This window comes from Priestia sp. YIM B13552 (assembly GCF_042787775.1).
Taxonomy (GTDB): Bacteria; Bacillota; Bacilli; order Bacillales; family Bacillaceae_H; genus Priestia; species Priestia megaterium_E.
In genome coordinates this window covers 115,344-346,029 of sequence record NZ_JBHZOU010000001.1, presented here as the reverse complement: position 1 = coordinate 346,029, position 230,686 = coordinate 115,344, and the positions used below count along the sequence as shown (strand labels likewise).

Annotated in this window: 220 protein-coding genes, 1 other RNA gene, 4 pseudogenes and 1 riboswitch (1 of these 226 running past the window's edge); of the genes and pseudogenes, 177 read left to right on the top strand and 48 right to left on the bottom strand. The window is 37.2% G+C overall.

Annotated features, from left to right (window positions below; translation table 11 throughout):
- From ACFX40_RS01730 to ACFX40_RS01675, 12 genes are all read left to right on the top strand, one after another.
- On the top strand, nucleotides 1-740 hold the 3' portion of the coding sequence (locus ACFX40_RS01730) for a ribonuclease H-like domain-containing protein (RefSeq protein ID WP_028407987.1). It extends 511 nt beyond the left edge of the window; only the last 740 of its 1,251 coding nucleotides appear in the window; its start codon lies beyond the left edge, outside the window; the stop codon is at nucleotides 738-740.
- Nucleotides 741-1,087: 347 nt separating this feature from the next.
- A complete protein-coding gene (locus tag ACFX40_RS01725) occupies nucleotides 1,088-1,591 on the top strand; it encodes a spore coat protein (RefSeq protein ID WP_098248337.1) in 504 nt (167 codons plus the stop codon).
- 63 nt (nucleotides 1,592-1,654) lie between these two features.
- Nucleotides 1,655-2,206 (top strand): SLOG family protein, encoded by a 552-nt coding sequence (locus tag ACFX40_RS01720; protein WP_028407989.1) that lies wholly within the window; start codon nucleotides 1,655-1,657, stop codon nucleotides 2,204-2,206.
- A gap of 104 nt (nucleotides 2,207-2,310) precedes the next feature.
- Nucleotides 2,311-2,643, top strand: a complete 333-nt coding sequence (gene gpsB / locus ACFX40_RS01715) for a cell division regulator GpsB (protein WP_013056140.1) — start codon at nucleotides 2,311-2,313, stop codon at nucleotides 2,641-2,643.
- 63 nt (nucleotides 2,644-2,706) lie between these two features.
- Nucleotides 2,707-3,095: RNase P RNA component class B (rnpB, locus tag ACFX40_RS01710), an RNA gene on the top strand.
- Between the two features lie 247 nt (nucleotides 3,096-3,342).
- On the top strand, nucleotides 3,343-3,687 hold the full coding sequence (locus tag ACFX40_RS01705; protein ID WP_014460940.1) for a lmo0954 family membrane protein: 345 nt from the start codon (nucleotides 3,343-3,345) through the stop codon (nucleotides 3,685-3,687).
- Between the two features lie 36 nt (nucleotides 3,688-3,723).
- A complete protein-coding gene (locus ACFX40_RS01700) occupies nucleotides 3,724-4,350 on the top strand; it encodes a PspA/IM30 family protein (RefSeq protein ID WP_377253956.1) in 627 nt (208 codons plus the stop codon).
- Between the two features lie 135 nt (nucleotides 4,351-4,485).
- A complete protein-coding gene (liaF, locus tag ACFX40_RS01695) occupies nucleotides 4,486-5,214 on the top strand; it encodes a cell wall-active antibiotics response protein LiaF (RefSeq protein ID WP_028407991.1) in 729 nt (242 codons plus the stop codon).
- Nucleotides 5,211-6,257: a sensor histidine kinase gene (locus ACFX40_RS01690; protein WP_377253954.1), complete on the top strand. Its 1,047-nt coding sequence runs from the start codon at nucleotides 5,211-5,213 to the stop codon at nucleotides 6,255-6,257. The genes liaF and ACFX40_RS01690 overlap by 4 nt, the downstream gene beginning before the upstream one ends.
- Entirely contained in the window at nucleotides 6,250-6,876 is a 627-nt protein-coding gene (locus ACFX40_RS01685) for a response regulator (protein ID WP_377253952.1), read from the top strand. Before ACFX40_RS01690 ends, ACFX40_RS01685 begins: the two co-directional genes overlap by 8 nt.
- A gap of 132 nt (nucleotides 6,877-7,008) precedes the next feature.
- Nucleotides 7,009-8,676 carry a glycoside hydrolase family 13 protein gene (locus ACFX40_RS01680; protein ID WP_377253950.1) on the top strand — a complete coding sequence of 556 codons (1,668 nt, stop codon included), beginning with the start codon at nucleotides 7,009-7,011 and terminating at the stop codon, nucleotides 8,674-8,676.
- Nucleotides 8,677-8,885: 209 nt separating this feature from the next.
- The gene (locus ACFX40_RS01675; RefSeq protein ID WP_013082362.1) at nucleotides 8,886-10,031 is read left to right on the top strand and encodes a THUMP domain-containing class I SAM-dependent RNA methyltransferase; all 1,146 of its coding nucleotides are present in this window, start codon (nucleotides 8,886-8,888) and stop codon (nucleotides 10,029-10,031) included.
- Nucleotides 10,032-10,075: 44 nt separating this feature from the next.
- On the opposite strand, the gene ACFX40_RS01670 is transcribed toward ACFX40_RS01675, so the two are convergent.
- Nucleotides 10,076-10,204, bottom strand: a complete 129-nt coding sequence (locus tag ACFX40_RS01670) for a hypothetical protein (protein ID WP_255257670.1) — start codon at nucleotides 10,202-10,204, stop codon at nucleotides 10,076-10,078.
- 159 nt (nucleotides 10,205-10,363) lie between these two features.
- Between ACFX40_RS01670 and ACFX40_RS01665 the strand changes: the two genes are divergently transcribed.
- Complete coding sequence (locus ACFX40_RS01665; protein WP_377237728.1) at nucleotides 10,364-10,858, top strand: hypothetical protein; 495 nt, start codon at nucleotides 10,364-10,366, stop codon at nucleotides 10,856-10,858.
- Nucleotides 10,859-10,892: 34 nt separating this feature from the next.
- Here the strand turns inward: ACFX40_RS01665 and ACFX40_RS01660 are convergent, their stop codons facing one another.
- The 4 genes from ACFX40_RS01660 to ACFX40_RS01645 are packed head-to-tail and all read right to left on the bottom strand — an operon-like array spanning nucleotide 10,893 to nucleotide 15,032.
- Nucleotides 10,893-11,705, bottom strand: a complete 813-nt coding sequence (locus ACFX40_RS01660) for a carbohydrate ABC transporter permease (protein ID WP_028407995.1) — start codon at nucleotides 11,703-11,705, stop codon at nucleotides 10,893-10,895.
- A 14-nt stretch (nucleotides 11,706-11,719) separates the two neighbouring features.
- Nucleotides 11,720-12,673, bottom strand: a complete 954-nt coding sequence (locus tag ACFX40_RS01655) for a carbohydrate ABC transporter permease (RefSeq protein WP_098333582.1) — start codon at nucleotides 12,671-12,673, stop codon at nucleotides 11,720-11,722.
- The gene (locus ACFX40_RS01650) at nucleotides 12,657-13,904 is read right to left on the bottom strand and encodes an ABC transporter substrate-binding protein (RefSeq protein ID WP_377253948.1); all 1,248 of its coding nucleotides are present in this window, start codon (nucleotides 13,902-13,904) and stop codon (nucleotides 12,657-12,659) included. The genes ACFX40_RS01655 and ACFX40_RS01650 overlap by 17 nt, the downstream gene beginning before the upstream one ends.
- A gap of 36 nt (nucleotides 13,905-13,940) precedes the next feature.
- Entirely contained in the window at nucleotides 13,941-15,032 is a 1,092-nt protein-coding gene (locus ACFX40_RS01645; RefSeq protein WP_252124311.1) for an ABC transporter ATP-binding protein, read from the bottom strand.
- Between the two features lie 332 nt (nucleotides 15,033-15,364).
- Here ACFX40_RS01645 and ACFX40_RS01640 point away from each other — a divergent pair, with 332 nt between their 5' ends.
- The 5 genes from ACFX40_RS01640 to ACFX40_RS01620 all read left to right on the top strand — a co-directional run bounded on the left by ACFX40_RS01640 (nucleotide 15,365) and on the right by ACFX40_RS01620 (nucleotide 21,556).
- A complete protein-coding gene (locus tag ACFX40_RS01640) occupies nucleotides 15,365-15,544 on the top strand; it encodes a hypothetical protein (protein ID WP_028407999.1) in 180 nt (59 codons plus the stop codon).
- A gap of 224 nt (nucleotides 15,545-15,768) precedes the next feature.
- Entirely contained in the window at nucleotides 15,769-17,706 is a 1,938-nt protein-coding gene (locus ACFX40_RS01635) for an ATP-dependent DNA helicase (RefSeq protein WP_028408000.1), read from the top strand.
- 124 nt (nucleotides 17,707-17,830) lie between these two features.
- Nucleotides 17,831-19,348: a carboxypeptidase M32 gene (locus ACFX40_RS01630; RefSeq protein ID WP_377253946.1), complete on the top strand. Its 1,518-nt coding sequence runs from the start codon at nucleotides 17,831-17,833 to the stop codon at nucleotides 19,346-19,348.
- 97 nt (nucleotides 19,349-19,445) lie between these two features.
- Nucleotides 19,446-19,547, top strand: a riboswitch (purine riboswitch).
- Between the two features lie 103 nt (nucleotides 19,548-19,650).
- Entirely contained in the window at nucleotides 19,651-20,244 is a 594-nt protein-coding gene (locus ACFX40_RS01625; RefSeq protein ID WP_028408002.1) for a xanthine phosphoribosyltransferase, read from the top strand.
- 1 nt (nucleotide 20,245) lies between these two features.
- The gene (locus ACFX40_RS01620) at nucleotides 20,246-21,556 is read left to right on the top strand and encodes a nucleobase:cation symporter-2 family protein (protein ID WP_028408003.1); all 1,311 of its coding nucleotides are present in this window, start codon (nucleotides 20,246-20,248) and stop codon (nucleotides 21,554-21,556) included.
- 107 nt (nucleotides 21,557-21,663) lie between these two features.
- On the opposite strand, the gene ACFX40_RS01615 is transcribed toward ACFX40_RS01620, so the two are convergent.
- Nucleotides 21,664-22,524: a LysR family transcriptional regulator gene (locus ACFX40_RS01615; protein ID WP_060746045.1), complete on the bottom strand. Its 861-nt coding sequence runs from the start codon at nucleotides 22,522-22,524 to the stop codon at nucleotides 21,664-21,666.
- A gap of 130 nt (nucleotides 22,525-22,654) precedes the next feature.
- On the opposite strand from ACFX40_RS01615, the gene ACFX40_RS01610 reads away from it, so the two are divergent.
- The 10 genes from ACFX40_RS01610 (at nucleotide 22,655) to ACFX40_RS01565 (ending at nucleotide 33,271) form a co-directional block, all read left to right on the top strand.
- Nucleotides 22,655-24,079, top strand: coding sequence for an NAD-dependent succinate-semialdehyde dehydrogenase (locus tag ACFX40_RS01610; protein ID WP_377253944.1), 1,425 nt, complete (start codon nucleotides 22,655-22,657; stop codon nucleotides 24,077-24,079).
- A 392-nt stretch (nucleotides 24,080-24,471) separates the two neighbouring features.
- On the top strand, nucleotides 24,472-25,014 hold the full coding sequence (locus tag ACFX40_RS01605; RefSeq protein ID WP_060746043.1) for a GNAT family N-acetyltransferase: 543 nt from the start codon (nucleotides 24,472-24,474) through the stop codon (nucleotides 25,012-25,014).
- A gap of 224 nt (nucleotides 25,015-25,238) precedes the next feature.
- Nucleotides 25,239-26,324, top strand: a complete 1,086-nt coding sequence (locus ACFX40_RS01600; protein ID WP_028408006.1) for a type III polyketide synthase — start codon at nucleotides 25,239-25,241, stop codon at nucleotides 26,322-26,324.
- A gap of 5 nt (nucleotides 26,325-26,329) precedes the next feature.
- Entirely contained in the window at nucleotides 26,330-26,887 is a 558-nt protein-coding gene (locus ACFX40_RS01595; protein WP_098333575.1) for an isoprenylcysteine carboxyl methyltransferase family protein, read from the top strand.
- 384 nt (nucleotides 26,888-27,271) lie between these two features.
- On the top strand, nucleotides 27,272-30,889 hold the full coding sequence (locus tag ACFX40_RS01590; protein WP_098526289.1) for a dynamin family protein: 3,618 nt from the start codon (nucleotides 27,272-27,274) through the stop codon (nucleotides 30,887-30,889).
- 5 nt (nucleotides 30,890-30,894) lie between these two features.
- On the top strand, nucleotides 30,895-31,668 hold the full coding sequence (locus ACFX40_RS01585) for a nucleotidyltransferase domain-containing protein (RefSeq protein ID WP_028408008.1): 774 nt from the start codon (nucleotides 30,895-30,897) through the stop codon (nucleotides 31,666-31,668).
- Nucleotides 31,665-31,922 carry a DUF2533 family protein gene (locus ACFX40_RS01580; protein ID WP_013082381.1) on the top strand — a complete coding sequence of 86 codons (258 nt, stop codon included), beginning with the start codon at nucleotides 31,665-31,667 and terminating at the stop codon, nucleotides 31,920-31,922. The genes ACFX40_RS01585 and ACFX40_RS01580 overlap by 4 nt, the downstream gene beginning before the upstream one ends.
- Nucleotides 31,923-32,027: 105 nt before the next feature.
- Nucleotides 32,028-32,342 carry a hypothetical protein gene (locus ACFX40_RS01575; protein WP_013056168.1) on the top strand — a complete coding sequence of 105 codons (315 nt, stop codon included), beginning with the start codon at nucleotides 32,028-32,030 and terminating at the stop codon, nucleotides 32,340-32,342.
- 130 nt (nucleotides 32,343-32,472) lie between these two features.
- The gene (locus ACFX40_RS01570; protein WP_013056169.1) at nucleotides 32,473-32,934 is read left to right on the top strand and encodes a divergent PAP2 family protein; all 462 of its coding nucleotides are present in this window, start codon (nucleotides 32,473-32,475) and stop codon (nucleotides 32,932-32,934) included.
- 61 nt (nucleotides 32,935-32,995) lie between these two features.
- Nucleotides 32,996-33,271 (top strand): DUF6123 family protein, encoded by a 276-nt coding sequence (locus tag ACFX40_RS01565; RefSeq protein ID WP_028408009.1) that lies wholly within the window; start codon nucleotides 32,996-32,998, stop codon nucleotides 33,269-33,271.
- A gap of 6 nt (nucleotides 33,272-33,277) precedes the next feature.
- On the opposite strand, the gene ACFX40_RS01560 is transcribed toward ACFX40_RS01565, so the two are convergent.
- Nucleotides 33,278-33,676 carry a reverse transcriptase-like protein gene (locus ACFX40_RS01560; RefSeq protein ID WP_016763502.1) on the bottom strand — a complete coding sequence of 133 codons (399 nt, stop codon included), beginning with the start codon at nucleotides 33,674-33,676 and terminating at the stop codon, nucleotides 33,278-33,280.
- 219 nt (nucleotides 33,677-33,895) lie between these two features.
- On the opposite strand from ACFX40_RS01560, the gene ACFX40_RS01555 reads away from it, so the two are divergent.
- The 3 genes from ACFX40_RS01555 to ACFX40_RS01545 are packed head-to-tail and all read left to right on the top strand — an operon-like array spanning nucleotide 33,896 to nucleotide 35,090.
- Entirely contained in the window at nucleotides 33,896-34,549 is a 654-nt protein-coding gene (locus tag ACFX40_RS01555; protein ID WP_060746039.1) for a ribonuclease H family protein, read from the top strand.
- A 29-nt stretch (nucleotides 34,550-34,578) separates the two neighbouring features.
- Nucleotides 34,579-34,761, top strand: coding sequence for a zinc-finger domain-containing protein (locus tag ACFX40_RS01550; protein ID WP_013056173.1), 183 nt, complete (start codon nucleotides 34,579-34,581; stop codon nucleotides 34,759-34,761).
- 56 nt (nucleotides 34,762-34,817) lie between these two features.
- Complete coding sequence (locus ACFX40_RS01545; RefSeq protein WP_013056174.1) at nucleotides 34,818-35,090, top strand: DUF2564 family protein; 273 nt, start codon at nucleotides 34,818-34,820, stop codon at nucleotides 35,088-35,090.
- A gap of 59 nt (nucleotides 35,091-35,149) precedes the next feature.
- Here ACFX40_RS01545 and cspD read toward each other — a convergent pair whose 3' ends face one another.
- The gene (gene cspD, locus ACFX40_RS01540; protein ID WP_013056175.1) at nucleotides 35,150-35,353 is read right to left on the bottom strand and encodes a cold-shock protein CspD; all 204 of its coding nucleotides are present in this window, start codon (nucleotides 35,351-35,353) and stop codon (nucleotides 35,150-35,152) included.
- A 277-nt stretch (nucleotides 35,354-35,630) separates the two neighbouring features.
- On the opposite strand from cspD, the gene ACFX40_RS01535 reads away from it, so the two are divergent.
- The 3 genes from ACFX40_RS01535 (at nucleotide 35,631) to ACFX40_RS01525 (ending at nucleotide 41,835) form a co-directional block, all read left to right on the top strand.
- A complete protein-coding gene (locus ACFX40_RS01535) occupies nucleotides 35,631-35,918 on the top strand; it encodes a hypothetical protein (protein WP_013056176.1) in 288 nt (95 codons plus the stop codon).
- 302 nt (nucleotides 35,919-36,220) lie between these two features.
- The gene (bcbE, locus tag ACFX40_RS01530) at nucleotides 36,221-37,462 is read left to right on the top strand and encodes a bacillibactin exporter BcbE (RefSeq protein ID WP_028408011.1); all 1,242 of its coding nucleotides are present in this window, start codon (nucleotides 36,221-36,223) and stop codon (nucleotides 37,460-37,462) included.
- Between the two features lie 167 nt (nucleotides 37,463-37,629).
- On the top strand, nucleotides 37,630-41,835 hold the full coding sequence (locus ACFX40_RS01525; RefSeq protein WP_377253942.1) for a tetratricopeptide repeat protein: 4,206 nt from the start codon (nucleotides 37,630-37,632) through the stop codon (nucleotides 41,833-41,835).
- Nucleotides 41,836-41,865: 30 nt separating this feature from the next.
- On the opposite strand, the gene ACFX40_RS01520 is transcribed toward ACFX40_RS01525, so the two are convergent.
- Entirely contained in the window at nucleotides 41,866-43,161 is a 1,296-nt protein-coding gene (locus ACFX40_RS01520) for a purine/pyrimidine permease (RefSeq protein ID WP_034275595.1), read from the bottom strand.
- A 252-nt stretch (nucleotides 43,162-43,413) separates the two neighbouring features.
- Here ACFX40_RS01520 and ACFX40_RS01515 point away from each other — a divergent pair, with 252 nt between their 5' ends.
- The 12 genes from ACFX40_RS01515 (at nucleotide 43,414) to ACFX40_RS01460 (ending at nucleotide 56,936) form a co-directional block, all read left to right on the top strand.
- Nucleotides 43,414-44,238 carry a M55 family metallopeptidase gene (locus ACFX40_RS01515; protein WP_377253940.1) on the top strand — a complete coding sequence of 275 codons (825 nt, stop codon included), beginning with the start codon at nucleotides 43,414-43,416 and terminating at the stop codon, nucleotides 44,236-44,238.
- A gap of 14 nt (nucleotides 44,239-44,252) precedes the next feature.
- A complete protein-coding gene (locus ACFX40_RS01510; protein ID WP_028408015.1) occupies nucleotides 44,253-45,182 on the top strand; it encodes an ABC transporter permease in 930 nt (309 codons plus the stop codon).
- A 1-nt stretch (nucleotide 45,183) separates the two neighbouring features.
- Entirely contained in the window at nucleotides 45,184-46,122 is a 939-nt protein-coding gene (locus ACFX40_RS01505) for an ABC transporter permease (protein WP_028408016.1), read from the top strand.
- 4 nt (nucleotides 46,123-46,126) lie between these two features.
- Complete coding sequence (locus tag ACFX40_RS01500; RefSeq protein WP_377253938.1) at nucleotides 46,127-47,125, top strand: ABC transporter ATP-binding protein; 999 nt, start codon at nucleotides 46,127-46,129, stop codon at nucleotides 47,123-47,125.
- A 23-nt stretch (nucleotides 47,126-47,148) separates the two neighbouring features.
- Nucleotides 47,149-48,792 carry a peptide ABC transporter substrate-binding protein gene (locus tag ACFX40_RS01495; protein ID WP_098248325.1) on the top strand — a complete coding sequence of 548 codons (1,644 nt, stop codon included), beginning with the start codon at nucleotides 47,149-47,151 and terminating at the stop codon, nucleotides 48,790-48,792.
- Nucleotides 48,793-48,880: 88 nt separating this feature from the next.
- On the top strand, nucleotides 48,881-49,825 hold the full coding sequence (locus tag ACFX40_RS01490; RefSeq protein WP_377253936.1) for a S66 peptidase family protein: 945 nt from the start codon (nucleotides 48,881-48,883) through the stop codon (nucleotides 49,823-49,825).
- Nucleotides 49,826-49,846: 21 nt separating this feature from the next.
- Nucleotides 49,847-50,755, top strand: a complete 909-nt coding sequence (locus ACFX40_RS01485) for a C40 family peptidase (RefSeq protein ID WP_377253934.1) — start codon at nucleotides 49,847-49,849, stop codon at nucleotides 50,753-50,755.
- Between the two features lie 12 nt (nucleotides 50,756-50,767).
- On the top strand, nucleotides 50,768-51,775 hold the full coding sequence (locus ACFX40_RS01480; RefSeq protein WP_098333568.1) for an ABC transporter ATP-binding protein: 1,008 nt from the start codon (nucleotides 50,768-50,770) through the stop codon (nucleotides 51,773-51,775).
- A gap of 14 nt (nucleotides 51,776-51,789) precedes the next feature.
- Nucleotides 51,790-52,551, top strand: coding sequence for a serine hydrolase (locus ACFX40_RS01475; protein WP_377253932.1), 762 nt, complete (start codon nucleotides 51,790-51,792; stop codon nucleotides 52,549-52,551).
- 341 nt (nucleotides 52,552-52,892) lie between these two features.
- Complete coding sequence (locus ACFX40_RS01470) at nucleotides 52,893-53,444, top strand: hypothetical protein (protein WP_013056190.1); 552 nt, start codon at nucleotides 52,893-52,895, stop codon at nucleotides 53,442-53,444.
- Between the two features lie 109 nt (nucleotides 53,445-53,553).
- Nucleotides 53,554-54,081 (top strand): GNAT family N-acetyltransferase, encoded by a 528-nt coding sequence (locus ACFX40_RS01465; protein ID WP_028408023.1) that lies wholly within the window; start codon nucleotides 53,554-53,556, stop codon nucleotides 54,079-54,081.
- An 86-nt stretch (nucleotides 54,082-54,167) separates the two neighbouring features.
- Nucleotides 54,168-56,936 carry a bifunctional diguanylate cyclase/phosphodiesterase gene (locus ACFX40_RS01460; protein ID WP_377253930.1) on the top strand — a complete coding sequence of 923 codons (2,769 nt, stop codon included), beginning with the start codon at nucleotides 54,168-54,170 and terminating at the stop codon, nucleotides 56,934-56,936.
- Nucleotides 56,937-56,954: 18 nt separating this feature from the next.
- On the opposite strand, the gene ACFX40_RS01455 is transcribed toward ACFX40_RS01460, so the two are convergent.
- Entirely contained in the window at nucleotides 56,955-57,257 is a 303-nt protein-coding gene (locus ACFX40_RS01455; protein WP_060746032.1) for a hypothetical protein, read from the bottom strand.
- Between the two features lie 88 nt (nucleotides 57,258-57,345).
- The gene (locus tag ACFX40_RS01450) at nucleotides 57,346-57,897 is read right to left on the bottom strand and encodes a TVP38/TMEM64 family protein (protein WP_028408032.1); all 552 of its coding nucleotides are present in this window, start codon (nucleotides 57,895-57,897) and stop codon (nucleotides 57,346-57,348) included.
- Nucleotides 57,898-58,391: 494 nt separating this feature from the next.
- Here ACFX40_RS01450 and ACFX40_RS01445 point away from each other — a divergent pair, with 494 nt between their 5' ends.
- Both ACFX40_RS01445 and ACFX40_RS01440 read left to right on the top strand, forming a co-directional pair.
- Complete coding sequence (locus ACFX40_RS01445; RefSeq protein ID WP_013056195.1) at nucleotides 58,392-58,709, top strand: hypothetical protein; 318 nt, start codon at nucleotides 58,392-58,394, stop codon at nucleotides 58,707-58,709.
- Between the two features lie 338 nt (nucleotides 58,710-59,047).
- A complete protein-coding gene (locus ACFX40_RS01440) occupies nucleotides 59,048-59,572 on the top strand; it encodes a cupin domain-containing protein (protein WP_013056196.1) in 525 nt (174 codons plus the stop codon).
- 33 nt (nucleotides 59,573-59,605) lie between these two features.
- On the opposite strand, the gene ACFX40_RS01435 is transcribed toward ACFX40_RS01440, so the two are convergent.
- The 3 genes from ACFX40_RS01435 to desA form a co-directional block, all read right to left on the bottom strand.
- A complete protein-coding gene (locus ACFX40_RS01435; protein ID WP_013056197.1) occupies nucleotides 59,606-60,208 on the bottom strand; it encodes a response regulator transcription factor in 603 nt (200 codons plus the stop codon).
- Complete coding sequence (locus tag ACFX40_RS01430; RefSeq protein WP_028408034.1) at nucleotides 60,205-61,347, bottom strand: sensor histidine kinase; 1,143 nt, start codon at nucleotides 61,345-61,347, stop codon at nucleotides 60,205-60,207. Before ACFX40_RS01430 ends, ACFX40_RS01435 begins: the two co-directional genes overlap by 4 nt.
- 117 nt (nucleotides 61,348-61,464) lie before the next feature.
- A complete protein-coding gene (desA, locus tag ACFX40_RS01425) occupies nucleotides 61,465-62,508 on the bottom strand; it encodes a Delta(5) desaturase DesA (protein ID WP_013082402.1) in 1,044 nt (347 codons plus the stop codon).
- Between the two features lie 223 nt (nucleotides 62,509-62,731).
- On the opposite strand from desA, the gene ACFX40_RS01420 reads away from it, so the two are divergent.
- From ACFX40_RS01420 to ACFX40_RS01380, 9 genes are all read left to right on the top strand, one after another.
- Complete coding sequence (locus ACFX40_RS01420; protein WP_263034379.1) at nucleotides 62,732-63,127, top strand: ribosomal maturation YjgA family protein; 396 nt, start codon at nucleotides 62,732-62,734, stop codon at nucleotides 63,125-63,127.
- Between the two features lie 158 nt (nucleotides 63,128-63,285).
- Nucleotides 63,286-63,840, top strand: coding sequence for a hypothetical protein (locus tag ACFX40_RS01415; RefSeq protein WP_377253928.1), 555 nt, complete (start codon nucleotides 63,286-63,288; stop codon nucleotides 63,838-63,840).
- A 262-nt stretch (nucleotides 63,841-64,102) separates the two neighbouring features.
- Nucleotides 64,103-65,605 carry a cardiolipin synthase gene (gene cls / locus ACFX40_RS01410; protein ID WP_060746028.1) on the top strand — a complete coding sequence of 501 codons (1,503 nt, stop codon included), beginning with the start codon at nucleotides 64,103-64,105 and terminating at the stop codon, nucleotides 65,603-65,605.
- A gap of 35 nt (nucleotides 65,606-65,640) precedes the next feature.
- Nucleotides 65,641-66,495: a DUF1206 domain-containing protein gene (locus tag ACFX40_RS01405; protein WP_253352505.1), complete on the top strand. Its 855-nt coding sequence runs from the start codon at nucleotides 65,641-65,643 to the stop codon at nucleotides 66,493-66,495.
- 84 nt (nucleotides 66,496-66,579) lie between these two features.
- A complete protein-coding gene (locus ACFX40_RS01400) occupies nucleotides 66,580-66,801 on the top strand; it encodes a spore germination protein (protein ID WP_028408039.1) in 222 nt (73 codons plus the stop codon).
- Nucleotides 66,802-66,958: 157 nt separating this feature from the next.
- A complete protein-coding gene (locus tag ACFX40_RS01395; RefSeq protein ID WP_377253926.1) occupies nucleotides 66,959-68,488 on the top strand; it encodes a glycosyl hydrolase family 18 protein in 1,530 nt (509 codons plus the stop codon).
- 264 nt (nucleotides 68,489-68,752) lie between these two features.
- Nucleotides 68,753-69,955 carry a macrolide family glycosyltransferase gene (locus ACFX40_RS01390; protein ID WP_098248315.1) on the top strand — a complete coding sequence of 401 codons (1,203 nt, stop codon included), beginning with the start codon at nucleotides 68,753-68,755 and terminating at the stop codon, nucleotides 69,953-69,955.
- A gap of 45 nt (nucleotides 69,956-70,000) precedes the next feature.
- Nucleotides 70,001-70,909, top strand: coding sequence for a UTP--glucose-1-phosphate uridylyltransferase GalU (galU, locus tag ACFX40_RS01385; RefSeq protein ID WP_028408042.1), 909 nt, complete (start codon nucleotides 70,001-70,003; stop codon nucleotides 70,907-70,909).
- 103 nt (nucleotides 70,910-71,012) lie between these two features.
- Nucleotides 71,013-72,224, top strand: coding sequence for a sugar efflux transporter (locus ACFX40_RS01380; RefSeq protein ID WP_377253924.1), 1,212 nt, complete (start codon nucleotides 71,013-71,015; stop codon nucleotides 72,222-72,224).
- Between the two features lie 110 nt (nucleotides 72,225-72,334).
- On the opposite strand, the gene ACFX40_RS01375 is transcribed toward ACFX40_RS01380, so the two are convergent.
- A complete protein-coding gene (locus ACFX40_RS01375; RefSeq protein ID WP_252124337.1) occupies nucleotides 72,335-73,558 on the bottom strand; it encodes an MFS transporter in 1,224 nt (407 codons plus the stop codon).
- 419 nt (nucleotides 73,559-73,977) lie between these two features.
- On the opposite strand from ACFX40_RS01375, the gene ACFX40_RS01370 reads away from it, so the two are divergent.
- Complete coding sequence (locus ACFX40_RS01370) at nucleotides 73,978-74,349, top strand: thiol-disulfide oxidoreductase DCC family protein (protein ID WP_098791570.1); 372 nt, start codon at nucleotides 73,978-73,980, stop codon at nucleotides 74,347-74,349.
- 150 nt (nucleotides 74,350-74,499) lie between these two features.
- Nucleotides 74,500-75,420 carry an oxidoreductase gene (locus ACFX40_RS01365; protein WP_377253922.1) on the top strand — a complete coding sequence of 307 codons (921 nt, stop codon included), beginning with the start codon at nucleotides 74,500-74,502 and terminating at the stop codon, nucleotides 75,418-75,420.
- Here the strand turns inward: ACFX40_RS01365 and ACFX40_RS01360 are convergent.
- A complete protein-coding gene (locus ACFX40_RS01360; RefSeq protein WP_377253920.1) occupies nucleotides 75,367-75,633 on the bottom strand; it encodes a hypothetical protein in 267 nt (88 codons plus the stop codon). The two genes, ACFX40_RS01365 and ACFX40_RS01360, sit on opposite strands and share 54 nt — an antisense overlap.
- Nucleotides 75,634-75,907: 274 nt before the next feature.
- Here ACFX40_RS01360 and ACFX40_RS01355 point away from each other — a divergent pair, with 274 nt between their 5' ends.
- The 5 genes from ACFX40_RS01355 to ACFX40_RS01335 all read left to right on the top strand — a co-directional run bounded on the left by ACFX40_RS01355 (nucleotide 75,908) and on the right by ACFX40_RS01335 (nucleotide 81,129).
- Nucleotides 75,908-76,888 carry a DUF3231 family protein gene (locus tag ACFX40_RS01355; protein WP_060746746.1) on the top strand — a complete coding sequence of 327 codons (981 nt, stop codon included), beginning with the start codon at nucleotides 75,908-75,910 and terminating at the stop codon, nucleotides 76,886-76,888.
- A gap of 140 nt (nucleotides 76,889-77,028) precedes the next feature.
- On the top strand, nucleotides 77,029-78,285 hold the full coding sequence (locus ACFX40_RS01350) for an alkaline phosphatase (protein ID WP_028408048.1): 1,257 nt from the start codon (nucleotides 77,029-77,031) through the stop codon (nucleotides 78,283-78,285).
- Between the two features lie 142 nt (nucleotides 78,286-78,427).
- Nucleotides 78,428-79,168 carry a DsbA family oxidoreductase gene (locus ACFX40_RS01345; protein ID WP_377238891.1) on the top strand — a complete coding sequence of 247 codons (741 nt, stop codon included), beginning with the start codon at nucleotides 78,428-78,430 and terminating at the stop codon, nucleotides 79,166-79,168.
- Nucleotides 79,169-79,369: 201 nt separating this feature from the next.
- Nucleotides 79,370-80,329, top strand: coding sequence for a S8 family peptidase (locus ACFX40_RS01340; protein ID WP_028408050.1), 960 nt, complete (start codon nucleotides 79,370-79,372; stop codon nucleotides 80,327-80,329).
- Nucleotides 80,326-81,129: an endonuclease I family protein gene (locus ACFX40_RS01335; RefSeq protein WP_060746750.1), complete on the top strand. Its 804-nt coding sequence runs from the start codon at nucleotides 80,326-80,328 to the stop codon at nucleotides 81,127-81,129. The genes ACFX40_RS01340 and ACFX40_RS01335 overlap by 4 nt, the downstream gene beginning before the upstream one ends.
- Before the next feature lie 49 nt (nucleotides 81,130-81,178).
- Here the strand turns inward: ACFX40_RS01335 and ACFX40_RS01330 are convergent, their stop codons facing one another.
- Nucleotides 81,179-81,640 carry a MarR family winged helix-turn-helix transcriptional regulator gene (locus ACFX40_RS01330; RefSeq protein ID WP_050690712.1) on the bottom strand — a complete coding sequence of 154 codons (462 nt, stop codon included), beginning with the start codon at nucleotides 81,638-81,640 and terminating at the stop codon, nucleotides 81,179-81,181.
- A 279-nt stretch (nucleotides 81,641-81,919) separates the two neighbouring features.
- Between ACFX40_RS01330 and ACFX40_RS01325 the strand changes: the two genes are divergently transcribed.
- From ACFX40_RS01325 to ACFX40_RS01310, 4 genes are all read left to right on the top strand, one after another.
- The gene (locus tag ACFX40_RS01325; RefSeq protein WP_013082429.1) at nucleotides 81,920-82,558 is read left to right on the top strand and encodes a biotin/lipoyl-containing protein; all 639 of its coding nucleotides are present in this window, start codon (nucleotides 81,920-81,922) and stop codon (nucleotides 82,556-82,558) included.
- 33 nt (nucleotides 82,559-82,591) lie between these two features.
- Nucleotides 82,592-84,217, top strand: a complete 1,626-nt coding sequence (locus ACFX40_RS01320; RefSeq protein ID WP_034275603.1) for a DHA2 family efflux MFS transporter permease subunit — start codon at nucleotides 82,592-82,594, stop codon at nucleotides 84,215-84,217.
- A 61-nt stretch (nucleotides 84,218-84,278) separates the two neighbouring features.
- A complete protein-coding gene (locus ACFX40_RS01315; protein ID WP_043979311.1) occupies nucleotides 84,279-84,707 on the top strand; it encodes a MarR family winged helix-turn-helix transcriptional regulator in 429 nt (142 codons plus the stop codon).
- Nucleotides 84,708-84,752: 45 nt separating this feature from the next.
- Entirely contained in the window at nucleotides 84,753-84,950 is a 198-nt protein-coding gene (locus ACFX40_RS01310; RefSeq protein WP_016763549.1) for a helix-turn-helix domain-containing protein, read from the top strand.
- A 29-nt stretch (nucleotides 84,951-84,979) separates the two neighbouring features.
- Here the strand turns inward: ACFX40_RS01310 and ytzI are convergent, their stop codons facing one another.
- On the bottom strand, nucleotides 84,980-85,114 hold the full coding sequence (gene ytzI / locus ACFX40_RS01305) for a YtzI protein (protein ID WP_016763550.1): 135 nt from the start codon (nucleotides 85,112-85,114) through the stop codon (nucleotides 84,980-84,982).
- A gap of 128 nt (nucleotides 85,115-85,242) precedes the next feature.
- Here ytzI and ACFX40_RS01300 point away from each other — a divergent pair, with 128 nt between their 5' ends.
- Nucleotides 85,243-85,410: a YfhD family protein gene (locus tag ACFX40_RS01300; protein WP_013082434.1), complete on the top strand. Its 168-nt coding sequence runs from the start codon at nucleotides 85,243-85,245 to the stop codon at nucleotides 85,408-85,410.
- A 90-nt stretch (nucleotides 85,411-85,500) separates the two neighbouring features.
- On the opposite strand, the gene ACFX40_RS01295 is transcribed toward ACFX40_RS01300, so the two are convergent.
- The 4 genes from ACFX40_RS01295 to ACFX40_RS01280 form a co-directional block, all read right to left on the bottom strand.
- Entirely contained in the window at nucleotides 85,501-86,508 is a 1,008-nt protein-coding gene (locus ACFX40_RS01295; protein WP_377253918.1) for a FecCD family ABC transporter permease, read from the bottom strand.
- Complete coding sequence (locus tag ACFX40_RS01290; RefSeq protein WP_377253916.1) at nucleotides 86,505-87,515, bottom strand: FecCD family ABC transporter permease; 1,011 nt, start codon at nucleotides 87,513-87,515, stop codon at nucleotides 86,505-86,507. Before ACFX40_RS01290 ends, ACFX40_RS01295 begins: the two co-directional genes overlap by 4 nt.
- Nucleotides 87,516-87,596: 81 nt before the next feature.
- On the bottom strand, nucleotides 87,597-88,520 hold the full coding sequence (locus ACFX40_RS01285; RefSeq protein ID WP_377253914.1) for an iron-hydroxamate ABC transporter substrate-binding protein: 924 nt from the start codon (nucleotides 88,518-88,520) through the stop codon (nucleotides 87,597-87,599).
- A complete protein-coding gene (locus tag ACFX40_RS01280; protein WP_016763554.1) occupies nucleotides 88,521-89,315 on the bottom strand; it encodes an ABC transporter ATP-binding protein in 795 nt (264 codons plus the stop codon).
- A 189-nt stretch (nucleotides 89,316-89,504) separates the two neighbouring features.
- On the opposite strand from ACFX40_RS01280, the gene ACFX40_RS01275 reads away from it, so the two are divergent.
- The 4 genes and pseudogenes from ACFX40_RS01275 to ACFX40_RS01260 form a co-directional block, all read left to right on the top strand.
- A complete protein-coding gene (locus ACFX40_RS01275) occupies nucleotides 89,505-90,554 on the top strand; it encodes an NAD(P)/FAD-dependent oxidoreductase (protein WP_377253912.1) in 1,050 nt (349 codons plus the stop codon).
- A gap of 153 nt (nucleotides 90,555-90,707) precedes the next feature.
- The gene (megL, locus tag ACFX40_RS01270; RefSeq protein WP_102813269.1) at nucleotides 90,708-91,895 is read left to right on the top strand and encodes a methionine gamma-lyase; all 1,188 of its coding nucleotides are present in this window, start codon (nucleotides 90,708-90,710) and stop codon (nucleotides 91,893-91,895) included.
- A 213-nt stretch (nucleotides 91,896-92,108) separates the two neighbouring features.
- Nucleotides 92,109-93,353 (top strand): Bcr/CflA family efflux MFS transporter, encoded by a 1,245-nt coding sequence (locus ACFX40_RS01265; protein WP_060746755.1) that lies wholly within the window; start codon nucleotides 92,109-92,111, stop codon nucleotides 93,351-93,353.
- Between the two features lie 117 nt (nucleotides 93,354-93,470).
- Nucleotides 93,471-93,590: pseudogene (locus ACFX40_RS01260) on the top strand (aldo/keto reductase); the annotation flags it as partial.
- A gap of 4 nt (nucleotides 93,591-93,594) precedes the next feature.
- On the opposite strand, the pseudogene ACFX40_RS01255 reads toward ACFX40_RS01260, so the two are convergent.
- Nucleotides 93,595-94,164, bottom strand: a pseudogene (locus ACFX40_RS01255) (Y-family DNA polymerase); the annotation flags it as partial.
- A 144-nt stretch (nucleotides 94,165-94,308) separates the two neighbouring features.
- On the opposite strand from ACFX40_RS01255, the gene ACFX40_RS01250 reads away from it, so the two are divergent.
- From ACFX40_RS01250 to ACFX40_RS01235, 4 genes are all read left to right on the top strand, one after another.
- The gene (locus tag ACFX40_RS01250; protein WP_235568729.1) at nucleotides 94,309-94,872 is read left to right on the top strand and encodes a hypothetical protein; all 564 of its coding nucleotides are present in this window, start codon (nucleotides 94,309-94,311) and stop codon (nucleotides 94,870-94,872) included.
- A gap of 35 nt (nucleotides 94,873-94,907) precedes the next feature.
- Nucleotides 94,908-95,477, top strand: coding sequence for a hypothetical protein (locus ACFX40_RS01245; RefSeq protein ID WP_060746756.1), 570 nt, complete (start codon nucleotides 94,908-94,910; stop codon nucleotides 95,475-95,477).
- A 391-nt stretch (nucleotides 95,478-95,868) separates the two neighbouring features.
- The gene (locus ACFX40_RS01240) at nucleotides 95,869-96,225 is read left to right on the top strand and encodes a DUF4181 domain-containing protein (protein WP_060746757.1); all 357 of its coding nucleotides are present in this window, start codon (nucleotides 95,869-95,871) and stop codon (nucleotides 96,223-96,225) included.
- A gap of 167 nt (nucleotides 96,226-96,392) precedes the next feature.
- Entirely contained in the window at nucleotides 96,393-96,587 is a 195-nt protein-coding gene (locus tag ACFX40_RS01235; RefSeq protein WP_377254440.1) for a DUF4181 domain-containing protein, read from the top strand.
- A gap of 544 nt (nucleotides 96,588-97,131) precedes the next feature.
- On the opposite strand, the gene ACFX40_RS01230 is transcribed toward ACFX40_RS01235, so the two are convergent.
- The 4 genes from ACFX40_RS01230 to ACFX40_RS01215 all read right to left on the bottom strand — a co-directional run bounded on the left by ACFX40_RS01230 (nucleotide 97,132) and on the right by ACFX40_RS01215 (nucleotide 99,872).
- A complete protein-coding gene (locus ACFX40_RS01230) occupies nucleotides 97,132-98,055 on the bottom strand; it encodes a DUF4240 domain-containing protein (RefSeq protein ID WP_377253910.1) in 924 nt (307 codons plus the stop codon).
- Nucleotides 98,056-98,146: 91 nt separating this feature from the next.
- On the bottom strand, nucleotides 98,147-98,680 hold the full coding sequence (locus ACFX40_RS01225; protein ID WP_377253908.1) for a hypothetical protein: 534 nt from the start codon (nucleotides 98,678-98,680) through the stop codon (nucleotides 98,147-98,149).
- 59 nt (nucleotides 98,681-98,739) lie between these two features.
- Complete coding sequence (locus ACFX40_RS01220; RefSeq protein ID WP_377253906.1) at nucleotides 98,740-99,321, bottom strand: hypothetical protein; 582 nt, start codon at nucleotides 99,319-99,321, stop codon at nucleotides 98,740-98,742.
- A gap of 74 nt (nucleotides 99,322-99,395) precedes the next feature.
- Nucleotides 99,396-99,872, bottom strand: a complete 477-nt coding sequence (locus ACFX40_RS01215) for a hypothetical protein (protein WP_377253904.1) — start codon at nucleotides 99,870-99,872, stop codon at nucleotides 99,396-99,398.
- Nucleotides 99,873-100,172: 300 nt separating this feature from the next.
- Between ACFX40_RS01215 and ACFX40_RS01210 the strand changes: the two genes are divergently transcribed.
- Both ACFX40_RS01210 and ACFX40_RS01205 read left to right on the top strand, forming a co-directional pair.
- Complete coding sequence (locus ACFX40_RS01210) at nucleotides 100,173-100,718, top strand: SMI1/KNR4 family protein (protein WP_377253902.1); 546 nt, start codon at nucleotides 100,173-100,175, stop codon at nucleotides 100,716-100,718.
- A gap of 86 nt (nucleotides 100,719-100,804) precedes the next feature.
- Complete coding sequence (locus ACFX40_RS01205) at nucleotides 100,805-101,443, top strand: hypothetical protein (RefSeq protein ID WP_377253900.1); 639 nt, start codon at nucleotides 100,805-100,807, stop codon at nucleotides 101,441-101,443.
- 343 nt (nucleotides 101,444-101,786) lie between these two features.
- Here the strand turns inward: ACFX40_RS01205 and ACFX40_RS01200 are convergent, their stop codons facing one another.
- Complete coding sequence (locus ACFX40_RS01200) at nucleotides 101,787-102,560, bottom strand: Cof-type HAD-IIB family hydrolase (protein WP_377253898.1); 774 nt, start codon at nucleotides 102,558-102,560, stop codon at nucleotides 101,787-101,789.
- A 387-nt stretch (nucleotides 102,561-102,947) separates the two neighbouring features.
- Here ACFX40_RS01200 and ACFX40_RS01195 point away from each other — a divergent pair, with 387 nt between their 5' ends.
- The 5 genes from ACFX40_RS01195 (at nucleotide 102,948) to ACFX40_RS01175 (ending at nucleotide 105,723) form a co-directional block, all read left to right on the top strand.
- A complete protein-coding gene (locus tag ACFX40_RS01195; protein WP_377253896.1) occupies nucleotides 102,948-103,424 on the top strand; it encodes a YrvL family regulatory protein in 477 nt (158 codons plus the stop codon).
- Between the two features lie 135 nt (nucleotides 103,425-103,559).
- The gene (locus ACFX40_RS01190) at nucleotides 103,560-103,736 is read left to right on the top strand and encodes a hypothetical protein (RefSeq protein ID WP_263036249.1); all 177 of its coding nucleotides are present in this window, start codon (nucleotides 103,560-103,562) and stop codon (nucleotides 103,734-103,736) included.
- Between the two features lie 228 nt (nucleotides 103,737-103,964).
- Complete coding sequence (locus ACFX40_RS01185) at nucleotides 103,965-104,270, top strand: hypothetical protein (RefSeq protein ID WP_377253894.1); 306 nt, start codon at nucleotides 103,965-103,967, stop codon at nucleotides 104,268-104,270.
- 456 nt (nucleotides 104,271-104,726) lie between these two features.
- Entirely contained in the window at nucleotides 104,727-105,020 is a 294-nt protein-coding gene (locus ACFX40_RS01180) for a hypothetical protein (protein WP_377253892.1), read from the top strand.
- Between the two features lie 148 nt (nucleotides 105,021-105,168).
- Nucleotides 105,169-105,723 carry a helix-turn-helix domain-containing protein gene (locus tag ACFX40_RS01175; RefSeq protein WP_377253890.1) on the top strand — a complete coding sequence of 185 codons (555 nt, stop codon included), beginning with the start codon at nucleotides 105,169-105,171 and terminating at the stop codon, nucleotides 105,721-105,723.
- Between the two features lie 122 nt (nucleotides 105,724-105,845).
- On the opposite strand, the gene ACFX40_RS01170 is transcribed toward ACFX40_RS01175, so the two are convergent.
- Nucleotides 105,846-106,238 carry a UPF0715 family protein gene (locus tag ACFX40_RS01170; RefSeq protein ID WP_263036246.1) on the bottom strand — a complete coding sequence of 131 codons (393 nt, stop codon included), beginning with the start codon at nucleotides 106,236-106,238 and terminating at the stop codon, nucleotides 105,846-105,848.
- A 483-nt stretch (nucleotides 106,239-106,721) separates the two neighbouring features.
- On the opposite strand from ACFX40_RS01170, the gene ACFX40_RS01165 reads away from it, so the two are divergent.
- The 3 genes from ACFX40_RS01165 to ACFX40_RS01155 all read left to right on the top strand — a co-directional run bounded on the left by ACFX40_RS01165 (nucleotide 106,722) and on the right by ACFX40_RS01155 (nucleotide 109,545).
- On the top strand, nucleotides 106,722-107,021 hold the full coding sequence (locus ACFX40_RS01165) for a hypothetical protein (RefSeq protein ID WP_377253888.1): 300 nt from the start codon (nucleotides 106,722-106,724) through the stop codon (nucleotides 107,019-107,021).
- A gap of 684 nt (nucleotides 107,022-107,705) precedes the next feature.
- Nucleotides 107,706-108,893 (top strand): MFS transporter, encoded by a 1,188-nt coding sequence (locus tag ACFX40_RS01160; RefSeq protein ID WP_051421051.1) that lies wholly within the window; start codon nucleotides 107,706-107,708, stop codon nucleotides 108,891-108,893.
- 232 nt (nucleotides 108,894-109,125) lie between these two features.
- Nucleotides 109,126-109,545: a MarR family winged helix-turn-helix transcriptional regulator gene (locus ACFX40_RS01155; RefSeq protein WP_377253886.1), complete on the top strand. Its 420-nt coding sequence runs from the start codon at nucleotides 109,126-109,128 to the stop codon at nucleotides 109,543-109,545.
- Nucleotides 109,546-109,723: 178 nt separating this feature from the next.
- On the opposite strand, the gene ACFX40_RS01150 is transcribed toward ACFX40_RS01155, so the two are convergent.
- Complete coding sequence (locus tag ACFX40_RS01150) at nucleotides 109,724-110,602, bottom strand: LysR family transcriptional regulator (protein ID WP_165918672.1); 879 nt, start codon at nucleotides 110,600-110,602, stop codon at nucleotides 109,724-109,726.
- Nucleotides 110,603-110,909: 307 nt separating this feature from the next.
- Here ACFX40_RS01150 and ACFX40_RS01145 point away from each other — a divergent pair, with 307 nt between their 5' ends.
- The gene (locus ACFX40_RS01145) at nucleotides 110,910-111,188 is read left to right on the top strand and encodes an ArsR/SmtB family transcription factor (RefSeq protein WP_377253884.1); all 279 of its coding nucleotides are present in this window, start codon (nucleotides 110,910-110,912) and stop codon (nucleotides 111,186-111,188) included.
- Between the two features lie 355 nt (nucleotides 111,189-111,543).
- Nucleotides 111,544-112,116 (top strand): flavin reductase family protein, encoded by a 573-nt coding sequence (locus tag ACFX40_RS01140; RefSeq protein WP_025753556.1) that lies wholly within the window; start codon nucleotides 111,544-111,546, stop codon nucleotides 112,114-112,116.
- A 439-nt stretch (nucleotides 112,117-112,555) separates the two neighbouring features.
- On the opposite strand, the gene ACFX40_RS01135 is transcribed toward ACFX40_RS01140, so the two are convergent.
- A complete protein-coding gene (locus ACFX40_RS01135; protein ID WP_051421052.1) occupies nucleotides 112,556-113,059 on the bottom strand; it encodes a L,D-transpeptidase in 504 nt (167 codons plus the stop codon).
- 292 nt (nucleotides 113,060-113,351) lie between these two features.
- Between ACFX40_RS01135 and ACFX40_RS01130 the strand changes: the two genes are divergently transcribed.
- Both ACFX40_RS01130 and ACFX40_RS01125 read left to right on the top strand, forming a co-directional pair.
- Nucleotides 113,352-113,837, top strand: coding sequence for a PaaI family thioesterase (locus ACFX40_RS01130; protein WP_028408088.1), 486 nt, complete (start codon nucleotides 113,352-113,354; stop codon nucleotides 113,835-113,837).
- A gap of 37 nt (nucleotides 113,838-113,874) precedes the next feature.
- Complete coding sequence (locus ACFX40_RS01125; RefSeq protein ID WP_252124345.1) at nucleotides 113,875-114,123, top strand: group-specific protein; 249 nt, start codon at nucleotides 113,875-113,877, stop codon at nucleotides 114,121-114,123.
- Between the two features lie 422 nt (nucleotides 114,124-114,545).
- Here ACFX40_RS01125 and zwf read toward each other — a convergent pair whose 3' ends face one another.
- Entirely contained in the window at nucleotides 114,546-116,060 is a 1,515-nt protein-coding gene (gene zwf / locus ACFX40_RS01120; RefSeq protein WP_377253881.1) for a glucose-6-phosphate dehydrogenase, read from the bottom strand.
- Between the two features lie 164 nt (nucleotides 116,061-116,224).
- Between zwf and hxlR the strand changes: the two genes are divergently transcribed.
- The 10 genes from hxlR (at nucleotide 116,225) to ACFX40_RS01070 (ending at nucleotide 129,983) form a co-directional block, all read left to right on the top strand.
- Complete coding sequence (gene hxlR, locus ACFX40_RS01115) at nucleotides 116,225-116,590, top strand: transcriptional activator HxlR (RefSeq protein WP_028408091.1); 366 nt, start codon at nucleotides 116,225-116,227, stop codon at nucleotides 116,588-116,590.
- 198 nt (nucleotides 116,591-116,788) lie between these two features.
- Nucleotides 116,789-117,430, top strand: coding sequence for a 3-hexulose-6-phosphate synthase (gene hxlA, locus ACFX40_RS01110; protein WP_013056245.1), 642 nt, complete (start codon nucleotides 116,789-116,791; stop codon nucleotides 117,428-117,430).
- Nucleotides 117,431-117,792: 362 nt separating this feature from the next.
- Entirely contained in the window at nucleotides 117,793-120,216 is a 2,424-nt protein-coding gene (locus tag ACFX40_RS01105; RefSeq protein ID WP_377254437.1) for a GcvT family protein, read from the top strand.
- A 30-nt stretch (nucleotides 120,217-120,246) separates the two neighbouring features.
- Complete coding sequence (gene solA / locus ACFX40_RS01100) at nucleotides 120,247-121,407, top strand: N-methyl-L-tryptophan oxidase (RefSeq protein ID WP_377253879.1); 1,161 nt, start codon at nucleotides 120,247-120,249, stop codon at nucleotides 121,405-121,407.
- A gap of 66 nt (nucleotides 121,408-121,473) precedes the next feature.
- Complete coding sequence (locus ACFX40_RS01095) at nucleotides 121,474-122,622, top strand: aromatic ring-hydroxylating oxygenase subunit alpha (RefSeq protein ID WP_028408094.1); 1,149 nt, start codon at nucleotides 121,474-121,476, stop codon at nucleotides 122,620-122,622.
- Nucleotides 122,623-122,702: 80 nt separating this feature from the next.
- Nucleotides 122,703-123,956, top strand: coding sequence for a quaternary amine ABC transporter ATP-binding protein (locus ACFX40_RS01090; RefSeq protein ID WP_252124347.1), 1,254 nt, complete (start codon nucleotides 122,703-122,705; stop codon nucleotides 123,954-123,956).
- A gap of 2 nt (nucleotides 123,957-123,958) precedes the next feature.
- Complete coding sequence (locus ACFX40_RS01085) at nucleotides 123,959-124,822, top strand: ABC transporter permease (RefSeq protein ID WP_028408096.1); 864 nt, start codon at nucleotides 123,959-123,961, stop codon at nucleotides 124,820-124,822.
- Nucleotides 124,823-124,843: 21 nt separating this feature from the next.
- Nucleotides 124,844-125,725, top strand: coding sequence for a glycine betaine ABC transporter substrate-binding protein (locus ACFX40_RS01080; RefSeq protein ID WP_377253877.1), 882 nt, complete (start codon nucleotides 124,844-124,846; stop codon nucleotides 125,723-125,725).
- A gap of 619 nt (nucleotides 125,726-126,344) precedes the next feature.
- The gene (locus ACFX40_RS01075) at nucleotides 126,345-129,110 is read left to right on the top strand and encodes a CHASE3 domain-containing protein (protein WP_028408098.1); all 2,766 of its coding nucleotides are present in this window, start codon (nucleotides 126,345-126,347) and stop codon (nucleotides 129,108-129,110) included.
- A gap of 18 nt (nucleotides 129,111-129,128) precedes the next feature.
- The gene (locus tag ACFX40_RS01070; protein ID WP_013056253.1) at nucleotides 129,129-129,983 is read left to right on the top strand and encodes a CheR family methyltransferase; all 855 of its coding nucleotides are present in this window, start codon (nucleotides 129,129-129,131) and stop codon (nucleotides 129,981-129,983) included.
- Between the two features lie 28 nt (nucleotides 129,984-130,011).
- Here ACFX40_RS01070 and ACFX40_RS01065 read toward each other — a convergent pair whose 3' ends face one another.
- Together ACFX40_RS01065 and ACFX40_RS01060 are read right to left on the bottom strand one after the other, a co-directional pair.
- On the bottom strand, nucleotides 130,012-131,154 hold the full coding sequence (locus ACFX40_RS01065; RefSeq protein ID WP_028408099.1) for a SpoIIE family protein phosphatase: 1,143 nt from the start codon (nucleotides 131,152-131,154) through the stop codon (nucleotides 130,012-130,014).
- A 186-nt stretch (nucleotides 131,155-131,340) separates the two neighbouring features.
- Nucleotides 131,341-131,955 (bottom strand): LysE family translocator, encoded by a 615-nt coding sequence (locus tag ACFX40_RS01060; protein ID WP_377253875.1) that lies wholly within the window; start codon nucleotides 131,953-131,955, stop codon nucleotides 131,341-131,343.
- Between the two features lie 289 nt (nucleotides 131,956-132,244).
- Between ACFX40_RS01060 and ACFX40_RS01055 the strand changes: the two genes are divergently transcribed.
- The 16 genes from ACFX40_RS01055 (at nucleotide 132,245) to ACFX40_RS00980 (ending at nucleotide 152,257) form a co-directional block, all read left to right on the top strand.
- Nucleotides 132,245-133,618 (top strand): amino acid permease, encoded by a 1,374-nt coding sequence (locus ACFX40_RS01055; RefSeq protein WP_098248931.1) that lies wholly within the window; start codon nucleotides 132,245-132,247, stop codon nucleotides 133,616-133,618.
- A 170-nt stretch (nucleotides 133,619-133,788) separates the two neighbouring features.
- Nucleotides 133,789-134,481 carry a Crp/Fnr family transcriptional regulator gene (locus tag ACFX40_RS01050; protein WP_028408102.1) on the top strand — a complete coding sequence of 231 codons (693 nt, stop codon included), beginning with the start codon at nucleotides 133,789-133,791 and terminating at the stop codon, nucleotides 134,479-134,481.
- 37 nt (nucleotides 134,482-134,518) lie between these two features.
- A complete protein-coding gene (locus ACFX40_RS01045) occupies nucleotides 134,519-135,235 on the top strand; it encodes a YjjG family noncanonical pyrimidine nucleotidase (protein WP_028408103.1) in 717 nt (238 codons plus the stop codon).
- A gap of 226 nt (nucleotides 135,236-135,461) precedes the next feature.
- Nucleotides 135,462-137,150 carry a gamma-glutamyltransferase gene (gene ggt / locus ACFX40_RS01040; RefSeq protein WP_028408104.1) on the top strand — a complete coding sequence of 563 codons (1,689 nt, stop codon included), beginning with the start codon at nucleotides 135,462-135,464 and terminating at the stop codon, nucleotides 137,148-137,150.
- 586 nt (nucleotides 137,151-137,736) lie between these two features.
- Nucleotides 137,737-139,191, top strand: a complete 1,455-nt coding sequence (locus ACFX40_RS01035; RefSeq protein WP_377253873.1) for a glycoside hydrolase family 68 protein — start codon at nucleotides 137,737-137,739, stop codon at nucleotides 139,189-139,191.
- A 96-nt stretch (nucleotides 139,192-139,287) separates the two neighbouring features.
- Nucleotides 139,288-140,853, top strand: a complete 1,566-nt coding sequence (locus ACFX40_RS01030; RefSeq protein ID WP_377253871.1) for a glycoside hydrolase family 32 protein — start codon at nucleotides 139,288-139,290, stop codon at nucleotides 140,851-140,853.
- Nucleotides 140,854-140,960: 107 nt separating this feature from the next.
- Nucleotides 140,961-141,395 carry a ferritin-like domain-containing protein gene (locus tag ACFX40_RS01025; RefSeq protein ID WP_013056263.1) on the top strand — a complete coding sequence of 145 codons (435 nt, stop codon included), beginning with the start codon at nucleotides 140,961-140,963 and terminating at the stop codon, nucleotides 141,393-141,395.
- A gap of 302 nt (nucleotides 141,396-141,697) precedes the next feature.
- Nucleotides 141,698-143,158 carry an MDR family MFS transporter gene (locus ACFX40_RS01020; RefSeq protein WP_060747529.1) on the top strand — a complete coding sequence of 487 codons (1,461 nt, stop codon included), beginning with the start codon at nucleotides 141,698-141,700 and terminating at the stop codon, nucleotides 143,156-143,158.
- A 486-nt stretch (nucleotides 143,159-143,644) separates the two neighbouring features.
- Complete coding sequence (locus tag ACFX40_RS01015) at nucleotides 143,645-144,835, top strand: glycine C-acetyltransferase (RefSeq protein ID WP_028408108.1); 1,191 nt, start codon at nucleotides 143,645-143,647, stop codon at nucleotides 144,833-144,835.
- A 37-nt stretch (nucleotides 144,836-144,872) separates the two neighbouring features.
- Nucleotides 144,873-145,832: an L-threonine 3-dehydrogenase gene (locus tag ACFX40_RS01010; protein WP_028408109.1), complete on the top strand. Its 960-nt coding sequence runs from the start codon at nucleotides 144,873-144,875 to the stop codon at nucleotides 145,830-145,832.
- A gap of 210 nt (nucleotides 145,833-146,042) precedes the next feature.
- A complete protein-coding gene (gene hutP / locus ACFX40_RS01005; RefSeq protein ID WP_013056267.1) occupies nucleotides 146,043-146,507 on the top strand; it encodes a histidine utilization transcription antiterminator HutP in 465 nt (154 codons plus the stop codon).
- Between the two features lie 354 nt (nucleotides 146,508-146,861).
- Entirely contained in the window at nucleotides 146,862-148,082 is a 1,221-nt protein-coding gene (locus tag ACFX40_RS01000; RefSeq protein WP_028408110.1) for an MFS transporter, read from the top strand.
- A gap of 258 nt (nucleotides 148,083-148,340) precedes the next feature.
- Entirely contained in the window at nucleotides 148,341-149,006 is a 666-nt protein-coding gene (locus tag ACFX40_RS00995) for a type 1 glutamine amidotransferase domain-containing protein (RefSeq protein WP_063246921.1), read from the top strand.
- A gap of 203 nt (nucleotides 149,007-149,209) precedes the next feature.
- Nucleotides 149,210-149,500 carry a putative quinol monooxygenase gene (locus ACFX40_RS00990; protein ID WP_028408112.1) on the top strand — a complete coding sequence of 97 codons (291 nt, stop codon included), beginning with the start codon at nucleotides 149,210-149,212 and terminating at the stop codon, nucleotides 149,498-149,500.
- 316 nt (nucleotides 149,501-149,816) lie between these two features.
- Nucleotides 149,817-151,256 (top strand): aldehyde dehydrogenase family protein, encoded by a 1,440-nt coding sequence (locus ACFX40_RS00985; RefSeq protein WP_034653242.1) that lies wholly within the window; start codon nucleotides 149,817-149,819, stop codon nucleotides 151,254-151,256.
- A gap of 152 nt (nucleotides 151,257-151,408) precedes the next feature.
- Nucleotides 151,409-152,257: an MBL fold metallo-hydrolase gene (locus tag ACFX40_RS00980; RefSeq protein ID WP_028408114.1), complete on the top strand. Its 849-nt coding sequence runs from the start codon at nucleotides 151,409-151,411 to the stop codon at nucleotides 152,255-152,257.
- Nucleotides 152,258-152,394: 137 nt separating this feature from the next.
- Here the strand turns inward: ACFX40_RS00980 and ACFX40_RS00975 are convergent, their stop codons facing one another.
- Complete coding sequence (locus tag ACFX40_RS00975) at nucleotides 152,395-152,631, bottom strand: hypothetical protein (RefSeq protein ID WP_252124359.1); 237 nt, start codon at nucleotides 152,629-152,631, stop codon at nucleotides 152,395-152,397.
- A 173-nt stretch (nucleotides 152,632-152,804) separates the two neighbouring features.
- Here ACFX40_RS00975 and ACFX40_RS00970 point away from each other — a divergent pair, with 173 nt between their 5' ends.
- The 3 genes from ACFX40_RS00970 to ACFX40_RS00960 all read left to right on the top strand — a co-directional run bounded on the left by ACFX40_RS00970 (nucleotide 152,805) and on the right by ACFX40_RS00960 (nucleotide 155,102).
- Nucleotides 152,805-153,428, top strand: coding sequence for a LysE family transporter (locus ACFX40_RS00970; protein ID WP_050689119.1), 624 nt, complete (start codon nucleotides 152,805-152,807; stop codon nucleotides 153,426-153,428).
- 119 nt (nucleotides 153,429-153,547) lie between these two features.
- Nucleotides 153,548-154,891, top strand: coding sequence for an amino acid permease (locus ACFX40_RS00965; RefSeq protein ID WP_098332351.1), 1,344 nt, complete (start codon nucleotides 153,548-153,550; stop codon nucleotides 154,889-154,891).
- Nucleotides 154,892-154,961: 70 nt separating this feature from the next.
- Nucleotides 154,962-155,102: a hypothetical protein gene (locus ACFX40_RS00960; RefSeq protein ID WP_013082476.1), complete on the top strand. Its 141-nt coding sequence runs from the start codon at nucleotides 154,962-154,964 to the stop codon at nucleotides 155,100-155,102.
- 43 nt (nucleotides 155,103-155,145) lie between these two features.
- Here the strand turns inward: ACFX40_RS00960 and ACFX40_RS00955 are convergent, their stop codons facing one another.
- Both ACFX40_RS00955 and ACFX40_RS00950 read right to left on the bottom strand, forming a co-directional pair.
- Nucleotides 155,146-155,298 (bottom strand): YpzG family protein, encoded by a 153-nt coding sequence (locus ACFX40_RS00955; RefSeq protein WP_014460817.1) that lies wholly within the window; start codon nucleotides 155,296-155,298, stop codon nucleotides 155,146-155,148.
- Between the two features lie 226 nt (nucleotides 155,299-155,524).
- Nucleotides 155,525-157,198, bottom strand: coding sequence for a ribonuclease J (locus ACFX40_RS00950; protein ID WP_098333517.1), 1,674 nt, complete (start codon nucleotides 157,196-157,198; stop codon nucleotides 155,525-155,527).
- 218 nt (nucleotides 157,199-157,416) lie between these two features.
- Between ACFX40_RS00950 and ACFX40_RS00945 the strand changes: the two genes are divergently transcribed.
- The 3 genes from ACFX40_RS00945 (at nucleotide 157,417) to ACFX40_RS00935 (ending at nucleotide 159,910) form a co-directional block, all read left to right on the top strand.
- Nucleotides 157,417-157,557, top strand: a complete 141-nt coding sequence (locus ACFX40_RS00945; RefSeq protein ID WP_169305218.1) for a hypothetical protein — start codon at nucleotides 157,417-157,419, stop codon at nucleotides 157,555-157,557.
- Nucleotides 157,558-157,950: 393 nt separating this feature from the next.
- Complete coding sequence (locus tag ACFX40_RS00940; protein WP_377253869.1) at nucleotides 157,951-159,537, top strand: DNA-binding protein; 1,587 nt, start codon at nucleotides 157,951-157,953, stop codon at nucleotides 159,535-159,537.
- A gap of 148 nt (nucleotides 159,538-159,685) precedes the next feature.
- A complete protein-coding gene (locus tag ACFX40_RS00935) occupies nucleotides 159,686-159,910 on the top strand; it encodes a transcriptional regulator (RefSeq protein WP_377253867.1) in 225 nt (74 codons plus the stop codon).
- A gap of 96 nt (nucleotides 159,911-160,006) precedes the next feature.
- Here ACFX40_RS00935 and ACFX40_RS00930 read toward each other — a convergent pair whose 3' ends face one another.
- Complete coding sequence (locus ACFX40_RS00930) at nucleotides 160,007-160,738, bottom strand: ZIP family metal transporter (protein ID WP_028408121.1); 732 nt, start codon at nucleotides 160,736-160,738, stop codon at nucleotides 160,007-160,009.
- 460 nt (nucleotides 160,739-161,198) lie between these two features.
- Here ACFX40_RS00930 and ACFX40_RS00925 point away from each other — a divergent pair, with 460 nt between their 5' ends.
- The 3 genes from ACFX40_RS00925 to ACFX40_RS00915 all read left to right on the top strand — a co-directional run bounded on the left by ACFX40_RS00925 (nucleotide 161,199) and on the right by ACFX40_RS00915 (nucleotide 163,318).
- Nucleotides 161,199-162,584: an amino acid permease gene (locus tag ACFX40_RS00925; protein WP_028408122.1), complete on the top strand. Its 1,386-nt coding sequence runs from the start codon at nucleotides 161,199-161,201 to the stop codon at nucleotides 162,582-162,584.
- Between the two features lie 156 nt (nucleotides 162,585-162,740).
- Nucleotides 162,741-162,962, top strand: a complete 222-nt coding sequence (locus ACFX40_RS00920) for a hypothetical protein (protein ID WP_013056286.1) — start codon at nucleotides 162,741-162,743, stop codon at nucleotides 162,960-162,962.
- 155 nt (nucleotides 162,963-163,117) lie between these two features.
- A complete protein-coding gene (locus ACFX40_RS00915) occupies nucleotides 163,118-163,318 on the top strand; it encodes a hypothetical protein (protein WP_028408123.1) in 201 nt (66 codons plus the stop codon).
- Between the two features lie 89 nt (nucleotides 163,319-163,407).
- Here ACFX40_RS00915 and ACFX40_RS00910 read toward each other — a convergent pair whose 3' ends face one another.
- Both ACFX40_RS00910 and ACFX40_RS00905 read right to left on the bottom strand, forming a co-directional pair.
- Nucleotides 163,408-163,617, bottom strand: coding sequence for an alpha/beta-type small acid-soluble spore protein (locus ACFX40_RS00910; protein ID WP_013058452.1), 210 nt, complete (start codon nucleotides 163,615-163,617; stop codon nucleotides 163,408-163,410).
- 90 nt (nucleotides 163,618-163,707) lie between these two features.
- Entirely contained in the window at nucleotides 163,708-164,691 is a 984-nt protein-coding gene (locus ACFX40_RS00905) for a LacI family DNA-binding transcriptional regulator (protein WP_028408124.1), read from the bottom strand.
- Nucleotides 164,692-165,001: 310 nt separating this feature from the next.
- Here ACFX40_RS00905 and ACFX40_RS00900 point away from each other — a divergent pair, with 310 nt between their 5' ends.
- From ACFX40_RS00900 to ACFX40_RS00845, 12 genes and pseudogenes are all read left to right on the top strand, one after another.
- On the top strand, nucleotides 165,002-166,243 hold the full coding sequence (locus ACFX40_RS00900) for an MFS transporter (RefSeq protein ID WP_323599960.1): 1,242 nt from the start codon (nucleotides 165,002-165,004) through the stop codon (nucleotides 166,241-166,243).
- A gap of 21 nt (nucleotides 166,244-166,264) precedes the next feature.
- Nucleotides 166,265-167,722 (top strand): glycoside hydrolase family 32 protein, encoded by a 1,458-nt coding sequence (locus ACFX40_RS00895; RefSeq protein WP_028408126.1) that lies wholly within the window; start codon nucleotides 166,265-166,267, stop codon nucleotides 167,720-167,722.
- A 272-nt stretch (nucleotides 167,723-167,994) separates the two neighbouring features.
- Nucleotides 167,995-169,455 carry a protein adenylyltransferase SelO gene (locus ACFX40_RS00890; RefSeq protein ID WP_098332354.1) on the top strand — a complete coding sequence of 487 codons (1,461 nt, stop codon included), beginning with the start codon at nucleotides 167,995-167,997 and terminating at the stop codon, nucleotides 169,453-169,455.
- A gap of 590 nt (nucleotides 169,456-170,045) precedes the next feature.
- On the top strand, nucleotides 170,046-171,497 hold the full coding sequence (locus ACFX40_RS00885; RefSeq protein ID WP_098248946.1) for a glycoside hydrolase family 68 protein: 1,452 nt from the start codon (nucleotides 170,046-170,048) through the stop codon (nucleotides 171,495-171,497).
- A gap of 352 nt (nucleotides 171,498-171,849) precedes the next feature.
- Nucleotides 171,850-174,636 (top strand): sigma-54-dependent transcriptional regulator, encoded by a 2,787-nt coding sequence (locus ACFX40_RS00880; protein WP_377253865.1) that lies wholly within the window; start codon nucleotides 171,850-171,852, stop codon nucleotides 174,634-174,636.
- Between the two features lie 254 nt (nucleotides 174,637-174,890).
- Nucleotides 174,891-175,331 (top strand): mannose/fructose/sorbose PTS transporter subunit IIA, encoded by a 441-nt coding sequence (locus tag ACFX40_RS00875; protein ID WP_014460796.1) that lies wholly within the window; start codon nucleotides 174,891-174,893, stop codon nucleotides 175,329-175,331.
- Nucleotides 175,328-175,822 (top strand): PTS sugar transporter subunit IIB, encoded by a 495-nt coding sequence (locus ACFX40_RS00870; protein ID WP_013056296.1) that lies wholly within the window; start codon nucleotides 175,328-175,330, stop codon nucleotides 175,820-175,822. The genes ACFX40_RS00875 and ACFX40_RS00870 overlap by 4 nt, the downstream gene beginning before the upstream one ends.
- Nucleotides 175,823-175,834: 12 nt before the next feature.
- Nucleotides 175,835-176,644: a PTS mannose/fructose/sorbose transporter subunit IIC gene (locus tag ACFX40_RS00865; protein WP_028408130.1), complete on the top strand. Its 810-nt coding sequence runs from the start codon at nucleotides 175,835-175,837 to the stop codon at nucleotides 176,642-176,644.
- Nucleotides 176,645-176,670: 26 nt separating this feature from the next.
- Nucleotides 176,671-177,498: a mannose/fructose/sorbose PTS transporter subunit IID gene (locus ACFX40_RS00860; protein ID WP_013056298.1), complete on the top strand. Its 828-nt coding sequence runs from the start codon at nucleotides 176,671-176,673 to the stop codon at nucleotides 177,496-177,498.
- 86 nt (nucleotides 177,499-177,584) lie between these two features.
- Nucleotides 177,585-181,163, top strand: coding sequence for a glycoside hydrolase family 32 protein (locus ACFX40_RS00855; RefSeq protein ID WP_377253863.1), 3,579 nt, complete (start codon nucleotides 177,585-177,587; stop codon nucleotides 181,161-181,163).
- A 194-nt stretch (nucleotides 181,164-181,357) separates the two neighbouring features.
- Nucleotides 181,358-182,153: pseudogene (map, locus tag ACFX40_RS00850) on the top strand (type I methionyl aminopeptidase).
- Between the two features lie 230 nt (nucleotides 182,154-182,383).
- Nucleotides 182,384-182,692, top strand: a complete 309-nt coding sequence (locus tag ACFX40_RS00845) for a DUF5634 family protein (protein WP_060747548.1) — start codon at nucleotides 182,384-182,386, stop codon at nucleotides 182,690-182,692.
- An 881-nt stretch (nucleotides 182,693-183,573) separates the two neighbouring features.
- Here ACFX40_RS00845 and ACFX40_RS00840 read toward each other — a convergent pair.
- Entirely contained in the window at nucleotides 183,574-184,047 is a 474-nt protein-coding gene (locus ACFX40_RS00840; protein ID WP_028408141.1) for a YbaK/EbsC family protein, read from the bottom strand.
- Between the two features lie 307 nt (nucleotides 184,048-184,354).
- On the opposite strand from ACFX40_RS00840, the gene ACFX40_RS00835 reads away from it, so the two are divergent.
- From ACFX40_RS00835 to ACFX40_RS00800, 8 genes are all read left to right on the top strand, one after another.
- Nucleotides 184,355-184,546 carry a hypothetical protein gene (locus ACFX40_RS00835; protein ID WP_034275619.1) on the top strand — a complete coding sequence of 64 codons (192 nt, stop codon included), beginning with the start codon at nucleotides 184,355-184,357 and terminating at the stop codon, nucleotides 184,544-184,546.
- A gap of 37 nt (nucleotides 184,547-184,583) precedes the next feature.
- Nucleotides 184,584-185,408: an aldo/keto reductase gene (locus ACFX40_RS00830; protein WP_060747550.1), complete on the top strand. Its 825-nt coding sequence runs from the start codon at nucleotides 184,584-184,586 to the stop codon at nucleotides 185,406-185,408.
- 356 nt (nucleotides 185,409-185,764) lie between these two features.
- Nucleotides 185,765-187,276, top strand: coding sequence for a histidine ammonia-lyase (gene hutH / locus ACFX40_RS00825; RefSeq protein ID WP_098248917.1), 1,512 nt, complete (start codon nucleotides 185,765-185,767; stop codon nucleotides 187,274-187,276).
- 50 nt (nucleotides 187,277-187,326) lie between these two features.
- Nucleotides 187,327-188,988, top strand: coding sequence for a urocanate hydratase (hutU, locus tag ACFX40_RS00820; RefSeq protein WP_098248916.1), 1,662 nt, complete (start codon nucleotides 187,327-187,329; stop codon nucleotides 188,986-188,988).
- Nucleotides 188,989-189,004: 16 nt separating this feature from the next.
- Nucleotides 189,005-190,294 carry an imidazolonepropionase gene (hutI, locus tag ACFX40_RS00815; RefSeq protein WP_098525824.1) on the top strand — a complete coding sequence of 430 codons (1,290 nt, stop codon included), beginning with the start codon at nucleotides 189,005-189,007 and terminating at the stop codon, nucleotides 190,292-190,294.
- Nucleotides 190,269-191,252, top strand: a complete 984-nt coding sequence (locus tag ACFX40_RS00810; protein WP_098333511.1) for an agmatinase family protein — start codon at nucleotides 190,269-190,271, stop codon at nucleotides 191,250-191,252. The genes hutI and ACFX40_RS00810 overlap by 26 nt, the downstream gene beginning before the upstream one ends.
- 189 nt (nucleotides 191,253-191,441) lie before the next feature.
- Nucleotides 191,442-191,873, top strand: coding sequence for a MarR family winged helix-turn-helix transcriptional regulator (locus ACFX40_RS00805; protein ID WP_028408147.1), 432 nt, complete (start codon nucleotides 191,442-191,444; stop codon nucleotides 191,871-191,873).
- A gap of 3 nt (nucleotides 191,874-191,876) precedes the next feature.
- Complete coding sequence (locus tag ACFX40_RS00800; protein ID WP_164797590.1) at nucleotides 191,877-192,041, top strand: hypothetical protein; 165 nt, start codon at nucleotides 191,877-191,879, stop codon at nucleotides 192,039-192,041.
- An 85-nt stretch (nucleotides 192,042-192,126) separates the two neighbouring features.
- On the opposite strand, the gene ACFX40_RS00795 is transcribed toward ACFX40_RS00800, so the two are convergent.
- Entirely contained in the window at nucleotides 192,127-193,065 is a 939-nt protein-coding gene (locus ACFX40_RS00795) for a nucleoside hydrolase (protein WP_102813230.1), read from the bottom strand.
- 39 nt (nucleotides 193,066-193,104) lie between these two features.
- Entirely contained in the window at nucleotides 193,105-194,175 is a 1,071-nt protein-coding gene (locus tag ACFX40_RS00790) for an isocitrate/isopropylmalate dehydrogenase family protein (RefSeq protein ID WP_330533416.1), read from the bottom strand.
- A 434-nt stretch (nucleotides 194,176-194,609) separates the two neighbouring features.
- Here ACFX40_RS00790 and ACFX40_RS00785 point away from each other — a divergent pair, with 434 nt between their 5' ends.
- The 4 genes from ACFX40_RS00785 (at nucleotide 194,610) to ACFX40_RS00770 (ending at nucleotide 202,177) form a co-directional block, all read left to right on the top strand.
- The gene (locus tag ACFX40_RS00785; protein WP_263034339.1) at nucleotides 194,610-196,031 is read left to right on the top strand and encodes a YfcC family protein; all 1,422 of its coding nucleotides are present in this window, start codon (nucleotides 194,610-194,612) and stop codon (nucleotides 196,029-196,031) included.
- A 63-nt stretch (nucleotides 196,032-196,094) separates the two neighbouring features.
- The gene (iadA, locus tag ACFX40_RS00780) at nucleotides 196,095-197,267 is read left to right on the top strand and encodes a beta-aspartyl-peptidase (RefSeq protein WP_377253860.1); all 1,173 of its coding nucleotides are present in this window, start codon (nucleotides 196,095-196,097) and stop codon (nucleotides 197,265-197,267) included.
- Nucleotides 197,268-197,359: 92 nt separating this feature from the next.
- Nucleotides 197,360-199,912 carry a cyanophycinase gene (locus tag ACFX40_RS00775; RefSeq protein ID WP_263034338.1) on the top strand — a complete coding sequence of 851 codons (2,553 nt, stop codon included), beginning with the start codon at nucleotides 197,360-197,362 and terminating at the stop codon, nucleotides 199,910-199,912.
- Nucleotides 199,913-200,131: 219 nt separating this feature from the next.
- Nucleotides 200,132-202,177, top strand: coding sequence for a sigma 54-interacting transcriptional regulator (locus tag ACFX40_RS00770; RefSeq protein WP_263034337.1), 2,046 nt, complete (start codon nucleotides 200,132-200,134; stop codon nucleotides 202,175-202,177).
- Between the two features lie 74 nt (nucleotides 202,178-202,251).
- On the opposite strand, the gene ACFX40_RS00765 is transcribed toward ACFX40_RS00770, so the two are convergent.
- Nucleotides 202,252-203,328: a cyanophycinase gene (locus tag ACFX40_RS00765; RefSeq protein WP_098332364.1), complete on the bottom strand. Its 1,077-nt coding sequence runs from the start codon at nucleotides 203,326-203,328 to the stop codon at nucleotides 202,252-202,254.
- 423 nt (nucleotides 203,329-203,751) lie between these two features.
- On the opposite strand from ACFX40_RS00765, the gene ACFX40_RS00760 reads away from it, so the two are divergent.
- The 6 genes from ACFX40_RS00760 (at nucleotide 203,752) to ACFX40_RS00735 (ending at nucleotide 209,098) form a co-directional block, all read left to right on the top strand.
- The gene (locus tag ACFX40_RS00760; protein WP_377253858.1) at nucleotides 203,752-205,020 is read left to right on the top strand and encodes an MFS transporter; all 1,269 of its coding nucleotides are present in this window, start codon (nucleotides 203,752-203,754) and stop codon (nucleotides 205,018-205,020) included.
- A 420-nt stretch (nucleotides 205,021-205,440) separates the two neighbouring features.
- Complete coding sequence (locus ACFX40_RS00755; protein ID WP_377253856.1) at nucleotides 205,441-206,187, top strand: SDR family oxidoreductase; 747 nt, start codon at nucleotides 205,441-205,443, stop codon at nucleotides 206,185-206,187.
- A gap of 108 nt (nucleotides 206,188-206,295) precedes the next feature.
- On the top strand, nucleotides 206,296-206,682 hold the full coding sequence (locus ACFX40_RS00750) for a MerR family transcriptional regulator (protein ID WP_098332581.1): 387 nt from the start codon (nucleotides 206,296-206,298) through the stop codon (nucleotides 206,680-206,682).
- A gap of 437 nt (nucleotides 206,683-207,119) precedes the next feature.
- On the top strand, nucleotides 207,120-207,692 hold the full coding sequence (locus ACFX40_RS00745; protein WP_342839405.1) for a GNAT family N-acetyltransferase: 573 nt from the start codon (nucleotides 207,120-207,122) through the stop codon (nucleotides 207,690-207,692).
- Nucleotides 207,693-207,739: 47 nt separating this feature from the next.
- Entirely contained in the window at nucleotides 207,740-208,189 is a 450-nt protein-coding gene (locus ACFX40_RS00740; RefSeq protein WP_028409942.1) for a GNAT family N-acetyltransferase, read from the top strand.
- Between the two features lie 144 nt (nucleotides 208,190-208,333).
- Nucleotides 208,334-209,098, top strand: coding sequence for a methyltransferase domain-containing protein (locus ACFX40_RS00735; RefSeq protein WP_028409943.1), 765 nt, complete (start codon nucleotides 208,334-208,336; stop codon nucleotides 209,096-209,098).
- Between the two features lie 55 nt (nucleotides 209,099-209,153).
- Here ACFX40_RS00735 and ACFX40_RS00730 read toward each other — a convergent pair whose 3' ends face one another.
- A complete protein-coding gene (locus tag ACFX40_RS00730) occupies nucleotides 209,154-209,654 on the bottom strand; it encodes a GNAT family N-acetyltransferase (protein WP_097823833.1) in 501 nt (166 codons plus the stop codon).
- 109 nt (nucleotides 209,655-209,763) lie between these two features.
- Complete coding sequence (locus ACFX40_RS00725) at nucleotides 209,764-210,408, bottom strand: YczE/YyaS/YitT family protein (RefSeq protein ID WP_098248903.1); 645 nt, start codon at nucleotides 210,406-210,408, stop codon at nucleotides 209,764-209,766.
- Between the two features lie 116 nt (nucleotides 210,409-210,524).
- On the opposite strand from ACFX40_RS00725, the gene ACFX40_RS00720 reads away from it, so the two are divergent.
- Both ACFX40_RS00720 and paiA read left to right on the top strand, forming a co-directional pair.
- Complete coding sequence (locus ACFX40_RS00720; RefSeq protein ID WP_098248902.1) at nucleotides 210,525-210,977, top strand: MarR family winged helix-turn-helix transcriptional regulator; 453 nt, start codon at nucleotides 210,525-210,527, stop codon at nucleotides 210,975-210,977.
- Nucleotides 210,978-210,996: 19 nt separating this feature from the next.
- Complete coding sequence (paiA, locus tag ACFX40_RS00715; protein WP_098578970.1) at nucleotides 210,997-211,521, top strand: spermidine/spermine N(1)-acetyltransferase; 525 nt, start codon at nucleotides 210,997-210,999, stop codon at nucleotides 211,519-211,521.
- A 278-nt stretch (nucleotides 211,522-211,799) separates the two neighbouring features.
- Here paiA and ACFX40_RS00710 read toward each other — a convergent pair whose 3' ends face one another.
- Nucleotides 211,800-212,381: a DUF2087 domain-containing protein gene (locus tag ACFX40_RS00710; RefSeq protein WP_028409948.1), complete on the bottom strand. Its 582-nt coding sequence runs from the start codon at nucleotides 212,379-212,381 to the stop codon at nucleotides 211,800-211,802.
- Nucleotides 212,382-212,712: 331 nt separating this feature from the next.
- On the opposite strand from ACFX40_RS00710, the gene ACFX40_RS00705 reads away from it, so the two are divergent.
- Nucleotides 212,713-213,381: a type 1 glutamine amidotransferase domain-containing protein gene (locus ACFX40_RS00705; RefSeq protein ID WP_377253853.1), complete on the top strand. Its 669-nt coding sequence runs from the start codon at nucleotides 212,713-212,715 to the stop codon at nucleotides 213,379-213,381.
- A gap of 81 nt (nucleotides 213,382-213,462) precedes the next feature.
- On the opposite strand, the gene ACFX40_RS00700 is transcribed toward ACFX40_RS00705, so the two are convergent.
- The gene (locus tag ACFX40_RS00700) at nucleotides 213,463-213,657 is read right to left on the bottom strand and encodes a hypothetical protein (protein ID WP_025749210.1); all 195 of its coding nucleotides are present in this window, start codon (nucleotides 213,655-213,657) and stop codon (nucleotides 213,463-213,465) included.
- 233 nt (nucleotides 213,658-213,890) lie between these two features.
- On the opposite strand from ACFX40_RS00700, the gene ACFX40_RS00695 reads away from it, so the two are divergent.
- From ACFX40_RS00695 to ACFX40_RS00610, 18 genes and pseudogenes are all read left to right on the top strand, one after another.
- Complete coding sequence (locus tag ACFX40_RS00695; RefSeq protein WP_028409950.1) at nucleotides 213,891-214,355, top strand: hypothetical protein; 465 nt, start codon at nucleotides 213,891-213,893, stop codon at nucleotides 214,353-214,355.
- Between the two features lie 49 nt (nucleotides 214,356-214,404).
- Nucleotides 214,405-214,764: a hypothetical protein gene (locus tag ACFX40_RS00690; protein WP_377253851.1), complete on the top strand. Its 360-nt coding sequence runs from the start codon at nucleotides 214,405-214,407 to the stop codon at nucleotides 214,762-214,764.
- 29 nt (nucleotides 214,765-214,793) lie between these two features.
- Nucleotides 214,794-214,988, top strand: a complete 195-nt coding sequence (locus tag ACFX40_RS00685; RefSeq protein WP_016763636.1) for a DUF6980 family protein — start codon at nucleotides 214,794-214,796, stop codon at nucleotides 214,986-214,988.
- 55 nt (nucleotides 214,989-215,043) lie between these two features.
- Nucleotides 215,044-215,232 carry a hypothetical protein gene (locus ACFX40_RS00680; protein ID WP_025749207.1) on the top strand — a complete coding sequence of 63 codons (189 nt, stop codon included), beginning with the start codon at nucleotides 215,044-215,046 and terminating at the stop codon, nucleotides 215,230-215,232.
- A gap of 385 nt (nucleotides 215,233-215,617) precedes the next feature.
- Nucleotides 215,618-216,142, top strand: a complete 525-nt coding sequence (locus ACFX40_RS00675) for a hypothetical protein (protein WP_028409953.1) — start codon at nucleotides 215,618-215,620, stop codon at nucleotides 216,140-216,142.
- A gap of 693 nt (nucleotides 216,143-216,835) precedes the next feature.
- A pseudogene (locus ACFX40_RS00670) lies at nucleotides 216,836-217,053 on the top strand (DUF6366 family protein).
- A gap of 38 nt (nucleotides 217,054-217,091) precedes the next feature.
- Nucleotides 217,092-217,328 (top strand): hypothetical protein, encoded by a 237-nt coding sequence (locus ACFX40_RS00665; RefSeq protein WP_098333495.1) that lies wholly within the window; start codon nucleotides 217,092-217,094, stop codon nucleotides 217,326-217,328.
- A 117-nt stretch (nucleotides 217,329-217,445) separates the two neighbouring features.
- Nucleotides 217,446-218,117: an HAD family hydrolase gene (locus ACFX40_RS00660; protein WP_098333494.1), complete on the top strand. Its 672-nt coding sequence runs from the start codon at nucleotides 217,446-217,448 to the stop codon at nucleotides 218,115-218,117.
- Between the two features lie 794 nt (nucleotides 218,118-218,911).
- Nucleotides 218,912-221,425 (top strand): PEP/pyruvate-binding domain-containing protein, encoded by a 2,514-nt coding sequence (locus ACFX40_RS00655; RefSeq protein ID WP_377253849.1) that lies wholly within the window; start codon nucleotides 218,912-218,914, stop codon nucleotides 221,423-221,425.
- Between the two features lie 101 nt (nucleotides 221,426-221,526).
- Nucleotides 221,527-222,102, top strand: coding sequence for a TetR/AcrR family transcriptional regulator (locus ACFX40_RS00650; protein WP_377253847.1), 576 nt, complete (start codon nucleotides 221,527-221,529; stop codon nucleotides 222,100-222,102).
- 16 nt (nucleotides 222,103-222,118) lie between these two features.
- Nucleotides 222,119-223,465, top strand: a complete 1,347-nt coding sequence (locus ACFX40_RS00645; RefSeq protein ID WP_098248890.1) for an MFS transporter — start codon at nucleotides 222,119-222,121, stop codon at nucleotides 223,463-223,465.
- Between the two features lie 298 nt (nucleotides 223,466-223,763).
- Nucleotides 223,764-224,615, top strand: a complete 852-nt coding sequence (locus ACFX40_RS00640; RefSeq protein WP_303750122.1) for a transketolase — start codon at nucleotides 223,764-223,766, stop codon at nucleotides 224,613-224,615.
- Nucleotides 224,615-225,562: a transketolase family protein gene (locus ACFX40_RS00635; RefSeq protein WP_263034331.1), complete on the top strand. Its 948-nt coding sequence runs from the start codon at nucleotides 224,615-224,617 to the stop codon at nucleotides 225,560-225,562. Before ACFX40_RS00640 ends, ACFX40_RS00635 begins: the two co-directional genes overlap by 1 nt.
- Nucleotides 225,563-225,611: 49 nt before the next feature.
- The gene (locus ACFX40_RS00630) at nucleotides 225,612-226,370 is read left to right on the top strand and encodes an SDR family NAD(P)-dependent oxidoreductase (RefSeq protein ID WP_098790777.1); all 759 of its coding nucleotides are present in this window, start codon (nucleotides 225,612-225,614) and stop codon (nucleotides 226,368-226,370) included.
- Nucleotides 226,371-226,578: 208 nt separating this feature from the next.
- Entirely contained in the window at nucleotides 226,579-227,289 is a 711-nt protein-coding gene (locus ACFX40_RS00625) for a FadR/GntR family transcriptional regulator (RefSeq protein WP_043980704.1), read from the top strand.
- A 704-nt stretch (nucleotides 227,290-227,993) separates the two neighbouring features.
- The gene (locus ACFX40_RS00620; RefSeq protein WP_098248889.1) at nucleotides 227,994-229,325 is read left to right on the top strand and encodes an MFS transporter; all 1,332 of its coding nucleotides are present in this window, start codon (nucleotides 227,994-227,996) and stop codon (nucleotides 229,323-229,325) included.
- A gap of 100 nt (nucleotides 229,326-229,425) precedes the next feature.
- Nucleotides 229,426-230,382 carry a 6-phosphofructokinase gene (gene pfkA / locus ACFX40_RS00615; protein ID WP_060747582.1) on the top strand — a complete coding sequence of 319 codons (957 nt, stop codon included), beginning with the start codon at nucleotides 229,426-229,428 and terminating at the stop codon, nucleotides 230,380-230,382.
- Between the two features lie 114 nt (nucleotides 230,383-230,496).
- Complete coding sequence (locus tag ACFX40_RS00610) at nucleotides 230,497-230,631, top strand: GapA-binding peptide SR1P (protein WP_107917869.1); 135 nt, start codon at nucleotides 230,497-230,499, stop codon at nucleotides 230,629-230,631.
- Nucleotides 230,632-230,686: the final 55 nt, after the last annotated feature.

Sequence of the window (230,686 nt, the reverse complement as noted above, 5' to 3'; positions counted from 1 at the left end):
TCGATTGGCCTCACGTGAAGACTCGCCATACGCTATTGAGAGATCATTTGCCCAAGCTGCCTAAGTTCGGTCACTTTGATTTGCTGCATGCGTCAAGAAGGCTGTGGAAACACAAAATGAGTTCGGTGAAGCTTGCGAATGTCGAAAAAGAAATACTTGGAATTGAACGAGTTGATGATATTCCAGGTTTTTTAGCTCCCATGATCTATTTTGATTTTATTGAAACGAAAAATCCAAGAGGCTTATTCGATATTATGAAACATAATGAACATGATATTTTATCGCTTATTACCTTATACATTCATTTATCAAAGCATCTCCTTACTAGTGAGGAGTTTACAGAGAAAGAAACATACGAAGTAGCAAGGTGGTATGAGCAGTTAGGGGAGAACAAGCACGCCTTCTCTCTTTATCAGGGCGTAGCAGAAAAAGAAAAAGAAGAGCATGAAAAAGCTCAGCTAGCGATGGCTTATCATTATAAAAAAGAGAAGAGTTGGAAAGAGGCAGTGGACATGTTTGAACCCTTGGTTCAAACATGTGAAGGTGACGTCGCTATAGAAGCATTGGTTGAGCTAGCTAAAATTTATGAGCATCGTCTCAAAGATGTTCATCAAGCACTTCTATATACTGAGCTAGCCTCGGAGAAGTGGAATCAACTCAGAGGAATGACTAAAAAAACGTCGAAGGAAGCACTTGAAAAAAGACTTCTTAGACTAAAAAATAAATCAGCTAAAGCATAGACTTCAGCTGATTTATTTTAAAAAAATTCAGAATTATTATTCTTTTGTTTTTGTGGATATTTTATATTGTTCTATTTTTCAGTCATTGATAAAATTAGTCAATGTAAGACTTATTCTTACAGCTTAAAAACAGAACTTTGGTGAGATGGAGAGAGGCCCCATGAAAAATGTGATTTTAGTATCATTTTTCGCATTAATTTGTTTAACAGTAATTGTCTTAAGCAGTTTGAAAAATTCGTATAACTCCTTTATGTAGGTCAAAAATAGGTGTTTGTCTTAGTACATGTACATTGCCCTTCACATATTGTAATAGTGTAATAACTAAACAGTGAAAGGGGAAAAAGGATATGTATCCAAGACCAACAAAATGTATGCCACCAATTGTGCATCCAACAAAATGCTGCACGCAGTTTACTTCTCAGGAGGTAGTAGTACCTCACATTCATCCAAGTCATAATACATTGGTGAATCATACAAATGTGAAGCACGTACATTACTTCCCGCAAACGCAATCTGTTGTAAATGAAACTTCAAATCAACAGTTTTTTGGCGGCGCGCAGCAATATCCAACTCAAGTAGGAGGAGCAGGCTATCCAGGTCAAGTGGCAGGAGCAGGCTACCCAGGTCAAGTAGCAGGTGCTGGTTATCCAGGTCAAATGGGAGGCTATCCAGGTCAAGTAGCAGGTGCTGGTTATCCAGGTCAAATGGGAGGCTATCCAGGTCAAGTGGCAGGAGCAGGCTACCCAGGTCAAGTAGCAGGTGCTAGTTATCCGGGACACAAAGGTTGCGGCCAAGGAAGCTGTCATACAAAAGGCGCGCATCAAGGACCAAATTCAGGGTATTTTAGATAATGTACGCTAATAGGAGCTGATTTCATCAGTTCCTATTCTATTTTGTTATAAAGGAGTTATATAATGAAGGTGCTAACAGTTACCGGTTATAAGCCATTCGAACTTGGCATTTTTAATGAAAAACATCAAGGTATTACATATATAAAAAAAGCACTCTATAAAAAATTACAGGAATTAGCAGAAGATGGATTAGAATGGGTATTGATTAGTGGCCAGCTAGGAGTAGAAATTTGGGCAGCAGAAGTGGTATTTGATCTTCAGCTCGATTATCCCGAGCTTCAGTTAGCTGTTTTAACACCGTTTTTGGAGCAAGAAGAAAAATGGAATGACGTGAATAAAGAATTGTATGAATTCGTCTTAAGTCAAGCAGATTATGTAGATAGCATTACAAAAAAGAAATATGAAAGTCCAGCACAGTTTCGGTTGAAAAATCAATTTTTAGTAGAAAAAAGTGAAGGTATTTGTTTAGTTTACGATGAAGAGCACGAAGGAAGTCCCAAATATATGTTAGAAACGGCTAAAAAACGTGCTGAACGAGAAGAATACCCTATTATAATGGTGACGTCTCATGACTTACAGGATATCGTGGATGAAGAAAAATTTTCGTCTTTTTAACGCCACTTGGCGAAACATTTTAAAAGATAAATTGACATTTGAAGCTATTTTTGAAAAAATGAATTATAATAAAGATAAGGTTTATCGTATTCGAGGTGATAGAGATGTTAGCTGATAAAATCCGTTTAACGGCCAAAGAAATTTTAGAAAAAGAATTTAAAACAGGCATGAGAGGCTATAATCAAGAAGAAGTAGATAAGTATCTAGATTCTGTTATTAAAGATTATGAAGCATTTCATGAAGAAATTGAAGCATTACAAACTGAAAATTTACGCTTAAAAAAGCAAGTAGAAGAATTATCTAAAAAGCCGCAACAACCTTCGTTTACCCCGCCGCCGGCTCAACAGCAGCAGCAAGCGGGTACGACAAACTTTGATATTTTAAAACGTTTGTCGAACTTAGAAAAACATGTGTTTGGAAGTAAATTATACGAATAACCTAAAAATAGGAGTTGCATTCAACTCCTATTTTTATTATACTAAGGAAAGTCGTTATCAATAACGTTCGGGTAATTGCTGCATCACATATGAGGATGTAGAGGAAAGTCCATGCTCGCACAGACTGCGATGTCTGTAGTGTTCGTGCCTAGCGAAGTCATAAGCTAGGGTAGCTGTTAAAAGCTAACGGCGGGGAAAAAGCCTAAGTCTTTTTAAGATATGGCTTGACTACTCTGAAAGTGCCACAGTGACGAAGTCTTATCAGAAATGATAAGAGTGGAACGAGGTAAACCCCTCGAGCGAGAAACCCAAATAATGGTAGGGGAACTTTCTGGAAGGAACTGAACGGAAGGAAGGACAAAATGGTTACATTTTGTAGATAGATAATTGCCACCGGAGTACGAGGTAGCTAGCCGCTTGCAGTACAATGGTACAAAACATGGCTTACAGAACGTTATTGAAAAGCAATCGACACTTGTTGTTACACACTATATTTTAATCCAACCCAGCTCTTCGTATAACGGAAGAGCTTTTTTTATGTCAAAATGACAGCTTATCATAAGCTGTCATTTTTTTGTACAACCAGACTGAGCTTGTTGTCAGCCTCAGGTCTTAGGAGAAAATAAAGCTTTAGCTCGTTTTGAAAAAACCTCATAATCCTTAAACTAAGTATATAGATAAGCGAAAGGAGGAGACAAAATGAAAAAAGTTGGTTTGTTTTTGATTGGAGCGGTAGCTGCTATCGTTCTTCTTGCAAATGCTGGTCCGATGGTAGGACTTGCACTTGGCTTAGTTATTTTGTACGTAGCATTTAAAGGGTTTGTTAAAGCAGAGACCCCCTTTAAAAAATGGCTCTGGGGGTTTATAGGTGTTGTCGTACTCTTAACAACTGTTTCAAATCTCCCGGCCCTTGCTGGTATCATCGCAGCAGTCGTACTTTACATTGTATATAAAAAATGGAACAGCAGCAGCCCTATAAAAACGGAAAAAGAAGATCCGTTTAAGCATTTTGAACGTCAGTGGGCTGATTTAAATCAAAAATAATGAAAGTTTACTTTATTATCTAAGGAGATGAACAAAATGAGAAACTTATTTACTCGAATGAAAGAAACGATTTCTGCAGACCTTCATCAATTACTTGATCACAAAGAACAAAAAAATCCAATTGCTGCACTAAACCACTATTTGCGTCAATGCGAGCAGGAGACCGAAAAGGTAAGGCAGCTTGTTGAGCGACAGCACACGTTAAAAGAACAGTTTAATCGCGAATACCATCTGGCCCTTGACATGATGAAAAAACGTCATGAGCAAGCACAAGTAGCACAAGCAGCTGAAGAAACGGAATTACATGAATTTATTTTAAAAGAACATGCTCACTACGAAGAGAGAGCAAAGCGTGTAAAAGAATCTTATGAAAATACATCCAAGCAGTTAGAAGAGCTTGAACAAAAGTATGAAGAAATGAAGCATAAGGTAAAAGATATGCATATTCGCCGCATGGAACTAATGGGACGCGAAAATATTGCTCGTGCGCATCATCGTATGAATTCAGTAATGAAAACAGAAGCATCTTATACGTCCTACAGCCAGTTTGACGAAATGGAAACCTATATTGACCAGCTTGAAAATCAAATTAATACAAATTACTATAGACAAACGGTAGACAGCAAGATTGCTGAATTAGAAAAAAGAGTAAAATCATCGTAAAAAATCAGTGTTTCTGCATAAAACATGGTATTCTAAAAAAGGCGTAGGTTTCTGCGTCTTTTTAAGGTGAGAGAATAGATACCTGCAGCATCCAAAGAACGCTATGTCATCTACGAGGAGAAGGGAGAGAGAGCTGTGCAAAGCGTAAACAAAACAGAATCTCTTATGTTCATTTTTATTTGCAGTTTATTTGTCCTGTTTATTGAAATTATGTTTTTTCACAGCGGCTTGATCTTTTCTGTATTAATTGCCGGTGCGTTCATGTATATTGGGCGAAAAAAAATGAGAAGAAAACTAGGGCGCATTTTATTTTGGATTGGCGTTATTGGACTTGTGTTGAATATATTTAATACGGTTGCCTTTAAGTTTTTAGTTATTGCTCTTTTTCTGTATTTTTTACTTAGATTTATTCAATCAAGAAAGCATCCGGTTGAATTCAGACCAACTGACCAATTTACCCAGCAGCCAAACCAAAGTTTGGTGCAGGTCCGCCCGGTTTTGACGAATAAACTTCTTGGTAGTCAAAGAACTGAAGACTCCGTATACGAATGGGATGATATTAATATTCAAAGCGTATGGGGAGACATTGTGGTTGATTTAAGCAATACCGTTCTGCCAAAAGGCGATGCGGTTATTTTTATTCGTCAGGTGTTTGGAAATATTAAAGTGCTCATTCCTTACGAAACGGAAGTATCTGTGAATCATTCTAAACTAGCAGGAAACGTAACGGTTTTTGGACATCAGCGCGGCTTTTCGTTCAATGAAAATTTGTCTATCAAAACAGAGGAATTTGATCAATCTGCTCATAGGGTGAAGATTGTTACAACTGTTGTGATTGGAGATTTAGAGGTGCAAAGGATATGAGTATTCTTCAACGGCAGTTATTATGGGGGATTTTCTTAAGTTTTTTTGTATTTGTATCCGTGCTCCTTACCGTGTTTTTTGCATATCCTGTTTTTCAACTTAGCGACTTATGGAAAACAAGCGTATTTGGCATGCCTTTTGCGCTGTTTTCCTTCAGTTTAAGCCTTACGATTGGAAGCGTGATTGGAGGAATCATGGGGTTTATGTGGAGAGAGCAGTGGACATATGTTGAAAACCGATTATATGAAATAGAAAATGGCCATCGGCATATGTCGGCAAATGAACCGTTTATTCAAGAAACGTCTCGAATTATAAGCCGTTTAAATAAAGTAGATCATAAAATGATTCTTCAAGCACAGCAATCTCAAAAGATGGCAACGGAAAAAGTGGAAAATCAGCAAAAGCAAGTGCAAGAAATTGTTTCTCAGGAACGAAATCGGCTTGCTAGAGAATTGCATGACTCCGTTAGTCAGCAGCTATTTGCCGCTTCGATGCTTATGTCTGCTATTACGGAATCCAATCTTACGCTGCAAGATTCTGAAGCTAAGCAATTAAAGATGGTTGAAAAAATGATTAATCAATCACAGCTTGAAATGAGGGCTTTGCTTCTTCATCTTCGTCCTGCAGCATTAAAAGGAAAATCGCTACAGGCCGGAATGAAAGAACTGATGAATGAGCTTGCTCAAAAAGTACCGCTTGAATTAAATTGGAAAATAGAAGGGTTTGAACTTGATAAAGGCATTGAAGACCACTTGTTTAGAATTTTGCAAGAATCCGTATCAAATACGCTGCGTCATGCAAATGCAACAGCTTTAGACGTGCTGCTGATCAAACGTGACTTTTCCATTATTTTACGTATTGTGGATAACGGAGTTGGTTTTGATGTAGAAAAGGAGAAAGTCGGATCGTACGGTCTGCAAAATATGTATGAACGTGCAGTTGAAATTGGAGGCCTATTAAAAATTATTAGTTTGCCCGACAAAGGAACAAAGCTAGAAGTAAAAGTACCGTTAGTAGAAAGAGAGGAGAAGCAAAATGATTAATGTACTGTTAGTAGATGACCATGAAATGGTTCGTATTGGCGTAGGAGCGTATTTGTCGGCTCAAGCAGACATTCATGTAATAGCTGAAGCAGCCAATGGCCAACAGGCCGTTGAATTAGGGCTTCAGCTGCGCCCGGATATTATTTTAATGGATTTAGTCATGGAAGAAATGGACGGGATTGAAGCAACAAAACAGCTCATTAAGCAGTGGCCGGAAGCAAAAGTAATTATTGTCACTAGCTTTCTAGATGACGAAAAAGTATATCCCGCTCTAGAGGCAGGGGCAACAAGCTACTTATTAAAAACGTCTAAAGCAGGAGAAATTGCAGCTGCTATTCGCCGTACATATGAGGGGGAATCTGTATTAGAGCCTGAAGTAACCGGTAAAATGATGTCTAAAATGAGAGAGCCGTCTTTACCTCATGAAGAACTCACAGCTCGTGAAATGGAAATTTTACTTTTAATGACACAGGGTAAAACAAATCAAGAGATTGCAGACGAATTATTTATTGCGCTAAAGACGGTAAAAACACATGTGAGCAATTTATTAAGTAAGCTGGATGTGCAGGACCGAACTCAAGCCGTCATTTATGCCTTTAAACACAAATTAGCGCAGTGAGAATCGTTATTCAAAAGAGAATAACGATTTTTTTTTTGAAAAACCTATTTTTTTGCATGTATTCATTATAAAATAGCGATATGCGTAAAGGCGAACGCTTACGTAAAAGCACTATTTTGAGGGGTTGAGCACATGGAAAAGAAATGGTGGAAAGAAGCTGTTGCGTATCAAATCTATCCGCGAAGCTTCATGGATTCAAACGGCGACGGAATTGGTGACATTCAAGGGGTTATTTCAAAATTAGACTATTTATCTGATCTTGGAATTGATGTCATTTGGATTTGCCCGATTTATCAGTCTCCTAACGACGATAATGGCTACGATATCAGTGATTATAAAGATATTATGGAAAATTTCGGAACGATGGAAGACTTTGATGAGCTGTTAGATGAAGTTCACCATCGCGGAATGAAGCTGATTATGGATTTAGTTATTAACCATACTTCAGATGAACATCCTTGGTTTTTAGAATCTAGGTCTGCTAAAGAGAATCCATATCGTGATTATTATATCTGGCACGAAGGTAAAGATGGAAAAGAGCCAAACAACTGGGAATCTATTTTTAGCGGATCAGCTTGGGAGTTCGACGAAAAGACAAAAGAATATTACATGCACGTATTTTCTAAAAAACAGCCCGATTTAAACTGGGAAAACGAAAAAGTACGTCATGAGCTTTATGAAATGGTTAACTGGTGGTTAGATAAAGGAATTGACGGCTTTCGTGTAGATGCTATTTCGCATATTAAGAAAGTGGCCGGCTTCCCAGATCTGCCGAACCCTGAAAAGCTAGATTATGTGCCATCGTTTGAAGGGCATATGAATCGACCGGGAATTCAAGAACATTTAAAAGAGCTAAAAGAAAAAACGTTTGCCAAATACGATATTATGACGGTTGGAGAGGCAAATGGTGTAACATCGGACAGCGCAGATGAGTGGGTAGCTGAAGATGGCGGAAACTTCAATATGATTTTTCAGTTCGAGCATATGGGACTGTGGGATAAAGGAGAAGAAAAACCGCTTGATTTAATCGAGTTAAAAACAATTTTAACAAATTGGCAAAATGGTTTAGAAAAAATTAACGGCTGGAACGCTTTATATTTAGAAAATCATGACCAAATTCGTTCTGTAAATAAATTCGGCAGCACAGCTTACCGAGTGGAAAGTGCAAAGTGCTTAGCTGCACTATACTTTTTAATGAAAGGAACACCGTTTATTTATCAAGGACAAGAACTTGGAATGACCAATGTTAAATTTGATTCTATTGATGATTATGATGATGTTGGGATGATTAACTACTACCGTATTCAGCGTGAAAAAGGCGATTCACATGACGAGATTATGAAAGTTATTTGGGAAACAGGCCGCGATAACTCAAGGACGCCAATGCAGTGGAATACAGAAAAAAATGCAGGATTTTCTACCGGAAACCCTTGGATGAAAGTGAACCCAAATTACGTAGACATTAACGTAGAAGAGCAGAAAAGTGATAAGAATTCGGTACTGAATTTTTACAAACAGCTCATTAAAATTAGAAAACAGCATGATGTGCTGGTGTATGGAACTTATAAGCTGTTGGCAGAAGAAGATTCCGCTATTTACGCGTATACGCGAACATTAGAAGGTAAAACCGCTGTTGTTATTTGTAATATGTCACCGAATAATCAAACGTTCGAGTTTCCTTCAGAGAGCGCATTTACAAACAGAGAAGTGCTGATTCATAATTATCCGTTGGATATAAACGAAACGCTTGAAAAATGTATGCTGCACCCATATGAAACACGTGTATACTTACTTTCATAAACAAGTTGAGCAACCGATTGCGCAACTTTAAAGTGAAAAGCTTTTAAAAACGCATTTATCTGCGACACAGGTGAAGAAACTGCTGGCTCTGTCAAGAGCCAGCAGTTTTTGTATTTTAATAAAAAGACGGAGAAAGCTTTGACTACGGCGCATGTATATGGTACTTTTACACTTAGTGTAGATAATTAGAAACAAAATGAGGTTGAAAAATGGCGAAATATAAAATTATTGCAACAGCAGCAATGGGAATTGAAGCACTGGTCGCTAAAGAAGTGCGTGCTTTAGGATATGAATGTGAAGTAGATAATGGCAAGGTTATCTTTGAAGGAGACGAGCTCGCAATTGCTCGCTGCAATTTATGGCTTCGTACAGCAGATCGAATTAAAGTGCAGGTTGGACAGTTCAAAGCTCGTACGTTTGATGAGCTTTTTGAACAAACAAAAGCATTAAATTGGGGAGATTACTTGCCCGTAGATGCACAGTTTCCTGTATCGGGAAAATCCGTGAAATCTAAATTGTTCAGCGTATCAGATTGTCAAAGCATTGTGAAAAAAGCAATTGTTGACAGCATGAAAAAACATTATAACAAAACAACAGGCTGGCTCGAAGAAACAGGGTCAACGTTTAAAATTGAAGTAGCGCTATTAAAAGATGTTGCTACATTAACAATTGACGCAAGCGGTGCAGGACTTCATAAGCGCGGTTACCGCGTAGGACAAGGGGAAGCTCCTTTAAAAGAAACGCTGGCAGCGGCTTTGATTATGCTAACACCGTGGAATGCGGATCGCCCGTTTGTCGATGTTTTTTGCGGTTCTGGTACAATTGCTATCGAAGCAGCGCTTATCGGTCAAAATATCGCACCAGGGTTTAACCGTGACTTTTTATCAGAAGAGTGGCCGTGGATGTCAGCAAGTATTTGGGACAAAGCGCGCGAAGAAGCAGAAGACTTAGCGAACTACGACCAAGTGCTAGATATTGCTGGTCATGATATTGACCATCGTATGGTAAAAGTAGCGGAGCAAAATGCATTTGAAGCTGGACTTGGAGATTTAATTCAATTTAAACAAATGCAAGTGCGCGATTTTACGACGCCGAAAGAATATGGAATCATTATTGGTAACCCTCCGTACGGCGAACGTTTAAGCGATCGTCCTTCTGTTGAAAAAATGTACGCTGAAATGGGCGAAGCATTTTCTAAGCTTGATACGTGGTCGATTTATATGCTGACATCTCATGAACAATTTGAACAATACTACGGTAAAAAAGCAACGAAAAAACGCAAATTGTTTAACGGGTTTATTAAAACAGACTACTATCAATACTGGGGACCTCGTCCTCCACGCAACGATCAATAAATACAAAAGCCAAGCGGTGTAAAAACCAGCTTGGCTTTTTTACGTTATTTCTTTTTTAAACCCCGATAAGCTAGCATTCCAAACATGCCTATACCGAGCACGATAATTAATAAAATAAACCAAAACGTGGCATTAAGCAGGTATTTATATAGTCCGTCATAATAATCATGCATGTACTCACCCCATTGTGTTTTTTTATAGTATGGGCGAGTAGCAGGGCAATATATGTATTCATTTCTTTTTACTAGCAGGCTTAAAACGAGAAATGATCAGCTTATTTCTAACATATTTACGAAAGGGAAATCTCATACTAAAACCTAAGAGGTGATAAAATGAGAAAAAATCGATCAGCACGGATTTTTGGCGGGATGATGCTTCTTTCATGGTTAACCATCCCTTTTATAGGACGACAGCATATTAAGCGTTATTTATCATCTACTATGTTTATTTCCTTTTTGATTATGGTTGAAAGCTATATTGCTGAAAAAAAGAAGTGGTGGATATTCCCTCATCCTCCTCATCCATATCTAACAGGTGAAGCTGCTTTACTTTTAGGTCCATTTTTAGCAGGTTCTTTATGGATTAAAAAGTTCACATATGGCCATTTTGGAAGGTATATGTTATTAAATGCAATCGTAGATACATTTTTTGTTTATCCTTTTCAACGAGCTATGAGCCGTGCAAAGCTTTTTAGGGTAGGCACATTTAAAGAGTACCATTTGCTAGGTATCTTTCTGTTGAAAGCTGCTTTAATGTACGTTTACCAACATCTAGTAGTAGAGAAACCAAAACCTCAGCGTGCTTTAAAAAATAATCCTATAGAATAAAGGAGCAGGCAGGGAAGCGTGATTTTCTTGCCCGCTATTTTAATGCTCCAGATGTCATTCCTGAAATGAAATGCTTTTGCAAAAACACGTACGCAATCAATAATGGAATAGAAGAAAGAACGACTGCTGAAAACAGCATAGGGTAATTAGTCAGAAATTCCCCTTGAAAGTCCAATAGTGCAATAGGCAGCGTTTTTACTTCTTTAGATTTTAACAAGAGCAAAGGGAATAACAGATCATTCCACACAATCACAAACGAAAAAATTCCTACTGTAGCCATTGATGGTATTGAGAGTCGAAGAGCGATTTTTGAATATATTTTCCACTCTGACGCTCCGTCCATGCGAGCAGCTTCAAATAGTTCCTTTGGCAAAGTTTTCATAAACCCCGTGATAATAAACACACCGATGGGAAGCAAAAAACTTATGGAGACGATAATGACGCCTGTTAGCGTATTGACGAGCCCAAGCTTATTCATCAGCAAAAAGACAGGAATCATATTGACTTGGGTAGGGACAATCATTCCGCAAACAAAAAAGCCGTATACAATCCATCCAAGCTTTTGAGGTAGCTGAATAATAGCGTAAGCAATCATGCTTGAAAACCATAGAATAAAAAACGTGCTAAAGACGGTAACAATCACGCTGTTTTTAATATAGCCAAAGATAGGTTCATTGACGAGCAGCTGTTTATAATTTTCAATATTCCAGCCTGCTGGTAATCCGATTGGGTTGCTGTAAAGCTCGGGCGTTGTTTTAAAGGTTGTTAATAAAACCAAGCTTAAGGGCAACAGAATGATTAAACCGTATATTCCTAAAATCAGTTGTCTGAATGGGTTTTGTTTCATAAAAGAATCTCCTTTTACATTTTGGTCAAGCGAAGTACGCGAAATTGAAGAAACGTTAAAAGAGCAATTACAATCATAAATACAACTGAAATGGCAGAGGCATAGCCGAAACGAAAATTAATAAAAGCTTCGTGATAAAGAAGTGTCGAAAGAATTTCAGTTGAGTTGGAGGGACCTCCATTTGTCATTGCAATGATTAAATCAAATGCTTTAAAACTTTGTATGGTCGTATAAGCCACAACCATTGTCGTAGCTGGAGCTAAAAGAGGCCACGTAATGCGCTTGAATTTTTGCCATCGTGTTGCTCCATCAATACTAGCAGCTTCATATAACTCACTGGGAATAGCTTGAATTCCAGCTACAAAAATAATAAGCATTTGACCAGTATGTGCCCAAAATTGTACAAAAGCCAAGCTGTAAATTGCGATATGTCCATTTCCAATCCAAGACTGGGTCCAATGCTCAAGGCCTACTTTACTTAAAAATAGGTTCACTCCTCCAATGTTGGGGTCATACATAAAGTTCCACGTGAAGGCAATCGACACGGACGAAATAATCGTCGGTACAAAAAAGAGTGAGCGATAAAATGTATTCCATGCAGAATTTTTATAAAGTAAAAGTGCAAAGCCCAAGCTCAATAACGTTTGAAAGATCAGCACGCCAATTGTGAACTTTAAGTTGTTTGTAAGAGACTGTGTAAAAATAGCATCGTTTGTTAAAATTTCTTTGAAGTTTTGAAACCCTACAAATGAGAACTGAGAAGACAATCCATTCCAATCAGTTGTGCTTAAAAATAAAGCAGAAAGCGTTGGCAATGCAAAGAAAACAGTATATATGATAAAACCGGGAAGTAAAAACAACCATAGATGTCTGCTTTTAGAGATACTTTTAAATGAAAAGAGAGGAAAAGAGAACGAAGGGGTTCTCTTTTCTTCTTCTTGAATAGACGTATTAGTTTTTAGCGACACGTTCTACCTCTCCTTGTGCTTTTTCAGCAGCTTTTTTCGCTGACATACCGGATAGTACGTCCTGTACAGATGTTTCAACAGCTTTTGATACGCGCTCATTTAAAATTGTAAATCGAGGTTGGAAGACCGTTTTTTTGTCTTTCCATTTTGCGCTTTCTTTGAGTTCAGGTGAATCATATTTCACGTCTTTGACCGTTAATAACTGGCCAGTAGCATTCGCATACTCAGAAGAAATCTTTGGATCTGCAAGGAAAGTTAAAAATTTCTTAGCAGCTTCTTTGTGTTTTGATTTTTCAGCAACACCTAATAAGAATGTCGTGGTATGAACACCTTCGTATTTTGCTTTATCTTGATCCACTGTAATCGGGGCAAGCAAACCTTGATCAATCTTCGGATTTTGCTGTTTGACTGTAGCCATCATATAAGAACCTTGAGCAAGCATTGCGCCTTTTTCCTGAGCAAAAAGTGCTGCAGCACTTTCTTTTTTCGTACCAAGAGCATCTTTTTGGAAGTAACCTTTGTCATTTAATTCTTTAATTTGAGATAGGGTTTTGATAAACCATTCATCAGTTAGCTTGCGCTTGCCCGTTTCTACTTCGTGAAGGGCGTTGTTTGTAGGTTCGTTATTCATAATCATTGGATTAATAAATTGAGAAGGACTTACGTCTCCTGAAAATAAAATCGGAGTATATCCATTTTTCTTTAATGTTTCAGATGTTTTTAAAAAGCTATTCCAATCTTTAGGAACATCTAAATTTAGTTTTTCAAAAATGCCTTTGTTATAGACAGGGATGTTATAGACTAGCTGATAAGGAAGAGCATATTGCGTATTATCCGCTTTGCCCGCTTGGATTAGCTTTTCGTCAAATTTGCTGAGTAAGTTTTGGTCGTCCAGCTTGGCAAAACCGTTTGCTTTGCGAATCGTTTCAAATTGACTTCCTGGAAAACTAGCAAATACATCGATACCTTCTCCAGATAATAGAGATCCTTGAATTTGTGATTGATAGGAATCAGAAGGAAAGACGATCATTTCTACATGAATATTTGGATTTTTCTTTTCAAATTGCTCAATGATAGAATCAAAAGCTTTCGAATCTTCTCCTCGCCAATGCGTAAAGTTAATGGTTACTTTTTTAGAAGAGTCACTGCTGTCGCCGCTTGTTGAACTGTTTTTGCCGCAGCCCGCGATGATCACGGTGAGCATTGCTAACAGAATTAATAATTTTTTCATTTTAGTTCCCCCACTTATAGAATTCTTTTTAGATAGTTATTGGTCAATTTTGATACGGTTGGTAGATGCTTGGTCAAAGAAATGAGCATGATTCATTTGAAAATGAAATGGAAAGTGCTGATGAACTTGAATATGTTCATCCCCAGGGATTTTAGCTACAAAGAGCTGGTCTCCTAAACTACTGTATAGTATGTACTCTGCTCCTAATAACTCAGACACCTCTACCGGTAATGAAATATGAGATGCATCAGAAGAGGCGCGCGTAATATGCTCTGGTCGAATTCCTACAGTAATGAACTGATTGTTGTAGCCTTTTTCATGTAACGAATGCATTTGATTTTCTGTCAGCTGAAACTCATGTTCACTGATGTACAGTTTGTTGTTCACTACTTTTCCTGTGAAAAAGTTCATTCCCGGCGATCCTATAAAACTGGCTACAAACGTATTCTCTGGAGCATTATACACTTGCATAGGTGAACCTATTTGCTGAATTTTTCCGTCTTTCATAACTACAATTCTGCTTGCCATCGTCATCGCTTCTGTTTGATCGTGGGTTACATAAATAATGGTCGTCTGCAGCCTCTGATGAAGCTTACTGATTTCAGCACGCATTTGTACGCGAAGCTTCGCATCAAGATTAGATAAAGGTTCATCCATTAAAAAAATTGGGGCATTCCGTACAATGGCTCTTCCTAAAGCCACTCGCTGACGTTGCCCTCCTGATAACGCTTTTGGCTTGCGTTTTAAATAGGGTTCTAAGTCCAAAATACGAGCCGCTTCACGAACGCGATCATCAATTTCTTGTTTTGGGACTTTGCGGAGCTGCAAGCCAAATGCCATGTTGTCGTAAACTGTTAAATGAGGGTAAAGCGCGTAGTTTTGAAACACCATTGCAATATCCCGGTCCTTAGAAGGTAAATCGTTTGCACGATCTCCATTAATAAGCAATTCTCCTTCTGTTATCGATTCAAGGCCGGCGATCATTCGAAGGGTAGTGGATTTGCCGCACCCTGAAGGTCCTACAAACACAATAAATTCTTTGTCTTGAATATGAAGATTGAAATTATCAACTGCAAGACTATCTTTTCCGTATTTTTTATACACATGCTGTAACTGCAGTTCTGCCATTTTTTCTCCTTTCAGCAGGCTTTTAAAAAAATAAAAGCCTCTAATTGCACAGACGGATTGTACGTGTATCTGGCAATTAGAGGCTATCGGTTGACCGGCAAGCCTGTATTATGTAGTTTTGAGTGATTGAATCTGTAAGTAATTTTAAAATATATTATTCCTATATGTCAAGTGAGAATTAAAGTATTTTAATAAGTTCGATTATTTTCTTAAATGAAAGAAGCCATTTATTAAGCCAGAGATGCTGGTTTTGGGAATAAAATAAACAGCTGGTGTATAGAATGATAGTATTCACTTTTATAGTAAGCACTACAGAGAGAGGATGTTTATAAATGGATAGAAACACGCAGTTCACTATGATTCGTCAAGCGTTGGAAAACAGCTATCATTTAATGCAGCAGGGAATAGAAGTGAGCGGAGAGACGCTTACTCAGCTGGAACAAGCAAAAGCCGAGTATGAAGCGGCCTTTTTATTGTCTCATTCCACGGACTCAAAATTCCGCTGTAATTAATTTTTTAATAGCACTTATTCCGTTTGCGTTCTATACACTCAGCTTTTATACAAAAAGGTTCTGTCCTTACAGGCAGAACTTTTTTATGTTCAGCTCTTTTTATTGACATTTTAGATAAAGTAGTCAATAATTAAGTTTTGCTTACATGAGAAATTTACTAGATAAAAAGAAGTGAAGCTAATTTTTATTGATAGATATTTACATAAATAAAGGAGTCAGTATCGATGATGAGAGAGCGGTTGCCTTTTACAATTGAGCGGGATGAAAACTTTTTTGACAAATTAAATGAATGGATAGGTGATGTTTTTTATGATCATCTTCCAGACGCAGGGTTAGAACTTCGAGACGAACAAATTTTTATGGCTTTTCAAATCGAACGAGCTTTTAAAGAAAAAAATGTAATCTTTGCAGAAGCAGGTGTAGGAACAGGAAAAACTATTGTGTATTTACTGTATGCTATTTGTTATGCAAGGTATATTGGCAAGCCAGCAATTATTGCCTGTGCGGATGAAACATTAATTGAACAGTTAGTAAAAGCCGAAGGAGACATTGCCAAGCTCTCTGGTATTTTAGATATTAACATGGATGTTCGCCTAGCAAAATCTCAAGATCAGTATCTGTGTTTAAAGAAATTAGATGCTGTGACAGCACGAACAGATAATGAAAACATTGAAGAAATTTACGATACGCTTCCTGATTTTGTTCATGATCATAGCGGTATGCAGTCGTTCTATCACTACGGAGACCGTAAAGAATATCCTCATTTAACGGATGAGGAATGGAATCAAATTAACTGGGATACGTTTCAAGACTGCTCTTCCTGTGAGCAGCGTCATAGATGCGGCTTAACGCTTTCACGTGAGCACTATAGAAAAGCACATGACTTAATTATTTGCTCTCACGATTTTTACATGGAGCACATTTGGACATATGAAGCCCGCAAGCGTGAAGGACAGCTTCCCCTTCTTCCTGAAAGCAGCTGTGTTGTATTTGATGAAGGTCACCTGCTGGAATTTGCTGCACAAAAGGCTTTAACATATCGAATTCAAGAAGATACGTTAGAAAACTTGTTAACGCGTCTATTAGAAAATGACGTGCGAGAAGAATTTGCTGTGAAGATCGAGCACGCTATCGATGTGTACGCAATGTTCTTTGACCGTTTAAGTGAAGCAAGCACAGAAATCGTTGGTTCTAGCCGTAAAGAAGTAGCCCGTACAAACGGATTACAAAGTGTAGGAAAAGAACTTTTATCGCTGCTTGAGCATATCGGAAACGAGCTTGTGTTTGAGAGTGAGACCTATACAGTAGACGAATATACGCTGCGAATTGTAGATGAGTACCTAGATCAAATTGATTATTCGCTGCGCTTATTTATGGACAACGAAAATGCCATCTACTGGGTGGAAGAAAACAACTGGCAGCTGACGTTGGTTATTATGCCGCAAGCAGTAAAAGACGTCTTAAAAGAACGAGTATTTGCAAAGAAAATACCATACATTTTCACGTCTGCCACTCTGTCAGATAACCAATCGTTCGATTATTTAGCATATAGCTTAGGAATTGCAAAGCCGCTTTCTTTTTCCGTTGAATCGCCATTTGATTATGATGAGCAAATGAAAATTGCGGTAAAAAATGTTTCAGATGATCAAGAAGAAGCGTTTGCTGAAAAATTCGCCTTCGCTGTTGCGCAGCTCGAAAAAACGAACGGACGAGCACTTTTACTGTTTAACAGCAAAGAAGAACTAGAGATGTTCAAAGAAGTTTCCAAAGAGTTAAATCAGTACACATTCTTATTTGAAGGCGATCAAGAAATCAGTAAATTAGTATCTCAGTTCCAAAGGGAAGAAAAAACGATTTTATGCGCTGTTCATTTGTGGGAAGGATTGGATATTCCTGGACCTTCGCTATCTAATGTAATTATTTGGTCTCTGCCGTATCCACCAAATGATCCGGTCTTTGAAGCAAAACGCAATCAAGTAGTCGATCCATTTTGGGATGCAGATATGCCGTATATGCTTCTTCGCTTAAAGCAAGGAGTTGGAAGGCTGATTCGCTCTCATAACGATAAGGGTCTAATCACGATCTTTATGCCAAAAAGCACAGATTCAAAAGTGCGTTCAATCATTGAACAAAATGTCCCAACAAAAATAGAAAACGTATAAAAAAGCGCGGTTGTAGCCGCGTTTTTTTATACGTATAATAGATTGAATATTCAGTTATATACACGCCGTTACTATTATGATAAAATAATTTATGGTGAAATAAGGAAAGTAAGGAGGAAAAACAATGAGAGAAGACATACAGAAAATTGAGAAACAGTTTTATGAATACATGAATAAAATCAAAAGTTATCACGAGGCAATCGGAGTGATGTACTGGGATTTGAGGACGGGTGCTCCAAAAAAAGGGGCGGATCAGCGTTCTGAAGTTATTGGCATGATGTCATCAGAAGCGTTCAATCTTTCGGTTTCTGATGAAATGGCAGGTTTTATTGAGAAATTAACGAACCCTGAGTCACAGCCTTACATAAACGATATTACGAAAAAAGCAGTGGAAGAATGTAAAAAAGAATATGACTTAAATAAAAAGATTCCTCCGCATGAATATAAAGAATACGTTACATTAACTTCAAAAGCTGAGTCGGTTTGGGAAGACGCAAAAGAAAAAGCAGATTTTGCTTTATTTCAACCGTATCTCGAAAAAATTGTAGCGTTCAATCAGAAGTTTGTGGAGTATTGGGGGTATGAAGGAAACAAATATAATCGTTTATTAGACCTTTTTGAACCGGGGATGACGGTTGAAATCTTAGACGAGGTATTTGGAAAGCTACGGAAGCATATTGTGCCTCTTGTTCAGCGAATCGCCGTGTCGAATACAAAGCCAAATACGGAATTTTTATTCCGTACTTTCCCAAAAGAAGCGCAAAAGCAATTTAGTCTAGACGTGTTAAAAACGCTTGGCTATGATTTTGAAGCGGGGCGACTTGATGAAACAGTCCATCCTTTTGCTACTGGTTTAAACCCGGGAGATGTGCGCATCACGACTAAATATGCCGAAAACGATTTTCGAACGGCTATTTTTGGAACAATTCACGAATGCGGCCATGCTTTATATGAGCAGAATATTTCAAAGGATCTTGTCGGTACAGTTCTATGTGAAGGTACTTCAATGGGAATTCATGAATCACAGTCACTGTTTTTTGAGCAGTTTGTCGGTAAAAATAAGGCATTCTGGCAGCATCATTACGACGTACTAAAAAAGCATGCGCCGGGACAATTTGACGATGTAGATTTAGAAGATTTTTACCGAGGAGTAAATGAGGCGAAACCGTCTCTTATTCGTATTGAAGCAGATGAGTTAACGTATCCTCTTCATATTATGATTCGCTATGAGATTGAAAAAGGATTAATAAACGGAGAATATAAAGTTGCAGATTTACCGGAAATTTGGAATGAGAAATACGAAGAATATTTAGGAGTTCGTCCAAGTCACGATGGAGAAGGCGTGCTTCAGGATGTACACTGGGCCGGAGGAAGCTTTGGGTACTTCCCTTCCTATGCTCTTGGCTATATGTACGCAGCGCAGTTTAAGCATACCATGTTAAAAGACTTGCCTAATTATGATGAACTTCTTGAAAAAGGAGAAATTTCGCCGATTACAAATTGGCTAACAGAACATATTCATCAGTACGGAAAAATGAAAAAGCCTCTTGAAATTTTAAACGATGTAACGGGAGAAGGCTTAAATGTAGATTATTTAATTCAATATCTAGAAAAGAAATATGGAGAAATTTATCACGTATAAAAAGCACTATAACCGAATATTATGTTTTGTATCGCAAGTAAATGTTCGAAAATATCGCTTTTAGATATTTTCAAATAAAAGATTTGCTGATATAATACAATTAACTCAATAACGCACTCATATAATGACGAGAATAAGGCTCGTAAGTATCTACCAAACTACCGTAAATAGTTTGACTATGGGTGAGCGATGAAGTTTGTTTTTCACTTTTGTGCGTAACAGCTCAAGGACATTGCTCTACTCATATACGAGTGCAGCTATGTTTTTGAGCTTTTTTAATACAAACGTTGGAGGAACGAACTATGAAAGCTTTGCAAAACAAAATTTTAACAGATGGTATCGTATTATCGGACACGGTTTTAAAAGTAGACACATTTTTAAACCACCAAATGGATCCTGTATTAATGAAAGAAATTGGAGAAGAATTCGCTTCACGTTTTGAAGATGCAGGAATTACGAAGATTTTAACGATTGAATCATCAGGAATTGCTCCAGCGATTATGACCGCATTGAAGCTAAACGTTGAGATGGTGTTTGCCAGAAAAAGAAAATCTTTAACACTTCAAGACGGACTCATTACATCAAAAGTATATTCATTTACAAAAAAAGAAGAAAATGAAATTTCAGTTGCTGATAAATTTATTCGAGAAGATGACGTGATTTTAATTATTGATGACTTTTTAGCAAACGGCCAAGCTGCATTCGGCTTGATGGATATCGTACAAAAAGCAGGTGCTAAAGTAGGCGGCATTGGGATTGTTATTGAAAAAGCGTTCCAAGATGGAGGAAAACAAATTCGTAAATCAGGCGTTAAAGTAGAATCATTAGCACGCATTCAGTCTTTATCAAATGGTAAAGTTACATTTGCTGAAGATAAACCAACAGTGGAGGTTTAATATGAATAAAGGAAAAGTCTTTTCACTTGGTTTACAGCATGTTTTAGCTATGTACGGAGGTGCGATTGTTGTTCCGCTTATTGTTGGAGGAGCCATTGGCTTGACTCAGCAGCAGCTTACGTATTTAGTGGCGATTGACTTATTTATGTGTGGTGTGGCAACTCTGCTGCAAGTATGGAAAAATCGTTTTTTTGGAATTGGTCTTCCAGTTGTATTAGGGTGTACGTTTACTGCAGTAGGACCTATGATTTCAATTGGAGGTTCTTACGGCGTTTCTTCCATATATGGTTCTATTATCGTCGCTGGTTTACTCATTGTCCTTCTTTCTGCTTTTTTAGGTAAATTGGTTAAGTTTTTCCCTCCTTTAGTTACGGGCTCGGTTGTAACGATTATTGGAATTACGTTAATTCCTGTAGCGATTAAAGATTTAGCCGGAGGAGAAGGAAGTAAAGATTTTGGCAGCTTGAGCAATTTAGGTTTAGGTTTTGGCGTTTTGTTATTAATTATTGTTCTGTATCGATTTACAAAAGGATTTATGCGCTCCGTCTCTGTGTTATTAGGATTAGTTGTTGGAACAATCGCAGCTTCTTTTATGGGAAAAGTAGATTTTTCCGGCGTAAAAGAAGAAGCGTGGGTTCATATGCCACATGTTTTGTACTTTGGGATGCCAACTTTTAATATTATGGCCATTCTGACAATGTTCCTTGTTTTACTTGTTGGTATTGTCGAGTCAACAGGCGTTTATTTTGCTGTTAGTGATATTTGTAAAAAAGAAGTGGATGAAAAAGATTTATCTAAAGGCTATCGTGCAGAAGGACTGGCGATTTTATTAGGCGGATTTTTTAACGCATTTCCTTATACAGCATATTCTCAAAATGTAGGACTTTTACAATTGTCAGGTGTTCGCACAAGAAATGTTATATTTGCAGCGAGTGGAATTTTAATCGTTTTGGGTTTTCTACCTAAAATCGCAGCCGTGACGACGGTTATCCCGAGCTCTGTCCTTGGTGGAGCAATGGTAGCTATGTTTGGAATGGTAATCTCTTCAGGTATTAAAATCCTTAGTCAAGTTGATTTAGCAAAACAAGAAAACCTTCTTGTGATTGCATGTTCGGTTGGCATGGGTCTAGGGGTGACGGTTGTACCTGAACTCTTCAAAAACTTACCAGATAGTCTTCAAGTTCTTACTGGAAGCGGTATTGTAATGGGGAGTTTTACAGCAATCTTTTTAAATATTGTCTTTAATATGATGAAATCACCACGTACGCAAGTTGCAGAAACAAAGTTAACAAATGAAGTAGTATCGAAATAAAAAGAGGCTAGGACAAAAATATTTTAGTTGAGAAGATCCGAACGATTAATCGTTCGGATCTTTTCATTGTTATGGGGAACATAGGCCTAATTTGTTCGTTTTTCCTATTAAGACCGTGTTTTGAAAAACAGTGTATAAAGCATTTTTCCCACATCAGGGTTTTTTGCCACTAATGAAATTTCTCTTTTGAATTTGAAGTCTGTAATGGGTAACGCTTTAATGGTTGAGCTTTGTAAATGGCGCATAAAAATTTCAGGCAGAATTGAAATACCTAAATTAGCTGAAATAAATCCCATAATACTTTGCGCAAATTCAATTTCATTGGCAATGGAAATTTTTAAGTTATGACGATTGTACGCTTTTTCTACTAGTGTCCGAACATCGCACCCTGGCGGGAGAACTACAATGGGTTCTTCTTTAAAATCTTTAAATGATACGCTTTCTTTTTCGGCTAACGGGTGCTGATCATTCACAAATAAATAAAAATCTTCTTTGAATAATAGTTTTGACCAGTAAGTATGTTGAACCTCTCGATCATCAAATAAAGCCCCATCAATTTGATTGCTTTCTAACTGCTCTAACAAATCATAATAGTGATGCGAGGTTTTTATATCAATATGGCGATTGTGATCTTTAGCAGAAGCCAGTTGATAAGGTAAGTAAAAAGCAGCCATACTCTGCCACGTTCCGATAGTTAAATCACAAGCTTCTTGCGTAGACACTAATTTTTTTTGAAGAGCATGAACGCTTGATAGTATGGATTCACCTTCTTGTAAAAGAATTTCACCTGCTGAGGTTAATTCTACTCCTGTAGCGGAGCGAATAAATAATGTTACCCCTAAATCTTCTTCTAGTTTTCTCATTTGCTTACTGAGCGCGGGCTGCGTCATATGCAGCTGTTCGCTTGCTTTGCTTAAGCTTTTTGTTTTGGCTGTTTCAATAAAAGACTCAAGCCATTCTGTTTTCATATTTATCACCTATAACCTTTTGTTATACCCATAGTATAGAAGGGAAGTTCTCATAAATCAATGAAGATGCTAGTGTATATAGTGTAGTTAACACAGCACAAAGAAATTCACACAACTAGGAGGATGAATGATGTATCCAAACAAACTATATATTAACGGTGAATGGACAACAACAGAAGAGAAAATTGATGTAGTCAATCCAGCAACAAAAGAAGTAATAGGACAAATTCCAAAGGCAGGCGCAAAGGAAGCAGCACTTGCCGCTGATGCAGCGGCTGCAGCTTTTAAAACATGGTCGAAAAGAACCGCTCAAGAGCGCAGTGCTATTTTAATGAGATGGCATCAACTAATTGAAAATCATAAAGATGAACTAGCAGAAATTATGACAACGGAACAAGGCAAACCATTTGCAGAAGCAAAAGGTGAAGTGCAGTATGGCAATGATTATATTGCTTGGTTTGCTGAAGAAGGAAAGCGTGTATACGGTGAAACGATTCCAGCTCATCATACGCATAAACGTATTACGGTTAAAAAACAGCCTGTCGGCGTTGTAGCAGCTATTACACCATGGAACTTCCCTGCAGCAATGATTACGCGTAAAGTGGCCCCAGCTCTTGCAGCAGGATGTACAATTGTTCTAAAACCATCTGAAGAAACACCATTTACAGCATATCGTTTAGTAGAGCTCGCAGAAGAAGCTGGAGTTCCAAAAGGTGTGATCAATGTTGTTACTGGAGATGCAGCAGCTATTGGTGACACATGGCAAAAAGACGGACGTATCCGAAAATTAACATTTACTGGTTCAACAGCGGTTGGCAAACATTTAATGCGCGGTGCTGCTGATACTGTGAAAAAATTATCGCTGGAATTAGGCGGTCACGCACCGTTTATCGTAACAGAAAATGCAGATTTAGACGCTGCTGTAAACGGCGTAATTGCTTCTAAGTTCGTAAACGCAGGTCAAACGTGCATCTGCACAAACCGCGTATATGTACAAGAATCCATTGCAGATGCTTTTGTTGAAAAATTTGCAGCAAAAGCGGCGGAATTAACAGTAGGAAATGGATTAGAAGAAGGTACACAAATTGGACCGTTAATTAACGATAAAGCGGTTGAGAAAGTAAAAGCACAAATTGCGGATGCAAAAAGTAAAGGAGCTAAAGTTGTGGTTGGCGGACAAGCTATAACAACTAAAAACGGTTTCTTTATGGAGCCGACAATTATTACAAATGTAACTGATGACATGAATTGCATGTTTGAAGAAACGTTTGGACCATTGGCACCTGTAGCAACATTCAAAACAGTAGAAGAAGCCGTAGAACGAGCAAACAATAGCCCTTATGGTTTAGCCGCTTACGTATTTACAGAAAACATTAAGGAAGCAACGTTTGTATCTGAAGAGTTAGAATACGGCATTGTAGGAGTAAATGATGGCTCTCCATCTGCAGCTCAAGCTCCATTCGGCGGCTTTAAAGAAAGTGGTCTTGGACGCGAAGGAAGTCATTACGGCATTGAAGATTATTTAGAAGTAAAATATATCTCAATGGGACTTTAATCAAAAGCAGAGGGACAAAAATATTTTAGTCGAAGTGAAATACGAACTAGCAACTAATAATCAAAATGGTTGGTTGTTAGTTCGTATTTTTTTGTTGTTAAGGTGGACGTAACTTTCAGGTGTTTCGTTGTGTCCTAGCTTTTTTTATGCACTTTTGTAAAGAAAATTTGGAATAATAGTTCTTTAGCGCAATTAATTGCATTTCTAGGGTGTCTGTGCAAGAATAAATATTTCAAAAATGGTTTAGCTTTGTCTAAAGCGTGGGTAATACAACAAATGCATATGATTGCTTGTTAGATGAAATGAAAAGCAGAACTTTACCACTGATAAATTACGCAAGCTAGAACCAAAATAGTAGTACTGAATGGTGAAAAATATAGGAGTTGATATAGATGATTACAGCAGAGAAAAACATAGTGAAATTTAAAGCAAAAGACGGACGTGAAGTCACTATTCGCCCTGCGCAGGCAAGCGATGCAGAGCATATTACAACAGCGGTAAGAGAAATTATTGAAGCCGGTGAATTTATTCAAAAAGATGAGCCGCGCACAGTCCAAGAAGAGCAAGATTTTATTGCATCAGTAGAAAAGAACAATCACATGTACGTTGTAGCTGAAGTCGAAGATGAAGTTCTTGGAATTGCACGTGTTCTTAGAGGCGAAATTAAAATGAAGCGCCACACGGGGCTCTTCCGTACATGGCTTATTTCAAAAGCACAGGGAATGGGAATAGGAAAACAATTTATGAATTATACGCTAAACTGGTGCAAAGAAAATAATCTTCATAAACTTTCTTTAACTGTGTTTGCTTCGAATAAAGTGGCATACGAATTGTATAAAAAGGTAGGATTTGAACAAGAAGGCGTTATGAAAGAACAAGCTTATTTCAACAATGAATATGTAGATGAAATCTATATGTCCATTTTCTTTTCATAAAAAATAAGCACTTATTTTCGTCAATCCATAAATTGTATCTGTACATTCAGATTATTTGCGCTATAATAAAAGTGCACAACAAACATACACTTCTTCAAAACGTAGACTTTCCTGAGTTACAGGAAAGTTTTTTTATGTTTCGCCTCCATTCCACTAAAAAAGAATTGAATAAATCCCCAGCTATTACAAATGTTAAATGTAACGCAATCAAAGAGGTGAAGTGTATGCCAAAGATTATCTCAGTTGGATTTGGAGTTCCCCCCTATGAATTAACTCAGCAAGACACGCTGCTATTTGCAAAAGAACTTTTTTCCGAATCGTTTAAAGATATTAATCGTCTGCTAACCGTTTTTCAAAATGGTCAAATTGAGAAACGTAATTTTGCCAAAGACTTATCTTGGTTTCAAGAAGACCATACATTTGAAGAAAAAAATGATGCTTTTATAGAATCTGCTGTTGAATTAGGTACAAAAGCAATTGAAGACTGCTTAACAAATAAGAACTATGTAAGTACCCCTTTGCCATGTGGAGAAATTGAGGCTATTTTTTATGTTTCAACAAGCGGTTTAGCTACGCCTAGCATTGAAGCACGAATTATGAATAAGCTTGCGTTCTCAGACCACACAAAACGAATTCCTATTTGGGGATTAGGGTGTGCTGGAGGAGCGGCTGGGCTTTCAAGAGCTTATGAGTATTGCAAAGCCTTTCCGCGTGCTAAAGTCCTTGTTTTATCCATTGAGCTTTGCAGTTTAACTTTTCAGCGAAATGATCGTTCAAAAAGCAACTTAATCGGTACGTCTTTATTTGCAGATGGAGTAGCGGCTGCTTTAGTCGCAGGTGACGAAGCTGATACCACTTTTGCCCTTGCAAAAAGCTATCCTTACATTTTACATACACAATCGACACTCATGCCCAATTCAGAAGATGTAATGGGGTGGGAGATCAAAAATGATGGACTATTTGTTGTCTTTTCAAAAGATATTCCCACGATTATCGATTCGTGGTTAGGCGGAGAAGTTGAGTCATTTTTACAAACACAGCATTTGACCAGTCGGGATTTAAAGCATTTTGTTGCTCATCCTGGAGGGAAAAAAGTGCTTGAAGCATATGTATCAACACTGTCGCTAAACGAAAATATGATTGCTGATTCCCTAGATGTACTTAAAAACCATGGAAACATGTCTTCCGCAACCGTTTTGTATGTATTAGACCGCTTTATGAAGAAAGAAATTTCGAGTGAAGAATACGGTTTATTAACAGCTCTTGGCCCTGGATTTAGTTCTGAAATGCTTCTATTAGAGTGGAGGTAAAGCGATTGTTTTTTTATAGCTTTTTTGTATTTATTATCTTACAGCGTCTATGTGAATTGGTTATTGCCAAAAGAAATGAAGCTTGGATGAAGAAGCAGGGAGCATACGAAGCTGGTCAAAGTCACTACAAATGGATGGTAAGCATGCATGCCGCTTTTTTTGCTGCTCTTTTTACGGAAGTGTATGTATTAAACGATGGAATGTATCACTTTTCTTTTTTGTTGTTTAGCTTTTTTGTGCTTGTGCAACTTGCAAGAATATGGGCTATTTCTTCGTTAGGAAAGTATTGGAATACAAAGATTATCGTTTTGCCTAATGCGAAGGTTGTGCTAAGAGGTCCTTATCGTTTTATGAAGCACCCTAACTATATGGTAGTAGCGGCAGAATTGGTGTTAGTTCCGCTTATGTTTCAGGCATACTGGACGTTAGCTATTTTTTCTGTTTTCAATTTGTGTATATTAGCTGTTAGAATTCCCTTAGAAGAGCAAGCGTTAACGAATGAAACAAATTACGGCGAAGTGATGCAAAACAGGGGACGTTTCTTTCCTGTAAAAAAATCTTAAAACTAATTGAAAATGATTATCTTTCATGATAAGATGAAACAAATGATAAAGATTATCAATTTCATCAAGTAGAAACGGTGGTGGACGTAATGGTTAGTCTTTTTGTGATCGGAGCTCTTGCTACATATGTTGGCGTCACAACGTATGTAATGAAAAATATTGAAAAAGCCCAAAAGGCGTAACATACATGCGATGAATAAAAAATACGATACAAAGCTGTCAAATTATTGACAGCTTTTTTTATTGTTTTTGTAACTAAAAATTCAGTTTTTTATGGGAAAACGCATGCGAATCAAGTAAAATAGAGAAAGAATAAGCAGAAATGAAGCTGGATAGAGAACATTTAAATACAGTCTTGAATGAGGCAAAAGGGGTAGAGTAATAATGGGTAAAGTGAGTGTGAAACATCAAGAAAATCTCCGATTGGAAGCATCTCTTTTTCATTTACATAAGCAATTTCAAGCAGCTGGAGATGAACAGCAGGCAGCAAAAGCAATACAGCTGTTAAAAAAGTGGGTGAACGGTGAATTTGTTGTAGCATTTTGCGGACATTTTTCGGCTGGAAAATCGAGCATGATTAACGAATTAATGGGGCAAGCAATTTTGCCTGCAAGTCCTATTCCAACAAGCGCAAACTTAGTATCAGTAAAAGCTGGGGATGAGCATGCAACCGTTTATTACCGCAAACAGCCGCCGGTGCGTTATGAAGCGCCTTATGAGTATGAGCAAATTAAGCAGTTTGCTGTCGATGGAGATGAAGTAGAGTCCATTCATTTATCGATAGATACAGATGCTATTCCTAAAAATGTTGTGGTGATGGACACACCGGGAATTGATTCAACAGATGATGCGCATCGTGTATCGACCGAGTCAGCTCTTCACTTAGCGGACGTTATTTTCTACGTGATGGATTATAATCATGTGCAGGCAGAATTAAATCTTCAATTTGCAAAACAGCTGCAAGAAGCTAATAAAACGCTTTATTTAATTGTAAATCAAATCGATAAACACCAAGAAGATCAGCTAACATTTCAAGCATTTAAAGAATCTGTAGAAACGTCATTTTTAAAGTGGAATGTGAGACCAGAAGGAATCTTCTATACGTCGTTAAAAGAGCCAACCAACCGTCATAACGACCTTTCGTACGTAAAATCTCTATTACTTGCTATGATGACGGAAAAAGAAAACCGACATCAGCATATTCAACATGCGATGCAAATGGTAATTGACGATCACCTTGCCTTTATTGAAGACCAAGAAGAAGAAAAGTTAACGATTCATGACGATCTGCGCCATAAGCTGACGCTTGAGAACCATGAAATCAATAAGCAGCAAAAAGAGCAGCTTCTCGAAAAAGAAGCGGAAATGAGGTGGGCTGAAAAGCAGCTAGCAGAAACGTACCAACAAGAAACAGGTAAGATACTAAGCAACGCCAATTTAACACCATATGAAATGAGAGAAAAAGCTAGGCTGTTTTTAGAAACGACAAAGCCTGATTTTAAAGTGGGTCTTTTATTTGCTAAGAAAAAGACCGAGGAAGTAAAAAAAGAGCGGCTGACGTTATTTTTTGATGATATGAAAGAACGTGCAGCTTCTCAGCTGCAGTGGCACTTGCAGCAATATGTGCAAGAGCTGGTGAAAAATCAAAATCTTACCGACCCGGATCTTATACGCCAGGTTCAGCAGTTTGAAATTCCGTTAGAGCCGCATGATTTAATTGAAACGGTAAAGGCAGGAGCTACAATTAATGGTGATTATGTTTTAACGTACGCAAAAGATGTAGCCGATCATATTAAGAAAAAAGCGACGCGATTATTATATGAGCTTTATGCGCAAATTGAACAAAGCAAAATCGAGCAAGATGAAGTAAAGCGTGAAAAAATTTATCAGCACTTGCAGGAATGTGAAGCATTTGAAGAAGCGTATACATCTCTTCAGGAAATGAAAGCAAAATTGGCACGTACAAAAGCTTTGCTTCAATCTTTACAGCAAACTGATGACGACCTAACGGCAGAAGATGCGAACGAGTTGTCATATATGTTACAAGAAGAATATGAAACGGGCATCATGAAAGCTGAAGAAAAGCATGAAGCCGTGAGTGAGCAGCAGTTAGTTTCAGAGCCTGAGGAAGCTGCGCATGAAACAGGAACAGAAAAGGTTCTTCAAGATGTATCAGCTGTTCTCGAACAGCTCCGTTCATTTGGAAAGTTAGACCGCTTTATTAACAGGCTTCAAGAAAAGCGTAAAAAGCTATCAAATCAAACGTTTACCGTAGCTTTATTCGGGGCGTTCAGTGCCGGTAAGTCATCTTTTGCTAATGCGTTGATTGGAGAAAGATTACTTCCTGTATCTCCGAACCCAACAACAGCAACCATCAATAAAATTATGCCTCCAACAGAAAAACGGCCGCATAAAACAGCTGTTGTGCAAATGAAAACAAACGAGCAGATGATCCAAGATTTAAATGGTGCACTTAAGCTGTTTCATCATGAAGTAGAATCAATTGACGAAGCGCTAACAATTATTCCAACCCTGCAGGCAACAGAAGAGCTGCAGCTGCATTTGTCGTTTTTACAGGCAGTAGAAAAAGGCTACGGCGAAGTCAAGCAGCATATCGGTTCAGAAGTAGTAGTGGATACGGAAGGATTTCATGATTATGTAGCCAAAGAAGAAAAAGCGTGCTTTGTTCAATTTATTAACCTGTATTATGACTGTGAATTTACTCGCTTAGGCATTACGCTCGTTGATACACCCGGAGCGGATTCAATCAATGCGAGGCACACGGGAGTAGCGTTTGAGTATATCAAAAATGCAGATGCCATTTTATTTGTAACGTATTATAATCATGCGTTTTCAAAAGCTGACCGCGAATTTCTTATTCAGCTTGGCCGTGTAAAAGATGTATTTGCGCTTGATAAAATGTTTTTCTTAGTAAATGCAGCGGACCTAGCCAGCTCGGATACAGAGCTGCAGTTAGTTCAGACGTACGTAAAAGAGCAGCTTGAACAGTATGGTATACGCTTTCCGCGCTTATACCCGGTATCAAGCTTACAGGCTTTGCAAAACCACGAGGATAAAATGTTTCTGCCATTCAAAAATGCGTTTTACCGCTTCATAAATTATGAATTACCAGAGCTTGCTATCCAAAGTGTTTATGCAGATTTCGAACAAATTTTAGCAGTTGCCAATGAAATGAAACAGGTGCAAACAAAATCAGAAGTGGATAAAAAGCGATACATTCAATCTCTTCACATAAAGAATGAGCAGGTAGCAGCAAAACTGCATGAAATTCATTTTGAATATGAACAACAGCAGTTTGACCGAGAATTAGAAGAACTTTTATTTTATGTGAAAAAACGTCTGTTTGTGAGGTACGATGACTTCTTTAAAGAAGCCTTCAGTCCGGCAAACTTAAGGGATGATCGAGGTGAAAAGCAAAAGCAGCTGCGCCTGTGTTTGCAGGAGTTATTAACGTCTATTTCCTTTGACGCAACGCAAGAAGTGCGTGCGACCACTTTGCGAATCGAAAAATACATCGTAAAATTAATCGAAGACTGGCATCGAATGATCATTACAAAGCTCCAGCGCTATGAACCGACGTTTACTCCAACGTTGAACTCGTTAGAGCCTCCAAATGGCAGTGAAGTTGTGACAAGTCATCAATTTGATGAGAATGAATCGTATCAAAAAGAGCTTTCACTGTATAAAAACAATAAAAGCTTTTTTGAAAAAAATGAGAAAGCAAAGCTTCACGCTGCTTTACTAGAACGTATTAAGCCAGAGGTTAATCACTACATTGCGAAAGAAGAAGCCGCTCTTCATTCACACTATACCCATTTAGTGAATCAGTACGTTTTAGCGCATAAACAGTCTGTGTCTGAAGAATGGTATGATTATTACAAACAGCTGCAAGCAGCCGTGTCTGAAGAATTTCCAATTCAAGAATTGGTAAGTACAATGACGGTGTTAGAACATGTATTGGAGGAAAGAAAGGGTCATTAATTTTTATGTCTACACACATAAATCAACGTTTACAGGAAATTGAAAAAGAATATAATGTGGAAATTTTGTTTGCATGTGAATCAGGCAGCCGTGCTTACGGACTCGACACGTCAACGAGTGATTTTGACGTTCGCTTTATATACAAATATAAAGCGTCACGCTATCTTCATCTCAATAGACCTCAGGAGGTCATTAATGTAGCAGAAGGCAATTATGATATGCAAGGGTGGGATTTGTACAAAACCATTTATTTGTTTGCAAAATCAAACCCTTCGCTTTATGAGTGGCTATGGTCGCCTCTTGTTTATTATCAGAAGCCATCGTTTGCTGAGCCACTGCGGCAAATGATGGCTCAATCATATTCCTTAAAAGCATTGGGATATCATTATTTTAAAATTTTAACGATAAATAGTAAAAGAAATCTGACATCTTCTGTTACAATAGAGGATATAAAAGTGATGCTTCAACTGATTCGTGCATTTTTATCACTGAAAGTAGTAGTAAAGCAGCGCAGTTTCCCTGTTATTTTATTTGCCGATTTATGTAAGCAGGCAAATCTCGACGATAGGCAGCAATCCATCATTGAGCAATTTGTACAGTGCAAGATAAGCCGGAAAGTTGCTTTTAATGAAAAGATGAAAAACTTTTTAGACAGCATTAAGAAAGAAGCTGCAGCGATAGAAAAAAGCTTAAAAGAATTACCGGAAAAGCAAATCAGTTATGAGGACATTAACTTATTTTTACTAACTCAGCATAATATAATGGAGGAACGAACATGAGTGTACATAAAGAAATTTCAGCCCATTCTAAAAAACAACACGAATTAGTACGTGCTTTTGCCAGCTTAGAAGCTCGACGCGAGCAAGCTATTGAAGCAGCTGTGCTTTTGTGTAAAGAAGGGAAACCCTTTTCTGTAGATGGTATTAATGCTGTAACAGCAGAAATTAATGAACTGTCTCAAAAATATACCATCATTCCAGGCCGTAAAGTAGTGACAGAAGAAATGGTTAAAGAGTACGTAGCAAGAATATAAACGTGCTAAGCTCTGGTGTTTTTACCTTAATTTGAACAGGATATGACGTACCGCTTGATCCATACTAATAGTGTACCAACGAGGTACAAATAGGAGGAGATAGCGATGGGTCGTCAAAAATTAGGTAATAAAAATGCGCAAGCGAATAACAATGCAAAGCATAATTATAACCAAGAGTTCTCTTCTGAGTTTAAAGCAAATCAGGCTCAAAAAGCAAAGCGTGCAAAAAGTGCAAATGACACTTATGCTGGGGAGTTTGCTTCTGAGTTCAACGTGCAACAAAACCAAAACAATTCTGTTAACAAGAAGTTAGAAGCTAATAAAAGTGCAAATAATCAATATGGCCAAGAATTCGGCTCTTATGCTGAAGTTGAATCTGCCAAAATGAATAATGCTGCACAAAAAAAGCGTAAAAAATAACAGAACTGTTTCCAAAAGCGCCGGGATTAGTCTGCTCTGTCAGCAGATTAGCCCGGCGTTTTTTGTTGGGCAATATTTGCTTGGGTACGAGATGTCAATCCATCGCAAACTATAGATGAGGTGAAGCAATATGAATAAAGGAATTGTCATTGCTCTTTCATCAATCGGTTTAGCCCAAGCCTTAAAAATCCCCATTAAAAAGTATCAAACAGGAAAATGGGATATGCGGATGATTGCTGCGTCGGGTGGAATGCCAAGCTCTCATTCAGCCGGCGTATCTTCTTTAGCGACCTATGTAGCGTTAAAAAGAGGTGTTTCTACGATTGATTTTGCGTTAGCATCTGTTTTTGGAATTATTGTGATGTACGATGCACAAGGAATTCGAAGGCAGACTGGCGAAATTACTATTAAAGTGAATACGTTAGATGAAGAAATTGAAAAGCTTGCGGGTCTTCCAGACGGAGGCTTTCACGATTTGACGGAACAGCGCTTGAAAGAAATGCTTGGGCATCAGCCCGAAGAAGTGATTGGCGGAGCCATTTTAGGAGTAGCACTTGGAGCGATTGGCTATTTTTTAGAAGGGAAATCATAGTCAAACAGCCAAAAGTAAGCTAAGATAAAGAAGAACCTTTGCAAAAGGATGGGACGAAAAAGTGACAAAAACAGCTCAAACCGTTGAAGAGTATCTTCTTTATCTTGAAGAAAAAGGCTTTCATTTAGCAGAAGATGCACGTGGATTTATTTCATTTGGTCAGCAGTATACGCGTGCAGCTGACGAGATGGTCATATTTACAATTGAATGGACACTAAAAGTACAAAAAGAATTTGACGGCAGTTTTTTTGTATCGCTCCTCGAGAATTTGACATCACATCGTATTAGCAATCAAAAACAAGCCATTCAATATTTAAAGTCATCAGGTATGATTTAAGCAGGATTACATTCCTGCTTCTTTTTGATTAATGGCTTGTCTTGCCAGCTGATCAGCACCTGCGTTTTGAGAGCTAGGGATCCACTTTATAAAAAATAACTCAAATTGACTGGACAATTTGAGGGCTTCTTCCAGTAAAGGAGCAAACGCTTTATTTTTAACGTATTCTTGGTTCATTGCGCGGTCTACTAGCTGAGAGTCCGTTCGAAAAGATACGCTCGTATACTTTTTTTCTAAACAAATTTTTAATGCATGAAGAAGTGCATGGTACTCTGCTTCATGATTCGTCATTGTCCCAAGAGCAATAGCGTAACGATGATGTTCACCATTTCCTTTAATTAAAATACCAGCTCCAGAAGGACCAGGGTTACCAGCAGTGGCTCCGTCTATATAAACTTCAATCATCATACAGCCTCCTTGTTAAAACAATATAAGCTTAAACCATGTTTTTTCATCAATAGTATTGTATCATAAGTACTTCAGCTATTTTATATTAGCACGTATAAACGCTAAAATCCGCTTATTAGGTAAGAAAACTGTCATGAAAAGACATAATAGAAGATAAAATACAAAAAAGCAGAAAAAGTGTTGAATTCAAAATTGCTGATGAAAGGAATGCTCGTTATGAATTTCCAAATTGAATGGCATTATAAATCCTCGAAACATAAACAGTTAATTTTCACATCCGATTTCACAGATGCGAATGAGGCGCTAATGATTGTGGGTGATTTAGAAAAAACAGGTCGAACGAAGGAAATTTTTCTACTTGATGAGCAACAGCAAAAATGGACTGTAAAAGAAGCGAAAAAGCTCTTACAGGAAGTACAGACAGAGCCTCACGATATTGTGGCATATTTTGACGGAGGCTATGAGCATGATACGCTCTTAGCGGGGCTTGGGGTTGTGATTTATTTTAAACAGAACAACAGCTCTTACCGAATACGACGCAACTCAAGGTTGCAAGAGATTGAATCAAATAATGAGGCAGAGTATGCTGCTTTTTATTATTTGATACAAGAGCTTGAGGAACTTGGTGTTCATCATATACCGGTAACGTTTAGAGGTGACTCTCAGGTTGTATTAAATCAGCTGGCTGGGGAGTGGCCCTGTTTCGAAGAAGAGTTTAATCGGTACTTAGATCGAATAGAAGATAAAATGCAGGAACTTGGTATCCGACCCGTATATGAGCCTATTTCAAGGAAAGAAAATGAAGAGGCCGACCAGCTTGCTACTCAAGCTCTTCAAGGGATACCAATTGCTAGCAGGAAGCAAGTGTAACACACAGAACGAAATGGAGATGAACGAGAGTGGAACGTAAACAATTATTAGAAGAAGTAACGGAGTTATTGGATTACTACTGTAGTGATTGTTTTGTAAAAAAAACGTTTAATAAAGAAAAGGGCAAAACATACGCTCAGACGTTTTGTATTAAAGAGTGTACCGTAGGAGAAAAAATTAAGCAGTATGGAGATTTGCTGACTAAAAAGTAAGCGTGTATAATTTGCCGGCAGCAGCTTCATTCTATCCATATGGAGGTGTTCTTTCAATGGATAAGTTTTCAAATGAAGAAGTAACAACGGGATATAATGATTTAAAGCAAGTAGAAGTGTCTATTCAATCTGCTCAAAAGATGATTGGGACAGCTACGATGAGTATGAGTCCTCAGCAGCTTGAAGAGGCAACGAATGCGCTTAATGATGCAAAAGCACAGCTTCAATCTGCCAAAGCTCATGGCACAGGAGTAGACGAGCAATTTCTTCAGCAGTGCATGCAGTCTATTCAAACATGTGAACAGCAGCTTACTGAGGCCAAACGCTAGGTATAACAAAAAAGAGACTCGGAAAAGAGTCTCTTTTACTATAAAATAAAAAGATCTATTTATGATAGCTTAGTGACATTAGCGGCTTGCGGGCCTCTATTGCCTTCTACAATTTCAAAAGATACCTCTTGTCCTTCTTCCAAGGATTTATAACCTTCGCTTTGGATGGCAGAAAAATGTACAAATACGTCGCTGCCGCCTTCAACTTCAATAAAGCCATAGCCTTTTTCATTGTTGAACCATTTTACTTTACCATTTTGCATAACTTGAATCCCCCTAGTACTGTGCAGCCTCATGCTGCTGAAACTCGAATTATCATTTCCAATAGAGGTAAATGATTGTTTATATTATATAATAAGAAGAAATAAAATTTCAATATTAAAATTTAACTTTTCTGAAAATTAAATTTTTATGTAACCTGGACGTAGTACAATTATAACTAAAAAAATTTCTTATGAGATGAAAAATAACTGAAAATTTAGTTTATAATAAAAGTATAGTCAGCATAATTTTAACGCGGTGATAAGGAGTGGGTCGTGTATGTATCGTACACAAGTAAATGGAAAAGAAATCATTTTGTTATTTTCAACGCTCGAAGCAGCAAAGAGCCGCAGCAACCTAGAGAAAGAGCAAATTTATAAGCGCGTATTGCATTTAAATGAGCAGCTGCTAATGTTTCAAAATGGAACAAGCTTCACCATTGGCGATCCGTTAGGATTAATTGTAGCTCAAGTGAAAAAAAGTGATTTGACAACCATATATATCGAACATATCATTGATAAACAGTTTATGTATGATGGAGATGGTCATCGAGGTGAAGTAGTGTAACAAGATGACACCTATATATGAAGAAGCGTACGGAGATACTCGTACGCTTCTTCATATATAGGATTAAAAATATGTGATTTTACAAGTATTAACAGGGATAAATAACAAAGTTCAATAAATTGAAGAAGAACAGTGAAACCATGAATAGCAATCACCTTTTTAGCTAAAAAATATAGATATACATCATCTTATGTAATGAGATAGTTAAGCTTTAAAATCAATGAACACGAGAGGTTTTATAAAGCTTAAATTGAAAAACGTGTGATTGTGACGTTAATTAGAAGTAAGGTTTGGAGGACGCTATGGAAAGTAGAAAAAAATTGGATTTACTTGCTCTTGCTTCTGTGCCACTTATCATGACCCTCGGAAATTCAATGTTAATTCCGGTGTTGCCGGTGATTGAAAAACGTCTACAGATAAGCTCGCTGCAGGTATCCATGATTATCACGGTCTACTCAATTTTCGCTATTTTTTTAATCCCGATTGCTGGTTATTTATCAGATCGATTTGGCCGCAAGAAAATTATTATTCCTAGTTTGCTGCTTGCTGCAGTAGGAGGGGCTTTAACAGGCTGGGCTTCATGGCAAATGGCCAATCCATTCTGGGTTATTTTAATTGGCCGCGCGATTCAAGGAATAGGTTCAGCAGGAGCTATGCCTGTTGTGATGCCTTGTGTAGGAGATATGTTCAAAGACGAGCAAGAAATTACAAAAGGACTAGGTTTAATTGAAACAGCTAATACGTTTGGGAAAGTACTAAGCCCAATACTGGGAGCTTTTTTAGCGGCTATGATTTGGTTTCTTCCTTTTTGGTTCATTCCTATTCTTTGCCTTATTTCGATTCTTTTAGTTATCTTTTTAGTAAAAGTTCCGAAAAATGACAGTTCTTCTGAATCGGAACAAAAAAAGAAAAGTATTACGCAGTTTTTAAAGGATTTGAAGAAGACGCTCAAAGAAAATATGGGATGGCTTATGGCTATTTTTATTTTAGGCGCCATTATTATGCTTGTATTATTCGGGGTTTTATTTTACCTATCGACGATACTAGAGGAGCGTTATCATATTGTGAATACGAAAAAAGGTTTAGTAATGGCTATTCCCTTGCTCGCTTTATCTATTTCTTCTTTTGTGGCGGGGAAAAAAGTTGGCAACAATAAAATCGTTATGAAGTGGTCTGCTTTTTTTGGCTTTTTATTGTTAACATGTTCTTTCATCATTTTATTTTTTAATACGTCTCTTTTTAGTATTTTACTCACTTTAGTGCTTGGTGGAATTGGAATTGGAGCAGCTCTTCCCAGTCTTGATGCGCTTATTACAGAAGGAATTGAAAAGGAAGAGAGAGGAACCATTACGTCTCTTTACAGTTCGATGCGCTTTGTCGGAGTAGCAGCTGGACCTCCTCTTTATACATTGCTTATGAAGTGGTCGGACATGGCTGTGTTCCAAACGTCTCTAGGGGTTAGTGCAGTAGGTGCCATTTTAGTTTTAAAAGCGATCAAACCAAAACCTGAAGGCGGCGTAAAACTGAAGAAAGCTGAAGTGTGATTTTATAGAGCTGTCTTATGATAAAAGACAGCTCTTTGCTATTTAAAGACCCGTCAATATGCTTAAATTTATATTGTGTCTAGAAAAAATCCTTGAAATTTCTTATACTTCAATTTATAGACAGCAGATGCAATAGTTCTTATTTTATTGAATAAGGTGGTTTTGAATTGAGTATAAATTATCAGAAATTAAAAAGCATGGTGGATCATTATCAAATATTTGATCTTGTAGCGTATATAACAGAAGAAGTACAAAGCCTTCAACCAAAGAGCCTTACGGGTATTGTGAAAGAATGGTTAGCAAACTTACAAACGGAAGAAGAGCTGTACGAGCTTATCCGCTTTTGTGATGAAGCTTTATTAAATCGTTTAAGTCGAATGTTAACGACATATGGATATCGTCGATTTAGCTCGATTCGAATGGTAACTCTTTATTGTGATGATCTCCTGCGAGAAGGCAAGATACTCGACGCTGATGATAGACTTTCTTTATTAATTTCTCAGCTGGATACGGAATCAGTTAAAGAGGAACAGCTTGAGAAAATCTATTTTTTAAAGGTAAGAATTCTTTTAGAAATGAAACAAGTGGATGAAGCTTCTGAGTGGATGAAACAAGTAACGTCCCATAATCAAAAGGGTATGGCTGACAGATGGGGCTATTTTTATTTGCAGCTCAACGACAGAATGAAAGCTGAAGCCTGCTTAAAAGAAGGAACGACATATAAGGAGAATGGAGATTTTTGCTATGCAATGCTCGCAGATCTATATGCCTATGAAGGGAAGCATAAACAATCGCTTGAAAAAATTAACGAGGCTATTGTCCGCTACCCACAGCTTCCGTCTTTATATATGGATAAAGTGATGCGATTAAAAGATTTAAAAGAGTATTCTCTTTTGCTTGAAACGATTGAATTTATCGATTCAAAGTTACCCTATCACGATTATCAAGATTTTTTTACGCTGCTGCGCGCCGACATTTATTTTGAACAGAAGCAGCAATCTCAGCTTACGCATCTGCTGTCGACTAAGCGATGTTTAAAAGATTCACCTTATCAAAAATTAATTGGAAAGAATACAGACGATAAATGCAGTACAATCAAGCTTCCTATTGTACCGATTGTTCAAAAAGATAATTATTGCGTGCCAGCTAGTATGAGTATGATGTTAAGGCTTTTACATACCGAAAAAACACAGGATGAGATTGGGACGCGTATTTACGGAGGGTTAGGCTCCAAATTATCAACTGCGGTGAGCTACTTTGAATCTCTTGGCTTTGCAGCGATGTTTTTTACAGGCACAGTTGAACAGTTTAAAGAACTATTAGACAAAGGGCTGCCTATTTTGGTCAGTCTGGAATTTGAACAAGCTTCCCATGTTCAAGTTGTATTTGGCTATGATGATGAACTTGAACTTTTTCATGTACAAGATGCTAATTTTCTAAGTCCAACGTATGTAGAATATAAAAATTTTGATCAGCATTACGCTAATTCGGGTTTTTTATCAATTGTTGCTTCTAAAGCGGCAGCGGATCTCGCTTCACTTTCTAAAGAGCAAGATGTGTTTATTCGTCAGCTGTATGACTTAATCGAACTAGTTGAAGCGGATGAAGAGGCACACATTAATGATCTCGTTTCTTTACTAAAAGCAAATGAGCATGTTCCATTTGCCGCTATTTACAGTATGAAGCATTTGTATAGAAAAGAGCATGAAGCTTATATTCGTACGTGTATTAACCATGTGTTAGAGAAGTATAGCAATCATGATTATCTTAAGCTTCACGCTGCATATGCCTTTTTTAAACTTGACGACAGTAAGGGAGCATCTTCCTTGTTACACCACATAGATAACAAAAAGCATAGCTCTTTTTATCACTATCTTAAAGGAAGAATTGCGCTCGATGAAGAGAGATATGATGAGGCTGTTGAAGCACTGCGGAGCTCCCTGCAATTAGACGTAGAGCAGCATTTGAACTGGAGCTATTTAGCACTTGCATATATGTACAAAGGAAACCTCGAAAAAGCTTTTGAATGCTCGACCATTTCCTTAAATATGTATGGCGATGAATCTTATACACAAATCAATCACGGACTTATTTTAATGGAGAAAGAAAGATATGCAGAAGCCAGAAATCTTTTCGACGCGTTATTAAAAGAAAACCCAAAAGATGCGCACAGCTGGTTTGAAAGAGCCCGTTGTGATGAACATTTAAAAAAGTTTCGTAAAGCTTACCGGGGATTTCAAGTAGCTAAAAAGCTTTTGCCGACTGTTCCTTATCCATATCTTTCGATAGCTGATTTGCTACAATATCAACTAGAAAAAACAGACGAAGCTGAAAGCTATCTCAAAGAAGGCATGAAGCATCTCCCAAGCGACATGACAATTCGAGGAAGACTAGGCGATTTATACGTCGCGAATCAAAGGTACGAAGAAGCTATTGCTCTGTATAAAGAAGGCTTAAAAATAGAAGAAGATGCCCTTATGTATTTGGGCTTATCTTATGCGTATCTAGAAACAGGTGAACATTTAACGGCCGTTGATACGCTCACGCTTATTGCGCAGAAGTTTTCATCGAACAGCGACGTCCTGTTGGATGCAGGCAGCATGCTTTTGGATGCAGCAAAAGAGAAGAATCTAGACGACCAAACGATAGAGTTTGGATTTGCTCTTTATGAAGAAGGAATTCATTTTGCTCAAACAGCGCTAGCTGAAGTGTTAGAAGCATATACGAGTTATTTAGAAGACACGGCTTTACTGACTCGTGGAATTAAGTTTTTAACTGCAGAACATCAAGAGCACCCTGATGAGATTTTGTACATGTGCTACTTAGGCATATTATACGAACAAGCCAAGCAGCTAACAAAAAGTGAGAAACTTTATCAACAAGCGCTTCGTATCAAGCAAGATGGTTTGCCATATTATCGGTTAGGTGAAATATATCAATCAATGAATCGCATCACTGAAGCAAAAGAGGCCTTCCAAAAATGCTTAACTCTTGATAAAACATTTGAAGCCGTTTGTATGAAGCTTGCCGAAATAGCTTGTGAAGAACAAAATCGAACGGCTGAAAGGAATTGGCTGCTTCAATGGATACAGCTGAATCCTATGGAAGTAAACGTTGAGCACGCAGCTTCACTTTGTGAAACAGAGAAAGAGTATGAAGAGCTGTTAGAGGTATTAAAAAGCGTAGAGGAAATTGTACTTCCCCAATGGCTCGCTGACAGCCAGGCTCATGTGTATCGCCTAAAAGGAGACATTTCACAGGCTGAAACGTATTTAGAGAAGGCGCTTGAACTAGATCCACAGAATCCTGCTATTCGCCATCATCAGGCAAAATGGCTCATCATGGAGCAGAGATATGAAGAAGCTAGAAAAATTCTTACAGAGTTACTAAGTGAGGATCCGGAAGATTACGCTCTATTTCAAACGTTCATGTCTAGCTTTCCAAATGGAAAAAAACTGTCCGGGCTTACGGCAGATTTAAAAAAGATAAAAATGGAAAAACAAAGCAAAAGCTTGTTATTTAAAAACGCAGCCGAGGCTTTAAATGAGTATGCCGATTCGATCGTAGAAGAGCAGAAAGGATCTATTTTCAAACGAAGCTTAGCAAAGTTCAAAGCAAAAGCAAAAACGGTTACGCTGCTTGGCTTAACGATTGAACTGTATGAACTTGCTATAAAAACGGATCGGAATAATAAAGAGGCTGTGCATGCATTTGCGGCTTTTTACGAAGAGAAAGGATTAATTGAAGATAGCATCACCGTGCTGAAAAAATCGCTGCATCAAAGCTGGGATTTTGATGTTGCCTATCATTTAGCCAATATACTCGTTAACATCCATGAAAATGAACAGGCTGCACATGAAGCGCTAAACTTAGTTCAAAAACTTCTTGAACAGCAGCCATATCATATAGATTTGCAGATATACCGAGCATTTATTTTGAGTAGCCTTGAAGAGGTAGAAAAATCGGAGGCAGCTTTTCAAGAATTACTTCAGCAGGAGATTTATCAGCCTGACATATATGCAGGACTAGCAAAACTGTATAATAAAACGGAACGTTATCATGAAACTGTTCAGCTTCTTCAAAAAGCAATTGAACAGCGTCAAGAGTATGAAGGGATGTATACCGATTTAGGTATCGCATATCATTTAGAAGGTGAAACGGAAGCAGCAGCTTCGCTTATGATAACCAGAGTAGAAAGTGGAGACGAAGATCTTTTTATTCGCTATAACTTGGCATGCTATCTAGCTGTTCTTGGAAAAACTGCTTCTGCTCAGGAAGAGTTGGATTATGTTTTAGCGCACGATGAAACGGGAGAATTTTATGAAATGGCTATGGAAGACGATGAACTAAAAGGATTAACGGTAAGAAGGTAAAAAAAAGAAGCTGGGTTTCAGCTTCTTTTTTTATCCCTCTTTTGCACCTTGTCTGTTCAAAGAAATGGATTCGGAAATTTCCAGTGCAAGAATGATAATGGTACCAAGAACTAATCCGTTGCTTAAAAACGTAGTAACTAAAGGAGGCAGTGTTGAAAAAGCTTGAGAAGGCAAAAACATAACCCCTATCCCCGACAGCAACGCAATACCAGCTTTTTTCATTGCTTTTTCGGGCTGTTTGGCATGCTTGAATTCTCCAATTCCAAGAGCCATCATACCTGTAAAAACAGGAAAGATTGCCGCGTATCCGACGGCAGGAGGAAGAGCGGACATAATGGACGTTAAAGGAGTAAAGATACTCAGAAAAAGCAAAAGACACGATGCTACAATGAAAGGAACTCGGCTATAAAGATTTGTAGCTGAAATAAATCCACCGGAACCTGAAATAGGAACGGCACCGACACCTGAAAACAATCCTCCAAGCAGCTGACTTATACCCGAAACCATCCCGGAACGCTTAATATTGTCTTTTTCAATTTTTTCTCCTTTTTGTTTATAAACAGACTCAACAACACGAATAGAAGCGAGCATGTTTGTAATTAAAATGAGCGTCACAAAAAAAGCAGTAACAACCATATTCCATTCAACGCGAGGAGCTCCAAATACGAATACTTTAGGTATGTAAAATAACTGCGCCTGAAACTCGATAGGTTTAGCTAATCCTAGCATTGCAAATACTCCCCAGCCTACACCAATACTAATAATAATGCTGAGCTTATTTAACGTCCGGTGCGATAATAAATAAAAAGTCAGCAGCAAAATCGCAGCTGAAGCCAGCGCAATTGGAAGTTTAATAGCTGAATTCGTTTCTGTAATGCCAAACATTCCTTTTAAAAAGGAACCGCTGAGCTGCGTCACTAATAAAATTAAATATGTACCGGTAACTGTCGGGGTAAAGTATTTTGCTAGTTTATCAATGAGACCAAGCAGGCTCATCAAAATAGCAACTATCCCGCTTATAAGGAGGGTAAACTGCAGCACGCGGAGCGTTTCAGAGTGAGAACCAAACAGAACGGTTCCAAGACTCGCATACAGAGAAAAGACGCCCCACCAAACGCCAGCTGGCCCTTCCATGATTGGGTATTTATGCCCTATAAATACCTGCAAGAGCCCGGATAAAGCTAAAATAAATAACGTTCGCTGTAAAAATTGAATAGAATCCGCTGCGTTTAAATGAAACTGAGAAGCAATTACAATAGGAACAATCATACTATTAGAAATCATAAATAAAAACCATTGTAGTGAAGCAATGGAAACTCGAAACATTCTTAACACCTCAATTAATGCCGACGAGCGGCTGAATGAACCAACAGGCTGCTCTATTATTTTACCATGGGATTTCCAATTTGTAAGCGATATCTTGTTAAAAGGAAGATGAGTAAAGTGTCAAAAAATTCAATATATTGTTGTAAAAAGGAGAAAGATAATTTATAATTTTCTTACAATTATAAATTATAAACATAAGAATAATTTATAATGAACTGACTAACAGTCAAGGAAGGAGGAGGGAAAAGACAAATGAAACTATATCTGTCGGTTGATATGGAAGGAATTACGGGACTCGTCGATCACACAAATGTTCTGCGACAGAAAGAAGATTATGAAAGAAGCCGCAAAATAATGACGGATGAAGCAAATGCAGTAATTTATGCGGGATTTAAAGAACAGTGCTCAGAAGTTGTGGTAAATGACAGCCATTCGAGTATGAATAATCTCCTTGTTGAACGGCTTCATCCAGAAACTCAGCTTATTTCAGGAAGTGTAAAACCATATTCAATGGTACAGGGATTAGATCAGACTTTTGATGGTGCTATGTTTCTAGGGTATCATGCTAAAGCATCCATGCCTGGTGTCATGTCTCATTCGATGATATTTGGTGCCCGCAATATGTACATAGACGATACGAATATTGGAGAGTTAGGCTTCAACGCATACGTCGCAGGCTATTACGGCGTGCCAGTTTTAATGGTAGCCGGCGATGACCAAACGGCGCTGGAAGCACAGCAGCTTATTCCAAATGTAACGACTGCTATCGTCAAACAGGCCATTTCACGTTCTGCAGCCAAAACATTAACCCCTAAGAAAGCAGAACAATTACTTCAAGAAAAAACAACCGCAGCTATTCAACACAAACACCTTGTTAAACCTTTAATTCCACCTAAACATCCAACCTTACGAATAGAATTTGCAAATTACGGTCAAGCAGAGTGGGCGCATTTAATGCCGGGAACAGAAATTGAGCCTGGAACGACGACCGTTCGGTTTCAAGCAAAAGATATTTTAGAAGCTTATCAGGCCATGCTTGTGATGACTGAATTAGCTACACGCACAACATTCTGTTAGAAGGTGGGATAAAGGTGAAAAGTTATATTTTGAAACGATTTTTATCCATGCTTGTCACGCTGTGGGTAATTGTGACCTTAACCTTCTTTTTAATGCATTCGATTCCTGGATCTCCATTTAATGAAGAACGAGCGACAAGCGATGCAGTTCAAAAAAACCTGGAATCATTCTATCACTTAGATGAGCCGCTAGCTGTGCAATATATTCTTTATTTAAAATCCATTGTTACCTTTGACTTTGGTCCTTCCATTAAACAGCCCTCTCAAACGGTTAACGACCTTTTAGGAAGAGGATTTCCTGTGTCATTTGAACTTGGAATAGTGACGTTAATTCTTGCGGTGATTTCCGGTATTACACTAGGCATTATTGCTGCTCTTAGAAGGAATGGAATAATTGATTACATGGCGATGAGCATAGCAGTTATCGGATTGTCGGTTCCAAATTTTGTTATGGCCACGTTGTTAATTCAACAGCTCTCTGTTAATTTGAAAATTTTACCTGCCGCTACGTGGACGAGCCCTTTACATATGATTCTTCCGACTCTAGCTCTTGCCACAGGTCCTATGGCTATTATTGCACGTTTGACTCGTTCCAGCATGATAGAAGTACTAACTCAAGATTATATTCGAACAGCGCGTGCAAAAGGGCTTTCGCCAGTAAAAATTGTATTTAAGCATGCGCTTAGAAATGCTTTAATGCCCGTTATAACAGTTCTTGGAACGATTGCAGCCAGCGTATTAACCGGCACATTTGTTATTGAACAAATCTTTGCTATTCCTGGCATGGGAAAATATTTTGTGGACAGTATTAATACGAGAGACTACCCGGTAATTATGGGCACGACGGTCTTTTACAGTTCGATTCTCATCATTATGCTTTTTTTGGTAGACATTGCTTACGGAATACTTGATCCACGAATCAAACTGTACAAGAAGGAGGGATAATGTGCTGGAAAAACAGGAGTATAAGCAAATTCCTGATGAGTGGTTTGTGCCAAAGAAAAAAAAGAAATCTGAAGCTGAAGCAGTTGTAAGGCCGAGTCTTTCTTATTGGCATGATGCTTGGCGCAGGCTTGTAAAAAACAAGTTAGCCATGCTGGGCCTCTTTTTTTTAGTCATTCTCGTTGTGATGGCTATATTCGGCCCTATGTTTTCACCCTACAGTGTAACGAAAGCTTCTTTTACAGAGCAAAACCTTCCTCCTTCAGCTAGTCATTGGTTTGGAACGGATGACTTAGGAAGAGATATGTACACTCGGACATGGTACGGGGCTAGAATTTCTTTATTTGTAGGGCTGATGGCAGCGCTTATTGATTTTATCATCGGTGTCATTTACGGGGGATTCTCCGGCTACAAAGGCGGAAAAACAGATAATGCCATGATGCGCGTAATTGAAATTTTATACGGTCTTCCTTATTTATTAGTGGTGATTTTACTAATGGTAGTGATGGGCCCTGGGCTTTCTACGATTATTGTGGCACTTTCCGTTACAGGTTGGATCGGGATGGCGAGAATTGTACGGGGGCAAGTATTGCAAATAAAAAACTATGAATACGTGCTTGCATCCAAAACCTTTGGAACAAAAACTAGTCGTATCATTAAGCGAAACCTGCTTCCAAATACGATGGGACCGATTATCGTTCAAATGACACTAACCGTGCCAACTGCCATTTTTGCGGAAGCTTTTTTAAGCTTTTTAGGGCTGGGTGTACAGGCTCCTTATGCCAGCTGGGGAGTAATGGCAAACGATGGTTTATCAACGATTCTATCAGGCTATTGGTGGCGTTTATTTTTCCCTGCGTTTTTTATTTCTCTAACCATGTTTGCTTTTAATGTCCTTGGAGACGGACTGCAAGATGCACTTGATCCGAAATTAAGGAGGTAAGCAAATGGAAAAAATGATCCAAATCAAAAACTTACACGTACAGTTTTCAACTTACGGAGGGCGAGTTCAAGCTGTAAGAGGCGTTAGTTTTGATTTACATAAAGGAGAAACACTAGCGATTGTCGGAGAGTCAGGGTGTGGAAAAAGCGTAACATCTCAAAGTATTATGAGGTTAATTCCGACACCTCCGGGCAGGATCACAAGCGGATCTATTTTATTTAAAGGCCAGGATTTAACGAAACTACCAGAAAAGAAAATGCGAGACATTCGAGGCGCTGATATTTCGATGATTTTTCAGGATCCTATGACTGCGCTTAATCCAACTCTTCGCGTAGGTGAGCAAATTTCAGAAAATATTATGCAACATGAAAACATCTCGAAAGAAAAAGCCAAAGAAAAAGCATTTGAAATGCTGGAGCTAGTCGGAATCCCAAATCCTAAAGAACGCTTAAAGCAATATCCTCATGAATTTAGCGGGGGAATGAGACAGCGTATTGTCATTGCAATGGCTCTTGTGTGCAATCCCGAAGTGCTAATTGCTGATGAACCTACCACAGCTCTTGACGTCACGATACAAGCGCAGATTTTAGAATTGTTTAAGGATATTCAGCAGAAAACGGATGTCTCCATTGTTTTAATTACCCATGATTTAGGGGTAGTGGCTCAGGTAGCTGACCGAGTGGCCGTAATGTATGCAGGAAAAATTGTAGAAATTGGAACAAGAAGAGATATCTTTTATACGCCGCAGCATCCGTATACAAAAGGATTGCTGCGTTCAGTTCCTCGGTTAGATTTATACGAAAGTGAGCTTGTGCCTATTGCAGGATCGCCTCCCGATTTATTTGCACCTCCACCCGGATGTTCGTTCGCACCTCGCTGTCCTTACGTAATGGAAGTGTGTGATCGCATGTATCCTGTATCGACAAAGCTGAAAGAAAGTCACCAAGTGCACTGCTGGCTTCAAGATGAGAGAGCCCAAAAATTTGTAACAACTATAAGCTAGATTTATAGATGAATAGAGAACTTATGAAAGAGGGGGAAATGATGAAAAAAATAGGGTCTTTACTAATGATGTGTGTACTTATATTTGCACTTGCTGCCTGTACGGCCACAAAAGATTCCGGCGCGGAGCCAGAAAAGAAGAGCAGTACAGCAAAAGATGAGGGTAAGGTCCTTTATATGAATAATGGCGCAGAACCTACGTCTTTTGATCCACCTATTGGATTTGATTCATATTCATGGAATATGCTTAATAACTTAATGGAAGGGCTGACTCGTTTAGGAAAAAGCGATGAGCCTGAAGGAGCAATGGCCGAGAAATGGGATATCTCTGATGACAAAAAGGTCTATACGTTTCATTTACGAAAAAATGCTAAATGGTCAAATGGAGATGACGTGAAAGCAAGTGATTTCGTATTTGCTTGGAAGAGGCTGTTAGATCCTAAGACGGGTTCACCAGCGGCATTTTTAGGTTATTTCATCCAAGGTGGAGAAGAATTTAATACGGGTAAAGGCAGTGCTGATCAAGTAGGGGTAAAAGCGCTAGATGACAAAACCTTTGAAGTTACGCTTAAAAGCCCTCAAGCCTATTTCTTAAGCGTAGTTTCCAATCCAGCGTTCTTCCCAATTAATGAAAAAGTAGCGACAAAAAATCCGAAATGGTTTGCAGAAGCAGATTCGTTTGTTGCTAATGGTCCCTTCAAATTAACTCAATGGAAGCATAACAGTAATCTAGTCATGGAAAGAAACGATCAGTACTGGGATGCTGAAAATGTAAAGCTCGACAAGGTAAAATGGGCAATTGTTGAAAATACAAACACAGAATATCAAATGTATCAAAATGGAGAACTAGATGTTTCTGAAATTCCATCGGATTTAAGTGAAAAGCTGCTGAAAGATGGAGATGTTCATATCGAAGACCAAGCGGGAACTTACTTCTATCGCTTTAACTTAAATAAAGAGCCCTTTCAAAACAAAAATATCCGTAAAGCATTTGCAATGGCTGTAGATCAAGATCAAATTGTTAATTTTGTTACAAAGAATAAAGAAAAGCCAGCTCGCGGGTTCGTGTCTTACGGATTTAAAGATGCAGATGAAAAGGATTTCCGGAAAACGGGCGGCGACTTATTAAAAACAGATGGCAAAGAAGCAAAAGCACTTCTGAAAAAAGGAATGAAAGAAGAAGGATATAAAAAGCTGCCAGCTATTACGTTAACATACAGTACAGACGATACGCATAAAAAAATAGCAGAAGCACTGCAGCAAATGTTCAAAGAAAATCTAGGCGTAGATGTGAAGCTTGCCAATATGGAGTGGAATGTTTTCCAAGAAGAACAAAAAGCGTTAAAGTTTCAGCTGTCACGAAGTTCATTTTTAGCTGATTATGCAGATCCAATTAACTTTTTAGAAAGCTTCCAGACGGGTCATTCAATGAACCGTACAGCTTGGAGCAATAAAGAATATGATGAGTTAATTAAACAAGCTATGAACGAAACGGATAATAAAAAACGTTTTGAGCTTATGTATAAAGCAGAAGGTATTTTATTTGATGAGATGCCGATCATTCCTATCCATTTCTACAACTATGTGTTTTTAATCAAAGATAACGTATCTGGAATTGTTCGTCATCCTGTTGGCTATTTAGATTTGAAGTGGGCAGATAAACAGTAAAGTGGAACTTTTTGTCAGAGGGGATTTCAATTCCCTTCTGACCCAAGTTTCACTTTCTTCATTTCTTTACCCAAAAGGAGTGTAACAAATGATAAAACCACAACGATTACAAAAAGGTGATACAGTAGCTGTTATTGCACCTGCTAGTCCGCCTAATCAGCACAATCTAAAAAAAGGAATAGAATATTTAAAGGAAATAGGGTTAAACGTAGTAACAGGCGCGCATTTATATAAAAAAAACGGGTACTTGGCAGGGACTGATGAACAGCGGGCAGCGGATATACATGCGATGTTTGCTAATAAGCAAGTAAAGGCAATTATTTGTGCATGCGGAGGGTACGGGACTGCTAGGCTTGCCTCGCAATTAAACTACGATTTAATTAAACGAAACCCAAAGATTTTTTGGGGGTATAGTGATATTACGTTTTTACATACGGCTATTCATCAGCGCACAGGTTTGGTTACCTTTCACGGGCCAATGCTTTCGTCGGATCTCGGAAAAGAAGATGTTCATATAGAGACGAAGCAAGCTTTTTATCAATTATTTTCTCACCGTTCTTTGTGCTATACGGATCAAATTAGTACGCTCGACACTATTTGTGAAGGAGAAGCAACTGGTCAGCTGATAGGAGGAAATCTTACTTTGCTGGTAAGCACGCTGGGCACGCCATTTGAACTAGATACAAAAAATCGAATTTTGTTTATTGAAGATATTGATGAAGAACCGTATGAAATTGACCGCATGATGACACAGCTGTATATGGCCAATAAACTGCAGAATGCAGCAGGAATTATTATCGGAGATTTTCATAACTGCTATCCTAAAAAACGTACGGAGTCGCTTTCATTAGAAATGGCATTAACAAGTTACCTGACTTCTTTAAAAAAGCCTGTTATGAAAGGGTTTCGCATCGGACACTGTTCTCCTCAAACAGCTGTGGCGATTGGAAGTTATGCCACGATGTCTACTCATCAACGAACCGTGGAGTTTGAATCAGGTATCGCATTACCAAAAGATAAAATCGAACGTTAAGCGTGCGGGGAGGATCAATAAATGGCGGATAAAAAAACGTATTACGTTTGCGTAGCTGTGGCGACTGTTTGGACTTCCTATGACTCTAGCAGAGAAATAGATGACAATGCAACAAGTGTCCCAGTAAAACTGGATAAATGGTTAGAACAATTAACGTATACACGCCGGTTGGACCTTTGTGAGAAAAATTTAGTTCAAACGCAGCTGTTACTAGGAGAAGAAGTATATGTAACAGAAATCAAAGGTAAATGGGCAAAAATCGTTATTCCTTCTCAGTTTTCTTCTAAAGATGAAAGAGGATATCCCGGGTGGGTTCCTTTCCACCAACTGATTTCTCAAGCTGAATATTTTCCATTGAATAAACCAACGGCAGTGGTATCAGCAACAATTGCGACCCTGCACCTAGCGGAAGAAGCCTTGCAAATTAGTTATCAAACGCAGCTGCCTCTTTTAAAAGAAGATAAAGAATGGCTAGAAGTTCAAACGCCGGTTGGCAGGGGGAGAATAAAACGTCAAGATGCTGTTGTAATGGAGGATAGAAACCGTAAAGTAAAAGGAACTGGCGATATGATTATTGCAGCAGGAGAACAGTTTTTGAATCTTCCATATTTATGGGGCGGCATGAGTGCCTGGGGATATGATTGTTCAGGGTTTGCCTATGCTACTCATAAAGCAAACGGATATCTTATTCCCAGAGATGCAACCGATCAAGCAAGGCAAGGAAAAGAAGTAGGGTTAGTCTCTATTCAACCTGGAGATTTGCTGTTTTTTGCTCATGAAAAAGGTGAAGGGTCTATCCACCATGTTGGTATTTATTATGGTAAAGGAAAAATGCTTCATTCACCTAAAACAGGTAAAACCGTTGAACTGATTGAATTAAAAGGAACGCTTTATGAAGAAGAGCTGTGCGCAGCCCGGCGCTATTATTAGGAGGTGGCAGTTATGGCAACGAAGCATTTGTTAGAAGTAAAGCAGCTGAGCAAATATTTTTCGATTACGAATAAGCAGGTTTTGAAAGCAGTAGACGGCGTGTCTTTTCATATTTCAAAAGGAGAAACCTTTGGACTTGTTGGCGAATCCGGCTGCGGAAAATCAACTGCCGGACGAACAATCATTGGGTTGTATAACCGTACATCAGGAGAGGTGCTTTATAAAGGGAAAAACGTGCATGAGCTATCAGAGAAAGAAAAATTTGCTTTTCATCGTAATATGCAAATGATTTTTCAAGATCCATATGCTTCACTAAACCCTCGTTCTACCGTGAAGGAGATTATCTCAGAACCAATGGAGGTTCACGGACTTTATTCGAATAAAAAAGAGATGCTGAACCGCGTGTATGAGCTGCTAGAAGATGTCGGGCTAAACCGTGATCATGCCAATCGCTATCCTCATGAATTCAGCGGCGGGCAGCGTCAGCGTATAGGGATTGCGAGAGCTTTAGCACTAAATCCAGAATGCATTATTGCAGACGAACCTATTTCTGCTTTAGATGTGTCTGTACAGGCTCAAGTAGTTAATTTATTAAAAAAACTCCAAAAAGAAAAAGGGTTAACTTATTTATTTATTGCACATGACTTGTCGATGGTAAAGCATATAAGCAATCGTATTGGAGTTATGTATTTAGGACATTTAGTAGAATTAACAACAAGTTCGGAGCTGTATCAAAAACCGCTTCACCCTTACACTCAAGCTCTACTGTCAGCTATTCCTATCCCTGATCCTGACGTTGAGGATAATCGGAAGCGGATTGTTCTTAAAGGAGAATTACCGAGTCCAATTAACCCGCCCTCTGGCTGCGTGTTTAATACGCGCTGTCCTCTTGCAGTAGCAGCCTGTAAGACTCAAAAGCCGGAGTGGCAGGAAGTTGAAGACAATCACTTTGTAGCCTGTCACTTATACAATCAAAAGATAATGAGTAACAACTATATGGAAACAGCTGCGACAAAATGATGGAAAGAGCGAGAATGAAAATCGAAGATGCAGTTACTACATGGAAGCGGAGTAATAATGGACTTATACGTATTCATATTGAAGGAAAAGAATCCATACAGATTAATTCTTTTATCCAACAACGAGCAGCAAGTACAATCAAGCTGCTGCTTGCAATAGAAGCGTTTCGTCAAATTGATGCGGGCATCTTGGCTTTGACATCTGTCATTCAAAGAACGGAAAAAAACACGGTTGGCGGAGCAGGCGTACTTAGAGCTCTTCCGCGGTTAACATATATTAAAGTGGAAGAGCTGCTTACCCTTATGATAGTTGTTTCTGACAACACAGCTACAAATGAGCTCATTTCTTTAGTAGGATTTGAAAAAATTAACGAATGTGCTAAAAATCTAGGATTAAAGAAAACCGTTTTAAACCGCTATATGATGGACGAAATCGCTGTTGAAAAAGGGATTGATAATTATACGTGTGCCTCTGACGTAGTAAAGTGTCTAAGGGAAATATATGAAGGAAACCTTTTGCAAAAATCCAGTCGCGAAAAAATAATGAGAATGTTAAAAATACAGCAGTTTCAGCATAAGCTTCCAGCACGTATAGGGTCAGCGTTTCAAGCTGCGAATAAGACTCGAGAACTACAGGGAGCAGAACATGATAGTGCTATTCTCATGCGAGGTAACGAAACGTATTATGCCGTTGTTTTGATAGATGGACTAAGTGACAATGAACAGGGAAGGAGATTAATTGCTGATATTGGATACCTTCTGTCATCTAACATCTAAAAATCTTTTGACCATATACTTCAATAAGCGGGATTGGTTTGGTCTCTTTTATTTAATGTCTTCTATCAAAGAAAAACTCACATTTACTAATAATAAATGCTTGTCTTCTCAGATTTTGGCGAGACCGTTATTTGCTGTGCTGGATTTATGCTAGTAATAGATAAACATGTTCTTTTTCATAAAATTTTATGAAAAAATAATGATAAATCATTCATCCTATACCAACTTATTCATATTTTTTATATAATAGAATAATAGTATATATTTTAAACGAATAGTGAATGTCTATGCAAAGCAGCAAGAAGCATGAAATTATTCGATTCATAAATGGTGGTGTATGTATGGCAAACGAACATGTAATGATAGATATTATAAAAGCATTTAAACGCAATTCAACTGAATCCATTGCCATGGATTTAATTAAGGAAGTGCGAGGGACATTTAGTCCATTACCTAAATATATAGCGGATTTAATTGATGAGCTGAGAAAATTAAATTTAAAAGACGAAGTGATCAGTGTAATCTTGTATCAATCTGTATATGTGGCAGATCATCAATTTAATATTAAAGATACCATTACCAATCGTCAGTTTGTAAAAGATACAATTGAAATGGGCAGAAGATGGGTGCATCAGTACGGCCGAATTGAAACAGTAGAAGAAGCAATTCATATTGCAGAGCAAGTTTCTACAAAAGAGGACTTGCCTCATCATTTGCAAACAGCAACAATTGACGAAAAAATTACGCTTGAGGTGCAGCTTGATCATCAAACGTATGAAATGTTAAAAAACATAGCGGTTTATTATGATCATCATTCCTATGAACAGTCAATGACTGTAGCAATTAATCGTTTATATACGCAGCTGCGCGATGCACAATCAAAAAATAGTTAAATGTCAAATCTCACATGTTCCGTGCACCATGTGAGATTTTTTAAGATGTGAAAGAGGCGCAGATGAAAATGTCTTGCTCCATCATTCACCAAAGGGAGGGAGAACATAGATGAGGGTATATTTATCTCCTCTTCAAAAAAAAGATGCTTCTAAAGTTTTTGCATATTGGTCGGATGAAGAGGTTACTAGATATATGAATATTGAGCCCTTTACGACGCTTTATCAAGCGGAAAGCATGATTGCACTTCTCCAGAGTTTGACGAAAGAAGGCAAAGCAACACGCTATGCTATTCGATTAAAGACTTCCGATGAAATCATTGGAACCTGCGGTCTAAACCGTATTGATTATGTTAAAAAGCAAGCAGAGATTGGGTATGATTTAGGCAGACCTTTTTGGAAAAAAGGCCTCATGACAGAAGCGCTCTGCCTTTTGCTAGAAAAAGCTTTTGAAGAGTTTCATATACAAGAAATTGAAGCAAAAGTTGATCCCAATAATAAAGATTCAATTACTCTTTTAAAAAAATTTTCGTTTCAACTAGAAGAGGCGTATGAGTCAGATGATTGTACTTGTTTATACACCGTCAACAAGGAAAAAGTGAGCGCGATATTGTCAGGGCGTTCAAAAGGTAAGAAGTAAATCAAGCATAAGTTCTTTTGAAATAGTAAATATTTTTAGGCCTTAACCGATAACAAAGAAAAGAACGAATTGAAGGAAGGTCATGAATGAATCATCATACACATTTACTAGAAGGGACGTACAATGAGTTACTCGTTACACTCTCTTTCCTTATCGCTATTACTGCGGCGTACGCTTCTTTTGGGTTAGCTAATCGTGTGAAAATTTCCCGGGCAAAATTTATTCAGTTTTGGTTAATCAGCGGGGCATTTACATTGGGAATAGGCATTTGGTCAATGCATTTTATCGCCATGCTTGCTTTTCACTTGCCCGTAGATGTTTCATATAATTTAGGGTTTGTTCTTCTCTCAATCTTGGGAGCGATAACGGGATGTTATATAGGCCTCTACCTCATTCACAAACAAAAGAAAAGTATAAAAGCACTTATCATTGCAGGGAGCTTTATGGGAGCTGGAATTGTTTTTATGCACTATTTGGGCATGATGGCTATGGAGCCAATTATGATTTCATATGATCCGTTTATCGTTTTCCTCTCTATTCTTATTGCTGTTGCTGCTTCTAATACAGCTTTGTGGCTTGGTTTTTATTCAAAGCTAAATGAAGGCAAGCTTACCGTTTTTGCTAAGGTTATTTGTTCTACTATTATGGGCATTGCTATTGCAGGTATGCACTATACGGGCATGCAGGCAGCTTCTTTTTCAGGAATGTCAATGTCTGAACACTCAAACGGTTTTGCCTTAAATCCAATATATTTATCCGTCGTTATTGCTTTTTTTATTGTCTGCCTATTCACGGCTGTGTTTTTAACCATTTTTATGGATCGACGCGTACAAAAACAAGAAGTTTTAAAATGGGCTTTTTTTGAATCCGCCCTGGATGCTATTTTGGTGATCGATGAAAAAAGACATGTTTTATCGCTCAATTATGCAGCGGAAACGCTTTTCTCTCTTAAAGCATCAGATGTAATCGGGAGTAATATTGTTAAGCTGCTGCCATTCTATGAATTTTCTTCTCTACAAGATGGACGAACTGAGCACTCACTTGTGATAAGTAATAGAGAAGTTACGGTTGAGATAACGGTGATGGCGGTAGCGATTGAAGAGACGGTTGAGTATATGCTGTATATCCGCAATATGACGCAAGAGCGCGAAGCGGAAAAAACGTTGATTGAAGCAAAAAATCGCTATGAAAACTTGTTTTACTCCTCTCCATTGGCCATTATGGTCCATCGAGAAGAAGAGGTCGTGTCTGTGAATGATGCTATGATTCAGCTTTTAGGAGTAACGGAAGACCAGCTCGTTGGTAAATCGTTATATGATTTCTTTTCATCTGAACAAGTTCCTGATATTAAAAAAGGATTGAAGGCAGTAAAGGATAGAAAAGATGAGCCAAGATCTCCATTAGCTCAGTTGAAAATGTTTAATGCGTTAGGTAAGGAACTCTTCTTAGAAGTAAAATCTACGCTCATTCAAATTAATGGAGAGACGCTTTTTCAGACAGTAACTAGAGATGTAACGGAACAGAAAAAAGCTCAAGAATCGCTTCAATATATGGCTTTTCACGATATGCTAACAGATTTACCAAATCGAAGTATGTTTTCAAGCATTGTAGAGAAATCCATTGATTCAGCAGCTGATTCAGGAAAAAAGCTTCATTTCTTATTTTTAGATCTCGATCGTTTCAAACAGGTAAATGACACGCTTGGTCATCATGCTGGAGATCAGCTTATGCTTCAGGTTGTTGATCGAATGAAGAGCTGCCTAAGAAACCAAGATGTGCTTTCGCGTTTTGGAGGAGATGAGTTTTTAATTTTACTGCATGATAGGACGGATGAAGAAGTGGAAAAAATCTGTCAATCATTAAATGACTGCTTATCCACTCCTTTTGTAGTGCTATCGAGAGATGTTTATTTAGGGGTAAGTATCGGAGTTAGTTTATTTCCTAAAGATGGAAATTCACTTGAAGTGCTCGTTCGCCATGCTGATTTAGCGATGTATGAAGTCAAAAAACAAGGGCGTAATCATTATCTGTTTTATCAAAAAGAAATGCAGGTTCATACTACGCGACGAATGAGAATTGAAGATGGGTTACGCAAGGCTTTTGAGCTGGGCGAAATGGAGCTTCACTATCAGCCGAAAGTCAATATTCAAAGTGGCCATATTGTTGGAGTGGAGGCTTTAATCCGGTGGACTCATGCCGAGATGGGCGTTATTTCTCCCGCAGAATTTATTCCGATTGCTGAAGAAACAGGGGTTATTGTTACACTGACGAAATGGGTATTAAAAAAAGCGTGCCATCAAAATAAGTATTGGCAGCTTCAAGGACTTCCTCCCTTAAAAATGAGTGTGAACATATCAAGCGTGGATTTTGGTACAACTGATTTTGTTGATTATGTGCTAGGTGTCTTGCGTGAAGTAGAGTTAGAACCACGATATTTAGAACTTGAAATTACAGAAAGTGTAACGATGAAGCATGTTGAGCAAACAATCGAAAAGCTACAAATCTTAAAAGATGCAGGAGTATTTATTTCGATTGATGATTTTGGCTCAGGATACTCCTCGTTCAGCTATATTCAGAAGCTACCTATTCATACGCTGAAAATTGACCGGTCTTTTATTAAAGATTTAGATCCTAATACAACGGAAGTATCGATTGTCAGAGCCATTATTACACTAGCCAAAAGTTTGCAGCTATCCGTCGTAGCAGAAGGTGTAGAAGAAGTTGAACAAGTAGAACTTCTTCATAAAGAAAAATGTGATGAAGTGCAGGGATACTATTTTTCCAAACCGATTTCAGCGGAGGAATTTTATGAGAAATTTCATAAAATCGAAGAAAAAATGGAATTTGTTCATTAATAAAGAATAAAGCCGTTCTTATTTAAAAGAACGGCTTTTTACATTTAAAGTAAGAGCTAACAGTTTATACAATACATAGATTCCAAGGTATGCACCGGTTAATAAAAAAGCTGAATTTAAAAAGATTGCATGGATGCTCGTCATAAAAACAGTATGGTTTTTTAAGATACGATAGATAGAAGCAGCAGCTATATTTCCAAATACTAGCGCTGAAAGAAGGGCTAGCGTATTAAAAACTAGCTCTGCTCCTTTCCATTTGAGTGAGAAAAAGAGCATGATAATAGGAACAATAATACTTCCAGAAACCAGCAGGAAAATCAATGGACCATCTCCAATACGTTAGCTTATTACAGTTACATAAGATAATGTTTTTGCTTATTTTTAGATAGTCTTCCCTTTTTATAATCCGTTAAGCTTTTTTCTTCCATTTTTTACTTATATAAAAAAGTGAAATAATAGATAAAGCCACTAAAATGATTTTGCCTTGCATAGATCCTTGCGTAATATGATAAACGGAATAAACTTCAATAAAAAGCGCTGGAATTTTTCCAAGTGCGCTAGCAGAAATGAATACCGCAAAGGAGCCTTTTCCTACAGCGCTAAAGAATGTAACGAGGCCTGATGGAACAAAGGGCAGTAATCGCAAAGAAAGAATCAATATAAAACTTTCTTTCCCTTGTACGCGCAGCAGCTTTAGCCACTTGGAGTGAGAAGGTGTTTTGGTATGAACAAGTGTACGGAATCCTTTTCGATACAGCCAAAAAGAGAGAGCTGCACCTAAAACTTCTCCAATAAAAGAAAGTAAAAATCCGTTCCAAAAACCAAATAACTTTACGTTTACGAACGTAAGGGGTGCGCTTGGAAATACGCCCGTAATGCTAATAAGAATGTTCAAAAGAATGCTGATAAACCCAGCTGCTTCTAAATGTTCAAGCAGAAATGTTTGAAGATAGTCAGTCATGGTTATACTCCTATTTATGTTTTACCTGTAGGGCTATTTTAGATGATTTTCTACTATTATATAATTTTTGGCATGAAATAAGTAGGTAGGCAGTTTATAAAAAACGAAACAGGGTAACTACTTACTAATGAAAGATGACTCACTGATTTGAAGGGATGGACAACTCATGTTGAAATTTTTGCTTGTTATTGTAGTTATATTATTAATTATTATGATTTTTAAACGCTTTATCCGAAAATAAAAATGCTAACTAAGCAGCTCGTGAGATCTTTCTCACGAGCTCTTTTGCGGAGCTATTCAGTAGCTCAACAATACATTTTTTACCTGTGATGAATATCACTGCAGCTAGAAAAATGAAGGGGTAAGATAGAAATGGGAGGGAGGTATATGGAATTATTATTCTATCTCAGCACTTATTTATCAGGGGGAGCTATCGCATTATGGCTAATTAATGCAGCATTTAATGGATTATTAAAATAATAGAGGGAGAGAAAATGAACGATTCTAAAGGTATATTTAACGATAAAGAAAGAAAGCTTGCTCGCTATTTGGAGACGTACACAACTGAGCAGATTTTAACTGAAGCAGGCATGTCTTCGTCTGCTGCGCTATATGAGTTGAAAAAAATAAGATTACCGCGGGCAGTTGCTAATACGATTGTTTATTACGTACTGGCAACAAATAATCAAAAGCTGGTTATGTACAAACTGCTCATGTTAGCTGGCGTTTGTAAAAAGCTTGGCATTCAAGATGCACAGGCAGCCCTCACTTTTATCAAAAAATATTACGTTTGTCATCAGCATTTACACTAAAAAGTACATCTGTCTGAGGGGGAAAAGAGATGAATATTGTCCCGTTTAAGCAGCGTTCATCTGCAAAAAATGTTCAAGGCAAAGAACAGCCGTTTCAATGTTTCATTGAGGGAGATCGATTTCAGTTAGATTTGTATATGACATATTTATTTCATCGCTGCCATTCTAGCAGGTATAGATATAGCCCTGCTAACAGAAAGGGTAGGATGTAATGATAAGATACCGGTGGTAAGCGGCTTCATTTTTCCTGATGGAATAATGAAGCCGTTTGTTGTGTTAGAAAGAATGATTTACTATGATGTAGTTAATGATAAAAGAAAAAGAAGGGAAGGAACGTAATGGATTTACATAAGTGGGAATATTGGATTTCAAAGCTCGAGCTTCAGCCTCATCCAGAAGGAGGGTTTTATAAACAAACCTATCGCTCCAATGATGAAATTTCTGATAAAGAAGTGTCATCGCAGTTTGATGATAAACGATTTCTATACACGAGTATTTACTTTTTATTAAGATCTCAAGATGTATCGCATTTCCACCGGCTGCAATCAGATGAACTATGGTACTATCATGGGGGAAGCCCTTTAACCATTCATATTATTTACCGCGACGGAACCTATCAAGAAGTAAAACTAGGTACAAACTTAGAAAATGGAGAAGTTCCTCAATTTTTAGTTCCAAGAGATACGATTTTTGGTTCCTCTGTGGCAAATGAGAATACATTTTCTCTCGTTGGATGCATGGTCGCACCAGGTTTTGATTTCCGTGACTTTGAATTATTCACAAAACAGCAGCTGCTTGATGAATTCCCTGAGCATGTTGTGATCATCGACAAATTAGGGTACGATAAATTGCCAAATGATTAAAAAGCATGCATCTCGGTTTGATGCATGCTTTTTTCATTTGAACCAGCCTTTTTCCTTAAAGCGAGTAATGGCTTCAATGCGGTTCTTTACTTCGAGTTTGTCCAGAATGGTAGAAATATAATTGCGCACCGTTCCAGTCTTAATAGATAGTTCGTCAGCAATTTCTTTTGTGTTTTTTCCATCAGCTACTAGAGCTAATACTTCTTTCTCTCTAGCTGTAAGAGGACTAGTAGATTCACTATATAAGTCATCCACTAATTCTGGAGCGTAGAGGCGTCTGCCTGCCATCACGCTTCGAATGGAATTTGCGAGTTCTTCACTCGGACTATCTTTTAGCAAGTATCCGCTTACGCCGGCTTTCAAAGCTCTTTGAAAATAGCCGGAGCGAGCGAACGTTGTCAAAATGATGACTTTGCAGTTTAAATCTTTCAGTTCCTCTGCAGCTTCAAGCCCAGTTTTAAGAGGCATCTCGATATCCATTACGCATATATCTGGCTGGTGCTGCTTAGCAAGTGATACCGCTTGTTCCCCATTTGAAGCTTTTCCGACAACTTCCATGTCATCTTCTAAATTTAACAAAGAGCCTAAAGCCCCTAACATCATTTGCTGATCTTCGGCAATAACAATTCGAATCATAATTGTTCCTCCTTAATATGTTTAACGATGTTTGGAACTGTAATATGAATAATCGTCCCACCTTGACTGGAGATATCAAGATGGCCGTTTACAAACTCCAGCCGTTCTTTCATTCCTAACAGACCGTTTCCTTTCCAGCAGGTTTTCTTCGTATTAATACCAACTCCATTGTCTTCTACCCTTATGCCTACTTCTTTTGCAGACTGATGTAAAGTAATCGTGCAAACGGTGGCTTGACTATGTTTGACCACATTGGTTACGGCTTCTTTTAAGCACATGCTAAGAATATTTTCAATTAGCAACGACACATTCTCTAATGAAATGGCCTCTTCTCCTACAAACTTAATTTCGGCAGCTTCTAAAAGCTCTTGAACGCGTTTTAGTTCTTCACTAAGGCGTATTCCACGCATTTGAGAAACCATGTTTCTCACTTCATTAAGAGCCGTGCGCGCTGTTTGCTGGACATCTTTTAATTCTGATTTTGCTTTTTCAGGATCTTTTGTAATAAGTTTTCTTGCTAAATCACTTTTTAGACCGATAAGAGACAGCTTTTGTCCTAACGTATCGTGCAGATCGCGAGCTATCCGCTGGCGTTCTTCCTGTTTTACAAGCTCAGAAATACGTTTGTTTGCATCTTCAAGCTGTTCTTCCAGCCGGTCTCGCTTCTTTCGATTATAAATGCTGAATGGCAGTACAATCACACTGATGGAAATTACAAAAATGAAAGGCAGCTGTTTTAAAAAGATCTCTTCTTGCATCACAACGTTAAAGTTTACCGAAATAACGGTGCTAATTAAATGAACAGCATACAAAGTGAAGAAAGCGAGTCGTTTTTGGATATTTCCAATAAAATAAGCGATAAAAAAAGCAAAGTAAAAGGCAAAGTAAATATAATTAAAAATAGTTGTCAGGGCTAAGGAAATAACGATTAACAAAGCTGTCCATACGTAAACGGACTTGCCTGTTGAAACAAACGCAAAACGATAGAAAATAAAAAATAAGATGGTGAGTAACGAACCAACAATAATGTGATTCATGGATGAAGACTGTAAAATAAAATAAAATGGTAGAATGACAAATACCGTCCATATGTACGGAGATAGCCCAGTGATTTTTTGGAAAAACGTATATTTTTTCATAAAGAACCTCGTTTACTTGTTAAAATACACTATTAGTTTACCACAAAGTAGAACGAAATAAGTTTAGAGAGATAGATAAAACAGTCAAGCTTCTGAAAGCTTGACTGTTTTGTTTTATTAAAGTTCTGCTTTTGTTTGAGATGAAATTCTGCTTGCTTTTGGTGCAGCTGAGCGTGTTTTTATTTCTTTAAAGCTCACAAACATTTTGTTTTCTTCATCCCATAGACGGAACCGAAGAGAGCGAAGACTTGTTGCGAGTGTAATGGTTGGTACATTTTGAAGAGGCTGTGTGTGTTGATGAACAGCTTCAAGCTTATAGTTGGGCACTCTTGGGCTTAAATGATGTACATGGTGAAACCCAATATTGCCTGTTAGCCATTGCAATAGTTTTGGAAGCTTGTAAAATGAACTTCCTTCAACGGCTGCTTTTACATAATCCCAGTGCTCATCTTCTTCAAAATAGGAGTCTTCAAACTGATGCTGTACATAAAACAGCCAAATTCCAATGGAACCTGAAATGAAGAAAATCGGTCCTTGAATTAATAAGAACGCCTGCCAACCTACCAACCAGCAGGTCGCTGCTGCTAATGCAACGATCAATACATTTGTAAGATACGTATTCATTCTTTCTTGTTTCTTCGCATTTTTTTGATTGAATCGGTTTGTAATCAAAAATACATATATAGGTCCCACGCCGAACATAATGAACGGGTTACGATAGATACGGTAAGCGATTTTTTTCCAAATAGAAGCTTCTTTATATTCTGTTACGGTTAAGACCCAAATGTCACCCGTACCTCTTTTATCTAAGTTGCTGCTTGTTGCATGGTGAATTGCATGGCTATGTCCCCATTGACTGTAAGGGAACATCGTTAAGACACCGGTAATGGTTCCGAGAATTTTATTGTGTTGTCTACTTTTAAAGAAAGAGTAGTGACAACAGTCATGAAAAATAATGAATATTCTTACTAAAAATCCTGCTGCGATAACAGTTAGCGGAAATGCTAAAAAATAAGAAATTGAAAGGCTCTCATAAGCGAGAAACCACAGTGTGAAAAAAGGTAAAAAAGTATTAATCAATTGTCTTATGCTGTCTTTCATTACTGCTTTTTCAAAAGGTGCAACTTGTTTTCGTAAATTCTTTTGTTTTTGTATAGTCATATGAAATTCCTTTCATCACCGTATATTACCCTCAGTATAAAGAGATTTTTCTGACTATTTAAGACATACGTGTCATATAGAAACTATGACAGTTGTCATATATACGTAGGGGGAAGCTGTAAAAAATGAAAAAAAGCGGTATTTAACAGTCTGCGGTTCTGATAAAATTATACAGTGAAGGCTTATTGCTACGGAGTATTTAAGAAGAAAAAAGGAGTTTGAAATGAATAAAAGAAATAGATGCGTATATCTTCTTCTAGCTTTTGTGATCATGGGAGCAGGCCTTTTATCAAGAAAACTTACCGCGTATCTTCCTCACATCGTAAATATATATGCGGGAGATTCGTTATGGGCCTTAATGATTTTTGTCAGCGCGGGTTTTTTGTTTCCTGCATGGAAGACAAAAATGATTGGTATGTTTGCTATAGTGTTTTGTTACTTTATTGAATTTACACAGCTGTATCACGCTCCGTGGATTGATGACATAAGAAAGACTGCGCTAGGAGCGCTCATTCTGGGGTATGGCTTCTTATGGAGCGATATACTGGCTTATTCGATTGGAGTCGGAGTAGGAATGAGCTGGGAATATTATAGATATCGATTTAAAAGATCTGTCTAGCAAATACGGTTCAACGAATCTTAGAACTCAGCTGAGGATGGAATAAGCCGTAAGGTTATGAAGCAGGATGTATATACATAAAAATAAACTTATGCATAAAAATTTTTTACTTAAAACCAATTGTTTATTCGTTGAACGAGAGGAAGAGAGGGGATTATTTGAACTTAATAGCCTGGATGATTATTGCATGTGAAATCGCTTTTTGGATAGTCATCGTTTTAGGATTAGCAACAAGGTATATGTTTAAAAAACAAAAGCTCAGTTTTTTTATTTTAGCTCTAACACCTGTTGTTGATTTTTTTCTTCTGATTGTGACGAGCGTAGACCTTTACGGAGGTGCTACAGCGACGTATGCTCACGCTATTGCAGCCGTGTATATTGGAATTTCGATCGCTTTTGGAAAAAGTATGATTCAATGGGCAGACGAACGCTTTCAATATTATGTGATGAAAAACGGAGAAAAACCTCGTAGACGCTATGGAAAAGAATATGCAAAGCATTATTTTAAGTCATGGATACAGCATCTTGTTGCTTACGCCATTGGAGCAACTCTTTTAGCGGGGATGATGTATATAGTACCAAATGGAAAAACCAACGTGCTGCAAAATGTAGTGGAATTTTGGACAGTTATTGTAGGAATTGATTTCTTATTATCTCTTTCTAATTTCGTTTGGCCTAAAAAAGAAAAAGAGTCCGGTTATATCAACTCATAAAAAGGCATCGTCATGTGTGAAAAATCAGCGAAAAAACCTCCCCGCAAGGAGGTTTTTTGTTTTACCATCCAGGGTATAGGTATATGAATGATGCTTGTCTGAGGTAGTTCAGTTTAGTTGCTTAAGCGGCTAAACTGCTTTTTGTGCAAATATATGTACATTTTATGTAGCATGCATGATAAGAATTCTGTGTATTCCATATACTACCTCATATGAAAGATAGACAAGTGATACAATACAGTTTGTTTTTAGGAGAGCTTTTATGAAAAAACGCCGGTTGGACTTTATTTTTTTATTTATTATTTTACTTTCAATTTATGCTTTCTTTTTTACCTCTATTGATGTTCATTGGAAGTATGCCTTAGTTGGATTATATGGTGTCATCATTTTCATTTGTATGTATTCACTTATGCTTGAAAATCGAACGCCTGAAAGTACATTGGTTTGGATGTATGTCCTCTTTTTCTTTCCTGTTGCAGGCTTTTTCTTTTATTTGTATTCAGGACAGCTCTATTTAAAGGGGCATATGTTCAAAAAAAAGCGTATGCATAACCGAGAGATGCTTAGAAAGATGGCAGACAAAGAAACGACGCCTGATCTATCGCCGCTTCAATCTCATCAGCGTTACTTTGCTCAGTATCTTCAATGTGTATCTTTGACGAAGATGAATGTTCATACAAAAACCTACGTCCTTAAGAACGGGCAAGAAACGTTTAATGAAATCAAAAAGCATTTGCAATCAGCAAAACAGTTTATTCATATGGAATACTATATGTTTCACTCGGATTCTCTAGGAAAAGAAATCATTGATATTCTAATAAAAAAAGCAAGCGAAGGTATAGAAGTGCGCTTTACATTCGACACAATGGGAAGTTTTACACTATCGGGTTCAGATATTAAACGAATGAAAAAAGCGAATATTAAAGTGCATCCTTTCTTACCTATTAAGTATGGATTTTTCAACCAAAAATTTAACTTTCGAAACCACCGTAAAATAGTCGTAATTGACGGGGAAGTAGGTTTTGTAGGGGGATTGAATGTTGGGGATGAGTATCTAGGAAAAAACAAAAAAATTGGTTTTTGGAGAGATACTCATCTGATGCTAAAAGGAGAATCTGTTCAAACCTTGCATTCGATCTTTATGTTCGATTGGGAATACGTTTCTGGAGAATGCTTAATTAACAATGAAGCATATACAAAGCCTCATCCTGTCGAAGGAGAAGGCTTTGTGCAAGTGGTGGCGACGGGGCCGGATACGCAGGAAAATATGAGTGATTATTACTATACTATGATTACAAGCGCGACGAAATCAATCTGGATTTCAACCCCTTATTTTGTTCCAAATGAAGCCATAAGAACCGCCCTTCGTATTGCAGCTAGAAAAGGCGTAGAGGTACGAATTATGGTACCAGAAATTAATGATGGCTTTCTGACTCAATATGGAACGAGGTCATATTTTGCTGAACTTCTTCGATGTGGAATTGAAGTATATTCGTATAAAAAAGGGTTTTTGCATCAAAAAATTGTGATTATAGACGGAGATATGGCTTCGGTCGGTACTGCAAATATGGATATGAGAAGTTTTCATCTGAACTTTGAAGTTAATGCATTTTTAATTGAAGGAGAGACGATTCAAACGCTCATCAAAAATTACGAAGAAGATATTGAAGACAGTCATTTGATCAAACCAGTAGCATTTTACAAGCGAAGCTTAGTAGAACGTTCGAAAGAGTCATTTGCACGCTTATTTTCAGGTGTTTTATAAAATAAAGTTTGTTTTCAAAAAGCAGGAGGAAACGTATGGGTGAATCTCCATTTGTTAAAAAAGATACGTTTGGTCGAAAGTTACATCGCTTAAAAGAACGTACTAAGCCATTTGTCGTGCATTTTTCACGGTTTGGTCATGTGGCTCAAGGTGTGGTCTATTTTGTCATTGGTATATTAGCGATTCAGACGGCTTTCGGATTAAAAGGCGATTTAGTTACTTCTCAAGGAGCCCTACACACAATTGCAAAGCAGCCGTTTGGCTTTTTAATTTTAATTGTTTTAGCAGTAGGTTTAAGTGGATATGCGTTTTGGCAAATCATTTCTGCTATTTTTGATCCTCACCACGTCGGGCATGGGGTAAAAGGCGTTTTTACTCGTTTAGGCTATTTAGTTGTAGCCACGTTTTATATTAGCCTTTGTGTGAGTTCGGTAAAAATTTTGCTTCATGCTCACGTTCATACGTCAGGTAAGCATTATCAAACGGTATCAGCCAAGCTGTTATCTTATCCCTTTGGGCAAACCATCATTGCGCTTACAGGTATCGGCGTTATTATCTTTGGGATTGGACAAGTATATTGGGCTCTTTCAGGACGATTCCTAAAAAAACTAAAGAAAAACGAAATGTCAAAAGAAGAGTGGCGATGGAGCGGGCATATTGGAAAAGCAGGTATTATTGCTCGAAGTATCGTCTTTGGCATTATTGGTTTCTTTCTTATTCGCACGGCTCTTCAAGCGGATCCAGACGAAACGAAAGGGTTAGATGGAGCCCTTGCTGAAGTAGCACAGCGTCCTTTTGGGTCTGTACTGCTTGCTATCGTATCAATCGGACTTATGGCATACGGAGTATATATGTTTGCAGAATCAAGGTATAAACGAATTGATCCTTAATAAAATTAAAAAGATGAAAAAGCTACTTTTTAGCTTTCTGCTCATATCCTATAGCAGATAGATAATGAACAGGAGGAGAGGCAGATGCCATCGGTAGTAGGAGCCGTAAATATCTCGAATGTATTGGTTTCATCTTCAGTGGAGTTTGGTGATTGTCTGGCTATTAAGCCAAAAAGTACAGCTTTTACAACAGTCGGTTCTGGCAGCGGGAACACGGGGAATTTTATGAATATTACAAGCAGTTCCAGTACCGCTAATACAATTGATATGGATATTAAGGATCAAAATCTAGTGGGAAATGCATAAGAAACGAAAGCTTATCGTCATCGGACGGTAAGCTTTTTTATTTGAATTTTACGTATACCCAGACGTTTCTTTACCACAATGTACCTCTAGGATTCTATCTTATAGGAGTAGTAAACTAGACAGGTGATGTCAAAAAATGGGGAGGCGAAATTATAAAATGAAGAAAATATGTATGAGCCTGATCGTTCTCTGTCTTTTCAGCGGAGGATTGGCCCCGATGAGTAAAGGAGCCGCTGCTTCTTCAGTGGGCACTGTCAAAGGTGACAACGTAAACGTATATCGTTCTCCTTCCTTGCATTCTTCTGTTATGCAGACAGTGAAAAAAGGAGAAGAATTTCCTGTCATTTCATATGAAGCTGGAGATGCAGCTCAGGTTACTACTCATACGGTAGTGCCGGGAAATACACTATGGCTACTAGCTAAGCAATACGGTGTAACAGTCAGTGATCTAATAAAACAAAATCAGCTAAAAAAGACGGAGCTGATTCCAGGGCAAACGCTGAAAATACCGCCAAAAGGCTTGTTACATAAAGTAGTATCAGGAGATACGCTTTGGAAAGTCTCCGTAAAGTACGGTGTAAAAGCGAATGAATTAACAAAGTTAAATCAGCTATCCTCAACAAATATTAAGCCCGGACAAATGCTTATTATTCCTGATTACTATGTACAAGTACAGCTTTTGGAAGGGAAAAAGGGCTGGATCAAAAAATCTGATTTAGCGCAAAAGAAGCATCAGCCTGTAGTTATGGGTTGGAGCTTTAATGAAAAAACAGCAGGCTACACAGAATCGATGAAACAAAAGAATTTAGACGTTGTTTCACCTCGTTGGTTTACGCTAACGTCGAATGACAAAGTTGTTTCATCTTCTATAAATGAATCATATGTTCAAACGGCTCATAAAAACGGCAAAAAAGTCTGGCCGCTTATTGGTAACAATTTTGATGATGTACTTACAAGTGATGTGCTGAGCAACAAAGCAAAGCGGCAAAAGCTTGTATCGTCAGTAGAAAGTTCGCTAGTAAAAACAAACAGCGATGGGATCAATGTTGACTTTGAAAATATTAATATTAAAAACAAACAAGATTTTGTTTTATTTATTAAAGAATTAAAAGCAGCGTTAAAACCTCATGGTATGACTATTTCAGTAGACGTAACAAGAGAAAATAATGATCCTTTTTGGTCGGGAAGCTTTGATAGGAAACAGATTGGTCAAGTGGCAGACTATGTGATTATGATGGGATATGAAGAACACTGGGGAGGAAGTCAAGTTCCAGGATCTGTTGCTTCACTGCCTTGGGTGAAAGAAGGTACACAACTTCTTATGAAAGATGTACCTGCACACAAAATCCTGCTGGGAGTTCCTTTTTATACGCGAGAATGGAAAACGGACCTATCGACCAAAAAAGTTGTCACAAAAGACTTAACGATGAAAGAAGCAGAAGCTGTTATCTCTTCTAAAAAGTTAACTAAAAAATGGGATAGCCAATCCTCACAGTACTATGTAGAATACACGGAAAATGGTACGAAGCATCAAATATGGCTCGAAGACAAAGCATCTATGCAGCGCCGGGTTAATTTGATTAAGGACTATCATTTAGGCGGAGCGGCAGCTTGGTATATTGGTTCAGAAACATCAGATATATGGGAGTTATACAACTTTCAAATAAAAAACACACCTCTTGCTTGATTTAGCGAGGTGTGTTTTTTTATTTGAATCATAATGAAACGCATACATCTATTTACAAACGAGATAAATTTTACAATATTTGTTTTTCTTGAGTTAATTTATAACTATATTCCAAAATGAGCCTATTTAACCTTTTTTTAGTTGAAAACGCTTAATGACTTTACGATAAAGATAATTTATAGTAAATTCAGTTTCTATACAATAAATTTACTAAATGAATAATTAAGTGATTTAATTATTAACTAAGTGAAAGGAATGAATGTTATGGGAAATGTATTAGTAATAGGATTTCCAGGTGAAGGGCATGTGAATCCTTCTTTAGGAATTGTAAAAGAATTGATGGCTCAAGGGGAAAAGGTCGTCTATTACGGTATTGAAGACTATGCTGAAAAAATTCGAAAATCAGGCGCGGAATTTCGTGAATATGAAGATTTTCGTCCAAGTCTTGATATGAGCAATCGAATGACCAAAGAAGAGTCTTATGATCGCTATGAAGTAATGAATTTGTTTTTAAATGAATCTGAGAATATTATTACTAAAATCATGAGTGAAACAAAGCACGAAACATATGATTATGTACTTTACGATTATCACCTTTTAGCAGGTTCCGCTGTGGCCGACCTTCTTCAGCTTCCGAAGGTTTCTCTTTGTACGACATTTGCGTTAGATAAGGAATTAGCAACTTGTATGATGCCAAGTGGTCAAACAGAACCTGACCAATCTTCCTTTTATCCTCAATTCGAAAAATCATTAAATAAGTTCAACAACCAATATAATACTGAGTTAAAAGATTCCATTGACATTATGTCGAATCCAGGGGATATTACGCTAGTATTTACGTCAGAATTCTTTCAGCCAAACGTAGCTGAATTTACGAGTGAGTACAAGTTTATTGGTCCTTCAATTGTTAAACGACTAGATATTGAAGATCCTTCTTACTTACAAAATGAAAATGAAAAAATTATTTTTGTTTCTATGGGAACTATTTTTAATCAGCAGCTAGAAATCTATAACTTATGTGTAGAAGCATTAAAAGATTTTAAGGGTAAAGTTATTTTATCTATTGGTAAAAATACAGAACCTGAAGAATTAGCACACATTCCAGAAAACTTCGTTGTGAAACAATATGTGCCTCAGCTGGAAATTTTAAAACGCGCGGATTTATTTATTACTCACGGCGGAATGAACAGCAGCAGTGAAGGTTTATACTACGATACGCCGCTTGTCGTTATTCCAATGGCAGTGGATCAATTTATGGTTGGCGATCGCGTGCAGAAGTTAGGAGCAGGTGTAAAATTAGACAAAAATAATGTATCTGCTGAGCTAATCAAAAATACAGTTAACGACGTTTTAACTACTCACACATATAAACAGCACGCACAACAAATTGGAGAATCACTTCGCTCAGCGGGAGGATACAAGCAAGGCGTGAAAGAAATTTTCAATGTGGTGCCTGTTAAAGCGTAATAGATGTAAGGCAGCTAGATAACTAACAGAAAGGAGTAAATAATTATGAAGACTATAAAAAAAGCAGTTATACCAGCAGCAGGGTTGGGCACTCGTTTTTTACCCGTTACAAAATCTATCCCAAAAGAAATGCTTCCAATTGTAAATAAACCCGTAATTCAATTTATTGTAGAAGAAGCCTTAAAATCAGGAATCGAAGATATTTTAATTGTGACAGGAAACGGGAAACAAGCAATTGAAAATCATTTTGATCACAATATTCAACTAGAACACTTGCTTCATCAAAAAGGAAAAACTGAACTATTAGAAGAAATGGAGCAAATCTCTGAACTAGCGAACATTCATTACGTGCGTCAAAAAGAAATGAAGGGGCTTGGCCACGCGATTAACTGCGCTCGACAGTTTATTGGAAACGAACCGTTTGCAGTTTTACTTGGAGATGACTTAACAGATCCAGACCAGCCTTGTTTAAAACAGCTGATTGACCAGTATAACCAAACGGGATCGTCGGTTATCGGCGTACAGCGCGTCGAGGAAGAATCCGTTCACCGCTACGGGATTATAGATCCAAAAGCAAATAAAAACCGATTATACGAAGTGAATGGTTTTGTAGAAAAACCATCAGTCGAAGAAGCTCCGTCTAATTTAGGAATTATTGGACGCTATGTATTTACACCTGACATTTTTGATTATCTTGAAACACAGGAAGCTGGAAAAGGCGGGGAAATTCAGCTAACGGATGCTATTCAGCGTATGAATATAGACCGTTCTATTTATGCTTACGAATTCGAGGGTGAACGTTATGATGCAGGGGAAAAATTAGATTTTATTTTTACGACTCTTGCTTTTGCATTAAAAGATGAAGAATTAAAAGTACCTCTTTTGACCAAATTCAAAGAACTTATCAGCAAAGAAGAACAAAAAGAAAAAATTGCTGTACAAATTGGAAAATAACCTTCATTTACACACCTTTCTTCTACTTTTTCTTGAAGAAAGGTGCATTTTTTTGCGGAAATTGAACGTTTGACAGCTGGATAGAAAGGGTTGAAATGAGTTTATGTCGAAAACAGAAAATTCGTTTGTATCAGGCATAAAGGTTGTATTTACAGACCGGGATTTTCGAACGATTTTTATTTCATTATTTATTATTGGATTATCTGTCGGCGGCTTTATGCCTTATTTAACGGTTTGGGCAACAAATACATTGCATGCCACTTCTTTTCAAGCAGGATTTTTATTTGTGCCAATGAGCATTATTGGTTTAATCGTATCGTTTTATTTAGCTTCGTTATCAGACAAATGGGGGAAACGAAAGCCATTTATTATTTGGGCGTTACTGATTGGAACCATTTCAAGAGTGCCGTTAGCGTTTACGCATTCTTATACAATAGCACTCATTTTACTTGCTATAGGAGGGTTTAATGCGTTTTCTTTTTTCTTTGCCCTGCTGAATGATTTTATTGTTAAAAAGCAAGAAAGCAAATCGCAGGCAGGTACGATTACTGGTACCGTGCGAATGGCTTTTTCACAAGGCTATATTTTTGGACCTATGCTTGGCGCTTTAATTATTGACCACGGAGGGTATACTCTTTTATTTTTATTATCAGGGTTGTTATCGCTAGCAACTTTAGGGTGGGTTCTTTTTGCACTTAAAGAAGACAGTATGCCTCAAACTTCAGCTCATGCATCTTCAAAAGCGCCAGCCGGTATACCTTCTGTGTTAATAGCTGTATTTGTAGCAGCTCTTTTCATTTTTGCGGGTGATTCCGGGCGTTCTATGTATTTGCCGCTCTACATAACGGATACGTTAAAACAATCCGTTTCGATTGTAGGGATTCTCTTTACCGTTACATCTGTTTTTGAGCTAGTATTTATGCCGTTAGGGGGCTATTTTTCTGATAAGATCGGAGTTAAACGATTCTTTGTTATTGGAATTGCTTGCCAAGTGCTTTATTTTGTTTTAACGAGCCTTCATTTACCACTTAGTGGATTAATTGCGCTTCAGGTATTTTATGCCTTTATTCTATCCGCTACGATGGGAGTGGGAATGGTGTATGCACAGTCACTGGCTCCGCGCCAAATTGGACTAGCCACGACGGCGTATATGACCGCTATACAAACTTCAGCAGTTGTCAGCAGCTTAGCTATGGGGTCACTAGTTAGCGTCATTCCTTTGCCTTCTACTTTTTACATTTTAGCTGTTTTTGCAGTTGTTTCAGGTGTGATGTTTCTATTTATGAAGCAAAAACCAGCTGAGGAAATGAGTTGAGAAGTTAAGAAGAGAGTGAGACATACGTTCACCACAACAAAAAAACGAACCATTGATCAATGGTTCGTTTTTTTACTTTTTCTAAAATACTTTTGCCCCAGCTTCTTTTTTTATGATGCTGTTTCTTGAATTTGTTCGCTGCGATTTTTATTTAAAATTTTGCGGTAGCGGTAATTAACAAAAGCGGCAGCCGCCATACCTACTACTGAAAGCATCGCATCAAAAATAAAGATGATTGAAATATGTCCCGTTTTAGACATGAGCCCTGTGGCTAAAGGCAATAAAATTGCAGCTAATCCAGCAGCGGTCGCTACAATTCCCGTAACCGTTCCTTTTTTGTTCCAGAAAAGCTCGGTCATAACGGTAATCGCTAATTGAAAGACCCCAGCCGTAGAAAATCCCATGAAAAAAGCAGCTGCAATTGCAATAGCAGGTACTTTAACAAACAGAAGCGTAAGTACGGCTATAAGGGTAATCATCGGGTAAACGAGAATAACCGTTACAGGACGAAGCACTTTGCTTAACAATACAGCTAATACTAAAACAGAGATTAACGCTCCGATGCTGTAGTAGCTTAAAAGGCGGACCGAGGTGCTTTCGGCCATACCTAATACTTGTTGACCATAAGTAGGGAGCCAAATTTGAGCCACCGTAAAAAGCGCTGTAGAAGTAAATCCAATCACAATAAGAGCAATTCCTTCTTGTTTCATTTTAGGAGCAGAGATAAATTTATTCTCTGCTGTATTTTGCTGTTGTACTGTACTCTGTTCGCGTTTATGATTGGGAAAAGGCAGTTTGAACATAAAGATCATATTTAGTAAATAAATAAGAGCAGGAAGAAAAAAAGCATACCCATAAAATAAATCACGATCTGCAAAAAAAGCAATCATAAACGGAAGAAGCGCTGCTCCTGCTGAAATAAATGCTTTTACAAGAACACTGGCTGAACCTGAAGATTTAGGAAAGACCTCAATCAAAGCAGGGTACGTTCCAGCATCCATAGCAGAGTTTGCAATACCAGCAATAATGGCAAAGATAAAGGCTGTTTGATAATTTGGCGATAATGGAATGCCGATTAAAAAAATAGCCATCGTCAGAGATGAAACAATAATCAAAGGCTTTCGTCCGAATTTATCAGACAAGACGCCTGATAGAGAATACGAAAGCAATTTTCCAATTCCAATAGCAGAAATAATATAGCTGATTCCAGCACCGTCGGTATTTAATTGTTTTGTCAAAAATGACATATTTGATGCAAGCATGATATTTACCATGCCAAGTAGAAAGTAGTTAATATACATACCTGAAGCTGACAGCATGTACTTATTTTTCATCGTTTACACATCCTTACGTAAAAAAAGCTTATATGAAAGGGATAAAAGTAACACCCGTTCCTCCTTTTTTCTTCGTTATTTATAAACCTACTTCCATGATAAGTTTACGAAGACATTACCTTTACCTTTTATCATTATATTTATTTAGTCCTTTTTAGTATGTGACTAAATGCGTGCACCTAGTGCTTCAAATCAATATGAAATCTATTCTAACATGTTTTTAGCGCTTTAAACCAAAAAAGTGATATTTTATAAAAAAATCCTGTCTTCTTTCGCGGCTTCACAAAAGAAACCCCACAAAAAATGTTTGTTTTAAAGCCAGGATGCACAAGAAGTGCCTCCCAATAGTGGTTATTAAAAAGGAGAAAAGGGTATTTATAAATTAAGGAAAAAGAAACAAAAGAAGAAAGGTGGAAACAATGAAACACAAAGTATTTTTTGATGCGCAATGTCCTTTATGTTACAACGTAAAAAAAATAATTAAAGCGCTGGACTGGACGAACCAAATTCAGTGGATTCCAGTTCAATACATTGAACGAACGGAGTATAGTTACTTAAAAGAAGAGGGAAGAGACTTATATGATCAAATTCATATGGTGACCAAAAAAGGAGAAGTTCTAGCAGGATTTGAAACGGTCAGACGCCTTTTAGCTGTTTTGCCTCTTACATTTCCAATAGGTGTGCTTTTGCATTTACCATTAATGAACAAAACGTTTAGTCCGCTATACAAATGGGTCTCCACAAACCGATACGACTGGTTTGGACGCTACGATTCTCCGCGAACCACATAAACAAAAGGGACAAGCTTTGAAAAAGCTTGTCCCTTTTGTTTTGAAGACCTTATACTTTATACATACTTTAATTTTAAAAAAACGTTAATTTAGTGTGATTTAGACGCGTGAATTTTAGAAAAACAGCTATAGCTGAAAGGGAGAACTTATATGATAACAAAATGGACAGCTGAACGAATGCCTGATGTAATAGGAAAAACAGCCCTTATAACGGGAGGAAACAGCGGCATTGGATTTGAAGCAGCAAGGGCTCTAGCAGCTCGAGGAGCAGAAATCATTCTTGCTGTGCGTAATGAGGAAAAAGGGAAAGAAGCTGAGAAAAGAATTAAAGCGGATAACGGAAATGTTAAAGTGACTATTATGTCATTAGATCTCAGTGACTTGAGCTCTATTCGGCATTTTGCCAATCAATTTCTTCAACAATACCCGTCTTTGGATCTTCTTATTAATAATGCAGGCGTGATGATTCCGCCTCGCAGCAAAACGAAAGACGGATTTGAACTGCAGTTTGGCTGTAATCATTTAGGGCATTTTGCGCTTACGGGTTTGCTGCTTCCTTTACTAATGGCAACTCCACATTCAAGAGTCGTAACGGTAAGCAGTATAGCTGCTAATTCTGGAGAGATCTATTTTGATAATCTAGACGGGGAAAAAGGCTACAGTCCAATGAAGTTCTATAGACAAAGTAAACTTGCCAACCTATTGTTTGCTAAAGAACTGCAAAACCGCTTAGAAGCAGCTGGATCGACGACAATTAGTGCTGCGGTACATCCGGGTATTTCAAATACTAACCTATTATCACGAGGTTCAGGTAAAGAGCCAAACGGCTTGCTGAAATTTTTAGTCAAGCTATTTAGTCAATCTGCAGAAATGGGCGCGCTGCCTACTCTTTATGCAGCCACTGAATCAATAGAAGGCGGTACATATATCGGGCCGGATGGAAAAGATGCTAAAAAAGGATATCCTGTAAAAGATAGGATGGGAGATGTTTTATTTAAACCGAACGTAGCGGAAAAACTATGGAGCGTATCCGAGAAATTGACAGGTGTTATGTATTCGTTCCGTGCGTAAGGTAAAAAAGACGTTGAGACATAACGAGATAAATCCAATTGAAAGGCGAACAAATGGGATACATAGCTGAACCGCTCGTGAAACCGCCGTTGATTTCCGTGCGAGACTTCGCTTTCCGCGGGCGGCCGCTGAGCCTCCTCGTCGCATACGCTCCTGCGGGGTCTCACCTGTTCCGCTTTTCCCGCAGGAGTCTTCGTCTTTCCCTCGAATCAACTGCTAGAAAGACTTACACACATTAAACCTACGTTTACCATAACCAACAAAACGAACCACGAATCAAACATCTTGATTAATGGTTCGTTTTTTATTTCGTCTAAAATACTTTTGTCCTAGCCTCTTTTTTGTTGCCCAAAAGCTATAGGTAAGCGGGTTAAATAAAAAAAAGAATGTTGGATAGCATAATGATAAGTAAATGTACAATGAGGATGCTCTCTTTTCAAAGAAGTAGACGTACTCAACAAAGCTGAAGAAGCGGAGGGAAGTAACAGTGCCTGACAAACCTAGTATTACCTCAAGCGAAATTGGGACGCTGTGGATGACATATCAGCAGAAAACGTTAATTATTTGCTTGTTAGATTATATGATTGAACATGCGGATGATGAAGATGCTAAAACAATTATGACGGACTTGCGTGAGCAGCTTATTATATACATACGAAAAATAAAAACAATATTTGAAAAAGAGGGAGCGGTAGTGCCAACAGGGCTTTCATCTCAAGACGTAAACGTACAGGCTCCAAAACTATTTACTAATGGATTTGATATTATGTTTCTTCGTGTCATCAAAGAAATTAGTATGGGGATGTATACATTAAGTTTAGGCAAGGCCTACAGAGAAGATGTGGTGAAATTTTATCAAGATTTAACAAAAATTACGCAAGAGTGCTACGATTCCTGTACGCAGTACTTATTGAAAAAAGGAATTTTATCACGTCCACCCTATATTCCGATGCCAACCACCGTTGAGTTTGTTTCGGATAGAAAATATCTGAGCGGCTTAAATGTATTTGCGGACAAAAGAGTATTAAATACGATGGAGCTAGCGCAAATTTATCATGGAGTCGAAACAAACATTGTCGGGATGAAGTTAATGAAGGCTTTTTCTCAAACGGCGAAAGATGCCGAAGTGAAAAAGCATTTTTTGAAAGGAAAAGAGCTCAGTAAAAAAATTATTACGCGACTTGAAGAAATAATTATACAAGACGATATTTCACCTTCTGTTGCCTCAACAGGAAGCATAACGACTTCTGAAACGCCTGCTTTTTCGGATCGTTTGATGCTGACATGCGATATTTTACTAAGTAACTTCAGTATCGGAAGTCAGGCGTTTGGAGCAGCATTTAGTTTTCGAAGAGATATTGTCGCTAAAATGATGCTGATAGGAGAAGATGCTTTTCAATATGCAAGCGAAGCAACGGAAATTATGATCAAAAAAGGCTGGCTTGAAGTTCCGCCAAGTATTGATTAGCTAAAAGGAAAGCCTCTTTCATGCATTGTAAATGGAAGTTTATATATCTTTACACACCTTTAACCTTTTATTCAAGTTGATTTAACAGACTGCGTGTACAGTTAAGTTATGTCAATAATAAACAGTAAAGGGTGTAAACAATGAAAAAACGTGCAATTGGAGCGGCAGTATTATCAGCGGTAACTGTAGCAGCGCTGGCATTTGGAACAAATTCACCAACAGATGCTAAAGCAGCTAAAGGCGTAAATAACCAAAAAGCTAAAAATGTTATCCTTTTTGTTGGAGACGGTATGGGTACCGATCATCGTGATGCGATCCGACTGGCCGCCGTAGGTGCAAATGGAAAGTTAGCAATGGATGATATGCCGGCAGTAGGAAGAGTCCATACATCTTCAGGAAATTCATTTGTTACGGATTCCGCTGCAGCTGCTACAGCCATGGCTTCAGGAGTTAAAAGCTATAATGGCGCTATTGGCGTAAATATGAAAGGAAAGCCAGTTCAAACGGTTTTAGAAAAAGCAAAATTAGCTGGAAAAACGACGGGGCTTGTGACAACAAGTCAAGTAACAGACGCAACTCCAGCTGCTTTTGGCGCACATGTTAAGGATCGAAGTGCTCAAAGTGACATCGCGAAGCAGTATCTTGAAAATAGTAAAGTAGATGTGATTCTAGGTGGCGGAGAAGATTATTGGTACCCAAAAGGAAATGAAGGTGCACACTCAGATGCCCCGCCAGAAGATAAAACTGAAGGAAGCAAAGGAACGCAAGGGAACTTAGTAAACAAAGCACAAAAACTTGGGTATACGTACGTTAATAACGAAAATGAATTAAAATATGCTAAAGGAACAAAATTGCTTGGTCTGTTTGCTAATGAAGAAATGTTTCAACAAGCTCCTGAAGGCCAAGGTGATGTGTACAACCCTCAAGTATCTCTAAAAGACATGACAAAAAAAGCAATCAATACGCTATCACAAAATAAAAAAGGGTTCTTTCTTGTAGTAGAAGAGGAAGCCATTGATGAAATGGCTCATAATAATAATGCTGAACTCATGATTAAAGCAGGTAAGCAGTTTGATGATACGGTGAAGATGGCTAAAGCTTATGCTAAAACACACCCAGACACTCTCGTATTAGTAACAGCTGACCATGCAACCGGAGGTTTAGCACTTGAAAAAGTAGACAATAAAGATAACGGTGAAAATGAAGCATCAAAAGAAGACGGGCCATTTGCAATCGCTCATTCAAAAGAGCAGTTCGTTGCGGATTGGACAACTGAAGAGCATACGTCATCAGACGTTCCTTTAAATGCAATGGGTGCCGGCTCAGAAAGATTTACCGGAGTATATGAAAATACGTATTTACATGATGCTCTTCTAAAAGCAATGAATTTAAAATAAGTGAGATAAAAACACGGTGTTGATTTAATACACTTAGTATGTAAATCAACACCGTGTTTTTGCTTTGTTTGAGCAAGTTATGATGGAATTTCTTCAAAGGTATGCTACGATAAGAATTATCTTGAATTGAAGAGGTGTCACGATGAAAATAGAAGTTTGGTCAGATTTTGTCTGTCCTTTTTGTTATATTGGAAAGCGCCGATTAGAGCAAGCGCTTCAGCAATTTGCACACAAAGATGATGTGCAGGTTGAATTTAAAAGCTTCGAGCTAGATCCAAACGCCCCAGTTAATACTGGCAAAACGATTAATGAAGCTCTTGCTGCTAAATATGGAATGACGATTGAACAAGCGAAGCAAGCAAATGAAGGAATCGGACAGCAGGCAGCTAGTGTGGGCTTATCCTTTAATTTTGACGATATGAAGCCAACTAATACATTTGATGCTCACCGCTTAGCTAAATTTGCAAAAGTTCAAGGAAAAGAAGCAGCCATTACAGAAAAACTCTTATATGCATACTTTACTGAATCAAAACATCTAGGTGAAGAAGAGACGCTGGTTGCTGTTGCAGAAGATGCAGGTCTTGACCGAGAAGAAGCACGTCAAATTCTCGCAGATAAAAACGCATACGCAAATGAAGTCCGCAGTGATGAAGCAACGGCTCAGCAATATGGTATTAGCGGTGTTCCATATTTTGTTGTTAATCAAAAATATGCGATTTCAGGTGCACAGCCAGTCGAAACATTTGTAGGGGCTCTCCAACAAGTATGGGAAGAAGAAAATCCGACTCCCGCTTTGAAGAGTCTTTCTCCAGAAGGCGCAGATGATGCCTTTTGTGCAGATGGGCAATGTGCCGTTCCTGATTCCTCTAAAAACCAACAATAAACAAAAAGCAGAGGCGGAAATTTCGCTTCTGCTTTTTGTTTATTTGTAAAAAAAAATTTAAAAAATGCAAACATGTGTTCTGTTTTTGTGTTATAATAAGTTTAGAAGCAACAAACCTCGATGAGTAAGCTCCAAAAATAAGCGATTAAAAGTGATCCCACCATGAACTAGCTTCCATTTAATCCTGCAGGGGGAATCTGAATGAAGAGCAAAGTGCGCATTATCCCATTTCAAGTAGTTGAACAATGGAATCAATTTAATGAAGTCCCAGAAGGAGTCGCTCTAATTGGAGCAGAGCAAGTATGGAAGCAAACAAAGGGACGGGGAATAACCATAGCAGTTTTGGATACTGGCTGTGATGTTACACATCCAGATTTGCAGGAACGAATTATTGGAGGAAGAAATTTCACACACGATGATCAACAAAATCCAGATATTTTTCAAGATTATAATGGTCACGGTACTCACGTAGCAGGCACAATTGCAGCAGCTCATAATGGTACAGGTGTTGTAGGAGTGGCTCCCGAAGTGAATTTACTTATTCTGAAAGTACTTGATGAAAATGGTTCAGGTCAATATGAGTGGATTATTGAAGGTATTACCTACGCTATTAAGCAAAAAGTAGATATCATTTCGATGTCGCTTGGAGGTCCGGCCGATGTGCCTGAGCTACATGAAGCGATTCAAGATGCTGTTGATCAGAATATTTTAGTTGTCTGCGCAGCGGGAAATGAAGGAGATGGAGAAGGCTCCACAGATGAGTTTGCGTACCCAGGGTCATATAATGAAGTGATTAGCGTAGGAGCTGTTGATTTAGAGAAACGATCTTCGGCATTTTCCAACTCAAACAACGAAGTAGATGTAGTGGCTCCGGGAGAGAAGATTGTATCAACTTACTTGAACGGAAAGTATGCCGCACTGAGCGGAACCTCTATGGCAACACCTCACATAGCGGGGGCCTTAGCATTGATAAAAGTTCTTTCAAATGAAACGTTTGGAAGGACACTTACGGAACCAGAGCTTTATGCACAGTTAATTAGAAGAACGCTTCCATTAAATGAATCACCAAGAGAAGTAGGAAACGGATTTGTGCACTTGACCGTTGTTGAAAAGCTGTTGCGTGAAATTCAACGTCAAATGACTTCAGAGGTGATCGGATGAGAAGCAGTTTAGATATGTTAATGATGGAAAAGCAGCAGGCAAAAGCTCTTTATCACGAATACGTAAACAATCGAAGTTATTATGATGAAAAGATGGATGAAGAAAATAAAAATCTTTATTATCAAGATACGCTCTTTGAAAGAGAAGCCATGCAAACTTTGTTAACGGAAACGCATCAGCATTTGCTAAGTTATTCGCCCCACAAATATGTATATCCATGGGTGGATCTACAGGAGAATGGGGAGCTGAAAAGTCTATACTCAGGGAAAGGGATGGATCCGTTAGAAACTATACAGCAAGATATTGATCAACTTCAGGCGCTTAGTAACTCATCTTTTTCAAGCAATGATATACTGCTGAACTGTGAGCACGTTGTCCCGCAATCTTGGTTTGGGAAACAAGAGCCTATGAGAGGTGATTTGCATCATTTATTTGCGTGTGAACCTTCTTGTAACAGTCGAAGAGGTAATTCTTCTTATATTGACTTCCCGGATTATACGCCGGAAGTAAAGCAATCAGATGTGAAAGAAGGATGTGGCAAAGCAGAAAAAGGTAAGTTTGAACCTGAATATGGCAAAGGAATTGTGGCTCGGGCTACGCTTTATTTTTTTATTCGCTATCATAATAAAATTGACTCTTCGCGAGTAGATCTTCCTCTTTTACTAAAATGGCATGAAGAATTTACTGTTTCACTTTATGAAAAACATCGCAATGCAGCAATCTTTGAGTTGCAAGGCAACCGAAATCCTTTTATCGATTTTCCTGACAAAGCAGGTGCGTTAATGAGTTCTGCTTTCTAAAATAGCGAAGAGCTCCGCTTCGAATTGAAGCGGAGCTCTTTTGGATAATCTAATATGAAAATCCATATTTATCACTTAAAAGGGCATCCATTTTATTTAATAAGCGAAAATATTCTTCTTGTTCTTCTACAGTTAGAGCTGCTAGCATATCTTTTAAAAATCCATTTCGCTTCTCTGTAATCATTAAAACAAGTTTCTTTGATTCATCGGTCAGTGAAACCCACACGACTCTCCGGTCTTTTTCGTCTCGCACGCGTTGAATGAGAGATTCTTCTTCCAATTGATTTAATAAGCTAGTTGTAGCGCCCGAGGTTAAGTGAAGTTTATTTGAAATATCTGCTACCATATACTTTGTGCCGCTGGCGATGTAGTTTAAGATATAAAATTTAGTGGGTGTTAAGTGATAAGGCTGTGTTTTTAATGTTTCTTCGACTAAATGCCGCATATATTGAAAAAAAGATGTGTTAATTTGATAAAGGTGTTCAATTTTTGAATCTAAATTGTTATCCATGCTAGCTTCCATCTCCTTGTACACTACGGACGTATATAAACTAACTCTAAAATAAAATGAAACAATTGTAAAGGATGGCAATGATTATCTTTAACCACCATTATTATTTTTAAATTAATATCTTTACGAAAAAATATCTTTATGATAAAGTTATTTAGGTGGTTAACCAAATAGATGATTGTAAAGAAACATATCTCATAATAGATGGAGATAATATCTTTATGAAAAAGCTATATAAAAAAGCAATTTTATTAGTGAAGTATTAAGGAGGAGTAATGAATGTCTAGAAGTCGCTTAATGGTAACAAATTTTATTGGAATTATCGTTATTTTAGCTTTATTAATTGGAGGAGGATATTATTACGTTCAAAAATCGAACTATATTACAACGGATAACGCTAAAGTATCCGGAGATGTATACAATGTAGTTGCACCTGCAGCAGGTAAAGTAGCAAGCTGGACAGTAGAAGAAGGAAATGATGTATCAAAAGATGCTGAAATTGCTAAAATTCAAGCTGAAAAAGGGTCTGTAGCTGCTAAAGTACCAGCCGATGGAAAAATTATTCAAACAAACGTAAAAGAAAATCAAATGGTTCAAGCTGGACAGCAAATTGCAACGGAAGTAGATATGAAAGACCTATTTATCGTAGCAAATATTAAAGAAGATCAGCTTAAAGATATTAAAGAAGGCGACGATGTAGATGTAACGGTAGACGGAGACAGCAGTGCAAAAATCGACGGCAAAGTCGAAGAAATTGGATATGCAACCAATTCACTTTCATCTTTAACATCGAACTCAAGCTCAGATGGAAACTACACAAAAGTGTCTCAAACGGTTCCTGTGAAAATTTCTATTTCTAATTATTCAGAGCATGTACTGCCAGGTATGAACGCCGAGGTAAAAATTTCGAAAGACTAATTCTTACTACAACAGTTCAAGAAGGGAGGAAATATGATGACAGCCAGTATAGAAAACACAAGTGATGGATCCATCAAAAAGCATATTCCGCTATTGATTGTTTTAATGCTTGGTTTGTTTCTTGCGATATTAAACCAAACGTTACTGAACGTAGCCATCCCGCATTTGATTACTGAGTTTGGCGTAACGGCAAATACAGCTCAGTGGTTGTTAACAGGATATATGCTTGTGAACGGGGCGTTAATTCCGCTTTCAGCTTTTTTAATTGAACGATTTGGTGTGCGTCGCTTGTTCTTATTTGCAATGTTTTGTTTTACAGTAGGGTCATTGATTTGCGGAATTGCACCTACGTTTTCGATTATGCTTACCGGCCGTTTAATTCAAGCTATTGGCGGAGGTGTCTTATCGCCTCTTGTTATGACCATTATTGTGTTTATTTTCCCTCCTCACATGCGAGGAAAAGGGATGGGGATTTTTGGTTTAGCCATGATGTTCGCACCGGCTATTGGACCAACGTTATCTGGATGGGTTATTCAAAACTATGATTGGCACATCCTTTTTAACGGCATGGTGCCATTAGGTGCCATTGTATTAATTATTGCTTTCTTTCAATTAAAAGACATTCAGCCTCCAAAGGATGTAAAAGTTCACATGCCTTCTGTTGTGACATCACTTGCAGGTATGGGATTATTGCTTTATGGATTCAGTGAAGCTGGAAATGACGGCTGGACGGATTCAGTTGTTCTTTCTACAATCATTGGTGGAGCAGTTCTTTTAATTATATTTGTTCTTCAACAAATTAAATCTGAAAAGCCGCTATTGGATATGCGTGTGTTTAAATATAATATTTTTTCACTATCAAATATTATTAGTATTGCGATTACAATCAGTATGTACGCAGGTATGTTCTTGCTTCCAATTTACTTGCAAAATATCCGCGGATATTCTGCTTTTGATTCAGGACTGCTCTTGCTTCCTGGCGCACTTGTTATGCTGGTTATGTCGCCGATTTCAGGTACATTGTTTGATAAAGTGGGACCTCGTCCGCTAGCAATCGTTGGTATGCTCATTACATCTATTTCAACGTTTGAATTTACGAAGCTGACGATGGATACACCGTTTAATCATATTTTAGCGATTTATATTATCCGCTCGTTCGGTATGTCACTGTTAATGATGCCGATTATGACAGCGGGTTTGAATCAGCTTCCGCAGCGACTAAGCAGTCACGGAACATCAATGTCTAATACGCTTCGTCAAGTAAGTGGTTCAATTGGTATTAGTTTAATGACGACCATTTTTACGAACCGTACAACGTATCATGTAAATGAAATCAGCAGTTCCATGAATACGTCTGATCCATTCTTTATGAACAGCTTTCATTTATTTGTACAAAAAGTAGCTGCTACTTTGCATTTATCACAAGATCAGGCTCAGCAGCAAGCGCTGAAGGTTTTATCTGGAAAAATGACGCAGCAAGGTACGATCCAAGGTATTAACGATGCCTTTTACTGGGCAACAGCAATTTCTGTTATTGGTTTAATTTTAAGTTTCTTCCTTCGTGACGTACGTAAAGATAAAGTAGTCGAAGAAAAGAAATCAAAAGCTCAAGAGGAAGATATTCGTATGCTTCCAGCTCCAAAAAGTATAAATTCATAAGGAGCTATAGAAATCTAAAGTTCATCATAAAAATGTTGGAGAGAAAGGGGCAGTGAGGCGGATGGATCCATTGATATTTGGTGAAGAAATTCAAAGAATTTCAATATCTTTAAACAAAAAAGTAATGACAAATGTAAAAAGCCTTTTACAGCATTACGGAATTACCCCTTTTCAATATCATATTTTACTGATTGTTGAACGTGCAGATACAATGCCTGTCACCAAAGTGGCAGACGAGATAAAGGCGAGCCCAAGCGTTATTACAGCATCGATTACACGTTTGTATGAACTGAATCTTGTGGAGCGCTACCATTCAAAAAGAGATCGGCGTAAAGTTATGGTCGAGCTTACAAACAAAGGGAAACAAGTGATTCAAGCTGCTGAAAAAGACATGCAGCAAGGGGTTGAAAAACTGTTTGCTTGCTATAAAGAAGAAGAACAGCAGCAATTTCTCACGCTCTGTCGACAGCTAGATGAACATGTGACTTGAACTTGAGTAGAAAAAAGTATATTGAGTTAAGCGGAGTGAGTGTAAATGAATAAAGAAATGGTAAAAAACATTCGGAAAAACTACAATATGAATCAGCGAAACTTTGCTCAAGCAGTGAACTGCAGCTTTTCTTTAATTGCACTGGTTGAAGTGGGGAAGCGAAGAGTAACAAAAAACTTGGAAGACAAAATTAAGCAAGCATTTCAATTGAACGATGATGATTTAAAAACACTGCAAGGTTAATACAAAAAGTAGGTGTGAAACGAGCGCACCTACTTTTTTTCGTCTTGTTTTTTTGTAAGTGGATCTACCGTATGTTTGTAATCATAAGCTTTCGAAGTAGTAACTATGCATAGCAGTAAAATAACAAATACAATGATAATAGAGAGTGTAATAATGATGATCATATAAAACGTCCTTTCTTTTTCTTATTACGTATGCTTTCGGTCTTATTGGTAAAATTCCTTCTTTCTCCACATAGTGCAGAAACGACAAACGCATACTAGTAACAGTCTAGAATAAAGGAGTGTTTATAATGAATGAAAAAGAGTTGAAAAAACAATTAAAAAAGGTAGCGGATTATCCTGCATCTAAAGCAGATGGAGTAGACGAAGAGTTTTCTCGTGAATTAGCAGACCAAGACGATTTAGAAGCTCAGGCTAGAGCGAACGCTGCAGATGAGAGACAAAAAAAACAAAAATAAAGCTGAGATAAAAGTATTTTAGCCCAAGTGAAAAACGAACCACTAATTGAAATGTTTGATTAGTGGTTCGTTATTTCTCAGCCTCGTTTATTATCTTTTCAAAAGCAAATAAATAAAGTAAGGAGCACCGATTACGGCAGCAATAATTCCTGCTGGTAGGCCGTTAGGATCGGCAATGTTATGTCCTATTGTATCTGCAATCAGCAAAAGCCAGCCGCCAAGTAAAATAGCAACGGGAATAAAAAGCTGGTTTCTCGGTCCGACTAAGCCTTTGGCAATATGAGGAGCAAGAAGCCCAATAAAGGCAACCCCGCCTGTAACTGAAACTGCGGCTGCCGCTAATGCAACCGCTGCTAAAAGCAATGTTACACGCTCTTTCTCTATAGCGATGCCGACTCCAATAGCTGCAGCTTCATTTAAGTTAAAAATATTTAATGAATTTGCTTTGTACAATATAAAAGGAATCAAGACAAGAAGCCAAGGCAGAAGTGCCCATATAAAAGGCCAGTCTGTCCCCCAAATGTTTCCTGCAATCCATTTAGCAATAAAATCAACTTTAGCATGATCAGCTGATGACATAATCACCACCATCACTCCAGAAAGAGCCATCGAAAAACCTACGCCTGTTAAAATAAACTTTACAGGCTGCAGCCCTTGGCTTTTACTATATGCACAAAGGTAGATAAGGCCAGCTGTAAACAAGGCGCCGATGAACCCTACTAACGGAAGAGCATACACGAAAGAGCCAGCTTCAATTGGAAAAAATAAAAAGAATACGGCAATTGCGACGCCTGCTCCCGAATTAATTCCTATAATTCCAGGTTCCGCTAAATCATTGCGCGTAACACCTTGTAAGATAGCGCCTGATAAAGCTAGAGCCATTCCTGCTAAAAGAGTAATGATAATTCGCGGAAGTCGAATTGAAAAAAGAACAAACTCATCCGCAAAATTCCCTTTGCCAAAAAGAGTAAGAAACACTTTATTATAAGGAAGGGAGGCATCACCAAGCCCCACTCCTATCACAATCGTTCCAAGAATCAAAACAGTGAGGAGCATCATAATTATTCGTTGTTTTCTAATAAGGGCTGGGTGGATCATGAGAATGCTTTTCCTCCTTTACGAACAATGATTAAAAAGAAAGGTAAACCAATCATGGATACAACTGCTGCTATTGGTGTTTCATAAGGCGCACTTACGGTTCGGCCCAATGTATCAGCGAGCAGCATAAACGCTGCGCCAGTGATAGCCGACATAGGGATAATATAACGATAGTCGGTTCCTACAATTCCTCGTACAATATGAGGAATCATCAAGCCGATAAACACCATGTTTCCGACTAGCGCAACAGAAGCACCTGCAAGAAGAACCATGACAACAAATAAAATGGTTTTGACCTTTGTTGTTTGCTGACCTAACCCCACAGCGACTTCTTCATTTAAACTTAAAATAGTAAGCTGCCGAGAAAGCAAAAGGGCAATGAATATACCTCCGACAATAAAGGGAACAATGATTTGAAGCTGTTCCCAAGAAGTGCCTACCATTCCGCCAGCAGTCCACATCGATACATCTTTTGAAATTTTAAAATAAATACCGACGCCTTCTCCAATCGCATAAAGAAACGCTGAAACGGCAGCCCCGGCTAGTACAATTCGAAGCGGAGAAAAACCACCTCTTTTTATAGCGGCAATTCCAAACACCAAAATTGCGCCAACCGCAGCTCCAATAAAGCAAGCAATCGTAATGCCTAAATAATTTACAGAAGGGATAAAGGCAATGGTTACAGCTAAAGCTGCATTTGCGCCAGAAGTTAAGCCTAAAAGTCCTGGATCTGCAAGAGGATTTTTTGTCATACCTTGCATAATCGCCCCTGATACTGATAAAGCAGCGCCAACAAAAACAGCGGCGATTTCACGAGGTAGGCGAATATCTCGGATGATCGAAATCTGTTCGTTTACACTGCTTGATGAAAGTGCTAGCCACACATCTTTTATCGATATGTCAGCAGCACCAAAAACGATGGAAAGACCAAACATTACGATGAATACGAGCAGCATACCTATTAATTTATATAAGAAAGGAATGAACCGCTGATTGTCTATTTTCATAAAACACCCATCTTTTCATATAAGAATAAATTTAGTAAAACAAAGTAAGAGGAATTCTAAAAAGAATTCCTCTTGAATGAATTACTTGCCAAGAAATTTTTGAGTAAAGAAATCTAGTTGATAATCTAATGTGATTGGATCATTAAAATAAAATTCTTTTGCATTTGCTTCAAATACGTGATTATTCTTTACAGCAGGAATATTTTTGTACGTATCTGTTTTCTCAAATGATGTATCTCCATCTTGGTTTTTGCTGAAGATTAAATAATCTCCGGCATATTCAGGAAGAACTTCTGGCGAAATCGCATAGTATCCATCTTTCAAAGCCATTTTCTTTACTTTCTCTGGCATTTTTAATTTCATTTCTTGATAAAGAATTTCCGTTCCGCGTCCCCAGTTATCGCCAAACACATACAACTGCTTGTCAAAGTTCTCAATAACTGAAACCGTGGTATCTTCGCCAATTTTAGTTTTGATGTCAGAACCAGCTTTTGCCGTACGCTTTTTAAAATCGTTTACCCATGACTGTGCTTCTTTTTCTTTATTTAATAGTTTTCCGATTTCTACATGCTGAGTAAGGTAATCTACTTTATCGTATGTATACGTAACGGTAGGAGCAATTTTTTTCAATTTATCAACGTTTTTTGTAGTAGATAAGCCAATAATTAGGTCGGGCTTTAATTTAATGATCTTTTCTAAATTTTCATCTGATACTTCTTCAACGCCTTTTAATTTCTTTTCAAAGCGGGGATTCATTTTAGACCACGAATCAACTCCGACAATATTGACACCTAACGACATGACGTTACCTGCGTAAGAGCCTAACACTACGACACGTTTCGGGTTAGCCGGAACTTTTACAGGACCGTCTTCAGATTGATATGTGATTGTCTTGGATCCGCTGTTTCCTTTATTAGAATCGTTTTTGCTTTCAGTTGAACCGCTGCTGCAGGCACTAATAAGTAATACGAATATGAGCATGAATGGAAGCAGTAATTTTTTCATTTAGTTATCTCCTCTTAATAAGTTATACGTGATGCACATTGGTTTATTGGTTCTCGGGTCTCGTCCGATTTCAGCGTCGATATGAAACACTTTTTTTAGAACGTCATGCGTAATAACTTCGTTACACGTTCCAGCTTTAACAATTTCTCCATCTTTTAAAGCGACAATATAATCTGCAAAGCGAGCGGCTTGATTTAAATCGTGAAGCACCATTACGACGGTACGTTCTTGCTCTTTGTTTAGTTTTTGAAGCAGCTCAAGCACTTCTAACTGATGGGCCATATCTAAGTAGGTAGTCGGCTCGTCGAGGAATATAATGTCGGTTTCTTGAGCTAAAGCCATTGCAATCCACACTCGCTGACGTTGACCGCCTGAAAGAGAGTCAACGAGACGAAACTTGTAGTCTTTTATGCCAGTGACTTCAAGCGCCCAGTCAATCGTTTGATAGTCTTCTTTTGATAGACGTCCAAAACCTTTTTGATAGGGAAAGCGCCCATAAGACACGAGCTCGCCAACAGTCAACCCACTGGCACTTTCCGGCGTTTGAGGGAGAATGGCCATTTTTTTAGCGAGTGATTTTGTATGTTCTTTTGAAATGTTTTCCCCATCCAAAATAACGGAACCAGATTGATGAGAAATAATGCGGGTAATGGCTTTTAAAAGCGTTGATTTGCCGCATCCGTTGGAACCAATAATCGTTGTAATCTTTTTGTCTGGAATGTTAACGCTTAAATTCTTTACTATTAGACGTTCACCATAACTAATATGTAATTTCTCTGTATATAGGCGAACCATATCTGAACCTCCGTTTATATTTAATACAACAAATATATGATAATGATTATCAATATCGTTTTCTTTACATACTATAATTCGAACGTTTTCGTATGTCAATAGTTATTTTTATTGTCAAAACGGTGAAGAAGATGTATATTTAAATGAGAATGATAATCAATAACGGTTGATTATAAGGAGTGAACGTGCATGACACACCATGAACTTTTTGATGTGACAATTATCGGCGGGGGACCGGCTGGCCTTTACTCGGCCTTTTACAGTGGACTAAGAGAAATGAAAACAAAGCTGATTGAATATCAGCCAAAGCTAGGCGGGAAGCTTCACGTTTATCCTGAAAAAATGATTTGGGATGTGGGCGGACAAACTCCTGTGGCTGGTGCAAAGCTTATTGAACAGCTTGTTGAACAAGGGCTGACGTTTGATCCAACTGTTGTTTTAAATGAGAAGATTGAATCCATTTCTCGCTTAAAAGATGGTATTTTCCAGCTAACGAGTTCTTCAGGTGAACGTCATTACTCTAAAACTATTATCCTTGCTGTCGGAGGAGGTATTTTAAACCCGCAAAAGCTCAAAATTGAAGGAGCAGAACGATTTGAAGTAACAAACTTAAACTATACAGTTAAATCTCTGCAGCATTTTAAAAATAAAACGGTGATTGTTTCCGGTGGAGGCAATTCAGCCATTGATTGGGCAAATGAGCTAGAGCCCGTTGCTAAAAAAGTGTATATTACGTACCGAAACAGCGAACTAAATGGTCATGAAGCACAAGTGAGACAATTAATAAATAGCTCAGCTCGGTGTCTGCTTAACACATCTATTACAAAATTAGTGGCTGATGCGACGCATGAATTTATAGAAAAAGTTGAACTGACTAATCATCAAACCGGTGAAATTGCTTACTTGCCGATTGACGAAGTTATTATTAATCACGGCTATGAAAGAGACACAGAGCTGTTAAAGGGCAGTGAACTACATATCAAAACTATTGATGACTATTACATCGCAGGTAATGCAGCAAGCGAAACGTCTGTAGAAGGCGTGTATGCAGCGGGAGATATTCTCATGCACGAAGGAAAAGTCCATTTGATTACAGGTGCTTTTCAAGACGCTGCTAATGCCGTAAACAAAGCAAAACAATTTGTTCAGCCCTCCGCGGCTAAGACAGCTATGGTTTCTTCTCATAATGAAGTATTCAAAAAGCGCAATTCAGCACTAATTAAACAAATGATGACGTAAAGCGAGGTGCAGTGTGCATGTCGCTTCTTTTTCTAGGGTGGAATTATCTAAGCAGGGAGGCAGGGAACGAAAAAAGAAAAGAGAAATATAATAAAAGAAAACGCTTACATTTAAAAAATGACATAGTGCTTGTGTGCATAAGGGGGAAGCCGTATGAACGAAAAAGAGAAATATCAGTTTGAAACAAAAGCCATTCACGCAGGGTATGAATCAAAACATCATTTTGATAGCTTAGCTCCGCCTATTTATCAAACGTCTACATTTACATTCTCATCTCTAGAACAAGGTGCAAGCCGGTTTAGCGGAGCAGAAGATGGTTATGTATATTCCCGGTTATCGAATCCAACGGTCACCATTTTAGAAGAGCGTATGGCACAGCTTGAAGAAGGAGAAGCAGCTTTGGCATTTGGATCGGGAATGGCTGCAGTATCGGCTGTATTGATTGGACTTACAAAAGCAGGCGATCATATTTTGTGTTCTAAAGGAGTGTATGGATGCACGTTTGGTCTCTTAGAAATGCTTGAGGAAAAATATCAAATCCATCATTCTTTCTCCAACTTGGAAACTGAAGAAGAAATTCTTGCTGCTATCAGAAAAGATACAGCATGTATTTATATTGAAACACCGATTAATCCGACTATGACTTTAGTAGATTTAGAGTTAGTTGCTTCTATCGCCAAACAAAAAGGAATTCCTGTGGTAGTAGACAATACCTTTTCAACTCCTTATTTGCAGCAGCCGCTGAAGCTTGGATGCGACTTAGTCATTCATAGCGCAACAAAATTTATTGGTGGACACGGAGATGTTGTTGCAGGAATTGTAGTAGGGAACAAAGAGGTTATTTCCGTACTGCGCAAAACGACGCAAAAAGATATCGGAGGCATTCTTTCCCCGTTTGATGCGTGGCTGTTACTCCGCGGGTTAAAAACACTGGCCGTTCGGATGGATCGTCACTGTGAAAATGCTGAACACATCGCAAAACAATTAAGTCTCCACCCCAAGGTGAAAGCCGTTTATTATCCGGGTGATAAAAAGAGCACTGCTTATTCTCTCATGCAAAAGCAAATGAAAAAAGGAGGGGGGCTTCTCTCTTTTGAAGTGGAAGGCGGTTATGAAGAAACCGTAAAAGTGGTTAATCAGCTTAAGCTCATTTCCATTGCGGTGAGTCTTGGAGATGCTGAAACACTTATTCAGCATCCTGCCTCGATGACGCACGCAGTCGTGCCGGAAGAAGCTCGAAAAGAAATGGGAATCTCAAATGAACTCCTTCGCTTATCAGTTGGGCTGGAAGCATGGGAAGATATTATGAGAGATTTACAGCAGGCATTAGATAGTATATAACAAACGCTCAAACAGCGCTTGAAGTATCTTAAGGATATTTCAAGCGTTGTTTTTTGAATATCAACTGCATGTCATCACTCATAGATCTTTTTTTGCGAGTGGAACTTTACCTACATCTTTAGACAAATGTCCTAGACAGAAGAGATGCCTTTCAATAGACTAAAGGTTATCTGTAAAAATACAATATTTAGGTAAGGAAGGTGCTCTGCTATTATGCTTCATAATCCAACTGGAAAAAAACGTCTAGGATTGGCGTTTCTCCTCAGCACGCTTGCGATATTAGGTCCGCTTAATATCGATATGTATTTGCCAAGTTTCCCTGCTATTGCTGATCATTTAGATGCGCGAGCTTCACTTGTACAGCTTAGTTTAACATCGTGTTTACTAGGCCTTGCCATTGGTCAAATCGTGATCGGTCCAATCAGTGATGCGAAGGGACGAAAACGACCTTTACTCATTTCCATTTCTTTATTTATGATATCATCCTTGCTCTGTGCTTTGGCTCCTACTATTACAGCTTTAGTCATCGCACGCTTTTTACAAGGGTTTACCGCTTCGGCAGGAGTTGTTCTTTCTCGCGCGATTGTCAGAGACGTTTTTAGTGGAAGAGAGCTTACGAAGTTTTTTGCTCTATTAATGGTTATTAATGCCTTTGCGCCAATGATAGCACCAATGGCCGGAGGTGCTATTTTACTTCTTCCTTTTGCAAGCTGGCATACTATTTTCTTGTTTTTAAGTTTAATAGGCCTTTTAATTGTTTTAACAATTTCAATGCGTTTAAAAGAAACTTTGCCAATTGAAAATAGAACGCCAAGTTCAATTGGTCATTCCATTCGCACGATGGGCAGTCTATTACAAGACCGTTCTTTTATTGGGTATGCCTTAATTGTCGGACTGGTCCATGGAGGTAGCTTTGCTTATGTATCAGGCACTCCATTTGTCTATCAAGGGATCTACCATGTTTCTCCGCAAATTTTTAGCATTTTGTTTGGCATTAACGGCTTAGCCATTGTGACTGGAAGCTTTATTATTGGGCGCTTTAGCGGAATTCTTCATGAAAGAAGTCTGCTTCGCATTGCCGTGATTACGGCTGTAAGTGCTACTAGCGTACTTCTTATCATGACCATGCTTAAAGGGCCGCTGGCTACGATTGTTATTCCCATTTTTATTTACATGATCTCTATAGGAATGACGATCACAGGCTCGGTGACATTGGCAATGAAAAATCAAGGACATAGAGCAGGAAGTGCGAGTGCCGTGTTAGGCATGCTTCCACTAACTTTAGGATCCATTGTTTCTCCTTTAGTGGGTATTAACGAAACCACAGCGATTCCGATGGCTGCTATTTTATTTAGTACGGCGCTTTTAGGTTTTGTAGCTTTCTTTACGTTAACTAAAAACAAGAAAGAAACAGAAAAGTGCGAAGTTAACGAGTTTAAAACGAAGGTTTCTCCGTAATCACTTTTTTGAATGTTTGAAAGCATCACTCCTTTGTAAAAATGAGTGATGCAAATTTATTCAAGTATTGGATAATATGTGCTAACCTTAGGGCATGATCGAAAGGAGTGGATAATAATGAGTAAAGTAATTCCTGAAATAACCCTTAATGACGGGGTAACCTTGCCTGCTATAGGTTTTGGTACATACAAGCTTAACGGAAATGAAGGAGTCAACGCTATAACGAGTGCGATTGATGATGAATAGCCCACAATTTAAAGGGGATATCCTCATATCGCCAATAAGCCACTCCTGTTGGGCTATTCTTAGCCTCATGGTCTAAGCTTACCTTCCCCAGTAAGAGATTAGGGCCTATGCCTGCCGTAGCTGTCAGGCGTGTCTTATGATAAATTTCGTCGATAATATTGTGGGCTAATTCTTCTGGTGTACGAGCGAATAGATGCAACGAAGCTGTCGCATCAATAAACAACTCATCAATACTATAGGCATGAAAATCCTCAGGAGCCACATACTGTAACACCAAGCTCGAAATATAGGTCGAAGCCTTGATATACCTCTCAATGGATGGATTCACCACATGGATATCTTTCCTTTTAGGAATGTCGAAAAGATGACTTCCTGTTTTGACCCCTTCTTTCTTTAATAAGGGTGTGGCAGCTAATACAACGGATCCCGACCGTTTGATATCTCCGACTACCGCAAGCTTTGTTTTCAACGGGTTTAATCCTCTTATGACAGAAGAAACTGAAGCATAGAACGCCTTCATGTCGATACATATAATGATTCTGTTTGGTAACTGTTCATCCTCCATTGAAAATACTCCTAAAATAAAAACTCTACATTTTTCCCAATCATTGCTATCACTTGCATAGAATTTATTGTTACATTAACAGAAGTAACTACTACATAACGTAATGGTAAGAGTTCAAAAAGACTAAACCCTAAAGGGGGATAAATGTTGAAAAAAGAATATTTTGTGCAATATTCAGACCAAAGTATAATTGATAGTTTTGACTTTCCAGAAGATAAATTTGTATCTATTACTGTAGGGATTAGGGACATTAATCATGATCTGATCATCTCTTTAGTTCGAAAAATGTTTGGTTTACCTGTTTTTTTTGTTTTAGACTCAATGCTCTCTGGACATGAAAAAGAAACATTGATTAAAAATAAAACGCCTTTTTATGAGCATTCATCAGATGGTGCTATTATTAAAGTTGATTCTGAAAAAAAATTGAGCCATGTTAGTGGATTAGCAGAAGAATTAGTTAAGAATGGGCTCAGTATATTCATTTTCTACGGAGAAGGTATTGTAGAGCAGGATTTAATTCCTTCGAGACAATGGAATAAACCTATAGAATTTAAAAATGTCGATATAGATAAAGTCGATACATTTGTGGATGTGGAAGAGGTTGGATTTACGATATTCAGTAAGAGTGATCTATTTAACTCACCTGGAAAAGTCAAAAATTATATACCTCGTAGCTACTCACTTGATATTAATAGCAGCAATATTTAACATTTCTAAATTAAAAGAAGGAGGGTTTGTAGTCAATGAAGTATAAAAATAATAAGAGTATACTAAAAATGTTAGCTATCATCCTTCTTTCTATAGATCTATTCTTTTATCTTTTAGCACTAAAGAGCCTATACGTTTTCTCTTCAAAGGTTTCGATATATTTTCTGATATTTGTGCTACACTTTATCTATTTATACATAGTCCTTATAACCGTTAGCAAAACAAAAGAGTCTAAAGTTTTTTGGGGAGTAATTGGGCCGTTTTTTATTGTACCTATAGCAATCGTTGGGTGGTTCACGTTCTTTTATACTAATAAAGTTGACTATTATGATCTAAGTTCCCCTAAGAATACCCAAAAAATTATTATTGGTTATTCCAATTGGAGTCTTGGAGAAACTAACCATTACTATGATTTTTATAAACAAACGGAATTCCCTTTGGTGAAAAAACGAATAAATCAAGAACCTCTTCATGTCATGACACGAAATACGGATATGAGCGATTTAAATGTTTTAGGAGCTCATGATGCACAATGGGGAAATGAACAAACAGTAACTTTTACATCTCCATATCTAAATAAGGAAGTAACCTTTAATTTAAAGTAAGTACTTTTTTCTACTTAAACAACAGAGTTGAGAAAAAGCCTGTATCTAAGGAGATCCAGGCTTTTTATTTTCTAGTTTAGTTACCATAAGTTTGATTATAGGAACCATACAAAAATATGAGCTCTTGATATACAAGGGCTCTTTAACCTTCCATATTTTTCGTCACACAGTTATTTTTGTTATTGCGTCATCTTCCCAGGTAACATATATTTTAAATCTTTGTAAAACGCAGTTTTATCACTTTCAATTGCTACTATATCTTTATTCACAAGTGAAGCCTCTTCTTACTGCTCAATGAAACCTGCCTTAAATCATATAATTAATTCTACAATAATTGGATTAATTTAATTAAAATAGAAAAAAAGATATTATTGGACATTAGGAGGTATTTATGTACAAATTTTTGATTTTTATTATAGTAGCGTTTTATATCGCTCATTATGTTGAAAAATACTTAAGAAAAAAGATGCACTTAGAAACCGATCCAGAGATTTACAGAAAAAAAGTAAACAGGTGGCACTCAAGAATAGAAGTTGTACTATACATAATATTTTTATTTTCCCTAAGCTATTATAATCAAGTCCCTATGTGGATTATTTTAGCTGCTTTTTGTATTGTTTATCAGGGATTTAATATATTTATGGAATGGAAATTTGCAAGAGAAACGAGGGAACACCTCTTAGCCGTTATTTTCTTCTTCTTTTATTTAGCTTCTATAGGAGTTGGCACTTTATTAAATGTATTTTAAATAGGAGTTGAATATTATTGCTAAAAACATTTTTATACCTCTTACTATTATTGTTAGTAGCATCTCTTATTACAAAGTATCTTGCTATAAAATTAAATGTTAAAGATGACCTCGACACTGAAAAAATTATGTGAACAAGTGGCATAAATGGGTAGAAAAAAGTTTTTATTATACTCTTTATTGCTTTTGAACAGGTTCCTATGTGGGGCATGTTAATTATTTTCTGTTTATGTTATTTAAGTTTCCGAATCTTTATGGAGTGGAGATATAACGGAGAAACGAGGGAATATTTACTGTCATTTAGTCTCCTGATATATTTTTTAATAGCAATTATTATTGGAGCAATATTGAATGTTTTCTAATGGTTTATTTATACATACACAAAGAGCTATGTACGTTATAAAAAGCATAGAAAATAAATACACTATAATACATAAAAGCAGGTGGAAATAATTTTTATACCTATATTAGTTTTACTAGTTGGTTTGTATCTATTAATCTCGGGAATTTTAATCATTGTAAAAGATAAAAACACAAAAGGAAAGACTAAAAAAACTTTAGTTTTTTTAGCAGTAGCATCCGATATAGTTACTGATCCAGTGTCGTCTTCTGGGTTCCGTATTATGCTTGGTGCTGTTCTTATAATAGGTGGATTAATTTTATTATAAGAAATACCTATTGGTATATAACTATGTTTCAAAAGGACTCATATCAATTAACCGGTATGAATCCTTTTTTATTACTAAAAACGTTCGTAAAAGTGCATGGATTCCAGAAGACGTTCATAATTGTTTTTATAACTTAAGCGAACGATAAAGATGATAGATTTCTCATGAAAAAGAAAAGTTCGTAAAGGTATACTTTTACGGACTTTTCATTTTGTTGTATATACAGAAAAGCACACTTTTATTGTTGAAACTCCTCTGGCCAACCTTCTCTATTGGAGAACGTCTCATAACTACACCCACTCATGTATTCAAAGTCATATCCCTTTTTTAAATAATAAGCTTCTGATGAAAGAGACAGTAAGATTTCAAATTCAGTGTCCTTGAGCATTTTGGAAGGAGTAGATAAAACATCTTCAAAAAATCCCTTACCACGAGCCACTACTGCACATCTGGCATATAAGAAAAGGTCAGGCGAGAAATGTTGATTTTGTGGAGAATAACAATGTTCTCCCATTTCTTTTGCATGTTCTTCTGTATCTAATAAAAAGAGCTTATAAGATAGTGCCTCTTCAAAATGTCTTATTTTCCATACAGTAAAAGTAGAAAGTTTCTTGATAGCAGCATCTACAATTGCCTCTTCAGCTTCCTTACTCCAGTCTAATAAAGAAATAATTTCCCAAAAGACTTGATCATCCATCATTTTCTTTGGTTTTGAAATCGTGTTTTTACGAGCGTAGGCATCGGCTTCCTCTATTTTCTTCTGCATCTCATGTTTAAACCCTTGTGGATCTGTTGCTTCTCGCCATTTATAGTAAACATCTATTCCACATTCTTTTGACCATTTTCCAGCGTATATATTAGACTCCACCCCTATTTCGTCTGTAGTTAGAGGGATATTTCCGATAAAACTTAACTCTTTAGGTAACTTTCCATCTACCCATTCGAACAAAGGCTTTTCTAACCCGTCTGCTATAGATTTCGTAATTAAAATTTGATGAATTCCTTTTGATTCTATTGTTGGAATCTGTTCATCTATATAACTTGTAATACCAAGAAGATAAGAGCGATCAATGATATCCATTACTTTAACTGCACCATACTTATTCATCGGTAATGGTGTAGCAAAAATATCGCCTACTTGTACTGACTTTTTTGAATTCACTATATGCAATTCCTTTCAATTAATAATTTAGTTATTAGTAGAAGGTACCTGTCAATCATTCTGTATGACATACAAAATGTGTTATAAGTAGTTATTCTTTAATTCTCATTATCGGATCTTGATCATGAAATCCTATGCATAGTGGGACAGTCAGTTTCATGCTTTTTGCAACTGTCCCAAAAGCTACAAGCGTTCTTACAATTAAAAATAGTGTTATAGCCTTTGCCTTTTCTGTAGCATCAAAGCCGTTCTCTTTATAAACCTGAGCAAACTCTTTGTTACTAGGTCCTTCAATTTCGTCTATCCAATCACTGGCCCAGTCATCATCTTCTTCAAAGAGACTACTATATCCATCACAAATAAAAAATGTACTTCCCCAATTATTATCCATATCATATTCAAAATAAATGGCTTTTGCAGACTGTTCATTTACTATATGCACAGCTTCTTGAAGGCTACTCTTTACTTGCTTTTGAAAAGTATCTAAATTTATATTATGAATCCGTTCTGCTGCATTACCTTTCACTGTAGTAGAGCATAATTCATAATACTTAGCTTCCATTTCTTCGTATGATTTCTCAAACAATTCTGCTTGTAGTTCTTCTAAGTAATCAAAGATATTCATTAAGTTTCTTCCTTTCCATAAATACCGTCTAAATAATAAAAGTTAATGATTAATACTTACTACCCAGGTAATTTTCTACGTTTTGTTTTTTGTGTATATATAGAATCTGATCTTGAAGACAGTGCCTGTACTGACGCACATTCATATAATTCTTTTAATGTATCCCTCTCCGCATAAACCTTCATATATTCAATACCATTAGAGGCTGAAAAGCAAAGACCAACTAGCTTCTCTTTAGTAACTACATCTTTACAAAATCTAATAGCTGCAGCACTTTCTCCTGAATTAGGATTTTCCGAAATACTAGGATCATAACAGGAAGTGAAAATGTTTAGCTTCTTAAGCTTTTCTGACTCTAGAAAGATTAAAATTGAACCTCTCTGCCATCCTGTTGCATTCCAAAGTTGTTCATATCCTTTGATGACTTCCTTTTTTAACTCTAGTTTGTATTTGTTACGAGTAAAAGAAAGTATATCAGTACACTGTTGAAATAATTCTGTATCTTTTTTGAGACCATACACATAGCATTCTTCGGCACACAAGAGCAGTGGGCGGAGAATCAACTCATGTGCTGGAAGTGCCTCGTTTTCTTCATAATCGTAGTATCCATTTGGGATTAAGTTAACAAAAAAATGATTCAAAAAAAGCTCCACCTTTCAACAAAAAATCAATTATTTTAATGGAACAAATACTGACTATAAAATCAGCGTTTGTTTCATTCAGATATATCTTTAATATCAAATTCAAATACGGATTTTTTCTCCTCTTTAGACATGCCAGTAAAGAATTTTTTATGTACTCTTAATTTTTTTGTTTTTGTAGGGAATATCGTTTCTAACCATGTGGCCCCAATAGGAGTATGCTCTGGTTGAGCATTTATCTTTTCAAGAAATTCTTCATACTCTTTTAAGATTTCCTCATTTATGAGTGAAACATCTATTTTCCTGCTTTCATAATCAAGCTTAGCAATATCTTCTGCTGTAACATATCCTTCAATTATTTTTACAACTCCAAATTCCGAAGGCATACGTTTACTATTTAAAGAAACGAAGAAATAAAGATAATTTGGTAAGCGAAAAAGTCCCTTTTTTGTATCTTTTTTATTCGCAAGATAAAGCCAATCTCCTCGGCTGGCATAACAATTTAAATCTTTATTATTGAACCCAACTAACATCTTTTCATACTTCTTCATAATAGTAACTCCCTTATACATTAACTAACTCAATTATATATTTTAAGTTGTGAACGTTGTATAAACCTATAAAAAGGATAAAAGTTGAGTTTTTAATCTTCCTCCAGGCTTATATAATTAAATTTGTACATTAACGACGTATAAAACCTTGCATAATCAGCAAAACAAACAAGTGAACAAGTCCTTCGTATTCAATGGCTCGTTTGTTGTATGTCTTTTAAAAAGAAGCACTACGTTAACTAATTTTGTATACCATATTCACCTTGAAAGATTTAAAATTATGTTATAGAGGTGATGACAATGTATGAGTTTCTAGAAGAAGAAATAAAAAATATATACCAAGATGATAATAAGAAATTACGAACAAAAACAGTAATGTATGGGAAACTCGAACATAGATGGCATACGTATCTACACCCTAGTTTGACAAGGGAAGAGGTAAAAGAGTTTGAGTCAAGGGTAGGAAATAGCTTTCCTTCAGCATATAAAGAATTTCTTTCTTTCTATAATGGTTGTTACTTATTTGATTTATTAAGAATGGGTGGAAAAGAACTTGAAAGTTATAAAGGCTTGACTATTGAAGAACAAGTACGTTCTACTGTTGATGTAGAAGATATTCAAGGGATACATTTGAGAAAGCGTACGCCTAAAGAACATTTCATTTTTGCAGATTCTTTGGTAAAAAATACTTATTATGTAATGGATAAGGATGAAAATGTATTGGAAGTTGATTGTAAAACAAAAAAAGTAATAGAAAGCTACGATACTCTTAAAGATTTTATTGTCCAGATTGTTCAAGAAGGTAAAGATAATATAGCTAATGAGATATATTTTGAATTTAAATAATCACATATTTTGATTTGAAGAGAATAAACCTGTAATTTAGTCTATTTACATGGCAGAATATAAAGGTTACAAAGGAAAAGGTAGAGATGAATGTAAATAATAAATGGTTTTTAGCTAAGTATGAGCCTGCAGCCAAAATAGGGGCTTATAAGTGGGACTATAAATTTGATAATAGCATTGAAGCAATGCGGTTAGTAAATAGATATCTAATTGAAAAAAATAAGCTATTCTCGTTTTTGAGTAATAATGGTTACTTTTTTTATATTCTGCAGCCTGTTGAGGGCCACAGTAAAATACAAAAACTATTATATGAAAGAAACCTTCAAAAGAATGGATTTAAAGAGTTAGACTATTCTTATGTAAAGGACGAAAAGGATTACACACCTTTTGTGTCGGAAGAGGTTCGAACGATTAAATATTGTTATAAGAACTTAACTAAGTATGATGATGAACAATTCACTCTTGATCTGTTTAATAAAAGTTTAGATACAGTTATTTTATTTTCTGAAGAAGACATTTCTAAAAATTTAATAGTTGATTATTTAAAAAATGAGGAATCACATCTTTGGAGAAATAAAGAAGCAGGTGGAATACTTAATTTTTTAAGCGAGAAAAGGATAGGTTTAGTATATAAACATGGTTATTTTTTTCATGAAGAAGCTACTGCACGACCAGAATTAGAAGAAATGGTATTTATATGTTACGTTCCTTGGATACTAAATTAGTTAACAAAATAAAAAGCCACCCAGTATTTGCAGGACAGGTGGCTTTTTACTATAAAATGCATGTGCAAACACATTATAATATATATTTTCCATAAATACTACATTTTAGAGGGTTAGCATATGAATAAAAAGTGCACTTTTTATTCATGTATTTTGCGAATGCCCTTGCAAAGAACGTTGAGAAATCAAGGATGTATAAAAAGCTGCATATTCCGGAAAAAGAACTCTTGGCAGAACGGCTCTGCGACAAGGGTTCTTTTTCTTTATGTGTTCCGGAAAGAGTGATTATGTTAACTAGCTATGTATACTATATACATAGCTAGTTTGTAGAAAAAAGAGAAATTTATATTACATGATATTCTTTTAATGCAAATTCAATTCCATCTTCACTTGATTTCTTTGTTACGAAATCAGCAACCATCTTTAACTTTTCATGACCGTTACCCATTGCAATTCCGAGTCCCACTAATTCTAACATATCAATATCATTTTCCCCGTCTCCAAATGCAATAGCCTCTGATTTATCTATACCGAAATATTCTAAAACTTTCAGTATTGCTAAAGATTTTGTAACATCCTCTTGAAGAACACTTAATACATAAGGATGCCATCTTTTGAACATTAAATGCGGGAATTTTTGTATATACTGCTCAACCGTCTTGTCATTAGCATACAAACACATTAAATAGATCTCTTCATTGTAAATAAGTTCATTAGTTTTAGGATAATCATTTAATGACAATGTTTCCTTTAGTGCTTTTAATATATTTTCTTCTTTTACACCATTCATATTGAATTCTTTTGTATAAAATGAAAGGCCATGATTTTCTGTTGTTGCATATTCAAATATCTCTTGCACAATGCGCTTATCCATTGTTAATTTATGAATGACCTCTTGATTATGTATAGTAAACGCCCCATTGGCTGTAATAAACGTATCTATACCTAACTGTCTGATTTCTTCACACATAGATAGAGGTCTTCCCGTAGCAGCTACTACTTTTAGACCTTTGTCTTTTAAGCTCTTTACTGCCTCTATAGTTTTTTCAGAAATACTTCCATTTTCATGATGTGTAAGGGTTCCATCAACATCAAAGAACACAATCTTATAACTCATATTAATCCCCCTGGTAAAGTTAAAAGTGAAAACATAGTACATGTATTAGTTTTAACCATTGATAAATTCAATTACAATATTTTACCATTAATATGTGGGATGTAGAAGGATTTCTTCACTACCGATAATGTGTTTTATGTTAACTAAGGGTGTATATACATATTAATTATATCGTTTAAAGAGGTTTATTTACTAAAAACCATTTTTGTATATAATTGGATAAAAGGAGGTTTTTATGACTTATAATAAGAATAAATTAAAAATACTAGGGGCTACCTCATTTGGAGCTGTAATTGGATCTATCTTAGGAATACTAGCTTATACGCACAATTGGCTAGGATAAATACATTAAAGAAAAATTAGCAGCAAGGGATGTGGATCTTTACCTTGAAAACAAAGAAAACTAGATCCTCTCACAACATATCCAATTTTTTTGCTAAAGCATTTACGGTTATTTTTATAACTTTAATCGTTACTATTACTATTTCATTAATGCTAGGAGCATTTGTGTTTGGATTTGTTGGTTTATTTGAAATACTTGGCGTACAATACGACTCATTTTTATCCCTATTAATATTCCTATTACTGTTTTTTATTATTGGATTTATAGTAGATTTCCTATCCATATTTCTTATTAATATATTTTCTCAACAAATTAAAAGTTCTAAAAGAAAATTCCTCGTGAGACTAGTCATCGATTGTAGCTTTTCTTGGTTTGCTATACATAATGCTGATGAATTAATTAGCAGCATTAGTATTTCCTCTATAACTGAGCTTATAGCTGTTTTTCTCCTCTTTTTGTTAGAAGTGGTAATGGATATGAATAGCAAAGGAGAAAGTAATAAGAGCTCATTAGTTCCTTAAGCCCTTTGAAGGCCTAGTGCAAAAGTTAATTCAACCTAACGGAAAATAGTAAGGAAAAAAGGTAGTGTATAGTATGTTTTATATTTCGTAACACTAGCTCCAATTGTTTGTTTACTATTCAAGAGGGGGATATTAATGAAAAATATATCGAAACATCATGATGTCCAACGAAAATATAGAGAAAAGATACAAAACAAACAAGAACTAAACACATATGCCAGAGGGTGGTTCTTGTTCATTTTATTTGCTGTACTTCTCGTTGTATGGAGTTACTTTTTGGGAGGAACGTTTATGCCTTATCGAACAATATAGGAGAATGAACGTTAATATTCTTTATAGTATTATAAATTAATTTCTTAAAAAGAAGAACATCCTATTTGATGTTCTTCTTTTTATATTAATAACGGCTATTTTATGTTAGAAAAAGTATTTAGTTAACAGTTTTCTTTTATTACATTGAAAAAAACGAGAATTAGTGTAAAATTACACTAATTATATAAAAATACAACTTATTAGTGTTTTGTTTTGGAGGTGTAATATATGGTGAAAGCTAATTTATTTATATGTATTTTTCTACTCTCGGCTACAGTATTAGCAATATTTGGTCAGGATATCTCTTATTTTATGGATAAGAACATAATAAAGTTAAATCCAATCTACTACTTGACTGCTACAACATGCATAAGCATTTTTTTATATCTAGTTACAATAGTATCGACTTACATATTCAATAAAAAAAATAAACTTAAAAAGAGTATCTTAGATGTGTATTGGCTTGTTATTTTAGGACTTAGTTTGTTTGTTTCTCTATGGTCATTATTTGTTTTAGCCATGTGGTGGGGATAATTTTATTACTACCACTAACGTTAATTATGGTAACTAGAAACAAAGGTATATGTTATTATATTCCAGGAGGCGAGGAAATTTTGAACATGGGCTTAGGAGTTATGTTAATATTTTTTGCAATTTTATTTATTTTATGGGGGCTATTCTCACGTAAGCAGAAGAATAGAATTGTAAGTAGTGCGTCGTTAGTGGTAGGAACAGTTGTCTTACTTACAAGCATTCTATTGTTAACTGGAATATATGATCCATATGCTAACCATATTAAATAAAAATCAAATAGGCAGAAGTTCTTTATTTTAAAAGGGCTTCTACCTATTTGATTTCCCATAAAATCCATTATGATAACTAACTTTGTATAAGAAATACAATAATAACTCTAAACCAGTAGTAATCTTCATCGTGCTCTAATTATCATTATTACAAAATTATAGGAATTAAATAGAGAGGAATGATAGAATGCCATTTGTAGTAGGTTATGGAATTGCCATCATAGGAGCGATGATAGCTTATCAACTAAGCAAGGGAAAAACAAAAAAAAGAAAATACATTGTTTGGGGAATAGCGCTAATGTTGACCATTGCACCATTTTTATCTTTTGCAATTGGTTTGACATACGCAGTTATTGCAGAAAACGGATGGGCAGCCTTAATAATGTGGTATATCTTTCCCGTAATTTTCGTAATAGGACTTATAGTGTTATTGATTGGTATTTTCAAGAAAAAAGAGCAAAGAAAAGAAGCAGATCTTTAATTAAAGGTTTGCTTTTTATTTCACCCAAAATTACTCAATGAAAAGTGGGCTTTTTTCAATGTAAACTAAGCGTTGTCATATGTATACCAAGGGTTTATCGCTTTATATTGATTAAAACCATACACTGATTATGAAGGAGGCAGCTAAGATGAAACTTGCTGAACAGATTAGAAAGATACGTAAAAACGAAAATCTTTCACAAGAGCAGTTAGGTCAAAAAATGAATGTGACTAGACAAGCAATTTATAAATGGGAAAGTGGAAAAGGATACCCTGACATTCAAAACCTAATAATGCTAAGTGAACTATTTGAAATTAGTCTTGATGAGTTAATAAAGGGAGATCGTTCTTTACAAGGTAAGATCAAAGTGAAAGGAGGGACGGGGATGTTCTCTAATCGTAGTCTTTTATCGGCATTAAACTATTTTAGTTTGTTTTTCGCTCCACTTGTTTTTCCACTTATTACACTGATATTTGGTTATAAGGAAATGAAGAAGCATGGAAAGAGAGCATTTATATCTCATTTAATACCGACTTTAACTCTTATTGTTATAGCAATCTGTTATTACATATCTGCTAAATTAGCTGGAACAAAGACACCTAATCCTGTATTAGTTAGTGGCTGTACAATTGTAATCTTTCTAATTACGTTTGGTGTTATTGTATGGAACGTAAAAGAAGGTATTAAACAATTAAAAGCATAAATATTAAATTAGGAATTATTAGATTAAATAAACGCACTCACCTTTCATTTAGGCGGGTGCGTTTATTTTTAGATGCTTCTTACAATCCGTTTTATGTAGATTGGCTAATATAGATTTGAATTTTAATAATAAGGATATTCTTTCTTGTTCATGATAACGGAATCCCAAAACCAGTATATGATGGCTGCACCTACTGCAAATATAAGCATTTTACGGTAGTCCCATATTGGATCAGACCAATTTCCTTGAAGCTTATAAAAGATATAAAGGAATAGGGTTGCTACGACACAATAGATAAATAAGTAGAGAATATTGAACTTCTTGGGCCATTTATTTAGAAATATCTGCAGTGGTACGGCTGCAACAGAATAAGGAATGATTGTAATAAGTGCGATCATAAAAAATGCAATAACAGCTCTATAACTAGGCTCAATGATGATAAGAAATATGGAATAAGAAACGCTAGAGCTAATAACTGTTAACGCATGATATGGCAAAAGCTCTTTAAATGTCACTGAATGAACACACCCTTCTTGTCTAGTCTACGGATGTATATTATATAAAGATTAAACCTAGTTAACTTTAGTTTTTTTATTTAGCTTTTTTGATAAATAAAAACAAACTAATCCAGCACCTACCACCTTACAAAAAGGAATAAATGCATAGGAAGGTGCGATTAAAACACTAACAAACAAATAGGCACTTATAGCAAATATAAGCCAACTTGTTATAAGTAAAAAACTAGATAAAAACTCCTTCATAGACTTCATCCTTTAGAGAAGATTATATTTTTATCATAACAGATATTTTTCCTGTAATTAGTTTTATATTAACTGACAGGTGAACAAATGTTATTATTAACCATATATTTAGTTCCTGGAGGGTCAACTTGAAAAAACGTTTTAGTCAATACTCTTTGTGTTTATCGTTGCTTGGAATCGTTATTGGGGTAGGACAATATTTCACACCAATATATAGCTCAAATAGGAGGAATTTAGATGAAGAAATTCTTAAAAGATTCTTTAAAGGTATCAATAGCCTCTTTAGTTACTTCAATAATCTTGTATGTAGTTATAATTGGGTTCTTTCTTTTATCAGTTGTTACAGCAAACGCTTTTGGTACTGTGATTAAGATTATTGTGCCTATTTTAACTTTAGTTACAATACTCGGGTTTATTTATTCTTTCTTTATCAAAGGTAAACAGAAAATCCCTTTTTTAACATTACATTTTGTGTCCTTATGTGCTCTTTCGTTTGGTATCTATCTTGCTGTCAGTTTTCAAGGATTTGCGCCTTGATAAATATTTACATAAAAAAAGAACCCTTTGCTCATATAGGCAAAGGGTTTTCAAATTTATCGGAATAGGGGGAATACGTTATTAGTCTGGCCAGATTTGTAGATTCATATACATATACCTTTTAAAAAAATGTTGTCATTAACTATATTCAGAAAAAATAACCTTGTTTACGCTTTATTGTTTGTTAAGTAAATATTAAATTACTTCATTTATTATTAAGGTTTTACTATTTACAGTTAGTGACGACAAATACAAAGTTTTTCTACAAGGTATGTAATAGTTAACACTATTTTTAATAAAGTGCGTTAACTATTACTTTTGTTAATAAGAGTAAGTTAACTATATACATGAAGTATTGTACTTATAATGAATATAAAAACGACCAATATTGTATTGGTCGTTTTTCACAAGATAAACCTACTTGTTCAGATGTCTTTAAGTATTATATGTTTCTCTACTTTATTCATCTAAAATGATAAAGGTATACTTATTTCACTTTCACATTAGTTTCATTCACTCTATTTTTTCTAATAGAGTTTGCTGTATTCCATGTTTGTTTTCCATTCCCAACCTCATAACATTTTTGTTATATTCGTTATAAAAAATATGCATTTCATTTATAAAAAAGCCTAATGTACCATAGAAGAGGATTAAGTTTCAAGAAATTAACTGGAGGTAATTAGTATGGTCAATCGTAATAAATTGTTTCTATTTGCACTTATACTAGCTGCATTTAACCTTAGGCCGGGTCTAACTTCAGTTAGCCCAGTATTACATGGAATAACGAAGGATCTAGGTATGAGTTCTACTTTAGCTAGTTTGCTCACTTCCATTCCTTTGTTATGTTTTGGTTTTTGTTCGTTATTTGCTGGTCGTTTAGCAAATCGCTATCAACCAGAGAAGATGATTACTTTCGCTATAACTTGCATAGGTATTGCAACATTTCTAAGGGCCTTTACAAATTCTTCAATTTACCTGTTAATAACGGCTTTATTAATTGGTGCAGGAATTGGTGTTGTAAGCCCTTTGCTTTCTGGTTTTATTAAAAGTCATTTTCCAGACAAGGCAGCATCGATGATAGGCATATACTCTACTTCAATGGTAGTGGGTGCATCTATTTCTATTGGGCTAACAACACCACTTCAACACTGGTTCAATAATTCATGGAAAAATGGATTAGCATTTTGGAGTATTCTTGCTCTACTCGCTATTCCACTTTGGCTTATGGTAATAAAACAATCCCGTATTCCTGTAAGTAATTTTTCACAAAAGACGAAGGCTTCTTTACCATTAAAAAACAAAAAAGCCTGGCTATTAACTTCTTTTGTAGGGATTGTAACTCTTCTATTTTATTGTTTTGCAGCATGGCTACCAGCCATTGTAGAGGAAAAAGGGTGGACACCAGCATTTGGTGGTCTTGTAGGTACAATTGCTATGATTTCACAGCTACCAGCTACTCTTTTATTACCTAGTCTTTTAAAAGTGCTACCGAGCAGAAGGTTTTGGATTACAACCTTTACCTTAAGTATAATAATTGGTTTATCCCTTTTATGTTTTACAAACGTAACACCTATTGTTTCAAGTATATGTTTAGGAGTTGGTGCCGGTGGTCTTGTGTCGCTAACTTTGTTGTTACCATTAGATATGGCATCTTCCCCTCTAGAAGCAAGTACTTGGTCAGCAATGACTCAAGCAATTGGATATATGATTGGTGCAGTCGGCCCATTTATAATTGGATTTCTGCATGATTATCTAGGAAGTTTCGTTCCGACATTATATCTTCTTATAATTATAGGATTCATTGCCATCTTATTAGGGTGGAAAATCACCAAACCAGCTAAAGGTAAAACAGAGGGCTTACCTGTGAAATAAAAACCACGAAGTAAATCGTGGTTTTTATTTTAGCTTTTAAAAAAGCTAAACAACTTTCAAAGTATAGAATGATATTACTGTGTGCAGGAGAAGGTTTAGCCACATGAATACATTTGGTCAGATAAATAGTAGCGATTATATAGAATCACACATGGGTACCGCCTACTAATAAAGACTTATATTACTCGATTATTAGCTTAAGACATATTTTTCACATTTCTGAGGTGACGTTATGGATTTACATGATTTAACAGGCCATCTTATTCATCGAACAGATGTAAGAGCAATGAATTATTTCAAGAAAAAGCTCAAATCTTATGGCATGACTCCAGTACGATGGAGCATCATTAGTGTTCTAGATTCTCAAAAAGGGATCACCCAAACAGAACTAGCAGAAGCAATTGATAAGAAACAAACAACTATTGTAGAAATGATTTATGCGATGGAGGAAAAAGGACTCTTAAAAAGAATATACAGTAAACGAGATCGTCGCTTACACTATCTATTTCTTACAGAAAAGGGGGAAGAGTTAAAGAAAATTCTTTCACCTTTAGTTGAAGACGCTCACCTCTTCATCACGCGTCAATTAAGTAATGAAGAAAATACTCAACTAAAGACATTGTTAAACAAGGTATATAACGGTATACAATAAGCCGTGTTACTGAATATTCCTTATAAAGAGAAACCTTTTTTATAAGCATTCAATAAATACTCTTCCTAGCCACTACCATTCATAAATAGTAGAAATAAAAAAGACAGCCACTTTTTGAATCAAACAGCTGTCTTTTTTATATGCACTAAATAGCAACACATGTTTATTTAAGTACTATTTAAGCATCTTCTTGAGCAAAAAGGGTACGAGCTGTTTGGATAAAAGCATCTGTCGCTTTGGATATATCTTTCATATCTAGCACTGCTATATTGATATCTCTATACGTATCTGGTTTTAACTCACGAACAACAACTTGGTCTGGCAACCACCAAATATTTTGTTTTGTTGTAATGGTAATTCCTAACCCTTCTTGTATCATACTTAATCCTGTCTCTATATAATCCATCTCAAACCGTACTTTAGGAGTCAAGTTATACTCGTTGAATAGAGCATGAATCTGTACCTCATAACCGCATTTTCCAATTAGTATATCTTCACCTTGTAGGTCAGGAATACTTATTGTTTCTTTCTGAGATAAAGGATGGCTTGAATGCATAAGTACAATCAGTTGATCTTTAATTAAAGGTAAGGTATCAAAATCTTTATCAGGAGGAATGATAATTCCTACATCAATGCATCTGGAACGTAACCACTCTTTTACTTGATCTACACTACCTTCCGAAAGCTTGATTTCTATACCAGGATACTGACTTTCCATTGCACGTATGATCTTAGGAATAAACCTAGTACAAGCAGTTCGGTAAGCGCCAATGTGTACCTTTCCAATTTCTAACCCCTGTTCAGCCACAATTAATTCATCTACTTTTTGTAATTCACTCAGGATTGTTCTAAAAGTAATTAATATTCTCTCTCCTACATCTGTAAAAGATATTCCATTCTTCTTATCTCTTTTAATTAACTTCGTTCCTAATTCCGATTCAATTGTTGCAACGGTACGACTTACTGCAGGTTGTGTCATATGTAGTGCTTCACCGGCTTTTGTAAAACTTCCTGTTTCTGATATACGGACAATAAGTTCAATTTGTGATTTGTTCATATCAATTTTGTTATCTCCTATATAATTAATGTGCATTTGATTGGTATTGGAACCTAATGTATCATGAAAAAGAATTAAACTTCAAGAAATTAACCGAAGATAATTAGGATTAGCAATGGCAATAAATTATTTTCATTTGTGCTTATAGTACTATTTTGAGGGTTTTATCTTTAAAGTGCATTTGGCTTTAGCAATACTATATAATCATCCATCAGGAAAATGAGATCTCTATAGTGTACTTGCAACTATAATTTTAGCTTGTACTCATATGGGGTATCTAATTCATTCAGAAAAAGGGGTACTAACAATGGAGGATAACTCGAAGTTACAGCAGGCGACAAAAATATATAAAGCACTCGGTGAACCGACCCGATTAAAGATTGCTTGTTTGCTTGCTAATGAAGCAAATTTATGTTGTTCGGATATTGGGACAAAACTTGAATCAATTGCTGGATCAACTTTATCCCATCATTTAAAACAATTAACTGATTGCGGACTTCTGAGTACTTATAAAGAAGGCACATATATATACTACAGCCTAGACCGTGAGTTAATTGGAAAGTATGCTCCATATGTAATGGAGTAATTTCTCTTAGTTCTATATTTCTATACTTAAGGAAATATAGAACTAAGAGGTATGATTTTTCTTGTCTGGATTATGGCTAAATTGCTTGATAGGTATCCTCATCTAAATTCTGAGTATATCCATTACTAGTACTTTAGATAAAAAGGCTAAAGCAAATCATCTATCGTTATTATAAGCGCGTTAAATTCATGTTGTGTCACCTTTATAAGACATTTCTGAAGAAATTGTAAAGGTCCCTTTGTCTACGTGCAAAAATCAGCTCTTTACAGCTAATTTTTCAAACGTTCGGTTAATGTATGAACTTAAATCTATATTTCTAGAAATATCAAAATATAAAACAAAAGGAGAATGAATAATGGCAATTAAGCCTGTTGATTTAAAGAAAGCATACCGTTTATTACAAGTAGGTCCAACAACCATGATTTCTGCTAAACACGATGGGATAGAAAATGTAATGGCAGCCGCTTGGGTCGGTCTGGTGGGAAATAATAAAGTGATGGCGTTTATCGGCAAACAAGCTTTCACACGTGAACTCGTTGAAAAGAGTGGTTATTTTGTAGTACATGTTCCAACTGTTAAACAAATGGAAACTGTCTTGTATGTTGGTGAGCACAGCTCTAAAGAAATAGACAATAAACTTGATAAGATCTCACTATTTTACCAAGAAGAGTTTGATTTACCACTAGTTGAAGGTTCCGCTGGCTGGCTAGTATGCAAGGTTCTTCCAAATTCTGAAAATGAACAAGAACATGATCTTTTCATGGGTGAAATTGTTGGTGCTTGGAGTGATGATCGAGTATTCAACAACGGACATTGGATTTTTGATGATGCTCCTGATGAATTGCGTACAATACACTATGTTGCTGGCGGTCAATTCTATGCTATTGGAAAAGGTACTAAATTTAATCACGGACCTGGTACAGACTAAATAAATCGGTAAAGAAAACTCTCACAGTCTCATTTTGGTTAGATGAAATGGCCAAAGAGGAAATGCTTTTGAGGATGGACTGAGTCTTAAGAACAAGTAAAAATCAGCCTTACAAAAAAAGTGGCCTTTCTCTAACGAGAAAGGCCGCCCATATTGTTTACTTATTTTGTTCGAGAGTTACATTTTCAACTACCACAGCTTTTTCAGAACCTGTAACTGAATTGGAACTTGTTCCTGTCTCCATTGTAAAGGCCAGTATAACAACGGCTGTCAAAGCAAGTCCTCCAACAGCATAAGCAGCGTAACGCTTTAAGCTCTTTACAGTTAATTTTTCAAACGCTCGGTTAATTTGCAAGATGTCAGTAGAGTATAAAAAGTCAGCTTCTTAATTCATGGTTAATGCCTGCATCATAGAAAAATTGTTAATACTGCTTTTTGATTAATTTTCTTTTAAATGATACCCTTTGAACTCGTAACCGTACACGCTCGTCAACTCTACAAAGCTCTTATAGGAATAAGTGATAGCAACCGGTGTGCCTACTTGGACTTTATCATAAAGCTTTTCGATGTCTGCATTATGCATTCTTACGCACCCTTGACTCACATATTTTCCAATGCTACTTTCATTGTTATTGCCGTGAATACCGTATGTATCACCATACGTACCGTTTGCATTTAATCCTAACCACCTTTTTCCTAATGGGTTGCGAGGATCGCCCCCAGGAATATGTCCTGTATAGTAAGGACGGTTTTTAATTTTGTTTACCACTTTAAAGAAGCCAACAGGTGTTTTATCCCATGTTTTTCCCGTTGCTACTGGATCAAACATTTCAATATAGCCATTGTGAAAATAGGCAAGCTTGTTGTAGTACTTGTTAATAATATCAAATCTTGATTCGTAGGCTTGCTTGCTGCTTCTGTTTTCACCTGATTTACTCCACATAATGCGACCATTAATAAGGTAAGAACGGTCATTGATTTCATGAAAATGTTCTTCATAAAAACTCTCCTCTTTTTTATATTTTTATAAGAAATAAAAAAGCACCTTTCAATTAGAAAGATGCTTTCTCGTCACCATCATTTATAAATAAAACCCTAGTTAATCGATTATTTTTTAAGTGAGGCTTTTCTTCTATTATGATTTTTAGTTATTTAAGCTTGAAAATAGTCCGTTTAGTTCTAACGATTGTAGGAGAAAATGTGTTAAAATATTCCGGAAAAAGGAGTGGTGAACCATGGAAAAAGTAGTAAAAGCGATTCAAGACGAGTATCCGGATGATTTTGCATGGTGTTACGGCTGCGGCCGATTAAATCAAGACGGCTATCATTTTCGGACAGGGTGGTTAGAAGAAAAAACCATTACCCTTTATACACCTAAGCCTGAACATACAGCCATACCAGGATTTGTTTATGGCGGACTTCTTGCATCACTGATTGACTGCCATGGAACAGGCTCTGCATCTCTTGCTCTATATCGTAAAAATGGCTACGAAATAGGAGATTCAGCAGAGCCGCCGCGATTTGTTACCGGTTCTCTCCACGTAGATTTTAAAAAACCAACGCCGCAGGGTGAAGTACTAAAAGCAATAGGAACGGTTGAAGAAATTCACCCGAAGAAATGGAGAGTTAAAACAGAAGTATACGCAAGCGACATCATTGTTGCGACCGGAGAAGTTGTGGCAGTTGTTATGCCAAGTACGTTTAAACGCAAAGAAGACTAAAAATGCAAAACAGTTACATAAAAAGGGAGGAAAAGGGATGGGTAAATGTAATTTAGACCACTCGGTAGAAGATGTCCAACAGAAGTTTAACTCGCAGTCACAATGGCTGCCAGAAGATATTCGCTCGTTATTTCATGAGTTTCTCGTACGAAATCCTTCGCAAACAACATTAAACGAGATGTTTCACTTGCTGAAGAAATATGATTTGGTTGATGAACAAGAAAAAAAAGAGCGAGATCGAAAAATCAAATGGCTGATATTAAATAAAGAAGATACGAAGGCTTAATTTTTTAAGTAACATAGATTTAGCCAATTGAATGTATTTGAAACATTGATAAACGAGATTAAGATATAACTACATTAACCCAATCTAAAGACGCACAAATTGAATACATGAGCTAGTATCGACTGCTTGTTACACTGCAGTTGATTTCCGTGCAAGACTTCGCTTTCCGCGGGAGGCCGGTAAGCCTCCTCGTCGCATACGCTCCTGCGGGGTCTCACCTGTTCCGCTTTCCCGCAGGAGTCTTCGTCTTGCCCTCCAATCAACAACTAGAAGCAACTACATACAGTAAACCTGCGTTTACAACCACAATGAAAAAATCCGAACGAGTTCGATTCTCCATCAAGAATCTCGCTTCATCGTTCGGATCTTTCTTCAAATAAAATACTTTTACCCCAGCCTCTTTTTAACCAGGTTAAAAGTAATCACCACCACTTAAACCCGTCGTCTTCTAACAAATGATTTGAAGCTGCTGGTCCCATCGTACCCGCAGGATAAAAGTGAAGAGGAAAGCGTTCATCATTAAAAACTTCTAAAATAGGTTGCACCCATTTCCAAGATAATTCAACTTCTTCCCAATGAGCAAAAAATGTGGAGTCTCCCTGTAAAGCATCAACTAACAGCAGTTCATAAGCTTCGGGTACTTCTTTTTGATTTGTTGAGAAATTGATGAAAATAGGTTCGATTTTATTGTCATTCAAAGGATTTTTGCTGTTTAATTGCAGTGATATACCTTCATTTGGGCTTATTTCGACAACCAAAAGGTTGGGAATAACTTCTTCATCTGTATAAACATCTTTTAAAGGATGTTTAAATTCAATGACGATACGCGTGCATTTTTTACTCATTCGTTTTCCTGTGCGAAGATAGAAGGGCACTCCTTTCCAAAGCTCATGATCAATCCATACCCGGACTGCTATAAATGTGTCATTAACGGAAGCTGAATTGATGCCGGGCTCATCTTTATATCCTATAACGGAATGATTTTGGATTTTTCCCGCTTCGTATTGACCTCTTATGACGTTCGAATGGATAAACTCTTTTTGTAGAGGGCGAAGGCTTTTCATAATTTTTATCTTTTGTTGGCGAGTCTTTGCGGTGTTAAGTGTCTTTGGCAGCTGCATGGCAGTCATCATCAGCATTTGAAGCATATGGTTTTGAAACATATCCCTAATTGCACCGGACTGATCATAGTAAGGCGCTCTTTCTTCTACACCAACTGTTTCACTAGCTGTAATTTGAACATTTGCAACGTAGTGATGGTTCCATAGTGCTTGTAAAATAGGGTTTGCAGATGCTAGAGCCTCCAAATTTTGAATCATGGGTTTTCCCAGATAGTGGTCGATACGATAAATCTCTTCTTCATTGAACGTTTCAGTAAGCTTTTGATTTAACACTTGAGCAGATTGTAAATCGTGTCCGAAAGGCTTTTCGATAATAAGACGTTTCCAGCCTTTTGTAGATCCCAATCCGCCGCTATTTATATTTGAAGCAATAACGTCTACAAATTCAGGAGCCACTGATAAATAGAAAAGACGATTTTCAGGAATATTTAATTCTGCTTCGCCTTCTTGAATAGCATGCAGCAACTGTTCATATCCATCACTATTGGTAACATCCATTTTATGATAGCGAACTGTCTTAAGAAATTCTCTTATCCTGGATTCACCTTGTCTAAAGCGCCTTGAAAAAGTCTTTACTGATTCTTCTACATATATTTGAAAGGCATCATCAGACCAGTTGCTTCTATCCGTACCAACAATAGAAAAGGAAGAAGGAAGCTTTTTATCTAAAAATAAATTATATAACGCAGGAAAAATTTTTCTTTTAGCTAAATCTCCTGTTGCTCCAAATAAGATAAAGGTCATGGAATCCACTTCTGACGCTTGTGGTGAATGAGACTTGAGACAATTATCACGTGAACGAGCTACACTGCCCAATTGATCTCCTCCTTTATTTTAACGGTCTAGTGCAGTGAATATAGTCTTTTATCACCTTTACAGATTACAGTATAGCAGGTACAATTTTCCTTTATAAGTAGACACTTTATTTTCATATAGTGTCTAAAACTATACTATTACGCATAAAAAGGGAGGAAAAAGGATTGAGCAGACTCTTTAGCAAAACGTTTAACTGTGAAAAGGAATTAACGTTAACGATCATTGGTGGAAAGTGGAAAATGTTGATTATGTGGCACCTAGGAAAAGAAGGGACGAAACGATTTGGGGAGTTAAAGTCCATGATGCCGGGAATTACTCAGCGAATGTTAGTAAGTCAGCTGCGAGAATTAGAAGAAGATCAAATCGTTCACCGAAAAGTCTATCCGGTTGTCCCTCCAAAAGTTGAATATTCCTTGACTGAACACGGGAGAAGCTTGATGCCTATCCTTAAGAGCATGGATGAGTGGGGAAAAAATTATATGGAAACCGTTATAGAGCCTGAAATGAACAATTCCAGCCATATGGGTTAAAATCTTTTGTTGAAAAGGATAAAACTGTCCTTATTATTCAGAATTTTCTATAAATAAAAATGATACGCTGCATTGAAGCGTCCATAGTATATTTTTAGTGACTATATGTTTTAAAAGTGCCTACTTTTTTTTTGAAAGTAACGGTTTTACAATGAATTCATGCTAGACAACCCTATTTAATGAAGGAGTGAAGTCAGTATGGAACTTCAATTAGCATTGGATCTTGTAAATATTTCAGAGGCAAAAGAAGTAGTGCAGGAGGTTCAAGAGTATATCGATATTGTAGAAATTGGAACTCCAGTTGTGATTAACGAAGGGCTAAAAGCAGTCAAAGAAATCAAGGAAGCCTTTCCGTCTTTAAAGGTATTAGCTGATTTGAAAATTATGGATGCAGGTGCTTATGAAGTAATGAAAGCTTCTGAAGCGGGGGCTAGTATTATTACCATTCTTGGCGCTACTGATGATTCGACTATAAAAGGCGCTGTAGAAGAGGCCAAAAAACAAGGAACACAAATTCTTGTTGATATGATTAATGTAAAAAACCTTGAACAACGTGCAAAAGAAGTCGATGCACTCGGTGTTGACTATATTTGTGTACACACAGGGTATGATCTTCAAGCTGAAGGAGAAACCCCGTTCGAGCAGCTTCAAACGATTAAACGAGTTGTGAAAAATGCAAAAACAGCGGTGGCAGGGGGCATTAAACTGAATACACTTCCTGAAGTTGTGCAGTCACAGCCGGATCTTGTGATTGTAGGCGGGGGGATTACAAGTGAAAAAGACAAAAGAAACGTTGCAGAAGAAATGAAAAAAGTAGTCAAACAAGCAACTTTGGTCTAAAAATAAGCAAAAGTATTTAGACCTTCAAAATTAATTAATCGGTAAATGGTTGAAAAATAAGATAGCTAAGTTATTTTAGCTATCTTATTTCCGTCATTTTTAGTATAACCATTCATTGATAAGAGTCATTTTGATAGATAGATAGTTTCTTTAAAATTCGTTATTCGAAAGAAAAAGACGATGGTTTTTCTGGGATTTTAAAGTTAAGAAAGCGTTATCCGAACATTAGCAAAAGAAAGTGCAAAAAAATCTATGTCACACTTTTTAACAAAATACTTTTAAAATTATGAATATTAAAAATATAATTAACTATCGACAATATTTAACATCTTTAAACCAAAAAAGGAGGGAGATATAAAGTGATGGAACATAAGAGGATAGTAGTGATAGGAGCTGGAATTGTCGGGTGCACCATTGCCTACTATTTAAGCAAAATGGGGCAAAGAAACATAACAGTGATTGAGCAAGGCCCTTTGTTTGAAACGGGAGGATCTACTTCTCACGCTCCGGGGCTTGTATTTCAGCTTAGCTTTTCAAAAATCCTTACAACACTAGCTTCTCAAACAGTCGAGACCTTTAAAGAGTTGAGTACAGATGAACAGCGCTCGTTTTATCCTGTCGGCAGTTTAGAAGTTGCCCGTACATCCGAGCGATTAGAAGACCTAAAGAGAAAGGCTGGTGTTGCTAGCTCATGGGGAATCGAAGCTTTTCTTCTTTCACCGCAAGAATGCGCAGAAAAAAATTCGTTGATTTGTCCTGAGCGTATTTGCGGAGGTCTCTATGTTCCGTCAGACGGTATTGCCAAACCTTTGCATGCCGTTGATAAAATGACTCGTTTTTCTAAGGAGTGCGGAGTAGAATTTTACGGTCATACAGAAGTGACGAATATTGAAGTGACAAATGGTCAAGTAAAAGCAGTGTACACGAGCGCTGGAAAATTTGAAGCAGATGTAATCGTGTGCTGTGCCGGATTTTGGGGACCTCGTATCGGAGAAATGGTCGGTGTAACGATTCCTCTTCAGCCAATGGCTCATCAATATGTGTTTACAAATGATTTACTTGAATTAAACGGAGAAACGGAAGAAGCGGCGACTCCTCTTATTCGAGATCAGGATAATGCAATTTATTTTCGTCAGGTAGACAAAGGGCTTGGGATTGGATCATATCAGCATGAACCGTTTCCAATCGAACTCAGTGACATTACAAAATACGGAGAAACAAAAGAAATGCCTTCTGTTAAACCTTTTACACCAAAAGATTTTGAAAAACCGTGGGAAGATTCAATGGAATTAATTCCGGCATTAAAACAAGGGGGGATAAAAAAAGGAATAAACGGCATTTTTTCTTTCACACCTGATGGGATGCCGCTGCTTGGCGAATCACAAGCAGTAGGGGGATTTTGGGTAGCCGAAGCCATATGGGTAACGCACTCTGCAGGTGTCGCTAGGCAAATGGCTGAATGGATGATGAATGGTGCACCGACTGTGGATTTGGAGCTATGCGATATTAATCGTTTCGATACGTATGCATGCAGCCCTGTTTATTACAAACAGCGGTCTATTGAAGAGTATGAAGAGGTTTATAGCATTCATCATCCATTTATGCAGCGAAAAGTATCGCGAAACATGCGCGTAAGTCCATTTTATATGCGTCAGCAAGAACTAAAAGCGTATTTTAACGAAAAAGCAGGGTGGGAGCAGCCGCAGTGGTATGAAGCTAACTATCCGCTTATATCCACGTATGAAAAGAAGATGGTAATAAGAAAGGGGTGGTCCGCTGAATATTGGTCACCGATTATCGAGGCTGAACAGTTGCATACTCGTCAGTACGCAGCGATTTACGATACAACGGCAGCAAAGAAAAGGTTGGAAATTAAAGGGGAAGGAGCTCTCCAGTTTTTACAGAAGCTAACGACAGGAAATATAGACATTACAGTAGGGCAAAGCATACGTACGTGTATGTTGCATGAGCGAGGCGGCATAAAAGATCAAATAACGGTTATTCGCAAAAATATATCCACTTTCTTGATTGTTTGTACGGGAGCTGTAGAAGCAAGCTGGATTCAAAAACACGTGCCTCAAAACGGTCAAGTTGTTTTTCAAGATGTAACGTCAGGGACATGCAGTATAGCATTAATTGGTCCTAAAGCTACAGGAGTAATGAAGTCCGTGGTTCAACGCTCAGACCTTAGCAGCACTTGGATTGAAGGACAAGCGAAAACGATGTTTATCGAAAATATTTTAGTTCTTGCTCTGCGTGATTCCTACGGGGGAATGGAGAGCTGGGAGTTGATTACGACTTCTGATCAAGGCCTGAATTTATGGGATTTATTAATTGAACAAGGACAGCCTTATCAGCTGATTGCCGCGGGAGACCGAGCTCTTGAAAATCTTCGGATTGAATCTTTTTCGTTAAAAAGCGGGAAAGACTTTTGGAGCGAGCATCATCCATATGAAGTTAACCTTCATAAAATGGTTGATTTAACAAAACCATTTTTTATTGGAAAAGAGGCATTGCTTGATCGTCAGCGAAAAGACTCTGATACAGTATTAGCGACGCTCATATTAGATGATCCTTCAGCGATAGTAATGGGATATGAACCGGTCTTTTATGGAGAAACAGCCCTCGGATTTGTGACAAGTGCCGGCTATTCATACAGCTTAGGAAAAGGAATTGTACACACTTTATTATCTCAAGCTGTACATGAAGAAATGGTTTTAGAAGTTGAATACTTTGGTCGGCGTTATAAAGCAACAATGATGACACACTCCCCGGCAGTAGTTTAATTGATCAATCCAAAGACAGGAGGAATGCAGATGTCAACACATTATGATGTCATTATTATCGGATTAGGAGCTATGGGGAGTACGGCTGCTTATCAGCTCGCCAAAAAAGGTCAGCGGGTATTGGGGTTAGAACAATACGGTCCCGCTCATGACCTAGGATCGAGTCACGGCGGTTCTAGAATCATTCGACAGTCGTATTTTGAAGACCCCGCTTACGTTCCATTATTGCTTCGCGCTTATGAATTATGGAATGAAATTGAAAGAGAAAGCGGTCAAGAAATTCTTACGGTTACCGGTGGACTTATGATGGGACCTCCTGATAGCTTGACGGTTTCTGGAAGCATCGAAAGCTCTAAACAGTGGAATCTTGCGTATGAGATTCTAGAAGCAAAGGATATTTACAAACGGTTTCCGGTGTTTACACCTTCACCTGCTACGGTTGCTCTATATGAAGAAAGAGCTGGATTCGTCAGGCCGGAAGCGAGCGTATATACTCACCTTCTTCAAGCAGAAAAGTACGGAGCTGAGCTTCATTTTTTTGAAGAAGTGATGTCGTGGGAAGCTCACCCTTCTGGTGAAGGCGTGCGCGTTGTAACAGCTAATGGAATATATGAAGCTGGAAAAATCATTATTTCTGCAGGCGCTTGGGCACCCGATTTATTACGGGATTTAGGTGTTAGCTTACAAGTAGAGCGTCATGTGCAAATGTTTTTTGAACCAACACAAGGAATAGATATTTTTTCAATGGGAAAACAGCCGATTTATATTTGGGAAGCAGATGATTATGTACAGTTGTATGGTTTCCCTTCTTTTGGATTAAAGGCTGAAGGAGCAAAAGTGGCGTTTTTTCGAAAAGGAACAGCGTGTACGCCGGAAACGATTGATCGAAATATATATGAAGACGAAGTGAACATGATGCGGCACTATCTATCTCAAGGTATTCCACAGCTTAACGGTCGATTTTTACAAGGGAAAACGTGCATGTATACCAATACACCAGATGAGCATTTTGTCATTTCACTGCATCCTGAATATCCTCAAGTAGCGATTGCAGCTGGATTTTCTGGACATGGTTTTAAGTTTGCAAGCGTAGTAGGAGAGATTTTAGCAGATTTAGTGATAGAGGGAAAAACCAATCACCCAATTGATTTATTTACTCCGCAGCGATTTGCGGCGAATAAAATAGTATAAATCGTCGTCAGCTCTTGCGAATGGTTCTATTTAAATGTTTCTAAAGAAGCGAAGGAGGAATAGTAGATGGTTATGGAACATGGTTTAGTGAATGATAATGGGAGACTTGAGCCCACGTTGAAAGGAGAGCTGTATACATCTTCGGACATTTTTAAGTTAGAAAAAGATCATATATTTTCTAAATCATGGAGTTTAGTTGCATTTGAATACGAAATAGCAGAGCCAGGACAATATATTACGACGAGAGTTGAAGACGAAAATATTTTAATTACTAGAGGAAAAGATCACGTGCTGCGTGGATTCTTGAACGTATGTCGGCATCGAGGAGCTAAGCTGTGCAGCCAGGCATCCGGTAAAGCAGGTGTCATTCGCTGTCCATATCATTCGTGGAGCTATAGCTTAGATGGTGATTTAGTAGGTGTTCCTAACACAAGCCACTGTCGAGAGGAACTCGTGCATAATGAAAATTATGGACTAACATCCGTTCACATTGAAGTGTGGCACGGCATGGTTTGGGTTAATTTATCTGACAATCCTATGTCTGTTGAATACCAGCTAGACGCACAAATTTTTGATCGTTTTGGAGAACTTTATACGTTTACTAGATATGAAATTCAAAACTTGAAATCTGCTCACCGTGAAGAATATGAAGTTGAGGCAAACTGGAAGCTTATTGTAGAAAACTTTCAAGAGTGTTATCACTGTTCCTCTATTCACCCTGAACTTACGGCAACGCTGCCTGAATTTCGTTCGGGAGTCGGCACTCAAAGTTCCGTGGGAGGCGGAGCTAAGTTTGGGGATGAATTAGAAGCTTTTTCAATCAGTGGGAAAGGAAGCCGCCCTATGTTAAAAGGATTGCTTCCTGAAGATGACCGCACGTATTTTGGCATTACCGTTCTGCCGCTTGTATTTATCAATTTAACACCGGATCACGTTATTATTCATCGTATTATTCCAATTAGTGCAGAAAAGTCTAAAGTGATTTGTGAATGGTTATTCGACCCGGAGGAAATGGCTAAGCCTGATTTTGACCCAAAAGATGCTGTGGAATTATTTCACCGCGTGAATTTACAAGACTTTGAAGCGTGTGAGTGGTGTCAAGAAAATATGAGCTCAAAATCTTACAAAGAAGGAGGTATTTTAGTACCTATCGAACAGCACGTTTCTCATTTTTACAATTATGTATTGGAAGCAATCGGTATGAAGGTCGAATAGTAAGTAGAAGTGGTCTCACACGTTACTTTGAGGTGTCAGACCACCTCTAACAATCTACTTTAAAATAAGGGGGAAATAAATTGAGTACAAGCTCTAAACTAACAGAACCCATTATCCGCGTTACCGATGTTTCAAAAGTATTTGGTCGCCAAAAAGAACAGGCTCTTAAGCTACGAGAAGCTGGACAAAGTAAATATGAAGTCGAACAAGCTACTAAGACAACCGTTGCTATTTACAATGCTCATTTCGAAGTGAAAAAGGGAGAAACCTTTGTGTTAATTGGATTATCAGGAAGCGGGAAATCTACTTTACTTCGATGCTTGAACGGGCTTGTAGAACCGACAGAAGGGACGGTATATCTAGAAAACACAGATATTTCTCATATGCCAAAAAGACAGCTTCAGGAAGTCCGGAGAAATAAAATTGGGATGGTCTTTCAAAATGTGGGCCTCCTTCCAAACCGCACTGTGATTGACAACATTACGTTTGGTCTAGAGATACAAGGTGTATCAGCAAACGAAAGAGAAAAGCGAGGGAAAAAGGCGCTTGAAATGGTGGGCTTAAATGGACAAGCTTATAAAAGAATTTATGAATTATCAGGAGGTATGCAGCAGCGGGTTGGACTAGCAAGAGCTCTTGCTTCTGAACAGGAGATTTTGCTGATGGATGAGCCTTTTTCAGCTTTAGATCCTCTTATTCGAAGAGATATGCAAAAGCTATTTCTTGATATTCAGGGAGAAGTACAAAAAACAGTTATTTTTGTGACGCATGATTTGGATGAAGCATTAACTTTAGGCCACCGGGCTGCCGTGATGAAAGACGGGGAAATTGTACAGCTTGGAACCGCTGAAGATATTTTAAGTCAACCGGCAACTGATTATGTAAAGCTGCTTGTTCAAGACGTTAATTACGGCAAAATTCGCCTTGCTAAAGACGCGGTGATTCCGGTAGAAACGGCTGCCTATGAGTATGAATCACCGCAAGTCGTATTAAGAAGAATGAGAACCAATCATTTATCTACTATTTTTGTTCTTGATAGCGCTGATCGCTTATTGGGCTTAATGAGCATTTATACAGTGATGGAGCTGATAGAAGCTCATAAGCATGATTTAAAAGGAAAAGAAATGACACAGCCGCATTGTGTTAATCCTGATATGTCTTTACAAGAAATGATTCCTCTATTTACAGACAGTCATTCGCCTGTAGTCATTGTTGATAACTATCATCGCCTACAAGGTATGATTTCCCCAAGCACTCTTATTGCAAATCTCACTGAACGTACTTCAGTGACCGAGCAACAAGAAGTTAAGTCATATCAAATGGAGGTCCGATAAATATGATGGTAAATTCCGCGACGATTCCTCGCATCCCTTTAGATAAATGGGCAAATTCATTTGTTGATTACATGATTGATAGTTTTTCAGGTGTATTTACTGGAATCAACCAGATAATGACCAGCTTAATAAGCAGTCTCGAATGGGCATTGACGGCTTCTCCTCCACTAGTAACGGTTGTTGTTTTTGTTCTATTAGCGCTATGGTTAACAGATTGGAAGATAGCTGTATTTACATGTTTTGGTTTACTTCTTATTATTAGCTTGAATTTATGGGAAGCATCGATGCTGACCTTATCTCTCGTTTTAGCTTCTACTATTATCTCACTTCTATTTGGCGTTCCTTTAGGCATATTATCACATCGCTTTAACAAAGTTGGAGCAGTGATAAAGCCCATTCTTGATATTATGCAAACAATGCCTGCTTTTGTTTACTTAATTCCGTCCGTACTTTTATTTGGATTAGGGAATGTTACAGCTCTTATTGCTACTTTTATTTTCGCAATGCCGCCTGCGGTTCGTCTGACGCTGCTTGGACTTCAGCAAGTTCCCCAAACCACTTTAGAAGCAGCAGAAGCTTTTGGAGCGACGGAATGGCAAAAATTAATCAAAGTCCAGCTGCCGCTCGCTTTGCCTATGATTATGTCGGGTGTAAACCAGGTTATTATGCTATCTCTTTCGATGGTTGTTATTTCTTCAATGGTCGGTGCAGGTGGCTTGGGTGCTGAGGTATTAAGAAGCATCAGTATGTTGGATGTAGGCTTAGGATTTATCGGTGGGATTGCGGTTGTCATTATTGCCGTTATTTTAGATCGTCTGACGCACCTTTCTACTCAAAAAAGAAAAGGTATTCAATCAAGTAAATAAAATGAATAAAGGTGGGAGTATATGAAACAATCAAAAAAATTTTCTTTTATTATGCTAACAATCGTCATTATGCTGCTTGTCTCCGCATGTGGCAATAGAAATACAGCAAGCGGCACGACGACTAAAAAAGAAATTACAATTGGATACATACCATGGGACGAAGCCGTAGCTGTTACGTTTCTATGGAAGGAATTATTAGAGGGAAAAGGTTATAAAGTTAAAGCAGTTCAAAGCGACGTAGCTCCGCTTTTCTCAGGAGTTGCTCAAGGAAACATTGATTTATTTTTGGATGTATGGATGCCGACCACTCATAGTGTTTATATGAAAAGGTTTGGAAAACAAGTTGACGTGCTCGGTACTTGGTATGATCAAGCAGATAGCGGATTGGCCGTTCCCGACTACGTAGACGCGCAGTCACTAGCTGATTTAAAAAATAAGAAAGATGAGTTTAACGGAAAGATTATTAGTATTGAACCAGGATCTGGAATAAACGGCCTTACTAAAGATCATGCGATGCCAAGCTATGGGTTAACAGACTGGAATTTAGTAGAAAGCAGCACAGCCGCCATGTTATCGGAGTTAGATAAAGCCATTGCTAATAAAGAACCCATTGTTGTTACGTTATGGCGCCCCCACTGGGCTTTTGAAAAGTATAATCTCAGATACTTAAAAGATCCCAAAAATACGATGAATCCAACTGGACCTGAAAAAATACAGTCGATTAGCAAAAAGGGATTTAAAGAAGATTATCCAGAAGCAGCAAAGTGGCTGAAAGATTTTTCTATTAGTGCCGATCAACTAGCATCTTTAGAATCAGAAATTAACAGTGCAAAAGACGAGACAAAAGGTGTGAAAAACTGGATTTCTAAAAATAAAAAAGTGACGGAAAGCTGGGTAAAATAATAGATGGAAAAGAAAAGGCTGTCTCATAAGTGAACCTATTGACTTAGAGACTGTTTTTTTGGGGGAGAACTTTTTATCTGCAGTTTTTCTAACGGATTAAGTTCGGTAAAATCTCAATAAATGAAAGTTTTTTAACCTGATATGTAAATTAAAAAAATATATTTAAATTAAAAAAAGTGGCATTGCTTTCTATTATCCAAGTACAATTTAAATAATGAATGCTTTACGTTTCGCATGTAAGTATTTATTTATACCTATGTTGTCATAATTTATGTGATTCCCCAAAGCATAAATTACTTTTCATTACCTTATTGTGTACAAAAATATTGTAAGATAGGCTCATGCTTTTAACAGCATGGGCCTATTTTTATAGACAGCTTGAAAATAGGTATTTGCAAACTGGAAAATTAATCTTTCCCTCTTGTACAATAAATATTCTTCTGTACAAAAATAGAGTGTATAATAGGAATGTTGACTTGATAGGAAAAAGAGAGAGCCTTATCAAGCAAAGGAAGATGGAGTGGAGAGTGTGTACTGAAAGTGAAATTGTCCAGCAGCAAAAATAAACATGTTTTTCGAATGCTTCTAGAAGAATATCTAGAATGAAAGTAGGAACATTATGGAAAAGAAAATGAGGTTTGGCATCAAATCCAAAATTATTATTGGATATTTAATTGTTATTGTCTGTTTATTCATTGCATTTATTGTTTTAAACAGTCAAATTTCATCTTTGCAAAAAGAACGAAATTTTATCATTGATCATGATATTGAAGTGCATGATTTGACCAATCGAATTGAAAAACACCTGCTCGATATGGAAACCGGACAAAGGGGCTATATTATTACAGGAGAAGCGAGTTACTTAGAACCTTATAACAGCGCAGCATCAAGTTGGGAAAAAGATTATAATGCGCTGTATCAGCTTCTAAATAATAATCCAAATCAGCAGGAGAAACTGGAGAAGATTAAAGGAAGCATTCAAGACTGGATTGAAGCTGCTGGTGAACCGACCATTGCATTAAAAAAAGAAAATAATACAAAAGAGCTTCAGCAGTTTTTTGAGAAAGATCCTGGGCGCCAGTATATGGATGATATACGCAGCCAGTTTACTTCTTTTAGAAATGTAGAGAAAAAATCGACTGAAACAAGAGCAACAGAGTTAGACGAGAAAAATCAAAAAATAAAAATTGGACTTTACGGTTTGCTGTTATTTGTTACGCTTATTTCACTTGCTATCGCTATTGTTTTGTCCAATTCCATTGTGAATACGATTAAAGAAGTTACGCAAACGATCAAACGAATTACGGCTTCAAAAGGCGAGTTAAAAGGAAGAATTAAAGTTCGATCTAATGATGAAATTAAAGATTTAGGGATAGCCACGAACGCGTTGTTAGAAAATATTGAAGAGCGAAACTGGCTTCAAACGAACATTGCTCATGCTGTAACGATGTACCAAGGCATAGCATCTGTAGACAAGCTTGCGGAAAAATTTCTCTTTACGGTTTCAGAAATGACAGGAGCTTCTTTCGGAGCATTTTATGTTCGAGAGGAAAATGATAAAGGAGATCTATTCGTCAAACAAGCTGCTTTTGCAGATAGAAAAGGCGATGCGGGAAGAGAGAGCTTTTTGATAGGCCAAGGGCTCATTGGACAAGCTGCTTTAGAAAAAAGAACCCTTGTCATAAACGATGTACCTGACACGTACCAGCTCATTGCTTCAGGATTAGGAGATGTAAAACCTAAGAGTATTTTTATTGTGCCCGTCTTATTTGAAGATGAGGTAATTGCAGTTATCGAGCTGGCATCGCTGCACGAATTTACAGTTTTAGAGCAAGAACTTATTAGTCAAGTGATTGAAACGTTTGGTCTCACTATCAATGGTGTAATCAGACGGATGGAAATTGCCCGTCTATTAAAAGAATCTCAGGCGATGACAGAAGAGCTCCAGGCTCAGTCTGAAGAACTTCAAACACAATCAGAGGAACTGCAAATGCAGTCTGAAGAGCTGCGTATGATTAATGAACAGCTAGAAGAAAGAACAAAAGATGCAGAAGAAAAATCGTTTGAATTAGAGGCTGCAAAAGAAGATTTAGAAGAAAAAGCTCATCAGCTGGAATTGAATTCTCAATACAAATCTGAATTCCTTGCTAATATGTCGCACGAGCTTCGAACACCGCTTAACAGCATTCTTATTTTGTCTGAAATGCTTGAGGAAAACGCGGCTAAAACGCTATCTGAAGATGAAGAAGAATATGCTCGTATTATCCATTCTTCAGGAAAAGACTTGTTGGCATTAATCAACGATATCTTGGATTTATCAAAAGTAGAGTCTGGAAAACTAGATGTCTTGCTTGCTGAGATGAATATGAGTGAGCTTCCAGATCAAATTGAACGTAATTTCAGCCACGTTGCTGAACAGAAAGAAGTAAAATTAAAAATTAATAAAGCACAAGATGTACCGGACATCATTCACACAGATGAAAAGAGATTCCAGCAAATTGTGAAAAATCTTTTATCAAATGCATTTAAATTTACGGAATCGGGATCTGTCACAGTATCTATTCAACAAGTAGCTGACCATCGTCTTACAACAGCTATGCGTACAGTCGATACGGATTGCTGGCTAGAAATAGCTGTAGCTGATACAGGGATTGGTATACCAAAAGAAAAGCATCAGCTTATCTTTGAAGCGTTTCAGCAGGCCGATGGAGCTACGGTTCGCAAGTACGGAGGAACGGGACTTGGTTTATCTATTTGCAGTGAGTTTGCAAAATTATTGGGCGGCTGGATTTCCCTAAGCAGTGAAGTAGGAAAAGGAAGTACGTTTACACTCTATCTTCCTAGTCTCTCTAACGGTCTTGTTGACTATGAAAAAGTAAATTTTGCATATGAAGAAGTAGCAGTATCTGTAGAAGAAGCTGTAGAAGAAGCTAAACCTGAAGCAGAAATAACTGAAATTGATCATCCTGTACAACCAGTTGAACCTTCATTACAAGATGATGAAAATGTATTTCAGGATAAGCGAGTGCTCATCGTAGATGATGACCAGCGCAACATCTTCGCCTTAAAAACTGCGCTAGCTAAACAAGGTATGACCATTATGACAGCTCATAACGGAATAGAGTGTCTTGAAATGATGAAGAATAGTGAACCATTTGATCTCATTTTAATGGATATTATGATGCCGCAAATGGACGGATATGAAGCGATGCAGAAAATTAGAGGAGAGCTAAAGCTTGTTGATTTGCCTATTATTGCATTAACCGCTAAAGCGATGAAAAATGATCGTGAAAAATGCTTGGAAGCTGGAGCATCAGATTATATCAGCAAACCTTTAGATTTAAATCAGCTGTTCTCCGTTATGCGTGTATGGCTAGTAAATTAAGCGGGGTATGAAACATAAATGGATATGAAGCACCTAGATTTAAGTGAAGACTTAGTTATGAATAAAAAAACAGATTTGGAGATTGATTTACTGCTGACGGCTATTTATCGATTAACAGGATTCGATTTCAGACAGTACGCTAAATCTTCTATCTGTCGCCGGGTCTATAATCGAATGAAAATTGAACGTATTCCAACTGTGTCTCGATTGCTAGAAAAAGCGATTCACGAAGAAGAATTTATGAATCAGCTTTTAAATGATTTTTCGATAAATGTAACAGAGATGTTTCGCGATCCAAGCTTTTTTAAAGCATTTCGCACAAAAGTGATTCCGGTATTAAAGGATTATCCGGAAATTCGCATTTGGCACGCTGGCTGTGCAACGGGCGAAGAGGTATTTTCTATGGCGATTCTTTTAGAAGAAGAAGGGTTAATGGATAAAACGGTCATTTACGCAACCGATATGAACGAAGATGTATTAGAAAAAGCAAAACAAGGTGCCTTTTCTTTACGTAAAATGAAGTCATATACAAAAAATTATATTCAAGCCGGTGGAAAGAACGCCTTCTCAGAATATTATCAGACGGATCATCACTATGCATATTTTCATCCGTCGCTGTTAAAAAATATTATCTTTGCTCAGCATAATTTAGTCACGGATCAGTCATTTAATGAATTTCACGTCATCATTTGCCGAAACGTCCTTATTTATTTTACAGCTCAGCTGCAAAATCAAGTGTATAATTTATTTTCAGAAAGCCTGTGTGCAAAAGGATTTCTTGGGCTTGGTGATAAAGAAACGCTTCGCTTTGCTGAAGGAGCAGCTTCTTATATCGAGTTTGCAGGGAACGAGCGCATTTATCAAAAGCAATAAAAAAAGACCTCATTTATGAGGTCTTTTTTTATTGTGCTTGGGCTTGAATCATAAGCACGCACATATCATCAGGCTGATTTAACTTTTGTTCTTCTGAAAAAATTTCATTCATAAATGTCTGCGGATTTGTCCATTTTTGTTCAGTAAGCTTTTGAAGACGAAGGGCAGATTCATTTTCGCAAGGGCCCATTGATTCAAGAGCTCCGTCTGTAAATAGCAAAATTTGCACATCGTTCTCAAAGCTGACAACAGATTTCTGAACGTCCATTTCTTCAAAAAACCCTACAGGGCAGCTTCCTCGTTGAAGAGGAACGAGCGTATGTTCATCCACTAACATATAACCTTCTGGATGCCCGGCATTCACATATTCTACTGTCTTAGCTTCCGTATCAATCACTAAATAAATAGCAGTGAAATAGTAAGGGATTTCATCTTTTTCGCTGTGCAATAATTCCATGTAGCGATTCAGCTCTGTAATAACCTGCTCAGGGTCTACGAGAGACTTGATAGCTTCTCTGAGCACAGACGAAATAAACATACAAACAAGCGAGGCAGAGATGCCGTGCCCCATCATATCAAAAAGGATAATCCCGTACCGGTGCTCATCAATTTTGTGCCAATAGTACATATCACCCGCTAATTTAAAAGAAGGATAATATGAAACTTCCATTTGAATATCTTTCTCTCGTAAAGGGGGACTGAGTAAGTTTTGCTGTACGTGCGTAGCTAAATCTAACTCAGTTTGAATTTTCTTTTCATGTTCCGTGTGCCAGTCAATTTCTGCTTTAAGACGTAAGGCTACCCGCATACGAGCCAGCAGTTCCACTTTATTGATCGGCTTTGTAACGTAATCTGTTCCGCCGGCGTCTAGAGCTTCTACTAATTTGCTGCTGTCTTCTAGGGCTGTGACAAAGATAATTGGAATATGTTTTAAGCGTTCTACCTGTTGAATTCGCCTGCAGGCTTCGATTCCATCAATTTCGGGCATCATAATATCAAGTAAAATCAAATCGACCGAATTCGTTTTTGAGTTCTCATCGTCCAGGTTAAGATAGTCAAAAAGGGCATGGGCAGACGTAAGAGACACACAGTTATCGTAGCCAGCGCCTTTTAAAATTTTTTCAATCACAAATAGATTGACTTGATTGTCATCTACTAGAAGAATGGTCATGCTTTATTTCCCCTTATTATGTTTGAAGACTAATGATTGAGTATGTAGTTTTCAAGCATTTTTTATACTTTTTCTGTTTTTCTATTTATCTATTATACAGAAAACAGAGCGTTTAGGGTATTTTTTAAGATTATTCTTTTCTATTAAAAAAGTCATTCGTCCCCAGAAAAGGAGACAAATGACTTTTTATAGCAATTTGTATAACGCAAATATCCCGAAAGTCAGTACAACCGCTCCCGAAATACGATTTACCCAAATTAAGCTTTTATTCGTAAACTTCGAACGGGCAAGACTAATAGCAAAACTGAGCGAAAGCCACCAGCAGGCCGATCCTAAAAATACGCCTGCAACCATTGTCAAAGCAGAAGCAGCATCAAATGCTGATTTACTAATGCCTACACCAGAAAATACGCCAATAAAAAATAAGATCGTCATTGGATTCGTAACTGTTAAAAAAAGAACGGATGTATAAGAACGAAGTAAACCTTCTCCTTTAGCAGCGGCAGCGTGCTCCGCAGGTCGAGAACGAAAAGTTTGTACACCTAAATAACATAAAAATAATCCCCCAATCAGCTGAAGCCAAATCTTTTGGGTTAGTAAAAAGGTTGTAATGAACGTTAGGCCAAACGCAGCGATGCATCCATAAAGAGCATCTGCTGTAGCTGCTCCCAGCCCGGATACAAATCCGTGTAATCGCCCTTTAGATAACGTGCGATTGATACATAAAATACCAATGGGACCGACGGGAGCAGCAACGGAAAAACCGATCACTAACCCCTTTAGAAAATAAAATAAGTTCATCTTTTACGTTGCTCCTATGAAGTTTTTCTTTAGTATAGTACAAAAGCAATCGTGAATGAAGCCAAATTTGAGAAAGTTGTTAACACATATTTTTAGTCTGTTCGGGTACATCATAATGGTGTTATAAAAAACATCACTAGTAAATTTATTTTAATCATTAAAAAGTTCAAAAAATAAATTATTTTACACAGAAAATTAAATGTAGTAAAATAATTCACTGTTACATATATAGAAAGATCTACCACTGAAAAGTAGTCATTCGTAATGAGATGAAGAGAGGTTAGTCATCATGAGTAATCTGTTTGCAAAAAAAGATGTTAACAAGCTGTTAGAGGAAAATGCAGCAAAAGAATCAACTAAGACACTAGGGTTATTTGATGTTATTTTGATGGGAGTAGGAGCAACTATTGGGACAGGAGTTCTGGTTATAGCAGGGCTAGTTGCCGCCAGGGATGCAGGGCCCTCGGTCTCCATTTCCTTTGTTATTTCTGCAGTAGCCTGTATTCTTGTTGCGCTGTGTTATGCAGAATTTGGTTCAGCTGTTCCAAGTTCGGGAGGCGCATATACATACATATATGTTTCACTAGGAAAATTTGTAGCGCATTTGATAGGGTGGTCCATCGTAGGATGCTATACGGTATCTTTAGCTTCCGTAGCGGGCGGATGGTCATCTTATGTGAATAATGTGCTTACTGAATTTGGTATTAGACTTCCTGAATCGTTCACGGCCATACCAAGCAATGGAGGTATTATCAATCTTCCTGCAGTATTTATTGTGCTGTGCATGTCGTTTTTATTAACAAGAGGGGTAAAAGAAAGTAAAAAAATAAATAACTTAATGGTTTTAATCAAGATAGGTATTGTTCTTTTATTTGTAGCCGTGGGCGTCTTTTTTATTCATACAAATAACTGGCACCCATTTACCCCTTTTGGTGTGAAAGGAATCTTTGCAGGCGCAGCTTCCGTCTTTTTTGCTTATAACGGATTTGATGCCATTTCTACTTCGGCAGAGGAAGTGAAAAATCCGCAAAGAAACTTGCCGCTAGGTATTTTGATTGCACTGAGTGTTTGTGCAGTCATTTACGTAGTAATTGCATTAGTATTAACAGGAATGGTTTCTTATAAAGAGCTAAACGTAGGCGATGCGTTGTCATATGCGCTCAATAGCGTAGGACAAGAATGGGCAGCGCTCATTGTATCTATAGGAGCGGTTATTGGTATTATGGCCGTCGTATTTGCTTATTTGTTTGTCGTGCCTCGCATACTGATGTCAATGAGCCATGATGGATTATTGCCGTCTCTTTTTGCGAAAGTAAACCGAAAAAACAGTGAACCTGTCATATCCACATGGCTTGTCGGGGCGTTAGGCGCGATCGTAGCTGGTTTTGTTGATTTAAAACAGCTGGCAGATTTAGCGAATATGCTGGCGATTGTCACGTTTGCTGCCGTTTCATTTTCGATTTTGGCTCTGCGAAAAAGTCAGCCTAATTTAAAACGCGGTTTCAAAGTACCTTTTGTACCATTTATTCCGATTATTGCTATTCTTTGCTGTATCTTTCTCATGTTCAACTTATCAATGAAAACGTGGATGTATTCAATCGGCTGGATGCTGATTGGCGTCTTTATTTACGTTGGATACGCCAGAAAGAACAAGAGCGCTTAACAAAAAGACTCTAAGCGAACAAGCTAGAGTCTTTTTTGTGTATATATTTCTCTTGAAAGTGATCTATGAACATAACGTAAAAATTAAAACTTTATTTGAGACATATGTCCTTTTTATTTTAGGAAGTGTTATTGTTTAATAAAAGAAACCGTTATGATGGAGAGGAAAACATGAGGGAAATTACGAGTGAGAAACAGCTGATGGAGTATATAAATACTTATAAATTAGAGTCGGTTTTCAAAAAAGAGTTACTACCGCATTTGTCACTGTATGATGTCGAGGCAGGGGAACGTCTTTGTTCTCAAGGAGATGCGTCTCACTGTTTGTACATATTGATGAAAGGCAAGGTTAAAGTTTATACCATATCGCCCGAAGGCAAGACACTTGTTCTTTCCTTTAAACAGCCCCTTGAAGTAATAGGCGATATTGAGTATGTACAAGATGTTGAGATTATGAATACGGTTGAAGCCGTTTCACCTTTAGTTGTTATCGGCATACCATACAAACGATTAAAACAGCATGCGAGCAATGATCCACAGCTGCTGACATTTTTACTGGAAATGCTCACAAAAAAGTTTTGCGCAAAATCGAACTCGCTAAGCTTTAATTTAATGTACCCAGTGGAAGTGCGGCTGGCTAGTTACTTGCTCTCTATTTTTTGTGAAGAATCGCATTTGGTTATGAATCAAAAAACAGAAAGCTTAAAAGATATAGCTAATTTAATCGGAACGACTTACCGGCATTTAAATCGTGTTCTTCAAAAATTTGTAGCGCAAGGAGTTATTGAAAAAAAGAAAGGCTCCATTATTCTCAAAGATAAGGAAAAACTGAGCTGTCTAGCAAACGACAATATATACGAGTAGAAAAAGTAATAGATTAGTTGAAGGGGGAGAGAGAAGAATGAAAACATACCGAACGCTGCTATTTGACATTGATAATACGCTTTTAGATTTTAACGCAGCCGAAGAGCAGGCTTTACAGCTTCTTTTTGCTAACCACGATATTCCGCTGACTGAGGAAAGCAAAAAACGTTATAGTTTAATCAACCAGGGGTTATGGACAGCTTTTGAAGAGAATAAAATAAGCCGTGAGCAAGTTGTAAATACCCGCTTTTCTACTCTATGTAAAGAATATGGAATAGAAAAAGACGGAAAGCTACTTGAAGCAGAGTACCGAACGTATTTGAATAATGGCCATCAGCTAATTGACGGAGCAATTGAGGTAATTAAAAAACTGAGCAGGTACTATGATTTGTACGTTGTTACAAACGGAGTCTCGGCTACACAGTATAAGCGCCTTCAAGACTCAGGCCTATATCCTTATTTTAAAGAAGTATTTGTTTCAGAAGATACAGGTTTTCAAAAACCTATGAAGGAATATTTTGATTATGTTTTTTCACATATAGAAGAGCTGTCCGTACATAAAACATTAATTGTCGGAGATTCTTTGAGTGCAGATATTCAAGGCGGGCAGCTAGCCGGTATTGATACGTGCTGGTTTAATCCTCAGGCAAAAAAGAACGATACAAAGTGGGTGTCAACCTACGAAATAGGAAGACTTCAAGAGCTTTATGACTTGCTGAACGTAAGTAATGAAGCAGCTTCATTACAAGTGTAAAATATATAATAAAAGAAACAAAAAAACACCAGTCCTTTCCTCTGAATAAAAAGGCTGGTGTTTTTTATTTTATGGCTTTTGAGAGCTTAAAAATAACTCTAGGGATATCGGTCTATGAACGTGATTACTAAGGTAATCAATACATATTTAAACAGTTTTATCTCAAAAGCAATAGGGTATTTTAACAATATCCCAGATAAAGTAAGTAACTAGGAGGTCGTAAAAGATGATTAACGGAAAAAGCTTATCTCGTTCAGGAAAGAGTTCATATAGAAGAGAAACAGCGGTTGGAAAAACAGGAATGGTAGCCAGTGCTCATCCAATTGCAACAGACGCCGGAGAACAAGTGCTAAGAGCTGGAGGCAACGCAATTGATGCAGCAATTGCCGTTCAGTTTGGGCTCAACGTCGGAGAACCGATGATGACCGGTATTGGAGGCAGCGGCTTTTTTATGGTGTATCACAATGAAAGCAAAACAACTAAAATTTTTGACGGGCATTCTCAGGCTCCTAAAGCAGCTTATCCTGAAATGTTTCTTGATGAAAATAAAGAAGTTATTCCGTTTAGAAAGCGTTCTACTCATGCAACGGCAATTGGAATTCCAGGGATTTTAAAGGCGATGGAAGCAGCTCGTAAAGAGTATGGAACAAAACCCCTTGCTGAATTGATTGAACCGGCTGCCAAAGCAGCAGAAGCAGGTGTGGAAACAAACTGGGTTCTTGGAGATATTTTAAAAACATACGCTTACCGACTAGGAGAACATGCTAAGCAGCTATATTCTCCAAACGGCAAGCCTATGCAAGAAGGAGATATGATTAATAAAAAAGATCTTGCTAAAACATTTCGTATTCTTCAAGAAAAAGGTATCGAGGCTTTTTATGAAGGTGAAATTGCAGAAGCCATTATTTCAACGATCAAAGAGCACGGCGGTTTTATGGAACTGTCGGATTTGAAAGAATACCAGATTAAGATCGATGAGCCCGTGTGGGGAGATTATAAAGGATACCGAATTGCTTCTTCCAACATGCCTAGTGCAGGAGGAACCACCGTGCTGCAAATCTTAAAGCTATTAGAGGACTTTGATGTGTCTCAATACGACGTGAAATCTTGGGAAAAGTATTATTTGTTTGCAGAGGCTATGCGCATTGCATTTTCAGATAAAATTGCATTCTCTGGAGATCCAGCCTACAGTGACATTCCACTAAAAGGGCTTTTAAATGACGAATATATAAAGGAACGTCAAAAATTAATTAATTGGAAACATAAAAATGAGAAAGTTGATTTTGGCAACCCGTGGGATTATGAGAAAGGCCAAAAAGTGAACGTTGTGCGTCAGCCTTATGAACCTGAACGTGAGCTTAGTGAAACAACTCACTTCACCGTAGTTGACCGCTGGGGTAATATTGTCGCTTGTACATCAACTGTGGAACATCCTTTTGGTACAGGAATTATGGTTAAAGACCATGGGTTTTTACTCAACAACGAGCTTACTGATTTTGATGCTATTCCTGGAGGATTAAATCAAGCAGATGCAGGAAAGCGTCCGGTTAGCTGTAAAAGTCCAACCATCGTTTTTAAAGATAGCGAACCTGTACTCACTCTAGGATCTCCAGGCGGACCAACAATTGTAGGGTCTGTGTTTCAAACACTTATGAATGTCTTAGACTATGGAATGGATATAAAAGAAGCGATTGAAGAACCAAGAATTTTTAATAGTACAGGATCACTTATCGGTTGGGAAGCCGGAGTGGATATGAATGCCAAAGGAGAGCTAGAAGCCATGGGATTTAATTTTGGAGATGAGCCATTCCCAATCGGAAATGTTCAAGGGATTCAAATCGATAAAGAAAACGGCCGTTTATTTGGAGCAGCTGATTCCAGCCGTGAAGGAAAAGCAACTGGCTTAGACTCTTAATAGTTAAAAAATGCATTGTACGCCCTCTCTTTTGTAAAAAGAGAGGGCGTACAATGCATTAAAAAAGATAAAAATGAGTAGGTAAAAAGAAGGAATATTTTTTTCTGAAAACATACTTTAGACCTTTATTATTATCAGCCTAATCTTCAGAAAGGAAAAAGAATAGAACGTTTTCATGTCCGGCTAATAAAAAAAGGTACTGATTTTTCAAGAGATTAATGAAAACAAAATGGTCGGAAAGTATAAAAAACGGAATAGCGTTTTCAATGCTGGAAAGATAAAGTGTTTAATCATGTAGAAGTATAAAACGAAACGTCTGGAAATCATGGTTTGAAATGTAAAAAAAGCCGTACACTTTTGTTGGAAAAACGGTTACATAAAAAGGGCTCTTACACGTAAACTTTGGTCCTAGTTACAGCTCAATGAAAAAGATAAAAATGAGAAATAGCTACATTTGGCATGTTTGACTTTCGTCATTTATCCAAGTAATCTTTTGGTTGAACGGAACCGGTTCTGTTTTCGGATTTTTGATAGCTAATTGAATTAATAAATTTATATTCTTTACTAACACAAAAGGAGAAAACATATGAAAATGAAACGAGTTGCTAAGCATACAACTGCTGCTACATTGGCTGCAGCCCTACTAGTAGGTGGAGGATATCAAACATTTGCTAAAGGAAATGACAGTAAAGACTTTAATAATAGCTACGGCATTTCGCATATTACTCGCGATAATATGGTGAAAATTCCACAGCAGCAAAACAGTGATCAGTTTAAAGTTCCTGCTTTTAATGAATCAACTATTAAAAACATTGCTTCTGCTAAAGGAAAAGATGCATCAGGAAATACAATTGACTTAGATGTATGGGACAGCTGGCCATTACAAAATGTTGATGGAACAGTGGCGACTTATCATGGATATCAAATTGTGTTTGCCCTAGCAGGTGACCCAAAAGATTCGAATGACACGTCTGTTTATCTTTTCTATAAAAAAGCTGGAGACAAATCTATTGACAGCTGGAAAAACGCTGGAAGAGTGTTTAAAGACAGCGATAAATTCGTTCCGAATGACCCGCATCTTAAAAATCAAACACAAGAATGGTCTGGTTCTGCCACGTTAACAAAAGATGGTAAAGTTCGTTTATTCTATACGGATTATTCAGGTAAACAATACGGAAAACAAACGTTAACGACAGCTCAAGTGAACATGTCTCAGCCAGACGATACTACGTTAAAAGTTGACGGAGTAGAAGATTACAAGTCAATCTTTGATGGCGACGGAAAGATTTATCAAACGGTTCAGCAGTTTATTGATGAAGGCGGGTATGACACAGGAGATAACCATACGCTAAGAGATCCTCACTACATAGAAGACAACGGACATAAGTACCTTGTTTTCGAAGCGAACACTGGAACAGAAGATGGCTACCAAGGCGAAGACTCTTTATATAACAGAGCATACTATGGAGGAAACAATCCTTTCTTCCAATCTGAAAAGAAAAAGCTTCTTGAAGGATCTAATAAAGAAAAAGCTTCTTTAGCAAACGGGGCTTTAGGCATTATTGAGTTAAATGACGACTATACGCTTAAAAAAGTAATGAAGCCGCTTATTACATCAAACACAGTTACAGACGAAATTGAACGTGCAAACATCTTCAAAAAAGATGGAAAATGGTATTTGTTCACCGATTCTCGCGGATCTAAAATGACGATTGATGGAATCGGACAAGATGATGTGTATATGCTAGGCTATGTTTCAAATACGTTAACAGGAAAATATAAGCCTTTAAATGATACAGGATTAGTTCTTCATATGGATTTAGATCCTAATGATAAAACATTTACGTATTCTCACTTTGCTGTACCGCAAACAAAAGGGGATAATGTCGTTATTACAAGCTACATGACAAATAGAGGCTTTTATGAAGACAACCACTCTACATTTGCACCAAGCTTCTTAGTGAACATTGACGGTTCAAAAACATCTGTTGTAAAAGATAGTGTTCTTGAGCAAGGTCAGTTAACAGTAGATGAAGACTGAGCGCTTTGCAATAGCAACAAAAGAAAATGGTGATTGTAATCACCATTTTCTTTTGTTTTATTCGATGTAGACAAAAAAGAGAAAGGTGGGGTTTGTTTGAAGAAAAAAGGTGCTTATAAATGGATAGCGCTTGCCGTTCTTTTAGTTGTAATAGCCGGACTCATTATAGCAGCCGTATCCAAAAAAGAGGATACAAAAGACCAAGGAAAAGAAAAAGAGAATAAAAGTGAATCCACTTATCGCCCAGTGTATCACTTCAGCACGCCTGATAAATGGAAAAATGATCCCCAAAAGCCCATTTATTTTGACGGGAAATATCATTACTATTACTTATACAATCATGATTATCCTAAAGGGAACGGGACGGAATGGCGACATGCAACGTCTAAAGATTTGGTTCATTGGAAAGATGAAGGAGTAGCTATTCCAAAGTATACAAATAAAAATGGCGATATATGGTCCGGATCGGTTGTAGAAGATAAAGAGAACACAGCAGGCTTTGGTAAAGGCGCAATTGTAGCGATTATGACTCAGCCTTCTGCCGATGGACAAAAGCAAGAACAGTATTTATGGTATAGTACCGATAGAGGAAAAACCTTTAAATCATATAGCAAAAATCCTATCATGCCTAATCCAGGCACCAAAGATTTTAGAGATCCCAAAGTCATATGGGATAATGAACATGACAAGTGGGTTCTCGTCATGTCAGAAGGTGAAAAAATCGGATTTTATGAATCTTCTAATCTAAAGGATTGGACATATACGGGAGGATTTGTAACTAAAGATATTGGCATTACCGAATGTCCAGACCTTTTTCAAATGAAGGCAGATGACGGGACAGTTAAGTGGGTTCTCGGGACAAGTGCAAATGGAAAAGAAAGCGGAAAGCCAAACACTTATGCTTATTGGACAGGAAATTACGATGGAACAACATTCACTCCCGATATGGACGAGCCGCAATGGCTCGATCATGGCTTCGATTGGTACGGAGCAGTCACGTTTGAAGACGGTAAAAATAAAGGTTCCTTAAAAAAACGCTACGCTTTTGCATGGATGAACAACTGGGATTATCCAGATAAGACGCCAACGATGAAAGAAGGGTTTAACGGCTTCGATTCAGTAACCCGTGAAATTACACTTTCAAAACAAGACGACAATCAGTACAGCCTGTTATCAAAGCCTGTCGAAGAATTAAATCAGCTAACTGATTCAACAAACTCTCTTGAACAAGTAGAAGTGAATGGAGAGAAAAAGTTAAAGATAAAAGGTGAAGCTTATCAGCTTGATACAGATATTTCATGGTCAGATGCAGAAAATGTAGGCTTACGACTTCGAGAGTCCGCCGATCAAAAGCGGCACATTGATGTGGGTATTTTTGCAAAAGATAACGTCTCATATGTGAACAGAAGCTATAGCAATCAGCCTGATCAAAGCAAAAAGTATGTGGAAAGCCGTGATTACTTTGATGCAGGCAAGAAAAATGTTCATTTGAAGATATTAGTAGATAAAACAAGCATTGAAGTCTTTGTTGATAATGGGAAAACCGTGCATTCTAGCGAGGTGTTTCCGCGTCACAACGACCAAGGAATTACGCTTTTCTCTCAAGGAGGAACGTCTCTCTTTAAAAATATAGAAATCAAACATTTTCGTTCCATTCAGTAATTTCCCTACTTTTAAAAAGAAGGAGCAGAATATCGCCTTATTGTGGTTTAGGACTAGGCAGAAAGGGTACATGTCTACTAACAGCAAATGAAAGGGTGTTTATTCAAATGGAAGAGAAAATGAGACAACTAATAGAGGGACTTAATACCGATTTAGCGGGTGAATATTCGGCGGTTATTCAGTACACTTACTATGCGTCTACAGTAACCGGCTTAGAATATCAAATTTTAAAACCTTTCTTTGAGGGAGAAATTCCTGACGAGCAAGGACACGCCCTTTATTTATCGGAAAAAATCAAAAACCTTGGCGGTGAGCCAACAACAAAGCCGGCTGAGGTGAAGCACGTTTCAAACGTAACGGAAATGCTTAAAGAAGCGAGCAAGGCTGAAAAAGAAACTATCCAGCGCTACGAAGAGCGTAAAAAACAAGCGGAAGAGTTAGGGTTAACAGAGCTTGTTGTAAAGCTTGAAGATATGATTGCAGATGAAACAAATCATATGGAAGAAATGGAACGTTTATTAAAAGATCCCCGACTAAGTTAATCATACAAAATACGTAAAAAGCATCCCGTACCAGGTGTTACGGGGTGCTTTTTTGTAATTTAAAAAGGAAATAAAACATCATGTACGCATGTTTCTATCAATGTGAGGAAAGTCATATTTTTGAAATTATCTATCGCTTTGAAAAAATTTATAGTAAAATAATTATTTGGCTGCATATGGCAGCAACTATATGCGGGGCATCACATACATATAAAGGCTAAAAGGGTATACGTATATTGAAACCGCTTTTATGTTTTGGAAGAAAAACCATGCTATGCCCGCAGTTGCAAGGAGAGAGAAAGATGAGAAAACGAATCATGACAGCGCTGCTGCTTGTCACTGTTTTAGCTGCAATGGAAGGAACCATTGTCAGTACGGCTGTTCCAAGAATTACAAGTGATTTGTCGGGCATTGAGCTAGTTAGCTGGGTATATGCCATTTATATGCTGACAACTGCTGTATCTACACCTATATACGGAAAGTTAGCGGATCTATTCGGCCGCAAAAAAGTGATGCTTGTTGGAATCATTATTTTCTTAATCGGATCGATACTTTGCGGACTTAGCTTTTCGATGCAGCAATTAATTGTCTATAGAGCTATCCAAGGGCTGGGCGCCGGGGTCGTTATGCCGCTTACAATGATTATTATTGGCGACTTGTATGAAGAAGCAAAAGAAAGAGCCAAAGCGCAAGGATGGATTAGCGCAGTTTGGGGAGTTGCGGGAGTTCTCGGACCTCTTCTTGGGGGATTCTTAGTGGATACGCTGTCTTGGCGCTATATTTTCTTTTTGAATATACCGTTTGGACTAATGGCTTTTTTTGTTCTTTTAGTAAACTATAAAGAAGAAGTGGTAAAAGAAAAACGCTATATCGATTATATTGGAGCGGTGACGTTTTCAGTGGGAACAATTGCGTTTTTATATGCCCTTTTAACCGGAAGTCAGCATCAAAACTGGGGAGATCCGACCATTATAGGGTTATTTGTTCTAGCTGTTCTGACATTCATTGGCTTTATTTATATAGAAAAGAAATCGCCCGAACCTCTTATCCCGCTTGAACTGTTTTCCATTCGAAGTGTATCTGTTATAAACTTATTAACACTTCTTGTCGGATCAGTAGTTATTAGTATTACGGTCTACCTTCCAATTTGGAGTCAAGGAGTGCTGGGGAAAAGTGCAACCGCTGCTGGTTTTGTATTAATGCCTATGCCAGTATGCTGGACGATTGGTTCACTGCTTTCAGGGAATTTAGTAGGGCGTCTTAAAACGCACTCCATCCTTACGCTGGGCACGGCCATTGTAAGTACGGCTTGTTTTATGCTGTTTTTAGTTTCCACCCACTCACCCGTATTTTTAATTTATGTAGCCGTTGGGGTCCTTGGGTTAGGAATGGGTATTATTACGCCTATTTTTATGCTGGTTATTCAATCAGCGGTCCCGGCTAGCAAAAGAGGAGTAGCGGTGGCTCTTAATACGTTTACAAATACATTTAGTCAAACGCTAGGTTCTGCGGTGTTTGGTACAATCTTTAACTTAGTGACACTTTCACAAGCAAAGAAATTAGGGCAAGAAAATTTAAATGCTTCGTTTGAGACAGGCGGAGTACCAGCAGAAGAACTGTCAAAGCTGCATGAAATTCTTGCATCAGGTGTTCACATTATTTACAGTGGAACATTTTTAGCTGCATTACTAAGCTTTGCTGTTTCATGCTTCCTAGTAAAAACAAGACATGAAAAAATAAAAAATATATCTGTGCAAAAGTAACGAAAGAGGCTGAAACACAAGTATTTTAGTTGAAGGACAATCCGAACGAGTTTGATTAGGAATCAAACTCGTTCGGATTTTTTTATAGGTATGGTAAATGTAGCTTTCACATATCTAGCTGCTTTTAGCTGTTGATTGGATTGATTTCGTTATATATCAGTCTCTTCTTTTAAAAAAATATCAAAGAAAGAAAGAAAAAAGATATTGTCTGATAACGTTCCCGCAAACTCATTCATAATAAGAAGGATTTTTATCAATGCAGAAAATTTTTTATTTTTTGTTTTTTTAGTATGGACATTTACCTAGTTGTTGATTATTATGAATTCTATAAGCATTGAATTTTAAGCGCTTTCAAGAGGAACATTTGTCTTTCTCAGGAATACACTTGATTTTTAACTCATATACTGTAAGTGCTTAGATGAATCTTTTAATGGGGAAAAGAGAAGTTTATAAGACGTGTTGAACAACAATGAGGGGGTATGGAAGATGACAAGCAGACGTTTAAAAGAATTCTTGAATAATAATTTAGAAGATTTAAAAGATAAAGGATTATACAATGTCATTAATCCGGTAGAGGGGCCCAATGGACCTGTGATTCAAATTGAGGGAAAGCAATTAATTAATTTATCATCCAACAATTATTTGGGGCTTGCTACAGACGAGAGGCTTATTAATGCGTGCAACGAAGCCACTGAAAAATACGGAGTGGGGGCTGGAGCTGTCCGAACGATTAATGGAACTCTAGATATTCATATTAAGCTAGAGGAAAAGCTAGCCGAGTTTAAGCATACAGAAGCAGCTATAGCTTATCAGTCTGGGTTTAACTGTAATATGGCAGCCATCTCCGCGGTTATGGATAAACATGATGCGATTTTATCAGATGAGCTGAATCACGCTTCAATTATTGACGGATGCCGGCTATCAAAAGCAAAAATTATTCCTTTTAAGCATTCGGATATGGAAGATCTTCGTGCAAAAGCAGGCGAAGCACAAAAATCCGATTTATATAATAAAATAATGGTAATTACCGATGGTGTGTTCTCAATGGATGGAGACATTGCTAAGCTTCCGGAAATTGTAGAAATCGCAGAGGAATTTGACTTAATCACATACGTAGATGATGCTCACGGGTCGGGCGTATTAGGGAACGGCATGGGCACAGTTAAACATTTTGGCTTATCTGAAAAAGTAGACTTCCAGATTGGAACATTATCAAAAGCGATTGGAGCTGTAGGTGGGTACGTAGCCGGAAAAAAAGACTTAATCGACTGGTTAAAAGTAAGAAGCCGTCCGTTTTTGTTTTCGACTGCTATTACACCAGGCACGGCTGCTGCCTGTATGAAAGCAATTGAAATCCTAAGCACAAGTACAGAGCTGCAGCAGCAAATGTGGGAAAACAGTCGGTATTTAAAGCAAGGATTAAAAGAACTAGGCTTTAACATTGGAGAAAGTGAAACACCTATCACTCCGTGCATCATAGGAGATGAAAACCAAACCCAGATTTTTAGTAAGAGGTTAATAGAAGAAGGGGTATACGCTAAATCAATTGTTTTCCCAACCGTTCCAAGAGGGACAGGACGCGTTCGCAATATGCCGACGGCTGCTCATACGAAAGAAATGTTAGATGAAGCACTTCGTATCTACAAAAAAGTAGGCAAGGAAATGAAATTAATCTAAACGTTGAATCTAGGCAGTACACGAGGAGGATATTGACATGAAAAAAGTATTAATAACGGGTTCTTTAGGGCAAATCGGTTCTGAGTTAACGGCGAAAATGAGAGAGATATATGGTTCAGAAAATATTATTGCCACCGATATTCGCAAAACGACGAGCGATGTCGTGACTTCAGGTCCATTCGAGATTTTAGATGTAACGGATCAGACTGCGTTATTTACGATCGCTAAAAAGCATAAAGTTGATACGATTATTCACTTGGCTGCGCTGTTATCAGCGACAGCCGAGCAAAAACCGCTTCTAGCTTGGAATCTAAATATGGGCGGATTAGTAAACGCGCTCGAAGTAGCACGCGAGCTTCAATGTCAATTTTTCACTCCAAGTTCAATTGGTGCATTTGGTCCAACGACTCCAAAAGACTGGACGCCGCAGGATACAATTCAACGTCCTACCACGATGTATGGTGTTAATAAAGTAGCGGGTGAATTACTTTGCGATTACTACCACCATAAATTCGGAGTAGATACACGAGGGCTGCGTTTTCCAGGCTTAATTTCATACGTAACGCCTCCAGGTGGAGGAACAACGGACTACGCTGTTGAAATTTATTATGAAGCCGTTAAGCATAAGCGATATACCTCTTACATTGACAAAGGAACATATATGGATATGATGTATATGCCTGATGCATTAAATGCTGTTATCCAACTAATGGAAGCGGACGGTTCTAAGCTGAAGCACCGAAATTCATTTAACGTTTCTGCCATGAGCTTTGATCCAGAACAAATGGCGACTGAAATCAGAAAAACGATTCCGGAATTTGTGCTGAATTATCAAGTAGATCCTGTTCGACAAGCAATTGCGGAAAGCTGGCCTAACCATATAGATTCCAGCTGTGCAATAGAAGAGTGGGGGTTTAAAACAGAATATAACCTAGAAAAAATGACGAGAGAGATGCTGGGAAAGTTAAAAGTTGAATCACAGCTTGTCTTAACGTAAGTAGAGAAAAATGATTTCTTCCTTAAAATTAAAGTAAGCGCTTACTAAAAGGTAGGTTACTTGTTTATGCAAGTTCTACTTCGTAACAGTGGTGGACAGTACACATAGATCTCCTAATCCTTTAAGTGAGCGCTCGTTCGTTGAATAATCAGCACCTTTGTAAGTACCGTCTGTTAAAATAATAAGGGGATAGAAGGGAGGGAATGACAGTTGAGCAATAAATTTCAACAAGTTAATGATTTTTCAATGGGAAGATTAACATCTTTACTCGTTCTTTTACATAATACGGAACTAGCTGAAGGTATTGAAAAGGAAATTAATGAGAGAGGATACAGCTACACAGTAGGAAAAGTCGGAGCGATGGAGCTGTCTAAAGTCGTGGCGGCAATTGAAACGAGCGCCAAGACAAACAAAATTATTAATGCCCAGTCGTACCGGGAAGTTCACGCTCTTTATCATGCTATACTTGAAGCCATTCAAGGAGTTAGTCGAGGAACGCTGCAGCTGGGTGATATTTTACGGACGGTAGGACTCACATTTTCAATCGTGCGCGGAAAAATTGAGTTTTCAGGATCAAGCGACGAATGGATTAGCGTTTGTGTGTATGGAACGATAGGTGCGCCTAAAAAAGGCTTTGAACATGATACATTAGGCTTTGGTTTTAACCACATTTAAAAAATAATGAACGAAATAGTACGAATGTAAAAAGTGAGAGATGTACATAGCTGCTTTAAAGAAGATATTTTTCTTATTGAAAGGTTCTGTGCGGCGTGTTAACATAATAATTAATATAATAACTGCCTTTAAGACGGTCCAGAGAGGCCGAAAAGGACGGATCACTCATTTACTGCTTCTATGCCTATCTGTGCCCTTTTGCCCTCTGCGACAAAAGGGCTTTTATGTGTTACTTACCTCTTTTAAACGAAGTCCAGAGAGGCTTCAAAAGAGAATGGAGATATGTTATTTATCCATTCCTTCAAAAAAGAAAGAGCGTTGATACGGAAAGAATACACTGGAGGGTGGAACAACATGAATTATCGTAACAAGACAGTTGTAGCATCAGTAGCAGGTTTGACGTTAGAAGGGATGGACATTATGTTTATCTCGTTTGCTATGTCAATGATTATTGCTGAATTTCACATTGATTTAGCAACAGGTGGACTTATTTCTTCTATTACGAATATAGGAATGCTGATAGGCGGAGTCATCTTCGGAATTTTAGCAGATAAATTTGGAAGAGTGCGGGTTTTTACCTACACGGTTCTTCTATTTGCAGTCGGAACGGCATTAACAGGTTTTGCAGCAAATGTTGAACAAGTGTATGCTTCGCGATTTATTGCCGGAATTGGGGCTGGAGGAGAGTACGGGATCGGTATGGCTCTTGTAGCAGAAGCGTGGCCGAAACATAAGCAAGGACGAGCTTCATCCTATGTTAGTATTGGCGCACAATTTGGAGTGATCCTTGCGGCGCTTTTAAGTTCTCTAATCCTGCCGATTTTCGGATGGAGAGCGCTGTTTTTTGTGGGAATCATCCCCGTCATTTTTGCTTTTATCGTACGAAAAAATTTAAACGAATCTCCTGAGTGGCTACAAGCTCAAAAAGAGAAAACAGCGGTTGTTAAAAATAATGGTAAGCTTCGTCAATTATTCGCTACGCCTAGGACGGCGATGACGACTATTTCGCTGGCAGTGATGGCTACAGTCCAAATTGCAGGCTATAACGGACTGATGATATGGCTTCCATCTATGCTTCAGCAATCACAAGGCCTCTCTGTTTCAAGTTCAGCTCTTTGGACAATCAGTACAGCCGTGGGAATGATTATAGGCATGCTAACATTTGGTCAATTTATGGACCGTTTTGGATCGAAACGTACTTTTGGAATCTTTCTTCTTGCTTCAGCTTGTGCGGTATTTTTATACTCGTATGCCGAAGGAGGTGCAGGGCTGCTTATAGGAGGAGCTGTGGTCGGATTTTTCTCAAACGGAATGTTCGCGGGATACGGAGCATTGATCAGCAGCCACTATTCAGTAGAAGTGCGCAGCACTGCAACGAACACCATTTTTAACTTTGGGCGAGCGCTCGGAGGGTTATCACCCATTCTTGTCGGCTATCTTTTGCAAAGCTATGATATGACAGTAGCGATGACGTACTTGGCGGGGCTGTACTGTATTTCGTTTATTTTTATGGTAAGTCTTAAAAGAACGGGAGAAAAGAAAGTGAAACAAATGAACGCTCAATCTGCTCTTTAAAATAAAAGATAGATTCTATGCTTTTCTGGAAAAAACCGCGCTTATTCAAAAGGGCGGTTTTTTTGAGTGTATAAAAAATAAATTCAGATATACGGTTGTTTTTTCGCAGATGCTTTATTAACAAAGACACATTATCTATAAAAATATTTATGGATAAGCAGATATTTTCTAATTTGTATTATAGTAATTCCTCTCTTACAATAGGGTGTGTAAGGCGGAAACAGAAAATACTATCTTTATTTACAGGAGGACGTTACTATGTCTAAACATATATTAATGGTCGTAACAACGGCTGACAAAATGAAAGAAAATCATCCAACAGGCCTTTGGCTTTCAGAATTTGGTGAAGCGTACGTAGAGTTCGAAAAAGCTGGATTTACGATTACTGTAGCAAGTCCTCTAGGAGGAAAAGCGCCGGTGGATGCTCGCAGCCTTGAAGGGGAGACTTCTCAAGAAATCTTAAATACAGCTAAGCATCTAGAGAATACCCTAAAACTTGATACCATTACAGACAGTGCTAAATTCGATGCTGTTTTCTTACCAGGCGGTCACGGCACAATGTTTGATCTGCCAGATAATCAAACGCTCCACGCTTTAATTCGTGAACTATACGAAGGAGACAAAGTAGTAGCCGCTGTATGCCACGGACCCGCAGGCTTAGTAGGTGTTACATTATCAGATGAAAAGCCGTTGGTCGAAGGAAAAGATGTCGCTGCGTTTACAGATGATGAAGAACGTGAAACAACATTGGACCGCTTCATGCCGTTTCTTTTGGAAACACGTCTGCGTGAACTTGGGGCAAATGTAGTAACTGCTCCAAACTGGACAGATAATGTACAAGCAGATGGCAACCTAATAACAGGTCAAAATCCTCAGTCAACAATCAGTGTAGCTAAAGCAGTCGTGAAACACTTATTGAAATAAGATGTAAAAAAGCCTGTAGGCTTATAGCCTACAGGCTTTTTTATGAACAGCATCAAGAAAGATCGATGTGGATAAAATGTATGTTTTGCCGGCTTGAACTAGAGAAATCAATCATCATACAAAAAATATGATGGTCAGTGTAATAAATTCAAAAAGAGGGAAGCTTTTTATGGAGAATATTTTTAAAGAAATGAGGAAAAACGATGTCAGAAATTATTATTAACGCCATTTTGCAAGCCAAGCCAGGAAAAGAAGAAGAGCTTCGATCAGAGTTAGTAAAAGTTATTAAACCATCAAGAGAAGAAAAAGGATGTATTCAATACACTCTCCACCAGGATACAGACAAAGCAGGCACATTTGTTTTTTATGAGAAATGGAAAAGCCAAGAAGATGTTGAAGCTCACATTGAAACACCTCACTATCAACAATACAGACAGCAAACAGAACCGTTAATTGAAAGCAGAGCGGTACATCGTTTACAAGAAGTACGTTAATACAAAAAGAAGGGGAATAAAAGTGTTTTAGTTGAAGGAAGATCCGAACGAGGAACCGAGATTCTTGATGGAGAATCAAACTCGTTCGGATTTTTTTGTGGTTATGGTGAATGCAGATTTCATTTAGTGAGATCACGCAGAAGGGTAAGCGATGAGGAAAAATAATTGCAGCTGCGAAAAGCCGATTGGAAAAGGGGTAAGACAGTGAAAGAAACAAAAAATAATAGAAGCGGTGTTTGAGAAGCAGACAGGCGGGTAGATAAAAACTAGATGACATAGTTCAACAATTAACAAACTAAAAGGAGAGATCAAATCAATGCGTACAAATTTAAAACACTTTATTAACGGAGAATGGATTGAATCAACAGGAAACGAAACGTCAGATGTGATCAATCCTGCTACTGAAAAATCAATTGGTAAAATTAGCTTAGGCACAAAAGAAGATCTAGATAAAGCCGTGGCAGCAGCTAAAGCAGCTCTTCCCACATTTTCAAGAACAACAAAAGAAGAGCGAATTAAAATGCTTCGCAATATTGCAAAAGGATATGAAAAGCGTAAACAGGAGCTTATTGAAGTTATGACTGAAGAGCTTGGCGCTCCTTTAAAGATTTCAGAAGAAGTTCACTATGAAATGGGACTTAGCCACTTTAAAGAAGCAGCTAATGCACTTGAAGATTACACATTTGAAAAAGATCATGGAAGCTACAAGGTCGTGAAAGAGTCTATTGGAGTAAGCGGACTTATTACACCATGGAACTTCCCAACGAATCAGACGTCTACTAAAATTGCAGGAGCCATCGCAGCAGGAAGTCCAATGGTATTAAAACCATCAGAACTTACACCGTATGCAGCGATGATATTAGCAGAGATCATTGATGAAGCTGGTGTACCAAAAGGTGCCTTTAACCTTGTAAACGGAACGGGAAGCACAATCGGTGACGGTATTAGTTCTCACCCGGACATTGATTTTGTATCATTTACAGGATCAGGTGCTGTAGGCGAGAAAATTATGCAAAACGCGGCTAAAACAATCAAAAAAGTAGCGCTTGAGCTAGGCGGGAAATCACCGCTAGTTGTATTAGAGGATGCGGATGTAGAAGAAGCGGCTAAAATAGCAGTTTCACACATTGCAATGAATACAGGGCAAGTATGTACGGCAGCAACGCGCATTATCATTCCTGCCTCTATGAAAGAAAAATTTGAAGAAGCAGTGAAGAAGGTTTTACCATCATTCCCAGTTGGTGATCCATTAAATAAAGACAACGTAACTGGACCGCTCGTAGCGGAAAAACAGTGGGATCGCGTACAGGATTATATTAAAAAAGGAATGGACGAAGGTGCAACACTTCTTACTGGCGGAACGGGCAAACCAGACGGCTTAGAGACAGGATACTTTGTTAAACCGACAGTCTTTACTGATGTTTCAAATGATATGGTTATTGCACAAGAAGAAATCTTTGGACCTGTAACAACTATTATTACGTATGATGATCTAGAGCAAGCTCTTGAAATTGCAAATGATACAATTTATGGACTTGCAGGCTATGCGGTCGGAAAAGACCAAGAAACACTTGACTATGTTGCTAAAAATATTAGAGCTGGTCAAATCATTGTTAACGATGCCGAGCAAGACAGAGCTGCACCATTCGGTGGATTTAAGCAATCTGGTATTGGACGCGAATGGGGAGCATTTGGTATCGAAGAATATCTAGAGCCAAAAGCGATCATGGGCGTTAAAGTTCCAGCAAAAGTATAATTGGTGTAAAAAAAAGAAAGGAGTTTTTCTCCTTTCTTTTTTTATGGATACATAAAAGAGAGCTAGTTAAAAAAAGAATAACGAAAGCAAAGGTGGATAGCATAAACGTGTATGGCGCATATGAAGTGACACGTTAAAGGAGGGAATTATAATTGGATAGAGAGATGCACGGAAGTTCATCAACGGAAAGCTTTATTCCCATGAGCTCTATAGCCAGTGGAAAAGGAGTCGAAGTGGCACCGGATATCTACAGCTACACTACACAGATTGTTAACATATGTTTTATAGGAAATCCAGATAAAGATAATAGTTTTGTACTTGTGGATGCGGGAATGCCTAATTCGGCTTCTATGATTATCGAAGAGGCAGAGGAAAGGTTTGGAAAAGGCAAAAAACCAAAAGCAATTATTCTTACACATGCACATTTTGATCATATTGGATCTATTATTGACCTAGTGGAGAAGTGGAACATACCGGTATATGCACATCCACTTGAACTTCCATATGTGACGGGTGAAAAAAATTATCCTGCACCGGATGGTACAGTGGAAGGCGGGCTCGTGGCAAAGCTTTCTCCACTATTTCCAACGGAAGCCATTGATTTAGGCTCTCATGTGCAAGCTTTACCAGTCGACGGCTCTGTACCTCATATGCCGGAATGGGAATGGATTCACACCCCTGGTCATTCTCCAGGACATATTTCTCTTTTTAGAAAGCAGGATCTTGCACTTATCGCTGGAGATGCTTTTGTTACAACTAAGCAAGAATATTTACTGGATGTACTAGAGCAAGAATTGGAGATTAGCGGTCCTCCTCGTTATTTAACTACGGACTGGGCATCTGCCCAAAAATCAGTTGAAGTGCTTCAGTCACTTCATCCGTCTGTGGCGGTGACCGGACATGGAAAACCGGTTTCCGGCGAATGGCTTTCAACTAATTTATTGAAGCTTACGAAGAATTTCAATGAAATTGCTCGTCCTGATTACGGAAAGTATGTATAGGGCTAAAGAAAAAATGTTACTCTTTACGCAGCTCCTAAAAGCTGCAGGTGAAGATCAAAAGCTCTACGAACTCAGTGAGTTCGTAGAGCTTTTTTAATTTTTCGTATAAAAGTGAAAAAAGGTTGTTATTACCCTTATTAAAAATTTTGTTGAATAGCCTGCTGCGCTTCTCGTAAATGTCTTAAGTGCTCTTCCATTCGTTTTAATTCTTTATCATTAGACGCCGCTTCTTTTTGTTCATTAATTTGTTGCTGAACGATAGTCAAATGCATTTGAGCATTTTGAAAATTAGCTCCATTCAAATTCATCTGTCCTTGATAAACTGCCTGTTCAGCTAATTGTAATGCTTCTTTAATATGAGTGTATGAATTCATGCTTCTCATCCTTCTGTATAGTATTTACAGTTAACATGCGCTGGTTTTTCGCAGCTATACAGCTATACAAAAGGATTTAGAAAAAAATAAAAATTACGTAGTACAAGCTAAGCAGGCTGCATACATTTATCATAGTTCAATTTATAAAACCTCAGAAGCAGGGAGGGATGTACGTGGGGGTTTTTTTTAGCTATATGTTATTAGGGCTATCGTTAGCCGCACCAATCGGTCCAATTAACGCCGCTCAGCTTGATAAAGGAATTAAAAATGGTTTTTTACATGCTTGGTTCTTAGGGATAGGGGCAACATCGGTTGACGCTCTTTATATGCTTGTAGTTTATTTTGGGTCCGTTCATTTTTTAAGCAGCGATTTTATGAAAACGTTTCTTTTTTCGTTTGGATGCTTCGTATTAATTTATACCGGTATTGAGGGGCTAATGGGTGCAGGAAGGATTACACAACATAGAAAAACAAACGGTGATTCTGTGTTAAAGTGTTTTTTCTCAGGTTTTTTGCTGTCATTAACGAATCCGCTTACAATTCTTTTTTGGCTTGGCATTTATGGCTCTGTTTTAGCAAAAACAGCTAATACATATGAAACCGAACAGCTTATCTTATATAGCTGCGCTATTTTTACGGGAATTCTGGCCTGGGATATTGCGATGGCAGCTTTAGCAAGCACGTTTCGACGATACTTAGCAGCGACGTTTTTAACTGCCGTGTCCGTTGTATCGGGGTTATCTTTAATAGGATTTGGCCTATATTTCGGTTGGCAAGCGGCACAGCAATTAGGCTAAAAGAAGTGCTGAATCTAAAGTGTGTTCAGTACGTTGAAAAATAATAGAAAAGGTGCTTCTTTTTACGCATAAATTTTTCAAACTATCACACACTACATCGAAGTGTGAGGAGTGATAGAGTGAAAAAGAAAATAGGCTGCGGAAGTCAAGTTGAAGGAAAATTAAAATGGTGGCAGCTGTCTTTAATCGGAGTAGGATGCATCATCGGTACAGGCTATTTTTTAGGATCAAGTATTGCAATAAAAGCAGCCGGCCCCGCTGTATTAATCGCCTTTTTATTAGCGGCAGTGTGTACATTTATTGTGTTTGATGCGCTTGCTAAAATGAGTGCTCAAGATCCTCAAAAAGGTTCGTTTCGTTCCTATGCAAAGAAAGCTTATGGAAGATGGGCAGGCTTTAGCAGCGGATGGGTATACTGGAGTTCAGAGATGCTGATCATGGGGAGTCAGCTCACGGCTTTATCTCTTTTTACACGTTTTTGGTTTGACGGTATTCCACTGTGGGTCTTTGCCTCTATTTATGCTGTTTTAGGCATTGCTGTTGTATTAATCGGAACAAAAGGTTTTGAACGAATGGAAAATGTATTTGCTGTCACAAAAGTGGCTGCTATTTTAATGTTCATTGTATTGGCTAGTCTCGCTTTATTTGGATTTCTAGATGAAGGTGCCCAACAAGGAGTGCCTCGAACGATAAATGAATTATTTCCCCGCGGTTTTTGGGGTTTATGGGGTGCTTTGCTTTATGCATTTTATGCTTTTGGAGGCATCGAAGTTATGGGAATTATGACGGTTCGTTTAGAAAACAAAGAAGATGCGCCCAAAGCAGGGAGAAGCATGCTTATTTTGCTTGGAATTATTTATATCGCTTCACTAAGTTTAGCTATTTTAATTGTGCCATTTCATGATTTTCATGGAAATCAAAGTCCATTTATAACGGCTTTAGAAACATACCATCTTCCATTTTTTCCTCATGTTTTTAATGGAGCAATGATTATCGCTGGTTTTTCAACGATGTCAGCGTCTTTTTTTTCCGTAACGACAATGATTGTCACTCTTTCAGAAGATGGGGATGCTCCGGCATTATTTTCAAAACAAAAAAAGAAAAAGCGGCAATTTCCTTTCCCGGCTTTGCTTTTAACAACGTTGGGATTAGTTATTTCTATTGTTTTGTCCTTGCTATTGCCCGGGAAAATTTATGAGTACATTACAACAGCAGCGGGACTGATGCTGATTTATAACTGGTTCTTTATTTTAATTTCTTTTCATCGTTTAATGGAACAAACCGTGTGGGATAAAATAAAACAAGCTATTGGTATCTTGTTAATCTTACTAGCAGTAAGCGGCACGCTGTTGGAATCAGCAAGCAGACCGGGCTTTTTTGCAAGCTTAGGCTTTTTAATTGTTATAAGTCTTGTTATTTTGAAATTGCGCCATAAGTGGAAAGAAGAAGAAGCCGCTAGCTAACATATATTTAATCTTTATGAGGGACACTATGCACGTTGTACAATTACAAAAATAAAAGGTGGTTATGATCATGCCAAAAAACAAGCAGACTCCTTCTTCACAAGTAGATCAAAAACAAGTAGTAGATGACAAAGCAAAAGCGCTACGAGAAAATAATTATGAAGATGGTCATATTCGCAAGATAACTCAAAGCGGGGCAGACGGCCAATAACAAAAAAAGACGCGTTCGCGTCTTTTTTTGTTGAAGTGTATCCTTACCAACGATGAGCTTTTGCATTACTTCGCAGGATGATGTTCGTTTGAGACATCTCTGTATGTCCATTTACTTGGGACTTTGAACGCTTCGGTCTCGTCCAGTTGTGGCGGAATAGTTCTGAATGCTGATCTACATGATTTTTATCATTCATCATAATCACCTCAAGGATAGGATACTTTCACAAGATATTTGCGGTGAAATATCTCTCTTATAGAATGGGGTAAAAAAGAAGAAATACACCTAACACTTTTAACCATACATATAAAAGGAGTGCCTATTCATAAACTACAGAAGGCAACTTCTAACTTTAGGTTAAGCTTCGGATTTATAAGCAAAAACTGCCTTAGTGGGGACTAAGGCAGTTTTTGCTTGAGGGATTAAACTTCAATAATGATGGGAAGAATCATAGGTCTTCTTTTCGTTTGGTTATATAAGAACTGTCCAAGGGTGGTCTTAATTTCTTTTTTCATAATGTTCCATTGATGAACATGCGCTTTTTGTAATTGGTTTACGATTTTAGTCACTTGTCGATTAACATCTTTTAATAGCTGCTCTGAGTCTCTTGTATAAACAAAACCTCGCGAAATTGTATCTGGACCAGACACAATTTTTCCTTCCGTTTTATTTAAAGTAATCACAATAACCAGCATGCCATCTTCTGAAAGCTGTTTACGGTCACGTAAAACCGCGTTTCCAACATCGCCAATGCCGAAACCGTCTACATATACATTGCCAGCAGGGATTTTTCTTGTTTGAAAAGCTGTTCCGCCCTTGATGTCAACAATATCACCGTTATTTATAATAAAAATGTTCTCTTTTTCCACCCCGACGGATTCTGCTAATAAGCTGTGGTGATGAAGCATTCGAAACTCGCCGTGAATGGGGATAAAATACTTTGGCTTCATCAATGTAGCCATTAATTTTAGCTCTTCTTGATAGCCATGTCCTGATACGTGCATACCTGTTGCGCTTCCTGAACCGTAAATCACATGAGCCCCGAGTGTGAAAAGACTGTCGACAATACGAGAGATATTACGTTCATTGCCAGGAATAGGCCCTGCTGATAAAATAACCGTGTCTTCAGGAAGAATTTCTACTTGTCGGTGATTTCCACTGGCTAATCTAGATAGAGCGGCCATCGGCTCGCCTTGGCTTCCAGTGCAGAGAATAGCGACTTGTTCAGGCGCAAGTGAATGTACTTCATAAGGTTCAATTAGCATCCCTTCAGGAATAGTTAAATACCCTTTCTCTAACGCAACTGATACAACGTTAACCATGCTTCTTCCAAGAAGCGCAAGCTTTCTATTCGTTTTAATCGCTGCATCTACAATTTGCTGTACGCGGTTAACGTTGGAGGCGAAAGTAGAAATAATCACTTTTCGCTTTGCTTTACGAAAAGCTTCTTCTACATGTTTGCCAACTAGCTTTTCTGAAGGCGTAAATCCAGGGCGTTCAGCATTTGTGCTTTCGGATATTAAAGCCAGTACACCTTCACTGCCAATTTTCGCCATTTTATGAAGGTCTGGATATTGGTCGTTAACAGGAGTTAAATCAAACTTAAAATCTCCCGTATGCACAACAGCTCCTTCAGGGGTATGAAAGACAATGCCGAGACAATCTGGAATGCTGTGATTCGTTTTAAAAAACGAAAGCGGAATATTGCCTAATATAATCTCGGACTCTTCGTTGATTTCAATAAGCTCCGTCTCAGCAGATAATTGGTGCTCTTGAAGTTTAATATCAATTAATCCAAGGGTAAGGCTTGTTGCATAAATAGGGAGATTTAACTGTTTTAAAAGATAAGGAATACCTCCAATATGGTCTTCGTGACCATGAGTCACAACCAGTGCGCGAACTTTTTCTCGATTCTCTTGTAAGTATGTAATATCAGGTATGATCAAATCAATTCCTAATAAACTTTCATCAGGAAATTTAGACCCGCAGTCAATCACAATGATGTCATCGTCATATTGAACGGCATACATATTTTTTCCTATTTCATTAATGCCGCCTAAAGCAAAAATGGATAATGTATTGCTATTTGTACTCACGCTTATTTCCTCCTATATTTTCAAAATAGACACATACAGTTTCTACTCTTAGTATGAGCAGTTATTTCTGGTGCATTCTGTTAAATATGGAGATTTTATTTTTACTTAAATAGGAGGAATACAAGCAAAAAGAAAAGAAGGTCATTTTCCTAATACTACCTCTTATTTTCTTTTTATAACTCCATAAAATATAGACGTTACACATGGAGGTGGATGGAATGAGTAAACAAAATAAAAGCAAAAACCGAGGATTCAGCAGCAGTGAAGCTGCTGTCGATAATGTGAATAAAAGTATTTTATCAAACGATATTCATACAGATGAGCTTCAAAAAGCAAAAGTAAGCCGTCATAACAAATAAAAGAATGACAAAAGAGCAGCATTGAGCTGCTCTGAAGAAAATAGAGAGAGGGAAGTGAAAAAAACGTGTCAGAAAACAAAAATTCTCAACATAAAGAACAAAATAAGTCAACTCATAGTCGTCCTCTTGAATATAAAGAACGTACAAATGAATCACAGAGTACACGTCAAATGCTACGCAATATTCTCGAATATTCAAGTCGTTATCGTTAACAAATTTTACATATAATCATGGGCATATTTAAAAGGGTTCGTTTCGACAAATATAAGGTATAAAGAACCTTTTTTGAAAAAATATATATTATTTACAATAAATTTAAAAAAATCATAAATGAACCTGCTATAATCCTCTTGAAAAGACAAGCTTTGCAAAAATTTGAGAGGAGCATTTTATATGCGAAAAAAATATAATCGTGTAGGTTATGCCGTTTTAACAATGTGTACAGCTTTATCTATCTCACTGCCTTTTACTACTCATTCAGCATCAGCAGAAAGCGCTGCTGACCCTGCACCAGAAATTAAAGCCTCTGTCGTAAATGAAAATAACGGTAAAAAAATCTTGTTTGATAATACCCATGGTCAAACTGCGGGTACAGCAGATTGGGTTATTGACGGAGGTTTTTCTGATTTTGGAAAAGGATTGGCTGGTAGCGGGTTTGATGTAAAAGAGCTGCGAAAATCTACGCCGATTACATACAATGACCTCAGTGGCTATAGCGTGTTTGTTGTGCCAGAAGCGAATATTCCGTATAAATCTTCTGAACAAGCCGCCCTTTTACAATATGTTCAGAACGGGGGAAGCGTCTTTTTTATTGCTGATCATTACAATGCAGACCGAAACAAAAACCGGTGGGACTCTTCAGAAGTTTTTAACGGATACCGTCGCGGAGCATGGACAACCCCCGCAAAAGGCATGACAACGGAAGAAGCAACCTCCGATGCAATGCAAAACGTAGCAAGCTCTGACTGGTTAGCGAGTAACTTTGGTGTTCGCTTTCGCTATAATGCCATTGGTGATGTGACAGCCAATGATATTGTAGCTCCTTCTCAGGCATTCGGTATTACGCTAGGTGTTTCTACCGTTGCTATGCATGCAGGTTCTACGGTTGCTATTACGGACCCAAACAAAGCAAAAGGAATTGTGTATCTTCCTAAGACAACGACAAAATGGTCAAATGCTGTAGATCAAGGAGTGTATAATGGAGGAGGAAGAGCCGAGGGACCTTTTGCTGCTGTTTCAAAAGTAGGGACAGGTAAAGCTGCTTTTATCGGAGATTCTTCACCGGTTGAAGATGCTACACCAAAATATAAACGAGAAGATACAGAATCTTCTAAAACCACATATGACGGATTTAAGGAACAAGACGATTCTATACTGCTTGTAAATATGGTCAATTGGTTAGCGAAGCAAGAAAGCTATACCTCTTTGAATCAAGTATCAGGACTTCAATTAGATCAGGCTACAGCATTACTTTCGTCGGAAACGCCAAGTCAGTCCACTGAGCCTCAGCCAGAGCCATGGTCAGCACCTACAGCAGGCTATAAATGGTACGATACGTCAACTTTTGCCTCTGGTTCATATGGTTATAAAGGTGGAACCACACAGCCCCCAGCTGCTAGTGCTTACGTATTGGAACATCAAGCCATTTTACCAACGAGCGGCGTATTCCAAATACGCGTAAAGGTAAGCGGGCTTTCGGCTAACACTACGTACAGCACGTTTAATCTAGGTGCATATAACGGATCAGGAACTCAAATTGCTAAAGTTCAAAACGCAGATGGAAGCTGGCCGTCATCGTATGGATACAGCAGCAATTTTTCAATTACAACGGACGCACCTGGAAATGGAGAAAAGGTTTTGAATGTCCAATTAAATCCAAATGCAGCGGGGAGTGCCAATCTTCGCTTACGCCAAAGCGGTACGAATGCATATACAGAAGCTGTAACGGTAGGGAACGTAGCGGTTGAACCATTGCCTTAATAAAAGCGAAAGCAAGCACTTGTGCTTGCTTTTTTATTGTTATATTCTCTATCTTTGAGCGTTAAAGAAGCGTCAGACGAGAGACTTATCCATAAAGGAGAAATATGATATCTTAGAAGAAAGAATGAAGTAAAAGGAGTCAGCTAATATGTCTAAATATAAAGAATTAGAGACGGGTTATCTAATGAATAAGATTAAAGAATACAAAAACTTAATTTGGAGAGTAGGGCCAGGAAGTGAAAGAACTATAGAAGCTGTTCAAGAGATTCAAGGAATGGAAAAAGAGTTAAAAGCACGCAATGCAGAATTTGAAGCTACGGATTGGAAAGCTTTTACTCGGGAAATAAAAGAAAACTACGATTTTACTTATTAAGAAGCCATATTCATAATAATGTGATTGAAATAAATGTCTCCAAGTAGAAGGCTTTCTGTTTTCTACTTGGAAACGATATAAGTAGTATGAAGACGATTAAGAAAAATGATCCAGTATCAGTGAAGCAAGTAATCCAAGTGCAGCAATCAATCCTGTAATAGAACCTCCTTCTTCATAGGCCTCTGGCATCATTGTAGAACCTACCATAGCAATAATACCGCCGCCGGCAAAAGCAGCAATAGCAGCCATAAGTGTCTCAGATGCATGGTCTAAAAAAACAAAGCCTGTCCATGAACTAAAAGCTGAAATGAACAAAACCGCTGCCCATAGTAAAAAAATTTTCTTTTTAGAGAATCCGCTTTTTACTAGACCGGTCGTACTGGACAATCCTTCAGGAATATTACTTATAAAAATAGCGATAACAAGAAGCCAGCTAACGGTTGCATTTTCGATTAAGCTAGCCCCAATCATAATAGACTCCGGGATTGCATCCATTACGGTTCCTATAAATATAGCAATTCCAGAACTACTCGCAGCCATTTGTTTGGTAGACCTCTTTCTTTTATTCGCTCCTTGACGTGAAATTAGATAGTCTAAAAAAGTAAAAACAATAGCACCTGCAAGGAACCCAAGAGAAGTAGCTTTTAACCCGCCGTTATGAACCGAGTCTCCAAGCAGCTCATAGGTAGATGCTCCAATTAATACACCTGTCCCAAAAGCCATAATATAACCAATTATCTTTTTGCCGATAGGCAAAAAAACTGCTGCCAAAGCACCAAGAAGGACAGCTGATCCGGAGATTCCGCCCCACATCGCAGCTTGCCACATGAAAAATCCCTCCTCATCTCTATTTTCTATTGATACTTTCCCTAAGTAGAGAAAGTGAAAACGTAAAGGGAGAAGAAAGGAATTTGTTCGATCAAGTAGCGGTTTCATTTCGTTATCCTTAAGAAATAGAGTGTTCCAGCATCTACGCCTATATTTATTTTTAATATTCATAAAATTTAAATTATACTGAAATAAAAAAATATTTCACTGAGATGATTGATTTAATAAAGGTGAAAGGTTTTGTTAAGTGTTTTTCTGAAAAAAACAATTGTATTTCTGAGGGAAATTTATTATTATAAAATAAGTAATTATACAGTCGAATAGCTAAAAATAGAAAAAATAGTTTAGTTGTAAAGGTACTAGATAAAAATGGAAGGTTTTAAAAGCGATAGCTGTTCCATCAGACACAAAAAGTATCTTTCCTAACAGAGCTATAACAAGTTTAGGAGGAGGAAATGGAATGGCAGACAAAGAGCTAAAAAGAGGCTTAGAATCCCGTCACATTCAAATGATCGCGCTAGGCGGAACAATTGGCGTTGGATTATTTATGGGATCAGCAAGCACCATCCAATGGACAGGTCCATCGGTATTGCTTGCTTACGCAATCTGCGGAATGTTTATTTTCTTTATTATGCGTGCCATGGGCGAGATGCTGTACATGGAACCAAGCACAGGTTCATTCGCTACATTTGGCCACAAATATATTCATCCATTAGCAGGTTATATGGCTGCGTGGAGCAACTGGTTTCAATTTGTAATCGTAGGGATGTCTGAAATTATAGCGGTAGGAGCATATATGCATTACTGGTTCCCACATCTACCTGCTTGGGTACCAGGTATTATCGCCATGTTGATTTTAGGCACAGCAAACTTAGTTTCAGTAAAATCATTTGGAGAGTTTGAATTTTGGTTTGCGATGATTAAGATTGTAACGATTATTTTGATGATTATTGCAGGGCTTGGGTTGATTTTCTTCGGATTTGGAAACGGGGGAGACGCCATTGGATTATCAAACCTTTGGGCACACGGCGGCTTCTTTGCAGGCGGATGGTCAGGTTTTTTCTTTGCACTATCTCTTGTTATTGCAGCTTATCAAGGAGTCGAGCTAATTGGTATTACAGCTGGTGAAGCAAAGGACCCTAAAAAAACGTTAAGAAACGCAATTCAAAGCATCATCTGGCGCATTTTAATTTTTTATATTGGAGCTATTTTCGTTATCGTGACGGTATATCCGTGGAATGAATTAGATTCTTTAGGAAGTCCATTTGTATCTACATTTGCTAAAGTTGGTGTTACGGCAGCTGCAGGTATCATTAACTTTGTTGTTATTACAGCAGCGATGTCAGGCTGTAACAGCGGAATTTTTAGTGCAGGACGCATGCTTTATACACTTGGCGTAAACGGTCAAGCACCTAAATTCTTCACAAAAATTTCTCGTAACGGCGTTCCAATTTATAGCACACTCGCTGTTATGATTGGATTGGTAATTGGTGTTGTTTTAAACTACATCGCTCCCCCTAATGTATTTGTTTATGTATACAGTGCGAGCGTGCTTCCGGGAATGATTCCTTGGTTCATCATTCTTATCAGTCAAATTCGTTTCCGTAAAGCTAAAGGTGCTGAAATGGATAGTCATCCTTTCAAAATGCCTTTTGCACCTGTAACGAATTATGTAACTATTGCCTTTCTACTAATGGTGCTTGTAGGCATGTGGTTTAATGATGAAACGCGTATTTCACTTATCGTAGGAATTATTTTCCTTGCTCTTGTTGTCGTTAGTTTCTACGCATTCGGAATAAATAAGCGTATGATACCTGATACAGAGAACGGTCAAATAAAGAAATAACTATGCATTTTCATAAGTAAAAAGCAAAACAAAAAAACGGCTGAGAAAAGCCGTTTTTTTGTTTTGTTTAAATGAAAGATACAAGAAAAATGTCATTGTACGCTGATAGTTTGGATAAACTATAGTCGTTCATATAACGTAAAGGGAGCGATTGTTATGAGAAGCCACAGATATATTATTAAAGATTCACTAAAAGCTGATGAAGTTGCCCGAGATTTGGAACTGCAGCTGGATATAAACCGAATGTCGGATGTCAGAATCCTTTCGGTAAATGCACAAAACGAAATACTCGTTCAAATGGAGGAGGAGAACGAAGAAGCAGGAGATGTTATTGATGTATTTATGAAAGAGTATAAAACCGCAGAAATTATTGAATAGCATGTAGTTGAGAAGAATATTGAGGGGTTTCGTTGAATAAATAAAAAGAAAACACCTTTACTTTTTATTAAAAAAGAACACACGAAGAAAACTTCTTGGTTATCAAGAAGTTTCTTTTGTATCTGAACATTCGTTTATATAGGTAGGGAGAGGTGATGAAGGTGAAAAGAAATAGTGAGGGTCACGTCTTTTTTATTATTCTCGGAGGGCTGTTTATTTTAATAGGCACACTCTTTGCAAATACTTCCGTTTATTTTCTCATCTCCGGATGGATAGCAGCTGTCTGTTGTTTAGGAATCAGCGCTGTACTAAAGAAAGGAAAAACAAAATCAGTCAGTAAAGAGGAGGAAGAATAATAATTTTTATATAAAGATGGAAAGTAAATATATGAAAAGGAAGAATGGATCTCCATTCTTCCTTAAGTCATGGTGTGTATGAAATTGTCTTAGAAACGTCCGCCGCCAAGTTGTTGCTCAGCTAATTGTACAAGACGTTTTGTGATTTCGCCGCCTACTGATCCGTTTGCACGTGCAGTAGTGTCAGCTCCTAAATTTACTCCGAACTCGCTAGCGATTTCATATTTCATTTGATCGATTGCTTGTTCAGCTCCGTATACTAATAATTCATTATTATTGCTGCTTTTGTTGTTTGCCATTGTATTCAACTCCTTTCTGTAACGTTAAGGTGTGAATAAAAGAAGAAGAATATACAACAAACTGATATTTATTTTATAAAAAACGTATCTTTACGTTGTTTGTCCTTCTAGAAGCTTAACGGGAAGGCAGATTTCACGAGGTATATTGCTGAATTCTCCTTCAATTTCTTTTAGTAAAATATCAATGGCTGTTTGAGCAATCGATTCGATGGGTTGTTGAACTGTAGTTAGACCAGGTAACAAAGTCTGACTGGTCTCCGTTCCGTCATAGCCCACGATTTTTAAATCTCTTGGGATATTTTTTCCTCTTTTTTGTGCTTCCGCAACTACTAAAGCTGCAAGTAAGTCATCACTTGCAAAAATACCATCTACTTCCGGATGTTCTTCAAAAACCTTAGAAATAGTTTCTCGCTGAATGTTGCGGTCAAAGGTATTTGAAATTTCATACGTGATAGGCTGTTTTCCGTCCTTTTTCATCACGTTTTCATAAGCTTTCCTTCTTAAGTTAGCTGGAGTTTCAAGTTTAAGGGGGCCGTTAATATGAACAATATGCTTACAACCTTTTGAAATGAGCAATTCTGTGGCTTGTTTTCCTCCAGCATAGTTATCAGAAGATACGGTAGGAATATCTGTTGATAAATAATGATCCACTGCTACCACAGGAAGACTTTGACTTTCTGAATCAAAAATACCTCTGTTATAAGTAACGGCAATAACACCATCTACCTGATTTCTGATGAGCATCTCTACATATTTTTTTTCTTTATCAATTCGATTAAGACTGTTACAAAGAAGTACTTTGTAGTTAAGGGAAGCACATATACTTTCAATGTGAAAGGCTAACTCTCCGAAAAAAGGGTTGCTCGTTTGCGGGACGATCATACCTATTAAATTTGTTCGCTTATTAAATAATGAACGTGCAATATCGTTTGGGAAATAATTAATTTCTTTCATTGCTTTATAAACATTTTCTCGTGTTTCTTTGCTTATGTAACCACGGTTATTTAATACACGAGAAACGGTAGTCGGTGAAACACCTGCAATTTTTGCTACATCACTAATCTTGGCTTTCATCTAGTTTCCTCCTAATTTCTCCAAAACATTGCTTTTATAGTATATATCAGACATGTAAAAGGCTTAAAATAAATTGCAATCAAGCAAATAGTTTTCTAATTGTTCGTTTTCTTTTGAACGATAAAAATCTATATAAGGATTGTAAACGGTTTATTAAACAATTTAAACATACCACAAAGCCCACTTTTCCGCCTAATACAATCTTTTTTTAATATAAAATGTGAAACCGGTTGACATAAAATCAAATTTGAAAGTGCTTTCATTTTGTTAGATAAAAGATTTTATATCTTAAGCTAAAGGGGTAACTAAAATGAAAAGTTCAAAAAGTTTATATTGGAAGCTGAGTGCATATTTTTTCTTCTTCTTTTTTACGTGGTCGTCGAGCTACTCTTTATTTTCTATCTGGTTAGGGCAAGAGATTAAGTTGAACGGATCAGCAACAGGCTTAATCTTTTCTATAAACGCTATCTTTGCTTTGTGTATGCAGCCTTTGTACGGATATATATCTGACAGGATAGGTTTAAAGAAACACATTTTATTTTTTATTAGCTGTCTTTTAGTGTTTGTAGGACCATTTTATATTTTTGTTTATGGACCTTTACTTCAATACAATGTGTTGATAGGAGCTATTATTGGAGGACTATATTTAGGAGTGGCGTTTTTGGCGGGCATCGGAGCGATTGAAACCTACATAGAGAAAGTCAGCCGAAAATATAAATTTGAGTACGGAAAATCTAGAATGTGGGGTTCATTAGGCTGGGCTGCAGCTACGTTTTTTGCAGGACAATTATTTAATATTAATCCTCACATTAATTTTTGGGTGGCATCTGTTTCAGCGATTATCTTAGTGGCTATTATTTTTTCTGTAAAGGTAGAAATGAGCAGCTATGAAATGGAAAAGGCTGAATCCGTCACGCTGAGAGATGTAGGCAGTTTATTCTTATTGAAGGAATTTTGGTTTTTTATGATTTATGTTGTTGGCGTTACATGCGTATATGGGGTATACGATCAGCAATTTCCTATCTATTATGCATCTTTGTTTCCTACTGAATCGATAGGTAACCAAGTATTTGGCTACTTAAATTCGTTTCAAGTATTTTTAGAAGCTGGAATGATGTTCGCAGCACCGTTTATTGTAAATAAGATCGGTGCAAAAAACAGTTTAATTTTAGCAGGGTTTCTAATGGGATTTCGTATTATTGGGTCAGGGCTTGTTGTTGGTCCAATCGGAATATCGTCGATGAAACTTATTCATGCATTAGAACTTCCTATTATGCTCATTGCCATCTTTAAATATTTGGCAGCTAACTTTGACACGCGCCTATCTTCTATACTTTATTTGGTTGGATTCCAATTTGCTTCACAAATAGGTGCTTCAGTTCTTTCACCTATAGCGGGAGGATTATATGATGGCGTAGGTTTTTCCCGTACCTATTTAATTATGGGAGGTATGGTTTTGGTATTTAACGTTATTTCGATGTTTACATTACTAAACTCTAAAAAACATAGATTTATAAGAAAAGATGTACAAGAAAACACGCAGATTATATAGGGGGATATGATGATGTTAACGATAAATAAAATCGAGCAAGCTCAACATTCATTAAATGAAGCAGAGAAAAAGGTGAATCATCAATATCGGTTAGGGTATCACATTATGGCGCCAGCGAACTGGATTAATGACCCGAATGGGTTGGTTCAGTATAAAGGAGAATATCATGTTTTTTATCAACATCATCCTTATGACGAGAATTGGGGGCCGATGCATTGGGGGCATGTCAAAAGCAAAGATCTTGTTCATTGGCAGCACTTGCCGATTGCTTTAGCTCCTGGAGATCCATTTGATAAAGATGGATGTTTTTCTGGAAGTGCCGTGGATAACGAAGGAGAGCTTACGTTAATTTATACAGGACATAATTATATAGACAAAGAGCTGGATACTTTTTTTCAAAACCAAAATATAGCTGTTAGTAAAGACGGCATTACCTTTGAAAAAGCAGAGGCTAACCCAGTTATTGCTGAGCCGCCAGCAGATAGTTCTCATCATTTTCGAGACCCCAAAGTATGGAAGTACGAAGATTTCTGGTATATGATTCTAGGAAACTCAACAAAGAAAAAAGAGGGACGTGTTATCTTATACCGGTCTTCAAATTTACGAAAATGGGAATATGTTGGTGTTCTTGCTAAAAGCGATGGAGATCTAGGATATATGTGGGAGTGTCCAGACTTCTTTGAGTTAGACGGAAAGCACGTTTTAATGATTTCTCCTCAAGGGATAGAAGCAAAAGGTGATTCCTATCACAACCTTTTCCAAACGGGATATTTAGTTGGAGAATATAATTATGAAACCAATACATTTCATCACGGGTCATTTACTGAATTAGATTACGGCCACGATTTTTACGCTGTTCAAACACTTTTAGATGATAAAGGGCGGCGAATTGCAATTGGCTGGATGGACATGTGGGAAGCTAATATGCCAACGAAAGAGGATGGATGGTGCGGTGCGCTAACGCTTCCGAGAGAACTAACTTTAAGAGGGGATAAAGTGTTGATGAACCCCGTCCAAGAGCTTACATCACTTCGGAAAACTCAGTATAATATGCTAACCAATAAAGCTCTTTCTAACAGCTATGTAGTAGAAGTAAATGAAGACTTGCTAGAGATACAAGCTGTATTTGATTTAGCGGACTGCCAAGCTTCATCGGTAGGAATAAAAATTCGTGGAATAAACAACGAAGAAACGCTGATGTGTTACAACCTTAATGAGCAAAAGCTATTGCTTGACTGTACTCACTCGGGAAAAGAAGATGGAGTGAGGAAAGCAGCGTTACAAGCAGGTGAGACACTAGCTTTACGAATATTTGTGGACCGTTCTTCCATTGAAGTATTTGCAAACGAAGGACAAGCGACCATGACGAGCCGTATTTATCCAAAAGAAAGCAGGCTCGGAATTGAGTTATTTACTGAAGGAGGAAACGTAATCGTAAAAGAGTTAACGTATTGGAATTTAAAAGATATTTGGGGGTAAAATACAGAGGAAGAAGTATATTAATACTTCTTCTTTTTTGAGCATTTAATAGTTCGTCAACAAAGTGGAGGTATATAAATGGATAAGGCACTTTAGATTAAAAGTACGAGCAAATACGATATAATAGTAAAAGAGATAATGAATGAAAGAGAAACTGTCCTGCTCTAAGATTCCCAGAAGAAAGTAGGATAGAGCAAGGCTACTGCGCTTATAAAACAACGATCAGTAAAGAAAAAATTATGTTTTAAGACACAAAAAGAAAAGGAGATACGATGACTAATCAAAAAGAAACAGGATGGAATTTACGTAATAGCTATGCGGAGTTACCAAACATCTTTTTTACGCCTCTTGATCCTAATCCAGTGAGTTCACCTAAAATAGTTAAATTTAACGACTCTTTAGCCCCATCTCTAGGGTTACAAAAGGAACAGCTGCAAAGCCCAGAAGGAGTTAGCATTTTGGCTGGAAACAGTGTCCCAAAAGGTGCTTTCCCACTTGCACAAGCTTATGGGGGGCATCAATTTGGCCACTTTAACATGCTAGGAGACGGTCGGGCTATGCTGATAGGGGAGCAAGTTACGCCTTCGGGTGAGAAAGTAGACCTTCAGCTTAAAGGCTCAGGCCGAACTCCGTATTCCCGCGGAGGAGATGGACGGGCAGCTCTAGGACCTATGCTGCGTGAGTATATTATTAGTGAAGCCATGCATGCTCTTGGTATTCCAACTACTCGGAGCCTAGCAGTCGTAACAACAGGCGAATCCATTTTTCGTGAAAAAGAACTGCCCGGGGCAATTCTGACGCGTGTAGCTTCCAGTCACCTTCGTTTTGGCACATTTCAGTTCGCTGCAAAATGGGGAACGGTAGAAAACCTTCAAGCTTTAGCTGACTATGCATTAGAACGTCACTTTTCCCATATAGAAAAGAATGAAAAAAAATATTTATCATTGCTTCAAGAAGTGATTAAGCGTCACGCTAAGCTAGTTTCTAAATGGCAGCTTGTTGGTTTTATTCATGGCGTCATGAATACGGATAATATGACAATTAGCGGAGAAACAATTGATTATGGACCATGTGCATTTATGGATACCTATGATCCAGAAACTGTATTTAGTTCAATTGATGTACAAGGGCGCTACGCTTATCAAAATCAACCAGGCATTACAGGGTGGAATCTTGCTAGGTTTGCTGAGGCTTTATTACCGCTATTGGATCAAGATATAGAAAAAGCAGTTGAAATAGCGCAAAGCGCCGTGACGGAATTTCCAAAATTCTATCGGGAAAACTGGCTCGCTGGTATGCAGGCTAAACTTGGGCTTTTTAACGAAGAAAAAGAAGATGAAGCATTATTCCAAGACCTTCTTACAATAATGAAAACCTATAAAGCTGACTATACAAATACGTTTCGTGCATTAACTTTCGAGAAGCTAGAAAATAGTGACTTGTTTGAAAGCAAAGAGTTTGCACAGTGGCATGAGCTATGGCAGCAAAGACTAGGTAGACAACAACAATCTAAAGCGGAGTCACAAGAGCTTATGAAAAATAATAATCCGGCTGTCATTCCTCGAAATCACCGAGTGGAAGAAGCGTTAGACGCAGCACAAAAAGAAGACTACAGCGTCATGGAAACCCTTCTTGAAGTGCTTTCTAGCCCATATGAATCTCCGGGTCAGCCAGAGTATTGTACACCGTCTGCTCCGTCTAATCAGCCTTATCAAACTTACTGTGGAACTTGATCTGCCTAAATAAGAACTGGTATTTAAAAACAGGATAAACGAAATCAAAAAGAGCTCTTTATAAAGAGCTCTTTTTGATTTTCTGAAAAATGTATTATTGATCCATTAAAATGATAGCGATTTCTTGCAAAAATCTACATAAAATTTAACAGGATAAAAGAATCAAAATAAAAAGTGATTATCTGATTCTTTGGTCTCTCATTATTGCCAATAGGAACTATTATATAATAAATTATTCCACTATTTCACAAAAAATACATTAACGATATTTTTTTGAAAATGGTCTACTTTAATAGCTGTAGAAGAGTTTATAAAAAAATATCAGGTTAAATATGACGATGGATTTGCCTATTTAATCAAAAAATGGAAGCTTTAAGACTTTATAACCAAATGAAAAATATAAGAGGAGAAAAATGAGATAATCACTCCATTTTACCTATTTGACTTTTCAATATTATGCAAGTAATCTTGGAAAGGTAATGGAACCGGTTCTGTTATTTCGCCAGATTGATATGACTTCTCGATACATAGAAAATGAATTACTTGTGAGTGACACAAGAAAAGGTATTATACAAAAGGGAGAAAAACAGATGAATATTAAGAAAATCGCAAAGCAAACTACAGCTTTATCTTTTGCTACAGCTCTGTTAGTAGGTGCTGGATCTCAAACATGGGCTGCTGAAAGCAATCATAAAGATACCAACAATAATTATGGAGTTTCCCATATTACGCGTGATAACATGCTGAAAATTCCTCAGCAGCAAAAAAGCGAACAGTTTAAAGTTCCAGCTTTTGATAAATCAACAATCAAAAATATTGCTTCTGCAAAAGGGTACGATAAATCGGGCAATTTAATTGATTTAGACGTATGGGACAGCTGGCCTCTGCAAAATGCTGACGGAACAGTAGCCAACTATCATGGTTACCAAGTTGTATTTGCACTAGCAGGTGATCCGAAAGATGCTGATGATACATCTATTTATGTGTTTTATCAAAAAATCGGTGAAGATTCGATTGACAGTTGGAAAAATGCAGGAAGAGTGTTCAAAGACAGTGACAAATTCGTACCGAATGATCCTCATTTGAAAAAGCAAACACAAGAATGGTCAGGATCTGCTACTTTAACATCAGACGGAAAAATACGCTTATTCTATACTAACTTTTCAGGTACAAACTATGGAAAACAAACCTTAACAACGGCTCAAGTAAATGTATCCCAGCCGGGTGGAGATACGTTAAAAATTGAAGGTGTTGAAGATCATAAATCCATTTTTGATGGTGATGGTAAAAAGTATCAAAATATTCAGCAGTTTATTGACGAAGGCGCATATGGTTCAGGAGATAATCATACGTTGAGAGATCCTCACTATGTAGAGGATAAAGGGCATAAATACCTTGTATTTGAAGCAAACACAGGAACTGAAGATGGTTATCAAGGTGAAGATTCCCTTTACAATCGAGCTTACTACGGTGGAAATAATCCATTTTTCCAATCAGAAAAAGAGAAATTACTGCAGAGCTCTAATAAAAAGAAAGCCTCTTTAGCAAACGGTGCATTAGGTATTGTTGAACTAAATAACGATTATACCTTGAAAAAAGTAATGGATCCACTGATTACTTCAAACACGGTGACAGATGAAATTGAACGCGCAAATGTATTTAAAAAAGATGGGAAATGGTACTTATTTACAGATTCTCGCGGATCTAAAATGACTATTGATGGTATCGGCCAAGATGACGTATATATGCTAGGATACGTATCAAATACGCTGACAGGAAAATACAAGCCGCTAAATGATACAGGACTTGTTTTACATATGGACCTCGATCCTAATGACAAAACGTTTACGTATTCACATTTTGCAGTTCCACAAGTGAAAGGAGACAATGTCGTCATTACAAGTTACATGACAAACAGAGGCTTCTATTCAGAGGAACATTCTACTTTTGCTCCTAGCTTCTTATTAAATATTAAAGGATCAAAAACAGCTGTTGTGAAAAACAGTATTTTACCACAAGGGCAATTAAGTACGGACAAATAATTTTTAAAAACGAAAGAAGATGGCGGTAACTGCTGCTGTTTTCTTTCGTTTTATTATTTAATCAAAAATGTGCTGTAACCGCAGTGCTGATTAAATAAAAAAGCAGTGTACACATTGATAGTTATTTAAAGAAAATGAAACATTCAGACAGACTATAACTTTAAGAATGAAACCGGTTGACATGCAGGTTTGACTAACTTAATATATTTACATATAATGGTTTGAAACGTTTTCCTAGATTAGTATGACATGAGGGTACTTGTAGATGAAATAGCTTGTAGTAGTAGGGAATGATCATTTCTTTGAAAGAGAAAATTCCAATCGTTAACTGAAAATAAAGAAGGTGCTTCTAATGAAACGAATTGATAAGGTATACAATCAGCTGTTGAGTAATTTTCAAGAGTTTACAGAAGTGGAACTGTTACATAAACAAGGAAGCTCAGCGATTGAAATTGCTGAACAGTTAGATTTAGAGAGATCTAATGTAAGTCTTGAACTTAACAAACTTGTCCGCATGCAAAAAGTAATCAAAATTAAAATGTTCCCCGTTCGCTACGTTCCGCTAGAGATTGTTGAAATCATTTGTCGTCAAAAGTGGGATACGAATAAGATGGAAGTAGAAAAGCTAGAGCAGCTATCTAATGGGGGAAAAGAAGAAGCTCTTCCTGCTAATCCTTTTGAATTAATGATTGGAGCTACCGGAAGTTTGAAAAAATCGATTTCTCAAGCAAAAGCTGCTGTTCTTTACCCGCCTAATGGATTACATATGCTGCTATTAGGTCCCACGGGATCGGGAAAATCTCTTTTTGCAAAACGAATCTATCAATTTGCCTTATATTCAGAGAGGCTAAAAACAGATGCCCCGTTCATTACCTTTAACTGCGCTGATTATTACCATAATCCTCAATTACTTCTTTCTCAGTTATTTGGTCATAAGCAAGGGAGTTTCACCGGAGCAACTGAAAGTAAAGTAGGTTTAGTAGAACAAGCAAATGAAGGTATTCTCTTTATGGATGAAGTACACCGGCTTCCTCCCGAAGGCCAAGAAATGCTTTTCTATCTCATTGATCAAGGTACGTATAACCGTCTAGGGGAAACAGATCATAAGCGAACGTCTAAGGTATTAATTATTTGTGCTACAACTGAAAATCCCGGTTCAGCCTTACTGCAAACTTTCTTAAGAAGAATTCCGATGACTATCCATATTCCCTCATTAGAAGAGAGGTCTTTAAAAGAAAAAATTCGCCTCACCACGTTTCTTTTAGAACAGGAGGCTAAACGAATTAATAAAAAGCTAAGTGTCCACATTGATGTATTAAATGCTTTAATCCACACTGAAAAATTCGGGAATGTAGGGCAGTTAAAGTCGAATGTGCAGCTCGTTTGCGCACACGGATTTTTAAATAACCTTGATAGTAAACATATGGTGGAACTTACAGTGCGAGATCTGCCTGACGATATTAAACGAGATTGGATTTCAAATAGTAAAAATATGGAGCGCAGCAAAAAAATTTCTGAATATGTAAACCTTAAAACGATTATCTCCCCGGCTATGGAGAGCCAAGAAATAAAAATGGAGGAAGACGTATCATTTAATTTATATCAGTTAATAGAAGAAAAAGTAGATGTTTTAACAAAAGAAGGTTTATCTCAAGAAGACATCAATCAGTATATTCTTACCGACATTCATTTGAATGTTCGAAGCTTTTTTAATCAAAAAAATGGCCAGAGCTCTAATTTAATGAAGTTTGTGGAAGACGATGTGATTCAGCTTACAAAAGAATTAAAACAGTTGGCTGAAAAAGAATTGAACTGTAAATTTGATCGCAGGTTTATTCATTTTTTAAGTATGCATATGGAATCCTTTTTAAAGCGAAAAAAACAAGTAGACGTATTAAATACAAAGGAGATAGATGAAATTCGCGAAACATATCCAAAAGAATATGCGGTAGCACTGCTTTTTAAAAATCGAATTGAAAAGTGGTTTAACATCACCGTGCCAGAAATAGAAGTTATTTATCTCACAATGGTTATTCAATCAATTCGAACGTTAGAAGAAAATAAACGAGTAGGAATTGTAGTTGCTGCCCATGGAAACAGCACGGCAACTTCTATGGTTGAAGTTGCTACGGAGCTTTTAGGAAGCACTCCTATTATAGCTATTGATGTGCCTTTGACGGTATCTCCAGTTGAAATTGTAGACAGGTTAACCCAAGGAATTAAGAAAGTAGATGAAGGAGAAGGCGTATTAATGCTTGTGGACATGGGTTCGCTTGCCATGTTAGAAAGCAAGTTGGAACAAAAAACAGGGACTAAGATTAAAACCATCAGCAATGTGACGACGTCTATGGTGTTAGACACCGTTAGAAAAGTAAATTATTTAGATTTAAATTTATATGCCATATTTGACTCGGTGCAAAAAGACTTTATGGAATTTATAGATAAACAGCAGCACGTGTTTGGAAAGAAGAAAGCACTTGTTTCTATTTGTACAACAGGAAGCGGTACAGCAAAACAATTAGAAAAAATCTTAACGATTATTTCACGCAAAGTATCTCAAGAACCTATTAAAATTTTAACCGTTTCTTCTATTAAATTAGCAGCAAATATTCGAGAAATTCAAAAAGAATATGAAATTGTTGCAACGGCAGGCACTAAAAATCCAAGGATTGATGCGCCTCATGTATCATTAGAAGTCCTCATTGAAGGGCAGGGAGAGCGAATACTTCAACAGGCAATTACAAAAGAAACGATAAGCTATGATGATGAGAAAACCGAAGCGAATATTGTGGTGCGTGAACTTTGCGAAGAAAACTTGCGAAAGTACCTTCTATTTATCAATCCGTACCTCATAAGTGAAATTCTGTTAGAGTGGTTAAGTCATGTACAAGATGAGTTAGAAATGGAATTAAGCAACACTGTTATGATTCGAATTGTGATGCATACAGCCTTTGCTTTAGAAAGAATGATAAAAAATGAACCTCTTACTTTTCCCGAGGATGAAGAAATCACTCACCAGTTAGAAAACATTTATCAAAAAACGGAAAAAACATTACAAGCCGTCGAAAAAAAGCTGAAACTTACCTTAACAAGAGATGAAAAATTATTTATTGCCACCATTTTTGCGGATGAAATGTAAAAATCATATTATAATTCTGAGAAACTAGTTTGATTTATATGCCACTAGTTTCTTTTTTTATCCCATTTTTTAAATAACAGAAAAACCTGTATTAAAACGAATGACGTTTTGATACAGGTTTGTTTATTTTAAGGAACCTGTATCAACAACACAGAAAAAGGTATTGAAAAATAAATGAAAGCGCTTAATACTCTTTGTTGGCACGATACTTGCAATAAATAAGTGTAGAACGTAAAAGAGAGGAGCAAGTGTACATGATTTCAGTCATTATTAGTGGACATGGTGATTTCGCGCCAGCGTTAGAGGGGTCTTCCAAAATGATATTTGGTGAAGAGAATCACGTAGTAGCCGTACCTTTTCTAAAAGGAGAGGGTATCCAAACCCTTGAAGAAAAATATAAGCAGGCATTAGAGGAAATGCCCTTAGAAAATGAAGTGCTTTTTTTAGTAGATATTTTCGGAGGCACACCCTACAATGCGGCTACTCCATATATCCTTAAAAATAAAACAGCGGATATGGTATCCGGAGTTAACTTGCCTATGCTATTAGAAGTGTTAGCCATGAGGGAACACGTTACATTAAAAGAGATGCTAGGAAGATTAAAGCAAGTGAATGAAGAAAGTTTTCAAGTGTGCAGTGAACATTTGGAGAAAATCCAGCAAGCAAACCAAATCGGAGAGGATGGATTATTATGAAAATCGTTTTAGCAAGAATTGATGACCGCTTTATTCACGGGCAGGTATTAACAAGATGGATCAAAACAAATGCAGCAGATCGAATTATCATTGTTTCAGATGAGGTGGCAGCGGATGAAATGCGAAAAACGCTTATTCTTTCTGTGGCTCCTTCGAATGTAAAGGCGAGCGCTGTCTCGATTTCTAAAATGACAAAAGCATTTCACAGCCCTCGCTATCAGGATACAACAGCCATGCTGCTGTTTGAAAACCCCGCAGACATTGTCGCTCTTGTTCAAGCGGGCGTACCTATTGAGACAGTAAACGTAGGGGGCATGCGTTTTGCTAATGACCGAAAACAAATCACTAAATCTGTAAGCGTTACCGAAAAAGATATCGATGCTTTTGAGAAACTGCAGGAACTAGGCGTAAAGCTTGAGCTGCGCCAATTACCTTCAGATTCTAGTGAAAATTTTATTCAACTACTGAGAAACGAAACAAAAATCAAATAAGGAGATGAGTTTATGTCTTCCATACAAATTATTTTATTATTAGTCATTGCAGCAGTAACTGGTATCGCAAGCGTGTTGGACGAAGGGCAATCCCATCGTCCTCTCATTGCCTGTACGTTAGTAGGCTTGGTACTTGGAGATTTAAAAACCGGCATTATTTTAGGTGGAACACTGGAATTAATGGCTCTTGGATGGATGAATGTTGGATTGGCGATGGCACCTGATACGGCTATTGCTTCTGTTATTTCAACTATTTTAGTTATCACAGCTGGTCAGGGGATTGGTGAAGGCATTGCGGTAGCCATAGCTTTAGCAGCTGCAGGGCAAGTACTCACCATTTTTGTTCGTACCATCACAGTATTTTTAATTCATCGGGCTGATAAGTACGCGGAAGAAGGAAACTTTAAAGGAATTGAAATTATGCATATTACTGCTATGGGTTTTCAGGCTCTCCGCGTTATGATTCCAACTTTAATTGTTACATTAATCAGCGTAAGCGCCGTGCAAACTTTCCTCGGAAATATTCCGGAAGTTATTACAAAAGGCCTGCAAATTGGGGGAGGCATTATCGTGGTCGTAGGATATGCCATGGTTATCAATATGATGAACATTCCTCATTTAAAGCCCTTTTTCTATATCGGGTTCTTATTGGCGGCATTTACAGGGTTTAACCTGGTAGGATTTGGAGCGCTGGGTCTTTGTTTAGCACTTCTTTATCAACAAGTAATGCAGCAGCGAAATCAAATGCAGCCGGCAGGCGTTCCCGCAGCTACAGGGAGCGAACAAGTATATGATGATGACGATGATGATTTAGATGCCTAAATGGCGAACTTAAGGGAGGGATAGAGATGGAAAATGAAAAAAGATTAACGAAAAAAGATATCTTTAGCATGTTCATTCGTTCGAATTTTTTACTCGGTTCATTTAACTTTGAGCGTGTTCAAGCAATGGGCTATTGCTATGTCATGATTCCAGCAATCAAACGCTTATATGGACCGGGAGCTCAGCGAAATGCAGCATTAAAGCGTCATTTAGAATGGTTCAATACACACCCATGGATTTCTGCACCTATATTCGGCGTCACGGCAGCAATGGAAGAAGAAATGGCAAACAAAAAAGATTTTGATGAAAAAGCTATCAGCGGAATGAAAATTGGATTAATGGGCCCGCTTGCTGGTGTAGGAGACCCTATTTTCTGGGGAACGCTTCGACCAGTTCTTGCAGCCCTAGGCGCATCGCTTGCGTTAGGCGGGAATATTGCCGGCCCACTGCTGTTTTTCATCTTAATTAATGCAATTCGATTAAGTACAAAATATTATGGATTAAAATATGGCTACTTAAAAGGAACAGAAATTTTAAAAGATTTAGTAGGCAATCGAATTCAAAAACTGACGGAAGGTGCATCCATTTTGGGACTCTTCGTAATGGGAGCGTTAGTTTCGAAATGGACCACTATTAATATACCAGTGGTTGTTTCTAGGATCAAAGATGATTCTGGTAAAGTTGTGGTAAAAACCGTGCAAGACGTACTTGATAGTATTCTACCGGGGCTGCTTCCTTTAGCTCTAACTCTATTAGTAGCATGGATGCTTCGAAAAGGCACAAATCCGCTGCTTATTATTTTCGGTATTTTCTTAATTGGTATAGGGGGTTATTGGATAGGCTTTTTAGGGTGATAAATAAGAGGAGTCATCTATTCTTCTAGCATCTGCTGGTGAAAATGTTTTACATAACCAGTATGCAAATAAAGGAGGAAAGGAAGATGAAAAGAATCGTTAAAAAGTTATTGATGATTGGAGTCGCTTGTTCCATAAGCTTGTTTTCTGCATACCCTGTATTAGCTGATAATACAGGGTATTATCAAGAAAAATACCGGAATCAATTTCATTTTTCTCCAGAAGCGAACTGGATGAACGATCCAAATGGAATGGTCTATTATAACGGAGAGTATCACCTTTTTTATCAGTATTATCCTTATGGTACCACTTGGGGACCTATGCACTGGGGGCATGCAGTTAGTACAGATTTAGTGAAATGGAAACACCTGCCGATTGCTCTTTCTCCAGACGAGAACGGAGAGATTTTTTCAGGAAGTGCCGTTATCGATTGGAATAATACCGCAGGGTTTGGAAAAGAAGCAATGGTAGCTATCTTTACACACTCGGGCAGAAAAGGACAAGTGCAAAGTCTAGCATACAGCAAGGACAGCGGAAGAACGTGGACCAAGTATGAAGGAAATCCTGTTATGCCCAATCCCCCAGTTCCTGACTGGCGCGACCCAAAAGTGTTTTGGCACGAGCAAACCAAGCAGTGGGTGATGTCTTTAGCTGCTAAAGATAAAATTATGTTTTATACATCACCTGACTTGAAAAGTTGGAAATACGCAAGTGAGTTTGGACCTGATGGAGGCATCCAAGCAAACGGTCAAAATGGTGCCTACTCATATACTTTATCCGAACAAAAAGGTCAATCCTTTACTCTGGAGGGAGAAATTACGCTTGTAGAAAAGAATGGACGCGCAGGCGCAGGCGGTCTTGTTTTTCGTTCTAATAAAGACGCAACAAACGCATATACCGTCAATTTAGATGCAGAAAAGAACCTCTTAACACTTAACAAAGTGGAGAAAGGAAACGTAACGACCGTTGTTTCAAAGCCGATGAGGCTTGATACATCACAAGCATATCATGTAAAAGTAGAAACAAACAGTCACTACTTAAAGGTACTGTTAAATGGAAAACAGGTTCTAGAAGGCAGTGATGCATCTTTTGAAAATGGTCAGTTTGGATTAACAGCATGGAATTCCACAGCTGTCTTTCGTCATGTTAAATTTACGAATCAATCTAATTTTATAACCAATCTATCTAACTGGAAACCTGTTACGGGAACGTGGAATGATACTGCTGATGGAAAAACCGGTAAATCTGACAGCGATGGATATATCATGAGTGAAGAACAGGGAGATCAGTTCATTTTTAAGTCAAATATGACATTTTTAGATGGAAATCCTGGTTCAGGTGCACTACTCTTTCGGGCAGACGCGGAAGCCAAAAACGGATATATAGCTAGCGTGGATGCTTCTAAAGATACAATCAAACTAGTAAAGCTTCAAAATGGCATTTCAACTGTCCTTGCCGAAATCAACGCAAAAATTGATGCGAGCAAATCACATCAAGTAAAAGTAACTGCCTCGGGAAATAAACTTGATTTGTATATAGACGATAACTTCACCCTTACTGCAAAAGATGAAACTTTTTCAAAAGGATTGTTTGGATTACATGTTCATCAATCTTCAGTCCGGTTTCAAGATGTTAACATGACCAAGTTTATTGATACAGATGAAAAGGAAATTAAAAATAAAAGTTTTGAAACAGGCGATCTCACCGGCTGGAAAACGATAAAAGGAAATGCATTCACAAACGATCATGTAACGGATGCCACCGCAAATTGGAGCGGTCTCTTTGAACAAAAAGGAAAGTATCATTTATGGGGATTTTCCGATAAGCAAGACGGCGATAATGCCACTGGAGAATTACATTCATCTTATTTTAAATTGAGCGGATCAGGTGAAATCAATTTGTTAATGGGAGGCGGAAACGACCCCACAAACCGCTATGTCTCCTTAGTCAGGGCCTCTGACGATAAAGAATTGATTCGTCAAGCGAATACAAAGTTTGCAGATGAAAAGTATCAGCGCTACGTATGGGATGCTTCTAAGTATATAAGAGAAGTATTGTACGTTAAAGCCGTTGATCAAGCTGTAGGCGGATGGGGGCACATTAATCTAGATGATATTAATGTATTTAATACAGAAAAAATGCCGGAGAAAATAGACAGTGTAGCAAAAGAACCGGAGGAAGTTAAACAAAGGGAAAGCGGAGAGCTTTCAGATTGGAATACTGTGTCAGGAGAATGGGTGGAATCAACTCATGGAAGCAACGGAGGGATTTGGGAGTGTCCTACTTTACTCGAACTGCCGGTTGATGGAGACAGTACAAAGAAAAAATGGGTGCTGCAAGTCAGCATCAATGATGGAGCGGCAGCTGGAGGTTCAGGTATGCAGTACTTTGTTGGTGATTTTGACGGGAAAACATTTAAAAATGAAAACCCGCCAGAGGAAGTGCTTTGGACAGATTATGGTGCCGACTTTTATGCTGCTGTAGATTGGAGCGGAGTTGAAGGAGATAACGGAGAAAAGTATTGGCTAGGCTGGATGAGCAACTGGCAATATGCCAACAATACCCCAACTACTACTTGGAGAAGTTCTATGTCAATTCCAAGAAAAATAGAACTCACCAACACAGCAAAAGGGCTTCGTTTAAAACAAATACCTGTTTCAATTGATTCAATTCGCAATAAGCAAGAAAAAAAGGTGTTAAAGAATCTGATGGTCGTTGAAAATAAAAATCTTCTTTCAGGCATACAGGAAAACAAATATGAAATTATGGCAGAATTTGATGTTTCTAATACAGATGCACAAGAATTTGGTTTTCAAATTCAAAAAGAAGGCAGTGAAAATACAAAAGTCAGCTATAACGTAAACAAGCAGCGATTATTTGTTGACCGAACAAACTCTGGAAGTTTTGATTTTGGTGAAGATGTGAAAGGCAAACACTCTGCTTCCATGCTTCCAAAAGACGGAAAGGTTAAGCTTCATATGTTTGTAGACCAGTCATCTGTAGAAGTATTTGGTAATGACGGCACAGAAGTAATAACAGATCAGCTCTTTCCGACGCTTTCAAGTAATAAAATAAGGCTTTATAGCAAAGGAGGAGCTGTGAAATTGAATTCCTTGAAGATGTATCCATTAAAATCTATTTGGAATAAAAGTCCTGTTGAAACAAACTTATCAGGGTGGAAAAGCATTAGCGGACTATGGGCCGATACGATTAACGGAAAACAAGGACGAAGCAAAGAAGATTCCTTTACCTTATCATCAGAAAATGCAAAGAATTTTATATATGGGGCAAAGATAAAGGTGTTAGACGATCCTGTTTCAAATTCTACAGGAGCAGGAGCGTTAGTATTCCGTTCGGATGAACAGGCAAATAACGCTTACGCTGCGAATGTAGATGTGCTTAATAATCAAGTAAAACTCATTGCGTTTAGAGACGGAATAGGAAAGGACCTCATTATTTACAATGATGGGGGAAAGCTGGATTTAAAGACAAATACGGATTATCGCTTGAAAGTAACGGCTGAAGGAGAACACATTCAAGTTTATCTCAATGATAAGCTTGTGATTGATGCAGTGGACCATACCTTTTCAGAAGGCTATGCGGGGTTGAACGCGTGGAATTCTACTAGTTTGTTTAATGATGTGAAGTTTGAAACAGTGGATTAAGGAATTGCGAAAGCTTCTGCTTGTTTGAGGGAGCTTTTATATACCATAAAAAAGCATGCTGCGGTAAAGTAGCATGCTTTTTTGAATTCCATAGGTTAGTGAAGAGGATTTTGACATATGATAAATATCTTACTAGTCTAATTAATTGTACATTTTAGTTCTTAAAAGGTCTTTTGAAAAATCCTCATAAAAATATGATAAAATCGGATAGGATATATATTTCGAGGAAGGAAAGTGTTTTTTATGATTATTGGTAACGAACAAGATTTAGAAAGTTTACGCAAAATTGGACGCATCGTTGCACTTGCGCGCGAAGAGATGAAAAACCAAGCAAAAGCAGGCATGACAACAAAAGAGCTTGATATGATCGGTAAAAAAATATTGGATGAACACGGTGCTATTTCTGCACCTGAAAAAGAATATAATTTCCCAGGTGTAACGTGCATTAGTGTAAACGAAGAAGTGGCTCACGGTATTCCGGGAGATCGAGTATTAAAAGATGGCGATTTAGTCAATGTGGATGTATCTGCCGTACTTGACGGCTATTATTCAGATACGGGTATTTCATTTGTTATTGGGCAAGACGAAGAAAAAGAAAAGCTGTGCCAGGCTGCAGTAGATGCATTTTGGGCAGCCATGAAAAAAGTAAAAGCTGGTTCAAAACAAAACCAAATTGGTCGCGCTGTCTCTAACTTTGCACATCAAAACGGATATGCTGTTATTGAAAACTTAACGGGTCACGGTGTGGGCCGCAGCTTGCATGACGCTCCTAACCATATTTTAAACTATTATGATCCAATGGATAAAGCCCTTTTGAAAAAAGGCCTTGTTATTGCTGTCGAACCATTTATCTCTATGAAAGCTGATCATATCATTGAACGCGGAGACGACGGCTGGACGTTTGTTACACCTGATAATAGTCTTGTAGCACAGTGTGAACATACGATTGTGGTAACAAACGGCGAACCGATTATTTTAACTGAACTATAATCAAGTTTCGCACGTCTTCTTATTTTTATAGATTCCATTAATTAATAAAAAGCTACTTCACTTAGCAATGTTTTTTTATTGTGTTATAGTGAGGTGGCTTTTTTGATTTATTATGCAATGAATGATGATCATATTGATTTGCTTTGTTCAGATAACGTTTGAAAGATAGTGTAATTGAATATGCTCAAGGGAATGCTAAACATAGATCAAAATGAAAAGGGGTATAAAATGTGGAATATGTAAAAAGAGAAACGGCTATAAGTGAACTGACGCATCATATGGATGACATTTTAAACAAATATAACCTTCAAGGCGTCTCCGTATATGAAGAAGAAGGAGAAGGTAATCACTATTATCTTGGCTACACAGTAAAAAAGAATGATCATGTGTTTATGCTTAACAGACCTTATCTAAAAGATAAAGACGGGAAACTAGCAGTAGAAAATCAAGAATGGACCGTTCAAGGTAACGAAGGAGAAACAAATGGATATACTTCACTTGAAGATGCATTTCAAAAAATTGATGAAATCGTACATTAAATAAATTTGATAAATAAATTTGATGAATTTCACTGCGGATGCTTCTCTTTGAACGCTTGAGTACGAGCAGTAGAAGCGCTAATAGGTGAGGGGTGTCTTTCATCTATACTATCTAAATTTTCTTTGCTTTGAAGTCTAGAAAAATTATATAATAAAAAATTGTTTTTTAAGGTTTTACTATATAAATACGGGGTACACATATAGTACAGCAGCTATCATGCAAATGGTTGTTGTGAAAGGTTAAATACTTAGCGTATGAAGGGACTGATTAGTTTTGAAAGGCTTAACAGCGACTTCAGCAAATGTATTACCGCAAATTGAAAGCAGATATTCGTATCTGACACAAGGCACTTTGGTTATGAACCGATATACGTAACGAAAGGGCCTGACTAGGCAAACAAAGGAAAGACTGAATCAACTAGAAGAAGCCTGCATCTAAAAATGTAGGCTTCTTCTTTTTTACAGAGGAAACTAAGATGATGAATGAGTACATAACGGGTATAAATTAAGAAGGTTCATATTCAATCAATTTTCCGTGCACGTTTTTCTTGAAAAAAGGTCATAAGTTGAAGATACTGTATATAACTATGTAAAAGAATTTTTGAAGACAAAATAGTAAATCTGCTTGAGGTGAAAATGATGAGAAAAGCAAATAAAAGTGAATTTCTGTGGAATACGTTAGACGGCTGGCTTTTTATCCCTAGGAACATTCCTTTACTATTTCTTTTTGTATTTCTCTTAGGGGTTTCTTACCTAGGTTGGGTTAAGCTGTTTCATAAATTCGTTTAGATACACCAATGAGCTGAAACAAAAAACTGTTTCAGCTTGTTGGCGTGCTGATTTATTTATTTTATGTATAGCTGTACCGTAATTTACCTGAATTATTCATTCCATCCTTTGCATACATCAACCCACTTTAAGCATTTCGAAAATTCTTCTAGTTCAGGTATTGTTAATTCGATTGCACTATTTCCACTTCCACAGGCAGGGAAAACGGTGACAAAACGTTTCAGAGATTCATCTAGATACACGTGAACACCTTCATTAACGGCAAAAGGGCATACGCCGCCTACAGCATGACCAATCAGCGTTTCTACTTCACTTGCTCCAAGCATTTTTGCTTTGGTTCCGAACTCTTCTTTGTATTTTCGGTTATCAATTTTCGCATCTCCTGCTGCCACAATCAATAGAACAGTTCCTTCGGCGTTAAAAGAAAGACTTTTTGCGATCCGTTTCGGCTCGCATTTTAAAGCTTGCGCTGCTAGTTCTACAGTAGCACTGGACTCATCCATTTCGATAATTCGATTCTCCATACCATATTGTTTAAAATATGCTTTTACTTTTCCAATCGACATTTTTTATATCCATTCCTTTCTTGCAAACATGTATGATTGCCTTACAGAAAACGTGCAGTTGTTCTTTACAGTGAAAAAATCTTATTATTTTAATATATAGAAATTATACACAACTTTGAAGTTAAAAGCACATATTCGTTTTAATTAAAAAAGTTACGTAGGTAAAGTATTTTTAACTGATTAAAGCAGGATTACGGAACCATTTGACGAATGTAACTATGTCGGCTGCGAAAACATAGGCATTAGAACGAAAGATAAATGATGAAATTGAAAAGGCGCAAACGTTCTAGTGAAATGAGGAGAAGTAATGCCAAATTTACACACTGTCGTCAGTTTTTTTAGCAGTACATGTATGGCAACGATGAGTATGATTTATTTATTTTCCCTTGTGCCGCGTGCATGGTCTTTTAAATTTCGATTTGGAGCCATGATTATAGGAATCCCAGTCGGCATTATAATGGGACAGGTTGCTATGCTGATCGGCTGGCACCATCATTAAAACTTTGAATTTTTTAACAAAAAAGGAGACGTGTAAAATGAATACTGTTACATTAAACAATGGTTTAAAAATGCCTCAGCTTGGATTTGGCGTATGGCAAGTAGAAGATAACCAGGCAGCAGCTGCAGTGTCAAAAGCAATTGAAGTTGGGTACACCTCTATTGACACAGCCATGATTTATAAAAATGAAGAAGGAGTAGGCCAGGCGATTAAAGAATCTTCTGTTCCTCGAGAACAGCTGTTTATTACAACAAAAGTTTGGAACAGCGACCAAGGCTATGAAAATGCATTACGTGCATTTGATGAAAGCTTAGAACGATTAGGACTTGATTATGTCGATTTATATTTAATTCACTGGCCTACGCCTCAATATGATGAGTATGTGGAGACGTATAAAGCATTAGAAAAGCTTTATCACGATGGAAAAGTAAAAGCAATTGGCGTCTGCAACTTTGAAATTGAGCATTTAGAGCGCTTGTTAAACGAATGTGATGTAACACCGGTTTTAAACCAAATTGAGTGCCATCCGTATCTAGCTCAAAATGAATTAAAAGAGTTTTGCGCCAAACATAATATTTTTGTGGAAGCATGGAGCCCTCTTGATCAAGGAGGAGAAGTGTTACAAGACGAGGTCATTCAAAAAATTGCTGAAGTACATAGCAAAACTCCGGCTCAAGTTGTATTGCGCTGGCACTTACAAAACAACACAATTGTCATCCCTAAATCAGTTACACCGTCTAGAATAGAAGAAAACTTTAACGTGTTTGATTTCGAACTCACTGCCGATGATATGGCAGAGATTAATGGGTTAAACAGCAATCGCCGCAAAGGTCCGCACCCAAGTGACATGAACGTCCGATAACGTTTGAAAAATAAAATTGTGCAGCCGTGAATCATCGCTGTTATAAGAAATAATAAGTTTATTTCAGATTATTTAAAATTTTCTTAAATAACAATTGACAAATGATTAATTCAGCGTAATACTTAGTGTAGGTACCCTAGTTGCTTTAAGTTGTACAGCTTAAAGTGTATAGTGATTTAGTCATTTAGCGATTGTTTGTATGTATAAGTTGAAATGCCAATTATTAATAAAAGCCCATAGTGTAAGTAGGTTAGTTTATAGGGGGCTATATCAAAAGGAGCTTGTTTCCTCTTTGATATAGCCCCTTTTTGTGTTCAAAAAAAGGTAGTCTACAGTTTAACAAGGGAGCGGGTATGATGTTTATTCAAATCGACGGAAATTCACTGACGTTCGACCAAATCTACAAAGTTATTTACCAAGGATACTCCGTAAAAATTAGCGATCACGCAGTTGAACATATCCAAAAAAGCAGAACGTTAGTTGAAGAGAGTATTACGAACAACAACGTAATTTACGGAGTAAATACTGGATTCGGAAAGTTTAGCGATACGGTTATTTCAAAAATGGACTTAGCTGATCTGCAGATTAACTTGATTCGGAGTCATGCCTGCGGACTAGGAGAACCATTTTCTTTAGAGGTAAGCAGAGTGATGCTGCTTTTACGAGCAAATGCATTGGCTAAAGGGTATTCAGGCATACGACTGGAAACCTTGCAGCTGCTTATCGATTGCTTAAACCAAAATGTAGTGCCGGTTATCCCAAGTCAAGGTTCACTTGGAGCTAGCGGTGACTTAGCTCCATTATCACATCTAGCGCTGCTGTTAGTTGGAGAAGGAGAAGCTGTATATAATGGTCAGCGAATGCAAGGAGAAGAAGCTTTAAAGCTAGCGGGGCTTGAGCCTATCCAATTACAAGCAAAAGAAGGGCTAGCTTTAATCAACGGCACTCAGGCAATGACAGCTGTAGGAGTAGTTTCGTACCTTGAAGCTCAAAAGCTAGCAGATCTTGCTGACGGGATTGCAGCACTGACGTTAGAAGGCCTGCAAGGCATTTTAGATGCATTCATGCCCGAGTCTCATGGAGTAAGACCTTATCCGGAACAACAGCAGGTAGCTGCCCGAATTCTTTCATATTTAGAAGGCAGTCAATTAACTACTTCTCAAGGTCAAATAAGAGTGCAAGATGCTTATTCACTGCGCTGCATTCCTCAAGTTCATGGTGCTATTTATCAAGTTTTAAATTATGTAAAAGAAAAGCTGTTAATTGAAATTAATTCAGCAACCGATAACCCGCTCATCTTTGCCGACAGCGGCAAAGTAATTTCTGGAGGGAACTTTCACGGGCAGCCCATTGCGTTTGCTATGGATTTTCTAGGAATTGCAATGGCGGAGCTTGGGAATATTTCTGAACGGCGCATTGAACGAATAGTAAACCCTCAGCTTAGCGGGCTGCCGGCATTTTTAAGTGCAGATCCTGGTTTAGAATCCGGGCTCATGATTACTCAATACGCTGCTGCTTCATTAGTTTCCGAAAATAAAGTATTAGCGCATCCATCAAGTGTCGATTCTATCCCATCTTCAGCGAATCAAGAAGATCATGTCAGCATGGGAACGACTGCTGCACGTCATGCTTATCAAATTATCCAAAATACACGAAGGGTTCTATCGATTGAAGCAATTTGTGCGGCTCAAGCAGCCGATATTCAAGGGGTGGATAAACTGGCTTCGGAAACAAGAAAAATTTATTCCAGAATTAGGAAAACCGTACCAACCATTACTAAAGATCGAATTTTCTCACGTGATATTGAAGTGTTAGCAGCTGATTTCAAAACCTTTGTGCAAGATACTAATTATGAACTAGCGCTGTAATAAAAATGTTCGTTTAACAGTTTTTCATTTTTATAGAGGAGGAAAACAAAATGGAGACAAAACAAAGTGGGATGAAAGCACCTCGTGGGACGGAACTAACGACAAAAGGCTGGGTACAAGAAGCTGCTCTTCGCATGCTTCTAAACAATTTAGATTCTGAAGTAGCGGAGCATCCGGAAAAGTTAGTCGTATACGGAGGAATCGGAAAAGCAGCCCGTAACTGGGAGGCGTTCGAGCGTATTGTCGCAGCGTTAAAAGAGTTAGAAGATGATGAAACGCTTCTCATACAGTCCGGTAAGCCTGTTGCGGTTTTTAAAACCCACAGTGATGCACCGCGTGTTTTATTAGCGAATTCGAATCTTGTTCCTGCTTTTGCAAATTGGGAGACGTTCCATGAGCTTGATAAAAAAGGGTTAATGATGTACGGACAAATGACTGCAGGAAGCTGGATTTATATCGGAAGCCAAGGCATTGTTCAAGGAACGTATGAAACATTTGCTGAGTGTGCCAACCAGCATTTTAACGGAACTTTGAAAGGAACGATTACGGTAACAGCTGGATTAGGAGGAATGGGAGGTGCACAGCCACTAGCCGTTACGATGGCAGGCGGCGTTGTAATTGGAATTGATGTTGATCGCACGCGTATTGAAAAACGTATCGAAACAAAATATTGCGATACGGTAGTCGAAAGTGTAGCTGATGCAATCACGTTAGCTGAAGATGCAAAAAAATTGGGCAAAGCGCTTTCCATTGGATTAGTTGGAAATGCAGCCGAGATTCTTCCTGAAATGATAGAGCGAGGATTTATCCCAGATATTGTGACGGATCAAACATCGGCACATGATCCACTTAACGGATATTTGCCGATTGGAGTCAGCTTAGCAGAAGGAGAAAGATTGCGGAATACAAATCCAAATGAATATATAAAACAATCAAAAGCAAGTATGGCTATCCACGTTCAAGCCATGTTAGAGATGCAAAGAAAAGGCGCGGTTGCTTTTGACTATGGCAATAATATTCGCCAAGTGGCGCTTGATGAAGGCATCACGAATGCATTTGATTTCCCGGGATTTGTCCCAGCGTATATCCGTCCGCAGTTCTGTGAAGGAAAAGGACCGTTTCGATGGGTCGCTTTGTCAGGAAACCCAGAGGATATTTATAAAACAGATGAAGTCATTTTACGTGAGTTTTCGGATAATACGCATCTTTGCAACTGGATTAAAATGGCGAGAGAAAAAATTGAGTTTCAAGGATTGCCTGCGCGTATTTGTTGGCTAGGCTACGGAGAAAGAGCGCGCTTTGGAAAAATTATTAATGATATGGTGGCGTCCGGAGAACTGTCAGCGCCTATCGTTATTGGCAGAGATCATCTAGATGCCGGTTCTGTGGCGTCGCCAAACCGTGAAACTGAAGCGATGAAAGACGGCAGTGATGCAGTAGCAGACTGGCCGATTTTGAATGCATTAGTAAATACGGCAGCAGGCGCAAGCTGGGTATCTGTTCACCACGGAGGAGGAGTAGGTATGGGGTATTCTCTTCACGCTGGAATGGTTGTAGTAGCAGATGGGACGGAAGAAGCCGCCAAACGTCTAGAACGTGTTTTAACAACAGACCCAGGCATGGGTGTAGTTCGTCATGTAGACGCTGGCTATGATAAGGCCATTCAAACTGCAAAAGAAAAAGGAATACAAATTCCGGCGTTAAATGAATAAAAAAGGAGGGATACGTATGACTATTACGTATATCAAATGCGCTGCACAAGTCATTACGGTTAAAGGAGGAAGTCAGCCTAGACGATCGGAGGAAATGTCAGATCTAGGGATCATTGAAAATGGCAGCGTACTCGTGAAAAATGGAAGAATTGTATTTGTTGGGCCTGACGTCAAAGCGCAGGAATACCTTGAGCATATTCATGAACCTATTAATATAATTGATGCCGAAGAAAAAATCGTAACGCCTGGGTTGATTGATCCCCACACTCACCTTGTGTTTGGCGGCAGTCGTGAAAAAGAATTAGAAATGCGCTTAAACGGGGCAAAGTATATTGATATTTTAAAAGCGGGAGGAGGAATTTTACAAACAACCGTTAGTACACGACAAGCAACGGAAGAGGAGCTAATCAAGCAATCTACAAAACGTTTAAATAAATTTCTGCAGTACGGAGTTACAACTGTCGAAGCCAAAAGCGGGTACGGTTTAAATCTTAAAGATGAAATCAAACAATTAAAAGTAGCGAAGAAACTGAATGAACAGCATCCGGTAGATGTTGTTTCAACCTTTATGGGAGCTCATGCGGTGCCAGTTGAGTACAAAGGAAATGAAGATGAGTTTGTTCGTTTCGTTATCGAAGAAATGATACCAATCGTTGCAAAAGAAGAGCTAGCGGAGTTTTGTGATGTATTTTGTGAAGAAGGCGTGTTTACAGTTGAACAGTCAGATCGTATTTTACAAGCTGGAAAAGCATACGGACTAAAATCTAAAATCCACGCCGATGAAATTGTGTCTTTTGGCGGGGCAGAATTAGCGGCTAAAGTGGGAGCTGTGTCCGCGGATCATTTGTTAAAAGCATCGGATCAAGGAATTAAGCAAATGGCTGAAAGGGGAGTTATAGCCGTTCTATTGCCGGGTACTGCATTCTTTTTAATGGAAGAGCCGGCGCGTGCTAGGAAAATGATCGAAGCAGGAGTGCCTGTTGCTTTGTCTACAGATCGAAACCCAGGGTCTTCTCCTACGGAATCGCTGCCGTTTATTATGAATTTAGCTTGTTTAACGATGAAGATGACGCCAGCAGAAGTTTTAACCGCCTGTACGATCAACGCGGCTCATGCCATTTGCAAAGGGGATCAAATCGGCAGTATTGAAGTAGGTAAAAAAGCCGATTTAGTGCTATTTGACGCTCCCAATTACCAAACGCTACAGTATAACTATGCCGTAAATCTTGTAGACACGGTATTAAAAGATGGAAAAGTTGTGGTTGAAGGCGGTGTTTTACATGAACTATCCGTACCCACAGCTTGATCGACCGCCTTTTTGCTGGCAGCGTCAAAGTACTTCTGATCCCAAAGTAAGTGATTGGATTCAGACAGTTGAAGATGGGAGCAACGTCGACTTTACATCGATAGATATTACGGTCTTGGGCGTGCCTCTTTCAAGATCTTCCATTAGCGCTTCTGGAGCCAGTGAGACGCCAATGGCCATGAGGAAGCTCTGGAAATCCTTTAACCCGTATCATATTGAGTATGATACGGATTTGACTTCCTTGTCAGTGTTGGATTTAGGAGACGTAAAACAGCACGTAACGGATATAGGGAAGTCTCATCAGTATATAAAAGAAGCGATGACGTCTATGCGGAAATGTCATCCGCACGCGCTGCCTATTATGCTTGGAGGAGATCATTCTATTACAGCTATGTTAGTAAAAGGGTGGAAAGAGTCACATCCCGAACAGAAAATAGGGATTTTACAGTTTGATACGCACTTTGACTTACGTAGCTTAGAAGATAACGGTCCTTCTAACGGAACCCCTATACGAAATTTAATCGAAAGCAACACGATTGATGCAGCTCATGTATGGAATATCGGACTTCACGGGTTTTATAATTCCAAATCGTTAAAGGAATATGCAGATAGCAAAGGCGTTCATTATGTAACGTTACTGCAAGCAAGAAAAGCAGGAATAAATCATACCGTGAAAGAAGCATTAAAACAGCTGAGCAAAGAGGTAGATATGATCTATTTAACAGTTGATATGGATGTGTTGGATATCGCTTACGCACCGGGAGTTCCAGCAGGAACGACGGGCGGAATGAGGACGGATGAGTTATTTGAAGCAGTATACACCGCGGGGAGTCATCCCCTTGTTCAAGCAATGGACATTGTATGTCTAGATCCGCTGCGTGATGTAGGAGAAATTACCGTGAAAGCAGGCGTACACGTGTTTTTGAATTTTTTAACGGGCGTTGCAAACAGAAAGTAAGGAAGTGTGCTTCCTTACTTTTTTTATGGCTCTTTTTATAAGCTTCATAAACGATTGTTGAGATTGGGATAAAATAACTTTAGAAGTATGTATGGATTTTAGTAAATATATTTTTACTAAAATAAACGATTTTTATTGTTTTTATTCAAATTTAGTAATAATATATTTACTAAAGAAGGTGGATATCTCATGAAGGAAAAACTGGCTAAGGAATATATCGCTTTAATACCGGTTTTATTTAAAAACTTCAAGAATTTAAACAAAAATGAAGTGAAATTAACACATTTACAAAATCACGTAGTTGAATTTATGTATATGAAAAAAAGAGATTTGAATATTAAGGAAATTAGTAATGGATTAAATATTGCCAAACAACAGTTAACGAATGTTATCAGTGAATTAGAAAATGAAGGATATTTAATCAAAATGCCTGATCCGCGAGATAAGCGTGCAGTTTTAGTCTCATTAACGTCTAAAGGAAAAAGTATTCAAGAGGAAAAATGGAGAGGGATTTATAGTAACTTTCATACAAATCTTGCGAAGTTAAATGACGAAGAGCAACTAGACCTGCAGTTTGCTCTTCATAAATTAAATGTTTTATTAAAAAAGATGGAGGGATAAATCATGAATCAAAGGGAACGAATTTCACTCATTAGTGTAGGCGTTATAGGCGGGACAGTAATGGGAGTAATTTATAAAGATATATCAAACTGTTTAATTACAGGTGTTATTGTTGCTTCAATCATTACGGTAATGCTCAATCAAAAAGCGAAAAAAACAGCTAGATAGTATGAATAAACGTAAGACAGCACCAGCAAGTTGCGAACTCGACGTTCTGGTGCTGCCTCTATAAAATTTATCTTCTAGATGAATTTTACGAAGCGGAATACGTTTTAAGAGCTTCAAGCATCAGATCCCAAAATCCATGGACATCAAGGGTTAAACCAAACTTCGCATTTGCTTTCCTTCCTGTAACTCCAAGCAAATCAACTGAAGTTGTTCCAGGGGTATATTCTCCGCGTGTTTCTACTACGATATTAACTTCCTTTAGGGTAAATAGTTCTGGAGCTATGCAATAAGCAACGGTTAATACATCGTGAACAGGAGGGCCATCAAAACCAAATGTTTCCTTATAGGTAGATTTAAAAAATGCTAATAATTCACCCACCTTTTTTGCTACGTTATTATCAATGTTCATCACTTGGTTAATAACATTATCTGTTGCAACGGCTTGATGCGTAATATCTAACCCCATTACTACGAGTGGAATGCCGCTATCAAACACTTTTTTAGCCGCTTCTGGATCTGCCCAAATATTAAACTCAGCCGTTGGCGTCCAGTTCCCGAAGGTTCCACCGCCCATAAGGATAATCTCTTCAATGTTTTCTTTCATTTCTGGAGCTTTTATTAAAGCTAAAGCAATGTTCGTTAAAGGACCGGTAGGCAAAAGCGTAACGGGATCTTCTGACTCTTTGACCATTCGTATAATAGTATCTACTCCGTGTTCTTCGCTCCAGCTGCGAGAGAGAGCCGGGAACTCAGGGCCGTCTAATCCTGAATCCCCGTGTATACTAGGCGCGTTTTCACGTCTGCGCATCATTGGTTCGCTTGCTCCTTTTGAAACCATCACGTTATGTAACGATACTAAATCACACACTTTCAAAGCATTCATCGTCGTTTTTTCAATTTCTGCGTTTCCTGAAACAGTTGTAATCGCTAAAATATCTAATTCCGGTCGTGCGGCAGCCAAAATGATAGCAATAGCATCATCATGACCTGGATCACAGTCCATAATAATCTTTCTTTTTTTCATTATGATCACCTCTATAGAATGGATAAATTGCTGTTAATTTTACATGGATTTTATTTTTTCTAAAATAGCTTCTGTAAACTCCGACGTAGAGGCATGTCCGCCTAAATCTTTCGTTTTCACTTCAGCTTGGAGCGTTTGATAAAGTGCGTGTTCTACTGTAGCAGCCACTTCTGTAAGTTTGTGATCCGCATGTTTTTCAGCCAACCATTTCAGTAGCATGGCTGCTGAAGAAATAATACCGGTTGGGTTTGCTATGTTCAAACCTGCGATATCTGGCGCAGAACCATGAGCTGCTTGTGCCATAGCGATATGTTCATTTGCATTAAGAGAAGGGGCTAATCCTAAGCTTCCTACAAGCTCGCCGGCTAAATCTGAAAGAATATCACCGTACATGTTTTCTGTCACAATGACATCGAAATCGGCTGCACGACGTACGAGATGAGCAGCCATGGCATCGATATGGTAGTCGTCCACTTTTACTTCAGGGTATTGCTCAGCTACTTCTCGACAAACGTTTAGAAATAGTCCGGTACTTAATCTTAAAACATTTGCTTTATGTACGATTGTTACTTTTTTACGACGCTGCATGGCCAATGCAAAAGCTTCACGTGCAATTCTTTCTATGGCTTTTCGCGTAAATACCCCCGATGTCACCACAACGTCTTTTGTAATCTGCCATTCGCCGTGTCCAGAATACATATTACGATCGGCATAAAATCCTTCTGTATTTTCTCGGACGATCACTAAATCTGCTTCTTTCACGACGCTTTTAATGCCTGGCATTGTTTTAGCAGGGCGAATATTTGCGTAAAGATCTAAACTGTGACGAAGCTCTCCGCTAGGATTACGCTTTTCTTTGTGTTCAAGAGGGTAAGCCGCAGAATCGTGCGGGCCAAGTATCCATCCATGCGTATGTTTTAAAGCATCTATCGTTACTTCTGGAAGAGGATCGTTATATTGTTTAATTCCTTCCCACCCCATCGGCAGATAAATCCACTCCATTTTTACTCCTGCTTTGCAAGAAGCATTTTTAACTACCTTAACTGCGGCATCGACAATCTCCGGCCCGATGCCATCACCCCTCAATACCCCGATATGATAAACAGTCATTGTTTTGAACACCCTTTCATTATGCGCAATGCTTTTATAAATAGATTGAAGGTTTATAGTATTAATCTACTTAAAGAAAAGACAATAATAAAATAATATTTTTTTATGTTTATAGATTAAATTCTTTTATCTTTCTTTTTGTGGCTTTTTAAAAAAAGAACTAGCTAATGCTTCGTGCTCCAGATTTTCTATCAACCAACATCTTAATTGGCGCTGTTGATTTTTTAAAAACACCCAATTAACACCTAAAACACGATTTAATTATATCATAATTCAGAAAATTAAACGGTTCTACGTTGGCACGAAAATTGCTTGTACTGTATATGAGGAATACAAAAGAAAGGAGCAATATGTAGTCGCAGATAAGGAAGCTGCTTTTAAAGAACGAGATGTCTGTTTAAAGTTATTATTTCACAATGAAGGGGAGAAGAAGGATGAGTGAACCGCAAAAGGAAATGAGTTCATTAAATCATGTACGAAAAAAAGAGAGGAAAATAAACGTTTTTGCTTTATTGTTAGGCTTTCTTGTGATTGCTACCATTTTAACGTATATCTTGCCAGCTGGAGAATATGCGCGTGTAGAAGTAGACGGGAGAACAACGGTAGATCCTCAATCGTTTAAATGGATTGATTCTACACCTGTTGGATTCTTTGATATGGTCAAAGCAATACATACAGGAATGGTAGAAGGAGCCGACATTATCTTTTTTGTATTAATTATCGGCGGTTTCTTTGGTGTACTAAGCGCTACAGGGACAGTAGATGTATTAATTACAACGATGGCTAAAAAACTTGCTACCCGAGAAAAATTATTAATTCCTGTTATGATGCTATTTTTTGCAGTAGGCGGTTCTTTAATGGGGATGGCGGAAGAAACGCTAGCCTATATTCCTCTTTTAATTCCCCTGGCACTTGCTCTTGGATTCGATGCATTAACAGGGACTGCTATTGTTTTAATTGGCGCATCGGCTGGTTTTACTACGGCAGTTATGAATCCATTTACAGTGGGTGTTGCACAAGGAGTAGCAGAGCTTCCTATGTTTTCTGGAATGGGCTTTCGACTCATCTTGTTTGTAGTTGTTTACGCTGTTTCAGTTTGGTTTGTCTACCGATATGCGATGAAAGTGAAAAAAATTCCTTCTATTGGGACGTACGGAAAATACAGCATAACCAGCGCAAATAAACTTTTAAACTCGGATGCCAAGTTAACTAGAAAGCATAAATGGATTATGGCAGCATTTCTTGTTAACTATGTAATTCTTGCTTTTGGCGTTATTAAGTACAAATGGTACATTACTGAAATTGCCTCTTTATTTGTCATTTTGACAGTTGTAATTGGGATTATTGGAAGGCTCTCTGTTGAAAATACGGTTAAGTCGTTTACAAACGGGGCAGCAGCACTAGTTGGAGGAGCGCTTGTTATCGGAGTTTCTCGTGCTGTTCTTGTTGTTTTAAATGAAGGACATATTGTAGACCCTATGCTTCATCAAGTATCTGGAGCTATTCAGCATATTCCGGGATATTTAAGCGTCATCGGAATCTATAACTTCCAAGCGCTGATTCATCTTATTTTAGCATCTGGAACAGGTCATGCGATGCTGACGATGCCAATCATGACGCCTCTTGCAGATTTACTTGATATTACAAGGCAAACAGCAGTATTATCTTTTTCTTTTGCAGATGGCATTGGAAATATTATCTTCCCGACAGCTGGAACATTAATGGCTGGTTTAGCGATTGCGGGAATTTCATGGACAAAGTGGGCCAAATGGGTGTTGCCGTTAGTCCTTATTCAATATGTGATTGGTTTAATCGCCGTTGTGATTGCTTATTTTATCAATTACGGACCATTTTAAGCATTAAAATTATATAGAAAAATGTTATTCGTAAGTTGAGCTTACTAGTAGGAGGAATAGAAGTTGTTAACCTTAATCAAAAACGCAGAAGTATATGCACCAGAGTATTTAGAGAAAAAAGACGTATTGCTTGCAAACAGCAAAATCATCCTTATAGAGGATTGTATTGATCATGTAAATACGTCCATTCCTATTCATGTTGTAGACGCTGCTAATGATGTTATAGCTCCAGGCTTTATTGACTCACATGTTCATATTATTGGCGGAGGAGGAGAAGGCGGATATAAAACACGCACGCCTGAACTAATGTTAACCGATGCAACGACTGCCGGTGTTACAACTATTGTAGGTGTACTTGGAACAGACGGTACAACAAGAAGAATGGAAAGTCTTCTTGCTAAAGCAAGAGGATTAGAAGAAGAAGGAATTAGTTGCTTTATTCACACAGGTTCTTATCAAATACCAGTAAAAACGTTAACTACCAGCATCGAAGAAGATCTTATTTTAATTGATAAAATTATCGGAGTAGGTGAAATTGCCATTTCTGACCACCGTTCCTCTGAACCGACATTTGAAGAACTGGTAAAGGCGGCTTCTGCTGCCCGCAATGGAGGGATTTTATCAGGGAAAGCCGGAATATTAGAAGTTCATGTAGGAGACGGGGAACGGAAATTATCTTTATTAAATCAAATCGCAGATAAAACAGATCTGCCAATTCGTCAGTTTCATCCTACACATATTAATCGAAATGAAGAACTGTTTAAAGAAGGAATTCAATTTGCAAAACGAGGTGGCTATGTAGATTTTACAACTAGCACCATTCCATATTTTTTAGAAGAAGGCGAAGTTAAGTGCAGCAAAGGGTTACGTATCATGCTTGAAGAAGAAGTTCCAATCTCGAGCATTACGTTCTCATCCGATGGACAAGCGAGCCTGCCGTTTTTTGATGATAACGGAGACTATAAAGGGCTTCAAGTTGGAAAAGTGTCTTCTTTATTTCAAGAAGTACGAGATGCAGTATTAGAAGAATCAGTGCCGTTAGAAACAGCTCTTCAAGTCATTACGTCTAATCCTGCCAAAGTATTAAAACTGGCCAATAAAGGGCATATTCAACCTGGAAAAGATGCAGATTTAGTCCTTTTAGACAAAGAGACACTAACAATTAAAACAGTTTTTGCTCAAGGTAAAGTAATGGTAAAAGACGGTGTCCCTGTTGTGAAAGGAACGTTTGAATAATAGGTTTTAAACATCATTTAACGAAAGTATCGAGGAAGGATACGAGCTAGTCAGAGAAAGATATTAAAATTTGCGTGGAAAGGATCTTTCAAATGAAAAAGAAACTTGTTTCATGTCTTATCAGCTTTACATTACTTTCTTCTCTGAGTACACCGCTGCTTGCAAAAGCACAAGAAAATACTGGAGACATTAAAGGCAGCCTTATTATTGCAGGCGGAGGTGTAGGGATCTCTAATCACGATGTATATGAAAAATTCCTCTCGCTTGCTGGAGGAAAAGAAAAAGCAAAAGTAGGGATTATTCCAGCTGCTAGCACAACGCTGCAGTCTTCTAAAAAGTTTAAGGAAGACCTCGTAAAATACGGAGCAAACTCAGATTCTATTAAAATTCTTCCCGTTTCAAATCACGATTTTTCTGATACACAAAAGGACGAATCAACCTGGAAGAATCAAGTAAATGATAAGAAGTTATCCCGTACGATTAAAGGACTAACGGCAGTTTGGTTTGTTGGAGGAGATCAAACCAAAATTGTGGATTCTCTTCGTCAAAATAATGGAAGTGATTCTGAAGCGTTAAAAGCTATTTGGGATATATATCGTAAAGGAGCAGTAATCGGAGGCACAAGTGCAGGAGCTGCAATTATGAGTGACGTCATGATTACAGGAGGAGACAGTCTAGGAGCGTTAAAAGACAGTTTAGAAAACAAGGAAAATAAACATGTAAGCAAAAACAAACGCAGTCAAAAAGAGTACGAGCCCCTGTCAATTCAAAAAGGGCTGGGGTTTTTCCAACACGGCATAATTGATCAGCACATGGATGAACGAGCACGACTTGGGCGACTTGCAGTAGCTGCATATATTTCTGAACGTGACAAAGAAAAAAACTTTGCATACGGTGTGGACGAAGATACGGCTATGGTCGTTAACAATAAAGATCAAAAGATTGAAGTTGTTGGACGAAGCGGAGTAGCCGTCTTGGATATGAGTAAAGCTAAGCTTGTATCTAAGCAGAAAGCTCGTTCGGGATTAGAGAATATGAAGGTTAGTTACTTATCTTCTGGAGATAAAATTAACTATCATTTAAAGTCATTTGAATTTCCAAAAGAGAAAGTAGAAACGAAGGGATTTGAATATTACTCGTTTAACGCACTGCCTGCTACGGGTGTTTTTACGCCATATGGAAGATTAAAGGCTTATTTATCCTATTCTCTTGTTGACAATGAATCGATGAAATCTGCCAACAGCTATGTTTATGACAGTAAAGGGTCGGGATATGAAATTGCTTTTCAAAAGGACAATGATACAAACGGCTACTGGAGATATACTGACGGACAAAAAGACGACTATTCCATTGTAAATGTCAGAATGGATATTACGCCCAAAACCTTCAAATTCCAATCGGATAGAAAAACTAGTTTAACGTATAAAAAACCTACTTTTTCTTCATCTGAAAGTCCTGCATACGATTCGATTAAAGGTAATCTCTTAATTGCAGGAGGAGCGCTTGGCAGCAGCAATTCAAGCGTGTATAACAAGTTTATTAATCTTGCAGGAGGAAAACAAGCCAAAATAGGAATTGTGCCTGCAGCGAGTACTAAGTTCGACTCTTCTAATCAGTTTAAAAGTGATTTAATTAAATACGGAGTGAAAGCAGAAAATATAGAGATTTTACCTATTTCGAACCATGACTTTAAAGGAACTTCTGAAAATGAGTCGACCTGGAAAACAAATATGAACAGTGATAAACTAGCGCAAAAAGTTAAAGGGCTAACGGGCATTTGGTTTGTAGGAGGAGATCAAACCTTGATTACGGGCTCCTTGCGTAATGAAAATGGCTCGGACTCAAAAGTTTTACAAGCTATATGGCATACGTATAAAAACGGGGCAGTACTTGGCGGTACGAGCGCCGGCGCGGCAATTATGAGTAATACTATGCTCGCAGGCGGAGATAGCTACGGAGCGCTTTCATACGGATTTACAAACACATATGATGATATGACTCAGCAAGAAGGCGGGCCTGCTTATTTGGAAAAAGGTCTTGGCTTTTTCCAATACGGTCTTGTAGATCAGCATTTTGACAACAAAGCAAGACTCGGACGTCTTATTGCAACAGCATATGAAAAAGGAAATAAAAATCAGCTTTCATACGGAATTGATGAAGATACTGCTATGGTGGTAAATAATAAAGAAAAACAAATAGAAGTTGTGGGAAGAGGCGGTATTACGCTAGTTGACTTAGCGAAGGTACAGGCAAATGACAAATTTCCGAGTGATTACAAAAATATTCTTATCTCTTGTATCACTCCAGGCGACAAAGTAAATCTCACAACAAAAGAAATCGTCATAAAACCAGCTAAAACATCTACTAGAAAAAATGAATACTACAGTGAAAAAGTTGGACCAAATACAGGTCTTTTCTCTCCGCACGGTGTACTAAGCAAGTTTTTAGCTTACAATCTTGTTGATAACGCTCAGAGTAAAGAAATAAAGAGCTATGCATTTAACCAAAACAAAGGTTTTGAGCTTACCTTCCGAAAAAGTGCTGAAAGCAATGGTTATTGGGCTTATACAGACGGTCAAAAAGACGATTATTCCATTGTGAAAGTTTCGTTAGATATCAAACCAATAAAAGTAGCTATTAAATAAAAAGAGAACAGACAGTAATTCAATGCATCTAGCACTTTAGCATATTGTGCCTCCACCTATTAAAGCGGAGGCACTTTTTTCTACTTATTTTTATTTGCAATAGGGACAAACGTCCGCTAGATGAAATGCAGGGCAACGTATAAAATGATAGGTACAGTATTCCAAGACTAATCTCTGAAGGCAAGCCAATTTAAAGGCCTGCAGAAAGGTGTTCATACGATGAAAAAGAAATTAGTTTTAATAACAGGAAGCAAGCAAACTAGAATCATTTTACATAACCAATTAAAAGAGTTATTAGGCGATTACATTTTTATTGAATGCTTTGCAGTTGACGAAGAATTACCGAAAAAAATTGGTGGCGATGTTGTACTCTACTCATCAGAGAGTATAAAGAACGAAATGAAGGACAGATTAGAGGTTCAATGTGCACATGAAATCGTAGGAAATAGAACGATTCACCATAAACATATAAATGAATTGCTGCAAATTCCTGCCCATACTAAAGTATTAATTGTAAACGATGATGATAGAGAAACTCTTAAGTTAATAGAATCTCTCTATCAAGTAGGAATTAATCATGTTCAGTTTATTCCTTTTAAAAAGAAAAAGACCTATTACGAAGGTGTTGAAATTGCTGTTTCTCCAGGTGAGGTTCACTTGTGTCCGCCATATGTAAAACATGTAATTGATATAGGTGTTAGGCTTTTTGATATGGCGACCATTTTTGAACTTATAAAATCATTTGGTTTTGATCAGTCTAATCATTCAATTATTTGGGATCGCTATTTACGAAATATTATTGAGCTGCAAAAAAAACTAATAGAAGCAGAAGGGCAAATGAAAGAACTTCACCTCCATGTAAGGAGTGTTGTAAATGTAGTAGAAGATGGTATTCTTGCCGTGGACTTTAACAAAAGAATTACGTTATTTAATAAGAGGTTAGAATCATTGTTTCAGCTATCTTCTTCTGATGTTGCAGATTGTGAAATTCAACATGTCATTTCTAACGAAGGCCTTGTGGAGTTTATTACATCGTCCGAAGAGAAAAGTCAGTACTTTAACATAAATGGGTACGAAATGGTTATCTATAAGTCTATGATTCAGGAAAGCAATACTACGGTAGCAACGTTTAAAAGTGTGAATCAAGCTGTTGAAATAGAAGGAAAAGCGCAGTCAGAACTTAGAAAAAACGGTTTTTCTGCTAAGTATGATTATCAAGATATTATTGGAGAACACCCAGCTTTGCTTAAAACGATTGAAATTTCCCGGAAAATGGCGGTTACTGAGTACCCTATTTTAATTCAAGGAGAAACCGGTACAGGAAAAGAGCTGTTTGCTCAGGCTATCCATAATCATTCTACACGTAAAAACGGACCGTTTCTAGCCGTGAATTGCAGTGCCATGACCGATACATTGCTAGAAAGTGAGCTGTTTGGGTATGAAGAAGCCAGCTTTACAGGAGCCCAAAAAGGCGGCAAAAAAGGGCTGTTTGAGAGCGCTGATAAAGGTACGATCTTCCTGGATGAAATTGGTGATATCAGTCCGCGTTTACAAACTCAGCTTTTAAGAGTGCTTCAAGAAAAAGAAATTAGACGGGTAGGAGGGACAAGAGTTATTCCGATCAATGTAAGAATAATCGCAGCTACTCACAACAATTTACTACATAAAATGAAAGAAGGGTTGTTTCGAGAAGATTTGTACTATCGTTTACACGTATTATCTTTAACGATTCCTCCTTTAAGATATAGAAGAACCGATATTCCTTTACTGATTCATCATTTTATTTCTAAATCAAAAACGTGGACGCATATCCATCCAGAAGCGATGAAGCTGCTTATCGAATATGAATGGCTAGGAAACATAAGAGAATTAAAAGGAGTCATCGAGTATTTGCTTACTGTCTGCGATGAAAACGAAGTGAAAGCAAAAGACGTAGAGTATAGGCTTAGTAGTCAAAAGGAGGAGCATACTTTACATGAAGTTGAAAATGAATCGGTTGACTTGATCGAACTTCAAGAAAATCACGCTCTGTTAGAAGCGATAAAACAGTGTAATGATACAGGAAAAGCAGCAAGCAGAAAGTGGATTACACAGCATTTAAAAGGCTTTACTCTTACAGAACAGCAGGTGAGAAATCGTTTGGATGTACTAGAAGAAAAAGAGTATATTATAAAACGCAGAGGCAGAGCAGGAACGAAAATAACAGAAAAAGGACTGCATTATCTATATCATTTAAAAACAAAACAGCACTTGATCAATCCTTAATATACGGAAGAAAGGGAAACTTCACTAATCAAGTTTCCCTTTTCTATAAAATAGTGTCGTCATAGACTTGGCATTTACGGCTGATTTCCTCCGTATACTTTTCCTGTAGAAGAAGTAATAACACCGCCGTTTACGTTTAAAGTATAAGCTAACCCTCCAGAACCCGTCCAAGTGGAAAGATTAAAAGTGCTGCCATTAAATAGTTTATAGATAGAAATATTATTAAACGTCAGCGGCTGACCACTTATACAAGTAGCAGGCGCCTTATTCGTTTTAGCTAGATAAACAGCTGCGTTTGTAGAGCCTGGCTGTGTTACTACTTTAGCTGAACCATCTTTTTCTACCAGAAGCGCTGACTGTTCATTAACAGCAATTCCTTTGGCGCTTGTTCCAGTTTCTTCTCCGTCTTTGATATTACGTGCAAGAAATGTTAAAAAGCGTCCCATTCTATCTCGTTGTTCAAAATGAGTGTCTGTTTGAATGTTATTATTATGCGGGGTTTGAATCAAATAATCTGTAAAAGAAATAAGAGAACTATAGGGATTGTTTAGCGCTGTTTTCGAATCTAAAGTTGTAGAGCCTGCTGAGATAGAGTCATAAACGTGATCACCTTGAATCATGGTGCCGGCACTCGTTCCTCCAAAAGGAATGCCTTGATTAATACGATTATTTAAGGCTGTAAGAGCTGGCGATCCTTTTAAGAAATCTACGTAATCAGCTTGATTGCCTCCAGCAAAAAAGATGCCTTCTGCTTTGTTAATTTTGTCAATTAAAGAAGAGTCTGAACCTGCTCTTATTAAATCATCAACAACAATTGTGCTAACAGAGTTAAGGGGCTTACCTATGCTTTTGGCAAGGTCATAGATATATGAATTATAGGCATCAGTACCCGTCGCTCTTATAACCAAGAAATCTCCGCCGTTTGCCTTTTGGATCATCCATTTGAATGCTTCATCTACATCGGTGCTTCCGCCCATATAGACTTGTCCGAAGCTTGTACTAGTAGCTTTATCTGCAGTACTTCCGACTTGATAAAGCGTATAAGGTGCAGAAGCAGCGGAAGTGGAGATTGGAAGTAAAAGAGATGCCGCGAGAACAGCACAAGTAATGACTTGCTTTTTAATACTTTTCTTACGTTCAGCTTTTTTCATAAAGTTCTCCTCCTTTAATAAGTGTTCATAAATGAATATGCAAGTTTTATACCAACTTATTGAACACCGGCAAAATAGTGAAAGAAGGCTTTTTTTAAAAGCTCTATGTGTAACATAGGTTATTTATGGGTCATTATTAAGGTTTTTTACACCCGAAAAATGGCGAGAACGACTCTAACTTGGATATCTAATAGTGAAAAGAAATTGAAAAAGGTATATTACAAGATTACATCCCTCATTGAAAAATCACCTTTAAAAACTTAAAATTATAATAGAAAGGAAAAACAAGGATAAAAAGAAGAGCTGTCCGCAATAGCGACTTATTTATCAAACAGACCTTCATTCTATCAATATCTTCATCTCTTAAACATTTTCCACCAGCATTTCTACGCAGAAAAATTATACATGAGAGGATCTGTCAAAATGAACAAACAGGAAAGTAGCTACAGATGGGTTGTTTTTGGAACCGCTTTATTAGCGTATTATTTGATTGTCAGTCAACGAACAGCCCCTGGACTTATTACAGAACAGTTAATGAAAGATTTTCACGTTTCAGCGTCTGTTATAGGATTAATGACTAGTATACAATTTTTAGCATATGCAGGTCTTCAGATTCCTATTGGTTTACTTTCTGACCGATACGGTCCCAATCGATTTTTGATTATAGGGTCGCTTTTAACGGGAATAGGAAGTCTTATCTACAGCACGGCCCCTAACGAATATGTGTTAATTTTCTCTCGTTTACTAGTCGGTACGGGAGACTCCATGATTTTTGTCAATTTAGTGTTAATTTTAAGTCAGTGGTTTAAGGGAAATGAGTTTGTAAAGCTATTAGGTTTAATTGGGCTGGTAGGAAGTGTAGGTTCATTATCAGCTACCGTGCCTTTGTCTATGTGGATTTCATTTTCAGGCTGGAGAGTTCCTTTTCTTAGCATAGGTCTAGTTTTAATGGCGGTATCCTACCTGCTTTATGTCGTTTTGGTGGTAAAACCTAAACGATTATTTCAAGAGGATGCTAAAGCAAATAAATCCTCTGTTAAGACTCCGGAAAGCGTATGGGCGATCCTAAGGAGAGTGATGACAACTCGCCAAGCCTGGGCAACATTTCTTTGTCATTTTGGTGTAGTTGGTACATATATCGGTTTTATTGGTTCTTGGGGAGTTCCTTACGGAATGAATGTGTTCCATTTATCCCGCGCTGATGCAAGTCAGCTTATTATGTATGGTCTGTTTGGCGCTATGATTGGCGGACCTTTAATCAGCTGGATATCAAGCAGGTTAAATTCCATTAAAAAAATTTATTCACTTATTCATCTTATTGTGGTGCTTAGCTGGACTGGGTTATTACTTTCCGGCGTGAAACCTTCATTCATGCTAGTCGTTATTTTGCTTTTTATCATCGGCTTTGGAAACGGCGCAAGCGCTTTGACATTTGCCGTAGTACGTCAATCCTTCTCAGTAAAAGAAGTAGGAGTTGTATCAGGTTTTGCCAATATGGGAGGCTTTTTAAGCGCCGTATTATTACCTAGTATTTTTGGAAATGTCTTGGATTTATTCCCTGAGCGTTCGCTGCATGTTGGTTATCATTATGCTTTTATGATTCCCATTTTGTTTTCAATGATGGGGTTGTTAGGTGTCTTACTAATTAAAGAAAAGGGAAAAAAGGAGCAGAAAGTGCTGAATGCTTCTTAATGACTTTACATAAGAGATGTTCACCATATAAGTTCGTAACTTTAGTGTAAAACAATATATTTTATGTAATTATTCCTAATATAAATCATTAAAAATAACACAACACATAAAGTTTACTTTAATGCACAGCAAGAGAAATAACAGAAAACCATGAATTAAATGTAAATTAAAGGAAATTAAAAGAAGTTAAAAAGGTGGCTGTATAAAGAAAAACAGCTCTTAAAAAGGCTCTATAGACACTAACAGCAGCATTTTTACATAATAAATAAGAAAAAGTTTTTAAAAAATCCTTGCGTTGAAGCTGACTTTAGGAGATAAGCTACTACTGTACCAGTTAACACAGCGAAAAACAGCCGGTCATCGACTTGCTTTCTCATTAAAGGTAGAAATCAGTTAAAACAGAAAGGATGAATGTTTATTATGTCTAACACAAAAGATAAAGTTGTCATTATTACGGGTGCTTCTAGCGGAATCGGAGAAGCAACAGCAAAAGAACTTTCAGCAAAAGGAGCAAAGCTTGTTTTAGCGGCTCGCCGTGAAGATCGTTTGAAAACATTACAAGAAGAAATCAAAGCTAACGGCGGAGAAACGATCTATAAAGTAGTGGACGTAACGTCTCACGACCAAATGCAGGAGCTAGCACAAGATGCGCTTTCAGAGTTTGGACGCATCGATGTGCTTGTAAACAATGCAGGACTTATGCCATTATCTCTTCTACGCAACCAAAAAGTAGATGAATGGAACACAATGATTGATGTGAACATTAAAGGCGTTCTTTACGGAATCTCAGCAGTTCTTCCAGCGATGAGAGAACAAAAAGATGGACACGTGATTAACCTGTCTTCTGTAGCTGGTCACGCAGTAGGTGCCGGAAGTGCGGTATACAGCGCAACAAAATTTGCGGTTAAAGCGATCACAGAAGGTCTTCGTCTAGAAGAATCAGCTGGCGGAAGCAACATTCGCGCAACGAATATTTCTCCAGGAGCAATTGCAACAGAATTAAAAGAAACAATCACGGATACAGATTTAAAATCAGGTATTGATGAATTTTATAAAGGTGCCATCGAAGTGGAAAGCATCGCACGCGCGATTGCGTTTGCCATCGAAGAGCCAGCAGGTGTGGCAGTAAACGAAATGATTATTCGTCCTGTACATCAAGAATGGTAATGTGAGGACCTTGTTAACTCAAAAGCTGTCCGGAGAGTGACATTACTCTTTGGAAAGCTTTTTCTATTTGTACCATTGATACGCATATGAAAATAGGAGTGAAACTACATGTCTTATACAATGAGAGACATGCAAGAAAAAACGGGGCTGTCTGCGCCCACTCTGCGCTACTACGAAAAGGAAGGTATTTTACCGTTTGTCGAACGAAATGAACATGATCAGCGTCTATACAATGACCAGAATATCGAGTGGGTCAAGTTTATTTTAGCCTTACGTGCAACAGGGATGCCTCTTGCTGAAATCAAGCAGTATGTAGAGTCATATAAAAAAGGAGAAAGTACCATCAGCGAACGTAGAAACATGATGCTTCAGCATAAAAAGAAAGTGGAAGCAGACATGTCGCAAACCTACCTGCATCTAGAACGAATTAATTATAAACTTGCGCTGTATGATACGTTGGAAGCTGGTTTAAACAATAAACAAATAAAAATTTAAATGCTGATAACAGAAAATCCTGTTCATACACAAACTATACAGGTGTTAAAAACTGCGAAACAAACAAAACAAGATAACTGCACGGTTATCTTGTTTTGTTTGTTCTATTCTAGTATGTACTGCTTAAATAAAGAGCTACATCGCGAATTGCTTCATCTTTTTCTCCTTATTTTCTCAGTTAGACTAGTTAGAAAAGAATTCTTCATTACTAGCTTTCATTCCTTTAATTTTTAGAACTAACAAAGATAAAAGAAATGACAGTGCTGATTTAAAAATGAAGTTATGCGTGCTTTTTCTGTTCATTTCTCGACAAATATTTAGAATTAAAAAGGAATTCAGTAATAATAAAAGAAATTTCTTATTAACGTTTATTTAAATTAGATAAAGCTGTGAGAAAAGCTCCGTTTAGTGAATGAATAAGAGGAGGGAAGGTACAGGTGTCAAATTATTTTCCCGTAATTAAAACAAAAAGGCTTATCCTAAGGGAATTTGAAACAGAAGACGCAGGCAGTATTTTAAAATACCTATCCGATAAAGAAGTAATGAAACACTACGGTCTAGAGCCTTTTACAACGGTTGAAGATGCTTTAAATGAGATTGCGTGGTATAAATCAATCTTAAACGAAAAATCTGGAATAAGATGGGGTATTACTCTTAAAGAACAGGATGACATTATTGGTAGCTGCGGATTTCTTAATAGAGTTCATAACCATTACCGTGCAGAAATTGGATATGAGCTAAGCAAAGATTACTGGGGGAATGGGATTGCTAATGAGGCATTGGGCGCTGTTATAAAATATGGTTTTACACATTTTAATTTGCGGAGAATTGAAGCATTAATAGAGCCTGCTAATGTTGCTTCACAAAAATTAATAAAAAAGCATGGCTTTATAAAAGAAGGCCTATTAAGAAGCTATGAATTTACGTGTGGAAAATTTGATGATTTGTATATGTATTCGTTATTAAAACAAGATTTTGACAGGCTTCAACCACATGAAGAGAATATCTAGACATCGTTATTAAGAATATAGCACAATGACAGATAAGGGGAAAATGTATGACCCGTTTTAATGTTGATATTGTTCACTATCATTCTCAATTTGCTGAGCAAACGGTAAAAATGTGGAGAGATAGTAAAGAAAAAGCAATTGAACAAAAGGAAATGCATAGTTTTGACCGTCATGTCTATTTTTTAAATCATATATTGTCAGCACACTATAAAATTGAATTAGCGTTAATGGATGAACAAATAGTAGGAATGATTGCTTATCATGCTGACGAAATTAGCCAACTGTACGTTCATGTAGATTATCAAGGAAGAGGAATCGGACAGCGTTTACTCGAAAGAGCCAAGACAGAATCAAATGGAAAATTAATATTACGTACATTTGAACGAAATAAAAATGCCCAGAGGTTTTACGAGAAACACGGCTTCAGTATTATAAAAAGAGGATGTGAAAACGAAGAGAAACTCCCCGATATTACATATGAATGGACAAACAAATGAAGCATACGTAATTTTAATAAAGGAGCGGTTAGTGTGAATACGTTAGCACATGAAACATAACAACGCTGTCTATATGTCCGTGGTCCGCCTTTTACTAGTTTAGAATAGATGATTAATGCTAGCTATAAAAAGGAGGAGTTCAATATGATAACGGACAAATATTTTTTTAATGCTGTAAACAATACAAATAATGTTGATTTTACTGGCTGGGATTTTTCTATTATTACTCGTACTGGTCGTATGGATAGCGACGTGCTTTCGTGGTCATACGGAAGTGAAGCTATTCGTCTTATTCAAAACTCTAATGCCGCTTTAGATATGGGAACAGGAGGAGGAGAATTTTTATCTTTGTTACAGCCTTTTCCTCGCGTTATGTACGCTACAGAAGGATACAAACCTAACATTCCAATCGCTAAAAAACGTTTAGAACCGCTTGGTGTCAAAGTTGTTGAACGAACTGAAGACAAAAATTTACCGTTTAAAGATGATACATTTGATTTGATTTTGAACCAGCACGAATCTTTTTGTGCTTCAGAAGTAAGCAGGATTTTGTCAAAGGAAGGCACGTTTTTCACGCAGCAAGTGGGAGGGTTAGACTGTTCACGAATCAATGAATCTATAGGGGTTCCAATAAATAAAGAGTTTTGTAATTGGAATTTAAAGAAAGCAATAGAAGAGCTTAAACAAAGTTCTTTTAACATCATTTCTTTCAAAGAAGAGTTTCCTGTACAGAGATTTTATGATATTGGAGCGCTGGTCTTTTATTTAAAGGCAATTCCTTGGCAAGTTCCTAATTTTGATATAGAAACACATATCGAAGGGTTGTATAACATACATGGAATTATACAGTCTAAAGGTTTCTTTGACGTAAAACAACATCGTTTTATTATTAAAGCTAAAGCAAAATAAATAGTTAATCAACCAGAGAAAGCCGATCTCTAACTGGAGACCTGCTTTCTCTGGTTTAATTATGTAATTGTTTGCTAGATAAATCTAGCTCAAAAAGAAGAGAATTTCGATCTGGATAATCATATTGAACGGTCAGATCCTTTTTGGTCACTTGTTTAAACCCAGCTTTTTTATAGAAATTATGTGATCGAGTAGCTTGAGATGGAGTATCTAAAATAATTTTAGAAAACCCGTGCTTCTGCACAAAAAGAAGTAAAGAAGCATAAAGATTTTTTCCTATTCCAAACTCTTTTCCTCTATAGTGCTTGTAGACAAAAAATTTCTTTAATATGCCTATTTCACTGGTTTTCTTTTGCAACCCAATACATCCTACTACTTCTTGCTTATCATTCAAAGCTATCCAAAAGTTACCGCCGGTATGGAGATAGTTTGACTTAATGTCTAAAATATCCGGCTGTTCTTCAACACTAATACCTACACCAGCTTCTACATTTTGCACATGCAATATTAGTTGAATAACTGCTTCTTTATACTTATCTTCATACAATACAATCATTGATTAATAATAACTCCTTTCCTTCATTAAATGTTTCCTCCTCATTGCTCTTATTATATCTAGTACTATGGTGCAAATCTATTATGATAGTTGAGTAATAAAAATGTAGCTATATGGAACGCTTGTTGTCTTGAATATGATTTTGTGAGGTATGAGATTTTGGTAATATGCAGTCTACTGCTTTTTTTGTAATAGGCATAAAAAAATTAAGCAGCACGCCGCCTAAAAACACGGTTAATAGCGTTCCAACACCAACTGGTCCGTTTAAAAGCATCGCAGATAGTAAAAATGTGAAGTAAATCAATGTTCTTGAAAGTAATAAGTTTGTTTTAGCTAGTTTTTGTATGATTAATGTTAAGCGGTCAATTGGAATGGGTGCAAAATTTGTATGTAAATAGGCTGAGGTTCCTACACCTATAATGATTAAACCAATTCCAAAACAACATAATTTACTGTACCACATTTCAAAGGGAGCCCACTTCTGTAATAAAAAAAGCCATACATCAATACCAAGACCCGTTATGAACGCGGTTAACAGTCCCAGTACTTCCGGCTTTTGTTTGCTTAAAAGGGCATTACCACAAATTAATACACATGCAAGTATAATTTCCCAGCTTCCAACGCTAAGGCCTACGTTTAGGGATAGTCCAACTAAAAGTGCATCAAAAGGTGAAGCTCCTAGGCTGGATTGGATCGTTAAAGAAATTCCCAGAGTTAATAGTAAAATTCCTCCTACATAAACAACATATTTCACTGTAATCAGCTCCTTTATTCACTATTTTTTGTTGCAAATGCAACTATTTTAAGGTACATTAAACTTATATTATTTTTATTGTATTTGCAACAAAAATATGTGCAAAGGAGACATTTATGAGTGAAATTCTGCGTGAAATTGGAATGATAGCAAGAGCATTGGATTCGATTAGTAATATAGAATTTAAAGAGTATGACCTGACTAAGGGGCAGTATTTGTATTTAGTGCGAATATGTGAAAATCCGGGAATCATTCAAGAAAAGTTAGCTGAGATGATAAAAGTAGATCGAACAACAGCGGCTCGGGCTATAAAAAAGCTTGAAATGAATGGTTTTATTGAGAAGAAAGACGATCTCCGCAATAAAAAAAATAAAAACCTTTTTCCAACTGAAAAAGGGAAGAACGTATATCCGTTTATAAAAAGAGAAAATGATTATTCGGATAAAGTGGCATTAGAAGGTTTTACCCAGGAAGAAACAGATACCATTCTTAAGCTGGTTCAAAGAGTAAGAAAAAATATAGAAGCAGACTGGGAGTTTGTCAAAAAAGGAAACAAGAGAAATTATTGAGGATATAAAGGAGAGGCGTATGTCAGTGATGATGGATATAAAAAAGTGTACTCTTGAAGATGTAAATCACCTTCAAGATATTAGTTACAAAACATTTAATGAAACGTTTAAAGATCAAAATTCACCTGAAAACATGAAAGCTTATTTAGAAAAAGCATTTACAGTGGAACAGCTAGAAAAAGAACTATCAAATACGTCCTCGCAATTCTTTTTTATGCATGTTAATCATGAAATTGCAGGTTATTTAAAGGTTAATACGGATGATGCTCAGTCTGAAGAGATGGGGGAAGAAGCGCTTGAAATTGAAAGAATTTATATAGGTAACAGCTTTCAAAAACAAGGGCTTGGTAAACATTTATTTAATAAAGCAGTAGAGATAGCAACGACACTTAATAAAAAGAAAATTTGGTTAGGCGTATGGGAAAAAAATAAAAATGCGATTGCTTTTTATAAGAAACAGGGATTTGTTCAAACTGGATCTCACTCGTTTTACATGGGAGACGAAGAACAAATAGACTTTATTATGGTGAAAACACTTTTATAGTTTTTTAAAAGATAAATAAAGTACGATAAGGATTATTGACTAATTTAACTGGTAGAGGATAATCCTTATTGCATACAGAGGTTTTATGATTTTTTTCAAAGCAGATGCTTTTAGAGTAAGCAGTAAGCAAACTAATATGGCTGCTGTGCCAGCACATAGGAGAATGAAATTAATATCACATGCTTACCAATTTACTTTAATTCTATTTGAAATAACATAGACTAATTAGATATATATCGAATTAGAAAACTTAAAAAATGAACGTTTTTACGTCCATTTTAAAAGATAATGGGCCACATCTCTTTCGGATTTAACTCGTATTCTCCATTTTGCCTATACATAAAATGCTGCATAATTAACTCTCTGCGAATCGTTGCATAATCTTCATGATATTTTTTTATATGTTCATTCAGTTCTTTTTCTTGATACGTTTTTCCATGCTGTAAATCACGTATTAAATAAGCTAATATCACGTTCTTTTTCTTTCTTTGACTTGGAATGATCTTTAAAGTTCCATCACTGTTTATAAAGTTTTTAACAATCGATAATTTGTCTTTATCCTGTAAATGGTTTTCTTGATTTTCCATCGAATCCTCTCCAATACTCAAAATAGCCTTCGAGTTATATTCGAGTCTTTCAAGGTCTAGATAAAAATAAATAATGTTCCCTTGTCTTCTTTGATAAATAATTCCTACATCTCTTAGCTTTGAAATGTGATGAGTAATAGTTGAAGGCTGTAACCCCAGCTTATAAGCAATGGCTTGCCCGTGAAGAGGTCCTTTTTTTAATAGTGAAATAATTCTAATCCTGGTAGGATCACCAACGGCTTTATGATAATTCACCAACTTATCTAATTGCATAGCTTACTACCTTCTTTCTCTAATTTGATATACATCTAATTAGATAATAATCGAATTAGATGTATATGTCAAAAAAGTGAAAATATTTAAAGTGATCACTTTTCACACTGCATATAAAAAATCTGCTCTGTATAGTCTTCAAACTATAAAAAAAGCGTCTATTTTTTCGTATAATTTAACCATTGTTTTTACCTGTTCTTTTTATTATTAAGAAAAAGTTACCATGTTTTCATCAAATAATACCGGGGAACATATTCAAAGAGATAAATGAATTATTAAAGGCACATGTATGTAAATTATAAATAATAAATGAAAAAGGAATGAGTAAATCATGACAGGAAATTCAAAAATTTTAATGGTTGTTACAAATGGACATACAATGGAAAACGGAGAGCTTGCTGGCATTTGGCTTACAGAATTCTCTGAAGCATATTTAGAATTTAAGAAAGAAGGATACGAAGTAGTTGTAGCAAGTCCAAAAGGCGGTAAATCACCTGTGGATCCTAACAGCTTAACAGATGATGTGACGGACGAAGACAAAGAAGCAGGAAAACTTTTAGAGAATACAAAATCATTAGCTGAAGTAAGTTCACAAGACTTTGCAGGCATGTTTGTACCTGGAGGGCACGGAACAATGTTTGATTTTCCAGACGATACGCACTTACACCGTTTGTTAACAGAATTTGCTGAAGACGACAAGCTGATTGCAGCAGTATGCCATGGACCGGCAGCTCTTGTAGGCGGAAAGCTTAAAAACGGTGCGCCGATTGTAAAGGGTAAACGTATTACAGCGTTTACTGATTCAGAAGAGAAAGATACAACCTTAGATAAATACATGCCGTTTCTTCTTGAAACAAAGCTTCGTGAGCTAGGCGCTGAGTTTATTGCAAAAGATAATTGGAGCGATCATATTGAAGTAGACGGAAAGCTTTTAACAGGACAAAATCCACAGTCTACTATCAGCCTCGCAAAAGAATTTGTGCGTGCTTTAAACGCGTAAAAGTATGTATGACCTTAATAGGGTGAAATAAAATAGGAATTAAGGAAAATAAAAAGGGCAGCTATCTAAATAGCAGCCCTTTTATTTATTAGAAGGTTTATTTCTGAAAATGTATGTAGTAATTCCTGTCACAATGATAACAGCTACAACACAAATGATCAGACGAACAATCTGTGTCACAAAGATATTATCTGCAATGCTCATGTTTTTGGTTAAAATTAACGTTCCATAAGCAGCTAAGACAGATAAAAACATATTGACGATTCGTTGAGCCATGTTGTTTTTACTCCTTTCGCTTCACTACTTTACACTTTAACACATGTGTTCGCTGTAAAAAAATATTGAATTACAAGTATGTCAGAAAATCAGCACTCCAGTAAAAGAATCTACTTGTAAGGAAGTAGCTGATATCATACTAGTTATGACGACTAGAGCTCAGAGAAGGAAATAAGATTTCTTTAGTCGAATTTAACATGCTTGTATTATTTTTTTAGATAGGTGGGAAAAGCTTGTTTAATAAATTAAAAAAGCTATTTATGGATAAACAGGATCAGGAAACAGATGACAAATATATTTTAGTCCCTGAGAGTGAAATAAATGAGAATTTAAAAAGAGATATAGTAAAGTTGGAAGAAGTAGGAGAGGCATACTGCAAAAGTCTTCAGCAAAAATATAGAAGTAAATTTGAACGTGATGGTAAGCAGAACTTAAAAATATGGGTGTGCCGGGATATTGATGGCGACCAACTGCCAAATCTAAGTTCGGAGCAGTGTTTAGAAAAAGAATATCGTTCCCAGGTTGGGATAAACTTTGATGGATTTACAGATGAAGAAGATGCATACGTTCATTACATCCAATTATGGTATTACTTTAGTGGGTATTTTAAAGGGACAGGCACTTTGTATGATTTGTCAAAAAATCATTTAGAGGCTGATATTGAAGAAAAATTAGAAGAATTACTGAACCAATTATAGATTTCTACTTAGCACTGAGATTATTTGTTAATACACAGGGAGAAGGAATATGAGGGGAAGGCCAGAGCTAGAAATAGAAAGGGAAAAAGTTTATAAAACGAAAAAAAATCCTAACAGAACATTTATAGCGCGAATTATTCAAGTGCCTAAGGAAGAAAATATGTTAGATTTTATTCTAGAAATCAAAAATTTAAAGAAAAAGGAACTTTCTTATAGAAGTTTATTAGTAAGGACTGAAAACTGGTACTATTCTTTTCGTCTTGCTAGAGGAGATCTGAAATGGGTATCTTTGCATACAGTAGCAGTATGGGACCGGCTAGGACATAAATTAGTTGAGGTAGCGGCCCCAACCGGTAAGGAAAATTATCGTATTTCCGATGAACACTGTTCAGTTTACCGAGAAAAGTAATAGTGACCATATAGTTAAGGAGAAAACGAATGAAAAAGCATTGCTGCGATTATATGAATTATCATGCGAACTTTACGTGTGATATTCACAGTGATCCGTTTGATTGTCCAGATAATCTTATCTTATTTGATAAAACAAATAAGGAATACGGTTTAATTATCCATGATGGTGGTTCATCCATCATTGGAATTTCATTTTGCCCATGGTGTGGTAAAAAGCTTTAATTTAAGTATGAAGGAGGGGGGGGCTCCTCTTCATTTCTGGAATGGGGGATGGGGCATGATTTTTCGTTATCTAGCTATGTTATCAGGACTAGGAATTGTTTTATTAAACCTTTTTGATCCTATACATCAAGGGGTTACGCGCTGGTTGATGGTCATCTGCGGTTTATTCATCTTTAGTAGCCATTTAAAATTCATCTTAGATAAGAAATCGAAAACAACGGATAATCAAAAGAAGACCTACTAATAAGAATTTCTTTTGATGTTGTACCTTTAATAATTATGTAAATGAAAAACCTAAAGAATATGTAGTAAAGAAATAAGAAAGAAAATTATATGTTATAATAATCATAAATATCCAAATAAAGGAACATTATGTTGTTATGAATCGTAAATTTAATTCTTTATTTATAGTCTATCCTATCGTTTTCTTTGTAGTGCGTACGGTTTTTTCTTTTGTGAAAAATAGCGCTGCGGAATCTGTCTATGAGACGTTAGCTATACTCGCCATGTATTACTTTGCAGCTAGTGTTTTCTATTCGATCGACTTGTATATGCAGAAGAAAAATAGTTAATAGATTAGAAAATTCTGAGAGTCAGAGTAAACACAAATTATATAAAGGAGTCTAACAGTGCGCATTAAGAGCTATTTTTTGTTTATTTTTCCACTCATTTTATTATTATTAGCAAGCTGCGATCCATCTTCTACACCTAAGGAAAAATACTATTCAAGTACCAAAACCACCAATCTTGAATTAGAAAACGTTAAGTCAGTATCAGTAGGAAGTTCTAAATATGACGTAGCAAGTTATTTGAGGAAGAAACCAAAATTTATAGAGGTTACTGAGCAGCCTCCGTACACTACCTACGTTTACGGAAAAAGTACAGAAAAGTATGATGTTGAATTTAAAATAGTAGATAATAAAGTCAGCAGGTATGACTTGATTAGCAGCAAGTATGGTAGCGAAAAGGGAATACATACTGGTGACAGCAAAAAAGATGTTATTAGGGCGTATGGAGAAAATTATTACGAAAGAGAAGATACCGGAGCAACAATAATAGGGTATTTTGATAAAAATCATAAACTCAATATTGAGTTTTCTTTAGATGACAAGGACAAAGTTGGAGGCATTTTGGTTCAAAAAATAAATAATTAAGATGAGTAATACTCATTTTTGCTGCAGCTTTTAATATGTACTCATTTATGTAAATTGAGTATGTTTGAGCTATAAATCTAAAACAAATAAACAGAAAGGTTTTTTTCCTATTGAGTACGTTTACTAAAGTAGTACCGTCAGCTTTTATACTTCTCTATATAGTATTTTTCTTTTTAGATATTTCTTATCATTATGGTGTTTCTTATTCATATAGCTTTTTTCTTTTTTTATTTTTGTCATTAATATCTCTAGTTTTATGTTTAGTAATATGGTTTAAGGACAGGGAACGTCTTTTTCTATTTTTGGCTGTAGTTTCAATCCTTCAACTTACGTTTACTGTCTTTATTTATCTTTTGCCAGAAGCAGGAACTAAACCACTAATTTATGAAAAAGTAATCACAAAAGAAGATGTTTTACATAAATAAGCGTACACAAAAAAACTTGAAGAATGTGTATCTAGTATAAGGTTATTAAAGAGATCCCCTTACATAAAGAGGATCTCTTTGATGCAGGTGTTTGTAATAGTAATTATATTAACTAGCGTTGTATACTTCTTCATTACAAAGCGGTGTTTCATACTTATTAAAAAAAGAAATGTGTACAGTTAGTGTAAGAAAAGGGATCTAACAAAAACCCATTAATTTATATTTTAACCATAATATGTTATAATATTTCAAAAATGGTGGTGTGACGATGAGCGAAGATAAAGAAACACCTGAAAGAAGAAGAGAGAGAGATTAAAACACGAAGAGGTCAAGATAAACCCCACAGGGAATATGAACGATGCATTTAACAGAAATGAAGCTGGAAACCTATCTGGTTTAGCAGGCAGCTTAGGATGGAAGGGGCTAGGTATACTTATTACTGTACTGATTATAGGCTTTATCGCTGTGTCCCTATTTTTAAAATAATATGAGGTTTATAAATTAAGAGTACTGGAGGAGTCATTTTGAAAAATTATGCAGTGTTTATTGGTAGTTTTATAGTGTTACTGTTTGCTTTTCAAATTGTTTCTGGGCTATTTCTTACACTTACATATGTACCTGAGACCTCACAGCATTTGAGTAGCTCAACGGTCAGTATTTTTTCTTTTAGTTACCCATTTTTAAGTGCTACTATAGCAGCGACCGTTGCATTTATTATTTCAAAAAAAGGATGTAAAGTTAAAAAGAGCACCTATAAATGATTAGGTGCTTTTTTGTGCTGAAAATATTCATTATGATTTTTAATAACTGCTATTTTTCCTTTTTATGGTATTATATATAGATACGTATTCAGTACTGTTGAAAGAGGGAGATACTTAATGTTGCAATCACTGATTTTTGATATGGATGGAACGCTGTTTCAAACAGATAAAATTTTAGAATTATCGCTTGACGATACCTTTAACCATTTACGTGCACTCAATCAATGGGATACTGGCACTCCTATTGATAAGTATCGTGAGATTATGGGTGTACCTTTACCAAAAGTATGGGAAGCTTTATTACCTAATCAATCAGATGAAATAAGAAAGTATACGGATGACTATTTTTTAAAAAGCTTATTGGAGAATATAAGAAAAGGGAAAGGTGCTTTATACCCCAATGTAAAAGAGGTCTTTAGCTATTTAAAAGAAAATAACTGTTTCATTTACATAGCAAGTAACGGTTTAAAAGAATATTTAGAAGCAATTGTAGACCATTACGATTTGAATAATTGGGTGACAGAGACATTTAGTATTCAACAAATCCAAACCCTCGATAAAGGAGAGCTAGTCAAAACAATTATAAAGAAATATGATATCAAACATGCTGCAGTAGTAGGAGACCGCCTATCTGATATCAATGCTGCAAAGGATAATGGTTTAATGGCAGTAGGGTGTAATTTTGATTTTGCCCAAGAAGCTGAGCTTGCGCAGGCTGATGTGGTAATAGATGATTTGAAGGAGTTAAAAAGGATTGTATCTAACATAAATAGTAGCTTGTCAATCTAATAGACGGATCTTCGTACATAACCATTATAGATGGTTAATGTCTCAATTCTATTAAGAAAATAAATTTTTTATATGCTATGTAAACGGATAGGCCTTTAAAGGCCTATCTGTTTAATTTACCTTACAGTATTGGAAGCCACTTGATTTTGAATCTTCACTGCAGTTTCTGCTCCGTCAATGAACTCACACATATATAGACCTCCATCTACTGAAGTTGAAACATAAACAATGAGCGGTTCCTCTGCAATTTAAAATGTTTACATAATCTTTTATTGTCATTAATAAATGGTTTACAATCCTGAGCTATGCTTAGGTTAGGATTTCCAAAATAGTTTTATATTAAAAATAATTCTATGAGAAAGGAGATTTTTGATTATGACTTCGCATATGATTCGTAAATCTGATAGCGCTCAGTTATATATTAGAGGATATAAGATAAAATTGACACTCAGCCAGTGGAAGCTTGTAAGCACTCAAAGATAATGGTTAACCCAACTATAAAAAAGGAAACCTCCACCTTAATTTAGGTGGGGTTTTTTGCATTTCTTTTATTAACCGTTTAATTGGTTAACTATTTAGACTTTATAATAAAAAAGGCTAATAAAAGTTAAAAAATGTAATAAAAAAGAGGAATATTATTTAAGTGAAATTAAAATAAAGCACAACTAAATATGCATTTTTTAAATGTTTTACCACTTTTTATTGACCATAAAAATTTAAAAGAATTAAAATAAATATAAAGTAAGTAGTTACTTACATTTTAAAACTAGTTTGTAGGAGGATGAATATTTTTAATGTATAGTTTAAGTTTTCAAAAGGTAGATGAGGCGAACGAAAAAGTTGGAGCAAAGGCTTTAAACCTTATAAAAATGAAAAAAGAAAATTTACCGATTCCAGATGGGTTTGTTATTCAAACAGAAGCTTTAAAGCGATATATCGAATGGAATGGGATTAATCGTCAAACGGATAATATCCACGAGAGAATTTTGCAAGGGGAAATTCCTATTGAAATTGAATCGGATCTCATAGAGGCATTTAGAAATCTAAAAAGCTCTTATACATCAGTAGCTGTTCGATCATCATCCAGTGCTGAAGATTTAGAAGGTGCATCGTTTGCTGGCCAGTATGAAACCTATCTTAATGTGAAAAGCGCTGAGGATTTTTTAAGTAAAGTAAAAGCGTGCTGGGCCTCATTTTTTACTGAAAGAGTCGAACAATATACTCAAAATATGTATGCTGATTTTGATGAAATTTCAATGGCAGTTGTTGTTCAAGGATTAATTGAGTCCGAAGTATCGGGAGTCATATTCAGCCAAAACCCTGTTACTCATAATACAAAAGAAATGATGATTAATGCCAGCTATGGACTAGGAGAAGCAATCGTATCGGGCATAGTAACACCTGATGTTTACCTGGTTAATAAACAAACCTTTGAGATAGAGAAAGAAAAAGGGCTAAAGGAAGTAAAAATAATTCCACTTGCTGAAGGCGTTGAAGAAATCGAAACAACGGAAGATGAACAGCAAAGGTTTTGTTTAACAGACGAGAAAATCATTGAATTGAGCGAAATAACAAAAGAAGTAGAAGCTCTTTACCAACATCCCGTAGACATAGAGTTTGGTATTCAAGACAATCAAGTATATCTATTACAGGCAAGAGCGATTACCACATTAACAGAATCAAAAGAATTAACTCCTTTCCAAAAAGATATATCTTTAAGTTTCGAGGATATGGAAGAGTTTTGGATTTTAAATGACACAAGTTTTTCTCATGCTGTTAGTCCTTTGTACGCTTCATTTATTATTCCGGCATTTTCGGAAGGAACAGCTGCTAGTTTTAAAAAGTTACAGTTTATGTTTAATAGACTTCATTTAAAACTTTATAAAGGTCATATCTATACAAAAACGGAGCCTTATAAAGGAGATTCTAATAAAAGATTCCAAGCAAATAAAGAATTGATGGAAAGTATTTATCCAATCCTAACAAAACGAATGAATCAAATGATTAAAGAACAATTCCTGCCTTACTATAACAAGTTAGATAGCTTTACTGAGGGAAATCTCAATCTTCAGAGAGGAAAAGAGATTCTTCAAAGTTTGACTGATTTTTATAAAACGGCATATGACTTGCATTTTGACATTGTTATGCCTCAAATGTCTTTAAATACTAAGGTTGAAGAATACTATAAAAACCTTACAAATGAAAAATCCGGACATGATGTTTATGAGCTATTGACCGGGGAAATGAATAAATCGTTGGAAACGGATCAGCAGCTTTCTAGACTTGCTTTAACAGTTAAAGGCGATGCGGAGCTTACTAAGATCTTTGAAGAAGAATGTACAGAAACTTTATTAAAGAAATTAGAGGAAAATAAAGCAGCAAAAAGCTTTATGGCTGAAGTAGATACTTTTCTAAAACAGTATGGATATCGAAGCGTCGTAAGTCACGATTTTGTAGGGGAAACTTGGCTAGAGAATCCTCTTCACGCGTTATTGATTATTCAAGGGTATGTTAATGACGGTTACAACTTTGATGAGAATTTCAAACAGACGGTCAAAAAACGTGAACAGAACTATAATGAATTTCTGGAACAGATAGCGGATAGCACAAACAAAGAAGAGTTTAAAAAATATTATCAGTGGGCATTAGATGCATCTGTTATAAGAGATGACCACCATTTTTATATCGATGCAATGTTGGATGCAAAAGCTCGTTTATTCCTAATCAAGCTAGGTGATTTATTAGTACATCATCATGTTTTTCTAATGAAAGAAGATATTTTCTTCTTATATCTTGATGAAGTAAAGTCTCTTTTAGAAAATCCGGTAGACGTGACAGAATTAGTTGAGAAACGTAAAAAAGAACACGCAGAACATGAACAAATGCCTAATTTGCCTAGATACTTCGGCGTCCCTGAGCCAGCTCACCTAAAAGAAGCTGAGAAATATATGGGAGCTATTGAAGAAAATGACGATAACAGCGAACATTCTATTAAAGGATTAGCCTCTTCTTCAGGAACCTATACCGGAAAAGTAAAAGTCATTTCAAATACGAAGGAATTTTATAAGCTGGAAAAAGGTGATGTTTTAGTATGTAAAACCACTACTCCACTTTGGACTACTTTATTTCAGACTGCGGGGGCTGTTATTACTGACGCTGGAGGCATTCTTTCTCATTCGGCAATAATTGCACGTGAATATGAAATTCCTGCAGTGGTTGGTACGAAAATAAGTACAAATAAGCTAAAAGATGGCGATATAGTTATGGTGGATGGTACGAATGGAATTGTCACGCTTTTAAATGAATAAATAGTTCTCTTGGCTTCCATTTGACAACAGCACTTTTTCCTTTATATACTGCCTAATGGAAAGTAAATACTTACATTCAGGAAGCATAAAGGATGATTAACATGAAAAAAGATGAAACAAAAAAGAAGATAACAAAAGCTACAATAGAACTGCTTAAAGAAAAAGGCTACAAAGGTACTACCACTAGAGAAATTGCAGAACAAGCTGACGTTAATGAATTAACTGTTTTTCGCCACTTTGGCAATAAAGAAGGCATTATTCAAGCTATTGTCAAAACAACAAGCTTTTCGCTTGAAATTTTTGATAAATCAATTGAATGGGAGCTTGAAAAAGATTTGACGAATTTCGGTTACCTGTTACTAAAAGACTTTGATAATAACCGAGACATGATTTCAATTGCTTTAAAAGATCCTTTAATTTTCTCACAGGCGCACGAAGAAATTTTGAAAAAAATTAATGATACGAAAGAAATACTAAAAGAATACTTTGAAGAAATGCAAAGGAAAGGATATATCAAAGAATTAGATTGCTGTACACAAGCGGAGATTTTCCTAAGTGCGTATTGGGGATATTTTATGTATAAACTAAATTTTGGAGACAAAGCCTTACATGCAGATTATCAAGATATGATAAAAAACAGCATAAACACGTTTATAAAAGGAATTTCTCTCCATTAAAAGGAGGCAATAATGTTTGGGTAAACATAAAGAGCTTATCTTGATTATTTCATTACTAATTGGGACATTTCTTGTACCAATAAATTCGACAATGATTGCCGTTGCTCTATCAACCATATCGGCTCATTTTAATGAACCACTTGCAAGTATTTCTTGGGTAGTAACTATTTATTTAATTGTAATGGCTGTCACTCAGCCTATCGCTGGAAAGCTAGGAGATCTATATGGAAACAGAAATATCTATTTATGGGGCGTGGTGTTCTTTCTGATAGCATCTTTAGGCTGTATATTTTCAACTAATCTCATTTCCCTTATTACCTTTCGATCACTGCAGGCAGTAGGAGGAGCTTTACTTACTCCAAACACTATAGCAATCATTAGATATGTGGTGCCAAAAGAACGGCTTCCTAAAGTTCTAGGTATATTTGGAATGGGGATGGGTTTGGGTGCTGCAATTGGACCTTTATTAGGGTCTGTCCTGCTTGAAAACTTCAATTTGGAAGCTATATTCTGGGTCAATGTTCCTTTTCTTTTCTTAGCTTTAATCAGCGGAATAGTTATGATTCCTAAATTTAATGTTAAAAAGCAAACAAGTACTTTAGATATTCAAGGTTCTATTTATTTAGCAATTAGCATTTCTTTATTGATCTTGTTGACACACGGTATGGAATTTACCAAGGCTTTAATAATGGGAATAATATTTATTTTATCTACAATCTTGTTTATCAAAAGAGAAAATACGGCAGAAAACCCGATTATCGATTTTTCTTTATTTAAACATTCCACCTTTACAAGCGCTAATTTATCTATTATGCTTAGCAACTTTGTTATGTATGTGATTTTATTAATTATGCCTCTGTTAATGAAGTCTCAATTTCATCTATCTACAGCGCAAACAGGGCTTGTTTTATCAGTTTTTTCGATTTCAATGTCTTTAAGCGGCTGGATAGGTGGATTATTAAACAATAAATTTAGTTCTAAAAAAGTGATTGGGTTTTCTTTTGCTATGATTATTGTCTCTAATATCCTTTTTCTATCTTTAGAGAACATTGGATCTATTCTTTTTCTTATCGTAGCTTTAATTATTGGAGGTTTTTCGACCGGAATAGGTTTAACAAGCATGCAGGTTGCCTCGCTGGACTCCGTAAGCAAAGAACAGTCTGGTACAGCTTCTGGCATTTACTCGACATTTCGCTATTTTGGAAGTATTATTTCGTCCACGCTTATTGCGCTCGTTACAAGCTATAACTACATCTTCATTATTTTAGGGATATCGGGGATAGTAGGCATACTAGTAGCTAGAAGCATTAAATCTAGTAGCCAAGATGTAATAAGCAGCAATAATTCTAGTGCAAAAGCATAGTTGTTTTTTGATAAAGCTTTTGTTTATATACACAATTTACTAATCAATCAATAAAAAAAGTACTGCTTCTAAAATAGGAGCAGTACTTTTTTTCACTTAAAAACTTTAGAGAAAACAACATACGAATTTACAAAATGACTTGCTTTAAATAAAAAAATTCTAATAATTCAATCTTGTTGTTGACGAACTCGCATTTCAGATGTACACTTAAGTCACAAAGCTACTTAGTATACAAGTTACCTAAGTATACTAAATTATATGTTAATAGATATATTATTTAGAAAACAGCAAGTCATAAATTAATGAGGTGACTAAAATGAAAGAAATTAGTATTGAAGAATTAAAAGAAAAAGCCATTCAATTAAGAAAAACAGCTCTTACAATGATTTATGGAGCACAATCTGGCCATCCAGGAGGTTCACTTTCTGCGGCTGATATTATGGCAGCGCTTTACTTTAAAGAAATGAATGTTGATCCGCACAACCCTAACTGGGAAGATCGCGATAGATTCGTCCTTTCTAAAGGTCACGTTTGTCCCATTCAGTATTCCGCTTTAGCTTTACGAGGATTCGTTCCTTATGAAACGATATACACGTTAAGAGAATACGGTTCTCCGTTTCAAGGGCATCCAGATATGAAAAAGTGCAAAGGTATTGATATTTCAACAGGCTCACTAGGACAAGGACTTTCGTGTGGCGTAGGTATGGCAATCGCAGGTAAACGAGATTTTAAAGACTATAGAGTTTTTTCTTTAGTAGGAGACGGAGAATGTCAAGAAGGACAAATTTGGGAAGCTGCTCAAACAGCAGTTAAGTACCAATTAGATAATTTAGTTGTATTTGTAGATAATAACAGACTTCAAATCGATGGATTTTGTGATGAAATTATGCCATTGCAAGATTTAGAGAAAAAATTTGATGCATTTGGTTTTGAAACAAAGCGAATTAATGGACACTCCATGGAAGAGATTGTAGCAACATTGGATGAAGTAAAAGTAGCGAAGAATGGAAGACCAAAATGTATCATCTGTGACACGGTAAAAGGTAAAGGAGTTTCGTTCATGGAGGATGTGGCTGATTGGCACGGAGTTGCTCCAAATGAAGAACAATATCATCAAGCAATGGAAGAAGTAGCAGGAGGGTTAAGATAATGAGCATACTAGAAAAAGATCTTACAGTAAAAAAAGCTACGAGAGAAGCCTTTGGAGATGAAATCGTAAAATTAGGGAAAGAAAATAAAAATATTTATGTCATTGATGTCGATATTGCAAAGTCGTGTAAAACAGTAAACTTTATCAAACAATTACCCGACCAGCATATTAATGTAGGAATTGCAGAGCAAAATGCAGCCGGGTTAGCGGCTGGACTTGCTACGACTGGTAAAATTCCTTTTGTAAGCACTTACGCGGTTTTTGGTTCGTTAAGAATGCTTGAACAAATTAGACAAGAAGTCTGCTACCCTAACTTAAATGTAAAGATTGCTTGTTCACACGGCGGTTTAACGCCAGCTAATGATGGCGGAAGTCATCAAGCTATAGAAGATATGGGTGTATTAAGATCGGTTCCAAATATGACCGTCATTATGGGAGCTGACTATTATTCTACTAGAAAGCTAGTAGAACAAGCTGCTAAAGTGTACGGACCTGTATATCTTCGTTTTACTCGTGATACGGTTCCAATGATTTACGATGAAAATGAAGAGTTTACAATCGGAAAAGCGAAAAAAATTAAAGATGGAAGCGACATCGCTATTATTGCCAACGGCGATACAGTACGACTCGCTTTAGAAGCAACGAAAGAATTAGAGAAACAAGGCATATCTGTGAAATTACTAGACATGCATACGATTAAGCCTTTAGATCGAGAAGCAGTGGTTGACTGCTTAAATATTGGAAAAATCATTACGGTTGAAGATCACAATATTCTAAATGGCCTTGGCAGTGCCGTATGTGAAGTAGTTGCGGAAGAAGGAAAAGGTACAGTTCGAAGAATTGGTGTACAGGATCAATTTGGACAATCTGCGCCTTATGAAAAACTATTAGAGTTAAATGGAATTACTGTAGAAAATATTATCAAAACAGCTAAAGATCTGATGTAAGACTAACTATATTAAATAGATAAAGCTAACAAGATGGGGGAAATATAACATGTTTGATTTAAAAGAGAGAGTAGCAATTATTACTGGTAGCGGTTCCAAAAAAGGGATTGGACGTACAATCGCCCTGACACTTGCAGAGCAAGGAGCGGCTGTTGTTATAGCAGATATTAATTTTGATGGTGTGCAGGATACAGTCAACGAAATAAAAGAAGCTGGTGGCAAAGCCTTAGGAATAGAGTTAAATGTAACAAGTAAAGATTCTTGCGAGGCGATGGTTAGAAAAACACTTGAAGAATTCGGCAGAATTGATATTTTAATTAATAATGCAGGTATTTCTCAAAAGGTTACCGTTCAAGATATGACGCTTGAAGACATTACAAAAGTGTTTAACGTAAATATGTTTGGGTTGTTTCTATGTACACAAGCAGTATTAGAAACAATGAAAGATCAAAAGTATGGTCGAATTATAAGCTTGTCTTCTGTTTCGGCTAAAAGAGGTGGAGGAGTGTTTGGGGGACCTCACTACTCGGCATCTAAGGCCGCAGTACTAGGTTTTTCGAAGAACTTAGCGCGCGAGGTAGCCTTAGATGGCATTACGGTTAACTGTGTAGCTCCTGGACTCGTTAATACAGAAATTTGGAAGTCACTTCCTGAAGAAGATGCAAAGTCTGTGATTGATAGTATTCCTATGGGTAGACCGGGTGAAGTGAAAGAAATCGCGGCTACAATTGCCTTTTTAGCTTCAGAAGAAGCTTCTTATATTACAGGAGAAGAAATTGATATAAACGGTGGCTCACATATGGATTAATATTCAGGTTCGTTATACAGGCATGCCATGATGGTATGCCTGTATAGCTGTTTATTGATAAAATCATTAGTAAAATGAGAAACTGACTACATAAATAAGGATTTTTTTGCTAGAAGATGCTAGGCTTGTTGCCCCTAAAAATAGAACAGTATATAATAATTATGTCTACTTAATTATGAATAAAATGAGCTAATAATTATAGAGAGAAGTGATTTCCATTAGTTTTAATCCAGTTTCTAATAATAAATTATATATTCAAATTTATAATCAAATTCTTTCTGAAATTCAATCTGGAGCGTTTCAAGTAGGAGATAAACTCCCTGCTGAAAGGGAGCTGTGTGAACAATTTGGTGTAAGCCGCGTGCCTGTTAGACAAGCCCTTAGCGCCCTGGAATTGAACGGTTTTATCTATTCTCGTCAAGGAGAAGGTGTATATGTTAAAGAGTTTCAAACAGAAGCTGAAAATTCTCAATCAACACTTTTAACGGAATCTACCTCCCCTGAAGACATTGTAGAAGCAAGAATGAACATAGAGCCTCTTATTGTACGTTTTGCAGCTTTGAGAGCTACAGAAGAAGATATTAAGGACCTGCGTGCAACTATTGATAAGATGGAGGAAGAAACGAACGCAGGGGTGTACGTACCAGAAACAGATGAAGCCCTACATAATGGTATAGCAAAGGCTTCTCATAATGATTTATTTATTAGTATTATGGCAGCTATTAGCAATGCGATGAAACAGCAGGAAATGTGGAAGTTTATAAGAGATCGAACCGTCACTAGACCTGACTACCGGGAAGTTAATTTTAATGAGCATAAATTACTTATTAATGCAATTGAACAGCATAACGAAGAAGAAGCTGTGAGAATTATGAGTTTTCACATGCAAAATCTATATGATCGTTATTGGAAAGCTTAATTCCAACTAATTTTTTATTAGAACAATACCAAATATAGAGGTAAAAGGCAGCTAAAGTGTAGCTGTCTTTTTGCTGTTGAAAAGATAGCATAAAATGAGTAAGATTCAGTGTTTTCTTTCCAAACAAACTGTGTATTTCTTTTCATTTTTAATAAGGTTCAGAAAATATTTAATATAATAATTATATTGACAATTGATAGGTATGTAAGTACACTGTTTATATAAGGGAACTTAGTATACAAGTAGCTAAATCTATAAAACGGAGGTAATGTGAATCTTAAAATTCATTAGTCTTTACAGCTCGATATTTTTTTAGAGAGATTAAGAGAAGGGTTCGAAAATGTAAGCGTTTTTTACCGTTACTGTGGAGTACAAATGTTTTGGATTATTAGGATAGAAAGTAGAAAGTGGATTTATAGTGTTTTCATATCGCTAGTAAGGTTTTGGTGTATGATATTTTCTAATAGTTCTTACTTTTTTAAATGATAAATAATACAGGGGGATACTTCGCTCTTTCATTTTTTATATGTCCATATGAAAGGGATTACAGAAGTAGGGACTAGATTTACTGAGACTTAGAAATAGATCAATCATCTTTTATATAAACTTTTAATTCTTTCTGTCAATTAGCCTAGAGCAAACACTCAGGTCAAAGACCGAAGAGTATGAAGAATAGAAGGATGGTAACCCAGGGAGGAATTATTTTGGATCCAATTAACTTAGAACGTTCAACTACTAAAAAAGTAACGTTAAGGCTCATTCCATTTCTATTTTTATGTTTTACCATATCGATACTTGATCGAGTAAATATTGGGTTTGCTGCATTACAAATGAATGAAGATTTAGGTTTTTCTAATGCTGTTTTTGGATTAGGGGCAGGAATTTTCTTCCTTGGCTATTTCCTTTTAGAAGTACCTGGAAGTGCTATGATGACGAAAGTCGGAGCTAGAAGATGGATTAGTAGAATCATGATTACATGGGCAGTAATTGCTATTTTAATGGCTTTTATCCAAACACCATGGCAGTTTTATACCGCAAGATTTCTTTTAGGAATTGCTGAAGCTAGCTTTTATCCTTGTATGGTCTTTTATCTAAGTGGTTTTTATCAAACAAAACATCATGCAAAAGCAATTGCTGGATTTATGATTGCAATCCCTGGTGCTAATGCAATAGGATCTCCTCTTTCTACTTATTTATTAGGTATTGACTGGTTAAACATGGCTGGATGGCAATGGCTTTTCATTTTGGAAGCGATTCCAGCTTTAATCTTAGGTGTGATATGCTTCTTCTATCTTGACGATAAGCTGGAGGATGTAAAATGGTTGACTAACGAGGAGAAGAAATGGTTAATCGACGTTACAACAAAAGAGAAGTTAGAAAAGCAGGAAGCCAAACACTATACATTCGCTCAGGCCTTAAAAGACCGTGACGTATTAACCTTATCTTTAGGATACTTTTTCTGGATGGTTGGCTACTATGGCATCGTCATGTTTTTACCGACAATTTCAGAAGGGTTATCTAAAACCACTTCTCTTAGTACGCATGCTATGGGGTGGATTTTAGGATTAATGTATGTTTGTGCAATGGTAACCATGATGTTGGTTAGTAACCACTCTGATAAGAAAAATGAAAGACGCTTTCACGTCGTTGCTTGCTTAGTAACAAGTGGCGTGGCATTGATTATTAGTAGCTACGTTGCAAATATGAACATTGTTTTATCATTTGTATTCTTAACGATCAGCCTTTGCGGAGCGTTCGGAGCATATTCTCCGTTTTGGGCAATTCCACCGTCTTTCTTAACGGAAGCTGCTGCTGCAGGTGCCATTGCCCTTATTAATAGTATTGGGAATCTAGGCGGTTTCTTCGGACCGTACATCGTGGGATATATTAAAGATATGACCGGATCTTTTAATGCTAGTATGACATTTCTAGGTATTAGCATGTTTGTAGCTTCCTTTATCGTAGCTTTTTTATTAAAACAATCAGGAAGAGCTATTAAAAAAAACACAGTCGATCGATTAGAAAAAACTAGTTAATTCTTGTTTGAAAGAAAAATTGTACTACTGAGAGTGACCGACAAAAAGGTCTTTAATATGTGTCGGTCACCTTTCTAAATTAATGAGAAGGTGTTTAGCAATGATAAAGCTAGGAGTTTTAACAAGTGGCGGAGACGCTCCAGGAATGAATGCTGCTATTAGAGCAGTAGTAAAAACAGCTGACTATCATAACATAGAGGTAATGGGAATCGAGAGTGGTTACCAAGGTTTAATAGAAGGTAAACTTCATAGATTAACCTCTACAGATGTAGATTATGTTGCGGATAAAGGAGGGACATTTTTAAAAACCTCCCGCTGCGCAGAATTTATGAAAGAGTCGGGCAGAATGAAAGCTTTAAGTATATTAAAAGATTATGGAATTAATCATTTAGTGGTAATCGGCGGTGAAGGATCTTTTAAAGGCGCTCAAAAATTACATGAATTAGGTGCAAATGTCATTGCTATTCCCGCAACGATTGATAATGATTTATCTTATACAGATTATTCAATTGGATTTGATACTACATTAAATACGATATTAGAATGCCTCGGTAAAATTAAGGATACAGATTTATCTCATGAAAAGACTACCATTGTAGAAGTTATGGGAAGATATTGCGGAGATTTGGCCCTATACTCTGCTTTAGCAGGAGCTGGAGAAATTATTTCAACCCCAGAGAGGAAATTGGGCTTTGAAGAGATCTGCTTCAAGCTTAATGAGAAAATTAAAAATGGTAAAAAAGATAACTTAATCCTGATTACTGAAAAAATGTACGATATTCAAGACCTGCAAAAATATGTCGAGGATCGATTAGATATTAGCGTAAGGACAAGTATATTGGGTTTCATTCAAAGAGGAGGACAGCCGTCCGCATTTGATCGCATATTAGCAAGTAAAATGGGAATCACAGCAGTAGAATTATTATTCAAAGGATATTCTGGTAGGGCTGTAGGAATCAAAGAAAATGACTTAATTAATGTAGATATTGAAAAAGTTCATTCGAAGTTATCTAGTAATGATGATAAATACAGCTTACTGGATACCATTCTGGCTTAAGAATATCTTTTCTAACATCCAATGTTTTATCAAAGTAGAGATAAAACGAGTTTGTCTCTAAAGAAATGTATTTGAATACAAACGAATTTTTCTAATAAAAAGGAGGAAATAAACATGAATAAGCAGGTTAATGTAAAACAGGGAACTATCGTTTGTCAAGTATGTGGGAAAGTTATTGAGAATGTAGACAACTCTGAAGGGGTTAAAACATGGTACGGGAAGTGTTCCGAGGATTGTTCCAGGAAATAACGTAGCGGTAAAAGAGACCCCAAAAATCATTAGAATTTTAATTAAGACTATAGCT

What these genes read in the sequence shown, in the direction of transcription:
- ACFX40_RS01265 (WP_060746755.1), top strand. Translation starts at nt 92,109, where the DNA reads ATGCTTCATAATCCAACTGGAAAAAAACGTCTAGGATTGGCGTTTCTC.
- ACFX40_RS01000 (WP_028408110.1), top strand. Translation starts at nt 146,862, where the DNA reads ATGAATTATCGTAACAAGACAGTTGTAGCATCAGTAGCAGGTTTGACG.
- ACFX40_RS01625 (WP_028408002.1), top strand. Translation starts at nt 19,651, where the DNA reads ATGAAAGCTTTGCAAAACAAAATTTTAACAGATGGTATCGTATTATCG.
- ACFX40_RS00720 (WP_098248902.1), top strand. Translation starts at nt 210,525, where the DNA reads ATGAGTGAAATTCTGCGTGAAATTGGAATGATAGCAAGAGCATTGGAT.
- hutH (WP_098248917.1), top strand. Translation starts at nt 185,765, where the DNA reads ATGTTTATTCAAATCGACGGAAATTCACTGACGTTCGACCAAATCTAC.
- ACFX40_RS01285 (WP_377253914.1), bottom strand. Translation starts at nt 88,520, where the DNA reads ATGAAAAAATTACTGCTTCCATTCATGCTCATATTCGTATTACTTATT.
- ACFX40_RS00865 (WP_028408130.1), top strand. Translation starts at nt 175,835, where the DNA reads ATGTCTTCCATACAAATTATTTTATTATTAGTCATTGCAGCAGTAACT.
- ACFX40_RS01180 (WP_377253892.1), top strand. Translation starts at nt 104,727, where the DNA reads ATGCCATTTGTAGTAGGTTATGGAATTGCCATCATAGGAGCGATGATA.
- ACFX40_RS01685 (WP_377253952.1), top strand. Translation starts at nt 6,250, where the DNA reads ATGATTAATGTACTGTTAGTAGATGACCATGAAATGGTTCGTATTGGC.
- ACFX40_RS01660 (WP_028407995.1), bottom strand. Translation starts at nt 11,705, where the DNA reads ATGAAACAAAACCCATTCAGACAACTGATTTTAGGAATATACGGTTTA.
- ACFX40_RS01445 (WP_013056195.1), top strand. Translation starts at nt 58,392, where the DNA reads ATGAACGATTCTAAAGGTATATTTAACGATAAAGAAAGAAAGCTTGCT.
- ytzI (WP_016763550.1), bottom strand. Translation starts at nt 85,114, where the DNA reads ATGATCATCATTATTACACTCTCTATTATCATTGTATTTGTTATTTTA.
- ACFX40_RS00795 (WP_102813230.1), bottom strand. Translation starts at nt 193,065, where the DNA reads ATGAAAAAAAGAAAGATTATTATGGACTGTGATCCAGGTCATGATGAT.
- ACFX40_RS01125 (WP_252124345.1), top strand. Translation starts at nt 113,875, where the DNA reads ATGGGTAAATGTAATTTAGACCACTCGGTAGAAGATGTCCAACAGAAG.
- ACFX40_RS00810 (WP_098333511.1), top strand. Translation starts at nt 190,269, where the DNA reads ATGAACTATCCGTACCCACAGCTTGATCGACCGCCTTTTTGCTGGCAG.
- ACFX40_RS00730 (WP_097823833.1), bottom strand. Translation starts at nt 209,654, where the DNA reads ATGATTGTATTGTATGAAGATAAGTATAAAGAAGCAGTTATTCAACTA.
- ACFX40_RS01035 (WP_377253873.1), top strand. Translation starts at nt 137,737, where the DNA reads ATGAAAATGAAACGAGTTGCTAAGCATACAACTGCTGCTACATTGGCT.
- ACFX40_RS00770 (WP_263034337.1), top strand. Translation starts at nt 200,132, where the DNA reads ATGAAAAAGAAATTAGTTTTAATAACAGGAAGCAAGCAAACTAGAATC.
- ACFX40_RS01135 (WP_051421052.1), bottom strand. Translation starts at nt 113,059, where the DNA reads ATGTGGAGTAAATCAGGTGAAAACAGAAGCAGCAAGCAAGCCTACGAA.
- ACFX40_RS01705 (WP_014460940.1), top strand. Translation starts at nt 3,343, where the DNA reads ATGAAAAAAGTTGGTTTGTTTTTGATTGGAGCGGTAGCTGCTATCGTT.
- ACFX40_RS01015 (WP_028408108.1), top strand. Translation starts at nt 143,645, where the DNA reads ATGACAAGCAGACGTTTAAAAGAATTCTTGAATAATAATTTAGAAGAT.
- ACFX40_RS01320 (WP_034275603.1), top strand. Translation starts at nt 82,592, where the DNA reads ATGATGACAGCCAGTATAGAAAACACAAGTGATGGATCCATCAAAAAG.
- ACFX40_RS00900 (WP_323599960.1), top strand. Translation starts at nt 165,002, where the DNA reads ATGAAAAGTTCAAAAAGTTTATATTGGAAGCTGAGTGCATATTTTTTC.
- ACFX40_RS01200 (WP_377253898.1), bottom strand. Translation starts at nt 102,560, where the DNA reads ATGAGTTATAAGATTGTGTTCTTTGATGTTGATGGAACCCTTACACAT.
- ACFX40_RS01535 (WP_013056176.1), top strand. Translation starts at nt 35,631, where the DNA reads ATGTATCGTACACAAGTAAATGGAAAAGAAATCATTTTGTTATTTTCA.
- ACFX40_RS00880 (WP_377253865.1), top strand. Translation starts at nt 171,850, where the DNA reads ATGAAACGAATTGATAAGGTATACAATCAGCTGTTGAGTAATTTTCAA.
- hutU (WP_098248916.1), top strand. Translation starts at nt 187,327, where the DNA reads ATGGAGACAAAACAAAGTGGGATGAAAGCACCTCGTGGGACGGAACTA.
- hxlA (WP_013056245.1), top strand. Translation starts at nt 116,789, where the DNA reads ATGGAACTTCAATTAGCATTGGATCTTGTAAATATTTCAGAGGCAAAA.
- ACFX40_RS00930 (WP_028408121.1), bottom strand. Translation starts at nt 160,738, where the DNA reads ATGTGGCAAGCTGCGATGTGGGGCGGAATCTCCGGATCAGCTGTCCTT.
- ACFX40_RS01615 (WP_060746045.1), bottom strand. Translation starts at nt 22,524, where the DNA reads ATGAAAACAGAATGGCTTGAGTCTTTTATTGAAACAGCCAAAACAAAA.
- ACFX40_RS00940 (WP_377253869.1), top strand. Translation starts at nt 157,951, where the DNA reads ATGCGAAAAAAATATAATCGTGTAGGTTATGCCGTTTTAACAATGTGT.
- ACFX40_RS01440 (WP_013056196.1), top strand. Translation starts at nt 59,048, where the DNA reads ATGGATTTACATAAGTGGGAATATTGGATTTCAAAGCTCGAGCTTCAG.
- ACFX40_RS01400 (WP_028408039.1), top strand. Translation starts at nt 66,580, where the DNA reads ATGCCATCGGTAGTAGGAGCCGTAAATATCTCGAATGTATTGGTTTCA.
- ACFX40_RS01350 (WP_028408048.1), top strand. Translation starts at nt 77,029, where the DNA reads ATGAAAAAACGTGCAATTGGAGCGGCAGTATTATCAGCGGTAACTGTA.
- ACFX40_RS00635 (WP_263034331.1), top strand. Translation starts at nt 224,615, where the DNA reads ATGAGCATACTAGAAAAAGATCTTACAGTAAAAAAAGCTACGAGAGAA.
- ACFX40_RS00610 (WP_107917869.1), top strand. Translation starts at nt 230,497, where the DNA reads ATGAATAAGCAGGTTAATGTAAAACAGGGAACTATCGTTTGTCAAGTA.
- ACFX40_RS01420 (WP_263034379.1), top strand. Translation starts at nt 62,732, where the DNA reads ATGAATAAAAGAAATAGATGCGTATATCTTCTTCTAGCTTTTGTGATC.
- ACFX40_RS01370 (WP_098791570.1), top strand. Translation starts at nt 73,978, where the DNA reads ATGAAACACAAAGTATTTTTTGATGCGCAATGTCCTTTATGTTACAAC.
- ACFX40_RS01590 (WP_098526289.1), top strand. Translation starts at nt 27,272, where the DNA reads ATGGGTAAAGTGAGTGTGAAACATCAAGAAAATCTCCGATTGGAAGCA.
- ACFX40_RS01640 (WP_028407999.1), top strand. Translation starts at nt 15,365, where the DNA reads ATGGATAGAAACACGCAGTTCACTATGATTCGTCAAGCGTTGGAAAAC.
- ACFX40_RS01310 (WP_016763549.1), top strand. Translation starts at nt 84,753, where the DNA reads ATGAATAAAGAAATGGTAAAAAACATTCGGAAAAACTACAATATGAAT.
- ACFX40_RS00985 (WP_034653242.1), top strand. Translation starts at nt 149,817, where the DNA reads ATGCGTACAAATTTAAAACACTTTATTAACGGAGAATGGATTGAATCA.
- ACFX40_RS01300 (WP_013082434.1), top strand. Translation starts at nt 85,243, where the DNA reads ATGAATGAAAAAGAGTTGAAAAAACAATTAAAAAAGGTAGCGGATTAT.
- ACFX40_RS01055 (WP_098248931.1), top strand. Translation starts at nt 132,245, where the DNA reads ATGAGTAATCTGTTTGCAAAAAAAGATGTTAACAAGCTGTTAGAGGAA.
- bcbE (WP_028408011.1), top strand. Translation starts at nt 36,221, where the DNA reads ATGGAAAGTAGAAAAAAATTGGATTTACTTGCTCTTGCTTCTGTGCCA.
- ACFX40_RS01075 (WP_028408098.1), top strand. Translation starts at nt 126,345, where the DNA reads ATGGAAAAGAAAATGAGGTTTGGCATCAAATCCAAAATTATTATTGGA.
- ACFX40_RS00835 (WP_034275619.1), top strand. Translation starts at nt 184,355, where the DNA reads ATGCCAAATTTACACACTGTCGTCAGTTTTTTTAGCAGTACATGTATG.
- ACFX40_RS01335 (WP_060746750.1), top strand. Translation starts at nt 80,326, where the DNA reads ATGAGAAGCAGTTTAGATATGTTAATGATGGAAAAGCAGCAGGCAAAA.
- ACFX40_RS01465 (WP_028408023.1), top strand. Translation starts at nt 53,554, where the DNA reads ATGAGGGTATATTTATCTCCTCTTCAAAAAAAAGATGCTTCTAAAGTT.
- ACFX40_RS00990 (WP_028408112.1), top strand. Translation starts at nt 149,210, where the DNA reads ATGTCAGAAATTATTATTAACGCCATTTTGCAAGCCAAGCCAGGAAAA.
- ACFX40_RS01145 (WP_377253884.1), top strand. Translation starts at nt 110,910, where the DNA reads ATGGAGGATAACTCGAAGTTACAGCAGGCGACAAAAATATATAAAGCA.
- gpsB (WP_013056140.1), top strand. Translation starts at nt 2,311, where the DNA reads ATGTTAGCTGATAAAATCCGTTTAACGGCCAAAGAAATTTTAGAAAAA.
- ACFX40_RS01095 (WP_028408094.1), top strand. Translation starts at nt 121,474, where the DNA reads ATGGTTATGGAACATGGTTTAGTGAATGATAATGGGAGACTTGAGCCC.
- ACFX40_RS01375 (WP_252124337.1), bottom strand. Translation starts at nt 73,558, where the DNA reads ATGAAAAATAAGTACATGCTGTCAGCTTCAGGTATGTATATTAACTAC.
- ACFX40_RS01390 (WP_098248315.1), top strand. Translation starts at nt 68,753, where the DNA reads ATGGGAAATGTATTAGTAATAGGATTTCCAGGTGAAGGGCATGTGAAT.
- ACFX40_RS01600 (WP_028408006.1), top strand. Translation starts at nt 25,239, where the DNA reads ATGCCAAAGATTATCTCAGTTGGATTTGGAGTTCCCCCCTATGAATTA.
- ACFX40_RS01065 (WP_028408099.1), bottom strand. Translation starts at nt 131,154, where the DNA reads ATGACCATTCTTCTAGTAGATGACAATCAAGTCAATCTATTTGTGATT.
- ACFX40_RS00710 (WP_028409948.1), bottom strand. Translation starts at nt 212,381, where the DNA reads ATGCAATTAGATAAGTTGGTGAATTATCATAAAGCCGTTGGTGATCCT.
- ACFX40_RS01250 (WP_235568729.1), top strand. Translation starts at nt 94,309, where the DNA reads ATGTTGAAAAAAGAATATTTTGTGCAATATTCAGACCAAAGTATAATT.
- ACFX40_RS01555 (WP_060746039.1), top strand. Translation starts at nt 33,896, where the DNA reads ATGAATTTCCAAATTGAATGGCATTATAAATCCTCGAAACATAAACAG.
- ACFX40_RS01240 (WP_060746757.1), top strand. Translation starts at nt 95,869, where the DNA reads ATGTACAAATTTTTGATTTTTATTATAGTAGCGTTTTATATCGCTCAT.
- ACFX40_RS01060 (WP_377253875.1), bottom strand. Translation starts at nt 131,955, where the DNA reads ATGAACTTATTTTATTTTCTAAAGGGGTTAGTGATCGGTTTTTCCGTT.
- ACFX40_RS01680 (WP_377253950.1), top strand. Translation starts at nt 7,009, where the DNA reads ATGGAAAAGAAATGGTGGAAAGAAGCTGTTGCGTATCAAATCTATCCG.
- ACFX40_RS00735 (WP_028409943.1), top strand. Translation starts at nt 208,334, where the DNA reads ATGATAACGGACAAATATTTTTTTAATGCTGTAAACAATACAAATAAT.
- ACFX40_RS01575 (WP_013056168.1), top strand. Translation starts at nt 32,028, where the DNA reads ATGGGTCGTCAAAAATTAGGTAATAAAAATGCGCAAGCGAATAACAAT.
- ACFX40_RS01160 (WP_051421051.1), top strand. Translation starts at nt 107,706, where the DNA reads ATGGTCAATCGTAATAAATTGTTTCTATTTGCACTTATACTAGCTGCA.
- ACFX40_RS01490 (WP_377253936.1), top strand. Translation starts at nt 48,881, where the DNA reads ATGATAAAACCACAACGATTACAAAAAGGTGATACAGTAGCTGTTATT.
- ACFX40_RS00660 (WP_098333494.1), top strand. Translation starts at nt 217,446, where the DNA reads ATGTTGCAATCACTGATTTTTGATATGGATGGAACGCTGTTTCAAACA.
- ACFX40_RS01620 (WP_028408003.1), top strand. Translation starts at nt 20,246, where the DNA reads ATGAATAAAGGAAAAGTCTTTTCACTTGGTTTACAGCATGTTTTAGCT.
- ACFX40_RS01345 (WP_377238891.1), top strand. Translation starts at nt 78,428, where the DNA reads ATGAAAATAGAAGTTTGGTCAGATTTTGTCTGTCCTTTTTGTTATATT.
- ACFX40_RS01295 (WP_377253918.1), bottom strand. Translation starts at nt 86,508, where the DNA reads ATGATCCACCCAGCCCTTATTAGAAAACAACGAATAATTATGATGCTC.
- ACFX40_RS01645 (WP_252124311.1), bottom strand. Translation starts at nt 15,032, where the DNA reads ATGGCAGAACTGCAGTTACAGCATGTGTATAAAAAATACGGAAAAGAT.
- ACFX40_RS01210 (WP_377253902.1), top strand. Translation starts at nt 100,173, where the DNA reads ATGTATGAGTTTCTAGAAGAAGAAATAAAAAATATATACCAAGATGAT.
- ACFX40_RS01560 (WP_016763502.1), bottom strand. Translation starts at nt 33,676, where the DNA reads ATGATTGAAGTTTATATAGACGGAGCCACTGCTGGTAACCCTGGTCCT.
- ACFX40_RS01165 (WP_377253888.1), top strand. Translation starts at nt 106,722, where the DNA reads ATGAAGAAATTCTTAAAAGATTCTTTAAAGGTATCAATAGCCTCTTTA.
- ACFX40_RS00690 (WP_377253851.1), top strand. Translation starts at nt 214,405, where the DNA reads ATGAGGGGAAGGCCAGAGCTAGAAATAGAAAGGGAAAAAGTTTATAAA.
- ACFX40_RS00925 (WP_028408122.1), top strand. Translation starts at nt 161,199, where the DNA reads ATGGCAGACAAAGAGCTAAAAAGAGGCTTAGAATCCCGTCACATTCAA.
- solA (WP_377253879.1), top strand. Translation starts at nt 120,247, where the DNA reads ATGTCAACACATTATGATGTCATTATTATCGGATTAGGAGCTATGGGG.
- ACFX40_RS00750 (WP_098332581.1), top strand. Translation starts at nt 206,296, where the DNA reads ATGTCTTATACAATGAGAGACATGCAAGAAAAAACGGGGCTGTCTGCG.
- ACFX40_RS01140 (WP_025753556.1), top strand. Translation starts at nt 111,544, where the DNA reads ATGGCAATTAAGCCTGTTGATTTAAAGAAAGCATACCGTTTATTACAA.
- ACFX40_RS00915 (WP_028408123.1), top strand. Translation starts at nt 163,118, where the DNA reads ATGAAGGTGAAAAGAAATAGTGAGGGTCACGTCTTTTTTATTATTCTC.
- ACFX40_RS00920 (WP_013056286.1), top strand. Translation starts at nt 162,741, where the DNA reads ATGAGAAGCCACAGATATATTATTAAAGATTCACTAAAAGCTGATGAA.
- ACFX40_RS01045 (WP_028408103.1), top strand. Translation starts at nt 134,519, where the DNA reads ATGAAAACATACCGAACGCTGCTATTTGACATTGATAATACGCTTTTA.
- desA (WP_013082402.1), bottom strand. Translation starts at nt 62,508, where the DNA reads ATGACTATACAAAAACAAAAGAATTTACGAAAACAAGTTGCACCTTTT.
- ACFX40_RS01025 (WP_013056263.1), top strand. Translation starts at nt 140,961, where the DNA reads ATGGAAGAGAAAATGAGACAACTAATAGAGGGACTTAATACCGATTTA.
- ACFX40_RS01545 (WP_013056174.1), top strand. Translation starts at nt 34,818, where the DNA reads ATGGATAAGTTTTCAAATGAAGAAGTAACAACGGGATATAATGATTTA.
- ACFX40_RS01070 (WP_013056253.1), top strand. Translation starts at nt 129,129, where the DNA reads ATGGATATGAAGCACCTAGATTTAAGTGAAGACTTAGTTATGAATAAA.
- ACFX40_RS01585 (WP_028408008.1), top strand. Translation starts at nt 30,895, where the DNA reads ATGTCTACACACATAAATCAACGTTTACAGGAAATTGAAAAAGAATAT.
- ACFX40_RS01630 (WP_377253946.1), top strand. Translation starts at nt 17,831, where the DNA reads ATGAGAGAAGACATACAGAAAATTGAGAAACAGTTTTATGAATACATG.
- ACFX40_RS00685 (WP_016763636.1), top strand. Translation starts at nt 214,794, where the DNA reads ATGAAAAAGCATTGCTGCGATTATATGAATTATCATGCGAACTTTACG.
- ACFX40_RS00840 (WP_028408141.1), bottom strand. Translation starts at nt 184,047, where the DNA reads ATGTCGATTGGAAAAGTAAAAGCATATTTTAAACAATATGGTATGGAG.
- ACFX40_RS01190 (WP_263036249.1), top strand. Translation starts at nt 103,560, where the DNA reads ATGAAAAATATATCGAAACATCATGATGTCCAACGAAAATATAGAGAA.
- ACFX40_RS01700 (WP_377253956.1), top strand. Translation starts at nt 3,724, where the DNA reads ATGAGAAACTTATTTACTCGAATGAAAGAAACGATTTCTGCAGACCTT.
- ACFX40_RS01395 (WP_377253926.1), top strand. Translation starts at nt 66,959, where the DNA reads ATGAAGAAAATATGTATGAGCCTGATCGTTCTCTGTCTTTTCAGCGGA.
- megL (WP_102813269.1), top strand. Translation starts at nt 90,708, where the DNA reads ATGAACGAAAAAGAGAAATATCAGTTTGAAACAAAAGCCATTCACGCA.
- ACFX40_RS00860 (WP_013056298.1), top strand. Translation starts at nt 176,671, where the DNA reads ATGGAAAATGAAAAAAGATTAACGAAAAAAGATATCTTTAGCATGTTC.
- ACFX40_RS01580 (WP_013082381.1), top strand. Translation starts at nt 31,665, where the DNA reads ATGAGTGTACATAAAGAAATTTCAGCCCATTCTAAAAAACAACACGAA.
- ACFX40_RS01280 (WP_016763554.1), bottom strand. Translation starts at nt 89,315, where the DNA reads ATGGTTCGCCTATATACAGAGAAATTACATATTAGTTATGGTGAACGT.
- ACFX40_RS00995 (WP_063246921.1), top strand. Translation starts at nt 148,341, where the DNA reads ATGTCTAAACATATATTAATGGTCGTAACAACGGCTGACAAAATGAAA.
- ACFX40_RS00655 (WP_377253849.1), top strand. Translation starts at nt 218,912, where the DNA reads ATGTATAGTTTAAGTTTTCAAAAGGTAGATGAGGCGAACGAAAAAGTT.
- ACFX40_RS00680 (WP_025749207.1), top strand. Translation starts at nt 215,044, where the DNA reads ATGATTTTTCGTTATCTAGCTATGTTATCAGGACTAGGAATTGTTTTA.
- galU (WP_028408042.1), top strand. Translation starts at nt 70,001, where the DNA reads ATGAAGACTATAAAAAAAGCAGTTATACCAGCAGCAGGGTTGGGCACT.
- ACFX40_RS00700 (WP_025749210.1), bottom strand. Translation starts at nt 213,657, where the DNA reads ATGGCTCAACGAATCGTCAATATGTTTTTATCTGTCTTAGCTGCTTAT.
- ACFX40_RS01720 (WP_028407989.1), top strand. Translation starts at nt 1,655, where the DNA reads ATGAAGGTGCTAACAGTTACCGGTTATAAGCCATTCGAACTTGGCATT.
- ACFX40_RS00705 (WP_377253853.1), top strand. Translation starts at nt 212,713, where the DNA reads ATGACAGGAAATTCAAAAATTTTAATGGTTGTTACAAATGGACATACA.
- ACFX40_RS01430 (WP_028408034.1), bottom strand. Translation starts at nt 61,347, where the DNA reads ATGAAAAAATATACGTTTTTCCAAAAAATCACTGGGCTATCTCCGTAC.
- ACFX40_RS00975 (WP_252124359.1), bottom strand. Translation starts at nt 152,631, where the DNA reads ATGAATTCATACACTCATATTAAAGAAGCATTACAATTAGCTGAACAG.
- ACFX40_RS00800 (WP_164797590.1), top strand. Translation starts at nt 191,877, where the DNA reads ATGAATCAAAGGGAACGAATTTCACTCATTAGTGTAGGCGTTATAGGC.
- ACFX40_RS01665 (WP_377237728.1), top strand. Translation starts at nt 10,364, where the DNA reads ATGAGAAAAAATCGATCAGCACGGATTTTTGGCGGGATGATGCTTCTT.
- ACFX40_RS00630 (WP_098790777.1), top strand. Translation starts at nt 225,612, where the DNA reads ATGTTTGATTTAAAAGAGAGAGTAGCAATTATTACTGGTAGCGGTTCC.
- ACFX40_RS01130 (WP_028408088.1), top strand. Translation starts at nt 113,352, where the DNA reads ATGGAAAAAGTAGTAAAAGCGATTCAAGACGAGTATCCGGATGATTTT.
- ACFX40_RS00875 (WP_014460796.1), top strand. Translation starts at nt 174,891, where the DNA reads ATGATTTCAGTCATTATTAGTGGACATGGTGATTTCGCGCCAGCGTTA.
- cls (WP_060746028.1), top strand. Translation starts at nt 64,103, where the DNA reads ATGAAAAAACGCCGGTTGGACTTTATTTTTTTATTTATTATTTTACTT.
- paiA (WP_098578970.1), top strand. Translation starts at nt 210,997, where the DNA reads ATGTCAGTGATGATGGATATAAAAAAGTGTACTCTTGAAGATGTAAAT.
- ACFX40_RS00775 (WP_263034338.1), top strand. Translation starts at nt 197,360, where the DNA reads ATGAAAAAGAAACTTGTTTCATGTCTTATCAGCTTTACATTACTTTCT.
- ACFX40_RS00790 (WP_330533416.1), bottom strand. Translation starts at nt 194,175, where the DNA reads ATGACTGTTTATCATATCGGGGTATTGAGGGGTGATGGCATCGGGCCG.
- ACFX40_RS01485 (WP_377253934.1), top strand. Translation starts at nt 49,847, where the DNA reads ATGGCGGATAAAAAAACGTATTACGTTTGCGTAGCTGTGGCGACTGTT.
- ACFX40_RS01380 (WP_377253924.1), top strand. Translation starts at nt 71,013, where the DNA reads ATGTCGAAAACAGAAAATTCGTTTGTATCAGGCATAAAGGTTGTATTT.
- ACFX40_RS01435 (WP_013056197.1), bottom strand. Translation starts at nt 60,208, where the DNA reads ATGATTCGAATTGTTATTGCCGAAGATCAGCAAATGATGTTAGGGGCT.
- ACFX40_RS01215 (WP_377253904.1), bottom strand. Translation starts at nt 99,872, where the DNA reads ATGAAGAAGTATGAAAAGATGTTAGTTGGGTTCAATAATAAAGATTTA.
- ACFX40_RS01650 (WP_377253948.1), bottom strand. Translation starts at nt 13,904, where the DNA reads ATGAAAAAATTATTAATTCTGTTAGCAATGCTCACCGTGATCATCGCG.
- ACFX40_RS00910 (WP_013058452.1), bottom strand. Translation starts at nt 163,617, where the DNA reads ATGGCAAACAACAAAAGCAGCAATAATAATGAATTATTAGTATACGGA.
- ACFX40_RS01290 (WP_377253916.1), bottom strand. Translation starts at nt 87,515, where the DNA reads ATGAAAATAGACAATCAGCGGTTCATTCCTTTCTTATATAAATTAATA.
- ACFX40_RS01475 (WP_377253932.1), top strand. Translation starts at nt 51,790, where the DNA reads ATGAAAATCGAAGATGCAGTTACTACATGGAAGCGGAGTAATAATGGA.
- ACFX40_RS01010 (WP_028408109.1), top strand. Translation starts at nt 144,873, where the DNA reads ATGAAAAAAGTATTAATAACGGGTTCTTTAGGGCAAATCGGTTCTGAG.
- ACFX40_RS01085 (WP_028408096.1), top strand. Translation starts at nt 123,959, where the DNA reads ATGATGGTAAATTCCGCGACGATTCCTCGCATCCCTTTAGATAAATGG.
- ACFX40_RS01670 (WP_255257670.1), bottom strand. Translation starts at nt 10,204, where the DNA reads ATGCATGATTATTATGACGGACTATATAAATACCTGCTTAATGCCACG.
- ACFX40_RS00935 (WP_377253867.1), top strand. Translation starts at nt 159,686, where the DNA reads ATGTCTAAATATAAAGAATTAGAGACGGGTTATCTAATGAATAAGATT.
- ACFX40_RS01245 (WP_060746756.1), top strand. Translation starts at nt 94,908, where the DNA reads ATGAAGTATAAAAATAATAAGAGTATACTAAAAATGTTAGCTATCATC.
- ggt (WP_028408104.1), top strand. Translation starts at nt 135,462, where the DNA reads ATGATTAACGGAAAAAGCTTATCTCGTTCAGGAAAGAGTTCATATAGA.
- ACFX40_RS00650 (WP_377253847.1), top strand. Translation starts at nt 221,527, where the DNA reads ATGAAAAAAGATGAAACAAAAAAGAAGATAACAAAAGCTACAATAGAA.
- ACFX40_RS01675 (WP_013082362.1), top strand. Translation starts at nt 8,886, where the DNA reads ATGGCGAAATATAAAATTATTGCAACAGCAGCAATGGGAATTGAAGCA.
- ACFX40_RS00765 (WP_098332364.1), bottom strand. Translation starts at nt 203,328, where the DNA reads ATGAAAAAAGCTGAACGTAAGAAAAGTATTAAAAAGCAAGTCATTACT.
- ACFX40_RS01185 (WP_377253894.1), top strand. Translation starts at nt 103,965, where the DNA reads ATGGTGAAAGCTAATTTATTTATATGTATTTTTCTACTCTCGGCTACA.
- ACFX40_RS00905 (WP_028408124.1), bottom strand. Translation starts at nt 164,691, where the DNA reads ATGAAAGCCAAGATTAGTGATGTAGCAAAAATTGCAGGTGTTTCACCG.
- ACFX40_RS01150 (WP_165918672.1), bottom strand. Translation starts at nt 110,602, where the DNA reads ATGAACAAATCACAAATTGAACTTATTGTCCGTATATCAGAAACAGGA.
- ACFX40_RS00960 (WP_013082476.1), top strand. Translation starts at nt 154,962, where the DNA reads ATGCCAAAAAACAAGCAGACTCCTTCTTCACAAGTAGATCAAAAACAA.
- ACFX40_RS00785 (WP_263034339.1), top strand. Translation starts at nt 194,610, where the DNA reads ATGAGTGAACCGCAAAAGGAAATGAGTTCATTAAATCATGTACGAAAA.
- ACFX40_RS00890 (WP_098332354.1), top strand. Translation starts at nt 167,995, where the DNA reads ATGACTAATCAAAAAGAAACAGGATGGAATTTACGTAATAGCTATGCG.
- ACFX40_RS01080 (WP_377253877.1), top strand. Translation starts at nt 124,844, where the DNA reads ATGAAACAATCAAAAAAATTTTCTTTTATTATGCTAACAATCGTCATT.
- ACFX40_RS01470 (WP_013056190.1), top strand. Translation starts at nt 52,893, where the DNA reads ATGGCAAACGAACATGTAATGATAGATATTATAAAAGCATTTAAACGC.
- ACFX40_RS01405 (WP_253352505.1), top strand. Translation starts at nt 65,641, where the DNA reads ATGGGTGAATCTCCATTTGTTAAAAAAGATACGTTTGGTCGAAAGTTA.
- ACFX40_RS01515 (WP_377253940.1), top strand. Translation starts at nt 43,414, where the DNA reads ATGAAACTATATCTGTCGGTTGATATGGAAGGAATTACGGGACTCGTC.
- ACFX40_RS00955 (WP_014460817.1), bottom strand. Translation starts at nt 155,298, where the DNA reads ATGAATGATAAAAATCATGTAGATCAGCATTCAGAACTATTCCGCCAC.
- ACFX40_RS00805 (WP_028408147.1), top strand. Translation starts at nt 191,442, where the DNA reads ATGAAGGAAAAACTGGCTAAGGAATATATCGCTTTAATACCGGTTTTA.
- ACFX40_RS00830 (WP_060747550.1), top strand. Translation starts at nt 184,584, where the DNA reads ATGAATACTGTTACATTAAACAATGGTTTAAAAATGCCTCAGCTTGGA.
- ACFX40_RS01155 (WP_377253886.1), top strand. Translation starts at nt 109,126, where the DNA reads ATGGATTTACATGATTTAACAGGCCATCTTATTCATCGAACAGATGTA.
- ACFX40_RS01340 (WP_028408050.1), top strand. Translation starts at nt 79,370, where the DNA reads ATGAAGAGCAAAGTGCGCATTATCCCATTTCAAGTAGTTGAACAATGG.
- hutI (WP_098525824.1), top strand. Translation starts at nt 189,005, where the DNA reads ATGACTATTACGTATATCAAATGCGCTGCACAAGTCATTACGGTTAAA.
- ACFX40_RS01610 (WP_377253944.1), top strand. Translation starts at nt 22,655, where the DNA reads ATGTATCCAAACAAACTATATATTAACGGTGAATGGACAACAACAGAA.
- ACFX40_RS00855 (WP_377253863.1), top strand. Translation starts at nt 177,585, where the DNA reads ATGAAAAGAATCGTTAAAAAGTTATTGATGATTGGAGTCGCTTGTTCC.
- ACFX40_RS01450 (WP_028408032.1), bottom strand. Translation starts at nt 57,897, where the DNA reads ATGACTGACTATCTTCAAACATTTCTGCTTGAACATTTAGAAGCAGCT.
- ACFX40_RS01495 (WP_098248325.1), top strand. Translation starts at nt 47,149, where the DNA reads ATGAAAGAGGGGGAAATGATGAAAAAAATAGGGTCTTTACTAATGATG.
- ACFX40_RS01520 (WP_034275595.1), bottom strand. Translation starts at nt 43,161, where the DNA reads ATGTTTCGAGTTTCCATTGCTTCACTACAATGGTTTTTATTTATGATT.
- ACFX40_RS01325 (WP_013082429.1), top strand. Translation starts at nt 81,920, where the DNA reads ATGTCTAGAAGTCGCTTAATGGTAACAAATTTTATTGGAATTATCGTT.
- ACFX40_RS01020 (WP_060747529.1), top strand. Translation starts at nt 141,698, where the DNA reads ATGAGAAAACGAATCATGACAGCGCTGCTGCTTGTCACTGTTTTAGCT.
- ACFX40_RS01330 (WP_050690712.1), bottom strand. Translation starts at nt 81,640, where the DNA reads ATGGATAACAATTTAGATTCAAAAATTGAACACCTTTATCAAATTAAC.
- ACFX40_RS01605 (WP_060746043.1), top strand. Translation starts at nt 24,472, where the DNA reads ATGATTACAGCAGAGAAAAACATAGTGAAATTTAAAGCAAAAGACGGA.
- ACFX40_RS01315 (WP_043979311.1), top strand. Translation starts at nt 84,279, where the DNA reads ATGGATCCATTGATATTTGGTGAAGAAATTCAAAGAATTTCAATATCT.
- ACFX40_RS01205 (WP_377253900.1), top strand. Translation starts at nt 100,805, where the DNA reads ATGAATGTAAATAATAAATGGTTTTTAGCTAAGTATGAGCCTGCAGCC.
- ACFX40_RS01480 (WP_098333568.1), top strand. Translation starts at nt 50,768, where the DNA reads ATGGCAACGAAGCATTTGTTAGAAGTAAAGCAGCTGAGCAAATATTTT.
- ACFX40_RS01690 (WP_377253954.1), top strand. Translation starts at nt 5,211, where the DNA reads ATGAGTATTCTTCAACGGCAGTTATTATGGGGGATTTTCTTAAGTTTT.
- ACFX40_RS00870 (WP_013056296.1), top strand. Translation starts at nt 175,328, where the DNA reads ATGAAAATCGTTTTAGCAAGAATTGATGACCGCTTTATTCACGGGCAG.
- ACFX40_RS01725 (WP_098248337.1), top strand. Translation starts at nt 1,088, where the DNA reads ATGTATCCAAGACCAACAAAATGTATGCCACCAATTGTGCATCCAACA.
- ACFX40_RS01050 (WP_028408102.1), top strand. Translation starts at nt 133,789, where the DNA reads ATGAGGGAAATTACGAGTGAGAAACAGCTGATGGAGTATATAAATACT.
- ACFX40_RS00945 (WP_169305218.1), top strand. Translation starts at nt 157,417, where the DNA reads ATGAGTAAACAAAATAAAAGCAAAAACCGAGGATTCAGCAGCAGTGAA.
- pfkA (WP_060747582.1), top strand. Translation starts at nt 229,426, where the DNA reads ATGATAAAGCTAGGAGTTTTAACAAGTGGCGGAGACGCTCCAGGAATG.
- ACFX40_RS01365 (WP_377253922.1), top strand. Translation starts at nt 74,500, where the DNA reads ATGATAACAAAATGGACAGCTGAACGAATGCCTGATGTAATAGGAAAA.
- ACFX40_RS00755 (WP_377253856.1), top strand. Translation starts at nt 205,441, where the DNA reads ATGTCTAACACAAAAGATAAAGTTGTCATTATTACGGGTGCTTCTAGC.
- ACFX40_RS01635 (WP_028408000.1), top strand. Translation starts at nt 15,769, where the DNA reads ATGATGAGAGAGCGGTTGCCTTTTACAATTGAGCGGGATGAAAACTTT.
- ACFX40_RS00760 (WP_377253858.1), top strand. Translation starts at nt 203,752, where the DNA reads ATGAACAAACAGGAAAGTAGCTACAGATGGGTTGTTTTTGGAACCGCT.
- ACFX40_RS01460 (WP_377253930.1), top strand. Translation starts at nt 54,168, where the DNA reads ATGAATCATCATACACATTTACTAGAAGGGACGTACAATGAGTTACTC.
- ACFX40_RS01500 (WP_377253938.1), top strand. Translation starts at nt 46,127, where the DNA reads ATGGAAAAAATGATCCAAATCAAAAACTTACACGTACAGTTTTCAACT.
- ACFX40_RS01105 (WP_377254437.1), top strand. Translation starts at nt 117,793, where the DNA reads ATGGAACATAAGAGGATAGTAGTGATAGGAGCTGGAATTGTCGGGTGC.
- ACFX40_RS01225 (WP_377253908.1), bottom strand. Translation starts at nt 98,680, where the DNA reads ATGAATATCTTTGATTACTTAGAAGAACTACAAGCAGAATTGTTTGAG.
- cspD (WP_013056175.1), bottom strand. Translation starts at nt 35,353, where the DNA reads ATGCAAAATGGTAAAGTAAAATGGTTCAACAATGAAAAAGGCTATGGC.
- ACFX40_RS01275 (WP_377253912.1), top strand. Translation starts at nt 89,505, where the DNA reads ATGACACACCATGAACTTTTTGATGTGACAATTATCGGCGGGGGACCG.
- ACFX40_RS01175 (WP_377253890.1), top strand. Translation starts at nt 105,169, where the DNA reads ATGAAACTTGCTGAACAGATTAGAAAGATACGTAAAAACGAAAATCTT.
- ACFX40_RS00885 (WP_098248946.1), top strand. Translation starts at nt 170,046, where the DNA reads ATGAATATTAAGAAAATCGCAAAGCAAACTACAGCTTTATCTTTTGCT.
- ACFX40_RS01570 (WP_013056169.1), top strand. Translation starts at nt 32,473, where the DNA reads ATGAATAAAGGAATTGTCATTGCTCTTTCATCAATCGGTTTAGCCCAA.
- ACFX40_RS00740 (WP_028409942.1), top strand. Translation starts at nt 207,740, where the DNA reads ATGACCCGTTTTAATGTTGATATTGTTCACTATCATTCTCAATTTGCT.